Source organism: Alcaligenes sp. PF14, from assembly GCF_037150615.1.
In the GTDB taxonomy this organism is placed as follows: domain Bacteria; phylum Pseudomonadota; class Gammaproteobacteria; order Burkholderiales; family Burkholderiaceae_B; genus Alcaligenes; species Alcaligenes phenolicus.
This window is the reverse complement of the sequence record NZ_JBAGRS010000006.1, coordinates 115,344-317,423: the sequence shown is the minus strand read 5'-3', so window position 1 is coordinate 317,423 and position 202,080 is coordinate 115,344. Positions and strand designations below refer to the sequence as shown.

Annotated in this window: 186 protein-coding genes and 2 pseudogenes (1 of these 188 cut by a window edge); 94 read left to right on the top strand and 94 right to left on the bottom strand. The window is 57.5% G+C overall.

The genetic code is table 11. The annotated features are described in order from the left end of the window. Positions 1-727 precede the first annotated feature (727 nt). The gene (locus WFM49_RS14940; protein WP_250756487.1) at positions 728-1,522 is read left to right on the top strand and encodes a uracil-DNA glycosylase; all 795 of its coding nucleotides are present in this window, start codon (positions 728-730) and stop codon (positions 1,520-1,522) included. A 30-nt stretch (positions 1,523-1,552) separates the two neighbouring features. Next, positions 1,553-1,912: a hypothetical protein gene (locus WFM49_RS14935; RefSeq protein WP_336974039.1), complete on the top strand. Its 360-nt coding sequence runs from the start codon at positions 1,553-1,555 to the stop codon at positions 1,910-1,912. 215 nt (positions 1,913-2,127) lie between these two features. On the opposite strand, the gene lipA is transcribed toward WFM49_RS14935, so the two are convergent. Continuing rightward, entirely contained in the window at positions 2,128-3,132 is a 1,005-nt protein-coding gene (gene lipA / locus WFM49_RS14930; protein ID WP_021447088.1) for a lipoyl synthase, read from the bottom strand. Between the two features lie 199 nt (positions 3,133-3,331). Between lipA and WFM49_RS14925 the strand changes: the two genes are divergently transcribed. Then, a complete protein-coding gene (locus WFM49_RS14925) occupies positions 3,332-4,123 on the top strand; it encodes an enoyl-CoA hydratase (protein WP_009460106.1) in 792 nt (263 codons plus the stop codon). Between the two features lie 72 nt (positions 4,124-4,195). Here WFM49_RS14925 and lipB read toward each other — a convergent pair whose 3' ends face one another. The 5 genes from lipB to WFM49_RS14900 form a co-directional block, all read right to left on the bottom strand. Beyond that, a complete protein-coding gene (lipB, locus tag WFM49_RS14920) occupies positions 4,196-4,858 on the bottom strand; it encodes a lipoyl(octanoyl) transferase LipB (protein WP_226349790.1) in 663 nt (220 codons plus the stop codon). A gap of 18 nt (positions 4,859-4,876) precedes the next feature. Beyond that, on the bottom strand, positions 4,877-5,149 hold the full coding sequence (locus tag WFM49_RS14915; RefSeq protein ID WP_009460108.1) for a DUF493 family protein: 273 nt from the start codon (positions 5,147-5,149) through the stop codon (positions 4,877-4,879). Beyond that, positions 5,146-6,018: a D-amino acid aminotransferase gene (locus WFM49_RS14910; protein ID WP_336974032.1), complete on the bottom strand. Its 873-nt coding sequence runs from the start codon at positions 6,016-6,018 to the stop codon at positions 5,146-5,148. The genes WFM49_RS14915 and WFM49_RS14910 overlap by 4 nt, the downstream gene beginning before the upstream one ends. A 24-nt stretch (positions 6,019-6,042) precedes the next feature. After that, positions 6,043-7,272: a D-alanyl-D-alanine carboxypeptidase family protein gene (locus WFM49_RS14905; RefSeq protein ID WP_250756484.1), complete on the bottom strand. Its 1,230-nt coding sequence runs from the start codon at positions 7,270-7,272 to the stop codon at positions 6,043-6,045. Positions 7,273-7,397: 125 nt separating this feature from the next. Beyond that, positions 7,398-8,048, bottom strand: a complete 651-nt coding sequence (locus tag WFM49_RS14900) for an alpha/beta hydrolase (protein WP_021447090.1) — start codon at positions 8,046-8,048, stop codon at positions 7,398-7,400. A 57-nt stretch (positions 8,049-8,105) separates the two neighbouring features. Between WFM49_RS14900 and WFM49_RS14895 the strand changes: the two genes are divergently transcribed. From WFM49_RS14895 to WFM49_RS14880, 4 genes are all read left to right on the top strand, one after another. Next, complete coding sequence (locus WFM49_RS14895) at positions 8,106-8,975, top strand: biotin--[acetyl-CoA-carboxylase] ligase (RefSeq protein ID WP_009460113.1); 870 nt, start codon at positions 8,106-8,108, stop codon at positions 8,973-8,975. Between the two features lie 38 nt (positions 8,976-9,013). After that, a complete protein-coding gene (locus WFM49_RS14890) occupies positions 9,014-9,850 on the top strand; it encodes a type III pantothenate kinase (RefSeq protein WP_250756483.1) in 837 nt (278 codons plus the stop codon). Between the two features lie 343 nt (positions 9,851-10,193). Beyond that, entirely contained in the window at positions 10,194-11,024 is an 831-nt protein-coding gene (gene galU / locus WFM49_RS14885) for a UTP--glucose-1-phosphate uridylyltransferase GalU (RefSeq protein ID WP_026483778.1), read from the top strand. A gap of 254 nt (positions 11,025-11,278) precedes the next feature. Further along, positions 11,279-11,488 carry a cold-shock protein gene (locus WFM49_RS14880; RefSeq protein WP_026483779.1) on the top strand — a complete coding sequence of 70 codons (210 nt, stop codon included), beginning with the start codon at positions 11,279-11,281 and terminating at the stop codon, positions 11,486-11,488. Positions 11,489-11,643: 155 nt separating this feature from the next. Here WFM49_RS14880 and WFM49_RS14875 read toward each other — a convergent pair whose 3' ends face one another. Then, complete coding sequence (locus tag WFM49_RS14875; RefSeq protein WP_336974025.1) at positions 11,644-12,969, bottom strand: 3-deoxy-D-manno-octulosonic acid transferase; 1,326 nt, start codon at positions 12,967-12,969, stop codon at positions 11,644-11,646. Positions 12,970-13,154: 185 nt separating this feature from the next. Next, complete coding sequence (gene waaC / locus WFM49_RS14870) at positions 13,155-14,156, bottom strand: lipopolysaccharide heptosyltransferase I (protein ID WP_336974022.1); 1,002 nt, start codon at positions 14,154-14,156, stop codon at positions 13,155-13,157. 124 nt (positions 14,157-14,280) lie between these two features. Here waaC and WFM49_RS14865 point away from each other — a divergent pair, with 124 nt between their 5' ends. The 8 genes from WFM49_RS14865 to WFM49_RS14830 all read left to right on the top strand — a co-directional run bounded on the left by WFM49_RS14865 (position 14,281) and on the right by WFM49_RS14830 (position 22,355). Further along, positions 14,281-15,180, top strand: coding sequence for a LysR family transcriptional regulator (locus tag WFM49_RS14865; protein ID WP_009460118.1), 900 nt, complete (start codon positions 14,281-14,283; stop codon positions 15,178-15,180). 98 nt (positions 15,181-15,278) lie between these two features. Next, complete coding sequence (locus tag WFM49_RS14860; RefSeq protein WP_250756480.1) at positions 15,279-16,082, top strand: putative hydro-lyase; 804 nt, start codon at positions 15,279-15,281, stop codon at positions 16,080-16,082. Positions 16,083-16,195: 113 nt separating this feature from the next. After that, positions 16,196-17,242: a TRAP transporter substrate-binding protein gene (locus tag WFM49_RS14855; protein ID WP_009460120.1), complete on the top strand. Its 1,047-nt coding sequence runs from the start codon at positions 16,196-16,198 to the stop codon at positions 17,240-17,242. A gap of 91 nt (positions 17,243-17,333) precedes the next feature. Further along, positions 17,334-17,954 carry a TRAP transporter small permease subunit gene (locus WFM49_RS14850; RefSeq protein ID WP_009460121.1) on the top strand — a complete coding sequence of 207 codons (621 nt, stop codon included), beginning with the start codon at positions 17,334-17,336 and terminating at the stop codon, positions 17,952-17,954. After that, complete coding sequence (locus tag WFM49_RS14845; protein WP_009460122.1) at positions 17,951-19,234, top strand: TRAP transporter large permease; 1,284 nt, start codon at positions 17,951-17,953, stop codon at positions 19,232-19,234. The genes WFM49_RS14850 and WFM49_RS14845 overlap by 4 nt, the downstream gene beginning before the upstream one ends. Before the next feature lie 33 nt (positions 19,235-19,267). After that, positions 19,268-19,951, top strand: coding sequence for a DUF2848 domain-containing protein (locus WFM49_RS14840; RefSeq protein WP_009460123.1), 684 nt, complete (start codon positions 19,268-19,270; stop codon positions 19,949-19,951). A 42-nt stretch (positions 19,952-19,993) separates the two neighbouring features. Next, positions 19,994-21,349 carry an amidase gene (locus WFM49_RS14835; RefSeq protein ID WP_254500074.1) on the top strand — a complete coding sequence of 452 codons (1,356 nt, stop codon included), beginning with the start codon at positions 19,994-19,996 and terminating at the stop codon, positions 21,347-21,349. A 70-nt stretch (positions 21,350-21,419) separates the two neighbouring features. Next, on the top strand, positions 21,420-22,355 hold the full coding sequence (locus tag WFM49_RS14830) for a DMT family transporter (protein WP_021447093.1): 936 nt from the start codon (positions 21,420-21,422) through the stop codon (positions 22,353-22,355). A 16-nt stretch (positions 22,356-22,371) separates the two neighbouring features. Here the strand turns inward: WFM49_RS14830 and fmt are convergent, their stop codons facing one another. Together fmt and def are read right to left on the bottom strand one after the other, a co-directional pair. After that, the gene (fmt, locus tag WFM49_RS14825) at positions 22,372-23,313 is read right to left on the bottom strand and encodes a methionyl-tRNA formyltransferase (protein ID WP_009460126.1); all 942 of its coding nucleotides are present in this window, start codon (positions 23,311-23,313) and stop codon (positions 22,372-22,374) included. 5 nt (positions 23,314-23,318) lie between these two features. After that, a complete protein-coding gene (gene def / locus WFM49_RS14820) occupies positions 23,319-23,837 on the bottom strand; it encodes a peptide deformylase (RefSeq protein WP_009460127.1) in 519 nt (172 codons plus the stop codon). A gap of 168 nt (positions 23,838-24,005) precedes the next feature. Here def and dprA point away from each other — a divergent pair, with 168 nt between their 5' ends. The 3 genes from dprA to WFM49_RS14805 all read left to right on the top strand — a co-directional run bounded on the left by dprA (position 24,006) and on the right by WFM49_RS14805 (position 26,654). Then, entirely contained in the window at positions 24,006-25,160 is a 1,155-nt protein-coding gene (gene dprA, locus WFM49_RS14815; RefSeq protein ID WP_009460128.1) for a DNA-processing protein DprA, read from the top strand. Positions 25,161-25,266: 106 nt separating this feature from the next. Further along, positions 25,267-26,187, top strand: a complete 921-nt coding sequence (locus WFM49_RS14810) for a hydroxymethylglutaryl-CoA lyase (RefSeq protein WP_009460129.1) — start codon at positions 25,267-25,269, stop codon at positions 26,185-26,187. After that, the gene (locus tag WFM49_RS14805; protein ID WP_009460130.1) at positions 26,187-26,654 is read left to right on the top strand and encodes a hypothetical protein; all 468 of its coding nucleotides are present in this window, start codon (positions 26,187-26,189) and stop codon (positions 26,652-26,654) included. Before WFM49_RS14810 ends, WFM49_RS14805 begins: the two co-directional genes overlap by 1 nt. Before the next feature lie 245 nt (positions 26,655-26,899). Here WFM49_RS14805 and WFM49_RS14800 read toward each other — a convergent pair whose 3' ends face one another. From WFM49_RS14800 to WFM49_RS14765, 8 genes are all read right to left on the bottom strand, one after another. Further along, on the bottom strand, positions 26,900-27,877 hold the full coding sequence (locus WFM49_RS14800) for an amino acid ABC transporter substrate-binding protein (RefSeq protein ID WP_250757277.1): 978 nt from the start codon (positions 27,875-27,877) through the stop codon (positions 26,900-26,902). A gap of 128 nt (positions 27,878-28,005) precedes the next feature. Beyond that, positions 28,006-29,286 carry a phenylacetate--CoA ligase family protein gene (locus tag WFM49_RS14795; protein ID WP_336974007.1) on the bottom strand — a complete coding sequence of 427 codons (1,281 nt, stop codon included), beginning with the start codon at positions 29,284-29,286 and terminating at the stop codon, positions 28,006-28,008. Between the two features lie 253 nt (positions 29,287-29,539). After that, positions 29,540-30,373 (bottom strand): ABC transporter ATP-binding protein, encoded by an 834-nt coding sequence (locus tag WFM49_RS14790; protein ID WP_021447096.1) that lies wholly within the window; start codon positions 30,371-30,373, stop codon positions 29,540-29,542. A gap of 50 nt (positions 30,374-30,423) precedes the next feature. Further along, positions 30,424-31,692 (bottom strand): ABC transporter substrate-binding protein, encoded by a 1,269-nt coding sequence (locus WFM49_RS14785; RefSeq protein ID WP_009460132.1) that lies wholly within the window; start codon positions 31,690-31,692, stop codon positions 30,424-30,426. Positions 31,693-31,829: 137 nt separating this feature from the next. Next, on the bottom strand, positions 31,830-32,894 hold the full coding sequence (locus WFM49_RS14780; RefSeq protein WP_009460133.1) for a branched-chain amino acid ABC transporter permease: 1,065 nt from the start codon (positions 32,892-32,894) through the stop codon (positions 31,830-31,832). A gap of 12 nt (positions 32,895-32,906) precedes the next feature. Then, positions 32,907-33,836, bottom strand: a complete 930-nt coding sequence (locus WFM49_RS14775) for a branched-chain amino acid ABC transporter permease (protein WP_009460134.1) — start codon at positions 33,834-33,836, stop codon at positions 32,907-32,909. Between the two features lie 11 nt (positions 33,837-33,847). Continuing rightward, a complete protein-coding gene (locus WFM49_RS14770; RefSeq protein WP_009460135.1) occupies positions 33,848-34,633 on the bottom strand; it encodes an ABC transporter ATP-binding protein in 786 nt (261 codons plus the stop codon). Between the two features lie 14 nt (positions 34,634-34,647). Next, positions 34,648-36,603 carry an AMP-binding protein gene (locus WFM49_RS14765; RefSeq protein ID WP_031232794.1) on the bottom strand — a complete coding sequence of 652 codons (1,956 nt, stop codon included), beginning with the start codon at positions 36,601-36,603 and terminating at the stop codon, positions 34,648-34,650. A gap of 187 nt (positions 36,604-36,790) precedes the next feature. Between WFM49_RS14765 and WFM49_RS14760 the strand changes: the two genes are divergently transcribed. After that, a complete protein-coding gene (locus tag WFM49_RS14760) occupies positions 36,791-37,477 on the top strand; it encodes a Crp/Fnr family transcriptional regulator (protein WP_009460136.1) in 687 nt (228 codons plus the stop codon). Between the two features lie 29 nt (positions 37,478-37,506). Here the strand turns inward: WFM49_RS14760 and WFM49_RS14755 are convergent, their stop codons facing one another. Both WFM49_RS14755 and WFM49_RS14750 read right to left on the bottom strand, forming a co-directional pair. Next, positions 37,507-38,475 carry a Bug family tripartite tricarboxylate transporter substrate binding protein gene (locus WFM49_RS14755; protein ID WP_009460137.1) on the bottom strand — a complete coding sequence of 323 codons (969 nt, stop codon included), beginning with the start codon at positions 38,473-38,475 and terminating at the stop codon, positions 37,507-37,509. Positions 38,476-38,608: 133 nt separating this feature from the next. After that, positions 38,609-39,313: a YggS family pyridoxal phosphate-dependent enzyme gene (locus WFM49_RS14750; RefSeq protein WP_336974002.1), complete on the bottom strand. Its 705-nt coding sequence runs from the start codon at positions 39,311-39,313 to the stop codon at positions 38,609-38,611. 194 nt (positions 39,314-39,507) lie between these two features. Here WFM49_RS14750 and WFM49_RS14745 point away from each other — a divergent pair, with 194 nt between their 5' ends. The 6 genes from WFM49_RS14745 (at position 39,508) to WFM49_RS14720 (ending at position 45,100) form a co-directional block, all read left to right on the top strand. Next, entirely contained in the window at positions 39,508-40,797 is a 1,290-nt protein-coding gene (locus tag WFM49_RS14745) for a Glu/Leu/Phe/Val family dehydrogenase (protein ID WP_035268560.1), read from the top strand. 159 nt (positions 40,798-40,956) lie between these two features. Then, positions 40,957-41,736 carry an ABC transporter ATP-binding protein gene (locus tag WFM49_RS14740; protein ID WP_009460150.1) on the top strand — a complete coding sequence of 260 codons (780 nt, stop codon included), beginning with the start codon at positions 40,957-40,959 and terminating at the stop codon, positions 41,734-41,736. 89 nt (positions 41,737-41,825) lie between these two features. Continuing rightward, a complete protein-coding gene (locus tag WFM49_RS14735; protein WP_009460151.1) occupies positions 41,826-42,635 on the top strand; it encodes a transporter substrate-binding domain-containing protein in 810 nt (269 codons plus the stop codon). A gap of 18 nt (positions 42,636-42,653) precedes the next feature. After that, the gene (locus tag WFM49_RS14730; RefSeq protein WP_009460152.1) at positions 42,654-43,367 is read left to right on the top strand and encodes an ABC transporter permease; all 714 of its coding nucleotides are present in this window, start codon (positions 42,654-42,656) and stop codon (positions 43,365-43,367) included. Further along, the gene (locus WFM49_RS14725) at positions 43,364-44,047 is read left to right on the top strand and encodes an ABC transporter permease (RefSeq protein WP_021447100.1); all 684 of its coding nucleotides are present in this window, start codon (positions 43,364-43,366) and stop codon (positions 44,045-44,047) included. The genes WFM49_RS14730 and WFM49_RS14725 overlap by 4 nt, the downstream gene beginning before the upstream one ends. 63 nt (positions 44,048-44,110) lie before the next feature. Beyond that, positions 44,111-45,100 (top strand): asparaginase, encoded by a 990-nt coding sequence (locus WFM49_RS14720; RefSeq protein WP_336973996.1) that lies wholly within the window; start codon positions 44,111-44,113, stop codon positions 45,098-45,100. Positions 45,101-45,231: 131 nt separating this feature from the next. On the opposite strand, the gene WFM49_RS14715 is transcribed toward WFM49_RS14720, so the two are convergent. The 5 genes from WFM49_RS14715 to WFM49_RS14695 form a co-directional block, all read right to left on the bottom strand. Continuing rightward, positions 45,232-46,158: a pseudouridine synthase gene (locus WFM49_RS14715; RefSeq protein ID WP_031232796.1), complete on the bottom strand. Its 927-nt coding sequence runs from the start codon at positions 46,156-46,158 to the stop codon at positions 45,232-45,234. A 100-nt stretch (positions 46,159-46,258) separates the two neighbouring features. Further along, positions 46,259-48,889, bottom strand: coding sequence for a TRAP transporter permease (locus tag WFM49_RS14710; protein WP_442893035.1), 2,631 nt, complete (start codon positions 48,887-48,889; stop codon positions 46,259-46,261). 202 nt (positions 48,890-49,091) lie between these two features. Then, a complete protein-coding gene (locus tag WFM49_RS14705) occupies positions 49,092-50,090 on the bottom strand; it encodes a TAXI family TRAP transporter solute-binding subunit (protein ID WP_009460158.1) in 999 nt (332 codons plus the stop codon). A gap of 69 nt (positions 50,091-50,159) precedes the next feature. Beyond that, positions 50,160-51,053: a MurR/RpiR family transcriptional regulator gene (locus WFM49_RS14700; protein ID WP_254500078.1), complete on the bottom strand. Its 894-nt coding sequence runs from the start codon at positions 51,051-51,053 to the stop codon at positions 50,160-50,162. 164 nt (positions 51,054-51,217) lie between these two features. Beyond that, complete coding sequence (locus WFM49_RS14695; RefSeq protein WP_009460160.1) at positions 51,218-51,496, bottom strand: acylphosphatase; 279 nt, start codon at positions 51,494-51,496, stop codon at positions 51,218-51,220. 192 nt (positions 51,497-51,688) lie between these two features. Here WFM49_RS14695 and WFM49_RS14690 point away from each other — a divergent pair, with 192 nt between their 5' ends. The 3 genes from WFM49_RS14690 to WFM49_RS14680 all read left to right on the top strand — a co-directional run bounded on the left by WFM49_RS14690 (position 51,689) and on the right by WFM49_RS14680 (position 54,963). Further along, on the top strand, positions 51,689-54,238 hold the full coding sequence (locus WFM49_RS14690; protein WP_250756475.1) for an EAL domain-containing protein: 2,550 nt from the start codon (positions 51,689-51,691) through the stop codon (positions 54,236-54,238). Positions 54,239-54,372: 134 nt separating this feature from the next. Then, entirely contained in the window at positions 54,373-54,669 is a 297-nt protein-coding gene (locus tag WFM49_RS14685) for a type II toxin-antitoxin system RelE/ParE family toxin (protein ID WP_250756474.1), read from the top strand. 9 nt (positions 54,670-54,678) lie between these two features. Next, the gene (locus WFM49_RS14680; RefSeq protein WP_250756473.1) at positions 54,679-54,963 is read left to right on the top strand and encodes a HigA family addiction module antitoxin; all 285 of its coding nucleotides are present in this window, start codon (positions 54,679-54,681) and stop codon (positions 54,961-54,963) included. A 94-nt stretch (positions 54,964-55,057) separates the two neighbouring features. Here WFM49_RS14680 and rmuC read toward each other — a convergent pair whose 3' ends face one another. Beyond that, entirely contained in the window at positions 55,058-56,425 is a 1,368-nt protein-coding gene (gene rmuC / locus WFM49_RS14675) for a DNA recombination protein RmuC (RefSeq protein ID WP_336973984.1), read from the bottom strand. A gap of 278 nt (positions 56,426-56,703) precedes the next feature. Here rmuC and WFM49_RS14670 point away from each other — a divergent pair, with 278 nt between their 5' ends. After that, positions 56,704-57,714 (top strand): acyltransferase, encoded by a 1,011-nt coding sequence (locus WFM49_RS14670; RefSeq protein WP_035268581.1) that lies wholly within the window; start codon positions 56,704-56,706, stop codon positions 57,712-57,714. Between the two features lie 193 nt (positions 57,715-57,907). On the opposite strand, the gene WFM49_RS14665 is transcribed toward WFM49_RS14670, so the two are convergent. Further along, positions 57,908-59,155 (bottom strand): D-amino acid dehydrogenase, encoded by a 1,248-nt coding sequence (locus WFM49_RS14665; RefSeq protein ID WP_336973979.1) that lies wholly within the window; start codon positions 59,153-59,155, stop codon positions 57,908-57,910. A gap of 106 nt (positions 59,156-59,261) precedes the next feature. Next, a complete protein-coding gene (locus WFM49_RS14660) occupies positions 59,262-60,146 on the bottom strand; it encodes a LysR family transcriptional regulator (RefSeq protein ID WP_026483813.1) in 885 nt (294 codons plus the stop codon). A 147-nt stretch (positions 60,147-60,293) separates the two neighbouring features. On the opposite strand from WFM49_RS14660, the gene WFM49_RS14655 reads away from it, so the two are divergent. Then, on the top strand, positions 60,294-60,962 hold the full coding sequence (locus WFM49_RS14655; RefSeq protein ID WP_009460173.1) for a GntR family transcriptional regulator: 669 nt from the start codon (positions 60,294-60,296) through the stop codon (positions 60,960-60,962). Positions 60,963-61,196: 234 nt separating this feature from the next. On the opposite strand, the gene WFM49_RS14650 is transcribed toward WFM49_RS14655, so the two are convergent. Continuing rightward, positions 61,197-62,153, bottom strand: coding sequence for a Bug family tripartite tricarboxylate transporter substrate binding protein (locus WFM49_RS14650; protein ID WP_031232798.1), 957 nt, complete (start codon positions 62,151-62,153; stop codon positions 61,197-61,199). A 356-nt stretch (positions 62,154-62,509) separates the two neighbouring features. Here WFM49_RS14650 and WFM49_RS14645 point away from each other — a divergent pair, with 356 nt between their 5' ends. The 3 genes from WFM49_RS14645 (at position 62,510) to WFM49_RS14635 (ending at position 65,610) form a co-directional block, all read left to right on the top strand. Further along, on the top strand, positions 62,510-64,126 hold the full coding sequence (locus WFM49_RS14645) for an ATP-dependent acyl-CoA ligase (RefSeq protein WP_250756469.1): 1,617 nt from the start codon (positions 62,510-62,512) through the stop codon (positions 64,124-64,126). Between the two features lie 21 nt (positions 64,127-64,147). Continuing rightward, positions 64,148-65,308 carry a thiolase family protein gene (locus tag WFM49_RS14640; RefSeq protein ID WP_336973976.1) on the top strand — a complete coding sequence of 387 codons (1,161 nt, stop codon included), beginning with the start codon at positions 64,148-64,150 and terminating at the stop codon, positions 65,306-65,308. A 167-nt stretch (positions 65,309-65,475) separates the two neighbouring features. Then, positions 65,476-65,610: a hypothetical protein gene (locus WFM49_RS14635; protein WP_274984788.1), complete on the top strand. Its 135-nt coding sequence runs from the start codon at positions 65,476-65,478 to the stop codon at positions 65,608-65,610. A gap of 892 nt (positions 65,611-66,502) precedes the next feature. Here WFM49_RS14635 and WFM49_RS14630 read toward each other — a convergent pair. The 3 genes from WFM49_RS14630 to dctP all read right to left on the bottom strand — a co-directional run bounded on the left by WFM49_RS14630 (position 66,503) and on the right by dctP (position 69,459). Continuing rightward, positions 66,503-67,825 carry a TRAP transporter large permease gene (locus WFM49_RS14630; RefSeq protein WP_009460177.1) on the bottom strand — a complete coding sequence of 441 codons (1,323 nt, stop codon included), beginning with the start codon at positions 67,823-67,825 and terminating at the stop codon, positions 66,503-66,505. Between the two features lie 2 nt (positions 67,826-67,827). Then, positions 67,828-68,352, bottom strand: a complete 525-nt coding sequence (locus WFM49_RS14625; RefSeq protein ID WP_009460178.1) for a TRAP transporter small permease — start codon at positions 68,350-68,352, stop codon at positions 67,828-67,830. A 132-nt stretch (positions 68,353-68,484) separates the two neighbouring features. Further along, entirely contained in the window at positions 68,485-69,459 is a 975-nt protein-coding gene (gene dctP / locus WFM49_RS14620) for a TRAP transporter substrate-binding protein DctP (protein WP_009460179.1), read from the bottom strand. A 206-nt stretch (positions 69,460-69,665) separates the two neighbouring features. On the opposite strand from dctP, the gene WFM49_RS14615 reads away from it, so the two are divergent. Beyond that, on the top strand, positions 69,666-70,346 hold the full coding sequence (locus WFM49_RS14615; RefSeq protein ID WP_009460180.1) for an HAD family hydrolase: 681 nt from the start codon (positions 69,666-69,668) through the stop codon (positions 70,344-70,346). Positions 70,347-70,423: 77 nt separating this feature from the next. Here WFM49_RS14615 and WFM49_RS14610 read toward each other — a convergent pair whose 3' ends face one another. The 13 genes from WFM49_RS14610 to WFM49_RS14550 all read right to left on the bottom strand — a co-directional run bounded on the left by WFM49_RS14610 (position 70,424) and on the right by WFM49_RS14550 (position 81,297). Then, positions 70,424-70,765, bottom strand: a complete 342-nt coding sequence (locus WFM49_RS14610; protein WP_009460191.1) for a hypothetical protein — start codon at positions 70,763-70,765, stop codon at positions 70,424-70,426. Positions 70,766-70,769: 4 nt separating this feature from the next. After that, the gene (locus WFM49_RS14605; RefSeq protein ID WP_336973967.1) at positions 70,770-71,405 is read right to left on the bottom strand and encodes an ABC-type transport auxiliary lipoprotein family protein; all 636 of its coding nucleotides are present in this window, start codon (positions 71,403-71,405) and stop codon (positions 70,770-70,772) included. Further along, positions 71,402-72,319 (bottom strand): MlaD family protein, encoded by a 918-nt coding sequence (locus tag WFM49_RS14600; protein ID WP_035268619.1) that lies wholly within the window; start codon positions 72,317-72,319, stop codon positions 71,402-71,404. The genes WFM49_RS14605 and WFM49_RS14600 overlap by 4 nt, the downstream gene beginning before the upstream one ends. After that, positions 72,319-73,116 carry an ABC transporter ATP-binding protein gene (locus tag WFM49_RS14595; protein WP_009460197.1) on the bottom strand — a complete coding sequence of 266 codons (798 nt, stop codon included), beginning with the start codon at positions 73,114-73,116 and terminating at the stop codon, positions 72,319-72,321. Before WFM49_RS14595 ends, WFM49_RS14600 begins: the two co-directional genes overlap by 1 nt. Beyond that, positions 73,110-74,246, bottom strand: coding sequence for an ABC transporter permease (locus WFM49_RS14590; protein WP_009460199.1), 1,137 nt, complete (start codon positions 74,244-74,246; stop codon positions 73,110-73,112). Before WFM49_RS14590 ends, WFM49_RS14595 begins: the two co-directional genes overlap by 7 nt. A gap of 64 nt (positions 74,247-74,310) precedes the next feature. Further along, positions 74,311-75,129, bottom strand: coding sequence for an outer membrane protein assembly factor BamB family protein (locus WFM49_RS14585; protein WP_009460205.1), 819 nt, complete (start codon positions 75,127-75,129; stop codon positions 74,311-74,313). Between the two features lie 18 nt (positions 75,130-75,147). Continuing rightward, complete coding sequence (locus tag WFM49_RS14580; protein WP_009460207.1) at positions 75,148-76,443, bottom strand: TRAP transporter large permease; 1,296 nt, start codon at positions 76,441-76,443, stop codon at positions 75,148-75,150. Next, positions 76,436-76,927: a TRAP transporter small permease gene (locus WFM49_RS14575; protein WP_009460209.1), complete on the bottom strand. Its 492-nt coding sequence runs from the start codon at positions 76,925-76,927 to the stop codon at positions 76,436-76,438. Before WFM49_RS14575 ends, WFM49_RS14580 begins: the two co-directional genes overlap by 8 nt. Before the next feature lie 15 nt (positions 76,928-76,942). After that, positions 76,943-77,911: a TRAP transporter substrate-binding protein gene (locus WFM49_RS14570; RefSeq protein WP_009460211.1), complete on the bottom strand. Its 969-nt coding sequence runs from the start codon at positions 77,909-77,911 to the stop codon at positions 76,943-76,945. A 37-nt stretch (positions 77,912-77,948) separates the two neighbouring features. Continuing rightward, positions 77,949-78,623, bottom strand: coding sequence for a DUF4286 family protein (locus WFM49_RS14565; RefSeq protein ID WP_254500085.1), 675 nt, complete (start codon positions 78,621-78,623; stop codon positions 77,949-77,951). A gap of 197 nt (positions 78,624-78,820) precedes the next feature. Further along, complete coding sequence (locus WFM49_RS14560) at positions 78,821-79,759, bottom strand: LysR family transcriptional regulator (protein ID WP_009460222.1); 939 nt, start codon at positions 79,757-79,759, stop codon at positions 78,821-78,823. Further along, positions 79,756-80,355, bottom strand: coding sequence for an RNA 2',3'-cyclic phosphodiesterase (gene thpR, locus WFM49_RS14555; protein WP_250756465.1), 600 nt, complete (start codon positions 80,353-80,355; stop codon positions 79,756-79,758). The genes WFM49_RS14560 and thpR overlap by 4 nt, the downstream gene beginning before the upstream one ends. Before the next feature lie 45 nt (positions 80,356-80,400). Beyond that, entirely contained in the window at positions 80,401-81,297 is an 897-nt protein-coding gene (locus WFM49_RS14550) for a LysR family transcriptional regulator (protein WP_324577923.1), read from the bottom strand. Between the two features lie 142 nt (positions 81,298-81,439). Between WFM49_RS14550 and WFM49_RS14545 the strand changes: the two genes are divergently transcribed. The 3 genes from WFM49_RS14545 (at position 81,440) to WFM49_RS14535 (ending at position 84,077) form a co-directional block, all read left to right on the top strand. Further along, positions 81,440-83,008, top strand: coding sequence for an amidase (locus WFM49_RS14545; RefSeq protein ID WP_254500086.1), 1,569 nt, complete (start codon positions 81,440-81,442; stop codon positions 83,006-83,008). A gap of 150 nt (positions 83,009-83,158) precedes the next feature. Beyond that, positions 83,159-83,407 carry a GlsB/YeaQ/YmgE family stress response membrane protein gene (locus WFM49_RS14540; protein ID WP_009460226.1) on the top strand — a complete coding sequence of 83 codons (249 nt, stop codon included), beginning with the start codon at positions 83,159-83,161 and terminating at the stop codon, positions 83,405-83,407. Between the two features lie 226 nt (positions 83,408-83,633). Continuing rightward, on the top strand, positions 83,634-84,077 hold the full coding sequence (locus tag WFM49_RS14535; RefSeq protein ID WP_336973957.1) for a DUF488 domain-containing protein: 444 nt from the start codon (positions 83,634-83,636) through the stop codon (positions 84,075-84,077). Between the two features lie 11 nt (positions 84,078-84,088). On the opposite strand, the gene WFM49_RS14530 is transcribed toward WFM49_RS14535, so the two are convergent. From WFM49_RS14530 to WFM49_RS14510, 5 genes are read right to left on the bottom strand one after another with little or no spacing between them, the layout of a single operon-like run. Next, entirely contained in the window at positions 84,089-85,537 is a 1,449-nt protein-coding gene (locus WFM49_RS14530; RefSeq protein ID WP_021447111.1) for a DUF3482 domain-containing protein, read from the bottom strand. Then, positions 85,534-86,940: a DUF2868 domain-containing protein gene (locus WFM49_RS14525; RefSeq protein ID WP_336973955.1), complete on the bottom strand. Its 1,407-nt coding sequence runs from the start codon at positions 86,938-86,940 to the stop codon at positions 85,534-85,536. The genes WFM49_RS14530 and WFM49_RS14525 overlap by 4 nt, the downstream gene beginning before the upstream one ends. Positions 86,941-86,955: 15 nt before the next feature. After that, the gene (locus tag WFM49_RS14520) at positions 86,956-87,453 is read right to left on the bottom strand and encodes a TPM domain-containing protein (RefSeq protein WP_021447113.1); all 498 of its coding nucleotides are present in this window, start codon (positions 87,451-87,453) and stop codon (positions 86,956-86,958) included. Between the two features lie 17 nt (positions 87,454-87,470). Beyond that, positions 87,471-88,430 carry a TPM domain-containing protein gene (locus WFM49_RS14515; protein WP_009460245.1) on the bottom strand — a complete coding sequence of 320 codons (960 nt, stop codon included), beginning with the start codon at positions 88,428-88,430 and terminating at the stop codon, positions 87,471-87,473. 20 nt (positions 88,431-88,450) lie between these two features. Continuing rightward, positions 88,451-89,071 carry a LemA family protein gene (locus tag WFM49_RS14510; RefSeq protein ID WP_009460247.1) on the bottom strand — a complete coding sequence of 207 codons (621 nt, stop codon included), beginning with the start codon at positions 89,069-89,071 and terminating at the stop codon, positions 88,451-88,453. 426 nt (positions 89,072-89,497) lie between these two features. Here WFM49_RS14510 and WFM49_RS14505 point away from each other — a divergent pair, with 426 nt between their 5' ends. From WFM49_RS14505 to WFM49_RS14490, 4 genes are all read left to right on the top strand, one after another. Then, complete coding sequence (locus tag WFM49_RS14505) at positions 89,498-90,961, top strand: DEAD/DEAH box helicase (protein WP_009460248.1); 1,464 nt, start codon at positions 89,498-89,500, stop codon at positions 90,959-90,961. Between the two features lie 64 nt (positions 90,962-91,025). Beyond that, complete coding sequence (locus WFM49_RS14500) at positions 91,026-91,649, top strand: LysE family transporter (protein ID WP_009460249.1); 624 nt, start codon at positions 91,026-91,028, stop codon at positions 91,647-91,649. Positions 91,650-91,746: 97 nt separating this feature from the next. Beyond that, positions 91,747-93,360, top strand: a complete 1,614-nt coding sequence (locus tag WFM49_RS14495; protein ID WP_324577920.1) for a peptide chain release factor 3 — start codon at positions 91,747-91,749, stop codon at positions 93,358-93,360. A gap of 108 nt (positions 93,361-93,468) precedes the next feature. Continuing rightward, positions 93,469-94,092: a hypothetical protein gene (locus WFM49_RS14490; protein WP_250756458.1), complete on the top strand. Its 624-nt coding sequence runs from the start codon at positions 93,469-93,471 to the stop codon at positions 94,090-94,092. A gap of 136 nt (positions 94,093-94,228) precedes the next feature. Here the strand turns inward: WFM49_RS14490 and bfr are convergent, their stop codons facing one another. The 3 genes from bfr to WFM49_RS14475 all read right to left on the bottom strand — a co-directional run bounded on the left by bfr (position 94,229) and on the right by WFM49_RS14475 (position 96,261). Then, the gene (gene bfr / locus WFM49_RS14485) at positions 94,229-94,705 is read right to left on the bottom strand and encodes a bacterioferritin (protein WP_009460252.1); all 477 of its coding nucleotides are present in this window, start codon (positions 94,703-94,705) and stop codon (positions 94,229-94,231) included. A gap of 270 nt (positions 94,706-94,975) precedes the next feature. Next, the gene (locus WFM49_RS14480) at positions 94,976-95,245 is read right to left on the bottom strand and encodes a (2Fe-2S)-binding protein (protein WP_009460253.1); all 270 of its coding nucleotides are present in this window, start codon (positions 95,243-95,245) and stop codon (positions 94,976-94,978) included. Between the two features lie 131 nt (positions 95,246-95,376). Next, positions 95,377-96,261, bottom strand: a complete 885-nt coding sequence (locus WFM49_RS14475; RefSeq protein ID WP_009460254.1) for a LysR family transcriptional regulator — start codon at positions 96,259-96,261, stop codon at positions 95,377-95,379. Between the two features lie 173 nt (positions 96,262-96,434). On the opposite strand from WFM49_RS14475, the gene WFM49_RS14470 reads away from it, so the two are divergent. The 8 genes from WFM49_RS14470 to leuD all read left to right on the top strand — a co-directional run bounded on the left by WFM49_RS14470 (position 96,435) and on the right by leuD (position 104,254). Then, complete coding sequence (locus WFM49_RS14470) at positions 96,435-97,055, top strand: isochorismatase family protein (protein ID WP_009460255.1); 621 nt, start codon at positions 96,435-96,437, stop codon at positions 97,053-97,055. Between the two features lie 35 nt (positions 97,056-97,090). Next, positions 97,091-98,092: a TRAP transporter substrate-binding protein gene (locus tag WFM49_RS14465; RefSeq protein WP_009460256.1), complete on the top strand. Its 1,002-nt coding sequence runs from the start codon at positions 97,091-97,093 to the stop codon at positions 98,090-98,092. A gap of 58 nt (positions 98,093-98,150) precedes the next feature. After that, positions 98,151-98,669, top strand: coding sequence for a TRAP transporter small permease (locus tag WFM49_RS14460; protein WP_250756457.1), 519 nt, complete (start codon positions 98,151-98,153; stop codon positions 98,667-98,669). Position 98,670: 1 nt separating this feature from the next. Then, positions 98,671-99,969 carry a TRAP transporter large permease gene (locus tag WFM49_RS14455; protein ID WP_021447114.1) on the top strand — a complete coding sequence of 433 codons (1,299 nt, stop codon included), beginning with the start codon at positions 98,671-98,673 and terminating at the stop codon, positions 99,967-99,969. Positions 99,970-100,096: 127 nt separating this feature from the next. Further along, positions 100,097-101,308, top strand: coding sequence for a CaiB/BaiF CoA transferase family protein (locus WFM49_RS14450; protein WP_254500093.1), 1,212 nt, complete (start codon positions 100,097-100,099; stop codon positions 101,306-101,308). Then, complete coding sequence (locus tag WFM49_RS14445; protein WP_021447115.1) at positions 101,305-102,210, top strand: hydroxymethylglutaryl-CoA lyase; 906 nt, start codon at positions 101,305-101,307, stop codon at positions 102,208-102,210. The genes WFM49_RS14450 and WFM49_RS14445 overlap by 4 nt, the downstream gene beginning before the upstream one ends. After that, complete coding sequence (leuC, locus tag WFM49_RS14440) at positions 102,207-103,619, top strand: 3-isopropylmalate dehydratase large subunit (protein WP_009460260.1); 1,413 nt, start codon at positions 102,207-102,209, stop codon at positions 103,617-103,619. The genes WFM49_RS14445 and leuC overlap by 4 nt, the downstream gene beginning before the upstream one ends. Continuing rightward, the gene (gene leuD, locus WFM49_RS14435; RefSeq protein WP_250756455.1) at positions 103,616-104,254 is read left to right on the top strand and encodes a 3-isopropylmalate dehydratase small subunit; all 639 of its coding nucleotides are present in this window, start codon (positions 103,616-103,618) and stop codon (positions 104,252-104,254) included. The genes leuC and leuD overlap by 4 nt, the downstream gene beginning before the upstream one ends. 147 nt (positions 104,255-104,401) lie before the next feature. Here the strand turns inward: leuD and rpoN are convergent, their stop codons facing one another. Further along, positions 104,402-105,787, bottom strand: a complete 1,386-nt coding sequence (gene rpoN / locus WFM49_RS14430; protein ID WP_009460262.1) for an RNA polymerase factor sigma-54 — start codon at positions 105,785-105,787, stop codon at positions 104,402-104,404. Between the two features lie 16 nt (positions 105,788-105,803). Here rpoN and WFM49_RS14425 point away from each other — a divergent pair, with 16 nt between their 5' ends. From WFM49_RS14425 to leuA, 3 genes are all read left to right on the top strand, one after another. Continuing rightward, on the top strand, positions 105,804-106,358 hold the full coding sequence (locus WFM49_RS14425) for a hypothetical protein (RefSeq protein ID WP_009460264.1): 555 nt from the start codon (positions 105,804-105,806) through the stop codon (positions 106,356-106,358). A gap of 39 nt (positions 106,359-106,397) precedes the next feature. Then, the gene (locus WFM49_RS14420; RefSeq protein WP_155624357.1) at positions 106,398-106,550 is read left to right on the top strand and encodes a hypothetical protein; all 153 of its coding nucleotides are present in this window, start codon (positions 106,398-106,400) and stop codon (positions 106,548-106,550) included. Positions 106,551-106,688: 138 nt separating this feature from the next. Further along, entirely contained in the window at positions 106,689-108,383 is a 1,695-nt protein-coding gene (gene leuA, locus WFM49_RS14415; protein WP_179136491.1) for a 2-isopropylmalate synthase, read from the top strand. 347 nt (positions 108,384-108,730) lie between these two features. Here leuA and WFM49_RS14410 read toward each other — a convergent pair whose 3' ends face one another. The 3 genes from WFM49_RS14410 to WFM49_RS14400 form a co-directional block, all read right to left on the bottom strand. After that, positions 108,731-109,495 (bottom strand): YwqG family protein, encoded by a 765-nt coding sequence (locus WFM49_RS14410; protein ID WP_336973936.1) that lies wholly within the window; start codon positions 109,493-109,495, stop codon positions 108,731-108,733. Between the two features lie 135 nt (positions 109,496-109,630). Next, positions 109,631-109,951: a hypothetical protein gene (locus WFM49_RS14405; RefSeq protein WP_009463574.1), complete on the bottom strand. Its 321-nt coding sequence runs from the start codon at positions 109,949-109,951 to the stop codon at positions 109,631-109,633. Between the two features lie 86 nt (positions 109,952-110,037). Next, positions 110,038-110,385 carry a DUF1840 domain-containing protein gene (locus tag WFM49_RS14400; protein ID WP_009463576.1) on the bottom strand — a complete coding sequence of 116 codons (348 nt, stop codon included), beginning with the start codon at positions 110,383-110,385 and terminating at the stop codon, positions 110,038-110,040. A 97-nt stretch (positions 110,386-110,482) separates the two neighbouring features. Between WFM49_RS14400 and WFM49_RS14395 the strand changes: the two genes are divergently transcribed. The 4 genes from WFM49_RS14395 (at position 110,483) to WFM49_RS14380 (ending at position 117,546) form a co-directional block, all read left to right on the top strand. Next, positions 110,483-114,250, top strand: a complete 3,768-nt coding sequence (locus WFM49_RS14395) for a phospholipase effector Tle1 domain-containing protein (RefSeq protein WP_336973933.1) — start codon at positions 110,483-110,485, stop codon at positions 114,248-114,250. A 121-nt stretch (positions 114,251-114,371) separates the two neighbouring features. Further along, the gene (gene argS, locus WFM49_RS14390) at positions 114,372-116,057 is read left to right on the top strand and encodes an arginine--tRNA ligase (protein ID WP_336973932.1); all 1,686 of its coding nucleotides are present in this window, start codon (positions 114,372-114,374) and stop codon (positions 116,055-116,057) included. A 14-nt stretch (positions 116,058-116,071) separates the two neighbouring features. Further along, positions 116,072-116,815 (top strand): SPOR domain-containing protein, encoded by a 744-nt coding sequence (locus WFM49_RS14385; protein WP_250756448.1) that lies wholly within the window; start codon positions 116,072-116,074, stop codon positions 116,813-116,815. A gap of 89 nt (positions 116,816-116,904) precedes the next feature. Then, positions 116,905-117,546, top strand: a complete 642-nt coding sequence (locus WFM49_RS14380; RefSeq protein ID WP_009463582.1) for a thiol:disulfide interchange protein DsbA/DsbL — start codon at positions 116,905-116,907, stop codon at positions 117,544-117,546. A 226-nt stretch (positions 117,547-117,772) separates the two neighbouring features. On the opposite strand, the gene metC is transcribed toward WFM49_RS14380, so the two are convergent. Next, positions 117,773-118,969: a cystathionine beta-lyase gene (gene metC, locus WFM49_RS14375; RefSeq protein WP_060186559.1), complete on the bottom strand. Its 1,197-nt coding sequence runs from the start codon at positions 118,967-118,969 to the stop codon at positions 117,773-117,775. 113 nt (positions 118,970-119,082) lie between these two features. Continuing rightward, entirely contained in the window at positions 119,083-120,159 is a 1,077-nt protein-coding gene (locus WFM49_RS14370) for an MBL fold metallo-hydrolase (RefSeq protein WP_336973928.1), read from the bottom strand. Positions 120,160-120,274: 115 nt separating this feature from the next. Here WFM49_RS14370 and WFM49_RS14365 point away from each other — a divergent pair, with 115 nt between their 5' ends. The 8 genes from WFM49_RS14365 (at position 120,275) to WFM49_RS14330 (ending at position 130,550) form a co-directional block, all read left to right on the top strand. Further along, on the top strand, positions 120,275-120,667 hold the full coding sequence (locus WFM49_RS14365; protein WP_009463587.1) for a MerR family transcriptional regulator: 393 nt from the start codon (positions 120,275-120,277) through the stop codon (positions 120,665-120,667). An 81-nt stretch (positions 120,668-120,748) separates the two neighbouring features. After that, on the top strand, positions 120,749-121,927 hold the full coding sequence (locus WFM49_RS14360) for an isovaleryl-CoA dehydrogenase (RefSeq protein ID WP_063690996.1): 1,179 nt from the start codon (positions 120,749-120,751) through the stop codon (positions 121,925-121,927). Positions 121,928-121,996: 69 nt separating this feature from the next. Beyond that, complete coding sequence (gene aceK, locus WFM49_RS14355; protein ID WP_254500292.1) at positions 121,997-123,808, top strand: bifunctional isocitrate dehydrogenase kinase/phosphatase; 1,812 nt, start codon at positions 121,997-121,999, stop codon at positions 123,806-123,808. Further along, positions 123,801-124,982, top strand: a complete 1,182-nt coding sequence (locus tag WFM49_RS14350) for an acetyl-CoA C-acyltransferase (RefSeq protein ID WP_250756441.1) — start codon at positions 123,801-123,803, stop codon at positions 124,980-124,982. Before aceK ends, WFM49_RS14350 begins: the two co-directional genes overlap by 8 nt. Before the next feature lie 72 nt (positions 124,983-125,054). Further along, the gene (locus WFM49_RS14345) at positions 125,055-126,662 is read left to right on the top strand and encodes a carboxyl transferase domain-containing protein (protein WP_021447122.1); all 1,608 of its coding nucleotides are present in this window, start codon (positions 125,055-125,057) and stop codon (positions 126,660-126,662) included. A 14-nt stretch (positions 126,663-126,676) separates the two neighbouring features. Continuing rightward, positions 126,677-128,689, top strand: coding sequence for an acetyl/propionyl/methylcrotonyl-CoA carboxylase subunit alpha (locus WFM49_RS14340; RefSeq protein WP_009463593.1), 2,013 nt, complete (start codon positions 126,677-126,679; stop codon positions 128,687-128,689). A 110-nt stretch (positions 128,690-128,799) separates the two neighbouring features. Beyond that, positions 128,800-129,708: a tRNA glutamyl-Q(34) synthetase GluQRS gene (gene gluQRS / locus WFM49_RS14335; protein WP_250756438.1), complete on the top strand. Its 909-nt coding sequence runs from the start codon at positions 128,800-128,802 to the stop codon at positions 129,706-129,708. Positions 129,709-130,091: 383 nt separating this feature from the next. After that, entirely contained in the window at positions 130,092-130,550 is a 459-nt protein-coding gene (locus WFM49_RS14330; RefSeq protein WP_009463598.1) for a DUF494 family protein, read from the top strand. A gap of 245 nt (positions 130,551-130,795) precedes the next feature. On the opposite strand, the gene WFM49_RS14325 is transcribed toward WFM49_RS14330, so the two are convergent. Next, positions 130,796-133,306: a GDYXXLXY domain-containing protein gene (locus WFM49_RS14325; RefSeq protein ID WP_336973920.1), complete on the bottom strand. Its 2,511-nt coding sequence runs from the start codon at positions 133,304-133,306 to the stop codon at positions 130,796-130,798. 113 nt (positions 133,307-133,419) lie between these two features. Here WFM49_RS14325 and WFM49_RS14320 point away from each other — a divergent pair, with 113 nt between their 5' ends. Further along, on the top strand, positions 133,420-136,011 hold the full coding sequence (locus tag WFM49_RS14320; protein ID WP_009463602.1) for a DNA topoisomerase III: 2,592 nt from the start codon (positions 133,420-133,422) through the stop codon (positions 136,009-136,011). Between the two features lie 952 nt (positions 136,012-136,963). On the opposite strand, the gene WFM49_RS14315 is transcribed toward WFM49_RS14320, so the two are convergent. The 5 genes from WFM49_RS14315 to ilvB form a co-directional block, all read right to left on the bottom strand. Then, positions 136,964-137,398 (bottom strand): CopD family copper resistance protein, encoded by a 435-nt coding sequence (locus WFM49_RS14315; protein ID WP_009463604.1) that lies wholly within the window; start codon positions 137,396-137,398, stop codon positions 136,964-136,966. Between the two features lie 29 nt (positions 137,399-137,427). After that, the gene (locus WFM49_RS14310; protein WP_009463605.1) at positions 137,428-138,705 is read right to left on the bottom strand and encodes a TRAP transporter large permease; all 1,278 of its coding nucleotides are present in this window, start codon (positions 138,703-138,705) and stop codon (positions 137,428-137,430) included. An 82-nt stretch (positions 138,706-138,787) separates the two neighbouring features. After that, positions 138,788-139,285, bottom strand: a complete 498-nt coding sequence (locus tag WFM49_RS14305; RefSeq protein WP_009463607.1) for a TRAP transporter small permease — start codon at positions 139,283-139,285, stop codon at positions 138,788-138,790. Positions 139,286-139,297: 12 nt separating this feature from the next. Further along, positions 139,298-140,263, bottom strand: coding sequence for a TRAP transporter substrate-binding protein (locus tag WFM49_RS14300; protein ID WP_035269947.1), 966 nt, complete (start codon positions 140,261-140,263; stop codon positions 139,298-139,300). A gap of 110 nt (positions 140,264-140,373) precedes the next feature. Further along, positions 140,374-142,143: a biosynthetic-type acetolactate synthase large subunit gene (gene ilvB / locus WFM49_RS14295; protein ID WP_324577719.1), complete on the bottom strand. Its 1,770-nt coding sequence runs from the start codon at positions 142,141-142,143 to the stop codon at positions 140,374-140,376. Between the two features lie 56 nt (positions 142,144-142,199). Between ilvB and WFM49_RS14290 the strand changes: the two genes are divergently transcribed. The 4 genes from WFM49_RS14290 to WFM49_RS14275 all read left to right on the top strand — a co-directional run bounded on the left by WFM49_RS14290 (position 142,200) and on the right by WFM49_RS14275 (position 146,219). Then, a complete protein-coding gene (locus WFM49_RS14290) occupies positions 142,200-143,000 on the top strand; it encodes an SET domain-containing protein (RefSeq protein ID WP_035269291.1) in 801 nt (266 codons plus the stop codon). 328 nt (positions 143,001-143,328) lie between these two features. Continuing rightward, positions 143,329-143,850: a TRAP transporter small permease gene (locus WFM49_RS14285; RefSeq protein ID WP_009463614.1), complete on the top strand. Its 522-nt coding sequence runs from the start codon at positions 143,329-143,331 to the stop codon at positions 143,848-143,850. Continuing rightward, on the top strand, positions 143,847-145,148 hold the full coding sequence (locus tag WFM49_RS14280; protein WP_009461177.1) for a TRAP transporter large permease: 1,302 nt from the start codon (positions 143,847-143,849) through the stop codon (positions 145,146-145,148). Before WFM49_RS14285 ends, WFM49_RS14280 begins: the two co-directional genes overlap by 4 nt. A gap of 45 nt (positions 145,149-145,193) precedes the next feature. Then, the gene (locus tag WFM49_RS14275) at positions 145,194-146,219 is read left to right on the top strand and encodes a DctP family TRAP transporter solute-binding subunit (protein WP_009461178.1); all 1,026 of its coding nucleotides are present in this window, start codon (positions 145,194-145,196) and stop codon (positions 146,217-146,219) included. A 292-nt stretch (positions 146,220-146,511) separates the two neighbouring features. Here the strand turns inward: WFM49_RS14275 and WFM49_RS14270 are convergent, their stop codons facing one another. Both WFM49_RS14270 and WFM49_RS14265 read right to left on the bottom strand, forming a co-directional pair. Further along, the gene (locus tag WFM49_RS14270) at positions 146,512-146,970 is read right to left on the bottom strand and encodes a PaaI family thioesterase (RefSeq protein ID WP_250756433.1); all 459 of its coding nucleotides are present in this window, start codon (positions 146,968-146,970) and stop codon (positions 146,512-146,514) included. Positions 146,971-147,117: 147 nt separating this feature from the next. Continuing rightward, positions 147,118-148,620, bottom strand: a complete 1,503-nt coding sequence (locus WFM49_RS14265) for an AMP nucleosidase (protein WP_026483878.1) — start codon at positions 148,618-148,620, stop codon at positions 147,118-147,120. Positions 148,621-149,621: 1,001 nt separating this feature from the next. On the opposite strand from WFM49_RS14265, the gene WFM49_RS14260 reads away from it, so the two are divergent. From WFM49_RS14260 to modD, 4 genes are all read left to right on the top strand, one after another. Next, positions 149,622-151,787: a malate synthase G gene (locus tag WFM49_RS14260; protein ID WP_336973911.1), complete on the top strand. Its 2,166-nt coding sequence runs from the start codon at positions 149,622-149,624 to the stop codon at positions 151,785-151,787. A gap of 271 nt (positions 151,788-152,058) precedes the next feature. Beyond that, positions 152,059-152,769 (top strand): molybdate ABC transporter substrate-binding protein, encoded by a 711-nt coding sequence (gene modA / locus WFM49_RS14255; RefSeq protein WP_021447124.1) that lies wholly within the window; start codon positions 152,059-152,061, stop codon positions 152,767-152,769. Between the two features lie 11 nt (positions 152,770-152,780). Then, complete coding sequence (gene modB, locus WFM49_RS14250; RefSeq protein WP_250756432.1) at positions 152,781-153,434, top strand: molybdate ABC transporter permease subunit; 654 nt, start codon at positions 152,781-152,783, stop codon at positions 153,432-153,434. Next, entirely contained in the window at positions 153,431-154,333 is a 903-nt protein-coding gene (gene modD, locus WFM49_RS14245; RefSeq protein WP_336973909.1) for a ModD protein, read from the top strand. The genes modB and modD overlap by 4 nt, the downstream gene beginning before the upstream one ends. Before the next feature lie 247 nt (positions 154,334-154,580). Here the strand turns inward: modD and WFM49_RS14240 are convergent, their stop codons facing one another. After that, positions 154,581-155,132: a LysR substrate-binding domain-containing protein gene (locus WFM49_RS14240; protein WP_250756429.1), complete on the bottom strand. Its 552-nt coding sequence runs from the start codon at positions 155,130-155,132 to the stop codon at positions 154,581-154,583. A gap of 328 nt (positions 155,133-155,460) precedes the next feature. On the opposite strand from WFM49_RS14240, the gene WFM49_RS14235 reads away from it, so the two are divergent. After that, complete coding sequence (locus WFM49_RS14235; RefSeq protein WP_250756427.1) at positions 155,461-156,468, top strand: AraC family transcriptional regulator; 1,008 nt, start codon at positions 155,461-155,463, stop codon at positions 156,466-156,468. Here WFM49_RS14235 and WFM49_RS14230 read toward each other — a convergent pair. After that, positions 156,465-156,977: a 2,4'-dihydroxyacetophenone dioxygenase family protein gene (locus WFM49_RS14230; protein WP_009461189.1), complete on the bottom strand. Its 513-nt coding sequence runs from the start codon at positions 156,975-156,977 to the stop codon at positions 156,465-156,467. The genes WFM49_RS14235 and WFM49_RS14230 overlap by 4 nt on opposite strands. 432 nt (positions 156,978-157,409) lie before the next feature. Here WFM49_RS14230 and msuE point away from each other — a divergent pair, with 432 nt between their 5' ends. From msuE to WFM49_RS14200, 6 genes and pseudogenes are all read left to right on the top strand, one after another. Beyond that, positions 157,410-157,997: an FMN reductase gene (gene msuE, locus WFM49_RS14225; protein ID WP_336973906.1), complete on the top strand. Its 588-nt coding sequence runs from the start codon at positions 157,410-157,412 to the stop codon at positions 157,995-157,997. Further along, positions 157,994-159,154: an FMNH2-dependent alkanesulfonate monooxygenase gene (gene ssuD / locus WFM49_RS14220; protein ID WP_336973904.1), complete on the top strand. Its 1,161-nt coding sequence runs from the start codon at positions 157,994-157,996 to the stop codon at positions 159,152-159,154. The genes msuE and ssuD overlap by 4 nt, the downstream gene beginning before the upstream one ends. Then, positions 159,151-160,005, top strand: coding sequence for an amidohydrolase family protein (locus tag WFM49_RS14215; protein ID WP_336973902.1), 855 nt, complete (start codon positions 159,151-159,153; stop codon positions 160,003-160,005). Before ssuD ends, WFM49_RS14215 begins: the two co-directional genes overlap by 4 nt. Positions 160,006-160,089: 84 nt before the next feature. After that, positions 160,090-160,380: a nucleotidyltransferase family protein gene (locus WFM49_RS14210; RefSeq protein ID WP_250756423.1), complete on the top strand. Its 291-nt coding sequence runs from the start codon at positions 160,090-160,092 to the stop codon at positions 160,378-160,380. Between the two features lie 32 nt (positions 160,381-160,412). Continuing rightward, positions 160,413-160,598, top strand: a pseudogene (locus tag WFM49_RS14205) (HepT-like ribonuclease domain-containing protein); the annotation flags it as partial. Beyond that, positions 160,592-161,149 carry a recombinase family protein gene (locus WFM49_RS14200; protein WP_009461194.1) on the top strand — a complete coding sequence of 186 codons (558 nt, stop codon included), beginning with the start codon at positions 160,592-160,594 and terminating at the stop codon, positions 161,147-161,149. The pseudogene WFM49_RS14205 and the gene WFM49_RS14200, both read left to right, overlap by 7 nt. A gap of 123 nt (positions 161,150-161,272) precedes the next feature. Here WFM49_RS14200 and WFM49_RS14190 read toward each other — a convergent pair. The 10 genes and pseudogenes from WFM49_RS14190 to WFM49_RS14145 form a co-directional block, all read right to left on the bottom strand. Continuing rightward, positions 161,273-162,571 (bottom strand): annotated as a pseudogene (locus WFM49_RS14190) (acyl-CoA dehydrogenase family protein). A gap of 12 nt (positions 162,572-162,583) precedes the next feature. Next, on the bottom strand, positions 162,584-163,429 hold the full coding sequence (locus tag WFM49_RS14185) for a MetQ/NlpA family ABC transporter substrate-binding protein (RefSeq protein WP_336973894.1): 846 nt from the start codon (positions 163,427-163,429) through the stop codon (positions 162,584-162,586). Between the two features lie 71 nt (positions 163,430-163,500). After that, complete coding sequence (locus WFM49_RS14180; protein WP_336973891.1) at positions 163,501-164,928, bottom strand: LLM class flavin-dependent oxidoreductase; 1,428 nt, start codon at positions 164,926-164,928, stop codon at positions 163,501-163,503. Between the two features lie 16 nt (positions 164,929-164,944). Further along, complete coding sequence (locus WFM49_RS14175; RefSeq protein WP_336973889.1) at positions 164,945-165,769, bottom strand: MetQ/NlpA family ABC transporter substrate-binding protein; 825 nt, start codon at positions 165,767-165,769, stop codon at positions 164,945-164,947. A 165-nt stretch (positions 165,770-165,934) separates the two neighbouring features. Next, on the bottom strand, positions 165,935-167,134 hold the full coding sequence (locus WFM49_RS14170; RefSeq protein ID WP_250756417.1) for an SfnB family sulfur acquisition oxidoreductase: 1,200 nt from the start codon (positions 167,132-167,134) through the stop codon (positions 165,935-165,937). Between the two features lie 4 nt (positions 167,135-167,138). Then, positions 167,139-168,404, bottom strand: coding sequence for an SfnB family sulfur acquisition oxidoreductase (locus WFM49_RS14165; RefSeq protein WP_336973884.1), 1,266 nt, complete (start codon positions 168,402-168,404; stop codon positions 167,139-167,141). Positions 168,405-168,559: 155 nt separating this feature from the next. Next, positions 168,560-169,222 (bottom strand): methionine ABC transporter permease, encoded by a 663-nt coding sequence (locus tag WFM49_RS14160; RefSeq protein ID WP_009461203.1) that lies wholly within the window; start codon positions 169,220-169,222, stop codon positions 168,560-168,562. After that, positions 169,194-170,399 carry a methionine ABC transporter ATP-binding protein gene (locus tag WFM49_RS14155; RefSeq protein ID WP_336973882.1) on the bottom strand — a complete coding sequence of 402 codons (1,206 nt, stop codon included), beginning with the start codon at positions 170,397-170,399 and terminating at the stop codon, positions 169,194-169,196. Before WFM49_RS14155 ends, WFM49_RS14160 begins: the two co-directional genes overlap by 29 nt. Before the next feature lies 1 nt (position 170,400). Then, complete coding sequence (locus WFM49_RS14150; RefSeq protein ID WP_336973880.1) at positions 170,401-171,243, bottom strand: MetQ/NlpA family ABC transporter substrate-binding protein; 843 nt, start codon at positions 171,241-171,243, stop codon at positions 170,401-170,403. Next, on the bottom strand, positions 171,243-172,070 hold the full coding sequence (locus WFM49_RS14145) for a MetQ/NlpA family ABC transporter substrate-binding protein (protein WP_336973877.1): 828 nt from the start codon (positions 172,068-172,070) through the stop codon (positions 171,243-171,245). Before WFM49_RS14145 ends, WFM49_RS14150 begins: the two co-directional genes overlap by 1 nt. An 8-nt stretch (positions 172,071-172,078) precedes the next feature. Between WFM49_RS14145 and WFM49_RS14140 the strand changes: the two genes are divergently transcribed. From WFM49_RS14140 to WFM49_RS14130, 3 genes are read left to right on the top strand one after another with little or no spacing between them, the layout of a single operon-like run. Continuing rightward, positions 172,079-172,375: a hypothetical protein gene (locus WFM49_RS14140; protein ID WP_336973875.1), complete on the top strand. Its 297-nt coding sequence runs from the start codon at positions 172,079-172,081 to the stop codon at positions 172,373-172,375. Positions 172,376-172,405: 30 nt separating this feature from the next. Further along, a complete protein-coding gene (locus WFM49_RS14135; protein WP_035269329.1) occupies positions 172,406-172,669 on the top strand; it encodes a type II toxin-antitoxin system RelE family toxin in 264 nt (87 codons plus the stop codon). Further along, a complete protein-coding gene (locus WFM49_RS14130; protein ID WP_250756412.1) occupies positions 172,653-172,979 on the top strand; it encodes a helix-turn-helix domain-containing protein in 327 nt (108 codons plus the stop codon). The genes WFM49_RS14135 and WFM49_RS14130 overlap by 17 nt, the downstream gene beginning before the upstream one ends. 116 nt (positions 172,980-173,095) lie before the next feature. Here WFM49_RS14130 and WFM49_RS14125 read toward each other — a convergent pair whose 3' ends face one another. Then, the gene (locus tag WFM49_RS14125; protein ID WP_336973870.1) at positions 173,096-174,286 is read right to left on the bottom strand and encodes an acetylornithine transaminase; all 1,191 of its coding nucleotides are present in this window, start codon (positions 174,284-174,286) and stop codon (positions 173,096-173,098) included. A 273-nt stretch (positions 174,287-174,559) separates the two neighbouring features. Further along, positions 174,560-175,729 (bottom strand): DNA polymerase IV, encoded by a 1,170-nt coding sequence (gene dinB / locus WFM49_RS14120; protein WP_276607168.1) that lies wholly within the window; start codon positions 175,727-175,729, stop codon positions 174,560-174,562. Positions 175,730-175,942: 213 nt separating this feature from the next. Between dinB and WFM49_RS14115 the strand changes: the two genes are divergently transcribed. From WFM49_RS14115 to WFM49_RS14080, 8 genes are all read left to right on the top strand, one after another. Then, positions 175,943-177,514 (top strand): ABC transporter substrate-binding protein, encoded by a 1,572-nt coding sequence (locus WFM49_RS14115; RefSeq protein WP_336973867.1) that lies wholly within the window; start codon positions 175,943-175,945, stop codon positions 177,512-177,514. A gap of 155 nt (positions 177,515-177,669) precedes the next feature. Then, positions 177,670-178,656 (top strand): ABC transporter permease, encoded by a 987-nt coding sequence (locus WFM49_RS14110; protein ID WP_009461210.1) that lies wholly within the window; start codon positions 177,670-177,672, stop codon positions 178,654-178,656. Position 178,657: 1 nt separating this feature from the next. After that, positions 178,658-179,572 carry an ABC transporter permease gene (locus WFM49_RS14105; protein ID WP_009461211.1) on the top strand — a complete coding sequence of 305 codons (915 nt, stop codon included), beginning with the start codon at positions 178,658-178,660 and terminating at the stop codon, positions 179,570-179,572. 3 nt (positions 179,573-179,575) lie between these two features. Continuing rightward, positions 179,576-180,550 (top strand): ABC transporter ATP-binding protein, encoded by a 975-nt coding sequence (locus tag WFM49_RS14100; protein ID WP_250756410.1) that lies wholly within the window; start codon positions 179,576-179,578, stop codon positions 180,548-180,550. Further along, positions 180,547-181,551 (top strand): ABC transporter ATP-binding protein, encoded by a 1,005-nt coding sequence (locus WFM49_RS14095; RefSeq protein WP_336973863.1) that lies wholly within the window; start codon positions 180,547-180,549, stop codon positions 181,549-181,551. Before WFM49_RS14100 ends, WFM49_RS14095 begins: the two co-directional genes overlap by 4 nt. A gap of 142 nt (positions 181,552-181,693) precedes the next feature. After that, positions 181,694-182,254: a sigma-70 family RNA polymerase sigma factor gene (locus WFM49_RS14090; protein ID WP_035269335.1), complete on the top strand. Its 561-nt coding sequence runs from the start codon at positions 181,694-181,696 to the stop codon at positions 182,252-182,254. A gap of 18 nt (positions 182,255-182,272) precedes the next feature. Then, positions 182,273-183,280, top strand: a complete 1,008-nt coding sequence (locus WFM49_RS14085) for a FecR family protein (RefSeq protein WP_336973862.1) — start codon at positions 182,273-182,275, stop codon at positions 183,278-183,280. 255 nt (positions 183,281-183,535) lie between these two features. Beyond that, a complete protein-coding gene (locus tag WFM49_RS14080) occupies positions 183,536-186,073 on the top strand; it encodes a TonB-dependent siderophore receptor (protein WP_336973860.1) in 2,538 nt (845 codons plus the stop codon). A 241-nt stretch (positions 186,074-186,314) separates the two neighbouring features. On the opposite strand, the gene panD is transcribed toward WFM49_RS14080, so the two are convergent. Beyond that, a complete protein-coding gene (panD, locus tag WFM49_RS14075) occupies positions 186,315-186,875 on the bottom strand; it encodes an aspartate 1-decarboxylase (RefSeq protein WP_250756405.1) in 561 nt (186 codons plus the stop codon). 83 nt (positions 186,876-186,958) lie between these two features. Further along, the gene (locus tag WFM49_RS14070; protein WP_021447139.1) at positions 186,959-187,138 is read right to left on the bottom strand and encodes a hypothetical protein; all 180 of its coding nucleotides are present in this window, start codon (positions 187,136-187,138) and stop codon (positions 186,959-186,961) included. Here WFM49_RS14070 and WFM49_RS14065 point away from each other — a divergent pair. Next, the gene (locus WFM49_RS14065) at positions 187,137-187,916 is read left to right on the top strand and encodes an ABC transporter ATP-binding protein (protein WP_009461219.1); all 780 of its coding nucleotides are present in this window, start codon (positions 187,137-187,139) and stop codon (positions 187,914-187,916) included. The two genes, WFM49_RS14070 and WFM49_RS14065, sit on opposite strands and share 2 nt — an antisense overlap. A 134-nt stretch (positions 187,917-188,050) precedes the next feature. Here WFM49_RS14065 and WFM49_RS14060 read toward each other — a convergent pair whose 3' ends face one another. Further along, on the bottom strand, positions 188,051-188,668 hold the full coding sequence (locus WFM49_RS14060) for a flavin reductase family protein (RefSeq protein WP_035269337.1): 618 nt from the start codon (positions 188,666-188,668) through the stop codon (positions 188,051-188,053). A 161-nt stretch (positions 188,669-188,829) separates the two neighbouring features. On the opposite strand from WFM49_RS14060, the gene WFM49_RS14055 reads away from it, so the two are divergent. Beyond that, entirely contained in the window at positions 188,830-189,807 is a 978-nt protein-coding gene (locus WFM49_RS14055) for an AraC family transcriptional regulator (RefSeq protein ID WP_336973856.1), read from the top strand. Positions 189,808-189,829: 22 nt separating this feature from the next. Here the strand turns inward: WFM49_RS14055 and WFM49_RS14050 are convergent, their stop codons facing one another. From WFM49_RS14050 to WFM49_RS14030, 5 genes are read right to left on the bottom strand one after another with little or no spacing between them, the layout of a single operon-like run. Beyond that, positions 189,830-191,422, bottom strand: coding sequence for a phytoene desaturase family protein (locus WFM49_RS14050; RefSeq protein WP_336973854.1), 1,593 nt, complete (start codon positions 191,420-191,422; stop codon positions 189,830-189,832). 1 nt (position 191,423) lies between these two features. Continuing rightward, positions 191,424-192,035, bottom strand: a complete 612-nt coding sequence (locus WFM49_RS14045; RefSeq protein WP_026483919.1) for a flavin reductase family protein — start codon at positions 192,033-192,035, stop codon at positions 191,424-191,426. Positions 192,036-192,060: 25 nt separating this feature from the next. Continuing rightward, positions 192,061-193,305, bottom strand: a complete 1,245-nt coding sequence (locus tag WFM49_RS14040; protein WP_336973848.1) for a styrene monooxygenase/indole monooxygenase family protein — start codon at positions 193,303-193,305, stop codon at positions 192,061-192,063. 56 nt (positions 193,306-193,361) lie between these two features. Then, a complete protein-coding gene (locus WFM49_RS14035) occupies positions 193,362-194,144 on the bottom strand; it encodes an SDR family oxidoreductase (RefSeq protein WP_009461225.1) in 783 nt (260 codons plus the stop codon). 22 nt (positions 194,145-194,166) lie between these two features. After that, positions 194,167-195,054 (bottom strand): SphA family protein, encoded by an 888-nt coding sequence (locus WFM49_RS14030; RefSeq protein ID WP_035269964.1) that lies wholly within the window; start codon positions 195,052-195,054, stop codon positions 194,167-194,169. A gap of 330 nt (positions 195,055-195,384) precedes the next feature. Here WFM49_RS14030 and WFM49_RS14025 point away from each other — a divergent pair, with 330 nt between their 5' ends. After that, complete coding sequence (locus WFM49_RS14025; protein ID WP_336973846.1) at positions 195,385-196,773, top strand: DUF6056 family protein; 1,389 nt, start codon at positions 195,385-195,387, stop codon at positions 196,771-196,773. A gap of 410 nt (positions 196,774-197,183) precedes the next feature. Here the strand turns inward: WFM49_RS14025 and WFM49_RS14020 are convergent, their stop codons facing one another. The 5 genes from WFM49_RS14020 to WFM49_RS14000 form a co-directional block, all read right to left on the bottom strand. Beyond that, on the bottom strand, positions 197,184-198,221 hold the full coding sequence (locus WFM49_RS14020) for a TRAP transporter substrate-binding protein (RefSeq protein WP_250756400.1): 1,038 nt from the start codon (positions 198,219-198,221) through the stop codon (positions 197,184-197,186). 141 nt (positions 198,222-198,362) lie between these two features. Continuing rightward, complete coding sequence (locus tag WFM49_RS14015) at positions 198,363-199,652, bottom strand: TRAP transporter large permease (RefSeq protein WP_021447142.1); 1,290 nt, start codon at positions 199,650-199,652, stop codon at positions 198,363-198,365. Positions 199,653-199,667: 15 nt separating this feature from the next. Further along, positions 199,668-200,171, bottom strand: a complete 504-nt coding sequence (locus WFM49_RS14010) for a TRAP transporter small permease (protein ID WP_009464436.1) — start codon at positions 200,169-200,171, stop codon at positions 199,668-199,670. 771 nt (positions 200,172-200,942) lie between these two features. Then, a complete protein-coding gene (locus WFM49_RS14005) occupies positions 200,943-201,674 on the bottom strand; it encodes an SDR family NAD(P)-dependent oxidoreductase (RefSeq protein WP_336973841.1) in 732 nt (243 codons plus the stop codon). A 21-nt stretch (positions 201,675-201,695) separates the two neighbouring features. Then, positions 201,696-202,080: the 3' portion of a Zn-ribbon domain-containing OB-fold protein gene (locus WFM49_RS14000; RefSeq protein WP_009463812.1), read on the bottom strand. It continues 17 nt past the right edge of the window; 385 of the gene's 402 nt are visible here — the last part of the coding sequence; its start codon lies beyond the right edge, outside the window — the gene reads right to left on this strand; its stop codon occupies positions 201,696-201,698.

Genomic DNA, 202,080 nt, shown 5'->3' with positions numbered 1-202,080 from the left:
TGGCCTCTTGGCCAAGGCGGTGAAACTTGTTTAACTGCTCTCTGCGGCGCTTCGGGGAAAACCCTGTGTGTGCTGCAGCGAGAAAAGAACTATAGCACGACGATTTTCCGCTTTGCAAGTTTTTTACCTCAAAATTTCATGTAAAAGAGGCGGTTTACAGTGCTTTTCCACTTAGATCATTGTTATATATGATAAAATTTAAATGTAACCAAATGACACTAAAATGACTATATTTCGTTCATAGCTGGAGAGACACCAGAACTGGCAGGTGAAACGCCCGGATGCCCCATCGCAGAACAGGTCGATTCCAGGCGTATCCTCTCCAGCTCAGCATCGATTCTCCTGTTTCGCGCTGAATTCCCGCCCCAAACGTATTTTCGCAGACAGACAGACAGACAGACAGACAGACAGACAGACAGACAGACAGACAGACAGACAGACAGACAGACAGACAGACAGACAGACAGACAGACAAGATAAGAATGCAGTTGCAATCCTGGGGAAGGCTACACAAATCCCAGGCTACCACCATGGACCGCTAATCTGGAACCTGGTCTACAACACTCTATATATAGAGCGCCGGTCATCCCTCTATATATAGAGGCATACCAAGCACCTACTTTTGACCGCCAAACCCCTCTCTATATAGAGGCACCCCATCCAAGCAGATAGGTAGGCCACCTCTCCCCTATTACAATAGGCGGACAAATAACTCTGTATGCAGACTATGGCCCGCTCATCTTCTCAAGCCCCTGCGGCACAGCTCAGCCTGATTGGTGAGGAACTACTCTCCGGCAATCTCCTGACCGAGAACATCCTGAATCAAATTGCCCGCCTTCCCAGCGACTGGCGTGCCACATTGGATCGCCCGGAGCTGCAAGACATATTGGCAACTCTGGCCAAGTGGTTGGACAAGGAGTGCCAGGATGGCGCCTCTATTTATCCGGCCGCCCCTTTCCGCGCACTGGAGCTGCTGCCATTGCAAAAAGTCAGCGTAGTGATTCTGGGCCAGGATCCTTATCACGGGCCCAATCAGGCACAGGGCCTGTCATTTTCTGTGCCTGACACCTGCCCGGCTCCACCCAGTCTGCGCAATATCTTTAAAGAGTTGGAGCTGGAGTATCCCGACACCGCCTTGCCAAGCAGTCATGATCTGAGCAACTGGGGTCGACAAGGTGTCTTGCTATTGAATACATCGCTGACTGTAGAAGATGGTTTGCCTGCCTCTCACGCCAAGAAAGGCTGGGAGCAGATTACTGACTCCCTGCTGATGAACCTGGCCCAGCAGACTACACGCCCTATTGTTTATATGTTGTGGGGTGCCCACGCCCAAGCCAAAGAAGCACTGATTCAGCAGCACTCCCAGCATCCTTACCTGATTTTGAAAGCCAATCACCCTTCCCCCTTGGCTGCTCGCCGCCCCCCTGTTCCTTTTATTGGTTGCGGTCATTTCCAGCAAGCCAATGAGTGGCTCAAGGAGCAAGGCGTCGCTCCCATACAATGGTTTGCCACCGGCGCTTGACCATCCGTTCCCCTTACCTGATCCAGAACCATGCCTTTAAGCCCTGCCAATCCAGAATTAAGCTCTCAAGAACAACATGCTCTTTGGTCGAACGAACTGCTCGAACAATATGGCTGGCAATTTCAGGGAGAAACGCCATTTGCCGTCCCCTTAAGCAGCCTGCCCTTGCTGGATGAATTGTTCAAGTTTGTGAACGAGACCATCAAGGACTCTTTTGATCGCTCTTTATTCTGCTGGACTGATCTCAAACAAGACAGCAAAGGTCTGACGGCCTGGTATCTGGGCGTCGAAGATTACGACGAAGTGCTGGAGCCTTATATAGAGAGCTTGTCTACCAAGGCCCAGGCCCAGGCCCAGAGTGATACAGTAGAAAGCCCACCGTCCGAATAAAAAGACACCGGCAAGCAATTGATACAGGCAGCCAGGGATACATGCCCCAAAACCGCTAACGACTCTCCGGCTCGCTGGCTGCCCTGGAACCTGTAAAAAAACAGGTAGACGCGGATCAACAACACCGGAAAACCCGGAAGTCATAAAAAAACCCGGCACCAAGGCCGGGTTCTTCAAATAAAAGCCAAGTCTTACAAAGACCTGTTCTCTTATCTTTAAGGTTGCACACCTGCTGCATGCGCCTGCTGGTCTGCGTGATAGGACGAACGCACCATGGCACCAACCGCCGCATGGGTAAAGCCCATTGCATAGGCCTCGCGCTCAAACATCAAGAATTCATCAGGCGTCACGTAGCGCATCACGGGCAAGTGGTGGCCGGATGGCTGCAAATACTGGCCAATGGTCAGCATATCAATATCGTGAGCTCGCATATCGCGCATCACTTCCAGAATCTCTTCGTTGGTCTCACCCAAGCCAACCATCAAACCGGATTTGGTTGGAATGTTTGGATGCAACTTCTTGAACTCTTGCAGCAGTTTCAAGGAGTGGTGGTAATCCGAACCAGGACGCGCCTGCTTGTACAAGCGAGGTACCGTTTCCAGGTTGTGGTTCATCACATCTGGAGGGCAGGCATTCAGGATCCCCAACGCACGATCCAGACGAGCACGGAAGTCCGGCACCAGCACTTCAATAGTCGTAGTTGGCGAATGCTCGCGCACCTGACGGATACATTCCACAAAGTGGGCAGCGCCACCATCACGCAAATCGTCACGGTCTACGGAGGTAATAACCACGTAGGACAACTTCATGGCACCAATGGCCTTGGCCAGGTTGGCAGGTTCATTCTCGTCCAGCGGGTCAGGACGGCCATGGCCCACATCACAGAATGGGCAACGACGTGTGCACTTGTCGCCCATGATCATGAAGGTGGCCGTGCCCTTGCCAAAACACTCCCCGATATTGGGACAGGAGGCTTCTTCGCACACCGAGAACAGCTTGTGCTCGCGCAGAGTTTCCTTGATCTCGTAGAAACGGGAATTCGGTGCAGCCGCCTTCACCCGAATCCAATCAGGCTTTTTCAAACGCTCTGCCTGCACGACCTTAATGGGAATGCGCGAGGTCTTGGCCTCGGCCTTCTGCTTCTGCGTTGCGTCGTATTCGACAACGCGAGGGCGCACAGTAGGTTTGGAATCGACGGACGTATCTGTAGGGGTGGTCATAGGCGTCTAAATAGAAAAACAGCGTGCGGGCAACATCACTAAACGATGGGCGCAGTGGTCAATTGTAGCCCCTTCGCTTTACAAGCGCCTAGAACAAGGGCGATAGTTTGTACCAGACCCCTCTACTATAGAGGTCGACTTAACGATGCAGCAACACCCGAAAATAAAACCTGCACATACTATAAGTACGGAGACTTGCATGTCACAAGAGCACCTCGCCGATCCCGTCCTGCTGGAACAGCATCAGGGACTGGCCCGCATCACCTTGAACCGGCCCGCCAAGTACAACGCGCTGTCTGAAGAAGTGTTGGACTCTTTACAACACATTCTGGACAAGCTGGCCCAGGACCCCAGCTTGCAGTGCGTCATCATTCAGGCGGAAGGCAAGGCCTTTTGTGCCGGGCACGATCTGAAACAGATGCGCTCCAAACCCGAACACGACTATTACCGTGATCTGTTCAGCCGCTGCAGCCGCGTCATGCAAGGTGTGCTGGCCTTGCCCGTGCCGGTGATTGCTCGTGTGCAAGGGCTGGCCACCGCAGCGGGCTGTCAGCTGGTTGCTACCTGCGATATGGCTGTGGCCACCGAGTCCACTCGCTTTGCAGTATCAGGCATTAATGTTGGCCTTTTCTGCTCCACCCCTGCTGTTGCCCTGTCACGCTGCGTGCCACCCAAGGCCGCCATGGAAATGTTGATGACTGGCGAATTCATCAGCGCCCAACGAGCTCAAGAGCTGGGGCTGATCAATTACGCGGTAGCCGAAGACCAGCTGGATCAAACCGTACAGAAACTGGCCGACAGCATCATGGCCAAGAGTCCGGTCGCCGTCCGCGCAGGCAAGGCCATGTTCTACCGCCAGCGCAGCCTGGCTATTGAACAAGCCTACGACTACGCCGGTCAGGTCATGGCTGACAATATGATGAGCAATGATGCCTGCGAAGGTATTGATGCTTTTATCGAGAAACGCGCGCCGCACTGGAGCGGAACCTGAGGCGGCACTTGACGAATAAATAACAATATAAAGATGAGCGCCGCCACATGTGGCGCTTTATCGCTGCGCTATTTAAGCTGCCGCTGCCTGTAGGCGCAGAGCCATCGCTTGCGATAGATAATTAGACAAATACTGTGCAACCTCGTCCATGGGGACCACGACGCCTTGCGAACGCATATCCGTTGTTTGCAGCCCTTCATAGCCACAGGGATTGATGCCGCTAAATGGGCTTAGATCCATGCCTATATTCAAGGCCAGTCCATGGTAAGAGCGGCCATTGCGAATCTTGATCCCCAATGCGGAAATCTTGGCCAACTCCTGGCTTGCCACCCCTTGCGGTACATAGACACCCGGTGCCCCTGGCTTGCAGCAAGCCCCTTCGACACCAAAATGCGTCAGACAAGCAATAACAGCCTCTTCCAAAAGGCGTACGTATTCTTTGACGTATAAGCCCACCCGGCGCAGATCAAACAGGCAGTACACCATTAACTGCCCAGGGCCGTGATAGGTAATCTGCCCGCCCCGGTCGGTTTGCACCACGGGGATGCCACCGGGATTCAGCAGATGTTCCGGCTTGCCAGCCTGTCCTTGCGTATAGACAGGCGTGTGCTCGACAAGCCAGATTTCATCAGGAGTCTCCGCCTCGCGCTGCTCGGTAAAGTCGCGCATTGCCTGCCAGATAGGTTCATAGGCGCTAGGCCGCTCAAACCACTTGATACGAACTGAGTCGGACATGAACGCCTGATCCCTGCTTTACATCACCACACGCACCAGATGATGCGCATGCAGGGCACGGTAAAGGTTATCCAACTGCTCACGCGAGACAGCGCGCACCGTGAAAGTCAGGCCCGTGTAGTTGCCTGCCTTGCTGGGACGCACCTCAATGGTGGCAGCGTCAAAACCTGGATCGTGTTCCAGCACGATAGCCAGCAATTCGTCTTGCAGGGTTTCGTGAGTCTGTCCCATGACTTTGATAGGAAAGTCACTGGGGTATTCGATCAACGATTCTTCGGGGGAAATGGTCATGCTTGCTCCGCAGCCTTGATGGCCTTGTCATAGCCCTCACGTAATTTGGCAAAGACAGGGCCGGGTCGTCCGTCACCGACGGGCTGACCGTTAAATACAACGATGGGCAGCACCTCTTTGGTGGCTGACGTCATCATAATTTCATCGGCACTGTCGACCTCTTCACGAGAGATCTGACGCGCCTGAAAAGCTATACCCGCCTGGGCGGCCAGCTCTTCCATCAAACTGTAGCGAATCCCTTCCAGGATCAAATTGTTGCGCATGGGTGCCAGCAAAGTGCCGTCGCGCACAATCCAGATATTGCAGGAGGCCCCTTCGGTCAGAAAACCGTCTCTGAACTGAATGACCTCGTCTACGCCGGCTTCAACCGCCTGCTGCTTGGCCAACACATTGCCCAGCAGAGAAACGGATTTTATATCGCAACGCAGCCAGCGTTCATCTTCAATAGCCACTGCCTTCAAACCCGTTTCGCGTTCTTGCTGCACACGCTTGAAGGGCGAGACCATGATGAAGATGCTGGGCGGCACATTGCTGGGGAAGGCATGGTCGCGCTTGGCAACACCGCGCGTCACCTGAATGTAGACCATGCAGTCGGCACCTCGGCCTGAACGTGCCAGCATATCCAGCACCAGCTTTTCCCACTCACGTCGAGTGAAAGGATTGGTAATGCCCACTTTTGCCAGACTGCGCTCCAAGCGCCCCAGGTGTCCATCTATACGGAAAGGTTTCCCGTGATAAGCAGGCACGACATCATAAATGCCGTCGCCAAAGATGAAGCCACGATCCAGTACCGAGATCTTCGCTTCGCCCAGGCGCACGAAATCGCCGTTCAAATAAACAATGCTGTCGGGGTCAATGCCTGCAATCATAGGATTTAGCCTCGCACCAAGGAATTACTCAAACATCAAGCGCACTTTGTCGGCCATACGACCGAAAAAGCCTGCCTCGGGCACATCTTGCAGCACCAGCAAAGGCTGTTCTGCCAATACTTTGCCATCCAGGGACAAAGTCAGTGTACCGACCTTGTCACCCTTGCTCAACGGAGCCAGCAAAGGCTGGGTATAGTTGGCAACAGGCTTGATTTCCGAGGACTTGCCACGAGGAACAGTCAACCACAAGGCTCCTTCTGTACCCAGGCCTACATTTTCGACCTCACCTTCCCAAACACGGGCGGTGACAGCAGGATTGCTGGCGTCGTACAGTTTGACCGTTTCAAAGTTCTGGAAGCTCCAGTTCAGAAGCTTCAGGCTGTTTTCTGTACGGGCGGCATCGTTCGCCGTACCCACGACAACCGACACCACACGACGACCATCGCGCAAGGCCGTCGATACCAGGCAGTAACCTGCCGATTGGGTATGGCCGGTTTTCAAACCATCAACTGTATTGTCCAGCCACAGCAGGCGGTTACGGTTGGGCTGCTTGATATTGTTGTAGGTGTACTCTTTTTGGCTGTAGTAGTGCAGATACTGGGGGAAGCGGGCAACCAGTGCCGCGGACAACACGCCCAGATCACGTACCGAGGTCAGATGCTCGGGATCAGGCAAGCCGGTGGAGTTCTTGAAATGCGTAGCCGTCAAACCCAGCTTGGCGGCTTCTTCGTTCATCAAGGCGGCAAAAGCACCTTCGCTACCCGCAACGGCTTCGGCCAAGGCAACAGAGGCATCATTGCCCGATTGCACGATCACACCTTGCAGCAGATCATTCACGGCCACTTGCGAATTAACTTTCACGAACATGCGCGAACCTTCGGTGCGCCATGCCTTGTCCGAAATCACAACGGTCTGATCCAGCTTCAGGCGACCGGATTCCAAAGCATCAAAGACCAGATAGGCCGTCATCAGCTTGGTCAGGGAGGCAGGCTCGACCTGCTCGTTCAGCCCTTCTGCCGCGATGATCTGGCCACTATTAACGTCCATGGACAACCAGGCACGTGCCGTCAGGCTAGGTGCGGGTACAACGGACAAATCACCTGGCAAGGCAGGCGTCTGAACGCCAAGCACTTGAGCCGATTCTGTCGGGGTAGGGGTTTGAGTCTGTGCCTGAGCCACCATAGGCAGCGCCAGGGCAAGTGCCACCACACAACGAGAGAGGACTGGAGATGCAAATTTTTGAATAGAAGTCATGGAAAAAATCGATTGCTTTGACAGTGGCGGAAAGAACCCATTATGGCAGAGCCATCTGGGCCTGTGAGGGGCAAGGCCCCTGAGTCTGAACAGGAAAACGCAACGATTTGAAAGCAAAACCCGGCTTAGGTTCCAAGCCCGGCCAAATGACGGCTGACCAACTCACGCAGCTGAATCAGCTTGCCATGAAAAAAGTGGCCGGCCTCGGGCAGCACAACCATGGGCAACTGATGCTCACGCGCAAAGTCCATGCCTTCCGACAAGGGAACGACATCGTCGGTTTCACCGTGCACTAGCAAGGTATCGGCAGGAGGGCTGACATCCCGGAAGCGGAAACGATTGACCGCAGTACCAGTCAGGATGAAGGCGCCGGGCAAAGGTGCCTGGGCTTCCTGCAGGCTGGCATACACTTGAGCAGCGACTGCAGTGCCAAATGAAAACCCGGCCAACATGGATGGGCCGGAACTCCACTGCGGGAAATGTGATGGGAATTGCTCAATCAAAGCCAGCATATCGGCAGTTTCGCCGCGGCTGCTATCGAACTCCCCGGCAGACTTTCCGACACCACGGAAATCCGGGCGTACTGCCAGCAAACCATGTTGAGTGGCACTGCGCGACAAGGTTGTCACCACTTTGTTGTTACGTGCCCCACCATGCAAAGGGTGAGGATGCAGCAACAAGGCCCAACCCTTGGGCTCGCCCGCTGGCCAGTCCAGAGCACAGTCAATAACACCGGCCTGGCCGGAAAATTGGATTGTATCTACGCGTTCAGACATGCTCAGATCAAATATCACATAAGATTACGTTTAACTCATCCAGTGTACCGGATTGTCATGAATACCTCTTCTGCATTCACCCTACCCAGCCCGCGCGATATGGTGGCAGAGCTGCGTACGCGCTTGCCACATTTTCCCCAGATACGCTGGGTAGACTCGACCGAATCGACCAACGCCGATTTGCTTGCCCTGGCTCGTCAGGAATCCGGGCCGCGTGTGCGTCCCTGGTTGCTGGGCGCACATCTGCAAAGTCGTGGTCGTGGGCGTGCCGGACGCACGTGGGAAAACAGCGTCGGTGCAAACCTGATGTTTTCCTGTGCCTTTGATATTTTTCTGCCTGCGCGGCAGCTGCCTACTCTTTCGCCGCTGTCCGGTCTGGCAACAACGGAAGCGCTGCGCCAGTTTCTGGAACCGGCAGTGCGTAATCGTCTGGCCATGAAATGGCCGAATGACGTGCTATGGGATCAGGCCAAGCTGTCCGGCATTCTGGTTGAGGCGACCCGCGCCAGTGCAGCGCCCAGCTCCAGTGACCATCATGTGGTGATTATCGGCATAGGCCTGAACCTGCGTGAAGCAGAGACCATCAGCCAGAACACGCAACGCGCCATTGCAGACTGGACCAGCATTGCTGAACACTCCCAGCAAGCGTCTCTGGCACGCTGTTCGGACCTTGTGGCCAAAGTCGCGCAAAGCCTGTACCTGAGCCTGAATCATGTCACAGCCCACGGTTTTGCTGATCTGCCTACACGCTACGCGCAAGTTGACGCGCTAATTGGCCAGCAAGTCCATATCATTGACAATGGCCAAGTCCTGCATACAGGCATCGTGACGGGCATCAATACCTCGGGGCAATTATTATTGCGCCACCCCGATGGTTCCGAACGTGCGGTCACAGTGGGCGAAGTTTCCGTTCGCGCTCACCGCTGATCGCTATACTGCACCCTTTTTAGCTCTAACGATCCGGCATGACCCTGCTCATCGACTCTGGCAACACCCGTATCAAACTAGGGTGGTGTCATCCTTTAAGCGGCGCGCGCGAAAGCCAGCCGGTTAGCGTGCATGCCGACCAATTGGATCAATTGGCGGTTTGGCTGGAGGCAGGCCAGGCCCCGCTGCAAGAATTCGCCCAACAAAAAGGTGTACAAGCACTAGGGGTGAATGTGGCCGGGCCACAGGTCCAAGCGCAAATTGATGCAGCCGTCAGCCGTCTGGGCTTGGGCTCGGTACGCTGGTTGCAGGCCCAAGAGCAGGCTTTTGGGCTGCACAACGATTATGAACAGGCTGGCCAATTGGGTGCCGACCGCTGGGCCTCCTTATTAGGCTTAAGCGATTTGCTAACCCAGGAATACCCGGTCGACCAAGGCGCCTTGCTGATCAGCTTTGGTACTGCTACCACGATTGACTTGCTGGGACCTGCACAAAATGGAGTGCGTCACTTTTTAGGTGGCTCCATTCTGCCCGGTCCCAGCTTGATGCTGGCTTCACTCAAGCAAAATACGGCGCAGCTTCCTGAGGCGCATGGGCAAACTGCGGCGTTCCCACGCAATACTCAGGAAGCTATCAGCACCGGGGTGGCTGCCGCACAGGCTGGAGCCGTGTTGCGACAATGGGAGAAAGGCCGTCAGCATCTGGGACACAGCCCATTGGTCTTTCTGGCGGGCGGTGGCCGCGCACTGGCTCAGCAAGAACTGTTAGAACAATTAAGCCATCATTGCCGTTTGCTCAATATAGAGCCCCCCCATCTACACGAGCTGGAAACTCCTGCCTTGCGGGGTCTGTCGCTGTTTGCGGCCCACCCGTAAGTCGATTCGAGCTTATAACCGTCCCTCTGCCCCCTCTTGCCTGTGAACTGCCGGTGACCCATAGATACGATTGGCATTAAAACGGATGAACTTAAACTCCCCTACCCGTACAATCTTGGGTTGAACTGTATTTTTCAGGGCATTTGCGATGCGACTGCTTTTCATACTGATCCTGGTGGCAAACCTGGCCTTGCTGGCTTTTGGACAAGGCTTTTTTGGCACGCCCCCCAGCGAACAAGGCCGTGAGCCTAGACAGTTTTCGCAGCGTAACCAAGATGCCATTCAACTTGGAACCCCGGCCCATCCAACGCCCGCTTCCCCTTGATCCTCGATTGACGACACTATGAAACCCATACGCAAAGCAGTTTTCCCCGTCGCCGGTCTAGGCACACGTTTTCTGCCCGCCACCAAGGCCATGCCCAAGGAAATGTTGCCAATTGTCGACAAACCACTGATTCAGTACGCTGTCGAAGAGGCTGTCGCCGCTGGAGTCACAGAACTGATCTTTATCACCGGCCGCAACAAGCGAGCCATTGAAGATCACTTTGACAGCATCCCGGAACTGGAACACGAACTGGAAGGCAAGAACAAGCTGGAATTGCTGGATGCCGTTCAAAACATCATTCCCAGCCATGTCAGCTGTATTTACACCCGCCAGCCACGCGCGCTGGGTCTGGGCCATGCCGTGCTGTGCGCTGCCCCCATCGTGGGCAACGAGCCCTTCCTGGTCCTGCTGGCGGACGACCTGATCGACGCCACCACACCTGTATCGCGGCAACTGGTTGAGGCTGCGCATCAATACAACGGAAGTATTGTGGCAACTCAAAATGTAAATAGAAATGAAACAAATAAATATGGAATTGTTTCGGGTAATTTAGTCGACTCAAAAGCAACTCGACTTAATGGAATTGTTGAAAAGCCCGCACCCGAAGTAGCCCCTTCTACACAAGCCGTTGTAGGCCGTTATGTATTGGAACCGGAAATATTTGACCACCTGCGACGCACTCAAGCAGGGGTAGGTGGAGAGATTCAATTAACGGATGGAATTGCCAGTCTTTTGGAAAGTCGTGCGGTATATGCATATGAATATGAAGGCACACGTTACGACTGTGGTAGCAAGTCCGGTTTCTTTCATGCTACGCTTGAATTTGGTCGTAAATACCACGGACTTTAACGAGGGGCGCAGAGGGGTCCGTTACGATAACAAGCTTGGTTGCAATTGTTGATCAAACACTGCCTTAAAACCACGCAGAGGGTCGATTTAGCTTGACTTACAGGTTAAATACCCCCTACGATTGGCGGTGCAGGATTTCAAGTTCGTCGAAGTTTGTTCAATACGGTATTGTTTCTAATACTCATTGCCCTGATTTTTACATCTTGACAATCTTTTTTGAGCAGATTGCTCGTCATTTTTAGGGAATGCAGGAAATGCAAACAGAAACCGGTATCGTGAAATGGTTCAATAACGAAAAAGGCTACGGCTTTATCTCCCCCGACAACGGTGGCAAAGATCTTTTCGTTCACCATTCCGACATCTTGGGCACGGGCTTTAAATCCTTGGAAGAAAACCAGCGCGTTTCGTACGTGTCGGCTGAAGGCCAAAAGGGTCCACAAGCTAAGAGCATCCAAAAACTGTAAATCGATCTCGATTAGTTTTTAGATCTCAAAAAAGCCCGCTAAATGCGGGCTTTTTTATTTAACTTGATCCAAATCAAGACGAGCTGTCCTCAAATCGCCACAAATTCCAAAACACGTAAAACTAAATACTTATTAGCTAATAAACAGCCACGTATTTAATCGCGGATTTGTGCCAATCCAGAAAGTACACGCTGCACTGCGCCTTCGTGCATTTGAACCCAATGCAAACCCGCATCAGCCATTTTGTGATGGCGTGCTGGATCATCTACTAGCTCCAGTGCCTGCTGCAACGCCAAGGCTGGCGTACCCGCACGTATCGCAGCGCCGGCCTGCATGGCATCTTGCATGGCTTGGGCAAAATTATGAGTATGCGGGCCCACAATCACAGGGACACCCACTGCGCAGGCCTCGATAAAGTTCTGCCCGCCCAAGGGCTGGAAGCTGCCCGCCACAATGGCGACTCGTGCCAGGCCGTAATACCAGTGCATTTCACCTAGGGTGTCGCCCAGCAGCACATCCACTTCACGACAAGCCTTGATCGCACTGGTGCTGGTATCGCCCTGCTCCAGCAACTCGCTACGCCGCACGGAACGCAAACCTAGCTGATTCAGATAATCTGCCGCTTCTTCAAACCGCTCCGGGTGACGTGGAATCACAACAAACAGGACTGGGCTATGCAGCTCGCTACCATGCTCTCGTTCACGGCGCAGGTAATGGGCAATGGCATCAATGAAATCGACATGCTCAGTCTCGCGCGTACTGGCGATCACCACCACACGCCGTCCCAGGTCACTGGCAAAGCCACGGCCACGTGCAATCTTGTCCTGTGGCAAAACTACATCAAACTTCAGATTCCCTGACACGCGCACGCCTTGTGCGCCCGCCAACTCCAGCCGCTGTGCATCAGCCAGGCTTTGTGCATAGATCAACTTGAAGGAGCGGTAGGCCTCTCGCATGACCGAACCTGCTTTCAGGCTGGTACGCAATGCACTTTCCGAGAACCGGGCACTGGCCAACATCATGGGAACACCTTGCCGGCGTGCCGCAGCCAATAGATTGGGCCACACCTCGCGTTCAATCAGCACCCCGGCACATGGCCGGTAATGGGCGAAAAAACGTCGTACCGAGCCCGGAAAGTCGTAGGGTAGCCATTGTTGCAGCAATTGCCCGCTGGCAATCTCAGCCGCAAACGCAGTCGCACCTTCTGTACGGCCCGTAACTGTCATATGGGTTAACAGGACCGTCTCACCCTGATCCAGCAAAGCACGAATCAAAGGCTGCGCCGCACGCGTTTCACCCAAGCTGACCGCATGCACCCACACCGGGGCTTTTCTGGGCGCAGGCAGCGAACCATAAAAACCAAAGCGGGCACCCGATAACACCTGCCATTCGCCACCAGCTCGACGGGCACGCAAGCCCATCCAGGCCATCAAGGCTGGAGCCAATATGCGAATAGAGGCGGTATAGAAGAATCGGTTCACCCGCTTAGCCTCAGTACGAAATCAGCAGCAGCCAAGCCACGCTCGGCGCTACCAGGAAGACGAATAGAAAATAATGTCAGGCAGACAAAGGGCCTGCGCCCAGGCGGGGCTGCAGGCCCCTTAGCATCGCGTATTGTAAGCACAAAGCCAGCTGACAAAAAAACGAATTGGCGATCAGACCCGAACTAGCCTTTTGGCGCGTCCAACAAGGCCGCCTCCGGCACGCCTGTCCGCCCCAGCGCCTGATCGATGGCACAGAGCACGGTTTCCGCGGAAGGAGGATGTCCACGCTCACCCAGGCTGGCGGTGTAGGCGGAACCTTCCAGGGGGGTACGCACTGGGGTCGAGGCTTTATAGATACCAATAGTAGGACGGCCCAAACCGGCTGACAAATGCGTCAGACCACTGTCCAGACCCACCATGACTTGCGCTCCAGCCAATTGCAAAGCGATAGGCGTCAAATCCATTCGTGGCATCACCTGAGCCTGGCTGCGACCGATAATCAGCGCCTCGGCACGGGCGGACTCGGCAGGGCTGCCCGCCAACAAGCGCAATGCCATCCCTTCCCCTTGCAGGCGATCAAAGACCTGTTGCCAGTTCTCCGGCTCCCAGAGCTTATCGTCGCGGCTGGCCGACGGCATGATGATGGCGTAAGGATCCTCGTCCTTGGGGGCTTGCGCGGCCAAACCCTGCAAACCAAAATCAGGAGCGCCTTCAAACTGATAGCCAAAGGCAGACGCGGCCAAGCTGCGCTGACGGAACACAGCAGGCTGCCAGAAACCGACGCGATGACGCACATCGTAGAACAGCGAGGCCAGCGGTTCACGCGCCGACTTCCAATCCAGCCCATGACGACGGCCTTTAGTCTGCCGTACCAGCCAGATGGATTTCATCAGCGCCTGCATATCCAGCACAACATCGTATTGGCGTGATTGCAGTTGTTCGCGCAAAGCGGCGCGTTCCTGGCGTGTCTGGGCAGACCACCACTGTTTGCGCCAGCGCCGATGCGCTACCGGGATCACTTCATTTACTGCCGGATGCCAGCCCGGAATCTGAGCAAAGCTCTCTTCTACGAGCCAATCAATTTGTGCACCGGGCACATGGCGTGCAATGTCCGAGATTGCTGGCAGCATATGCACCAGATCTCCCAAAGAGGACGTACGCACAATCAGTATCTTGCAAGTCATGGGCGAATTATAGTGGTGGCCGCGTCCAATCAAACAAAGATGCAGAAAAATATCCGCCTGCTCTACTTATGCCCGCCAATTGCCATCAGGCATAATAAGACTGCCTATTTTCTGGACCGGAAACATGATTGATCTCAAACAGATCGAAGCCTTTGTATGGGTTGCCGAGCTTGGCGGTTTCCGGGCAGCTGCCGAAAAACTCAACACGACCCAACCGTCTATTTCTCAGCGTATCGCCGGACTGGAATCCAGTCTGGAGCTGCGCTTGTTTGATCGGGGTGCCCGGGGCATCAAGCTGACCGATAAAGGCCAGGAGTTGTTGTCGCACGCACAGCGCATGCTGGATCTGCGTACCGAGATGCTGCGCGCCGCCAAAGAGCAGAACGCCATCCGCGGCCTGCTGCGTCTGGGGGTGGCTGAAACCATTGTGCAGACCTGGCTGCATGAGCTGATCGACAAGCTGCATCAGGAATACCCGGCTTTGGTCATCGAGATCCATGTCGACACCACCAGCGTGCTGCGCCAGCAACTGGCCAGCTTCCAGATTGATATGGCCATGATTGTGGGCGTAGGCCAGGATCCCAAAGAACAATGCATTCGACTGTGCGCTTATCAGTTAGGCTGGGTCGCCAGTCCCGAATTGAAGTTGCATGGCCGCAAAGTCAGCGTTTCCGAGCTAGGGGTTTACCCTGTAATCACCTATCCATCCGGTAGCGTTCCCTACCTCGCCACACGCGAAGCTTTGCTGCGTGCCGGCGTCAAATCCCCACGTATTTTTGGCAGTGCATCGCTAAGCACAATCGTGCAAATGACGCGTCATGCCATGGGCCCCAGCGTGCTGGCTCCCGAGGTCATAAAAGACGAGCTTTCCGAGGGAAAACTGCGCCTTTTGAAGGTGGATCAACCCCTGCCGGCCATCGAATTTTTTGCCTGCTGGATGGATTCTCCGGACAGTCATATTGCCCGCGTCGTGGCCAATCACGCCCAAGAAATCGCCCAACAATACGTGCAGTCCGATAAGTAATCGTTATGGCCTAGGATTCAAACATACGATTGGACACAAATTATCTGATCGGTTGCAATCCGAGGCTGTGATCAACCCCCTTTGTGCGAGTGGTCATCATGAACCTGCAAACCCTGCCTGTGCTGGCGCCCGAGGCTGAAAAATGCCGCGAGCTGATCCGTCAAGAAACTCATACTGGTCCTACCGCAGGACTGGCCGCAGGCTATGTGCAGGCCAACCTGATGATTCTGCCCAAAGACTGGGCCGATGAGTTCCTGCTGTTTTGTCAGCGCAACCCCAAACCCTGCCCTTTATTAGCCGTGACGGAACCCGGTCAGTTTCAGGTGCCAACCTTGGGTGGCTCGATTGATCTGCGCACGGATTTCCCTCGTTACCGTGTCTGGCAGAACGGCGAGCTCAGCGCCGAGCCACTGAACATCGAAGATGTCTGGCGCGATGATCTGGTGTCCTTTCTGATTGGCTGCTCCTTCTCCTTTGAAGAAGCGCTGCTGGCCGACGGCATTGATGTACGCCATATCAGTGCGGGCGTGAATGTGCCCATGTATCGCAGCTCTATCCAGACCCAGGGCACACAGCGCCTGTCTGGCCCGCTGGTGGTATCGATGCGCCCCATGCGTGCGGCCGATGCCATTCGCGCCATTCAGATCACCTCGCGCTTTCCGTCCGTGCACGGTGCCCCGGTTCATATTGGCAATCCGTCCCTGATTGGAATCAGCGACCTGCAACAACCCGACTATGGCGATGCTGTGCCAGTCGGCTCCGACGAATTACCCGTTTTCTGGGCTTGCGGCGTTACCCCTCAAGCCGTCGCCGCCCAGGCCAAGCCGCAGTTTTGTATCACGCATGCCCCTGGCCATATGTTGATTACCGATCTGCCCAACACACGGCTGGCCGCGCTTTAAGCAAGTTTTGACCGACACAAAACCGGTCACCCCTTTGGTTTCAATATGCAGCCCCTTCAAACAGGGAGCGCACTCTATCAACCATACAGCTGGACCGCTATTAGGAGCACCTTATGAAAAAAATCGTACTGACCTCCCTGGCTTTGGGCTCGCTGGCCCTGGGCTCTGCTGCCATGGCCCAGGAACTGCCCAAGACTTCTTTGAAAGTTGTCGGTGGCTTGAGCAACCTGACCGCCTACCAGAACACCGAGCAGCCCTTCTGGACCAAGAAAGTACCTGAGCTGTCCGGCGGCCAGATCACGGCCGATATCAAGGGCTTTAATGACATGGGCCTGAAAGGTCCTGAAATCATGCGCTTGATCAGCCAAGGTGTGATTCCTTTCGGTACCGCCACCCTGGCTTACTTTGCCAGCGACAACTCCATTAACGAAGCGATCGACCTGGCTGGTCTGGCTCCCGATATTGAAGTGGCCAAGAAGCTGACCGACGCGTTCACTCCCGCCTACGAACAGTTCTACGCCAAGAGCAACGTCAAGGTTCTGGGCTTTTCCACCTACCCTGCCCAAGTTCTGTTTTGCAATGGCAACTTCAATGGCCTGAGCGACCTGAAAGGCAAGAAGGTGCGTACCAGCAGCCGTACTCAGGCTGAATTCGTTCAGGCTCTGGGCGGCAACAGCGTGACCATCCCATTCGGTGAAGTGGTTCCCGCACTGCAAAACGGCGTGGTCGATTGCGCCATTACCGGCTCCATGTCCGGTTACTCGGCCAAATGGTACGAAGTCAGCTCCAAGCTGTACGAAATGCCAATCAACTGGAACCAGCAGATTCACGCTGCCAACCTGGGCACCTGGAACAAGCTGGACCCCAAAGTTCAAGAGTTCCTGGCCAGCAACATCAAGGCCATGACCGAAGAAATCTGGGTTGCCGCTGCCAAGGAAACACAGGAAGGCTATGACTGCAACACGGGCGCCGACGCTTGCACGCAGCCCGTCAAAGGCAAGATGACTCTGGTCAAGCCTACCGACGCTGACCGTGAACTGCTCAAGAAAGTCATGAGCGAGACCGTGGTTCCCAAATGGGCCGAGCGTAGCGCCGCCGACACCGTGGCTGCATTCAACACCAGCCTGAGCCCGATCCTGGGCTTCGAAGCCAAGAAGTAAATCTGTACGTCCTGCCTGCCACCAGACTCACGGTGGCAGGCTGCCTGTACCCCAGGCCCCTCCCTCCTAGACCCTGTACGGGGTAGACATCATGGAAAATACCGAAAAATTCGCCATGCTGAACCGTTTGCTGTCCGCCGCCACATCCCTGTCGCGCGTCGCCATCTGGTTCGCAGGCAGCCTGACATTGATCAGCGCCCTCTACATCACCGCGGACGTCCTGTTCCGCAAATTCAGTGGCAGCTCTCTGGGCGGCTCGGATGAACTGTCCGGCTATGCCTTTGCCATCAGCATTTCCTGGGCACTGTCCTTTGCCACCCTGCAACGGGCCAATATCCGTATCGACGCCATCTACCAGCACTTACCTGTTCGTCTGGCTGCCCTGCTGGACTGGATTGCTCTGGTGGCCCTGTCTGTTTTCATTGTCTACCTGACCTTGTACGCCACCGACGTGGCCGGCCTGTCCTGGACCAACCAGTCCACCGCCAACACCGCCATGGGCACTCCCTTGTGGATTCCCCAGTTCCTGTGGGTGGGCGGCCTGATCTGGTTGTGCGTCGTTCTGGCCTTGATGCTGCTGCGCTCCAGCCTGGCCCTGATTACAGGTGACCTGGCCGGTATCCAATCCCTGTGCGGTATCCGCAGCACCCAGGAAGAAGCCTCTGAAGAAGCCGAGGCTGGCAAACGCATGGTGCAAGGAGACGCCAAATGATTACAACCGCACTGACTCTCTTGCTCGTTCTGATCGGACTGAGCATTCCCGTGGGCGCTGCCCTGGGTGTTTTGGGCCTGATTCTGGACCCGCTGTACTCCATGCTGCCCCTGACCGGCGCATTGGGTGAAATTTCCTGGGGCACCAGCAACGAATTCCTGCTGGTGGCCATTCCCCTGTTCATCATGCTGGGCGAGATCCTGCTGCGCTCGGGCATGGCTGAACGTATGTACAACGCCATGAGCCTGTGGCTGTCCTGGCTGCCCGGCGGCCTGATGCACGCCAACATTGGTGCCAGCGCCCTGTTTGCCGCCACCTCCGGTTCCAGCGTGGCCACTGCTGCCACCGTGGGCACCGTGGCCCTGCCGCAAATCAAGAAACAAGGCTATAACGAGCCTCTGTTCCTGGGTAGTCTGGCCGCTGGCGGTACCTTGGGCATTCTGATTCCGCCTTCGATCAACCTGGTGATCTACGGCGTACTGACCAATACTTCGGTGCCCAAGCTGTACCTGGCCGGCATCATCCCCGGTTTGGGCATGGCCTTGCTGTTCATGTTGGCAATTGCTGCTGCATGTATGGTCAAACCCAAATGGGGCGGTGCGAAGATCAAGGCCTCCTGGGGCCAGCGTTTTGCCAGCCTGGTGCACCTGGTTCCACCACTGGGCATTTTCCTGCTGGTCGTGGGCTCGATTTACGCCGGTGTTGCCACCCCAACCGAGGCTGCTGCCCTGGGTGTGGTCGGTGCTCTGATTCTGGCTGCCTTCTCGGGCCGTATGAGCTGGAACATGATCAAGGAAGTGCTGGAAGGCACCATGAAAGCCACCGCCATGATCATGCTGATCGTGATCGGTTCGGCCTTCCTGAACTTTGTCATGTCCGCCACTGGCCTGACCAATGCGCTGACCGACGCCATCACGGGCCTGGGTGTCTCGCCCATGGTCATGTTGATGATCATCGTGGTGTTCTACCTGGTGCTGGGCTGCTTCATGGAAACCCTGTCCATGATGATCACCACCATCCCTATCGTGGCTCCCATCATGATCGCCCTGGGCTTTGATCCGGTGTGGCTGGGTATTGCCATCATCATTCTGGTGGAAGTGGCGTTGATCACTCCGCCGGTTGGTCTGAACCTGTTTGTGGTCCAGAGCCTGCGCAAGAGCGGCAGCATGAATGACGTCATGATGGGCAGCCTGCCCTTTGTGATCATGCTGCTGGCCATGGTGGGCCTGCTGGCTATCTTCCCGGATCTGGCTTTGTGGCTGCCACGCCTGTTCGGTTAATCCCAATCTGTCTTTGAGTAAACGAGTACTGCTATGCGTTTGACCTTTGAACTGGCCCAGGCCACCCACACTGAAATCATCGAAGCTGATTTGCAGCACTGCATCGTGGCCGGCTGGGCTGGCCGCGATCTGGCTGCCATCGAGCACCATATTGAAGAGCTGGCCGAACTGGGCGTACCGCGCCCTAGCTCGGTGCCTTTGTACTACCGCATCGCCGCCAACCAGATGATCCAGGATGCCGACATCCAGGTCGTGGGCTCCGGTTCGTCCGGCGAGACCGAAGTGTTTGTGTTCAACCACCAGGGCCGCCTGCTGGTCAGCCTGGCCTCGGACCACACGGACCGCGTACTGGAAGCCCACAGCGTGGCCCTGTCCAAGCAGATCTGCGCCAAGCCCGTTGCCCGCGAAGCCTGGTTGTTCAGCGATGTGGCCGACTACTGGGACGAGCTGATCATCCGCGCCTACATTCAGGAAGACGGCAAGGAAGTCCTGTACCAGGATGGTCCCTTGTCCACCCTGAAGAACCCGCTGGAGCTGATCGAAGGCTACTTCCAGTCCACCACCATGCCTGAAGGCTTTGGCATGACCTGCGGTACCGTGGGTGCCATTGGTGGCATTCGCCCTGCTACCCAGTTCACCATGGAACTGTATGACCCCCGCCGCGAACGCAGCATCCGTCATACCTACGTAACCGAAATCCTGCCTGAAGTAGCCTAAACTGGCCCAGCCCGCCCCACCCATTTATTTTGCGAGTGACCCATGCTAGCGACTATTACCGAACTGCAACGTGCTCTTGATCGTGGCGAAACCACCTCGGTCGAACTGACCCAGCAAGCCCTGGACCGTATCCAGGACGAAAGCCGTGACGGCGCTGCCACGTTCATCGAAGTGTTTGCTGAACAGGCTCTGGCCGCCGCCAAAGCCTCCGACATTTTGCGCGCTGCCGGTTTGAGCCGCTCGCTGGTTGAAGGTCTGCCCATGTCGGTCAAGAACCTGCATGACATCGCGGGCTACATCACTCTGGGTGGGTCGGCTGTGCTGAAAGACGCCGAACCGGCCGAACAGAACGCTACCATTGTGGAGCGCCTGCTGCGCGCCGGTGCCATTCTGATCGGCTCCACCAATATGACCGAGTTTGCCTTCTCCGGTCTGGGCATCAACCCCCACTACGGTACGCCTCGTTCCGTTTGGGACCGTGACAATGCCCGCATCCCGGGGGGTTCGTCCTCCGGCGCCGGCGTGGCCGTCGCTCAAGGCATGTCGGTTTTCTCCATTGGTACCGACACGGGCGGCTCCATCCGTATTCCTTCGGCCTTTAACGGCCTGACCGGTTTCAAACCCACCGCCGAGCGCGTTCCCAGCGAAGGCACCATGCCTTTGTCGCGCAGCCTGGACTCCAATGGCCCTCTGGCTGCCTCGGTAGAGTGTTGCGCCATTGTGGACTCCATCCTGACCGATCAGCCTTATGTGCCCGTGGCAACACCTGCCCTGGACACCTTGCGTCTGGCTGTGCCCAAGACCTTTGTGTTTGACGGCATTGATGAAACCGTGCGCGCCGCCTTTGACCGTGCCATCGCCCTGCTGCGTGAGCAAGGCGCTGTGGTTGAGGAAATCAACTTGCCCGAGTTTGACCAACTGCCGCAGATCAACCGCAAAGGCGGTTTTGTCTGCGCCGAAGCCTGGTCCGTGCACCGCGACACCCTGCAAAGCAAGGGCGAGCAATACGACCCACGCGTGGCTTCCCGCATTCTGCGCGGCAAGGACATCGATTGCGCCGACTACATCGAACTGCAAGACACCCGCCAGGCCTGGATCAGCGCGGTGGAAAGCCGTCTGGAGCGCTACGACGCCGTCCTGATGCCTACCGTGCCCGTTGTCGCTCCCCGCATTGCCGATCTGAAAGAGTCGGACGAAGTCTACTTCGCCACTAACGGCCTGGTCCTGCGCAACCCCACCCTGATCAACTTCCTGGACGGCTGCGCCCTGTCGCTGCCTTGCCATGCCGCTGATGAAGCCCCTGTGGGCCTGATGGTGGCAGCTCCTGCCTACCACGACGAACATCTGCTGGCAGTAGGTTCAGCAATCGAACGGGTATTACCCCTGCGCAAACGCTAATCCAGTAAGATTTACGTTCCTTCCAGGACGGCCATCCGGCCGTCCTTGTGCTTTTCGTCAGGAGCCTGTCATGAGCACACCCCAGTCCTCCTCCTTGCCCCAGACCATGACGCCCACGGTCTTTCCCTTGGCGGGGGTGCTCATTCTGATTCTGTCTTCCTGGGCCCTGTCGGGTCTGGATGCCAGCGGCAAATGGATCATGGGCTTTGGCGTGCCCCTGCTGGTGATGTGCTGGTTTCGCTACGTCGTCCACCTGGGACTGGTGCTGGCGCTGGTCTTGCCGGTCAAGGGCCGAAAGATCCTGCGCAGCTCCCGCCCCAAAGCACAAATTTTGCGTGGCACAGTGATGATGCTGTCCACCTTCTCGTTTTTCAACGCCTTGAGCTATCTGCCTCAAGCCGAAGCCACCTCCATCAACTTTCTGGCCCCTTTGCTGGTGCTGTCTGTTGCCCCCTGGATTCTGAAAGAGCCACCGCGCATCAGTCGCTGGGTAGCTGCCGGAGTCGGCTTTCTGGGCGTGCTGATCATCATCCGACCTACCGCTGGCCTGCACCCAATAGGGGTGATGTTTGGCTTGATGACCGCCTGTCTGTTCGCCACGCAATTTATCGCAACACGTCGCGTGGCCGTGGACAATTCGCTGACCACCCTGATCTGGAGCGGTGCAGTCGGCAGCATCTGCCTGACCATTGCCTTACCCTTTTTACTGCCCGCCGCCCTGCCTGCCTTAAAAGAGCTGAGCTTTTTCCAATGGTTGATTCTGATTTCGACCGGACTGTGGGGTTGTCTGGGCCATCTGCTGCAAATACAGGCCTATCAACGCGCCTCGGCGTCTTTGCTGGCCCCGTTTGTGTATCTGCAAATTGTGGCCGCAGCCGCGCTGGGATGGCTGATCTGGGGTCAGTTCCCGGATGTCTTTACCTGGATCGGGATTGCCGTGGTGTGTACCAGCGGCATTGTGATTGGGACTCTGGAGTGGCGGCGCCAGAACAGGTCTGGCGCCTGAGTCCAGGTGGCAAGGCTTAGCGAGACTGCCAGCCCTGCACAAAGACGGCGACGGGCTGACGCTTGGAACCGGCTTTTTGCAGCTCCAGCAAACGCAACACACCTTCACCGCAAGCCACGTCAATGCCTTGGGCACTGACGTTCAGAACCTGACCAGGTTCTGCTGAATGCTTCTGCTCTAGCGCCTGAGCGCGCCAAACCTTCACGGGCTGCTCCAAACCGGGCAGGGACAGGGTGGAGCCAGGCACTGGGTCAAACGCGCGAATACGGCGCTCCAGCTCCTTGGCCGGTTGGCCTAACTCCAGCACTGATTCGGCCTTGGACAGTTTCTCGGCGTAGGTCACGCCTTCTTCTGGCTGGGGAGTCGCCTGCAAGGTGCCATCACGCACTTGCTGCAAGGCTTCCAGCAAGGCCTGTGCACCTAGCTGCGCCAAATCGTCATGCAGGGTTGCAGCACTGTGATCATCACGAATCGCCAGCTCGCTGCGCACCAGCATATCGCCGGTATCCAGGCCTTCATCCATCTGCATGATGGTAATGCCCGTGGCCGCATCACCCGCCTGAATCGCACGCTGGATCGGTGCCGCACCGCGCCAACGAGGCAGGAGGCTGGCATGAATATTGAAGCAACCATAGCGCGGCAGCTCCAAAGTCCACTTGGGCAAAATCAGACCGTAGGCTGCCACCACCATCAGATCCGGCTGTAAATCCAGCAAGGTCTGGCGGGCCTGGGCTGCTTCCTCGGGATACTTGCCATCCAGACGCAAGCTGTGCGGCTGCAGCACCGGGATATTAGCGTTCACAGCGGCTTGCTTGACCGGGCTGGGACTGAGCTTCATGCCACGGCCAGCTGGACGGTCTGGCTGCGTCATGACCAAAGGAACATCAAAGCCCTGTGCTAACAGGGCTTCCAGGGCGATACGGGCAAAATCCGGAGTGCCGGCAAAAACAATACGCATGGCGACTATTGCCCTGCCTTCAGTGCTTCACGCTGCTGCTTGCGCAGACGGCTGCGGATACGCTCACGCTTGAGCACGGACAGGTACTCCACAAACACCTTGCCATCCAGGTGGTCCAGTTCATGCTGAACACACACGGCAAGCAGGCCATCGGCTTCTTTCTCGTACCACTCGCCTTTTTCATTCTGGGCCTTGAAGCGAATATTGGCGGCGCGCTCAACCTTGTCGTAGGTATCAGGTACAGACAGGCAGCCTTCTTCGTAGACCTTCAGCTCTTCGCTTTTCCAGGTGATTTCCGGGTTGATCAGCACCAGCAATTCATTGCCGCTTTCCGATACGTCAATGACCACCACGCGCTCGTGCACGTCAACCTGCGTCGCGGCCAGCCCTACGCCGGGCGCGTCATACATGGTCTCGGCCATATCCTTGACCAGTTTGCGAATGCGGTCGTCGACCTCCTGCACGGGTTTGGCAACCGTGTGCAGACGTGGGTCAGGAAATTTCAGGATAGGAAGCAAAGCCATTGTCATGTCCGAAGAAAAAGCGATAAGTCGATATAATAAAACAAGTTTCAGGGCGGCACCCGATTGCCCCGGCAGCATATGAAGCCCTAGCCCCCGAAGCGGCAGTCACACTGGATACAAACGTCCGGGCCACACAGAACAAAGATCGGTTTCGTGCCACACTACCTTATGCCTGATCATTTTAGCTCGGATGAAATCTCGGAAGAATTGCGTGCCTGGTTGCGCCTGTCGCTGGAGCCAGAGCTTGCGCCCGCCCAGGCCCGGCAATTGCTGGCTGCCTGTGGGCTTCCACCGCAAATCTATCAAAGCTCGGTTCAAACCCTGTCGCGCCATCTTCCGGCCGAACTGGCTGTGCAACTAAGCCAGGAACCACTGGACGAGCTGCAGGCGCAGATTGAACAAGCGGTGGCATGGCTCAAGCAAGCCAATCACCATATCGTGACGCTGGCTGACCCCACCTATCCCGCCTCCTTGCTGGACCTGCACGACGCTCCTTTGCTGTTATATGCCAACGGCGATCTGGGAGCCTTGCAACGCAAAGGACTGGCTATTGTGGGAGCCCGCAATGCCACCCAATCCGGCCAGGAAATCGCGACAGATTTTGCAGCTACTCTGGCCTCCAGAGGCTGGTGCATCATCAGCGGCCTGGCTAGCGGCATCGACCAGGCGGCACACAAAGGAGCGTTAAAAGCCGGCCCTTCTTCCGCAGGCACTATTGCCGTGATGGGGACGGGGCTGGACTTGGTCTACCCGGCAGCACACCGCGATCTGGCTCATCAGATCAGCGCTGACGGTCTATTGCTGAGCGAGTTTCCTTTGGGCACCCGGGCCATGCCCCATCACTTCCCACGCCGTAATCGCATTGTGGCTGCCTTGGCCAAAGGCGTACTGGTGGTTGAAGCAGCCAAACAAAGTGGCTCCCTGATCACGGCTCGTTTGGCCGGAGAATTAGGTCGAGAAGTTTTTGCCATTCCCGGCTCCATTCACTCCCCCTTGGCTCGCGGCTGCCATGCCTTGATACGCCAAGGTGCCAAACTGGTGGAAAGCGCCCAGGATATTCTGGACGAACTGGGCAATGTGCAAGGCGACTTCAATCTGGATAGGGCTCCACAAACTGGTTCAAAACCCAATCCTTATGAAGCCTTGCCCGAGGAATTGCGCCCTATTCTGGAGCGTATCGATTTTGCGCCCCTCAGCCCCGAACAGCTGATGCGACGCACAGGTCTGCTGGCGACCGAACTGCCTGCCGTTCTGGCTGAACTGGAGCTGGCAGGCTGCATCGAACCCCTGGCGGACGGACGCTTTCAACGCTTGAAACCTTAAAGACCATAGGGCAGTTCCTAGGACGCCAGCCCAGGCCTTCAAGAGGTATCATGACGATTACGTAAGGGCCTTCCAGCCCCAGCCATCTACCCCTTCAGGAAACTTCATGTCATACCCATCGCGCGTCAAGATTGTGGAGGTCGGCCCTCGGGACGGCCTGCAGAACGAAAAAGAATTCATCCCCACCGACATCAAGGTCGAACTGGTCAACCGCTTGTCCCACGCCGGTTTTGTGAACGTGGAAGCCGCGTCCTTTGTCTCGCCCAAATGGGTGCCGCAAATGGCGGACGGCGCAGATGTAATGGCTGCTATCGACCGACGTCCCGGTACGATTTATTCGGTTCTGACACCCAATATGCGTGGTTTTGAAGGTGCCCTGGCCGCCAAGGCTGACGAAGTGGTGATCTTTGCCGCCGCCAGTGAGGCATTTTCCCAGCGCAATATCAATTGCAGCATCGAAGAATCGCTGGAGCGCTTTGCCCCGGTTGCCCAGGCTGCCAAAGAAGCCGGTTTGCGTCTGCGCGGCTCCATCAGCTGTTCTTTCGGCTGTCCCTATGAAGGCGCTGTGGCTCCCTCCAATGTGCTGAAAGTGGGCAAACGCCTGATCGAATTGGGCTGTGACGAGATCGATGTGGCCGACACCATCGGCGTAGGCACGGCCCGCCAGGTGTATGACGTCATGCGCATGGTAACCGAGCACATTGACCCGGCTCATGTGTCCGGCCACTTCCACGATACCTACGGCCAGGCCATCGCCAATATCGTTGCCTCCATGCAAGCTGGCATCCATATCTTTCACAGCTCCGTAGCCGGTCTGGGCGGCTGCCCCTACGCCAAGGGTGCAACCGGCAACGTCGCCACCGAAGACGTGCTGTTCCTGATGCAAGGGCTGGATATTGAAACCGGCATTGATCTGAACGCCGTGGTAGACACGGGGCAATGGATTTCGGCTCATTTGAAGCGCAAATCGGCCAGCAACGCCGGTAACGCTCTGGCCGCCCGCAAGCAAGGGGCCGCCGCGTGCTGATGAGCCAAGCTCCCTCGAAAGAGGAAATTGATGCCATGTTGAAGGATCTGGGCTCGCTTCCCATTCAAGGCCGTTCCTGGCCCAAATGGGTAGCAGCCAGCGCCTGGATTGTGCTGGCCCTGATCGGCGTGCGTTTCGCGCTGGTGGCCAGCTCCCCACAAGGGGCCGCCATCAGCCCCGTCCTGGCGGGCTGCCTGGTCCTGCTGTTTACCGGCCTGATTCTGATTGCCTGGCATATGTGGCACGGCATCACCACGATTGACCAGAATGGCATACGCCAGAACTGGATCATGAAACGGGAGGTGCAATGGCAGGATATTCACTTTGCCAAATTTGTACCTCTATTCAACTCCAAGCGCCTGATCTGCTTTACCCGGCGTGGCCGCCCTGTGATTTTTCAGGGTGCCACACAGGATCTGCAAGTGGCCTTTGCCAAGATTTCGCTGGTATTGCGGCGCAAGAGCTAAGTCTCTCTGTTTGCCCCATACGGCTAACCATATGGGGATAAACCGAGAACCGTGCGTTGCAGTTAAGCAGCCTATCTATCGCCGTGTTCCAATACATGGTGATACCTACACCGAAGGTTCAGGGCAGCCCATATCGCCGGGCGAGGCAAAAAGCATATCAACGTCATCGCCCCCAGATCGAACAGTCAATAAAAAAGCAGCTCTCAAAGAGAGCTGCTTTTTGCATATCGCAAATCCCGAAAGAATTAACGAATAGGCAGACCGTAGATCAGGCCACCGTCGATCCACAAGGCGTTCAGGCCACGTTCGATTTGCAGCGGGCTGCCTTTACCCACGTTGCGCTCGAAGGACTCACCGTAGTTACCAACTTGCTTGATGATGTTGTAAGCCCATTTCTCGTCCAGGCCCAGGTTTTTGCCGGCACCGGGAGTCACGCCCAGCAAACGCTGGATATTGGGGTTATTGCTCTTGAGCTTCTCGTCCACGTTGGCAGCGGTCACACCCAGCTCTTCGGCGTTGAAGCTGGCCTGAATGGACCATTTCACAATGTTCAGCCAGGCATCATCACCCTGACGGACGAATGGGCCCAGCGGCTCTTTGGAAATGATTTCAGGCAGCACCAGGTAGTCGTCCGGGTTCTCCATTTTGGAGATACGGATCGACGCCAGACCGGAAGCGTCGGTAGAGAACACATCACAGCGGCCAGCCACGAAAGCGTTAACCACTTCGTTGAACTGCTCGATCACTACAGGCTTGTACTCAACCTTGTTGGCACGGGCCCAGTCAGCCATGGTGTTTTCGTTAGACGTGCCAGTCTGCATACAAACCGTGGCACCGTTCAATTCCTTGGCGCTGGATACGCCCAGTTTCTTGGACACCAAAAAGCCCTGACCGTCGTAGAAGTTGATACCGGCGTGGATCGCACCGACAGCAGTGTCACGCTGCTGAGTCACGGTGGTGTTACGAGCCAACAGATCAATTTCGCCCGACTGCAGGGCCGTAAAGCGCTGCTGCGAGTTCAAGGGTACGGCCTTGAATTTGCTGGCGTCGCCCAGGGTGGCGGCGGCTACCGAGCGACACACGTCGATATCCAGACCCGTCCACGTGCCCTTGTCATCAGGGGCAGAAAAACCGGCAAATCCGGTGGTCACACCACACAGCACGTGACCGCGCTGTTTGACGTTGTCCAGGGTGTCGGCGTGGGCAGCAGGCATGCTGGCCATCAAGGCCAGGACTACAGCAGAAACTGGCACAAAACGCATCGGGCTCTCCTCAAAGATATAGGTATTGACTATTTTCCAGCATAGTACCGCAGCCCGACTGCTACTTGTGTGCATATCTACATGGCTAATTAATCGTAGCTGCGTTGGTCCTCGATGACTTTACCATCCCGAGGCAAGGCTCCTGGCTCCATGAACTCCACCTGGGCACGCAGTTTGGTAATTTCACGAATCGAGTCGGCCAAAGCGTTTTCCAGACCTTCAGGCTTGGACGCGACTTCTACCTGGAACACCATCTGATCCTGGCCGCTGGCACCACGCACCACCAGGCGAGCCTGGCCCAGCTCTTTGTGACGCAGACGAATCTGCTCCACCTGCCCCGGATGCACAAACATGCCGCGCACCTTGGTCGTCTGGTCAGCACGCCCCATCCAGCCGCGAATGCGCTGGTTGGTACGACCGCAAGGAGACTGGCCGGGCATGACAGCAGACAAGTCTCCTGTGCCAAACCGCACCAGCGGATAGTCGGGGTTAAAGGAGGTCACGACCACCTCGCCCACTTCGCCCGGTGCAACCGGCTGGCCTGTACCAGGACGCACAATTTCCAGAATCAGGTTTTCATTGAGCACCAAGCCTTCGCGGGCCTGGGTTTCGTAGGCAATCATGCCCAGATCAGCGCTGCCGTAGGCCTGGTAGCCTGCCACCCCGTGCTCACTGAACCATTTTTGCAAGGAAGGCGGGTAGGCTTCGCCGGAGAACAAGGCCTTGCTCAGCCCTGGCAGCGCAATCTGCATGGACTGGGCTTTTTCCATGATGATCTTCAGAAAACTGGGGGTGCCGGTATAACCATGCGGGCGCAAATCGGCCATGGCCTGTACTTGCTGTTCGGTTTGACCCACGCCTCCTGGAAACACCGTGCAATCCAGGGCATGTGCGGCGGTCTCCATCATGGAACCAGCCGGGGTGAAGTGGTAGGAGAAGCAGTTGAAAATCAGTTCCTCGCGGCGGAAACCGGCCGCGTACAGTGCACGTGCAAAGCCCCAATAGTCCGGACGACGGCTTTCTGGCTCGTACATGGGACCGGGCGAGGCAAACACCTTGCGGGCCGCACCCCAGGCAATGGAGGAAAAGCCCCCGAATACGGACTGCGCGTAATCCGCAGACGGCGCCCCGGAGCGAGCCTGCTCGCGCGCTTCCAGCTGGGCTTTCAGCAGCTCGCTTTTACGAAACACCGGAATGGCCAGCAGATCCTCGCGGCTGCGCACGGCGGCCAGATCAACCGAACCCAGTTGCTTGGCAATCGCAGGGGCCCCTTTTGCGGCCGCTTGCAAGACCTGCGGCAAACGGGACAGTAAATCGGCTTCGCGCTCGTCCGGCTCCAGGGTTTCGCGCTCGTCGTAATATTCGCTCATCTCTCCTCCAGTGGGATGAATTGGCATTCAAACACTCCCGCGCCCAGCCGACGTTCTGTCCGCAGACAGACAGGTGTCGATACCAAGCTCTGCTACCACACCCCGTGTAGCCAGAAGCTGCCCAAAACTAAAAACGTCAAAAGGGGTCAGGGCGGCACCTTGTGTGCATCCCGATCGGTGGCCTGCTCCTGTGCTGATCCTGCTGCTTTCAATACAGGCCAGGCCCTGCTGATACATTGGAAATCCTTGGGAGTTAAGCCAGCCAGCGCTTGCGTCGTCGATAAAATTTATTGTCGCGAAAGCTCTTGCGCTCGCCCCCGGACACACCCAGATAGAACTCCTTGACGTCTTCGTTCTCGGCCAAGGCCTGGGAGGGTCCATCCATCATGACGCGGCCGTTTTCCAGGATGTAGCCGTAGTCGGCATACTTCAGGGCCACGTTGGTGTTTTGCTCGGCCAGCAAGAAGCTGACGCGCTCGCGCTGATTCAGGTCACGCACGATCTCGAAAATTTCTTCCACCACCTGTGGTGCCAGGCCCATGGAGGGTTCATCCAGCAAGATCATGCCCGGGTCGGCCATCAAGGCACGGCCAATGGCACACATTTGCTGCTCCCCGCCCGAGGTATAGCCGGCCTGACTGGTACGGCGCTGCTTCAGACGCGGAAAATACTGGTACACCTTGTCCAGCTCGGCGCTCAGGTCACCGCGCGACAAGGAACGGGTATAGGCCCCGGTCAGCAAGTTCTCTTCAATGCTCAGGTGCGCAAAACAATGACGCCCCTCCATCACCTGCACCACGCCGCGCTTGACCAGATCCGCCGGAGTCAGCTGATCAATACGTTCGCCACGCAGATGGATCTGGCCTTTGGTCACATCGCCACGCTCGGCGCGCAGCAAGTTCGATACGGCCCGCAAGGTCGTGGTTTTACCGGCACCGTTGGCGCCCAGCAAGGCAACAATCCGCCCCTCTGGCACACGCAAGGACACGCCCTTGAGCACCAGAATGACGTGGTTGTAAATCACTTCGATGCCATTGACGTCCAACAAGATGGGCGTCTCATCCACTTGGCCTACGGTCTCACTCATAATCTTCCCCACGCAATGCAGTGCCCAGGGCGAACCCTGGGCGCCTGGGTTTAGCCTTCGCAGGTGCGAGGCGTAATTTTCTTCTCGGCGGCGTATTTAGCCGACATTTCCTTGACTAAAGGATCGACAAACTTCTTGTCGGACTGATACCAGTCGGACACGACGTCGAACTTGCTGCCGTCCCACTGCACGATACGGGCCCAGTCATCACCCATGTGGTTGTTGCACGAGGTTTTGACGGGACGCATGATGCCTTCAAAGCCCAGCTCTTTCAGGCGTGCTTCGTCCAGATTCAGGTTCTCGAAGCCCCAGCGCACTTGCTCGGGAGTCATGTGCTGACCTTTGCCGAACTTCTCTTGTGCGGTGCGGATAGCCTCAACCTGCATCATGGAGATCATCATGCCGCGGGTGTGAGCCAGCGTGCCGACGTACTTGTCACCGTTTTCAGCGCCTTTGCCTTTGGCGTGCATCTCGCGCACAGCGTCATGCACCGGACCGTCCCCAGCACTGTTGTGAATGGTGATGCCCTTGTAGCCCTTGGCGGTCTGGCCCAGATCGACCACATCGCTCTCGGAAGCTGCCCACCAGATGCCGTAGATCTTGTCGCGTGGGTAACCCACAGCCTGAGCTTCACGGATGGCGGTAGGCGTCATGATCCCGGCGCTCCACAGCAGGACGAAGTCAGGACGGTTCTTGCGCACTTGCAGCCAGGTGGATTTCTGTTCCACGCCAGGGGCGGTCACAGGGTACAGATCCAGCTTGAAGCCTTGTTCCTTGGCGCGTGCTTGCAACAGGGCGATAGGCTCCTTGCCGTACGGCGAGTCGTGATAAACCAGAGCAATGCGCTGGTCCTTCAGCTTGTCCTCGCCCACTTGCTTGGCGATGTCCTGGATCATGACGTCGGCAGCAGTCCAGTAGGTACCCAGCAGCGGGAAGTTCCACTCGAATACCGCACCGTTAGCCGAGTGCGACAGGCCGTAGCCCATGGTCTCAATGGTCACGCCATCCACAAAGGCCTTGTCGGTCAGGGCGAACGTAATGCCCGTGGACTGGGTGTCAAAACCAGACGCCCCGCCGTTCTTGCCTTTCATGCGCTCGTAGCACTCTACGCCGCGGTCCGTGGCGTACGCCGTTTCACACTCTTCGTATACCAGCTTGACGCCATTCACACCGCCGTCACGTTCATTGACCAGAGCCAGATAGTCCAGCTTGCCATCCGCCCATGGAATACCCAGTGGGGCAAAGGAGCCGGTGCGGTAGGTCAGCAAGGGAATGTACTGTTCCTCGGCTGCTACAGCGGCTGTACTCATGGTCAGCATTGCAGCGCAAGCACTCAAACCGAGCACAGCGCGTTTCAGTCGTGTTGTCATCTCCTGGTCCTCCGATAAGTACCATTTGTCTAAGTACCCCGTCCCGATTGGCGGGGCTGTTGTTGTAATGAACTGCCTACCTGCTGTTAATGGGGGAAGGGCCACAAGCGCAGCTTTTCCTTACCAATACTCCAGAGTCGAGCCAAACCGTGCGGCTCCACAATCAAGAAAAATACGATCAGGGCACCGAATACCATGTGTTCAATATGCGAGGCTGTATCCACGCCAATAGACACACCAAACCAGTGCGGCACGTTGGTCAGGAACACGGGCAGCAAGACCATGAACGCGGCACCGAAAAAGCTGCCTACGATCGAGCCCAGACCACCGATGATGACGATGAACAGCAACTGCAAGGAGCGGTTCAGGTCAAAGGCCAGCGGCTCCCAGGAACCCAGGTGCACAAAAGCCCACAAGGCACCGGCCACACCGATGATGAAAGAGCTGACGGCAAAGGCGGTGAGCTTGGCGTAGACCGGACGAATACCAATCACTTCTGCGGCCACGTCCATGTCACGAATGGCCATCCATTGGCGGCCAATCGCACCACGCACCAGGTTCTTGGCCAGCAGAGCAAACACCACCACGAAGATCAGCACGAACAGGTACTTCTGCATGGGGGTTTGAACCGGCAAGCCAAAGGCGCTCAAGGCAGGCACCGACACGTTGCCCGAAGGCGAGTAGTTCGTGAAGAAGGCAATACGCAGGAAAGCCCAATCCACAAAGAACTGTGCAGCCAGGGTCGTGACGGCCAGGTACAAGCCACGGATACGCAAGCTGGGGATACCAAAGGCCACGCCTACCAAGGTGGCAAACACGCCGCCCAGCAGGATCTGCAGGACCAGTGGCAGCTCCGGAATACGGACACCAAAGTTCCAGGCGGCATACGCACCCACAGCCATGAAAGCACCCGAACCGATGGAAATCTGGCCGCAATAGCCCACCAGAATGTTCAGGCCAATCGCTGCCAAAGACAGGATCAGAAAGGGGATCAGAATAGCTTGCAGGAAGTAGTTGGATGCCATGGCTGGCACCAGCAGGAATGCCACCAGCAACAAGCCCAACACCACATAGCGATCCTGGCGGATGGGAAAAATCTGCTGGTCAGCCCGATAGCTGCTTTTGAACTGACCATTTTCGCGGTAAATCATATCGACTCCACCTCAGACGCGATCAATAATCTTCTCGCCGAACAGACCTTGTGGTCGGAACAGCAGGAACACCAGGGCCAGCACATAAGCAAACCAGATCTCGATGCCGCCACCTACATAAGGGCCCAGGTAAACCTCGGACACTTTCTCGCCCACACCGATAATCAGGCCACCCACAATAGCGCCGGGCACCGAGGTCAGACCACCCAGAATCACCACCGGCAAGGCGCGCAGCGCTGCGGTCGACAAGGTGAACTGCACCCCGTATTTGGAGCCCCAGATAATGCCGGCAACCAGAGCCACCAAACCGGCTACGGTCCAGACCACCACCCAGATACGGTTCAAGGGAATACCAATGGATTGCGCTGCCTGATGATCGTCCGCCACCGCACGCAGGGCGCGGCCCACGCTGGTGTATTGGAAGAAGATGGCCAGGGCCACAACCAGCAAGGCCGCCACCACGGCCGAGCTCAAGTCTTCCAGACTGACCAGCACACCGCCTTCAAACATGGACTCCAGAATGAAAGCCGGGTCTTTGGGCATGCCCACATCAATGGAATACACGGAGCTGCCAAACACGATCTGACCCAGACCGTCGAGCAGATAGCTGATACCGATCGTGGCCATCAGCAAGGTTGTGCCTTCCTGATTCACCAGATAGCGCAGCACCCAGCGCTCAATGACGACGGCCAGCACAAACATCAAGATGGCCGAGACAATGAAAGCCAGCACATTGCCCAGGATGCCCGGCTCCATGCCCAGCAACTGCGGAATCCACTGGGACAGACGGGCCATGGCCAGCGCGGCCACCAGCACCATTGCACCCTGTGCAAAGTTAAAGACACCCGATGCTTTGAAGATCAGGACAAAGCCCAGCGCGACCAGGGCGTACAACATCCCGCTCATCAGCCCGCCCAGCAAGGTTTCAAGAAAAAATGCCATGTCCGTTCCCCTCAATGGCCAGCGCCAAGATAGGCGCGAATGACGTCCGGGTTTTGTCGTACTTCGTCCGGTACTCCGTCACCAATTTTCTTGCCATAGTCCAGGACCACCACACGGTCCGAAATATCCATGACCACGCCCATATCGTGTTCAATCAAAACAATCGTGGTGCCGTACTCTTCGTTCACATCCAGAATGAAGCGACACATATCCTGCTTTTCTTCGATGTTCATGCCCGCCATGGGCTCATCCAGTAGCAGAATGCTCGGTTGCATCGCCAGTGCCCTCCCCAGGTCAACCCGCTTTTGCAGGCCGTAAGGCAAGCGTCCTACCGGCGTTTTGCGGTAGGCCTGGATTTCCAGAAAGTCGATGATGCCTTCCACATATTCACGGTTGCGAATCTCTTCACGCTCGGCACCACCCAGTCGGAAAGCCTGGGCAAACACCCCGCTTTTCATGTGCAGATTGCGGCCGGTCATGATGTTGTCCAGCACACTCATGCCCTTGAACAGAGCCAGGTTCTGAAAAGTGCGGGCAATGCCCTGCTCGGCGGTGTGACGCGAGTTCATGCGGGCATAACTCTGGTCACGCAAGACAATCTCGCCTTGTTGTGGTGCATACACGCCATTGATGACGTTCAGCATGGAGCTTTTGCCTGCGCCGTTCGGGCCGATGATGGAGCGGATCTCGTGCTCACGGATGTTGAACGAGATGTCGGTCAGCGCTTTCACACCACCAAAAGACAGCGAAATATTCTTCAAATCCAGTACCACTGGGCCAATGCGACGGCCCGGCATTTGCGCCTCACTCATCATGCGCTCCTTGCTGCTGCGTCTGTCATGCGCTCAATGTGCAGGTCTGCCGAAATGCGACCGCTGCGCCCATCCTCAAACTTCACTTCTGTCTCCACAAACTGCCTGTCCAGGCCATTGAACAGGGCGTCGACCAGAACCTTGTACTTTTGCGCGATAAAGCCGCGACGTACTTTGCGGGTACGGGTCAGTTCATCGTCATCGGGGTCCAGCTCTTTATGCAGAATCAGGAAGGCACTGATGCGAGATCCGGCCAGCTTGGGATCATTAGCCAGATCAGCATTGACCTGCGCCACACAATCCCGAATCAGGGCATAGACCTCGGGCTTGCCTGCCAGGTCGGTATAGCCTGCGTAAGGCAGGTTGCGACGCTCGGCCCAGTTGCCCACGGCTTCCAGATCAATATTGATAAAGGCACACACTTCCTCCTGGCCATCGCCAAAAGCCACGGCTTCCTTGATGAAGGGGAAGAACTTGAGCTTGTTCTCGATGTACTTGGGTGCAAACAAGGAACCATCAGCCAGCTTGCCCACGTCCTTGGCACGGTCGATGATCTTTAACTGACCATCGGTATCCAGATAACCGGCATCACCCGTGTGGTACCAGCCGTCCTCGGTAAAGGACTCGGCGGTGGACTCGGGGTTGCGGTAGTACTCCTTGAACAGGCCGGGGCTGCGCACCTGAATTTCACCGTTATCGGCCACGCGGATTTCCACGCCTTTCACAGGTGGGCCTACGGTGTCGGCACGCACATGGCCGTCTTCCTGGACGCAGACGAATACCGAGGTCTCGGTAGCGCCATAGAGCTGCTTCAGGTTGATGCCAATGGAACGGTAAAAGTCGAACAGGTCGGGGCCAATAGCTTCACCGGCGGTGTAAGCCACACGCACGCGGCTCATGCCCAGGGCATTCCGCAAGGGGCCGTAGATCAGGATATTGCCCACGCCATAGCACAGACGATCCCACATCCCCACGCCGGGGCGCTTGTCCAGAATCTGCACACCCACACGGTGCGCCAGAGACATGAAACGCTTGTACAAGGCGCGCTTCAGGGCACCGGCATCTTCCATGCGGATAGTCACTTGCGTGAGCAAGCCTTCCAGCACGCGGGGAGGCGCAAAGTAATAGGTCGGGCCAATATCGTGCAGATCGATGGACACGGTTTCGGGTGACTCAGGGTGATTCACCGTAAAGCCCGTGACCAGGAACTGCGTGTAGGAAAACATGTTCTGCCCGATCCAGGCGGGGGGCAGATAGGCCAGCACTTCCTCGGCATCGGTCAGCGATTCCAGTTCCTGAATGGCCAGGCCACGATCCACCAGCGCGCCGTGAGTCAGTACCACACCCTTGGGCTTGCCGGTGGTGCCGGAGGTGTAGAACATGGCGGCGGCATGGTCAGGCGTAATGGCCTTCCAGATGCGTCGCACACAGTCCGGATCCCGCGCCAATTGCAGGCGGCCCTGCTCCATGACCTGCTCGATGTATTGCAGCTGTTCTTGCTGATAATTGCGCAGACCGCGTGGGTCGTCATAGATCAGCGCATCCAGATCGGGGCACTGGTCCCAGACTTCCAGCAGCTTGTCGACCTGCTCCTGGTCCTCGACCACGGCCACGCGTATGCTGGCATCCAGCAATACGTGCAGCATTTCCTGGGCTACCGCATCCTGATACAAAGGCACGGGCACAGCGCCCAGCATTTGCGCCGCCATCATGGCCAGGTACAGGCGCGGGCGGTTTTCACCGATCACCGCGACGTGCTGACCGTCTTTGACACCCAGCCCGGCCAGGCCCGCAGCCAGTTGCTCGGCCTGTTCAGCCAGCTCTTGCCACGTCCAGGTCTGCCAGATTCCCAGGTCTTTTTCGCGCATGGCAACTTTGTTGCCGCGCACCTGGGCATGGTGTTCTATCCAGGCTGGGAAGGTGCCGGGTAAACCCGCTACCTGCTCTTTATCCATCCGCACAACCATGTCTCCTCCGAATTTTCCCGGCTTGTTATGGTCCAGGAGGCTGCTTATGATTGCGGCAGAAGGCAGATGTTATGCCCTCAAGCTATTTGCAGCCTGTTAATAATCAAGTTATCGGTTGCCCGTCCCGAAGATTGTCACGGACATGACATTCGACCTTTATCGAGGGTTAATCCTCATGCATGTTGTAGATGCTTTATCGGAGCGAGCCGCCTGGTTTCGCTTGTTGACACCCGAGCTGCAAGAGCGTGTCCGCCGCGACACACTGATCACCGCATACGAGGCCGGGGCCATCGTCGAACGCAAGGGAGAACGCGCCACCGCGTGGATTGGCGTGCTCTCGGGTTTGCTCAAAGTGTCGGTGGGAAATTCCGAAGGCAAGATCGCTTCCATGACCGGGGTACCCGCCGGTGGCTGGATAGGCGAAGGCTCCTTGCTGAAAAACGAAGAGCGCAAATACGATGTGGTCGCCTTGCGCGACAGCCAGGTGGCCCGCTTGCCCGTACACAGTTTTAACGATTTGCTGGACCAGAGCATTGCTTTCAACCGCTACCTCCTGCATCAGCTCAATGAACGTGTGGCGCAATTTATCGGCAAGGCGGAATACAACAGCCTGTCTACCCCCGATGCCCGCGTGGCACGCTGTCTGGCAGAGCTGTTCAACCCGCTGCTCTACCCCGGAAAAGGTCTGCGCCTGGACATTACCCAGGAAGAGATCGGCTACCTGGCGCGTGTGTCGCGCCAACGAGCCAACCAGGCCCTGCGCCAACTGGAAAACGAAGGGCTGTTGTTGATCAAGTATGGTGGCGTCCAGGTGCTGGACCTGGACGGTCTGAAACGTTACGGCGATGAATATGCCGCCTGATTATGCGGCCACTGTGGGCCGCATCAAGGTCAATCCATACGGATGCCCGCACGCTCGATAACCGTGGCCCATTCAGCGCGTTCACGCTGGGCGTAAGCCTGGAATTCATCGGGCGTCATGGGCATGGGTTCCACCCCCATCTCGCGAATACGCTGATCCAGCTCGGGCGTTTTCAGGGCCTGCATCAAGTCCTGGCTCAAGCGTTGACGGGCGCCTTCGTCCATCTTGGGTGGGCCCACCAAACCTTGCCAGGCATAGGCGTAGAAGTCGGCAATACCCGCTTCGGCCATGGTTGGCACATCAGGCAACAGACTGCTACGCTCGGGCGTGGCAACCGCCAGCACCCGCAATTTGCCGGCCTTGATGTTGGATAGCGCTGCGGCGGAATCCACAAAGGACATATCCACCTGACCGCCCAGCAAATCCTGAATGGCGGGTGCGGCTCCCTTGTAAGGCACGTGCACGATCTTGGTGTCCGTGCGCTGCTTGAACATCTCCAAAGCCAAATGGTGTGGAGAGCCACTGCCAGCGGACGAGGACGTCAGCTTTTCAGGTTGTTTACGCGCTGCTTCCAACAGATCGGCCACGGTTTTATAGGGCGACTCCTGTGGCACTGCCAGCATCAGGGGGAAGCGGGCCAGACCGCCCACATAGGTGAAGGCAGCCGGGTCATATTGCAGCTTGCTGTACAAAGAGGAGTTAAAGGCCAGTGTGCCCGAATCAGCCGTGCCTACGGTATAACCATCCGGCTTGGCGTTGCTGACATAGGTCGCGCCGATAATGGTGGCGGCCCCCGGTTTGTTTTCCACAATCAAGGTCTGGCCCAGGCTGCTTTCCAGCTGCTTGGCGACCAGCCGGGCAATCACATCTGAACCGCCGCCTGCAGGATAAGGGACTACCCAGGTGACGGCAGACTGGGGCCAGTCTGCTGCCAAGGCCGTTCCTGTCAGGCTGGCGCTTAGCAACAGCACACCGGCTCCAAAGTTCTTCCAATGCATGATGTCTCCTCCATGCGTGTAGACAGCGCTTTTGGCGCTATTTTTTTAAGTTTTAAGCATCCCGTCCGGGATGCGCAGAGACATTATGCGCGGACAGCCCTGCACAGGGCATTAGTAACGATGCGGATATCGATTAACTGTAATCGCGTGCGCCAAACAGGGCCGAACCCACTCGCACTTCAGTGGAACCTTCCTGAATCGCCAGCTCGAAGTCACCGCTCATGCCCATGGACAGGCCTTGCACCTGTTCATGGCCCAACTCCACCAGACGATCGCGCCACTGGCGCAGGCTGGCAAAGCAGGCGCGGACTGCCTGGGGGTCATCGCTATTGACGGCCATGGTCATCAGACCACGGACCTTCAAGGTATCGAGCGAACGCAGGGACTGCATGAAGGCGGGCAGTTCTTCAGGGGCCAAACCAAATTTGCTGGGCTCGGGCGAGGTCTTGACCTGGATCAGCACGTCCAGGCTACGCTGCTCGTTTTGCAGGTGTCGATCCAGGGCCTGAGCCAGGGACAAACGGTCCAAAGACTGTACTTCGCTGGCCAAGCGTGCAATATCTTTGGCCTTATTGCTCTGCAGATGGCCTATCATCACCCACTGCACCGCGCGATCGGCCAGCTCTGCCTGCTTGTCTCGAATCTCCTGAACCTTGTTCTCGCCCATTCGCGACAGGCCCAAATCCAGGGCTTGAGCCAGCACGGACACAGGAAAGGTTTTGCTTACCGGTAAAAGAGCCACCGCATCAGCAGGGCGGCCGGCCTGCAAGCAAGCCTGTTCGATACGTTGGCGCAATTGCGCCAAGCGACCAGAAAGGGAAGAGTCAGAAGAAGCCATCAATGCACACGCACCCAGATAAAACCATCGCAAACGCTGCAAACACAACAGCGGCCATTTCCGATAGCATAACTGTTGCACACGGCCACCGCTAAGCCCATCCACAGCGTGTTTGCCAGGTTCTGCGTCTGTGCGCAATCACACGTCTTCACTGTGTACTCGTATCCCGTTTCCCCAACCTTATCGAGGAGCTCATGACAGATCGTCCCACCCATGCTTTGCCGTCATACCTGAACGCCGACGACGTCGGCCCGTGGGGTATTTATCTCGAACAAGTGGAGCGAGTCACTCCGTATCTGGGCAAACTGTCCCGATGGGTTGAAACACTCAAGCGCCCCAAGCGCACGCTGATTGTCGACGTACCCATTGAACTGGATAACGGCACCGTGGCCCACTTCGAGGGCTACCGCGTTCAGCACAATACTTCCCGTGGCCCAGGCAAGGGCGGCGTGCGCTACCACCAGGATGTCACCCTGTCCGAAGTGATGGCTCTGGCTGCCTGGATGTCGATCAAATCGGCTGCCGTGAACCTGCCATTTGGCGGTGCCAAGGGCGGTATTCGTATTGACCCGCGCAACCACTCCCAGGCCGAACTGGAGCGCATCACCCGCCGCTACACCAGCGAAATCGGTGTGATTATTGGCCCCAACAAGGACATTCCAGCCCCGGACGTGAACACCAACGCCCAGACCATGGCCTGGATGATGGACACCTACTCCATGAATGTCGGTGGCACCAGCACCGGCGTGGTCACCGGCAAGCCTGTCTCCCTGGGCGGTAGCCTGGGCCGTGTGGAAGCCACTGGCCGCGGCGTGTATACCGTGGGTTGTGAAGCGGCCCGCGACGCCGGTATCGACCTGAATGGCGCCCGCGTCATTGTGCAAGGCTTCGGTAACGTGGGTGGCACCGCTGCCCGCCTGTTCCAGGAAGCCGGTGCCAAGGTGCTGGCCGTACAGGATCACACCGGCACGGTGTACAACCCCAATGGTCTGGACGTACTGGCCTTGCTGAACCACATGGAGCAGCACAAAGGTCTGGCCGGAGCGCCCAATGCCGAGGCCATTTCCAACGAAGACTTCTGGCATATCGAAACCGACCTGCTGATCCCGGCCGCGCTGGAAGGCCAGATCAACAAGAACAATGCCGACCGCATCCGCGCCCGCATTGTGATCGAAGGCGCCAACGGCCCCACCACCCCGGAAGCCGACGACATCCTGAACGACAAGGGCGTGATCATTGTTCCGGACGTGGTAGCCAACGCCGGTGGCGTGACCGTGTCCTACTTCGAATGGGTCCAGGACTTCTCCAGCTTCTTCTGGACCGAGGACGAGATCAACAACCGTCTGGAAATGATGATGCGCTCGGCCTACACCACGGTGGCGGCAGTTGCCAAAGAGCACAACGTCACCTTGCGTACCGCTGCCTTTATCGTGGGTTGCGCCCGCATTCTGGAATCTCGTCAGGTACGCGGCCTGTATCCATAAGGTCATAAGGCGGCGTACCCGGTTTATGCCGCTTTTTATGAGCAAAATACAGCGCTTGTGCAAAAAAAACAGGGGGAAAGCGGTAGAATCGGGGCATCCAGGATATGACACCCGTATGAAACCCTTACCCCCTTTCTCTTTGACCGCAAGGACGTTGCTGTGAATAACAATGACCTGAACGCGGCGGTCCAGGTACGCGACATCCACAAACGCTTTGGCACCAACGAGGTGCTCAAGGGCATTTCCCTGCAAGCTCACAAGGGCGACGTGCTCTCCATTATTGGAGCCTCCGGCTCGGGCAAGAGTACCCTGCTGCGCTGCATTAACCATCTGGTCGTCCCCGATCAGGGCGAAATCCAGATCGGCAATGACATTTTGCGCAGCCATCGCAATCGCAAGGGCATTTGCCAGACAGACAATCCGCGCCTGCTGGAACAAGTCCGCGCCCGCTTGGGGATGGTGTTTCAGAACTTCAATCTGTGGTCGCACCGCACGGTGCTGCAAAACGTCACCGAAGGCCCCATCCATGTCAAAGGCCGCCCGGCCCGTGAAGCGGCCGAATACGCCCGCGAACTACTGGGCAAGGTGGGCCTGAGCAACAAATGCGATGCCTACCCTGCCGAACTGTCCGGCGGTCAGCAGCAGCGCGTGGCCATTGCCCGTGCCCTGGCCATGGACCCGGATGTCCTGCTGTTTGACGAACCGACTTCGGCGCTGGATCCGGAAATGGTGGGCGAAGTACTGCGTGTGATTCGCCAGCTGGCCCAGGAAGGCCGCACCATGATCCTGGTCACCCACGAAATGAATTTTGCGCGTGACGTCTCTTCCGAGACCATTTTCATGCACAACGGCCTGATTGAAGAACGTGGCCATCCCAAAGATCTGTTCGATAGGCCACAATCCGAGCGTCTACAGCAGTTTCTACAACCAATGCAGTAAGATCATCGCTTCGTGAATACGACACCGGCTGGAAAACCAGCAGGGCCAATACGGCTCTGACCAGCCTATCCACAAAGGAGAGCCAGACCATGAGTTTCCTCAGCAAGACCCTGATCTGTGCCAGCCTGGCCCTGTTGGGCTCCCAGGCTGCAATGGCAGACACCCTGAAAATCGGTACCGAAGGCGGTTACCCACCATGGAGCATGGTGGACGCAGCCGGTAAAGTCACCGGCTTTGACGCCGACGTGGGCGCTGCCCTGTGCAAGGAGCTGAACAGCGATTGCAAATTCATCGTGCAAGCCTTTGACAGCCTGATTCCTTCGCTGGATGCCAAACGCTTTGACCTGATCATCTCGGGTATGTCCTACACCCCCGAGCGTGCCAAGCGCGTGAATTTCAGTATTCCTTACGCCGTTGAAGACGCCATTTTCGTTCTGCCCAAGAACAGTGAACTGGTCGGTGCCGACAACGAACAAGCTATTTTTGATGGCCTGGCTGGCAAAACCATTGGCGTTCAAGGTGGCACCACTCACGGCGCTTTCCTGTCCAAGAAAGCCCCCAAGACCACCGTCAAGAACTACGAGACCCTGGACCAGATGCAAATCGATCTGGACGCCGGTCGTCTGAACGGCACCTTTGCCGACCTGACCTCCCAGTCCAAGTTCCTGCATAAAGTCGGCGAGGACAACTTTGCCCTGTCCAAGCTGGTCATCAAAGGCTCCTCCGACCCTGAAACTCTGGGTTATGGCATTGCCGTCGGTATTCACAAAGACAATGCAGAACTGAAAGCCAAGGTTGACGCTGCCCTGTGCAAGCTGATCGACGATGGCACCGTCAAGACCGCCAGCGAAAAGTGGTTTGACATCGACATCGCCAACTACGAGATCTGCAAGAAATAAGTCGAGAAGTACCACTTGATGCTAGAGACCATTTTTAATGTGCTGCGCGAAGGCTGGGGCTGGATGTTCCTTCGCGGAGCAGCAATGACCTTGCTGATCTCCGTTTTGGGCATGGCCCTGGGCGTAGTCATTGGGATTACAGGAGCCAGCATCAAGACCAACGGGCCACGCTGGCTGCGTGGCCCCGTTAGCCTGTACACCACGGTTGTTCGCAGTATCCCCGAGCTGCTCATCATCTACCTGCTGTTTTTTGGCTCGGTCCAAGTCGTCTCCGATCTGGCCGATTTCATGCGCATGGAAGATGTGATGACGCGCTGGTTCCCCGCACTGGTCGGCATTTTGGCCATTGGCCTGATTGCAGGCTCGTACAGCGTGGAGGTGTTTCGCGGTGCCTTGCAAGCCATTCCCGAAGGCCAGATCGAGGCCGCCAAAGCCATTGGCATGTCCCCCTGGCAGCGCCTGCGCCGCATTATCCTGCCGCAAATGTTCTGGTACGCCCTGCCCGGCGCCAATAACGTCTGGCAAACCGCACTGAAAGACACGGCTCTGATCTCCCTGGTGGGTCTGGTCGAGATCATGCGGGCCGCGACCCTGGGAGCCGCCAACACGCGCGAACCCATGGCCATGTACCTGATTGCAGGCGTGCTTTATTTTCTGATTGGTGCCTGTAGTCAGGCCCTGTTTTTGCTGGCCGAACGCTATACCGGCAAAGGCATGAGAGCCCAGGCATGATTGATCTGGAATTATTCAATACCACCGTTGAAACCCTGTTCAAGGGGTTCGGCATGAGCGTCTATATCGGTCTGTGGGGCATTGTGCTGTCGCTGTTCATCGGCCTGTCACTGGCCCTGATGCGCCAGTCCCATAGCCGCATTTTGCGCAGCTTTGCCTTTAGCTACAGCACGGTATTTCGTGGCACCCCATTGCTGGTGCAGTTGTTCCTGCTGTACTACGGTGTGGGCACCCTGAGTTTTGTAAAGGACTCACCCACGTTGTGGTGGCTGTTCAGCGACGGCATGCGCTGCGCGATTCTGGCCATTGGTCTGAACAGTGGCGCCTACGTCAGTGAAGTCTTCCGGGGCGGTTTTCAGGCTGTGCCAGTGGGCCAGATCGAGGCAGCCAAGTCCATCGGCATGTCCGCCTGGATGCGCTTTCGTCGCGTGGCGTTTCCTTTGGCGATTCGCCAGGCCTTGCCCGCATACAGCAATGAAATTGTGCTGGCCATCAAAGGCACCAGTCTGGCCTCGACCATTGCCGTCATGGACCTGACCGGTCATGCCAAACGCTTGATGAACCAGAACTACGCCATCATCGAGACCTTTGTTATTGCGGGTCTTCTGTACCTGCTGATCAACTTTACCCTGCTATCGGTGGTGCACCTGGTCGAGCGCTGGTTGAAAGTGCGCCGTTAAACCGGCGCCACCCCAGGCTCTCCGCACCCCCTAGCGCAACAACTGGACGCGGAGCACCCTCACATGCCGACTCGCCCCAAACTGGCCCTGGTAGGCACCGGCGGCACCATTGCCGCCACAACCCAATCCAATCTTGGCCTGACGGACTACGACATCACCCAGGGCGTAGAAACGCTATTGCAAGCCGTGCCCGGTATCACCGAGCTGGCCGATCTGGAATGCCACCAGACCTTCAACGTGGACAGCCGGGCCATGGGCTCGCTGATGCTGCTGGAGCTATCCCACAAGCTCAATGCTCTGCTCGCACGACCGGACATCAACGGCGCGGTCATTACCCACGGCACCGATACGCTGGAAGAAAGCGCTTTTTTCCTGCACCTGACCCTGAAAACCGACAAACCCGTGGTTATGGTGGCGGCGATGCGCCCGGCTTCGGCCTTGAGTGCCGACGGTCCGCTGAATCTGTATCAGGCCGTGCAAGTAGCCTGCTCTTCGCTGGCACAGGATCAAGGTGTACTGGTACTGCTGAACGACCAGATACACAGCGCCCGTTTCCTGAGCAAACAACACACCACTCAGACCAGCGCCTTCGGTTCACCCGATGCCGGCCCCTTGGGTCTGGTTGCAGGCGGGCAGCCGCGCTTCATGATGCGTACGCTGCTGCCCCATACGCACAGCAGCCTGTTCGATGTGCGCTCTTTGCACAGCCTTCCTAAAGTGCAGATTTTTTACGATCACCCCGATACTTTGGCCGAACTGTACCGCCACGCCGCACAAAGCGGTGTGCAAGGCATTGTGGTGGCGGCGACTGGCAACGGCAGCCTGACCCCCGGAGCCTTGGAAGGTGTCAGCCGGGCACACCGACTAGGCGTGGTGTGTGTGCGGGCTTCTCGCATCCATGCAGGACCTGTGACAGACAGTGCGTATGACCAGGATCACAACACCATTGCCGCGCATTACTTGCCTGCTCAAAAGGCCCGAATTTTATTAATGCTGTGTCTGGCTGCTCAACTGGAGCACGATGAGATAGAGGCGGCTTTCCGCGACTATTAAGGTTCGGGCTTTCGCCGTCGTCCCTTGGACTAGCTGGCTAGATAAAGGGCACCAGCAGCAAGACTGGCTGTGGCTGTGGCTGTGGCTGTGGCTGTTCGACAATAGCGTACTCAAGCGCAATGCCAATAGGCTCAAGCCAATTCCAGCTGCCGCTGACTGCTGAGGCGTCTTTGCTCACCCGTTATGGGGTCCACAAAGGCAATGTGCCGAGCCAGCAACTGCAAGGGCTGGCTGAAGTCGTCCGCGTCACGCTCCGGCAAAAGCTCAGGGTAGAACACATCATTGATGATAGGTGCCCCCAGGCTGCTCAAATGCACGCGTAACTGGTGCTTGCGGCCACTTTTGGGACGCAGGCGGTACAAGGCCAGCTCCTGACCCTGCTCAGCCTGCCAGTGGCGTTCGCAAATAATTTCGGTGCTGCTATTGGCCTCGCCCTCAACCTCACACATGACAAACTTGCCGGGCACTTCTTTCATGCAGCTGCTGTACAGCAGCCCATTTGCCAGCTTTTCCTGAAACGGCGCGACCGCTTCATATTCTTTCTCGATCCCGCCCTGCTGAAACAGGGACTGGTAGGCCCCGCGAGCCGCAGGATCACGACAAAACAGCAAGATACCCGCCGTTTCCCTGTCCAGCCTGTGAATGGGGCTGATGCCATCCTCTCCGAAGTCCCGCCGCAGACGAGTCAGCGCGGTTTCGTACAAGTAGCGACCTCCCGGCGTTGTAGCCAGAAAGTGCGGCTTGTCCACCGCAATCAGGCGCTCGTCCGCATAGAGAACAGGCATCTCGAATGGCACGGCCGCTTCATTCTCTACCATGCGGAAGTACCATAGCCAGCGATCGGGCTGATAAGGCGAGGCTGGCTGTTGTGCCACTCCTTCCTGATCCAGAATGTCGCCTCGTGCCAGTCTGTCCAGCAGGACCTCGGGGCTGACATGGGGGAAGCGTTCCAGCAAGAACTCCTCCAGCAAAATCCAGGGCCCGCGTGGGCACCATACCTTGCTGGGGCTGACCCCATTGCGCGAAGGCAGGGGCGGCACACTTGTTATTGGTGTCATTACAAAAACAAAATAGATAGAAAATGGCCCGCTATTGCAGCGGGCCAGCCATCCAGTGGCATCAGTGTACTACCAGCCGCCGCCGAGGCTGCTGGCTCGCTCAACTCTGGACAGCACCTTGTGGGGCGGCATCATGACGGATCCGGCGGCCTTGCCTTAACCACAACCAGAGCAGAATCAGAAAAGCAGGAATATAAACCCAAAACTCGGAAGGACGATCTGGATGTGGCACTTTCACCTGTTGAATATCCCAGCCCTGCTCCCATCCGGCCCGCCGCGCTGAACTGCCAAAAGCCACCGAGGCAATTTGCGCCGTATCGCCGAAAGCCATCACCGTCAGCCCAGCCTGAGACAAACGCTTGCTCGCCGCTGCCAAGCCGGCCGCCCCATCTCCTTGCGGCAAGCCGGGCAATGATACAGCCACTGTTTTCTGCAAGTCTTTACCCTCCAGATTCATCCCCGCTAGTTGCACCACCAGATTGCCTCCGTCTGGCGTGTTCTGAACAATCTGCATCAACTCTGACGCGGGGCGACTCTGGTACTTCTCGCTGATATGGTCCATGAACCAGTCCGGTCGGAACAGCATGAACGTCACCAACAGGAGCAAGACGGTCTCCAGCCAGCTTGTTTTGATGCGCAGCCATCCCATGGTTGCCGCCGCAAATGTCAGGGAAGCCACGGTCGCTCCCACCACGACCATAATCAACTCCCAGACACCATGTATGCCGATCAACAAGAGCATGGGATTGAAGATGAACATGAAGGGCAGCACGGCCGTACGCATGGCATAGGTCACGCCCTGCACCCCTGTCTTGATCGGGTCCTCCCCTGAAATGGCAGCGGCTGCAAAAGTGGCCAAGCCCACAGGCGGGGTGATGTCCGCCATGATCCCGTAATAAAACACGAACATATGGACGGCAATCAGCGGAATGATCATGCCGCTTTGCGCCCCCAGCTCCACCACCACCGGCGCCATCAAGGTCGCCATCAGAATGTAGTTGGCAGTGGTAGGCATACCCAGGCCCAAAACCAGACACACAGCGGCGGTAAAAAACAGCATGACCAGCACATTGCCCATGGAGACCAGCTCCACAAAAGCTGTCATGCGCAGGCCCAGACCCGTCAAGGTGATAGCACCCACAATCAAGCCGGCCGTCCCGCAAGCAATGCCGATGCCCACCATATTGCGGGCACCTTCCTGTAGCCCCACCCAGACTTCACCGACGCCTTGGCGCAATGGCTGAGCTGTCGCCTGCTTGCGGAACCAGGCAATGATGGGACGCTGGGTTGCCATCTGGAACAACATGGCCACAACGGCCCAGAAGGCCGACAGGCCCGCAGACATCACTTCTACCGTCAGACACCAGACCAGAATGCCGATAGGGATCAGAAAATACAAACCGGCTCGCACCGTTGGCCACGGTTCGGGGCGCACCGGTGTGTTGACATTGATATCGGTGGGCAGGTCCTCGTGGTCTGCAGCCACTTTCAGCAAAAACACATACAGAACCAGCAGCAGGAACAACAAAATCCAGATAGCGGCGGCACCAGCTACCGCCTGAACCCCTACGCCTATCCAGTACACCAGTCCCATCACAATTAAAGTACCCGCCGTGCCCATGCCCCAGCCGGCCAGCTTCTGCATGAACGTTCTGGGTTTGCCCGATGACATCATCGGCTGTATTCCCAGCTTGAGCGCTTCCAGATGCACGATATAAAACAACGCGATATACGAAATGACCGCGGGCAGCAGCGCATGTCGAATGATGTCGGTATAGGGAATGCCAACATACTCAATCATCAGGAAGGCCGCCGCTCCCATGACAGGCGGCATGATCTGGCCATTGACGGAAGACGCCGTTTCAATGGCCCCGGCCCGAATACCGCCGTAACCGGCTTTCTTCATCAGGGGAATCGTGAAAATACCGCCCGTCACCACATTGGCAACGGAGGACGCAGACACAATGCCATTCACCGCCGAGGACACCACGGCAACCTTGGCAGGCCCACCACGCAAATGCCCCAGCAAGGCAAACGAGACCTGCATCATGTAATTGCCCGCCCCGCAACGATCCAGCAAGGAGCCCAGCAATACAAAAATAAAGATATAAGAAACCGAAACGCCCAGTGCGACCCCATAAACCCCTTCGGTAGTCAGCCACATATGCGAGACCAGGCGCTGCAATGAAGCACCACGATGAGACAGCGCATCCGGCAGCCAGGGGCCGAGAAAAATATAAGCGATAAAGATCAGTGCCAATACGGCCATCGGCGCACCCAAAGAGCGACGTGTAGCCTCCAGCAACAACACCAGGCCAACACTGGCCACGACCACATCCATTGTGGTCGGGATGCCTGGGCGCATGGCCAGTTCTTTATAGAAAAAGAACAAATATGAGCCGCAAAAAGCAGCGATCAGGGCCAGGACCCAGTCATGAATTGGAATACGGTCCCGAGCCGACTTTTTGCGGGCAGGGAAAGCCAGATAGGCCAGAAACATGGCAATGCCCAAATGCAGGGCACGCGCCTCAGTGTCATTGAAAATGCCCATATTCAGGGCAAAGGGCAGCGGGGAAGCGTACCAAAGCTGGAACAAGGACCAGCCTATGGCCGCCAGAAACAAAACCATGCCCGCTGCGCCCGCAACAGTGCGCCCGCCCCTGTCTACGTCTGCAACCAGCTTTTCCAGTTCTGCCGTTTCATCCTGTGTCAGGGCGACGTCCGGCCCCATTTTCTTCTGTTCTTGTTGTGTCATTTGCATATGTCTCCAGGAAAGCCTGGTTTGAAGCGCCGATGCAGCCGGGTCAAACGACCAGGCACCGATCACCTGGGCCAGGCAGCCCAGGAACTCCAAACCAGAAGCAAGACCACAGCCGGTGCGGTGGCACTTGCGACCAGGCCAGCGTAGCCAGCCTGGTCAATATCAGGCCGCCTTACAGCAGCCCTTTTTCCTTGAAGTACTTTTCAGCCCCTTTGTGCAAAGGAGCAGACAGGCCGTTCTTGACCATGTCTTCTTTTTTCAGGTTTGCCAATGCAGGATGCAAACGCTTGAAATCATCAAAGTTGTCGAACACGGCTTTGACGACGTTATAAACGGACTCTTCAGGGACATCCTCTGACGTCACAAAGGTCGCTAAAACACCGTAAGTTTGGACATCGTCTGGGTTGTTAGGATACAGACCACCCGGAATGACGGCCTTGGCATAGTAAGGATAGGTTTCGACCAGTTTTTCTACAGCAGGCCCCGTCAGAGGAACCAGCTTGGCGCCACAAGATGTGGTCGGGTCCTGAATATTGGCCGAAGGGTGCCCGACTCCATAGATGAACCCATCAATCTTGCCATCACACAGGGCTGGACCATGTTCGTCCGGGCGCAGCTCGGAGGCCAGCGAGAAAAAGCTGTTATCCAGGCCCATTGCCTGCAGCAACTGATCCATCGATGCTCGTGTGCCCGAACCCGGATTGCCTACGTTAAACCGTTTGCCCTTGAAGTCGTCAAAGGTACTGATATTGGCTTCTTTGCGCGACAACACCGTAAAGGGTTCGGGATGGATGGAAAACACCGAGCGCAGCTTGGTGTAGGCACCGCCGTCCTTGAACTGCCCTTCGCCGTTATAGGCGTTGTATCCCACGTCGGATTGCACCACCCCCAGATCCAGTTCGCCCGCCTTGATGGTATTGACGTTAAACACCGAACCGCCGGTAGACTCGACAGAGCATCGCACGCCATCGGTCCCACGGTCTTTATTCACCAACCGGCAAATAGCTCCACCGGCCGCGTAATACACCCCTGTCACCCCACCCGTTCCGATGCTGACAAATTTTTGCTGGGCACTGGCCGGCAAAGGACTCAATAACATGGCACATAAAGCGGCGGCTGTGCTTGATGCCAACACCAGTTTCTTACCTGTTTTCTTTGCAGTGTGCTTCATCTTTTGTCTCCCTTGGGGTGGACCCCATTTGAATTGCCGGAATGCCCGGTTTACTTTCTATCGTGGTGCTCAAGGCGGATTAGTGACAGCAACATCACCCTCCTGCCAATAAATCTCCTGACGGCGAAATGAGGACTCCAGCTGCGCAAGACGCTCTACCACTGTCTTGCCGCCCTGTGCAGCGATACGAGCCAGCAGATGTTCGGCTACGGTCACAGGCCCTACCAAGGAATGAAAAAAGCTGGCCATGGGCTGCTTGCCCGTATGAGGATCAAACAGCAATACATGCTTGGCACCTTGTGCAATGGGTGACAAGACGCTATCGGTCAGGGCCACCACGGTCGTGCCACGCTCCACCGCAGAGCGAACGCTGTTCACGACGGCCTTCACATACGGGGCCTGGCTGATCACAAGCAGCACACCACCACTTTCCAGGCCAGTTTCCAGCTCCACCAATACATCTGCGGCTCGGTTAAGCAGCACCCCGTTGCCACACATCAGTTGATAGGCGTAATGCATCTGGAAGGCGCAGGCAAAGCTGGCGCCCGCCCCTAGAAAGCCAACCTTGGGTGCCGCCAGAATGGCTTTGGCACATGCATCCAGACTGCCCGCCGGGTTAAGCCGAAGGACAGACTCCACGGCTGCCTCCTGCTGCTGGCCCAAGGCCTGGGTCTGCTGTTCTGCAGCGCGACTACCTTGCAAGGATTGAGCCCGCGAAGCCATGGTGTCGTCATTGCGATGCAAGGCTTGTTGAAACGGCGCCCGGAAACGGTCATAGCTGTCATAACCGGCAGCCCGTGCCAAACGCAGCATCGTGGCGGGAGCCACTGACAAGGCCTGAGCTTGCCTGCGCATGGACCAAAGGCTGACCTCAACAGGATGGCGTTCAACCCACTGGGCAGCCCGAAGCAACTCAGGCGTCAGTTCTGGCAAAATGCGTTGCAGTCGCAGCAAAGGTTCCATTCGGCTTCCATCGACGTTCTGCTGGAAATAAAACGAATGGTAATCTGAACCGACTAAAAAAAAACAAGTGTTTTCCTAGGGTTTGCCCGCAAACTATCCGACACGTAATCACTTGTTTGTCGGTGAAATGCGCCCCACCAGCTTCTGCCGTCAACGCTGCCGCGCTAACGTATATCAAAAAAATCGTAGCGTTTGTCTGTGTAAGAACGCTGGATATCTACCTGCTCGACCTGGGCCTGTTCAGGGCCAATATGCAGCCAGCTAACCATCTGGTCAATCGCATCCGTACTGCCCTGCAACACCAATTCAACCGACCCATTGGCCGCGTTACTGACCCAACCTTTGACGCCGTATAGATGAGCATGGCGCAGCGCACTTGCCCGAAACCCCACCCCCTGCACCCGGCCTTTAACACACACTTCTACCGTTTCACAATCCGCCATTAGCCTGCTCCCTGCTATTTGTGCCCGAAATGTGGCAGCATCCGCCCCGCATCTCAATATTCAGTTAAATTAGTCGCATCATTGTTGCATGACCGCACCCGCCCCCGATTACCTGCTTTGTGCAGCCTCTACCCTATGAATTTGCCCCGCCTTTTTACTCTATCGCTGCGCAGGGCAATGTACGTGCTAGGCATGCTGGCCACTCTGGGTTTCGTCGCCCCCGCCGCCCATGCTGCACCGCATTCCCAGCAGCATATTGTGCGCGTGGGTATTTACGAAAACCCACCCAAACTGCTGCTGGACAGCCAAGCCAGGCCCGGCGGCATCATGGGCGAACTCCTGCTGGAGATTGCCAAGCGTGAAGGCTGGACTCTGGAAGCCGTGCAATGCGACTGGCAGCAATGCTTGAATGCCCTGCAAAATGACTTGCTGGACATTGTGCCCGGCCTGGCTTATTCCCCTGAGCGCGCCGCCCTGTACAGCTTTCACAGTCGCGCCGTGCTGGAGGACTGGTCCCAGATCTTCACAGGTAAAACCACCCATATCGGTGCTCTGAACGACTTGAATGGCAAGCGCATTGCTGTCATGAGCGGCACCCTGCAACTAACCCAGCTCTACAATATTTTGCAGAAACTGGAGTTGGGTTCCAGGCTGGTCATTACTGACTCCCAATACAATGCCCTGAAACTGGTCCAAAGCAAACAGGCCGACGCCGCCGTAGTCGGCCATTTATTTGGAGTGCGCCATGCGGGCGAGCATGGCCTGAAAACCGCCCCCATCCGGCTGGAGCCAACCAATACCTACTTTGTCACGGCCAAGGACCGCCACCTGGACCTGCTGGCCGCCATTGATACTCACATCAAGCAATGGCAAGACAATAACGACCCGTTTTACACAGAAACACTGAACCAATGGGGCCTGCGCCTGATCGAGAAACCGACCAAGCCCTGGATTATCCCCGCCTTGCTGACACTGGGTGTCTTGCTGACCATTGCCCTGCTGACCGTCACCCTGATGCGCATTGGCCTGCGTCGTCAACGCAAGAAACTGGTCCGTACCGAGCACCATCTGCATACGGTACTGGATGCGATTGATGCGTACGTCTACATCAAGGACGATCAGTTTCGTTATCAGTACGCCAACCGCAAGCTGTGCGAAGACCTGAACTACACGACCGTCAGCATTGTGGGCAAAACCGACCAGGATTTGTACGCCAACAAACAAACTATTAACGAGTTCCGCCATAACGACGAGCAGGTGCTGTACAGCGGTGAACGCCTGGCCGTGGAAGAAGTGGTACGCGACCGGAAAGGCGATATACGCGCGACATTCTTTTCCATCAAAATGCCGGTCAAAGACCCCGAGACCCGGCAGACCAGTCTGTACTGTATCTCCACGAATATCTCGGCCCTGAAAGCCACGCAGTCAGAGAACTACCGGCTGGCTTTCTATGACCCGCTCACCGAGCTGCCCAACCGCCGCCTGCTGCTGCAGCGTCTGGAACGTCACCTGCAGACCATAGAGCCGTACAAACGACCCGGTGCGCTGTACTTCCTGGATCTGGACCGCTTCAAGCACATTAACGATGCACGAGGGCACGCGATTGGCGATGCCTTGCTGCGCAAAGTCGCGCGCCGCTTGTCCTTGATGATTGATCCCCAGGACATCGTGGCCCGCCTGGGCGGAGACGAATTCGTCATCCTGAAAATCCTGCATCCCGGCACTGTGCGCGACTGCTACAAAGAAGCACTGGAATTTGCTGAACTGGTACGCACCCGTCTGGAAGAGCCCTACAGTATCGAAGGCCACTCCTACCTGAGTAGCAGCAGTATCGGCCTGGCGCTGATTACCGACAGTACGCTGACCTCTGAAGACTTGATGCGTCAGGCCGACACCGCCATGTATCGCTCCAAGGAGAATGGCCGCAACCAGATCACCTTGTACGAACCTGGCATGCAAGAGGCGCTTGAAGAACACCTGAGCCTGCAGCACGACCTGCGATTTGCTATTGGTTCGGATCAGTTGCGCCTGTTTGTCCAATCCCAGTACGACAAGCAAAACCGCATCAGCGGGGCCGAAGTGCTGCTGCGCTGGCTGCACCCGACACGCGGCATGCTGACACCCAACCTGTTCATTCCGCTGGCCGAAAGCACGGACTTGATCACCCCCTTGGGCGACTGGATCATGGCATCCGTCTGTGATCTGCTGCTGCAGACCCAGGAATGCAGCTTCCCCATTTCCATCAACGTCAGCCCGATTCAATTCCGCCGCCCTGACTTTGCCCGCCGTACACGCCAGATCCTGGAAACCAGCGGCGCACCGGCCCATCGCCTGATCTTTGAAATCACCGAGGGCGTGCTGATGGAAGACTTTTCCTCCGCCAACTCCATGATGCGCGAGCTGAAAGACCTGGGTATCCGCTTTTCCATGGACGACTTTGGCACTGGCTATTCCAACCTGGCCGCCATCCGCCGCCTGCCTCTGTATGAGCTGAAAATGGACCGCAGCCTGATCCTGGGCGTACCCATGGAACAGGAAGCCAACGCCATTGTGCGCACGGTGCTGGCAATGGCAAGACAGCTAGGCCTGCATGTCGTGGCCGAGGGCGTGGAGAACGAGCAGCAAAAAGAATTCCTGCTGCGTCGCGGCTGCCATGCGCTGCAAGGCTATCTGTTCAGTGCACCGCAATTGGTGGAGCAGTGGCTGGAGCTTATTGAGCAGGATGATGGCGCTCAACCATAAAAGCCATCGACCGCACTAAACCAGCCTCAACGCCCCTCAGCCAGTTCAAAAACTCAACCCCAGGCGAAACAGCAAATAGGACAAGAATAACGTCAATATTTGCATATCGTATAGCGATCATATACACTATACAAATGATTAAGAGCTTCCGACACAAGGGTCTTCAGGCTTACTTTGAAACCGGCTCCAAATCCGGCATTCAAGCCAAGCATGCTGTCCGCCTCCAGATTCAGCTAACAGCCCTGCACGCTGCTACTCAAGCGGAAGATATGAACGCCCCCGGATGGAAGCTCCACAAGTTATCGGGCAAAAACCCCAAAGGCCAATCTGTACAAGATCACTACACAATATCGGTTAGCGGGAACTGGCGTCTAACCTTTTACTTTGAAGGCGAAGACGCTGTTTTGGTGGACTACCAGGACTATCACTAGGAAAACACTATGCGTATGCACAACCCATCCCACCCCGGCCCAGTCTTGCGGGAATACTTGGGCGAACTCAGTGTCACAGAGGCGGCATCCCGTCTTGGCGTAACGCGTGCAGCCTTATCGCGCATCCTCAATGGTTCTGCCGGTATTTCGGCAGACATGGCCTTACGTCTGCGCGACGCGCTTGGAACCAGCGCCGAGATGTGGATCAATATGCAGTCCCACTACGATCTGTGGCAGGCAGAACAAAAACCAAGGCCCAAAGTGCTGTCCTTCCATGGCCCCGCCCATGCCTGAGCCACGACGAGCAAAATAGGAAGTAAATCGCTGTAAGCCATATGCTTTGTCAGCCTGATATCTGCCCAATATCATCAAGCCTGCTTCTCTCACATCAAGCATCCGGCTCTTTGTCCTGAGCAGGCGCGGCCTCTTCCGGCAAGACCCAATCCAGACGCTCGTGCTCTATATCCGTATGCAAGGGCTCAATGCCAGGTTGAGTGCGTTTAGCCCTGGCCGAGAGCTCGGCAAAGCGGCTGACTTTGCCGTACAAGCCTTGCTGGCCGGCCAGTGCAGTCACCGTGCTGTTGTAGTGTTTGCCCGCCTGCCCCAGGGTTTCGCCCAGCTTTTTCAGGCGCTCGGCCAGGATGGATACCTGGTTGTAGATATCACCTGCGCGCTGACTTAATTCATGGGCTTGCTCGTTGCTGCGCACCATCATCCAGATATTGGCTACGGTACGCAAAATAGGCAGCAAGGTTGTGTGCGAGACCATCAGGACGTTCTTGCCCAGGCCGTAGTCAAACAGGCCATGATGATGCTGCAAAGCCTGCATATAGGCCGCTTCAATGGGCACGTACATGAACACGAAGCCGGGGCTGTTCAAGCCTGCCAAGGCGCTGTAATCCTTGGAGGCCAGATCATCAATATGATTGCGTAGCGCTTGCACATGCGCTTGCAGGCTTTGTTGACGTTCCTCGTCAGTCTCAGCGCGAATAGCGCGGTCGTAATCCACCAGGGATACTTTGCAATCGAGCACCAGATGCTTGTCCTGAGGCAGGTGCACCACGAAGTCAGGGTATCGCAAGCGGCCTTGCTCGTCGCGGGCCTGCCATTGTGTGTCAAAGTGGACACCTCGTACCAAACCGGCCACTTCCAGCGTTTTTTCCAGCTGAGTTTCACCCCAGTTGCCAGTAGTCTTTTTGTCGCCCTTCAGCGCCACCGCCAGGGAGTGAGCCTCGGCACTCATGCGCAGACCCATTTCCTGCATGCGCTGCAGCTCCAGACTCAAGGCAGTCTGGCCTTTGACGGATTCATCGTGCACTTGATTCACACGCAGCTGGAATCCTGCCAATTGCTCCCGGAATGGTCGCAGCATTTCATCCAAAGTGCGCTGACTATCCTGACGCAGGGTCTGTCCTTTAGCCTCCAGAATCTGCTGGGCCAAAGACTCGAACTGCAAACGCATCTGCTCGCGGCTATGCTCCAGGTCCTCTTGTATGGCCTGATTGCGCCTCTCCTGAGCCTGCAACTGGGCATCGCGGCGTATCAGCTCTTTGTCCAGCTCCACTGCCCTATCCTGCGCATCCTGAGTCTGCTCCTGTGCATGGGCCAAGTCTTGTTCCAGACGTGCGCAGCGATCCGCCAAGGCCTGCTCGACAGGCGCCCTCATGCGCGCCCTCAGCCACAGCCCGATCAGCAAACCCAGCGCCAAGGTGACCAGGGCAATCAGCACCTCCAAGCCCCTCAAATCCAGCTCCATCCACCGTACTCCTGCCCAGCACCGCCCGCTCAGGAATGCCCTGGCGGGTCTGTCTGGCTAAGCCTGCTATTTAACCGTATAACGCTGGTAATTTATACACCCTTTTACAGTCTCTCTCGAAAGGGAGCGGGATGATTTCATCCAATCCGCATTCACATACCACCTTCAGCCATACAGTCACATCCAGATAAAACTGGACGCTAAATCCCGTATTTGGGGGACAAATCAGAAACGTCTGCTCGTTAGGATGGGGAGGTCTCTGATTTTTCTGTCTTGTCATGAACTGGATCAGCAATGCACGGATCGTGGCGATTTTCTCTGTCGTCTGCCTGCATATCGCCGCCTATGCCGTCCTGAACGCCGAGTTGGGCACCGCCAACTGGTGGAGTGGCAACCTTTACGATGCCGCCACCCGCTGGTGTGTGCCGGTATTCGTCATGGTCAGCGGCGCACTCTTGCTCGAGCCTCGTCCCCAGGAAGGCATGAAGCTGTTCTATCGGAAGCGAGCATCGCGCGTCTTGCTTCCGCTGCTGTTCTGGACCGCTTTCTACTTGGGCTGGACGGCCTTCAAGCAGCATTGGTGGACGCCGGACGCGGACCCCTATCCCTATCTGGAGCGGCTGCTACAGGGTCGGCCTTATTTCCATCTCTGGTTTCTGTACATGATTGTGTTCCTGTACCTGTTTACGCCCTTTTTGCGTCGCATGGTCCAGAACACCAACTTGAAGCAGCTGGCTGCGCTGACCGGAGCGGCCTTTGTGCTGTCCGCCCTTAGCACCCTCAGCAATCCGGACTTGAACACCCACTCTGCGCCCTTCTTTACCTGGTTCCTGTCCTATCTGCCCTATTTCCTGCTCGGTTATCTGCTGCGCAAAGTACCGGTGAATGTGCCCCGCTGGCTGACTATCACGGTGCTGCTGGGCAGTATCGTGGCAACGGCCTGGGGCTTTTATGCACTGGCTATCACGCACGATAGACAAACGGGTGCGTACTTTTATGATTACCTGAGCATCACCGTCATCCCCATGTCCATCGCGCTGATTCTGCTGCTGCGTGACTGGGATCAGCCTTTGATCAATTCGCGTATCAGCGCCCATCTGGCGGAGCTGACCTTGGGGGTGTATTTGATCCACCCCTGGCTGATCGACCTGATGTACCGCTACCTGTTCACGGCACTGGATTTCAATGCGCTGTGGTCGATTCCGGTGCTGGCGGTAGCGATTTATGGCCTATCTCTATTGTTGACGGCGGGCTTCAAAGCCATGCCAGGCTTACGAGCGACGGTATAAGAGCAAAACTTGAAAAAAATGAGCAGGCTTCCAAGAGGAAACTTGCCCATCTACAAGCGTGTAACCATCGCTACTGACTATGAGCAGCAAGCTTGGCGGCACGAATCATTCCATACGCACGCTCAGCCCCCCCCCCAGCTCATGACCGGCCACTAACCATTGATCGCCAGGGACCCGTCATTTACTTCAAGGCTTAAGGACGAAATGGGGCATCATCAATAGGCGAAGCCTCGCCTGTCAGGTGAGCCGCCAGAATCGCCGCGCTGCCGCAAGCCAAGGTGAAGCCCAATGCGCCGTGGCCTGCATTCACCCACAAGCGACCGGCCAGCCTGCTGCCCCCCACAACGGGCTTGCCCGAAGGCGTAGCAGGACGCAAACCGGCCCAGGTCTGCGCCTGCTCCAGCGGCAGGCCAGGGAACAGATCCTTCACCTGTTGCTTCAAAGTTGCCATACGGGCAGCGGGAATATCCAGGCCATCAAAACCAATGTCTACCATCGCGGCCATACGCAGCACTTCACCCAAACGGGCATACACAATGCGCTGTTCGTAGTCGGTCACGCTGATAGCCGGCACGGCCTGATTCAAGCCTTCCAAGGGGAGGCTCAAACTATAGCCCTTCAGCGGGTAGATCAGAGGACGGCCACCCAGCTGACGCAGTAAAGGCACCGTACCCATCCCGCTGGCAACAACAAACTGATCCGCCTGAATCTCGCCTTCAGCGGTTTGCACCGCACGGATATCGCGCCCTTCCATTACAAAGCGCTGCACCGGCGTGTTCAGCTTCAACTGGTAGTCGCTGTCGTTTTGCATGCGCTCGTGCAAGGCCACGGAAAACAGATAAGCGTCGCCCGCTTCTTCGCTAGGCGTGTAAATCGCACCCTGCAAGCGCAAGCCCAACGCCTGCAAAGAAGGTTCCAGCTCCAGCACTTGGGCCGCTTCCAGCACTTGTTGTGACGATCCCATATCCGCCTGCAATTGCGCCTGTTCACGCGCATGCTGGAACGGGCCAGGGCTGCGGAACACAATCAATTTGCCATTGTTTTGATGGGCAAACTCCAGATTGAAGCGCTCTTGCCAGTCGTGCAGGATATCGCGGCTCAGATAGGACAAGGTCAACATCTGCGCGGTGGTACGGCGCACCACATCGCCTCGGCAAGCTTTCAGAAAATGCAGCAGCCAACGCCACTGCTGCGGGCTCAACGCAGGCTTGAAGCGCAGGGGCGAGTCTTTATTCAATAACCAGCGTGGCAAATCCTTGAACACACCGGGATCGGCCAGGGGGGCCACATAGCTGTAGCTCAGTTGTCCGCCGTTGGCAAAGCTGGTCTGTCCGGCTACTTGCGAACCGGCTTCCAGTACCGTGACCTTCACCCCTTTCTGGCGCAACATGAACGCGGTGCTCATCCCAATGACACCGGCGCCGATAATACATACATGCATGGAAATACCCCCAATAACTGGCCTCTATTGTCTTGGGGGTCGCTGCAGAGCGCCAATGAATAGTTGGCGCACTCCATAACCCTGGGTTATGGAATCAGCGTTCTACTCAATCCGGAAAACGGCATTCCAGCAGAGCCTGCCGGATGTGGTCCAACACACGTTCACGCGAGCCAGAACCGGCATCGTCGTGAGCCGTCAAAATGCTGACCGGAATCGGCAAAGGCTCGGGCAAGCGGTGTATGGCAAGGCCTCGGCCTTGCATGGCTCGGGCCGTAACCAGATCCACCAGGGCCTCGCCCACCTGTTGTAAAACCAGGCCACAAGCCACGTAATGGGTCTGCACACGCATGAAGGGGGCAACATCGGGGACATAGCTTTGCAGCAGATCCTCCACCATCGCGCCAACGGGATCGTCAGCGTCCAAAGCGATGAAAGCACGCTCGGCCATCTCCTCCCAATGGCGTAAGGGTGCAACGCCCGGCAAGGTAACGTGCACCAGTTCGGTATGGGCCAGCACCTGCTGTTGCACACCGGAAGACTCGCCCTGATCAAAGCTCATCACCATATCCAGGTCGCGCGTCTCCAGAGCTTGCAAGAGCTCCCCGCTGTGGTGTGTGCGCAGCTCGAAACTCATGGCCGGGTGAGCCCGACGACAACGGCTCAAGGCCACCGGCAATAGCTCCAGACCAAAAGCCGGGCTGCTGCCAATACGCCACAAGCCTTCATGGTGGGAGCGCAGATTACGCGCCAAGCGGCTGACGTCATCCAGATTCTGATGCAGACGCGCAACGTAGGGAGCCAGAATGCTGGCCTCACGCGTCGGGATCAGGCGACCGCGCACACGGTCGAACAATCGAAAGCCCAGCTGCATTTCTGCAGTCGCCAACATTTTGCTGGCCGCAGGCTGAGAGATATGCAACAGTTGCGCGGCCTGCGTCAACGAGCCGCCACGGCAAATCGCATCAAAAATTTCTACATGCCGCCACCGCATCGACTGGCCCTCCTGCTGCGTGCTGGTCTGAAAACAAGGTATTATCCTGCAACTTGGCCTGACATAAAACGCGTCAGTCCCCGGTGCTTACTTGGTATCCTATAGCCCTTTGAGTCTTTTGCCGTGCGCCAGGCGCCGGGCGAGCTTATGGCTGCCAATCCTTATAAAAAACGCGAACCCAATATCCGTGAACAAGTCTACGGCATGCTGCGCCAGGACATTGCCTTGGGCAAAATCGGTTTTGATGTGCGGCTGGTGGATAACGAAATTGCCGCCAGCTTGAATGTCTCGCGCATGCCGGTGCGCGAAGCCTTGCTGCAACTGAAAAACGAAGGGGTGCTGGAAGGAACATCGCGCGGTTTTGTATTGCGGGTCTACACCGCCCAGGATATTGAAGATATTTTCTCGGTACGCCTGTTGCTGGAACCGCCTGCCGCCAAGCTGGCTTGCGTCAATCAAAGCAGAGTGGGCATGCAGGCCATGGAACAGGCCTTGAGCCGTATTGAAGCTACCCATCAGCAAGGCGATCCCATCGACAATATTCAGGCCAACTGGGCGTTCCGCAGCGCCTGGATCAGCATGGTGCCCAACAAGCAGCTGGTCGATACGATGGCGCGTCTGCATGACCAGGCCGATCAGGCCCGGATTGCCTGCTTGCAAGACCCTCAATTCCGTCTGGAAACCATGCAGCGGGCCAAGGGGATTTGTCAGGCCTTCAGTGAGCGTCAGGAAGAGCAGGCAGCTCATCTGATTATGGAAAATCTGGTCATTTGCTGCTCGGCTTACTGCCTCAAGCAGGCGGAGCTGCTGGCTTGATAATTCAGCATAAGCAGGAAGCTGCAAGGCAGGCTGTGATTGCCGCCGCCGATGCTTCCTGCTTAAGCACCGGCAATATAAAGCCCCGGCTGTAACCCATATACAAGGTTTAGCCCATCAGCCCAAGCAATTGCCTTGTGTGCTGAAGACAGCGTCCCCTCTTGGTTCCGGAACAGCCCACGCACAACAAAAAAAGGCGCCGTAGCGCCTTTTTTCTTCAAGCCATCACGTCTTTTAGTCCAGCGTGATTTCCAGGGCCTTGATGGTTGGTCCCATGGCCTGAGCATCGTGCTCGATCAGATCAGCAAACTCTTTGGGAGTGGAAGGCTCGATCTGAATGCCGAAGTCCACGAATTTCTTGACCACTGCATCCTCTTTCAGGACAGCCGTCAGTTGCTCGGTCAGGCGGGCTACGTCCTCGTCAGGCGTACCGGCTTTGGCCGAAATACCCCACCAGATGGTAAATGCCACATTGGGGATACCGGCTTCGGCAATCGTAGGCACGTCTGGACGCAAAGGGCTGCGCTCGGTTGTCGCAGCGGCAATGGCGCGCAGGCGGCCATCTTCCAGGAAGCCACGGCTGCCAGTCAGCACGTCAAAGATAAAGTCGATCTGGCCGCTGACGGCATCAATCAAAGCGGGGCCTGCGCCCTTGTAAGGCACGTGCACCAGACGAGCGCCGGTTTCTTTGCGCAGCATCTCGCCCAAAAGATGAGTGCCCGTACCCATACCAGGCGAACCGTATGTCAGCTCCTGCTTCTGCCCTGCAGCCACCAGATCCTGAACCGTCTTGAAGGGGCTGTCTTTATTGACCAGCAGGAACACCGGCGCCTTGGCAGCCAGCGTCATGGGGATCAGGTCGGTAGCCACGTCGTAATTCAGACGTTGGTACAGGTGGCGGTTCAAGGAGTAAGCACCGCTATCGGCCAGGAACAACACCGTACCCAAGGAGCTGGGGTTGGCGTTTTTCACCACGTTCATGGCAACCTGGGCACCCGCACCCGGGCGGTTTTCCACAATGACTTTCTGATCAAAGCGTGTGCCCATTTCCTGAGAAATCACCCGCGCCAACTGGTCAGCCGCACCGCCCGGTGGGTAAGGCACAACCAGCGTCACATTCTTGTTTTGAGCATGGACCTGTGCACCCAACATCAGCGCACAACACGTTGCTAATTTAAGCCATACCTTCATTGTTCTATCCCCGTTGCCCCTGTGGGCTTATTCAAAGTCATTGTGAAGCACATTGGCTCAAACACGTGAGCCTGGCCTGTTTGTTGCTGATCAACTGTCGTCCATAAACCTGATCAACCGTCTTGCTGGCTATCCTGCTCCGGCCTGCAAAACGCCCCCTTTTCTGTCCTTGCTCCGCCCCTGGTTTGCGCGAAATACCACTGCCTGGTGAGCTCTGCTACTTCGGGTTTTTCCGGTGAAGGACAGGAATTTCAAAATAATATATTGCAGTATACTGTTTGCAGGATATTAGTAATTTCACCCATGCATATCGGCTTGCCGCCTTGATCGCGCGTTGGCCGGGAGACAGATAGATCATGCACGCCCATTCCATTCCTGCTTCTGAATTGCCGCTGTTTTCAATACCTGCCACGCAACGCACGGTACCCGCCCTGTTGCGCCTGCGCGCAGAGCGCATGGGTGATGCTCCGCTGTTTTCAGACCGCAACACTCACTACACCGGCCAGCAAACCTTGCACAGGGCCGCTGCCAGTGCCAGCCGATTGAGCCGTGCCGGTATCAAACGTGGCGACCGTGTTGCCTTGCTGTGCACCAACCGCCACGAATTCCTGGATATGGTTCTGGGTTGCGGCTGGCTGGGCGCGATTGTGGTGCCTATCAATACGGCCTCGCGCGGGGCGCAGTTGCAGCACATCTTGTGCAATAGCCAAGCCAGTTTGCTGGTAGTGGAAACGGATCTGACGCCGCTGCTGGCCGATGTGGACCTTGGCGCTACCGCCGTCCAGCAAGCCTGGTTGATTCAAGGCCAGGAAGCGGCACAAACACTGGCGGTGAGCACCTGCGATCTGCCTGCTTTGGGCGATTACTGCGAGCCTGCCGATATAGGCCCCGGCGATACGCTGGCCATTCTGTACACCTCCGGCACCTCGGGCCCTTCCAAAGGCGTTCAGTGCCCGCACGCCCAGTTCTACTGGTGGGGCATTTACACTGCCAGCAAGCTGGGCATGAAGCCCGATGATGTGCTGTACACCTGCCTGCCCATGTTCCACACCAATGCCTTGAACACGTTTTTCCAGGCTCTGGTCAGCGACGCCTGCATGGTGGTGGACAAGCGTTTCTCGGCCAGCCGTTTCTTTGACAATCTGTATGAAACCGGCGCCACGATTACCTATCTGCTAGGCGCAATGGTGCCTATCTTGCTGTCCAAACCTGAGACGGCGGCAGAGAAGCTGCACAAGACGCGCATAGCATTAGGCCCGGGTGTTCCCGAGCAGTTTCATAGCCAGTTTCTGGAGCGCTGCCGCATGCATCTGCTGGATGGCTTTGGTTCTACCGAGACTAACTATGTCATGGGCCGTGGCATTCAGGAACAGCGCAATGGCTATATGGGCCGTGTGTCGGAAGGTTTTGAGGCTCTGGTCGTGGATGAGCACGACAATCCCTTGCCAGACGGTGAAGTGGGCGAACTGTTACTGCGCGCCGATGAACCCTACGCCTTCGCGCTGGGATACTACGGTCAACCGGACAAGACAGTCGAAACCTGGAAAAACCTGTGGTTCCACACGGGTGACCGCGTCGTGCGCGATGCGGATGGTTACTACCGCTTTGTGGACCGCCTGAAGGACATGATTCGTCGTCGTGGTGAGAACATTTCCTCCTACGAAGTCGAGCAGGCTTTGGCCAGCCATCCTGCGGTCCATACGGTTGCTGTCTATGCCGCCAAGTCCGAGCTGGCCGAAGATGAGGTCATGGCCATGATTGTGTTGCGTCCGGATTGCACGGTCAGCTGCGAGGAGCTGCTACAGCATTGCGAGCGCCGTCTGCCTTACTTTGCCGTACCGCGCTTTATTGAGTTTGCCCAAGTCTTGCCCACCACGGAAAATGGCAAGATTCAGAAGTTTGCCCTACGTGATCGCGGCATTGGTCCCAACACCTGGGATAGAGAAAAAGCAGGCTATCAGGTTCGCCGCTGACGGCTGCCACAGGAATTCAATATGACGCCTAATTTCAATCTGGACACGGTGCGCCTGCTGGGCGCAACCGAGGTCACCTACACCCGGCGTGGTCAACTTGGCACCTCCGAGCTGCTGGCCCAGGCTTTCAAGCAGTCTCTTGCCGCAGCAGGTCTGAAGGCCAGCGACATTGATGGTCTGGGGGTAGCCTCCTTTACCCATGCACCGGATCGGGCTATTGATCTGGCCTGGAAGCTGGGCTTGAAGGTAGGCTGGATTATGGATGACAGCAATGGCGGCGCCAGTGGTCTTAATATTCTGCAGCACGCTATTCGTGCGGTACAGGCGGGTGATGCCCGCTGTATTGCGATTGTGGCCGGGGATCATTTTCAGGCCAAGGACTTCCAGCAACTGGTCGAAAACTATAACCAGACAACTTACGATCATTTGCGGCCTTTGAGCGCGGGCAGCCCGAATCATCGCTTTGCCATGCTGACGGCGAATCAAATGCGCAAGCTGGGTTTGGAGCGAGAGGACTACGCAGCTCTGGTCATGCGCCAGCGGCTATGGGCCAGCATGAATCCGGGTGCTGCGTATCGCAGTCCCATGAGTCTGGATGATTATTTGAATGCGCCTCAAGTGGCAGATCCTTTGACGCGACTGGATTGTGTGCCGGTGGTGGATGGAGCCAATGCCTTGATTGTGATGCGCGCGGATCATCCGGCGGCGCAGAATCAGCCTGCGATTACGGTAAAGGCTTTACGCAGCTTTCATAATATTGATGATCAGCAAGGCGATGGCTTGAGCACGGGTTTGGCGGCTTTGGCTCCGGCTTTGTGGGCGGACTCGGGGCTGAGTCCGGCTGATATGGATGTCCTCAGTATTTATGATGACTACCCCGTCATGGTTCTGGCTCAATTGCAGGATTTGGGCTTCTTTCGGGCTGATAACGCGAAGCAGTTTATTCACGAGTCGATTGCAACGGGACGTGTGCCTTTGAATACCTCTGGCGGGCAATTGTCGGCTGGGCAGGCCGGGGCTGCTTGCAGTCTGCATGGACTGGTGGAGGTGATGCGTCAGTTGAGCGGTCAGGCGGGGGAGCGTCAGGTGGCGCAGGCTCGTTACGGTTTGGTCACGGGATACGGCATGGTGGAGTATCGCTATGGCATGTGTTCGACCGCGCTTGTTTTGGAGGCCTTGTGATGAGCCCTTCTGTATTTCGTTGTGTGCAGTGTGATCATCGGATGTTTCCGGCGCGGTTCTTGTGTCCGAGGTGTCATGGGGATGAGTTTCTGGCTGAGGGGTGTGCGTCTGGTGTGGTCACAGAATTGACGCGTAGTGCCATCTCTGGCGAGGAGACTGGGGTGTATATGCTGGCTACGGTTGCCAGCGATGCGGGGCCGGTGTTGATTGCTCGTGTGCTGGATGAGGCTGTCCAGCGAGGGGATAAGGTCGCTTTGGCTTTGCGGGATGGCGGGATCTATGCTGATCCTGTGCGAGAGTAAAGGCAGTTTCTCAACTGCTTTCTTTGGAATGGCTCGATTGGATGGGGTTGGGTTTAGATGCCCAGAGTTTAGAGATCAGGGTGACTCAAGGTTTGGAGTCAACCACTGTTCGACGCGATGAAGAAGGTGGCTATAAGACGCTGATTAAGGGGCTGTCCCGGTGTTGGGGCTGGCAACTGCCGGCGCTATGCGCCGGTGCCCTGGTCAGATAATCGCTACGGGCGCACCTTGAACTCGTCCGGTGGTTTGTCCCCCGGACAAACCACAAACGTCGGACTCAAACAGCAAGGTGCTTGCACCCCTGCGCAATTATCTGCCGGCGGCAAGTCACCTGATCCGCCCCAACACCGGGACAGCCCCTCAATCAGCTCACAGCATCTTTTATCGGACGATTGCTGATCGGGATTTGAATGCTCCGACTTAGTGTTCTTAACGGGATCGCTGATCGTAGTAAAGGTTGATCGTGGAGCTGCTGGATGAAAGGAATTGCTTGGAAAGATGGGAGTAAACAGTCACTGTCCTAAGCCCGTACTTGCCAATGTCTGAGTGCGCTTTACTACACAGGTTAAAAACGTAGCGGCTTATGCGCTTAAGCCTTAAAAACTGACTTGAACGCTGTCGATACACACACTGCCTGCGTCCTGCTCGGCTCCAGAATCGACCTCAGCAACAGGCAGAAAAATCATTTAAGTTTTTATGCGCCGCTTCCACATCAATCACTTTGCTGCACATAAATAGGCGGCAAAAAATGGTCAGCACTATCGAGCATAAAAAAACCTCAGTTTGGCATCTGCCGAACTGAGGTTTTTTAGTTTGGAAAGCTTTTCCAGACTCCAGCTTTCTTCGCGGGACAACATCCTTATTGTCCCGCTTTCAGACTGCCTGCTCTGTCTTAGCCGATCAGTCCTGGCAGGCCCACGGCAATCCAGGGAACGAACAAGACCAGGGCCAGGATGCCGACTTCTATGACCAGGAAAGGCACGGCGGCGCTGTAGATGTGGGGCAAGCGGATAGATGGCGGGGCCACGCTTTGCATCACGATCAGCAGCAGGCCGAACGGTGGGGTCAGCAGGCCAATTTCCAGTGCGATCAGGATCATGACACCCAGCCAGACGGTATCCACACCTGCGGCTAGGGCCAGGGGCATGAAGAAGGGCAAAGCGATCATCATCATGGAGATTTGGTCCAACACCATGCCCATGACCAGCAGCACCAGGAGCATGCAGATAACCAGCACGAAGGGCGACAGGTCGTAGTCTTTGATCATGCCCAGGAAGCCTGCGCTAGCTCCAGAAAAGCTCAGCAGCTGGGCGAAGGTGGTGGAGGCGGCCAGGATGAACAGGATCACAACCGACACTTTGGCAGTTTCGATCAGGCTCTTCCACAGTGCTTTCAGGGTCAGGGCACGGTAGGCGATGGTGGCGATCACCGAAGCCACGACGCCGATCGCGGCCGATTCAGTGGGCGATGCCCAACCGGCCAGCATCGAGCCAACCACCGCAATAAAGATACCCAGCAATGGCACGACGTTGAACACGAAGGGTTTCCACAAGGCCCAGCCTTTCAGGCGAGTGGCTGGATCTTCGTCGCTCATGGGCGCGTCTTGCGGACGCAGGCGGCTGCGCACGACCACGTAGGCCAGGAAGCCTGCTGCCATCAACATGCCGGGCAGGATGCCGCCAATCAGTAGTCGTTCAATGGAGATGCCCGCCAGGCTACCTAGCATGACGGCCAGAGCCGAAGGTGGGATCAGCATGGCGATACCGCCTACCGCCATGATGGGTCCCATGGCCATGGTGGGGTGATAGCCGCGACGCAGCATTTCTGGCAGCATCACGCCGCCCATCATGGCGGTGTTGGCAATGGACGAACCCGACAATGTAGCGAAGGTCGTACCGCCCAAAATACTGACGATGGACAGTTTGCCCGGCACGCGCGAGATCATGCGCTCGATGGAGTCGATAGCTTTGAAGGCCAATCCGGTGTGGAACAACACCTCGCCCATCAGGACGAATAATGGGATGGGCGTTAAGGAAAAGCTGCCAATAGAGGCGGTGGTGTTACGCGCCCATTGGGCCAAACCAGCCGCTTCACCCAGAAACAGCCACGCGCCCAGCAAGTTCACGGACAGGAAGGCAAAGACCACCGGTGTGCCGATGGCCATCAAGAGAAAAAGTGATCCCAGCAGCAGGATCAAGGCCATGTGCCATTCCATGCTCAGACTCCTTGCTCAACAGGACGGGAAATCAGGCGGCGCAGGAATTCCAGCGCCAGCATGGATGCACCAAACAGCAAAGGCAGATTCAGCCACCACTCCGGGAACACCAGGGCTTTAAATACCATGGCTCCTTGCTCGTGAGCATCCAGAGCGACGACGGCACATTGCCAGGCCAACACACCACAAACCACCAGACCTAGCAGATTGGAGATCAGGTCCAGCAAGCGCTGGACAAACGTGGGCAGATTGTTGAACAGCACGTCGATACGGATATGGCCGCCCAGGTACAGCACCCACGGCGCTGCCACGAAGGTGGCAATGATCAGCATGTATTCGGTTACTTCCACGCTGGTGGACAGCGCGTCGTAACCCAGGTTGCGCAGCACCACGTCGGCACAAACCAGCAGGCTCATCAGCCCGAAAGTCAGCGCCGCAACGGCTCCGCAAGCGTTCATTAACAGAGCGTAAGGACGCCCCCAGGTCGTGTTGGAAGGCTGGCCTTCCGGGGCAGTTGCAGCAGACATCGCGTCTTCTCCGCAGATCAAAGTCACTGAAAGAGCGGGCATCTTGCCGCCCGTATGGCACCATCAAAAAGTGGACACTGTCCCCAAGGGCGCAATGTCCACTGTCAAAAACTACGTAATCAGCAATCTTGTTTAAGGCTGATAACCACCAAACAGTTCGCGCAGTTGCGCGGCGTATTTGGGGCTGGATTTATCGATACCGGCCCAGCCTGCTTCGTAAGCCTTGGTACGCAAGGCACGAGCTACGTCAGGTTCCAGAACCAAGGCTTGCACACCGGCTTGTTCGGTAGCCGCTTTTTCATCAATTGCCATCTGGTGTTCTGTCACGTTCTGCGACTCCATCCACTCGATTTGCTTGCGCATGAAGGCTTTCTGGTCTTCGTCCAGTTTTTCCCAACTCTTCTGGTTCATGAAGAAACCCACTTCCACGTTGTAGAAGCCTGGCTCGACACGGTATTTGGTCTTTTCATGCCAGCCCATTTCCATCACGCCTACGGAAGGCCAGCCATAGCCGTCCACCACGCCGCGCTCCAGCGCGGTGTAGACCTCGCCCGGTGGAATCTGCAGCGGCGTTGCGCCAATTTCGCGGAAGAAGGACAGGTACACAGGCACGCCACGCAGCTTGAAGCCCGACAGGTCTGCCGAGGTCACAGGCTTGTTGGTATAGATGTGGTATTGCAAACCATCTGTCGTACGAGCCAGCCAGGTGATGTTGGCTTTCTCGCGGTGAATCTTGTCCATCAGCTCGTAGCCGCCGTTCTGACGCAGCTCGCTCATGGGTTTTTCTGTCAGCGTCAAAGCCAATGCTTCAGGCACCAGATTGGCGTGGAATACGGCTGTGGTATTGGCAAAATCAATCACGCCGGAACGTAGCGCGTTACCTACCTCGAAAGGAGGAATGGCCTCTGGACCACCAATCACGTTGATCTGCACCAGGCCCTTGCCTTCTGCGTTGACCTTGTCCACAAACTGTTTGAAGCGCTTGGTAAAGAAGGTGTCCATCGTAAAGACAGATACCGCTTTCAGCGTTACTTCCGCTGCCTGCGCGCCAGCCATTCCCAAAGCCAGCAAGGCCGCTGCCACCACCCGAGTTGTTTTATTCACCATGACGGAACTTCCGCAGAAAGGTTTGTTATGAAATTTTAGTTTAGATATAAATATATCAATAATCAATTATTTATAAGTCGGGGTTTTCACTAAGCGCGCTACGGGCCCATAAGGTCTGGCGCCGATATTGCACCTGAATTCTGTATGCGGACGGCCTGCTGTATCATCACAGACTTCTAGTTTTGTTGGCTTAAAAGGTATTACCCATGACATTTTCCGCTGTGCTGTTTGATTGTGACGGTGTGCTGGTAGACAGCGAACCAATCACGGTTCGTGTACTGCGGGATATGTTGCAAGAGGAAGGCTGGGTGATGACTTATGAGCAGTGCTATGACTGGTTCATTGGCAAGGCGCTACCCGATGAGCTGCCCACCGTGCGCAAGATGACAGGTAAAGATCTGGACATGGAATGGGTGATGGCCTTTCGCATGCGCCGCAACCACGCCCTAACCAATGAAGTCATGGCCATTCCCGGTATTCAGGACACGCTGGATGCGATCCTGCGCGACAAGCCCGGCATGATTGCCTGCGCGTCTGGCGCAGACCGCGCCAAATTGGTGCTGCAATTAGGCCAGACCGGCTTGCTGGATTACTTCGGCACCCATATCTATAGCGGCGCTGAAACGCCACGCAACAAGCCATACCCGGATGTCTATCTGGCCGCCGCTCAAGGGCTGGGCGTTGACCCGCAACAATGCCTGGTCGTGGAAGACAGCGTGACTGGCGCAAGTGCAGGCCTGGCCGCAGGCGCCACGGTGCTGGGCTACTGCCCGGTTCCTGATAAGGAGGAGGATTTGCGCCGCCTGGGTGTGCGTGACACCTTCCGCCGCATGGACGAGCTACCCGCTTTGATCGCCAAGTTGGAGCAGGAACGGGTACAAGGCTGATTCATAGCCAGGCAATAGAAAGCCCCCTCAGGCGGCAGCAAACCGAAAAGCGTAGAGCGGGGCCTTTTTTCTGTTGCTTAGTCTTCCAGATGGAAGGTGTGCAAGATTCTATGCAGCACAGGGGCAATAATCAGACCAAAAGTCGCGGCCAGTACCAGACTGATATACGCGCCATAAATGGCAAAGAACACCTTGCCAGCCCATGTTTCAGGCAAGGCCATCGGCCCCAGCCCACCGACCATCATGGCCGCATTCAAGGCGGCATCGTGCCAGTGCACATTCTCTTCAAACCACATATGGCCCAATGCACCCAGCATCAGAGAAAAGGCCACGAAAACAATGCCGATAAGGGCATGCGCCAACAGGCGCTTGGCAAATTGCCACCCCGTAATCAGGGGCTCATCACGTGACTCGTACATGTCATTAAAGAGTATTAGCCTGGACCGTTAAAGAAGCTAACCATTGGCTGACCTGCAAGGACAAGGCATCCGTGGCCTGCCCAAATGCTTCAACCACCTGTGGCACGGCCGTGCCGACAACATCCTGTTGAGCGACAAAGCGACGGGTCTGAATCAACTGGCCCGAGCGCTGATCGCGCACTAACGCATCAAACTGAATCCGTACCCGTGGGGCGCCCTGAATATATTCGACCTGAAAAGCTCCCAACGTCCCGCCCACTTCCACATCAGCGATGACAGATTCGGTATCCAGCACCACCGCCCGGAACTGAGCCGAGTCACGCAAGGCATCGGCCAGTCGATTACGCAACAAGGCGGGCACATCGTCGCCCCAGCGTACGCCTTTGTAGGCACTTAGCTCGTTACCTTGAGGCAGAACCGTAATGCGCGAGCTGGCCAGCAGGCGCTCGGCGTGGGGCCGGTTCACCTGAATAATCAGGCTCTTATGCGAAGCGGGCGCTTGCTGGGCCTTCAAACTGGTAGCGGGAAGCTGATAATACGTCAGGGATTCGGCCTGAGGCAGGACCGAACAGGCGGTGGACAAGACGGCCAGACCGACTAGCGATATCTGCAAGAAAAGACGCACAACAGTGGGCATCATGGTGTGAACTCCTGTAATTTGTCGCGACCCAAAAGGTAGCCGGCTGGATTATCTTCCAGACGGGAGGTGACGGCACGGAAACCGGCCAGCACCTGACGCAATTCACGCAAGGCGGGTTCGATCTCGGTCAGACCCTGAGCACCCCGGCCAATAGCGGCCGAATTCTGCTCCAACAGCTTGTTCAAGCTTTGTGTGGCACGGCTGAAATCCTCCATGGATTTCTGGATGGCATTCATGGCTTGCGTGCCCTGGCGGTCTACCAGACCTTGTGTAGACGACAGCAAGGTGGTGGCTTGCTGGCTGGCCTGGGACAACTCCTTGACCAAGGATGGCACGCCTTCGCTAGCGGTCGAGAGCTGGCCCATCAAGGCTTCCAGCTTTTGCAAACTGGCGGACAGGGACTTGGAGTTCTCGGACGACAAGAAGGTATTGGCGTTTTCCAGCAGCTTGGAAATTTGCGTCATCAACTCTTCACCACCGGCCATCAACTGAGCCAGAGGGGAAGGCGAAGCCACGATCATGGGCAGGTTATCGCCGGTGGCTTCCAGCAAGGGGCTGTTCGGTGTCCCCCCGCTAAGTTCGATCACGGATTGGCCGGTAATGCCAGCCAGTGCCAGGCGAGCCTGGGTATCTTCGTGAATAGGGATGGCGGCCTGAATTGACACTTGCGCACGCACACGCTGCAAGTCGTTCGGGTCCAGGCGCAGCGAGCGTACCTCACCAACCCGCAAGCCGTTGTACTGCACGGCGCTGCCACGAGACAGACCACGCACACCTTCCAGAAAGACAATATCGTAATCGCGGGTCTCGGCATCTTGCCCCGCCTTGGCCAGCCAAAGCGAGAACAGGACAGCAGCCACAGCCACTACCAAGGTAAAGACCCCGATCAATACATGATGGGCACGCGGTTCCATTAACTATGCTCCTGACGACGGTTTTGGGCCTGTTCGGCGGCCCGTCCCCGTGGACCGTGGAAATACTCCCGGATCCAGTCGTTATCAACTTGCTCTACGCGCGCCAATGTGTCGTTAACCAGCACACGCTTTTGCGCCAGCACGGCCACTCGATCACAAATGGTGTAGAGCGTATCCAGATCGTGTGTAACCAGAAACACGGTCAATCCCAGCGCATCGCGCAAGGTCAAAATAAGCTGGTCAAAATCCCCCGCACCGACCGGGTCCAGCCCGGCAGTGGGTTCGTCCAGAAACAGAATTTCCGGGTCCAGCGCCAGAGCACGTGCCAGAGCGGCACGCTTGATCATGCCACCGGACAGCTCTGCCGGATATTTGGTGGCCGCGTTGGCCGGCAAACCCGCCAGAGACATTTTCATGGCAGCGATATGTTCTGCAGAAGACCGGGACAAGCCAATATGCTCGATCAGGGGCATGGCAATGTTTTCCACCACCGTCAGCGAGGAGAATAAAGCCCCTTGCTGGAACAGCACGCCTAAACGACGCTCCAGCCGCGAACGGGCTTCGGGTGACAGCGTGCCTATTTCCTGATCAAAAATGCGTACTGTGCCGCCAGTAGGTGGGCGCAATCCCAGAATGGAGCGCAGCAGCACGGACTTGCCCGTGCCGGAGCCGCCCACCACGCCCACGATTTCACCGGGATACACATCCATATCCAGATGCTCGTGCACGACGTGATCGCCAAAGCGATTATCCAGGTCACGTACTTGAATAATGGGACGAGCGGTGGCCTCTACCATCCCATCTCCATGAAAAACAGTGCTGCCAGCGCATCAATCAGGATCACGATAAAGATGGACTGCACCACTGCCGAGGTCGTATGTTCACCCACGGACTGCGCACTACCGGTCACTTTGAAACCTTCCTGACAACCGATGACGGCAATCAAAAAGGCAAAGATCGGGGCTTTGGCCATGCCCAGCACAAAGTGCCGCAAATCAATATCCTGATTGAAGATATTGATGAACATGGTGGGTGAAATATCCAGAATCAGGGCGCAGACCAGCCCACCGCCAAAGATCCCGGCCACCATCCCCACGAAAGTCAAAATAGGCATGGCCAGCAACATGGCCAGTACACGCGGAATGACCAGAATCAGCATGGGATTCAAGCCTTGGGCACGTAAAGCGTCGATTTCCTCGTTCGCTTTCATGGAGCCGATCTGCGCGGTAAAGGCACTGGCGGTGCGACCTGCCATCAGGATAGCAGTCAAGAGCACCGCAAATTCACGCAAAAAGGAAAAGCCGACCAGGTTTACGGTGTAAATGGTGGCACCAAAGTCCGCCAGCACCGTCGCCCCCAGAAACGCGATCACCGCGCCCACCAGGAAAGTCAGCAAAGCCACGATAGGGACGGCGTTAAAGGCCGTCTCTTCCAGCTGCGCCACAATCGACGTAACGCGCCACTGGCTGGGCCGCAGCATGTTCAGAATCAGGGTTTCCAGCGTCAGGCCGATAAAGCCCAGCAGCTCGCGCACATTGCGCGAAATATGGACCATGGACAGGCCCACGCGCTCGAACAAATCTGTAATGCCCCAACGCGCCGGAACCAACTGCTCATGGTCCATGCGGCTCATCGCCTTGGCAACGGTTTGCAATAATTGATGGCGCTCTTTGGACAAGCCTTGAGCACTGTCCAGCGCCGCCTGCACACGCTCGGCACCCAGCCATTCACAGAGAACTTGAGCTCCCGTGGTGTCAAGGGACTTCAATTCGCTGAAATCCAAAGACCAACGGCCCTGCTTGTCACTGAGCGAGCGCAAACTGCTTTGCAGCGCTTCGTAGTGACGCAAGGACCAATCGCCTAGCAATTGCAGCTGGCCGGAGGAATCTGTACGAACATACAGAGGCACGGACGTATTCATGCGCATAGTCTAATGGATTTGCTCTGAGAGCTTCCATAGCGCCGACTACTTTTTCATGCTTTGTGGACAATTAAGCAGGCTGTAAGCAGGTCAAACAATCCGGCAACATTTCCGCTATATAAATACGCCCATCCAGACCGGCGGACAGGCCGTGCCCGTACACGCCTTGTACCCGGCAACGCCCCACCAAGGTGCCCGAATCCGGATCGAACAAGGACAGACTGGCCGTTTGGTCACTAACTAACACCGTACCGTCTGTTTGCACAGCTACCGCCATGGGCTTGTGCATGGGGCGCAGCTCGCCCAGATAACGGCCTTGCGCATCCAGGTGCTGGACACGGTTGTTCTCCCGATCAGCCACCCAGACCGAGCCGTCGGCGGCACAGGCCAGCATATGGGGGGTGCTGAACTGCAAGGGACCAGAGCCCGGCGCGCCTAATGCCGCCAGCCATTGGCGTTGCGGGTCAAAGCGATGGACCACCGTATTGCCGTAGCCATCAGTGACCCATAAGCCCCCATCGGCGCACTCGACAGCATGCGTGGGATGGTTGAAGGGCTCTTGCCAGCGAGGCTGCTCGGGTTTGCCCAAACGCCATTGCTCATTGCCTTGGGCGTCCAGCGCCAGAACCTGATGCCCGTCCAGATCCGTGACCAGCACCCCACCTTGCGGCCGGGCGCTGATATGGTGCGGACACAGGATTTCCTCCAGGGGCCAGCGCGCCGACACCTGCCCATCCGGTGCCAGCACCAGCACGCAGGCCGGGCGACGCAGCAAGGCGGCGATGCGCCCATCAGCCAGCACCGCCACACTGGTGATACTGCTGATGTCCGCCTGAGTCCAGGCGCGCTCTACCTTGTAGCGCTGAGAACCCAGAGTTACGTAAGCCATTGCCATCTCCCTTCCCCCTTACATGGCGTTGGGCAAGACCATGACGATTTGCGGGAATATCGTCACCAGGGCTGTCGCCAGAACCAGCAACAGGAAAAACGGAAACGCCATGCGCACCAGCTCAAACAGATTGCGTCCGGTAATGCCCTGAATCACAAACAGGTTAAAGCCAATAGGCGGGGTGATCTGCGCCATTTCCACTGTCAGGATCAGGTAGACACCGAACCAGATTGGATCAATACCCGCCGCAATCACGGCAGGCAGCAAGACCGATGTGGTCAGGACCACAATCGAGATGCCATCCAGGAACGCACCCAGAATCACAAAAAACACAGTCAATACGGCAATCAAGGCGTATTGGCTCAGACCCAGGGAGCCGATCCAGGCGGCCAGATTCGCAGGCAGTCCGGTAAAGCTCATGGCACTGGTCAGGTAAGCGGCACCGATCAGGATGAAGGAAATCATGCAGGAGGTCCGTGCCGCCCCCAGCAAACTCTCCACAAAATTCTTCCAGTTAAGCGATCGTCCAAACGCAGCGATTACCAAAGAGCCGATCACACCCAGCACCGCGGCTTCGGTGGCGGTGGCGATACCGCCGTAGATCGAGCCGATCACCGCCATGATCAGCAGCACCACGGGCAAGAGCAAGCGCAGACGGCGGATTTTCTCGCCCCAGGTCAAGGTTTCGACATCAGCAGGCACACGGTCCGGGTGGCGCAAGGACCAGATCGCGATGTACAGCGAGAACAGGCACATCAGCATGATGCCGGGCAGCACACCCGCCACAAACAGGCGGATGATGGAAACCTGAGCAGCAACGGCATACACAATCATCACAATGGACGGTGGAATCAACAGGCCCAAGGTCCCTGCTCCGGCCAGGGAGCCAATGCTGATGCTGTCGTCGTAGCCGCGCGCTTTCAACTCGGGCAAGGAGATGCGCCCGATGGTCGCAGCCGTTGCCGCCGAGGAACCACTGACCGCGGCAAAGATACCGCAACCAAACGTGTTCACGTGCACCAGTCGCCCAGGCAAACGCTGTACCCACGGCCCCAGGCCGCTGAACATATCTTCAGCCAACCGTGTTCGATACAGAATTTCCCCCATCCAGATAAACAGGGGCAAGGCCGTCAAGGCCCAACTGGCCGAAGAGTCCCAGGCCTTGGTGGCAAAGATAATGCCCGCCGGTGCATCGGCATACAGAAAGATAGACAAAATACCGCAAGCGATCAGAACCAGCGCCACCCACACACCACTGGCCAGCAAGGCAAGCAGAACCACAAACAGCACTATTGCCTGAGATAAATCAGCCATGTTCAGTTGCCTCCAGTGTTTGACCTTGCGCCGCGTGCAGCAAGCGCCGCAACAGCATCAGGGTCAACAATCCCAGACCAATCGGCATACCCAGTTGCGGAATCCACAGAGGTACCGCCACCATGCCCTGGGCCACTTCCTTGTAGATAAAGGACTCATAAACAAAATGAGCCGTCTCCCAAGTGCACCAGGCGGCCAGCACCAGACCAATCGTGGTGGCCAGCAGCTCGTAAGGACGCTGCAAACGCTCAGGAATCACCTGCAGCAAAAGCGTGACGCGGATATGATCCCCGCGCAACATGGCATAAGGCAGCGCCAGGAAAATAGACGCCGCCATAAACCAGCCCGCAAAGTCATCCGAGGCGGGTATTTGCATGGAAAACAGGCGCGCCACAATCTGCGCAGTCACCACAACCCCGATCAAACACAGGAAGAATGCGGCCAGTGCGCCGCAGACTCTGGCCATACGCTCCAGAACGATCATGGACGCACCCCTTGCTTATGGTTGACGGTAAGCGTCAAGCAACTTCTGACCATCTGCACCGGCTTTCTTCAGCCACTCTTCGGTCATGGTTTGACCAATCGCGTGCATTTCGCTGGACAGTTTTTCGCTGAGATTACCCACTACCATGCCTTTATCCGCCATGGTTTGCGTCAACTTGGACGTTTGCTCGCGCGACATGGCCCAACCACGCTCCTCGGCACGTGCACCCGCATCCAGCACGGCTTTTTGCACAGTTTCAGGCAGGCGCTGGAAGGCGCGCTTATTGATGATCACAAAGCTTTGTGGAATGAAGACCTGGGCGTCGTAGTAATACTTCACGTAGTCCCAAGCCTGCGAATCCACCCCGGTTGCGGGCGAAGTCAGCATGGCATCAATAATGCCGGTAGAAAACGCCTGAGGCACTTCGGGTGTTTGCACCGTGGTGGGCACTGCTCCCATCAAGGAAACCAGGCGGCTGGTAGCGGGGCTGTAGGCACGGAAACGGACACCAGCCAGATCAGAGAGCTGCTCCACCGGCTTTTTGGTGTAGATGCCTTGTGGTGGCCAGGGCGAGCCATAGACCAGCACAATGCCTTGCTTGTCCAGACGCTCGGCCAGGAAGGGACGAGTGGCTTTCCACAGTTTTTCCGACTGATCGAAGGACGAGGCCAGGAACGGCACACTATCGACCTCGAACAAAGGATCTTCGTTGCCAATGGCCGCCACCAGCATTTCACCAGCCTGGACCACACCTTGCTGTACACCGCGCTTGACCTCGGGGCGCTTGAGCAGCACCGAGTTCGACTGCACGTTGATATTCAGTTCCCCGTTGGTGGCCGCCTTGATGTCTGCCGCAAACTCACGCGCGTTTTGCGTCAGGAAGTTGTTATCAGGCTGCTCGGTACTCATGTTCCAGTTGGTCGCCGCCTGCGCGGTGCCAGCCAGCGCCAGAACGCAAGCCATGGAAAGTAGTTTTTTGATCATGATGTCGCTTCTCCCAAGAATTGAGGTGATGGCCGCCTTATGAGCGGCTTGCATTCAGATCCCGTGACTGCAGATCCCACAACAAAGAAAACTCGGATACATCGTTGGTCGCCACCCCCAGATCCTGCTGCAAACGGGCAGCCAGGGTACGAGCGGCATTCAAGGTGGTCAGATCCGCCACCAGGTAGGGGTCCAGGCTGCGCTGCTGCGTATCCTCGGACGGCAAAGGGGTCGAAAGCTCTGGGTCTGGCGTCAGCACACGCAAGGCCAGCAGGCCATCGGTCTGTTCCAGATAGGCGGCACATTGACGTGCCAGGGCTTCCCGTTGAGCCACCTCCGGCACACGCACCAGCAAGACCACGGCCCCGGTGCCAACCCCTCCCAGCAAGGACACCACCATCACGCGCCGCTGGGTATTGCTCATGCGGGCAAAGTTGGTATTGGACCAATCCGTTTGCTGCTCAAAGGCCTTCTTGTATTCCGCCGTCCCAAAAACCCGCAGGGACTCGGTGCGATACAAGGCCAGATACTTGCGCCCGGCGCCTTGACGCACATAACGGCGCGACCATTGAAAACCCGGTATGGCAGCGCGTTCAGCCATGTGCTCGCGCTCATACCATTGATTGAAATCCTGCTCATGCTCTGGGGCGATGTCTGTCCAGATGAACAGTTCCCCCGGCGCATCACGATCAGTGTGAAAAGTAGCAGACACGACAGCCCTCCCGAATCAAGGTCATTGCACACTCTTTGTGGGAGTGTCCAACAGCTGCCAAGCAGATTCCAAACGGTTTATTTCAGCCTGGGGCAATAAGAAAAAGCGATCAGATCAAGCGAATGGCGCGGTATATAGATTATCAAGCAAGCCCACGCTCAGTACACATGCGCAGGCAAGGGGAAAACCCTCAAAGGCTAAATCGCGAAGACACGCGTGTCTGGCGGGGGTAAAGCCAGGCCAGGATGCTGGGCAGCAAAATGGTGCATGCGCTCCAGCGCCACGCCAATCACCGCTTGAGCGGTCTGCGTTAAAGGGTCGGGCCGCCAACTGGCGACCAGGCGCAAATCAGGCAAGGCATGTTCGCAAACAATTTCCTGGTACAGACCGCTGTCCAGCTGACGGCTGACTGCCGCCAGGGGCAAGGTGGCAATGCAAGGCTGGGCTTCGATCAATTGCGTGCTGGCGGCAATTGAAGAAACGTAGTGAATCCGGGCCTGATCCACAGGCAAGGGCTCAAGCAGCTGCACCAAGGCCAGATGCGGCTGGGAACCACGAGGGAAGGTCACCAAAGGCCAGCGTTGCACCAGCTCCTGCAAACCGCTGCGTACCGGCATGGACTCATCGGCCATGCATACCCAGCCCATGCGCATGGAGCCCATGGGCAAGTTGCGTATGCCGTCCCCCATGATGGGGTCGGTCTGCAAGGCCACATCAATGGTGCCGCGCTTGAGCAGGTCGTGAAGGCGCAAGGTGGACTCGGCGGTCAGCTCAATTTCCAGTTCGGGGTAGAGCGCATGCAGCTGACGAATCAAATCCTTGAACCAGGTATGCACAATGGACTCGACCACGCCCAGGCGTACCCGACCACTCAAGCGGCTGGAACCTGCCAGAGCTTCACGTAAATCGTGCTCCATGCCCAGCATCTGCTCGGCGTACTGCATCAATTTTCGACCTGCGGGAGTCAGGCGTAGATCGCGGTGGCCCCGCTCGAACAGGGTTTTCTGGAACTCGGCTTCCAGGGCTGCAATCCGCCCCGACACGGCGGCTTGTGTCAGATGCTGCTTGTTCGCTGCCGCACGGAAACTACCCAAACGGGCAATCCAGATAAAGGTTTCTAAAAAGCGGATATTCATGCACCTGTCCTTTCAGGCTTCATCAGGGCGGCCAGATGATATTGGCTACGCAGCTCACCGGGAACGGACACGATCAGACCGGCACCATCACCCACAAAGGCCTGCGTGGGCAAAGCATGGCAATGGGACTGACCGGCGGCAATCCGCGCATGGCGCAACAAGGACACATGCGGGCGAAAACGACGCGGCGGCTGCGTCCAGCCTAAAGCACTCAGCTTGGCCCAGATCTCATCATGCCACTGCTGCAAGGCCGCCAGTGCCTGAGTTTGCGACTCGTCCGGCCCGGCCCACACTACCCTTGGTTTCTCGAATACATCCCGTATGGTCAGATCCAACTTGATCTGCGGCACCGTCCATTGCGCCATCTGTGTCGCCAAAGTCTGCAGATCCGACACACGGCTGCCGTCCAGAAACGCCAGGGTCAAGTGAAAGTGATCAGGCTGCATCATCCGCCCGCCATAAATCGCATGTGCGTGCAGCGCCTGCTCCGCCAGCCAGGCGCGGGTTTGCGCGTCTGGCCACCAGCCAATGAAAGCGCGAAAAACGTGTTCGGCACCTGACTGCTTCAGGTCCAGAATGGGCAAGGGAATCGTCATCAGCAAACCCTCAAACAAGGCAGATCAGAAAGCGGGGCGTCTAGCCTAGGCCCTGCACAGGCGACGCGCCAGATCGTACACAATATCCAGAGCCGGCAGTTGCGTGCGACCCGACAAACGCACCAAGGCATAGTGCCCGGACAAGGAAGAAGAAAAAAAGCCCAGCGGCACCAGATCACCGGCATCAATATCGCGCCGTACCGCCGCCAGCACACTCATCAAGACCATATCGCTATCCAGTACCACATCGCGCTGAATGCTGAAGCTATCACAACAAAAGCGTACAAAGCTGTCGGGATGGCCTTGGGCGCCAAACTCGGCAATCAGACGGTCAGTCAAATCATCACTGATCACGGAGCAGGCCACGGGATACTGGCTGATCGCAGCAAAGTCCAGCGACTCCAGCTGCAACAGCGGGTGGCCTTCGCGTACCAGCATATCGCCTTGCATGGCAGGCAAATACTCAATATCCAGGCCACGCACATCAGTCACCGCGCTGACGTCCAGCACCACCATATCGTAGTGTTCCCGGCGCAAACCTTCGATCAGTTCCAGCGTGCGGCCAATCACCGCGTCCACACGCAAACGCGGGTACTCGTCGAGCAGCGCCACCATGCACGGATGCAGCAAGACCGCGGCGGGGGTCGAACTTAAGCCCAAACGCAGACTGCCCGCGTCCTCGCCCTGCAGCAAGGCCAGCTCGCGCTGCAAGGCACGGCCTTCCTGCAAAACCCGGGGGGCTCGCTCCAGCAGTACCCGACCATAAGGCGTCAAGAAAATGCGCTGACTGCTGCGATCAAACAGCGGCACACCCAGCTCCTGCTCCAGAGCCTGAATGCTACGGCTCAAGGCAGACTGGCTTAAGTGGACAGCTTGCGCGGCCCGGTGAAACGTACCGTGTTCGCAAACGGCCACAAAGTGCCGCAGCTTGCGAAAGTCCATGCTTGTCCCCTTGCTGACGCTTGAACCGGCTTATGCACAGACCGCATCAACTTGATGATTTTTTGGCGTTTGAGCCGCGCATTGTACCTGCATAGAATGGCTTGGCCACTTGGATGGCCCTACAAAAACACCGGAGACAAACATGACTGATTCCCCAACGCCGCTGGGTACACGCCGCCGCTTTTTGAAAACCACCGGACTGCTGTCGCTGGCGGGTATGGCCCCTTCCCTGGGACGTCAGGCCTTCGCAAAAACCGCTCCCGGTCCGGGCACGGCTCAAGATATCATCATGGCCGACGCGTTGACTCTGTCGGGCTGGATCGCACAACGCCAAGTCTCCTGCCGCGAAGTGATGGTGGCCTATCTGGACCACATCGACCGTGTGAACCCCAAGGTCAATGCCATTGTGTCCCTGCAAGAACGCAGCGGCCTGCTGGCCCAGGCCGACAAGCGCGATCAGCAACTGAAAGCAGGTCAGTACATGGGCTGGATGCACGGCATGCCCCAGGCACCCAAAGATCTGGCGGCCACGGTCGATATTGTCACCACCAGCGGTTCACCGATTTTCAAGGACTATCTGCCCAAACAAGATGCCATTGTCGTGGAGCGCGTGCGGCAATCCGGTGCCATTCTGATCGGTAAAACCAATACCCCGGAATTTGGCCTGGGGTCGCATACCTACAACTCCGTGTTCGGTACCACCGGCAATGCCTACCAGCCCGATCTGTGTGCTGGCGGCAGCAGTGGCGGGGCCGCCGTCGCCCTGGCCACCCGCATGTTGCCCGTCGCTGATGGCAGCGACATGATGGGCTCCCTGCGCAACCCCGGTGCTTTCAACAACGTCTACGGCTTTCGCCCCTCCCAAGGCCGCGTGCCCTATGGCCCCTCCTCCGAAGTGTTCTTCCAGCAAATGGGCTACGAAGGCCCCATGGGCCGTACCGTGTCCGACCTGGCCATGCTGCTGTCCACCCAGGCCGGTTTCGATGCTCGCGCCCCGCTTAGCATCGGTCAAGACCCACAACAATTCGCCGGGAAACTGCAACGCGACTTCAAAGGCACCCGCATTGGCTGGCTGGGCGACTACAACGGTTACCTGCCTATGGAAGCCGGCATCCTGGACCTGTGCCAAAACGCATTGAAGAGCTTTGAAGCCATAGGCTGCACCGTTGAAGCGGCCCAGCCCGACTACTCCATGGAGCAGCTATGGCAAACCTGGCTGACGCTGCGCCACTTCACCGTAGCCGGAAGCGCACAGAGCCTGTACGCCAAACCGGAACTGCGCGCCCAAATGAAGCCTGAGGCGATCTGGGAAGTAGCGGGGGGCCTGAACCTGAGCGGGGCGCAGGTCTATCAAGCCTCCATCAACCGCAGCAAATGGTACGAAAGCCTGCGCAAGCTGTTCCAGACCTACGACTATCTGGTGCTGCCTACCGCCCAGGTCTTCCCCTTTGCTGGCACCACCCACTGGCCTGGCGAAATCGCCGGGCGCAGAATGGACACCTACCACCGCTGGATGGAAATCGTGATCGGCGGCTCTCTGGCAGGGCTGCCCGTCATGAACGTGCCTGCGGGCTTTAACGAAGCCGGATTGCCCATGGGCTTACAGATCATGGGCCCTGCACAGGCCGACATGGCGGTGCTGCAACTGTCCTACGCCTATGAGCAGGCCACACAGTGGGTGCAAAAACGTAAACCTGCCTTGCTGACTTAAGCAAATCTGATTACACACCCTCCATTTACAAAACCTGACGTTTTTAACTGTTTCAAAAACGCAAAACGATAGACGCCTAAAAACTCCATACCTAAGATAAGCAGAGCGGTCCGAATCCCAGACCGGCAAACACAGAACAGGAGTAGCACGATGGGTATTATCTCCATGATTATTGTGGGCTTTATCGTAGGCTTGCTGGCACGAGCCATCATGCCTGGCGATCAAAAAATGGGATGGATAATGACCACCATCCTGGGTATTGTCGGCTCCTTTGTCGCAGGCTACTTGGGACAAACCATGGGCTGGTACGTGCCTGGTGAAGGCGCAGGCTGGATCGGTTCCATTGTGGGTGCCATCATCGTCCTGTTTATCTACGGACTGGTCAGCAAGAAAGCGTAAAACGCCGTATAAATACAAAACGGCAGCCTTGCAGCTAATGTGATTGGCGATCCGAAACATCACCACACACGGCTGCAAGGCTGCTACACAACCATTTGCTAGTCTGCATGAGGCTCGATTCGCCGATACCTGTCGATACGCGACTCTGACTCACAGAAAAAATAGACAATAAGTCATTGACCGCCAGCGCGTGAACACAAAAAGCCTGACGCTCCCGGAGCCAGTCATGCCCTACACCATCACCTTGAGTCGCATTTACGACGCCGTCCATGAGCCTGCCGGCAAAGCGGCCCGGGTACTCACAGACCGCCTCTGGCCACGCAGCCTGAGCAAAGACGAATTGGGCGACATCCAGTGGCTGCACGAGGCCAGCCCCACAAGTGAATTACGCAAAAGCTTTCATAAGGACGATATTTCGCCCGAGCAATTCCAGCGTCGCTATCAGGAACAGCTCAAGCACGACCCTGATTCCTTGCTCTCCTTGATGAAGCTGGCCCGCAAAGGCGAACTGCAATTGCTAACCGCCACCCACGACCCGCAAACCTCGTACCTGACGGTGCTCAAACAGGCTGTGATTCAGGCTTTGCTTGAAGAAGATCGCATACACGACGGCAATGAACCCAGCTCGCCGGTTTGCTATGCGCACTTAATGAAAGATGAAAAGAAATAAGCCGGGGTTTGTTATTCCTGCGCCTGCCCGACAGCGTTAGCATTCGGCGCATTGCGCGCCCCCAGCAAACGCTGCACCAAACTCTGCACACACGTCTCCCGCCGCGAATCCGGCGCATAGTCTGAACGCAAGGTAGACCAGGTCGGATGTATCCGTGCCTGCGCTAGTTCCTCCGGCAGGCCTTGCGCCCGCCAGACATTCAATTCCCGCTGCAAGGCCTGATCGAAATTCTCGGCATCAATCTCGCCCAGGCGAATCGGCGTCTGTGCGGCATGACCGCGCCGCTCCAAAGCCGCAATCAAACTGAGCTGCCGCACGGCCAGCAAACGCAGCACGGCATCATCCACGCTAAGTTCCGTCTCGCCCCGCAACTTGCCCATCAGACGCTGGCCCCACTTATCCGCGCCTTGCCACAAACCACCGGCCAAGGCACCCAGAACCGTCCCGGTTCCCAGGCTCAGGCCACCTGTCATCACATCCAGCGTGGCGCCTGCCATGGCACCTGCGGCCACACCCTTGCCCAACTGCACGCCAAATTCCTTCAAAGCCTGGGGATCAAACAAGTCCATGCCCCAACGGCCGCCCTCGAAATGCAGCAAATCCGCCACCACATCCTGACGGCCAAAGCTGTAGCGCTTGAGCAAAGCCTGCACGCTCTTGGCTTCGCGCGCCAACACCGGCTCCCTTAGCTGCTGTGCCGCCAGCTCCATGGACTCCTTGTCCGAGGGTGTACTGACACGCCAGGCCGCCACATCAATCAACAGCTCTGCCAGCAAGCGCAAGGCATCCCGACGCCGCAATACTGCCTGCTGCGCCAAATCCACCTTCAACTGCTGCAACACCCCAGCATGCGTCTCCAGCAGCACCGCCAGCTTGTCGTACAGCAAGGCCTCGCCATCCAAAGCCGGTGCCACTGTATCGAATTCCGCCAAGGCATGAAGACCCAAGCGCGCCAAGGCACTGCGCCATTCCTGCACCCGCGCCTGCGGGCTACGAACGAAATTGAGAACAGGCAGCAACGGCCGCCCGCTATAGGCCAGCAAGGTCAGTTCGTCCTTATGCTTGCTCAAGACCGGATCGCGCGCATCCACCACATACAAGCCTGCATCGCAGGATTGCAGCTTGCGCAACACGCGCGCTTCTTGCTCGAAACGGCCCTGTGCCGCTGGGGATTCCAGAAAACGACGTACCCGCTCTGGCCCATCAATACGTTCACCGGCTTGGCTGAGCTGATCCATGAAGTCCAGCAAGGCCATGCTGTCTTCCAGACCAGGAGTGTCGAACAACTCCACCAAAGCCTCGCCGTCCACCGTCAGCCTGGCGCCTTCCACATGCCGTGTGGTGCCAGGGCTATTGCTGACCTGACCGAACTCCGTGTCCCGTGTCAGGGTACGCAGCAAAGAGGTCTTGCCCGTATTGGTGTGACCCACCACCGCCAGCGTCAAAGCCGCAGCACTCATGATGGCTCCTTCAAAGACAAGTCAGGCCATTGATCGTGAATCTGCCCAGGCGCAAAGCCTGCCGCCACCAAACGCTCATGCCAGCTACGACGGCGCGTTTGATCCGGATCGGCCATGGCTTCATCCAGCAACACCACATCGGACTGCTGGGCCAATTGTGCCCATTCAACCAGCGTTGCCACCACCCCGCGATCCGGCGTCTGAGCGGCATCACAGACCATCAGCAAATGACGAGGGCTGGCAGACTGCAAGCGGCCCAGAATATCCAGACGCTCGGCCCGCGAGTCCACCCGCCCCAGATCCTGCATCTGCGCCTGCATGAAAGCAGGGGGCCAGCTATGTTCTGGTGGCAACTCCAACCCCACCACACACAGTGCATTGGCCGCCAAAGGCGTGCTTGGCTGGTTTTGAATGCGCGCCACTCTGTCGGGCGACGCCAATTCATCCACACCCGTCGGCTCGCTAACAGGCATCAAACGAGGACGCAGCTCTGCCAAACCCGGCAAGCTGTCGTCCAGACTCAAGCGAGCCGTGTGCTTACGCCATTGCCACAGGCTCCAGGCCAAAGCCAGCACACGAGGCAGCAAACCATAAGTCACCACCGCGCCCAATAACCAGCTGGACCACAGGGCCTGAGCCTGGGCATCGAGCATTTGCAGGCCATCGCTGCTACGTATGGTGAGGGTATCGGGCAGGGCAAAGCCCAATAAGGAGGGCAGGACGCCCAGGCCTTCAACCAGCCAGACAAAGGTATCCGGCGTCAAAAGCGTGGTTTCCCAATTGAAGTGATAGCGGCGTGAGGCCAGCAGTAGCAGCAGGGTACTCAGGGCCGACAAAAAGGCCAGCACCCACAAGCTATGGCTGATCAGACCGGCCAACCAGGATTGGCTGCCCCGGCGCGCCAGCACGGCGGCAAAAGCCTGGGGAACCAGACTGGCGTCGCCTTTGACGAAGCGGCGACTAAGCCACCACCAGGCATCACCGGCCCAACTGCCTGTGCCGCTACTTTTGCCCGACCAGGCCAGGCTGAACAGCCAGAAAATAAAAGTCAGTACGTGCAGACCCAGCAACGCCCCCAAAGCCGTCACTACATTCACGGCTCGGCTGCCATCGCCCAATGCACCCGCAGCTGTACCAGCCCCGGCCAGCAAAGCCAGCACCGCCATGGCAATCAATAGAAGGCGGGCAACACGCCACCAGCGCGTCCAGGCTTGTTCCAGCCCATCGCGTCGCGCCAGCGCCAAGGCCCGAGCCGACACACGTTGGGCAAAGGGGCCGCCTGCAGCCCGCGCACGGCGCGATTCAGACAGGTCTTCAACAGGCCCCCACAGGGTCTCGCGCAAACGTATGGCTTCAACCAGAGTTTGCTGCTGCCAGGAGCCGACGGATTCAGACGGTTTCATGGCACTGGCCATCACTTAAAGAAGTACAGGTTCGTCAGGCAAGGCATTGACTGCCGCCGCGCCCGGAGTCTGCGCTGGAGCTCCTTGCTGCAAGACGGTTTCAATCGCGCTGACAGCGGCCAGCAAACCAGACAAATACTCACGCGAGGCCAGATCTTTTTCCAACTGCTGACAGATCTGCGCCCATTGAGCCTGATCGGCCTTGATACCCCGGTCTGCAATGATGTGGATACGGCGCTGACCCAAGGCCAGATACAGCAAGACGCCGGAGTTCAAGGGCGTGTCCCAGACACGCAAACGACCGAAGACCTCAAGGGCACGCTGGGCGCTATCGGCTTCATGGGCGGGCAAAACCGCTTCAATCGCCACGACCAGTTCACCACTATGGTTCTCTTCACCCTTGCGGATCTGCTCAGCCAGATGGCCCAACATTTCGGCATTGAAATGACGACGGCGCAGCCATTGGCCTTGCACCGATGCCCAACCCGACAATTCTTTCCAATTCACACTCATGTCGCTCCCCTGTGGCCTTACCAACTACCGGAAGCGCCACCGCCTCCGCTACCGCCACCACCGCCGCCGCTGCCTCCGCCAAAACCGCCGAAGCCACCACCACTGCTGCCACCATTCCCGCCAAAACCACCGGAGGAATAACCGCCCAAGCCGCCAATGACACCACCCCGGCGCGAGGCACGCCCGGAACTGGACTTGCCGCCTGCCCCAAAGAGTCGGCCAATCATGCTCAAGCCTGCACCGACAACAGCGGCAAGCAGGGCCAGGCCAATACTGCCCGACACCACCAGCGTGAACACACCAGCAGCAAAGGCGGCAAACAAAGGCGAAGCAAAAAATACAATCGCGCCTACAGCCAGCAAAGGCTCCCAGAACACACCTTCTTCACCCGACGAGGTGACAGGGGCATTTTTAGGAGGAGGGGGAAGCTCTTCGCCGTTGACCAGACCCACCAGACTATCGGCTGCGGCCTGGATACCGGCATAGAAGTTGCCTTCGATAAAACGAGGCGTCATCTGTTCGCGGATGATGCGCCCCGCCTGCAAGTCCGTGACCGCGCCTTCCAGACCATAGCCGGTCTGGATACGCATACGGCGATCATCCTTGGCCACTAGCAGCAAGATGCCATCGTCCACTTTCTTGCGGCCAATTTCCCACTGATCAAAGACACGCAACGCGTATTGTTCGATGGTTTCTTCGCCTGTGGTAGGTACCATCAGAATCACGACCTGCGCGCCCTTTTCCTGTTCCACGGCTTTGAGCTGCTGGTTCAGGGCGTCTTTTTGATCCGGGCTAAGGGTGCCCGTGGTATCCGTTACCCACCCCGCAATGGCGGGAATCGGTTCAGGTTTGGCCTGCGCCTGCGTCCAGGGCCAGCACAGCAATAACAAGGCCATCAACAAACCACAGGCCCAGACCAGCCTGCCAGAACGTGCAGACCCAGGCCCAGCAGTCAGTGCAAGATCGTGCACGTTCATGACTCCACCTCCAGAATTAATCAATACCCAGCAGGAGCGGGGGTCGCAGGAATATCAAACTTGACCTCGGGGTCACGCGTGATTTCGCTCTGACGATCCACACCGTAGTTTTCCTTGACCTTGTAGCCAAACAGCTTGGCGGTAATCAGGGTAGGGAACTGACGGATGAACAGGTTGTATTCCTGCACCGTCTGTACATAACGGCCGCGTTCGGTGGCAATACGGTTTTCCGTGCCTTCCAGCTGCGTCATCAAGTCGCGGAACAGGCCATCGCTTTTCAGTTGCGGGTAGTTTTCCGACACGGCGATCAAACGCGATAGCGCCGAAGACAACTGATTCTGGGCTTCCTGGAAGCGAGCCATCACTTCGGGGTTGTCCAGATCATCCACTTTCATCTGAATGGTGCCGACCTTGGCGCGCGCCTCGGTAACCTGCGTCAGCACCGCGCGCTCGTTCACCATATAGGCATTGACCGAGCTGACCAGCTTGGGCACCAGTTCGGCGCGGCGCTCGTATTGATTCAAGGTTTGCGACCAAGCGGCCTTGACCTGCTCGTCCAGGCGCTGGATCTCGTTATACCCACAACCCGACAGCAAAACCGCCACGCTGCTGATAAAGACCCATCGTATCCATGATGTCATGATTTTTTTCCTGCAAAAATAAGCAGATAAACAACAAAAACGGGTTACGACCCATTTGCTCGGGCACGTGCCAAACAGAGCCCGGCGGTCCGTGCACGCCAAGCGTAAACCGCGTACCGCAGCATAACAAGTACGTCTATGGCGGCGCTTAACAATTTCTGTCAAATCCGGCAGGGCAATCCGCCTGACCGTTTACGTTTGAAGCAGGTTGTTTTAACGCTACCGCTCAAAATGATACAAGATGGTCAATGAGGATTTTTACTAATTTCACGCTATAATGGCAGATTGCGCAGCGCACCAATCACTGCGCCTCTTGCAGCAGGCGGCGTTCTTGCCCCTGCCGTGGCATTGTCGCCATAACAAAACACCTTAGCCTGGATTGGTAGGGCCCCAAAGAGGGCTTTTGGGCTAGTCACTGGAAAATTCTTGGACTCTCAAATCACTTTTGCCTCTCTTGAGCTGGCAGAACCTCTGTTGCGTGCTGTAACCGACGCAGGCTATACCCACCCCACCCCTATTCAAGCCCAGGCCATCCCCAAGGTCATTGAAGGTGGCGACCTGTTGGCTGCCGCTCAAACCGGCACCGGCAAGACCGCAGGCTTTACCCTGCCTATCTTGCACCGTCTGCTGAACAACCCTCAGCAAAACCGTAAACCAGGCCGCCCACGTGCGCTGATCCTGGCCCCTACCCGTGAACTGGCCGCCCAGGTTGAAGAATCGGTACGTTTGTACAGCCAGCACACCCGTCTGCGCTCGATGGTCATGTTTGGTGGCGTGAACATCAACCCCCAGTTCCATGCGCTGCGCAAGCCCCTGGACATTCTGGTGGCTACTCCTGGCCGTTTGCTGGACCACGTGCGTCAACGCACCGTGGACCTGACCGGCGTGGAAATCCTGGTACTGGACGAAGCCGACCGCATGCTGGACATGGGCTTTATCCGCGACATTCGCAAGATCATCAGCCTGATGCCGGTTGATCGCCAGACTCTGCTGTTCTCGGCGACTTTCTCGGACGAAATCCGTGAACTGGCCCGTGGTTCGCTGAACAACCCTGACGAAGTGGCCGTTGCTGCCCGCAACACCACCAACGAACTGATTACCCAGCAAGTGATTCTGGCTGACCAGGCACACAAGCGTGATCTGCTGAGCCACATCATCCGCGAAAGCGGCTGGAACCAGGTTCTGGTGTTCTGCCGCACCAAGCACGGTGCCAACCGTTTGGCCGAAAAACTGTCCAAGGACGGTATGGCCGCTGAAGCCCTGCACGGCAACAAGAGCCAGGCGGCTCGTACCCGTGCGCTGGCCGGCTTCAAGAACGGCAAGGTTGTGGTACTGGTTGCCACCGACATCGCCGCACGTGGTCTGGACATTGATCAACTGCCTTACGTGGTCAACTTCGAACTGCCTAACGTTCCTGAAGACTACGTTCACCGCATTGGCCGTACTGGCCGTGCCGGTAGCGAAGGCGTGGCTCTGTCGCTGGTGGATCGCAGCGAAATGCGTTTACTCAAGCAGATCGAGCGCATGACCCGCAATCCTATCGAACGCATCGTGGTGGAAGGCTGGACGCCTCCTTCGCGCGCCGCTCTGGCTGAAGAAGCCAAGGAAGACACTTACGCAGAGCGCCGCTTCAACAGCGCTCCTGGCGCTCGTGCTCCTGGTGCCCGTCGCCCTAACGGTGGTGGTCAAGGTCGCTCCGCTGAAGGCCGTGGTGGCAATGGCGAAAGCCGTCCGCGCCGTCCTGGCAACGACAACCGCCCACGTCGCAGCGCCGCTCCTGGCGGTGCAGGCGGTGGCGCAGCCCGTGCTGGCCAAGGTCGCCCCGGTGGCCGTCAAGACAGCCGCGGCCCGAACCGCAGCAACCGCAGTTCCGCACAAGCCAAAGCCTAAACCCTGCAAAGGGACTGTGCCTGCCAAAGGCGGGCACAGCGCCCGCCTTTGAACCGAGCACACCATGGCACTGAGCACCTGGCTCGCCTTTTTTGCGGCTTCCTGGGTTATTTCGTTTTCACCTGGCCCAGGTGCGATTTCCTCCATGTCCTCCGGCCTGAAATACGGCTTCAAGCGTGGCTACTGGATGGCGATAGGCCTGAATATCGGGATCATGATCCAGATATTCATCATCAGCCTGGGATTGGGCCAAGTCCTGGCGCGCTCGGAACTGGCGTTCACCACGCTTAAATGGTTGGGTGCCGCCTACCTGATTTATCTGGGCTGGAAGCAATTGCGCACCGACGCCATGCCGGTGCAGGTCACAGGTCAGGAACCCAGCGACTTTCGTATTCGCGATTTGTTGATACGGGGTTGCCTGATCAATATCACCAACCCCAAGGGTCTGGTATTTTTGCTGGCCATCATGCCCCAGTTTCTGGACTTGAATCGGCCCATGCCGCTGCAATACCTGCTGATCGCCATGACCCTGTGCTTTACGGATCTGGTGGCCATGGGTTGCTACACGTCGCTGGCCGCTCGCATGTTGCATTTGCTGCGTCAGGCCAGCCATGTCCGGCTGCTGAACCGCGTGTTCGGTTCGCTATTTATTCTGGCAGGGACGGTATTGGCCAGCGTGTCGCGTTAGCCTTGTGCACGCATCAGCTTGCCCCCAAGCTCTGCTTTACGGATAATTCGCTCACTGTTTTCCACGCGCCAGACTGGCGCTGCCACAAGGATTTTCAATGTCGTCCGGTGACATACGCTCTGAAGTCAAGAAACGCCGCACCTTTGCCATTATTTCTCACCCTGACGCGGGTAAGACCACACTGACAGAAAAACTGCTGTTGTTCGCGGGTGCGATTCAGATTGCAGGTAGCGTCAAGGCCCGTAAAGCCAGCCGTCACGCCTCCTCGGACTGGATGGAAATTGAAAAGCAACGTGGTATTTCGGTGGCCTCCTCGGTCATGCAGATGGAATACCGCGACTGCGTGATCAACTTGCTGGACACCCCCGGTCACCAGGACTTCTCCGAAGACACCTACCGTGTGCTGACCGCCGTGGACGCCGCCTTGATGGTGATTGACGCGGCCAACGGTGTGGAACCGCAAACCATTCGCCTCTTGCAAGTGTGCCGGGCCCGCAATACGCCCATCATCACTTTCGTGAACAAGCTGGACCGCGAAGTTCAAGAGCCGCTGGATGTGCTGTCGGAAATCGAATCGCACCTGGGCATGGAAGTGGTGCCGTTTTCCTGGCCTATCGGGATGGCACGTCGCTTTGGCGGTGTGTTCAATCTGCGCGCCAATCATATGCGTGTGTTCAAGCCCGGTCAGGAACGTCATGGCGAGGATGAAATCATCCCTGGCCTGGACAACCCTGTGATTGCCGAACGCTTTGGCGAGCCCTTTGCAAAGGCTCAGGAAGAAATCGAGCTGCTCAATGCTGCAGCCCCCGAATTCGATCTGGACCTGTTCCTGGCTGGCAAGCAAACCCCCGTTTTCTTTGGCTCGGCCATCAACAACTTTGGTGTGCAGGAAGTGCTGGACGCACTGGTTGATCTGGCTCCTTCTCCTGGCCCACGCGCTGCCTTGCAGCGTGAAGTGCAGCCGGACGAGCCCAAGTTCAGTGGTGTGGTGTTCAAGGTGCAAGCCAATATGGACCCCGCCCACCGTGACCGCGTGGCCTTTGTGCGCGTCAGCTCCGGCCATTTCAAGCGCGGGATGAAACTGAAAGTGTCTCGTACCGGCAAGGAAATTCGCCCCAATAACGTGGTGTCCTTCCTGTCGCAACGCCGTGAACTGCTGGATGATGCCTTTGCTGGCGACATTATCGGTGTGCCCAACCACGGCATCCTGCAATTGGGCGACGTGCTGACCGAAGGCGAAAACCTGCAATTTACCGGGCTGCCTTTCTTCGCCCCCGAACTGTTCCAGTCCATTGAGGTCAAAGACCCATTGCGCACCAAGCAATTGCGTACCGGCCTGATCCAGCTGGGTGAAGAGGGTGCCATTCAGGTGTTCCGTCCCCATATGGCAGGCGGCATGATGCTGCTAGGCGCGGTTGGCCAACTGCAGTTTGAAGTGGTGGCCCACCGCCTGAAAACGGAGTACGGTGTGGAAGCGCGCCTGTCGTCCAGCCGCTTCAATATGGCTCGCTGGGTAACAGCCAAAGACCCCAAGGACATGAAGAAGTTTATCGAGACCAACGCGGGCAATATTGCTTATGACGTGGTCGAGGCCACTGCCTTTTTAGCAAGCTCGCCTGCGCAGTTGCGCGTGGCTCAGGAGCTGAATCCGGGCATTGAATTCCACGCATTACGTGAACATGGTGGACACGTTTTCGGGGATGCCGTCTAATTCTGTCACAAGAGCAGGGCCGACATTTCGCTACAATGACGGCTCTTTTCTTTTAATTACGCGCATCCGGCCGACCGGATTGCCCCTGATTCAACCGAGACATCGCTTATGCCCTGGCGTTTTATCATTGCTGTCTTGCTGCTGGCCGCAGGTGCTTCAGTGTGGGGCGGCCTGGAACTGGGGAACTGGCTAATCGCGCACGGCCCTGAAAAGTCCATGGCGGTCAGCACCCCCGACCCGTCAGACTTGCCTACGCTTGATGCCGATGGCAAACCCTTTACCGCGCAACCGCCGCAGCCTTTACCCAATGGTCGCCTGGGAGTACCGCAAGCACCCACACCGATCGCTTGGGAAATTGACACGTCTACGCTGACGGAAGAAAAGCCACCTATTGCCTTGGCCACCACGTCCATTTCGCTGGAGCAGGCCATTCAAATTGCCATGACCGAGCAGAACCGGGAGTTGCAAGGGATTGCTCGTGTAAACCTGGGTGGCTCCGAGCCTATCCAGCCGGTAGATATAGGCACGCCCCCACCACCGCCACCACAAGATATTCAAGTGGCCGGCAACAATAACGGTGCCTGGCAGGCACAGCTGCAGCAAGAGTTGAATGCCTGTAGCCAAAAAGGCTTTTTCGATCGCCCAAGTTGTTCCTGGGATGCTCGCAACAAGTACTGCGGTCCGAACAATGCCTGGGGCAAGGTGCCTGGCTGCCCAAGCAAGTCCTTCTAAGCTGTCTGTAGTCGCTTCCCAGGCTACGCTGCCTTTGCAATTGAAGGCTTCGTTTCCAGAGCAGGAAGCTGCCAAGGACAATAAAAAAGCACCCGTTAGTAACGGGTGCTTTTTTTTGGTCTGACCACACAAAGACTTATTCGTGGTCGCCCATCTGCGATTGCAGGTAGTTTTGCAGGCCCACTTTTTCGATCAGCTCCAGCTGTGTACCCAGCCAATCGATGTGCTCTTCGGTGTCGTCCAGAATCTTCAAGAACAAATCACGCGACACGTAGTCGCGGGTGGACTCACAGTACTCGATAGCCTCTACCACGGTCTGACGGGCAGCCTGTTCCAGCTTCAGGTCACAGCCCAGCAGTTCAGGCACGTTCTCACCGATCATGATCTTGTGCATGTCCTGCAGATTGGGCAGGCCGTCCAGCATGAAGATACGTTCGATCAGCATATCGGCGTGCTTCATCTCGCCGATGGACTCGTCATACTCGTGTTTGCCCAGCTTGTTAAAGCCCCAATGGTTCAACATGCGAGCGTGCAAGAAGTATTGATTGATTGCTGTTAGTTCGTTCTTTAGCTGCTTGTTCAGATGCTGAATTACCACTTTATCGCCAAACATGCTGTTCTCCTGTAAATCTGACGGCGCTCCCCCCAAGGAGCCGCCGAGCCCCCACAAATGCTGCTCACGCCACAGATCGCACTCAGGCGCGATGCAGGCAAAAACACAATGGGGGATGAATGTGACAGGCTACCATGCACGCATGTGCCATGGCTTAAAAAACAGCTAAACACCCAGAAAGCGTTGCACTTTTGGGTTAGTAACAGGACCAATAACAATCATTCCCACTAACAATAGCGGGAATGGAAAATCCTGATCAAAAACACGCGCTTAGGCGCGACAAACAAGACGGCCGAACTCAGGGGCAGGGATCAGGCTGTCGTTGGCAGCGTAATCCACCCGGGCGGTTTCAAGACTGGCAATCATGGTCTGATTGGCATAGCGTCCGCCGGGCAAATAGTCCTGAGCCGTCTCCGCGCAACAGCCACAGCAAGACGCCACGCCAAGCTGACCTTGCAGGTCTGCCAGGCTGGAAGCGCCGCCACGTACTGCTTCTTGTACTTGACGCTCGGTGATCGCGTTACATATGCAGATAAACATGAGAACTATTATTATCAAGAAACCTGAAAATATCAAGAGTCATTCTCATTAAGAACTGTCTTTCCTCGATATAGCCCTGGGAATGGCTTGCAGCCTGCCCTTGCGGTCTTGGCCTGAAAACGACAGTCGCATCAATTCTGCAATAGATGGTCCATCAACAAGCGCGCGGCGGGCGACAAGCTATAGCGGCTACGCACGCACAAGGCCACGCGACGTGAGGTCCAGGGCTCCTTGATCACGCACAAGGCCAGGCCCAGGCTTTGTACATAGGACTCGGCCACAGAACGCGGCAACATGCCAATTCCAAGCCCCGCCTCAATCATGCGGCACTGGGCATCGTAACTGGTCACCTGCACGCGGCAACGCCAGGTGCGCTCCAGTTCGCTGGCGGCACGTAACAGCAGCAAATTGGGGTGACTGCCAGTGTGCATCCCCACATAGTCGAAATCCAGCGTGTCGGCAAAGGCCAACTCCCCCCGTCCTGCCAAAGGATGGGTAGCAGGCACCAGCAACACCAGCTCGTCCTGGCGATAGTCGTAGTACTCCACCTCGGCACTGCCTACGCCTCGAATCAGTACTCCCAGATCAGCATTATTATCGGCCACCGCCTGGGCGACTCCAGCACTGATACGTTCCTCCAAGGACACCCGCACTTTGGGGTGACGCGCCATAAAAGAGCTCAAAGCCTGCGGCAAAAACTGCGTGATGGACGACAGGTTGGCCGCAATCCGCACATGCCCAGTGGCCCCGCCGGCAAAGTCGCGCATCAGCGCGCCCATGGCATCCATATCGTCCAGCAGGCGCTGGGACATGGCCGCCAATGATTTGCCCGCTGCCGTCGGATACACACCCTTGTTGCTGCGCTCAATCAGGGCTGCGCCCAGTTGCTGCTCCAGATCGCTCAGGCGCTTGCTGACCGCGGCAGGCGCAATATGAAACTGCTCGGCCGCCCCCGAGATGGTGCCGCGTTCCAGCACCAATAAAAACAGCCGTAAAGATTTGGGATCGATGTTCATAAGCCAGTATTCCATCCTAGGAAGGGCGGGTCGACAAGCACTCTGCCATCATCAATTGCGATAGCACCATCGCAATTTGACGCTGTACTCACGTCATTAGCGATGACAGACTACGCACATAATACGGAACCTGATTATTTAAGTCAGGAATAGAGAGTGAGGGGAGAAACAAGATGCGCGACAGCGACAATCTGAAAGGGGGCTTTGACGGCACCCTGCCCATGGGGCAACAGCCGGCTTTGGTCGTTATCGATTTTCAACGCGGCTTTACCGAGCCTGGCTTGACGCCACTGGCCTCGAACTGCGACAGCCAGATCGAACAAACCAACACCCTGATTCGCGCCATGCGTGGCAAGGGTCGCGTTATTTTCACCATCATCGGCTACGAAGCCCATCTGGCCGACGCCAATCTGTGGCTGACCAAGGCCTCGTCCTTGCGCTGCCTGCTGCGTGGTTCGACTGCCTGTGAGCTGGACCCACGGCTGGACTACGACCCCGAACAAGACATCATCCTGTACAAGACCCAGGCTTCCGCCTTTTACGGCACGCCGCTGCCCGCCTTGCTGGCCCATCAGGGCTGCGACATGCTGATTGTGGCCGGTGCCACCACCAGCGGTTGCGTGCGTGCCAGCGTGGTGGACAGCTTGCAGTCGGGATTTGCCCCGTTCGTGGCTGAAGATGCGGTGGCTGACCGCTCGGCAGCCCAACATCGCAGCAATCTGATCGATATGGCCAGCAAGTACGCCGAAGTCCTGCCCTCGGCAGACTTGATCGCTCATCTACACACGCTTTAAACGCGCAACAAAAAAAGAAACCACAGGAGACTCTCATGAAAAAAGCCCTGACAGCGGCGATGGCCGCCTGCACCCTGGCGCTGGGCATCTCGCCCGCCCAAGCCCAAGAAGTTGAGCTGACTTTCTCAACCTATTTGCCCCCGGCCTACGAATACGCCTGGAAACCCATCGAGAACTTCGTTCAGACCGTGGAAAAAGAAAGCCAGGGTCGCATCAAGATCAACGTGTTCCACTCCGGTCAGCTGTTCGATGGCTACGAGGAGCTGCCAGCCTTGTCGCGCGGTGACGTGGATATCGTCAACATGACCAGCACGTACCCCAGCGGCACCGTGCCAGCGCTGAACATCTTTACCCTGCCATTCCTGTTTGACAGCACGGCCCACCTGAAGCGTGCCCTGGATCAAGGTCTGTTCAAGCTGGGTGCCGAGCAGGAACTGCGTGACACCCACGATGCCGTGGTGCTGGGCCTGGCCCCTTGGGACCCGTACGAGTTTTACAGCCGCAAGGCACCGATCAACTCGGCCGCGGACATCAAGGGCAAAGTCTGGGCATCGACCAGCTCCATGGACGCACGCGCCCTGCAACTGCTGGGGGGCTCACCTACCGGCATGCCGTCTTCCGAGCTGTACCTGGCCTTTGACCGTGGCGTGATCGACGCCACCCCACGTCCCTTGCTAACCGGCATTGGCCGCAACCTGTATGAAGTGGCCAAGTACCTGTCCATCGCCAACTTCGGTATCGATGTGTCCGTGCTGACCATCAACCGCAAAAAGTGGGAATCCCTGCCACCTGATCTGCAAGAAATCATCAGCAAGGCCGCCCACCAGCGCGACGAAGAACAGTTTGAGCGCGTGAACGCCTTTGTAGGCCAGGCCCTGCAACGCTACGAGCAAGCCGGTGTGACCATCAATCGTGTTGAGCCCGCTCAACTGGCCGAAATGCGTCAGCAAACCCAAGCCGCCATTGATGAATGGAGCAAGCAGGTTGAAAACGGTCCCGCTTATCTGGAACTGATCGAAAAAACCCGCCAGCCCTGATCACGCGTGACTGCGCGCCGGACCACCAGCCGGCGCGCATCCCTCGTGTGGAGACACCATGAATCCACTTATTCATTTTCTGGGCGCATTTGCGCGCGGTAGCAACCGGCTCGCCATTCTGGTGGCCGAAGTTGCACTGGCCGCTCTGATGATTGCCTGCACCTACGGCGTCATTGCACGCTACGTCTTTAATAGCCCCAGCATCTACATCACCGAAGTGTGCGTGTACTTGCTGCTGGTCTGCTCCTGGCTGTCCATCGGCTGGGTTCACCTGGAAAACCGCCACGTCAGCGTGGAAGCCTTCCACATGCGCTTCTCGCCACGCGGCCAGCGCCTGGCCACCTGCATTTCGCAGCTGTGCATCTTGTTCTTCTGCCTGGTGCTGCTGTGGGCCGGTATTTCCGTGGTGGAAACCGCGATTGCCCGTAACTACCGCTCGGCCTCCATGCTGCGTTTCCCCCTGTGGATTGCCTACGGCATGATCCCATTGGGTGGCACCTTGCTGGGCCTGGCTGCTCTGCGCCAGCTGTTCATCCCGAACAGTGTGGAATCCAACGACAGCATCAAGGAGTTCTGACATGGATTCCATGCTCATTTTCAGCCTGATGATGGCCTGCTTTGCCATCCTAATGGTTATCGGCACCCCCATTTTTGCCGCACTGGGTGTCGCCAGTGTTTCCGGCATTCTGATGAAATCCGGCCTGGGCGGCCTGGACGTCATTCCCGCCACCTTGCACCGCGGCATGGCCAGCTATTCCCTGATCGCCATTCCGCTGTTCATTCTGATGGGTGAGGTCATCGCCCGCACCAGTATCGGCGGCAAGTTGTATCAGCTGTTCTATCTGTGGCTGAACCGCCTGCCCGGTGGTTTGGCTGTAGCCAGTGTGGGCAGCTCGGCCGTTTTCGGTGCCATGAGCGGGGTCAGCGTGGCGGGTGCCGCCACGATTGGTCGCTTTGCCATTCCAGAAATGCTCAAGCGTGGTTACTCGCCCAGCCTGTCTGGCGGCACGATTGCTGCGGCCGGTGCCCTGGCTTTGCTGATTCCACCCAGCATTGGCTTTGTGCTGTATGGCGAAATGGCTGACCAATCCATCGGCAAGCTGTTCATTGGTGCCTTGCTACCCGCCTTGATGGTCACCGTCATGATGGTGATCTATGTCGCTCTGGTTGCGATATTCAAACCAAAGTCCGCACCGCGCAATTCGGAAGTCGTTACCTGGGCACAGAAACTGGCCGCCCTGAAAGACATCTGGGCCGCTTCCTTGCTGATTCTGCTGGTGCTGGGCACGATCTATCTGGGTATTGCTACTCCGACAGAAGCGGCCGGCATTGGTGCTGCAGGGGCATTCATCATTGCCATTGCCTACAAGGAAATGAACTGGCGCACGGCCTTGCAGATTCTGCGCTCCACCGCCGTCACCAGTGGCATGATTTTGCTGATTCTGGCCGCCGCGCTGCTGTTTGGCTACATCATGACGCGTCTGATGATTCCGCAAAAGCTGGTCACGCTGATTACGGCTTCGTCTCAACCGGCGTGGGTCATTCTGATATTCGTTCTACTATTTCTTATTGTGATCGGCATGTTCCTGGATATTGTTTCTCTTATCCTGATCACCACACCTGTTTTACTGCCTGTTATTGTGGCGCTGGGCTACGATCCATTATGGTTTGGCATTGTAATGATTATTGCCTGCGAAATGGCCGTCATTACGCCGCCGGTGGGTTTGAACCTGTATGTGATCAAGGGCATTGCCCCACAAATATCGCTACAGCAGATTACACGCGGGGCTCTGCCCTTTGTGGCACTGGAAATTTTGGCGATTGTGATTTTGACAATCTTCCCCGAAATCATTCTTTGGTTACCCAGAACGCTTTAAAAAATAAAACCCGCTTCATGCGGGTTTTTTTATTTTCCATCCACGTTTTTTACGATGGCAGCATAATATTTGATTGCTTTTCTACTTTCTTTTTCTATCCCAGAATCAATAACTGGAGGAAACAGAAATGGATAAGAACAGCTTTACCGAACCCCCGCTCAAAGGCATCAAAGTCCTGGAGCTGGGTTCCTTGATTGCCGGCCCCTATGCCGGTAGCCTGCTGGCCCAATTCGGGGCCGATGTCATCAAGATCGAACCGCCTGGCAAGGGCGACCCGCTACGCCGCTGGCGGCAGTTGCACAAGGACACCTCCCTGTGGTGGCGCGTACAAAGTCGCAACAAGCGCTCCATTGCGCTGGATCTGCGCCAGCCCGAGGGCCAGGAAATTGCCCGTGAACTGGCCTTGCAAAGCGACATCGTCATTGAAAATTTCCGCCCCGGCGTGCTTGAACGCTGGGGCCTGGGCTGGGAAACGCTGCACGCACTGAACCCACGCCTGATCATGGTGCGCGTCTCCGGTTATGGACAGGACGGCCCCTATCACCGTCGCCCCGGCTTTGCCGCCATCGCGGAATGTATGGGTGGCCTGCGTTATGGCACCGGCTATCCGGATAGGCCCCCTGTACGAGCCGGTGTCAGCCTGGGCGATACGCTGGCTTCGCTGTACGGCACGATTGGCGCGCTGCTGGCCATGCACCATCTACGTCAGGAAGGCGGGCAGGGGCAGATGATTGATGTGGCCTTGTATGAATCTGTCTTTGCCATCATGGAAAGCCTGATTCCAGACTATCAACTGAACGGTCATCAGCGCGAACGTACCGGGGCCAGCCTGCCCGGCATCGCCCCCTCCAACACCTATCCCACCGGCGACGGCAAATGGGTAGTGATTGCCGCCAATAGTGACGCCATTTTCATCCGTCTGATGCAGGCCATGAACCGTCCTGATCTGGCCAGCGATCCGCACCTGTCCGACAACGCCGGACGGGTGGAACACAGCGCCATGCTGGACCAGACGATTGGCGACTGGACAGGGGCCCGCAGCCTGGAAGAGGTGTTGAGCGTGCTGGATCAGGCTGAAGTCCCCAGCGGCAGCATCTACACCGCCGCCGACATTCTTGATGACCCGCATTACCAGGCCCGCGGCATGCTGGAGAAACACACCTTGGAGGACGGCCAGGAACTGACCATACCCGGCATCGTCCCCAAGCTAAGCCGCAGTCCCGGTGCCACCCAATGGTTGGGGCCGGAGTTGGGTGAACACACAGACAGCATCCTGCAAGAACTGGGCATGAGCCCGGAGCGCCGCCAAGCTCTGCGTGAACAAGGAATCGTGGAATGAGTACCGTGTTATTAACTGATGTCACCTTGCGTGACGGCCTGCAAATTGTGCCACGCTGGGTGCCTACGCCGGACAAGCTGCGTATCGCGCAAGCACTGCCTCGATGCGGCGTGCGCAAGATAGAGCTGACGTCCTTTACCTCGCCCAAAGCCATCCCATCCCTGGCGGATGCCGACGAGCTGGCTAGCCTGACCGCGCGCGCGCCCCAAGTCTGCTACACCGCCCTGGTTCCCAATCTGCGCGGTGCACAGCGTGCTTTAGCGGCCAATATGGACGAGCTGAACTTTGTATTTTCGGCCTCTGAAGCGCATAACCTGGCCAATCTGCGCATGAACATTGCGCAATCACTGGCCCAGCTGGAGCAAGTGCTGGAAGCGGCGGGCAAAACGCCAGTCAACGTGTCCCTGTCCACCGCTTTTGGCTGCCCCTTTACCGGCGCCGTCGCCCCCGCGCACGTGATTGCACTGATGCAACAAGTGCAACGCATGGGAGCCAGCTCCGTCAGCCTGTGCGATACCACCGGCATGGGCTCGCCCGCCGATGTGGAACGTCTGACCCAGGCTGCCTTGAGCTTGTATGGTGAACAAGGCGTCACCGCCCATTTCCATGACACCCGCGGGCTGGCCCTGGCCAATGCCTGGGCCGCGTATCGCGAAGGAGGGCGTCGGTTTGACGCAGCCTTGGCCGGTTTGGGCGGTTGCCCTTACGCCCCCGGTGCCAGCGGCAATGCCAGCCTGGAAGATCTGGCCCATATGTTCCAAATCAGCGGTGTGGAAACAGGCTTGAGTCTGGAAGCGCTCCAGCCCTTGGCCGAAGAAATCGCAGCCCTGACGCAAGAGCCCGTTCAAAGTCGCCTGCACAAAGCAGGACCAGCCTACGCCTTGAAGGTGTGCCAACCATGAGCACGGCCCGCACCCTTTTTCAAAAGCTCTGGGATGCACATCGCGTTGCGACGGTAGACGATGAGCATGATCTGATCTACATAGACCGCCAGTTGTTGTACGAAGTCACCAGTCCGCAAGCCTTCGAGAGTTTGCGCTTGGCCGGACGCCAAGTGCGTCGCCCGGAAACTGCGCTGACCACGGTGGACCACAACGTGCCCACGCACCGCCGCAATCAGCGTCTGGAAGACCCGTTGGCGCAGGCACAGATCGACCAGATGGAGATCAATAGCCGGGAGTTTGGCCTGCGCTACTTTGGCCTGGATGACGAGCGCCAGGGCATCATCCACGTGATCGGACCCGAGCAGGGCATGACCTTGCCCGGCTCCAGCATCGTGGCAGGAGATTCCCATACCAGCACGCATGGTGCGTTTGCGGCCTTGGCCTTTGGCATTGGCACCTCCGAAGTGGAGCATGTTCTGGCCACGCAATGCTTGGCCGCAAAACGCATGCGCAGCCTGCAGGTCGATGTGCAAGGTGAATTGCCTGCCACCAGCACCGCCAAGGATCTGGTCCTGCACATCATTGCCCGCATGGGTGCGGATGGAGGACGGGACTGTGCCATCGAATTTACCGGCCCCGCCATCCGTGCCTTGTCCATGGAAGGGCGCATGACCTTGTGCAATATGGCGATCGAAGCGGGGGCCCGTATTGGTCTGGTCGCTGTGGACGACAAGACCCTGGACTATGTGCGCGGCCGCCCCTTGGCACCAAAAGGAGAGGCATGGGACAAGGCAGAGCAGTACTGGCGCACGCTGATCAGCGATGAAGGCTGCCAATACGATCAGCATTTGCTGATCGACGCCACGCAGGTTGCCCCCACAGTCACTTGGGGCACATCGCCCGATATGGCGGCGGCCATCGACCAGCTTGTACCTGATCCATTAGCCGCTGCCACGGGCAAACAAGCTGATGCCCAACGCGCCTTGAACTATATGGCTTTGCAGGCCGGGCAGCCGTTGGCAGGCATCACCATAGACCGGGTGTTCATCGGTTCCTGTACCAATGCGCGTATTGAGGACCTGCGCAGCGCCGCTGCCATGGTCAAAGGCAAACGCGTAGCCAGCACAGTGCTGCAAGCTTTGGTCGTACCCGGCTCGGGTCTGGTACGCCGTCAGGCCGAGCAGGAAGGCCTGGACCAGATATTCACGCAAGCCGGCTTTGAATGGCGCGAGCCGGGCTGCTCCATGTGCCTGGGCATGAACGAAGACCGCCTGAACCCGGGCGAGCGCTGCGCCTCCACTTCCAACCGCAATTTCGAAGGCCGGCAGGGCGCCTTGGGACGTACACACCTGATGAGCCCCGCCATGGCTGCTGCCGCTGCAATTGCGGGCCATCTTGTCGATATCCGTAACTGGGACGCCGCATGAACACACCTTTTACTTCCGTGCGCTCGCGCCTGATTGCGCTGGACCGTGCCAATGTAGACACCGACGCTATCTTGCCCAAGCAGTACATGACATCCTTGTCGCGCACTGGCTTTGGACAATATGCCTTCGACAACTGGCGGTACGCGGACATTGGCTACCCCGGCAAACCACTGGACGAGCGTGAACCCATCAACAGTTTCTGCCTGCATCAGCCGCACGCCCAGGGAGCCCGGATTCTGCTCGGACGCGAGAACTTCGGCTGCGGGTCCAGCCGCGAACACGCAGTTTGGGCACTGAAGGATTTGGGTATTTCGGTGCTGATCGCCACTTCATTTGCAGACATCTTTCGCAATAACTGCTTTAAAAACGGTCTGTTGCCATTACAACTCAACACCGACCAGGTAGATGCCCTGTTTGTCACCGCCACCAATCATCCCTGGGCTGAATGGATGGTCGATCTGGAGGCGGGCATGTTGATCGGCCCCGATCAGCGCATTCACTTCCAGATAGAACCGGAACGCCGACGCCGTTTGCTGCTAGCGCTGGATGACGTCAGCGTGACGGAGCAAAAGATGGAAACTATTCGGGCTTACGAACAGCAGCGCAAGAAGCAGGAGCCTTGGCTATTTAATTGAGCGGAGCAGATGGCTGCAAAGGAGGGCTTTTGCAGGGCCTGTTCATATGTGCGCGCAGGCCCTGTTTGTTTATTGTTTTGACGTCCAAGGCTGCGAGTTGCTCGGCCAGGCTCGCCAGGAACCTTTGACCTGCTGTGGCCCGTTTTCCTAGACCCCAGCCGCCGCCCGCATCTTGCGTTGTGAAGCCGGTGCCAAACCTTCCGCTTCCCGGTACTTCGCCACCGTACGGCGCGCCAAAGTCAGGCCCTGAGCCTGCAAGAGATCGGTAATCTGCTGATCCGACAAAGGCTTGGCTGGCGACTCGTCACGAATCATCTGTGCGATCTGTGCCCGTACCGAAGCCGCCGACAGATCAGCCTTGCCATCAGCACTGGCCAAGGCCACGGTAAAGAACTGTTTAAGCTCCATCACCCCATGCGGTGTTTGCATGTACTTTTGCCGCGTTGCACGAGAAATCGTGGACTCGTGCAAATCCAGCTCGGCTGCCAGATCGGCCAATTGCATGGGTTTGAGCGCCGACACACCTTGCGTGAAGAAGTCCTGCTGCATCTGCACAATCGCTTGGGCCACCCGCAAAATCGTCACGAAACGGCTGTTAACGCTGCGCAGCAAGCCGGTCGCTTTTTGGCGCTCTGCCAGCAAGGCAGGGTGCGCTTCAATTTCGTAATCGTGCAGATTCACCAATTGCAGGCGTGGCACAGCCAGGGGATTCAAGGCCGCCTGCCAATTGTCCTTGCCGCGAATCAACAGCACATCGGGTACCACATAAGCCGAGACGTCCTGCGTCCAGGCCCGCCCCGGCTTGGGGTCCAGCTTCAAGACCAGATGATGGGCGCGCTCGACCAGCTCGGCCGAATAGCGACCGGCACAACGCTGACGCAACTGACTGGGAGAGGCCAGAATTCCGACATGCTCGCGCACCAGATAGCGGGCGCAGTCGAGCAAGGCAGGTTCCAATTGCTGAGCCTGTTGCATCAGCTGCAAGTCCAGGCACTCGGCCAGATCCCGCGCACCGACACCGGCCGGGTCCAGGGACTGCACCTGGGCCAGCGCACAGCGCAAATCACTTTCATCAATATCCAGCTCGTCGGGCAGGCAGTCCAGCACCTCTTCCAGCGAGACGGGCAGGTAGCCGTTATCGTCCAGTTCATCGATCAATAACTGGGCCAAAGCGCGGTCACGGTCGCTCAAACGCAACAGTCCCAGCTGCTCGCTTAAATAAGCAGCCAGGTCCTGGGCAATGGCCGATTCGGGAGTCCAGTCAGGGTCGTCCGAATCCCCCTGATGTTTGGGAAACTCAAGGCTCGCCCACGAGGATTCCGCCTCGCCCGAAGCGGCTTCGGGCAATGGCTCGGCGGCGACATCCGTCTGCACGTCCAGACGTTCCAGCAAGGGGTTATCCAGCAAAGCCTGAGCCAACTCCTGCTCCAGCTCGGCCCCCGATAGCTGCAACACTTTAATAGACTGTTGCAATTGCGGCGTCAAAACCAGCGTTTGCTGCTGGCGTAAATCTAGTGACTGACGCGTAAGCATAGGTACAATCGTTTCCATGAAAACTGACAACGCCCAGACACCCACCGCCAACGATAGTCAGGCTCTGCGCAGCACACTGTTCAAGCTGTGCGCCACGGCCACTATTATCTGCACCGTAGTCACTATCGTGGTCGCCATTATCTGGTGGGACCTGCTCAACCGTCTTATCAGCTTTGGGCGTGGCCTGGATTACTCCGGCCTGCAGGCCTTGAGCATTCAAAACCTGGCACTGATCAAGCAATACAACCCGTTTTTCTGGTGGACGGTAGTGGGCGTCATAACCCTCATTATTGCCTATCTTTTGTATGGCTTCGTACAAGGGGTCATGCGACGCAACCAGCAACGCATTATCGACGAGTCCACGGTGGCTCAACTGGCCCGATCGCTCAGCCGTCCGGCCCGTGAAGTGATTTTGTGGTGCTGGCCCGACCAGCGCAGCCCGTTGACTGTGGGCGATTTACAACGAGCCCATAGCGAGTTGCGCTCCGGACGTTTTAGCAAAATCGAACTGGCCGAGCAGCAAAGCCGCCTGCTGCAAGCCGACTACGAACGTCACGAGCCACAAGCCTAAAGCTTGCCTTCCTGTTTTTTTTGTGTTTGACTAACGGTCATGACTCACGCACGCCAATTCTCCTACGCCTGCCAAGGTTTCAGCCCCGCCGCTGAAGCAGCCTTGTCGCGTTCCGTGCGTGAAGGCCGTTCTTCGGCCCCTGCCTCCAGCCTATCCCAGCTGCTACTACTAGCGTCCGGTTGCCGGGCCTAGTGTCCCGTGGCAGTTCGGCAGCCAATACTCAGCCACATCTACGTCATTTGTGCCGCCACCGGCCTACGTAAATGCTGCAATCGCTGGTGACGGCAAGAAGTAATCAACACTTTTTGTCCGACAGGTATCCCCATGGCAATGCTGAAAAACCCCTCTCAAAAGTATCGTCCTTTTGTCGCCTTTGATCGCGACTTCACTGAACGCACCTGGCCTTCCAAGCGCATTACCAAAGCGCCCATCTGGATGAGCACGGACTTGCGTGACGGCAATCAGTCCCTGATCGAGCCCATGAACGTGGCTCGCAAACTGCGCTTTTTCGAGCAACTCGTCAAAATCGGTTTCAAGGAAATCGAGGTCGGTTTCCCATCCGCATCGCAGACCGACTTCGATTTCGTTCGCAAGCTGATCGACGAAAACCGCATTCCTGAAGATGTCACCATCATCGTCCTGACGCAGTCGCGCGAAGACCTGATCAAGCGCACGGCTGAAGCGGCTGCCGGTGCCAAACGCGCCATCATTCACTTGTACAACGCTTGTGCCCCCGCCTTTCGCAAGATTGTTTTCAACTTGAGCAAGGACGAGATCAAGGAAATTGCCTTGACCGGTACACGCTTGGTCAAGAACGAAGTGGCCAAGTATCCGCAAACCCAATGGGGGTACGAATACTCGCCCGAAGTGTTCAGCACTACCGAGCCCGAATTTGCTCTGGAGGTGTGCAACGCCGTCGTGAAAGCCTGGGGTCCAGCCGCTGACGAACGTGTCATCCTGAACTTGCCCGCTACGATTGAGGCCACCACGCCCAATATGTACGCCGACCAGATCGAATGGATGCACAACAATCTGGAACAGCGCAACAACGTCACCTTGAGCGTGCACCCGCACAACGACCGTGGCACTGCGGTCGCTGCCGCTGAACTGGCTGTGATGGCTGGCGCGGACCGTATCGAAGGCTGCTTGTTCGGTAGCGGCGAGCGCACCGGCAACGTTTGCCTGGTGACCTTGGCCCTGAACTTGTACACCCAGGGCGTGGACCCTGAACTGGACTTCTCGGACATCGACGAAGTGCGTCGCACCGCCGAGTACTGCAACCAGTTGCCCGTGCACCCACGCCACCCTTACGCAGGCGACCTGGTCTTTACCGCGTTCTCCGGCTCCCACCAGGACGCCATCAAGAAAGGTTTGGCTCAACAAAAAGCCGACGAAATCTGGGAAGTCCCTTACCTGCCTATCGACCCGGCCGATCTGGGCCGCAGCTACGATGCGGTGATCCGCGTCAACAGCCAGTCGGGCAAGGGCGGTGTGTCCTACTTGCTGGAACAAGAGCACGGTCTGGTCTTGCCACGCCGCATGCAAATCGAATTCAGCCGCGCCATTCAGCGCGTCACCGACTCTTCCGGCAAGGAAGTGACGCCTGCAGATGTGTACGGCATTTTCGAATCTGAATACCTGAACTGCAAGAAGCACTACAAGCTGCTCAAGCACAACATCATCAGCCAGCCTCACGCTGACAGCGGCCAACAATTCACGATTGAAGTGGATGTGGAGCACGACGGCCAGGTTCGCACCTTGAAGGGGTCGGGCGAAGGCGCGATCTCTGCCTTTGTGAATGCCTTGGATCTGTCTATCAAGATCATGGACTACAACGAGCACGCCATCGGTTCCGGTGCTGAAACCCGCGCTGCCGCTTACGTGGAAATGCGTATCGGCGACAGCCCATCGGGCTTTGGTGTGGGCATCCACGCCGACATCGTGACTTCCTCCTTCCTGGCGATCTTGAGTGCGGTTAACCGCCACACCATCGCCCAGCAAGAAGCTGAAGCCACCACGGCTTAATACCGTCTTCATGTCGCGACTTGGGTGGTGATCCCACCCAAGCGCCCGCCCGGTTCACCATAACCGCGCCTGACCCGCTTTCGCAGCCCGGCTTATCGTCGCTCTGCCCGCAACCCGCCCACAAGGCGGGTTTTTCGTGGGCGGGCCATTAGATTGTGGCCCCCCGCCGTAGGTAAACCGGACTGGGCCAGGTCGGACTGGACCTGGTCAGTTTGAATAGCCCGGTTGGTTCGGCTGTTCGGCTGTTCGGCACCAGAGCGTAAAACCAATGCTCGTGGCACAGTACAAATGGCTGTGCCAATATGCCTCTAAACGGCCAATCTCACCACACGGAGCTTGCCCCCTGTTTAGCCGCAATCCACTTGAAGACGGCTGAAGTCTTTGGCGCGCAGCTTGTCCTCTTCAATAAAGGCCATCAAGCGGGCACCATCTTGCCAGCACCAGTTCAAATCATCATGGGACTGCAAGGTCAGCAGTGAACGCCATGGCGACTGACTGGGATACTCGTCCTGCGTCGGCGTAGGGTCATAGCCCAAACTGTCCCAAGAGGGACGACCCAGCAGATAGTCGCGCGGCAAGTCGCCGCTTTCTTCCAGCTCCTCAAACCAGTCATACAGCTCGTCCATATCCACTGGCCAATCCTTGCGCAGCTCTTCATGGCGAGGAATATCAATGCAGTTTTCGAACAGCACTTCCCGACTTGCTGTACCCCAGTCATGAGGGGCCTGAAGCTCGTGAAAATCAGTGGTGTCCGGCCAGTAAAAAGCCTTCAGATAGTCCTCGTCGCGCCAGAAAATGACGTCTTCCTGATCCATACCGTAAAACAGCGACAGCAGCCCGCTCGTGGGCAAGTCCGCTGGGCGATCCGGTCCTTCCGGCAGCTCCGCAAAATTGATCTGGCCGACAAATAAATATTCACCGTCCGGATGCTCGGGCCAAGTAAAGCCTGGAGGAACCATAGGTTGACCACCAAAGCGGCTTTGCAAAAGCTGACCCTGGCCTTGCCCCAAACGGATGGCAACCGCCGGTTGTGCCAGGTCCAGGAAATACTGTTTATGCGCTTGCAGCACAGGTGAGGCATCAAGGTACTTTTCTAGCGTGTTCAGATCCATGGCGCTGGGAAGGAAGAAGTTGAAGATGGTGCAGGCAAGGATAAGAGTGTCACAGCACACACGGCAACCCTTGCCGAAGAATCAGAAAGAAAAAAAACCGGCCCAAGAGCCGGTTTTCGTTTGCCTTGCCGCAGATCAGTACGTGACCGCCAAACCCGGCAAATCCACAGTAACTTGCATGGAGCCCACCGCTTGCAAGCAATGGCGTGCAAATTCCTGGGCGCGCTCATCGTCTTGCGACAGCAGCGTGTAACCCAGGGCATCGGCCACGCCCATAATCTTGTCCAGCAACAGCACTTTGCCGCTGGCCCGCAGGGGTTCACAGCCAAGCTCTTGCCAGGTGCGATCAAACCAGTCACGCGATTGCTTGCCGCTGTCCGCGTCAATGGTTTGTATAGGAGTGACCAGCTCTATGTGCTGGCGAGGACTAAAGATCACAAGCACCATAGCGCTCATAGACGATCTCCGAAAAAAAATAGATCAACTTTGGAGCTTAAGCAAAGAAGGCCTGCCAAATTGTCGGCAGGCCGACATTCCAGAGACTACCAGGAGCTATCAGCCGGTTCCCACATCACCGGCACGCCAGTGTTATTCGCCTGGCGCAACATATCCAGCAAAGGATAGGCGCGTTGGCTGAAACTCACGGCCTGTGAAATCGGGTGTTCCTTTTCATCGTCTTCGTCCTCGTGGGGCGAATGCTTGTTTTCCCGGTCCTGCCCGATCGCTCGCTCAATATTGCCAATAGCTTCGGACAGTTGCTCTGCCGTGAACACGCCACGCTCGGGCAAACCATCAGGATAGGAACGCCCCGCGGCCCGGAGAATAGGCATGGCATGTTCAGAGAACATCAGAACATCGGCGGCGGCTTTGCTTTTAAAGACGACTAGCATACGGTTTCTCCTTATGGATCTTTGTGTTTCCGATTCGACTTTCAGGATACACACCCCTGCAAGATAGCAGGATTTTCCCCGTCTTGGAGAGTCCTTCATGCCTGCCGCGTTTCTGCCATGGTTAATCTTGCTCTTGACCACCCTGCCGTCCCTGGTCTGGTCACAAAGCTCGCTTGAATGTCCATTGCCTCCATCTTCCACCCGCTGCGCACCAGCGGCCGCCTTGGGGGAACAGGCCGAGCCCGCAACGGATATGGGTTTGCTCAATCCCGTGGATTTGCTCAGCGGACAAAAATACCAAAGTGATACAGACCTGCCGCTAAGCCAGGCCTGGCCTTTGCTGCAATTACAGCGTCATTGGAATGGGCAGGGGCAAAACCCCACACCGACACTTGGGCAAACTGGCTGGGCCTTGAATTACGACCTGCAATTGCGGCAGCAAGGCCATGCCTTGTTCATGCCGGATGGAAGACAAACGCGCTTGTACCCACCTGCACAGCGGCAAAGTTCGGGCTGGTTCTGGCAAGGGCCGAATGGTTTGATTCTGCGGTTTGATGAGCAGGGCTGGTTAATCCATGTGCGTATATCTACCCAGCAGTGGCTGGATATAGAACGTTTTGCGGGCACGCATCCGCAGGCGTATGCGGTTAACACTGTCCGTAATCATTTGGGCCAAGCGCTGGTGTTTGACTGGAAAAGCCAAACGCAGGAGTCGGTGTCGCTACCAGGGCTGGAACAGAGCAAAGAACCAGGACAAAACCAAACTCAAGTTCAGGCATCAGGACAGGTTCAATCCCAAACTAAAACCAGTTCCCTGACCCATGTCACAAGGGCGGTAAGGGCAGCGGGAACGGCCGCAGTAGCAGCAGCGACGACGGAGGCAACTACGGCTACGGCTACGGCTACGGCTACGGCTACGGCTACGGCTACGGCTACGGCTACGGCTATCAATATTAAAACCCCGGCCGGGCCATTTCGCTTGCTTCTGGAACGGCAGAATCAACAAATCTGGCTGGCCAGCGTCAGCCGTCCGGACGGCATGCAACGTCTCTATCATCCAGCCCCCACACCTTGGTCGCACCGTTTGGGTGGCAGCAGCCTGCAAGCACCGGGGCAAGCCCCTCAGCCAATCCAACAATGGGAGTACGACGCCCAAGGCCGAGTCAATAGGTTGATCTCCCACGCCTTCAAGCAAGACTGGACGGCACGCTATGAGCCGGGTCTGAGCGAATGGTCCATAGGTACGGAGCGACATCGCTTCCATTACCGAGACCATCAAGGCCTGCAGCGGCTACAAAAACTGGAAAGCCGCTTGTGTAGGGACTGTCCGGCCCACAGCACGGAATGGCAATATGACCCACAAGGGCGCTGGTTGCAGGCCGGACCTTGGACAGCGCAACGCCGGGCAAATGGAACGCTCTCTCGACTGGAGAAAAGGCAGGGCGGCTGGGGAGCATTACGTTTGGAGCTGAATGAAAAAGGGCGCTTGCAAAGTTGGGCAACCAGCCAGCATGGAAGCGAAACACGGCGCTGGAACCCGAATGGCAAACTGACGCACCTCGAATATGCCGAAGGAGGCGCGCTCCAAATTCAGTACGACCAACAGGGACGCCTGAGCAGTCTTGAACATCAACAAGGTCAGGACACTGAACGCAGTGAGCTGGACTGGCTCGGGCCTGGCGCGCTGCGCATTCTTCATCCCACAGAAACGCAATGGCTCAAATTGCGGGCCGGTTTACTACAAGAGCGCCGTTTGGAACGCCGCCATAGTCCCGGCCAACGCTGGACCGAGCGCTTTGAGTACGACGAGCAGCGCAAGCTGACGCGGCACACCCTGCCGGAAGGTGGCCAGCTACGCTATCACTGGGACAAAAGCGGACGATTGCTGTCTCTGGAGTGGATCAAGCAAACCGGGCAAAGCCAGACCGTGATCCACGCACAAGAGGTGGGCTATGCCTGGGGCAATGGCCTTCAACTGATCAGCCATGCGAACAGCACCGGGCAGGCGGTGGATTTGATGCTTTTGCAGCCGGATGGCAAACCTGCCTGGACACAAGCCCGCCGTCTGGATGCCCAAGGCAGGGTGCTGGAGGATCGTCATGAATACCCGCTGCTACAGCAAACCCGTCATTGGCTGTTGCACTACGACGCCCAAAGCCGGCTCATCGCTTTCCGCCAGGACCAGACAGAACCCGAACAGTGGCTGGCCTGGAGCCACAACGGTGAACTGGCTGCACGCCACCCGAGGCCAGCCGCCTCCATTCAGCGTTCATCCTCCGGCACGGCGAAAGCCGTCGGAAACCTGAATCTGGACTACGGCCCCAACCGTCGCTTGAAGCGTGTGCAAACAGCAAGCTCCACACTGGTCGAATACCGGCACGATGCCTTTGGCCAACGCATCTGGCGCAAGCAAGGCAATCAGGAGCGTGCCTTCTTCTTTCACGGCCAGCAATTAATGGCTGAGCTGGATTTACCAGCTACACCCGGCCAGCTCATCTCCCGGCGCTATCTGTATGCCGGGCTGACACCAATAGGCATGATTGTTTATCAGCCAGACGGACAAGGGCAGCTGTATTACCTGCATAGTGATTTGATGGGAGCTGTGCGGCTGATTAGCGATCAGCAAACCCAGCCGGTTTGGGCTGCCGACCTGAACCCTTTAGGACAGGCCGAACCTTTGCTTGAAACCCTGGAATTCAATCTACGTCTGCCGGGGCAGTACGCGGAATCGGCTACCGGCTGGCACGACAATCTCTTGCGTACCTATCTACCCGATCACGGACAGTATCTGGAAGCGGACCCGTTGGGGCCCTGGCCACAAACCCAGGCCGTGGGTTACGCACAGCAACAGCCTTTGCGTCATATTGATCCCACCGGCCTGCTCCTGTTCGCCTTTGATGGCACACGACAGGCTCCTATTACCAATAGCAATGTGTGGAAACTGTCGCAGTTGTATCAGGATGGGGCGGTGCATTATGCCGCAGGGCCGGGTGATCCAGTCACCCTGAACTGGGATGCACTGACTGCTTGGCGAGCAGGGCAGATTCTGGAGTCGCAATGGAACAATTTTCTGAATCGCATGCAGGAACAAGGCCCGGCTCCTAGCGCTGTACCCGTGGACTTGCTGGGTTTCTCTCGGGGAGCGGCACTGGCACGAGACTTTTCCAATCGAATTCTGGACCACGTGCAGCAGGGCTGGTTTGTGCTGAATGATCCGCAGCGCGGCGCCATCCGTGCCTGCATCACGCCCCGTTTTTTAGGGCTGTTCGACACCGTGGCCCAGTTCGGGCTGGGAGGCGGCAGCAACTCCCAATACCGCCTGGGCGTGTCTGACGCCTGGAGCTGGGTTGCTCATGCCGTCGCCATGCATGAACACCGCGCCTACTTCCCTTTAAGCGCCCTGGCAGAGGCCATGAATACCGTGGAAATGCCTTTTATCGGCGCGCACAGCCAAATTGGCGGCGGTGTGCTGCCTGATGAAGACGAAGAAACCATCAGCGATCTGGATAAGGTAGCGCTGGCCTGGATGCATTGGCAGGCCAGGGCGACGGGCCTGACGCTGGCGGAACTGGCGCACACAGACCTTAGCGTCCTTCACCCTGTATTACTGGACATGCGCCTGCCTGGGCTGCGACTGACTAAAGGCAGTTTGCGGGGTGTGGACTATCACGGAGCGGGTCGAAACCTGATGTATCAGGACCTGCATCCACGTCTGGGGCAGGCTACCCAACAATCCATTGAAACCGTGATCAAACGCCATAACAGCTGGCGCATCCGTCCCGGAAATCAAGTGGGTTGGGTAGACATGGACGCTTACGATACGTGGTTACATAACCACCTGGGATGGGAGCGCCAGGCTTCTTGAAAAGAATTTGGCGTCAAATCACGCTATCATGTGGGGCTATCCGGCGGGCCAATGTCGCGCCTTCCATCTGGGGCGTGTTCCACACGCCGCAGTTGTCTTTCTACCAATCCAGACCTTTCCTATGCTTGCTGAGCAACAATCTCAATTAATCGCCTGCCTCCAGGCTGCCGTCCGTGCCATCTTGCCCCAGGCTGAACCCAACATCACGCTGGAGCGCCCCAAAGTGGCTGCGCACGGTGATGCTGCCTGCAATATTGCCATGCAACTGGCCAAACCAGCCGGTCGCAACCCGCGCGAGCTGGCTCAGCAAATCGTCGATACCCTCCTGGCTGATCCGAACACCGCCGCTTTGCTGGCAGGCGCGGAAATTGCCGGTCCGGGCTTTATCAACTTTCGTCTGTCCACCGCCACGCACCAGGCCGTCCTGAAGACCATTGCCGAGCAAGGCGATCGCTTCGGTCACCTTGCTCCTACTCAGGAAAAGCTGATGGTGGAGTTCGTGTCGGCCAACCCGACCGGCCCCTTGCACGTGGGCCACGCCCGCCAAGCCGCGCTGGGCGACTCGCTGTGCCGCGTATTCAGCTCCCAAGGCTACGACGTAACCCGCGAGTTCTACTACAACGACGCCGGTAACCAGATCGACAACCTGACCACCAGCGTGCATGCCCGTGCCCGTGGCATCGAGCCCGACAGCGAGCAATTCCCTGCTGACGGCTACAAAGGCGACTACATCCTGGACATCGCCCGCGACTACCTGGCCGGCGCAACCGTTCAGGCTGCCGATGGTGCTTCCGTCACCGCCAGTGGTGATCTGGACAATCTGGAAGACATTCGCCGCTTTGCCGTGGCCTATCTGCGCCGCGAGCAGGATCTGGACTTGCAAGCCTTCGGCCTGAAGTTCGACAACTTTTACCTGGAAAGCTCGCTGTATACCTCCGGCAAGGTTGAAAAAACCGTGCAGGCCCTGATCGACGCCGGTCACACCTATGAGCTGGACGGCGCGCTGTGGCTGCGCACCACGGAACTGGGCACAGGCGACGACAAAGACCGCGTAATGCGCAAATCCGAAGGCGGTTACACCTACTTCGTGCCGGACGTGGCCTACCACGTGGCCAAGTGGGAACGCGGTTTCCACCACGCCATCAATATTCAAGGCTCCGACCACCACGGCACCATTGCCCGTGTACGCGCTGGCCTGCAAGGTCTGGGTCTGGGTATCCCCAAGGAATTCCCGGCCTACATCCTGCACAAGATGGTCAAAGTCATGCGCAATGGCCAGGAAGTGAAAATTTCCAAGCGCGCAGGCAGCTACGTCACCTTGCGTGACCTGATCGAATGGGTAGGCCAGGACGCCGTGCGCTTCTTCCTGATCCAGCGCCGTGCCGACTCCGAGTTCGTATTCGATATCGATCTGGCCCTGTCCAAGAGCGAAGAAAACCCGGTTTACTACATCCAGTACGCCCATGCCCGTATCAACTCCGTGTTGAACCAGTCGGCAGAACTGCTGGATCAGGTTCCTCAGGCCGACATCACGCCTTTGACCGCCCCCACCGAAATCGCCCTGCTGCAACGCCTGTCCGAATACCCCAATGTGCTGGCCCAATCCGCTCGCGAATTGGCTCCTCACCACATTGCCTTCTGGCTGCGCGACTGCGCGGCGGACTTCCACTCCTGGTACAACGCCGAGCGCGTGTCGGTAGACGACACCACCTTGCGTCTGGCCCGTCTGCGTCTGGCCCAGGCCTGCGCCCAAGTCATTCGCAATGGTCTGAACCTGCTGGGTGTGTCCGCACCCGAACGTATGTAAACCCATAGGCAGATATGGCAAGAGCACGTAAAAAATCCAGTAGTTCCGGCGGTACCTATACCGGCATTCTGATTGGCCTGATTCTGGGTCTGGGCGCGGCGGTCGCCGTTGCCCTGTTTGTCACCAAAGTGCCCATGCCCTTTGTGGACAAGGCCAGCCGGGACAAACCTACCGTTGCCTTGCCTGAAGGGCGAGACTTGCTGGACCCGAACCGGGACCTGTATGGCAGCTCCAGTGGACAAACTCCTCCGCCGGGCGACACCATTCCCGGTTTGACCTTGCCCCCCGTGAATTTGCCCAGCATCCCGTCCAAGCCTGCTGCACCGGACGCCTTGGGTGATCTGATCGCCACCTTGCCCGCCATGGGTACGGAACCAGCTCGCCAGCCAGAGACTCGCAATACCGCTCCTGCGGTAACGCCTCCGGCCACAGCGCCTGCCACACCAAGCATCCCGGCACCGGCCACCAGCAAACCCGCCACACCAGCTCCGGCTGCGCCCCCGGCGGCGACCAAGCCAGCCACCACCTCCACCCCCTACTACCTGCAAGCAGGCGCATTTCGCAACAATGCGGACGCCGAAGCCATGAAGGCCCGCTTGTTGATGCTAGGCTTTGACGCTTCAGTGCAAAGTGCACAGGTCAATGGCAGCACGGTGAACCGGGTACGCATGGGCCCCTTCAAGGGCATAGACGAAATGAACCGGGCACGCAGCCGTCTGGCCGAGGAAAAAATTGATACTTCGGTGGTCCGACCCTAAGCAATTTGTGCCAAAGGCAGCCCCAAGGTGAACTTTTCCGCCATTGCACAGGTCATAGACCTCATCTTCCCCATTAAGGAAATTGATTCATGAAGCTGAACGCATTGTTTGTACGATCCCTGGTCGGTGCCAGTCTCTTGGCTGGGGCGACCTTGTTGCCCGCCACCAGCGCGCTGGCTCAACAAGCCGACCAAGGCTACGTTACCCTGCCTGCGGCTCAGCCCTCGGACAGCGTCGGTAAAACCGAAGTGCTGGAGTTCTTCTCCTACAGCTGCCCACACTGCGCCATCCTGGAACCCAAGGTCGAAGCCTGGTCCAAGACCCTGCCAGACAACGTAGTACTGCGCCGTGTGCCTGTTGCCTTCAATGCCGGCATGACTGATCTGCAAAAGCTGTACTACACCCTGGAAGCCATGGACCGTCTGGACCTGCATCCCAAGGTGTTTGAAGCCATCCACCAGAAACGTGAGCGCATTTTTGATGCCAAGACCATCACGGCCTGGGCAGCCGCGCAAGGCGTAGACAAGGCTCGCTTCGAGCAGACCTTCAACTCCTTTGGTGTGCAGACCAAGGCCAATAAAGCCAACGAACTGTCCAACACCTACCAGATTCAGGGCACACCTAGTCTGGCAGTAGGCGGCAAGTTTGTGACTTCCCCTGCACTGGCCAATGGTTACGACGAAAGCATCACCAAAGCTCAAGAGCTGGTGAAGATGGTCACCAACCGCTAATCAGCGGTTTGGCTGAGCCATACAGCCAAGGGCCCTCAAGACTGGATTCGTTCCGGTTTTGAGGGCCCTTGGCGTTTCTATATCTGTGATCTATTAGCTGCCGGTAACTCGTAAGTAATTCGATAACAGCGGCTTACAAGAAGGTACGGGATTCCAACGTCATTGCAAGTCTGGGCCATTTATTAAAGCCAGGGTGCGTCCCTGGCTGAAGCAGTCAGTGAAAGGCCTAAGCCTGCGCCGCCGTCTCAAAAGCCTGCGTCAGGTCAGCGCACAAGTCTTTGGTCGATTCCAAACCGATATGCAGGCGCACCAGACTGTCCTGGCTGTCCTGCCAGTAGCTATGACCACTTAGAAACGCCGTATCCACCAACTGCACCAGGCTTTCAAAACCACCCCAGGAAAAGCCGATACCAAACAGGGTCAGGGCATCTACGAATGCGCGTGCCTGCGCATTGTTCAGTCGTAGCTGCACCGACAACATGCCGTTAGAGCCGGTGCAGTCACGTTGCCACAAGGCATGGCCAGGATCTTGTGGCCAAGCGGGATGATAGATACGGGTAACTTCAGGGCGACTATCCAGAAATTGGCACACAGCCAGCGCATTGGCGGCGCTTTCACGCATACGAATAGGCAGGGTACGCACACCGCGTAATGCCAACCAGGCGTCATCGGCACTGATGGAAAAACCCAGCGCATAGTGGTTGTCGTGCAGGCGTTTGTTGATGGCTGGATCTGCGGACATGACTGCACCCAACATCAAATCGGAGTGGCCTGCCACATACTTGGTCCCAGCCACGATAGACACGTCAAAACCCAATTCCAAGGGACGGTAGATATAGCCCGAGCCCCAGGTGTTGTCAGTGACCAGCAGCAAATCGTGCTTGCGACCAAACTCCGCCAAGGCGGGCATATCCAGCATTTGCATCAACAAGGAGCCGGGTGACTCCACGTACACCATGCGGGTATTGTCTTGCAGATGACGGGCCATTTCCTCGGGGGTCGGTGCACAGAACGTGGCCTGTATGCCCATCCGGCGCAACACGGTCTTTTCCAGATAACGCACCGGGCCATAAGCACTGTCAGCAATCAGCACGTGATCGCCAGAATCCAGCAGTGCCAGCAAACCCAAGGTAATCGCTGCCATGCCGGACGGTGCCAGCAAAGCCTGGGTGGCAGATTCCAGCTGACAGAACACCTGCTCCAGTGCAGCGTGGGTATCCATGCCCGAGCGCCCGTAGGTAACCGAGCGTTTTTCGGGATCTGCCTTGTCCGCCTGGGCTCGATCCAGAGCGTCCAGATTGCGAAAACGCACCGTGCTGGTGCGCATGATGGGCACGGCCACCGGCGCCGCATCGGTATGCGGATCGAACGGGGCCAGACCCGTATGTTGCAAGGCGGTGTCCAGGGCGAGATCAGAGCTCATAGTGTTGGCAGGCGGTAGCAAGAAAAGCTCTACGCTACCACAGGCGAGCGGGCCCGGTCGCCTCCGCCAACAGTCGCTATATTGCCCCTTCTTATTAAGAGGCGCCCCAGTGTTTAAATGCGCTGGAAACGGTAAACCCCATCCTCGCCCATCTCACGACGCAAACGATCATCAAAATACAAGGCGTGCAGGTGAGCAATGGCCTCGCCCATGGCAAAGGTCATCTGATGCGAGTCCAGCTTGCGATGAAAGAGCACAGGCAGAATATCGGCGGCGGTACAGGGCTGGGCACAGGCTTCCAACACTTCTTCCAGACGCTCGGCGTGATGTTCCTGCTGCTGACGAATGCGCTCGTGCATGCCACGGAAAGGCTTGCCATGCGAAGGCAACACCAAAGTATCCGGGGCCAGATCCTGATAGGAGAGCAGGGAGTTCAGGTACAACGGCAAAGGATTCGCAAAGGGCTCGGTATCGAACACGCTGATATTGGTGGAGATACGCGGCAAAAGCATGTCACCGGAGATCAGCACCTTCAGCTCTTCACAGTACAGGGACATATGCTCGGGGGCATGGCCGTAACCCACAATCAAGCGCCAGGGGCGACCGGCAATCACCACACGCTGACCATCCATCAGGCGCACAAAACGCTCGGGCACCGAAGGCACCATCGAAGGGTAGTAATCCCCACGGCTGCGAATCTGCTCTCTGGCTTTCTCATCTTGCAGGCCATGACGGACAAAATGCGCTTCTGCCGCCACACCATTCGGGCCACCGGCTTCCGCGCCAGTCTGGCGTCCACCTGTCCCCGACCACAGCCTGGCGGTCGCGTAGTCCGTCATGCTGATCCACAAGGGGGCATTCCAGCGCTGGCACAACCAGTCCGCCAAACCGACATGATCCGGGTGCATGTGAGTAACGATCACGCGCAGCACGGGCAAGCCTTCCAACTCGTTCTGGAAAACCTGTTCCCACAGCTCGCGCACTTCGGGACGGGCGACGCCACAGTCCACAATGGTCCAGCCCTCGCGCCCCTCGATTTGGTCGCGCAATAGCCACAAATTGATGTGATCCAGCGCAAAAGGCAAAGGCATACGCAGCCAACGCACCCCCGGCGCGACTTCCAGGCTGCTACCCGCTGGGGGCAGGGTATCTGCCCAGGGATAATTCAATTTTTGTTCGTTAGGATTCATGCTCGCTCCAATGAATGGCTCTTGTAGGGCGTAAGGGCTGTCCATACTAAAAGGCCCTAGTTCGCACCCCGGCTCTATGGCATGATAGTTTACGTTTACGTAAATCACACTAAAAATGACAACGACAACCTGGACAATATCGGATCTGGCGCACGAGTTTGGCATCACGCCTCGTACCCTGCGCTTCTATGAAGACCAAGGGATCTTGAGCCCGCTGCGCCAAGGTACACAGCGCATTTATCAGCCCCGCGATCGTGCCCGCCTGAAGCTGGCCCTGCGTGGCAAGCGCCTGGGGCTGCAGTTATCGGAGATTCTGCGGCTGATCAATATGTATGAATCCCCGATGGACACGGCCTCCCAGCTTAAGCACTATCAGGAAGTCCTGAACGAGCACCGCTTGCGCCTGGAGCGCCAGCGGCAGGACCTGGATCAGACCTTGCAGGAGATTCAGGACCAGCTCGACATCTGTCACACCATGAGCGAACAATTGAAGTTGGAGTCCCGATAAGGGAAAACCCATATATATTACGTTTACGTAAACGTAATATAAATACAATTCCACAACCCATTTATTTCCACGGAGTGTCTCATGAGCCTGCCCGGCCTGAATTTCGATCTTGGCTCCGACCTGGACATGCTGCGCGACGCTGTCGCCGACTTCTCCCAGGCCGAAATTGCCCCCTTAGCGGCTCAACTGGATCACGATGACCAGTTCCCCATGCACTTGTGGAAGAAGTTCGGTGAGATGGGTTTGCTGGGCATGACCGTTAGCGAAGAATACGGTGGTGCGAATCTGGGCTATCTGGCTCACATGATCGCAATGGAGGAAATCTCCCGTGCCAGCGCCTCGGTGGCTCTGTCCTACGGTGCGCACTCCAACCTCTGTGTGAACCAGATCAACCGCAACGGTACAGAAGCCCAGAAGCAGAAATACCTGCCCAAGCTGATCAGCGGTGAGCATATCGGTGCCTTGGCCATGAGTGAGCCCGGTGCTGGTTCGGACGTGGTCAGCATGAAGCTGCGCGCCGAAAAGAAGGGCGATCGTTATGTGCTCAATGGCTCCAAAATGTGGATTACCAACGGCCCGGACGCTGACACCCTGGTGGTGTACGCCAAAACGGACCCGCAAGCCGGCGCACGCGGCATTACCGCTTTCCTGATCGAAAAGGATTTTGCCGGTTTCTCCGTTGCCCAAAAGCTGGACAAGCTGGGTATGCGCGGCAGCCACACAGGCGAGCTGGTGTTCCAGGATTGTGAAGTCCCTGAAGAAAACGTGCTGGGCCAACTCAATGGTGGCGTCAAAGTGCTGATGTCCGGCCTGGACTACGAACGCGCCGTGCTGGCCGGTGGTCCGCTGGGCATCATGCAAGCCGTCATGGACGTGGTGATTCCTTACATCCACGACCGCAAGCAGTTCGGCCAGGCCATTGGCGAATTCCAGCTGATTCAAGGCAAGGTGGCCGATATGTACACCACCCTGCAAGCCAGCCGCGCCCTGTGCTATGCCGTGGGCAAGAATCTGGACCGTCTGGGTGCAGGCCATGTACGTTCTGTGCGTAAAGACTGCGCAGCCGCCATCCTGTACAGCGCTGAAAAAGCCACCTGGATGGCTGGTGAAGGTATCCAGATTCTGGGCGGCAACGGCTACATCAACGAATTCCCCACAGGCCGCCTGTGGCGCGATGCCAAGTTGTACGAGATCGGCGCGGGCACCAGTGAAATCCGCCGCATGCTGATCGGCCGCGAATTGTTCGCCGAAACCGCCTAAAAAGGCAAAGGCATGTCCAACCCTGATTTTGGCGAAACCACCGTCATTACCCCGGTTCAAAAACCGGGGATGACGGCTATCCAGGTGGCCCAGGCCATGCTGGATGGGTTCAATCGCCACTATGCGCTGTTTCGCTACAGCGCCCAGCGCGCCAAGTCTTTGTACGAATCAGGCGACTGGCATGGTATTCAGCAGCTCTCGCGCGAACGTATCGAGTACTACGCGACACGGGTGCGCGAATGCGCGGCCATGCTTAGCCAGAATCTGCGTTTGCATCAGCCCACGCCTTCCGATCCGGCCCATCTGGACGAGGCCCAGCAGCAGTTGTGGTTGCAGGCCAAGGCGGAGTTTGTACGCCTGCTCTCGGGTCACCGTCAGCCAGAATGTGCGGAGACCTTTTTCAACTCCGTCTCCTGCCGCGTGCTGCATCGGCACTACTTCCGCAACGAATTCATTTTCGTGCGCCCAGCCGTTGCCACGGATTATCTGGACGGCGCGCTGCCTTCGTATCGGGTCTATTACCCCACCGAAGAAGGTCTGGAAGCCAGTCTGACCAGTATGCTGGCCGACTTCGGTCTGGCCGCCCCCTTTGCCGACCTGCCGCGCGATGTGCGCACGCTGGCTCGTATGGCCGTGCGTCAACTGTGCCGCCGTCTGCCACGTGGCTATGGCTCGCGCATTGGCTCGGACTGCCAGATTCAGGTGCTGAACTCCCTGTTCTTTCGTAACAAGGGCGCCTATGTGGTGGGCCGCCTGATCAATCAGGGTGAAGTGCTGCCGTTTTCGATTGCCATTTTGCATCGCCCATCAGGACACTTGTATATAGACGCCTTGCTGCACACCACGGACGACCTGTCCACGCTGTTCAGCTTTACCCGCGCCTATTTTCTGGTCGATATGGAAGCACCGTCGGCCTATGTGGACTTCCTGTCCAGCCTGCTGCCCCGCAAGCCCAAGGCCGAGCTGTACACTGCCATCGGCCTGCAAAAGCAGGGCAAGACCCTGTTCTACCGCGACTTTCTGCACCACTTGTCGCACTCGCACGATCACTTTGATCTGGCACCCGGTATAGCCGGTATGGTGATGACGGTATTCACCCTGCCGTCCTACCCCTACGTCTTCAAGCTGATCCGTGACCGCATTCAAAAGCAGGGCATGGACCACGCTACGGTACGCAGCAAATACCAGCTGGTTAAAAAACATGATCGTGTCGGGCGCATGGCCGACACCTGGGACTACGCTCAGGTGGCCTTGCCCAAGGCACGCTTTTCCGAAGCCTTGCTGGAAGAACTTCGCCGCGAAGTGCCCAGCCTGCTGGAAGAGTCCGAGGACACCATCCTGCTGCGCCACGTCTACATTGAACGACGCATGACCCCGCTGAACCTGTATCTGAACAAAGCCAGCGACCCCGCCCTGAATGCCGCCGTGGAGCAATACGGCAAGGCGATCCGGGAACTGGCCGCCGCCGACATCTTCCCCGGCGATATGTTGTTCAAGAACTTTGGTGTGACTCGTCTGGGCCGCGTCGTCTTCTATGACTACGACGAAATCCAGCACATGCGCGAGATGAACTTTCGCGCCATTCCGCCTGCACCAAATGAAGAAGCCGAAATGGCCAGCGAACCCTGGTATCCCATCGGCCCGAACGATGTATTTCCCGAAGAATTCGGCTACTTTCTATTGACCGACCCTCGTATTCGCAAAGCCTTCATGGCCCACCATGCAGAACTGCTGGAGCCTGAATGGTGGACTCAGTGCCGCTTGCGAGTGACGCAAGGTCGGATCGAAAATATTTTTCCGTATAACAAAGATCGGCAGCTGCACGAGTTTGCCAAACGCGGGCCGGTCTCCTCTTTGCAACCAGGAGTCTTTCATGACTAATTCCGTTGTCATCGTCTCGATCGCCCGCACCCCTATGGGCGGCATGATGGGTAGCCTGTCCGATCTGGCCGCCCACGAACTGGGCGCCGTCGCCATCAAGGCGGCCATGGAGCGCTCGGGCATTCAGGCCGACAAGGTCGACGAAGTGATCATGGGTAACGTGCTGCAAGCCGGTCAGGGCCAGGCTCCTGCACGCCAGGCTGCCTTGGGCGCCGGTCTGCCCCAGGGTGTAGCTTGCACCACCATTCACAAGGTTTGCGGTTCCGGTCTGAAAGCCGCCATGTTTGCCCACGACCTGCTCAAGGCAGGCAGCGTGGACGTGGTGGTGGCCGGCGGTCAGGAAAGCATGAGCAATGCTCCCTACCTGCTGCTGAAAGGCCGCGAAGGTTACCGCTACGGTCACTCCACCGTGTATGACCACATGGCCCTGGACGGCCTGGAAGACGCGTACAGCCGTGGCACCGCCATGGGTGTATTTGCCGAAGATTGCGCCAGCAAATACGAGTTCAGCCGCGAAGAGCAGGACGCCTACGCGCTGGAGTCGCTGCGCCGCGCTCGCCAAGCCAGCGATGACGGCAGCTTTGAATGGGAAATTGCGCCAGTCACCATCGCTGGCCGCAAGGGTGATGTCGTTGTTGCCAAGGACGAAGCCCCCACCAAAGCCATGCCCGAGAAGATCCCCACGCTGCGTCCCGCTTTCAAGAAAGACGGCACAATTACCGCTGCCAACGCCTCGTCCATTTCGGACGGTGCCGCCGCCATGGTGATCACCACCGAAGAAAAAGCCAAGGAATTGGGTGCCACACCGCTGGCCCGCATTGTGGCTCACACCCAGCACGCGCAAGAACCGGCCTGGTTCACGACCGCTCCAGTCGCTGCTATCCAGAAACTGCTGGATAAAACCGGTTGGAGCGTGGCTGACGTTGACCTGTTCGAGATCAACGAAGCCTTTGCCGTGGTGACCATGGCTGCCATGAAAGAGCTGAACATCCCGCACGACAAGGTCAACATCCACGGTGGTGCTACCGCCCTGGGTCACCCCATCGGTGCATCGGGTGCTCGCCTTCTGGCAACCTTGATCGGCGCACTGCGCAAGACCGGCGGCAAGCGCGGTATTGCCTCGCTGTGCATTGGCGGTGGCGAAGCTGTCGCCCTGGCCGTCGAGCTGGTTTAAAACAAGCTCATCAGCCGGGCTGCGGCCCGGCTGATTTTATGGGCTTTTCTCTGTTCTCTTTCCAGGCACGCCATGTCAGTTATTGAATCCCGCATCAATCCGCGTTCCCAAGACTTTCAGGACAACGCCTCGATCATGCAGGCCCTGATCCTTGATCTGCGCCAAAAGCTACAGAAAACCGCCTTGGGTGGGTCCGAATCCTCCCGGCAACGCCATGTGGGTCGCGGCAAGCTGCTGCCCCGTGAACGCGTCGAACGTCTGCTTGATCCCGGCACCCCTTTCCTGGAGCTTTCGCCTTTGGCTGCCCAGGATGTCTATAACAACGAATCCCCGGGCGCAGGCATCATCACCGGCATTGGCCGCATTGCAGGCATTGAATGCGTGGTGGTCTGCAACGACGCTACGGTCAAAGGTGGTACTTACTACCCGCTGACCGTCAAAAAGCATTTGCGTGCCCAGGAAATTGCCCAACAGAACAATCTGCCCTGCGTGTACCTGGTGGACTCGGGCGGGGCCAACCTGCCCAATCAGGAAGACGTGTTCCCGGATCGTGACCACTTTGGCCGCATCTTCTACAACCAGGCCAATATGTCGGCCCAGGGCATTGCCCAGATTGCGGTCGTGATGGGTTCGTGTACCGCTGGCGGTGCCTACGTTCCAGCCATGAGTGATGAATCCATCATCGTGCGCGACCAGGGCACCATCTTCCTGGGTGGCCCTCCACTGGTCAAAGCCGCAACCGGTGAAGAGGTCAGCGCCGAAGACTTGGGCGGTGGCGATGTACACACCCGTCTGTCCGGCGTAGCTGACCATCTGGCGGAAAACGACCTGCATGCGCTAGAGCTGGCGCGCCGCTGCGTAGGCCGCCTGAACCGCGAGAAAAAACTGCCCTGGCCGCTGAAAGAAGTGCGCGAGCCACGCTACGACCCGCAAGAGCTGAACGGCATCATCCCTGCCGACACCCGCAAACCCTACGATGTGCGCGAAGTCATCGCCCGCATTGTGGATGACTCGGATTTTGATGAATTCAAGGCCCGCTTTGGCACCACGCTGGTGACCGGCTTTGCCCATATCCACGGCATGCCTGTAGGCATCATTGCCAACAACGGCATTCTGTTCTCCGAAGCGGCCCAGAAGGGCGCCCACTTCATCGAACTGTGCTGCCAGCGCAAGACGCCTCTGGTGTTCCTGCAGAACATCACCGGCTTCATGGTGGGCCGCAAATACGAAAACGAAGGGATCGCCCGCCACGGTGCCAAGCTGGTCACCGCCGTTTCTACCGCGGCCGTTCCCAAATTCACCGTGATTCTGGGCGGCTCCTTTGGTGCCGGTAACTACGGCATGTGTGGCCGCGCCTTCAGCCCACGCCTGCTGTTCCTCTGGCCCAATGCCCGTATCTCGGTCATGGGTGGTGAACAGGCGGCCAGCGTGCTGGCTACCGTGCGCCGTGATGGCCTGGAAGCCCGTGGTCAGACCTGGAGTGCCGAGGAAGAAGAAGCCTTCAAGGCCCCCATCCGTGAGCAATACGAACATGAAGGCCACCCCTACTACGCCACCGCGCGTCTGTGGGATGACGGCATCATCCAGCCTTCGGATACCCGGCGCGTTCTGGCCCTGGGCCTGTCCGCCGCCTTGAACGCCCCTATTGAAGACACCCGCTTTGGCGTGTTCCGCATGTAAGACAAGGAGACACTGTGTTTCAGACCCTGCTGATAGCCAATCGCGGTGAAATTGCCTGCCGGGTGGCCGCCACTGCCCGCAGCCTGGGGCTGCGTACCGTTGCGGTTTACTCCGACGCGGACGCCGACGCCCAGCACGTACGTGCTTGTGATCAAGCCGTGCGCATCGGTGGCCCCGAGCCACGCGACAGTTATTTGAAGATCGACGCCATTCTGGAAGCCGCCCGTGCCACTGGCGCGAATGCCATCCACCCTGGCTACGGTTTTCTGTCCGAGAACGAGCACTTTGCTCGCGCTTGTGAAGAAGCCGGCATTATTTTTGTAGGCCCGCCCGCTCAAGCCATTGCGGCCATGGGCAGCAAGTCCGCCGCCAAATCCCTGATGGAAAAAGCCGGTGTACCCTTGGTGCCCGGTTACCACGGCGACAATCAGGACCCCGACTTTCTGCACAAACAAGCCGACCAGATCGGCTACCCCGTGCTGATCAAGGCCAGTGCCGGTGGTGGCGGCAAGGGCATGCGCATTGTGGAAGAGTCCGGCGCGTTCCTGGAGGCCTTGCGCTCTTGCCAGCGCGAAGCTGCCAGCAGCTTTAGTGACGACCGCGTGCTGATCGAGCGCTACATCACCAAGCCACGCCACATCGAAATCCAGGTCTTTGGTGACCAGCACGGTGGGTACGTGTACTTGTTCGAACGCGATTGTTCGGTACAACGCCGTCACCAGAAAGTGATTGAAGAAGCTCCCGCCCCCGGCATGACGCCCGAGCGTCGCCAGGCCATGGGTGAAGCGGCCATTGCAGCAGCACGCGCCGTGAACTATGTGGGTGCAGGCACGGTGGAGTTCATTGCCGAGCAGGACGGGCGTTTCTACTTCATGGAAATGAATACCCGCCTGCAAGTGGAGCACCCCGTCACCGAACTGATTACGGGCCACGATCTGGTGGAATGGCAGCTGCGTGTGGCCGATGGCCAGCCTTTGCCTGCCAAGCAGGAAGAACTGAGCATCAATGGTCACGCCATTGAGGTTCGCATTTACGCAGAAAACCCCGATAAGGACTTCCTGCCCTCCATCGGTACACTGCGCAGCTTGCAGTACCCCGCCCATGCGTCCTTCACCTCCGGTGATGTGCGTATCGACAGCGGCGTGCGTGAAGGCAGCGTCATCAGCCCCTTCTACGATCCCATGATTGCCAAGGTGATCACCCATGGTGCTGATCGTGAGCAGGCCCGTCGTCGCCTGATTCGCACGCTGGCCGATACTCAAGTGGCCGGCGTACACACCAACAAGACTTTCCTGCAACGCCTGCTGGGCGATGAAGCCTTTGCCCAGGCCGATCTGGATACAGGTCTGATCCCACGCCGTCACGATGCGCTGTTCCCCAGCAATCAGGACGTTCCAGCGTCTGTGCTGGCCTTCGCCGCCTGCGCCGTGCTGACTCACCAGGGTCTGAGCGGACAAGCCTCCAACTCCGACCCCTGGGCGGTGCATGACGCCTGGCGTCTAAGCGGAGACTACGATCAGAAAGTAGCCTTGCAACTAGGCGAACAAACTCACGAAGTACTACTACAACGTCGTGAAAACCAGTGGCAGATCACACTGGGCGAAGCTCAACACGTGCTGCGCTGGCAAGCCGAGACAACCGCTGGTCTGGCCAAAACCCTGACCTTACGTCTGTGGCTGGATCAGGTCGAATATCGCGCCCAGGTGCTGCAAGATGGCGACCATCTACAAGTTGCCCAGGCCGGTTCGGACTGGACTCTGGCCGTGATCGACACCTTGGCCAGCGCCGGTACCAACAGCCAGGAAGCCCACGGCGGCCGTCTGACCGCTCCCATGCCCGGCAAGATCATTGCCCTGAACGTGGGCGCTGGTGACAGCGTCAAGCAGGGTGATGTGCTACTGGTCATGGAGGCCATGAAGATGGAACATTCCATTCAGGCACCGGCTGATGGCACCGTGGCCGAGCTGTTCTTTGCCGTGGGAGATCAAGTGCCCGAGGGCGCAGAACTGGTCACCATGGAGAGCTGAAACTCCTCCCTTCCAGCCCGTGTAAAACGCATTGCCGGGCTGGAAAAATAGGCGTAAAGTCGCACTAACAAGAGCCCCCGTCCAGGGGCTCTTGCCGTTAAGAACGACTCATGACCGCCCAGCCCCTTACCCCTTACTGTGGTCGCTTTGCGCCTAGTCCCAGTGGTCCCTTGCACGAGGGTTCACTGGTGGCCGCTATGGCCAGCTACCTGGATGCACGCGCCCAGAACGGGCGCTGGTTACTGCGCATTGAAGACATAGACACGCCACGCGTGGTCGCAGGGGCTGACCAGATCATCATGCAGCAGTTGCAAGGTCTGGGCATGCGCTGGGATGGCGAGGTGCTTTGGCAAAGCCAGCGGCAGGCACGCTATCAAGAAGTGTTTGATGGCCTGCGCGAGCGAGATCTTGTCTACGGCTGCGCCTGCACCCGTCAGGAAATTCTGGCGGCTTCCCTGCCAGTCGCGCCGGATTCGCACGAATATCCCTATGCAGGCACCTGCCGCCACGGCATCCCGGTAGACCGTGCCATCCGTGCTTGGCGGCTGCGTGTCCCGGAAGGGGTGGAACACTTCACCGATCGCTGGGCCGGGCCGCAGCAACAGGACGTAGCCAAAGAAGTAGGGGACTACATCCTTAAGCGCGCCGACAAGCTCTGGGCTTACCAGTTTGTTGTGGTCATTGATGATGCAGACAGCCAGATCACCGATGTTGTACGCGGTGCCGACTTGCTCAGCTCCACCGCCCGCCAACGCGTACTGCAAAAAGTCCTGGGCCTGCCTGTACCGCGCACGTTGCACGTGCCGCTGGCCTGCGATGAGCAAGGCCGCAAGCTCTCCAAACAGAACCATGCCCCGGCCTTTGACCTGGAGCATCCTATGGAGACACTGCAACGCGTCTGGGCCTTTCTGGGGTTTGCTCCCGTGGCTGCGAACACCCTGGACGAGTTCTGGAGCCAGGCCATCAGTGCGTGGGCGCAGCGCTTCCCGCTGCCTGCGGAGCCAAGCCCGAACAGTTGAGCCACGAGCCGAGGCTGGATGCGGATGCGGATGCGGATGCGGATGCGGATGCGGATGCGGATGCGGATGCGGATGCGGATGCGGATGCGGATGCCAGCTAGTTTAGTGGCCTTTCAACCGCTGCGGTCCCACTTGCAGGGTTTCAAATAAACGACAGTTTCTGCCCCAACAATCGATTTATGTTTCAATCATAAAGACGCCCCGCCGCAAAGGGCGTCTGCCAGAGCAGACCCAGGCAAAAAGCAGTCTGGATGCGCAAGGCAAGACCCATCCATCCCCTGAACACCCCATTTGCCCCCTACCGCAAATCAGCGTAAAGTTTGGTCACTGGTTACCGAAATCACGCAGTTTTTTTAATCACTTAGGACGGCAACCTTATACCCATGTTTGATATCCTGGTTTATCTATTCGAGACGTATTACAACCCCCAGTCCTGTCCCAAGGCGGAGGTTCTGGCCCACAAATTGGCCGCTATTGGCTTTGAAGACGAGGACATCAACGACGCACTGGGCTGGTTACATGCACTGGGCGAGACCTCGCAGCAGTGTCAGCCTACGGCTCAACTCAGTCCCAACAGTCAGCGTATTTTTTCTGAGCACGAACAACATGTGCTGGGCGCTGATGCCATGGGTTTCATCACCTTTTTGCAAAATTCCGGCGCTCTTACCGCCCACCTGCGCGAAATCCTGATTGAAAGCGCCATGACGGTGGACGAAAGCCCGGTCTCGTTGGACAAAATAAAAATTGTCGCCCTGATGGTTTTGTGGAGCCACGAAGCCGAAATCGATCACCTGATCTTTGAAGAGCTGCTCAGCGACGACTCCACCCGTCAGTCCCACTAAGCTGATACACAGGAACCTATTTTTTGTTCAAGAACCGGCCCCGATAAAGAGGGTCCTTCAACACAAAAAGCCAAGGCCCGAATCCGACGCCACATCGGACTCGGGCCTTTTTGATTAGGCTTGCTGCTGACTGGCTCTGGCTTGGCTGCCTCTAGCGAAACAAACCCCAGATACAAAAAAGCCGGATTGTCTTTATTAGAGACAATCCGGCTACAGGCTATTGAACGCAGTTGTTCAGCTCAGGCTTACTTGATTTCCTTTCTGTCCTTGTCCAGCATCGCGCGCAGCAGGCTTTGGCCATCCTCGACCACCGCAAACTCGCCATAACGGGCGGCATCGAAGCGATCTGCCGAGCCTTCAGCGAAGAACCAGGCATCTGTTCCAGGCGTCCAGTTACTGCGGTGACGACGCATGCGCAAGCGCATCACATCGGAAGGTTCAGCCACAGGGCCTTCTTCGCTCCACAGACGCTCCTGGCCGTCCTGCTCCAGATAAACACCCTTGAACTGCGCCACCTTGTTCTCATCCAGCTGCACCGCCACAACAACCCATTGCTGAGCGTCCATCTTGGCAAGCGCATCCTTGGGCAAGCCCCAGGACAGGGCAGACAAGTTCTGCGACAGGGCAAAGTTCAAGGACATATAGTCGCCCTGCATCAGCGAACGGGGGTCCACCGGAGCCAGTTCCAGCAACACCGTCTGACCATCGCTCAAGATACGTTCTTTTTGCACGATGGCCACGTTGGCTACACCCAGCACCAGCATGGTCCCCAGCAGAACGCTGGCAACCATACCTTTGGGCGCGTCCTGCAAGCTTGCTGCCGTCCCTGCCTTCTTGCGGCTCAACTGACCCAAATAGGCAAAGACCAGACATCCCACCCCGGTTGCCAGCAACAGCTCGGCCTTGTCCAGCAAACTGATATTCAGGATGTAATACAGACGCCAGAGGCAGAACAGGCCCATTGCCACGGCCACCGCCAACAAGCTGAGATAACGCCAGGCATAAGCTACCAGAATCCAGCTCAAGGCCAGGGCCACCGGCGGATAGGGAGTCCAGACTGCGCACAAAGCGGCCATCCCCAGCAAGGCAATGCCATAGACCAGGGGTTGGTCACGCCAACCGCGCCAATAAAACGCCAGTATTGCCAAAGGAGCCATGGCCAGCAGAAAGCCAGCTACGGTCAGGTACGGCCGCGACTCGTCCCAAAAGGGCATGGAATAAAACAGTGTGCCCGCCCAAATAAGATGAATCTGGGAAGCGAGCAGCAAGGACCAGAACAAGGGCAGCCAGAAATGCGGCTTGCGCTCACCACGCAAATAAAGATGCCCCAGCCACAAGGCGGCAAAAAACATGAATGCCGCGGGCATTTCCAGCACCCAATAAGGCATCATGGTCCAGCGATCAAACAAGCGCTCGATCACCAGAAACTCGATCGCGGCCAGTGCCCAAATCACCAGCAACATGCGCAATACGAACTGGCCTTTGGCAAGCCTGTACAGCAAGGTACTGATCACGACGGCTATCATGGCGCTGGCCTCAAGTGGCCAGGGGTAGCGCAAGTCCATAACCGGCACGCTCAGCAAGAGCAACGCACACGCAACCCAGCCGCCGACCAGATCCTGGCTGGGTACTGTGTGAGCCTTGGCAAACAGCACGGGGGACACCAGAGCCATGATGCCGCCCAGTACACCCAACGCTTCCAGACTCAATTCCAGAGAAACACCCAGGTACAGCAGAATAATCAGTGGTAACAGCAGGTATAAGAACAGCTTGATCACGCGCAGATACCAGGGGTGATGCTCGTCACTATCCTGAGCGTCAGCTTGAACACTAGCCTGTGCGTTGGCCAGGATCTCTGCTGTTGGGGCGGCAGGACTTGTTGTCTTTGCTGCGTTCACTGGTACTTGGGTTGCAGCCGCTTCAGCTCCAGCATGAGTCCGTCGCCAATGGACGACCTGTTGCTGCAGGAAGCGCAGCAAGCCCAGGCCCAGACCCACAATAACCACCACGATCAGCAGGAACGCATCGCCTGCATACTCGATAATCAGCATGCTCAAGGAGCCATACGCGCCGAACGAGGCCAAGGACATGATCAGCAAATCCGGGCGGCGGTAGTGATAAATACCGTACAGCACCAGGAACAGGACCAGTCCCAGCAAGGAGTTGCCTTCCATGACCTGGGCACCGATGAAAAAGCCCACCGCAATTGCTGCCACACGCGGCACGATGCGCCACGGGTCATGACGCGCACGCCAGATGGTTTCGGCTGCCAGCAACAGCAGCACATTGACTGCCAGAGCCAGCAAGGTCTGCGTGGTGTAACTGCGCCCGAACCAGCCCAAGCGGGCAACATCTATCCATAAGTACAAGGCGGTATTGATCAGTACCAGCCACAGCACCGACAGAAAGACACTGCGCACTGTGAATACCCAAGGTATGATCAGCACAGTCCACAATGCGAAAAGCTGCCAAGGGTCTGCGCCGGTCTGATAAGTCTGGCCAATCAGCGCCAGCAAACCGCCCGTGGCCACGGCGGCCAGGCCGGTCAAAGCAGCCGGCACTCCCAGATCATGACCCCAGCCACCGGAACGTCGGCGAAACAGCAAGGCCAGCCCTGCAGAAACCAGCACGGCGCCTTGAGCCAGGGCAAATTTGGCTACGTGCCCCCAGTTTTCCCAATTGGCCGCAATCCAGGTCACCAGACCACTAGCGAGCAGCAAAACGGCCAAACCCCAGGCCAGTTTTGTCAGAAACACTCGCCAGTCTGTGGGCCATACGTTAGTCTTGTCAGGTCTCATAACTTGCATAGAGGGATAAGCACCTCGTATCATTTCGCGCATTGCAGCGCAGTTGCTGTCACTGGAATCATATGGATAAAACACTAATCATTGCCGAGAAACCTTCAGTCGCCGTAGATATCTCGCGGGCATTGGGCGGTTTCACTCGAGAAGGTGATTATTTCGAAAGCGATCGCTATGTGCTGGCCTCCAGCATCGGCCATCTGCTGGGCCTGGTGGCCCCTAATGATCCGGTCCGCGGCAAGTGGAGCTTCACACATCTACCTGTTATTCCCCCTCAGTTTGAGCTCAACCCGACTGACAAGAAATCGACTGAGCGCTTGAAACTGCTGGTCAAGCTGATCAAACGAAAGGATGTCACCGCTGTTATCAATGCCTGTGACGCGGGGCGCGAGGGTGAGCTGATTTTTCGCTACATTATGCAGTACGCCGGTGCGAAAAAACCGGTAAAAAGGCTTTGGTTACGTTCGATGACACAATCGGCGATCCGTGAAGCATTTGAAAACCTGCGCGACGATGAAGACATGAAACCGCTGGAAGCGGCTGCTCGTTCGCGCGCCGAAGCGGACTGGCTGGTGGGCATTAATGGCACGCGTGCCATGACGGCTTTCAATAGCAAGGATGGCGGTTTTTTCAAAACCCCCGTGGGCCGTGTGCAAACCCCCACGCTGGCTATCGTGAACGAGCGCGAGAACCGCATTCGCCAGTTCGTGTCGCGCGATTACTGGGAAGTACACGCGGACTTTATTGCCGCTGCAGGCCTGTACACCGGCCGCTGGTTCGACCCCAAGTTCGTCAAAGACGAGCATGACCCCGAGAAAAAAGACTCGCGTCTGTGGTCCCTGACGGCTGCCCAAACCATTGTGGCCGCGTGCCGCGAGCAACCCGGCGTAGTCACCGAGGAATCCAAGCCCAGCACGCAGATGTCGCCCGCCTTGTTTGATTTGACCTCGCTGCAACGCGAAGCCAACTCGCGCTTCGGCTTCTCTGCCAAGACCACCTTGTCCTTGGCGCAGACGCTGTACGAACGCCACAAGGCGCTGACTTACCCCCGTACCGATTCGCGCTATCTGCCTGAAGACTATATAAGTACAGTGCAAGAAACCATGCGTGCGCTGGCTGACAGCGGCACGCCTGCCAGCGCTTCGGTGCAACCGTTTGCGCAGGAAGTGGTCGAGCAGAAATGGGTCAAGCCCAACCGTCGGATTTTCGACAACAAGAAGGTTTCGGATCACTTTGCCATCATCCCCACCTTGCAGGTGCCTCGGGAGCTGAGCGATGCCGAACACAAGATTTACGAGCTGATCAGCCGTCGCTTCCTGGCCGTGTTCTTCCCGGCTGCGGAATTCCGCGTCACCACGCGTATTACGCAGGTGTCCGGTCACCACTTCAAGACCGAAGGCAAAGTGCTGGTCAAACCGGGCTGGCTGGCTATTTATGGCCGCGATGCCCAAGGTGAAGATGCGTCCCTGGTGCCGGTTGCCGATGGCGAGAAGGTTCGCACTGAAGACGTGAGCACCAAGGCCCTGGCTACCAAGCCACCTGCACGCTTTACGGAAGCGACCCTGCTGTCGGCCATGGAAAGCGCCGGTAAGCTGGTGGATGACGAAGCCTTGCGCGAAGCCATGTCCGAGCGCGGTCTGGGTACGCCAGCCACTCGTGCTGCCATTATTGAAGGTCTGCTGAACGAAGCCTACTTGCGTCGTGAAGGCCGCGAGCTGGTGCCTAGCGCCAAGGCGCGTCAGCTGATGACTTTGCTGTCCGGGCTGGGTGTTAGCGAACTGACTTCGCCCGAACTGACTGGCGAATGGGAGCACCAGCTCAAGCAGATCGAGCAACGTCAGCTGGATCGCGACGTATTCATGCGTGAAATCGCGCAGATGACGCAAGTTATCGTCAAGCGTGCGAAAGAGTACGAACGCGACACGGTTCCTGGTGATTACGCGACCTTGCAGACGCCATGCCCTAAATGTGGTGGCGTGGTCAAAGAAAATTACCGTCGTTATGCCTGCACGGCTTGCGATTTCTCTATCGGTAAGCATCCGGGTGGTCGCACCTTTGAGCTGCCTGAGGTTGAAGAGCTATTGGCCAAGAAAGAACTGGGCCCACTGCCCGGTTTCATCAGCAAGATGGGTCGTCCCTTTGCGGCACTTTTGCGCATTACCGACGAGTACAAGCTGGAGTTCGACTTCGGCCAGAACGACGACGATGATGACGAAGCCCTGGATTTCAGCGGCCAGACCCCGGTCGGCCCCTGCCCCAAGTGCCAGTCTCCCGTCTTTGAGCACGGCTTGCGTTATTTGTGCGAGAAGTCCGTGGGCCCGTCCAAGAGCTGCGACTTCCGTAGCGGCAAGGTGATTCTGCAGCAGGAAATTACCCGCGAACAGATGGCCAAACTGTTGGGTGAAGGCAAGACAGACCTGCTGGATGGTTTCGTGTCCTCGCGCACCAACCGCAAGTTCAAGGCCTTCCTGGTGCGTCAGGCAGACGGCAAGATCGGCTTTGAGTTCGAGCCGCGTCCAGAGAAGCCAGGTCGCAAAACAGCCGCCAAGAAAACGGCCACTAAAGCAGCGGCTAAAAAGACAGCAGTGAAGAAGACGGCGGCCAAGAAGACGGCAGCTAAAAAAACAGCTGCTAAAAAGACGGCCAGCAAGGCGGAGTAAAAAGCTCGGCTTGTTTGAAAGAATGGCCTCCCTTTTTTGGGGGGCTTTTTTTTATGGGTAGTCGTGTAGGGCTTGCAGGCTGGGGAAGAGAGTCTCTGTGAAAACGCCATTCAGGGACCGGGTTTGGGTCTCCGGGCTGAGCACTTGCCGGTGCTGCGCACCGGTTCCCTTGTCGAGTACAGGATCCGGGCGCACCCTGAACTCGCCCGGTGGTTTGTCCCCCGGACAAACCACAAACGCCGGGCTCAAACAGCAGGGCGCTTGCATCCCGGATCCCGCACTCGCCTGCGGCAAGTACTCTGAACCGCCCCGAGACCCAAACCCGGTCCCTGAACGGCTCACAATAGTTCTTTGCCCAGAAGCTGTAAGGCTTCTTACCCTTATGACCTCAATTCCACCCAAATACTTATGTACGCCCCTGGGCATGGCATAAAGAAACGAGCGAAACATAGGCTGCTAAGCAAGCATAAGCATCGAAAAGCTAACAACAACAACAACAACAACAACAACAACAACAACACACACACATAGTGCAAAGCACACGACACCCTGCACGCAGCCACAGCCACAGCCACAGCCACAACCAATGCAAACCCACCCGAAACAGTGTTGCAAGGCCGAGGTATTAGAACGGTGTGAAGGCTCGAGTCCGTGGGGCGTTGGGGGTGGGCGGGTCAGAGTACTTGCCGCGGGCAGGAGATAGCGCAGGGGTACAAGCATCCTGCTGTTTGAGCACGACGCTTATGGTTTGTCCGGTGGACAAACCATCGTGCGAGTTCAGGATGCGCCCTGCGCTATCTCCTGACTAGGGAACCGGTGCGCAGCCCACCCCCAACGCCCCACGGACTCGAGCCTGGCTTTTAATCACCTCTCCTATGCCAAGCTCCGTCCCAAGCACTACTCCAGAGCCAAAACCCTTCTAAACCACAATGCAGCAGCATCAAAACCGCAACTAAAGCGGTAAGTAAAACAAAGCCTTAGCAAGCACCACAATCAGCAGGACGTGTGCAAAAACACTAAGGTGGATAATCCGTGAACGCCGCGCCGTCATGGTCTTGCGTCGGCTCATCACCATTACAGATAGAAAGTGCCCAAATACGCTTAGCGCCAGGGTGATCTTTACGCCCAGTATCCACGCACGAGCGCCGCCGACCTCAAACAAGGCCCGATGCTGCCAGGCCAGACTCAAGCCCGCACCGTAGAGCAATAACAAAACCCAAGGCATGATGCGACGCGCCCGCCGCCCTAGGGCATACTCGAACTCCCGCATCGATGGCCGGGAAACCTGACGCGCCAAAGGCGACAACATCAGCACCTCGAAAAACACAGTGCCGATAAAAAAAATCGCAGCCAGAAGGTGAACCAACAACAAGAGGAAATAGCTCATGAACAGCGCTCAGGAAAGCAGACGATTCTTCAACGGTACACCAGGTCTCGCGCCCACAAACTGACTTCTGGCACATAGCTGATCAGCATCAAGCAAGCCAGGATGACGACTACAAAAGGCAGCAGGGGACGTATCAGTTTTTCCAAAGAAATCCCGGCCACTGAACAGGCGGCAAACAGGTTCACGCCAAAGGGCGGAGTCACCATTCCCAGCGCCAGATTGACCACCATGATGATGCCAAAGTGCGCCGGATCAATGCCAAACTGCATGGCCACCGGCAGCAAGAGCGGTGCCAGCACCACAATCGAGGCCGAGGTCTCGACAAACATGCCCACCACAAACAAGGCCACGTTCACACCCAGCAAAAACATCATGGGGCTACTGAACAATTCCCCCAACCAGATCCCCATGGCAGCCGGAATGCCGGTGCGATTGAGCAGGAAGCCAAACACACCCGCATTGGCGATGATGAACATGATGACCGCCGTGGACACCACGGAACGATGCAGCACCTTGGACAAGTCGCCCCATTTAACGCTGCGATAGACAAACATGCTCACGATCAAGGCATAGACTACCGCCACCGCCGAAGCCTCGGTAGGCGTGAAAATACCCCCGTAAATCCCGCCGAGAATAATCACCGGCATCAACAAGGCCAACCACGCCTGACGGAATGCCGTCCAGACACCCAAACGACCCACGCCGTCCTGCAAACCCAGACCATGGCGACGTGCATACAGCCACACATAAAGCATCAAGGCGCCGCCGATCAGCAAGCCAGGGCCAATACCTGCAACGAACAGCTCGCCTACCGACGTGTCCGTGGATACGGCAAACAGAATCATGGGAATGGACGGCGGGATGATCACCCCCAGCTCCGCCGCTGAGGCCTGCAAGGATGCCGCGAACGGTGCCGGGTAGCCATGCCGGACCATGGCAGGGATAAGAATTGCCCCGACCGCAAAAGTGGTTGCCACACTGGAACCGGCCACTGCCGCAAAAATCATGCAGGTCAGCACACAGCTACAAGCCAGGCCCCCTTGAACACCCCCCACCAGGCTTTTGGCAAACTCCACCATACGGTTGGACATGCCGCCCGACTCCATCAGGTTGCCTGCCAGAATGAAGAAGGGCACAGCAACCAGAGGATACTTGTCCAGAGCTGCATACAACTGCTGGGCGATGACCAGAAAAGTCATGCGCCCCTCCCAGGCTACCCCCGCCATATTGGCCAGCCCCACGGCAATCGCCACGGGCACCGTCAATACAAAAAACAGCAGCATGGACACAAGCATGATCTGGGACACGATACGGCCTCCGGTCTAAACAGATGCCCGTAAGGCATCCAGAGTTCGGTGGTGCTTTACAGGCACGGAATCAGGTCTTGAATTAGAGCTGCGTGTTATCGACCACAGCAGGCGCAGGTTTCTCCAGCCAACGGGCCAGCAGGCCCAAAATGGCCAGCACGGCACCAATCGGGATCGCGATATACACCCAGGAAATGGACCACTCCAGACTAGGCATGGTCTGAAAGCGCACCCGCCAGGTCATTTGAATGCCGACCCAGGTCAACAGGCCGAAAAAAGCCAGACACGTAATCAGCACGGCCACATCCAGCCAATGCTGCGTCCGCTTGCCGACCCAGAGCCGCAACACATCCACGCTTAGCATAGCGCCCTGACGCAAGGCCAGACACAGGCCCAGCATGACTGTCCAGATCAGAGCGGCACGTGACCAGGCCTCGCTCCAGTCGGCGGGCGACTGGAGCACGAAACGAGCGATCACTTGATAGAACGCAGCCGCCACTGCCGAGAGCAGCAGCAACTGCGTCACCCAGGACACCAGACGAAACAGGCCCTTATCCAGAACGGACAACAGAGCTTTCATGATGAATGCCGTTTACTGAGTCTGACGGATAGATTCGACCAGTTCCTGGCCGAACTGTTTGTAGTACTGGGGATAGACAGGCTCTACCGCTTTGGCAAACGCGGCATGGTCAACGGTATTGACCTGCATGCCTTCGGCCTTGACGGCATCCACGCCGGTTTTCTCGATATCGTCCACGTAGTCACGCATGGCCTGGGCAGCCGTTACGCCGGCATCTTTCATCAACTGCTTGTCCTGATCGGACAGGCCGTCATACACCGCCGGAGACATCAGCACCAAGGCCGGGCCATACACATGAGCCGTCAGCGACAAATACTTTTGCAGCTGCGGCAGCTTGGCCGACACAATCACGGACAAGGGGTTTTCCTGACCGTCGATGGTGCCCTGTTGCAGTGCGGTTGCCACTTCCGGCCAGGCCATAGGCGTAGCCAGAATACCGATTTCACGGAAAGCGGCAATATGGATGGGGTTCTCTGTGGTGCGAATCTTCAGGCCCTTGGCATCAGCCGGGGTGGTGACAGGACGCACATTATTGGTCAGGTGACGGAAACCTTGCTCGCCCCAGGCCAGCGCCACAATCCCGCGTTTGGGAAATTCAGCCAGCATGTCCTGACCGATCTTGCCATCAAGTACATGGCGGGCATGCTGCAGGTCGCGGAACAGGAAAGGAATATCGAACACGCCGGTCTTGGGCACAAAGTTCAGGGTTGCGCCGGTAGAGACAATGGCCAGATCAATCGTGCCCAATTGCAAGCCTTCAATAACTTCACGCTCGCCGCCCAAGGCACTGTTGGGAAAGGCCTCGATGGTGTAGTTGCCGTCCTTTTCCAAGGCACTGGCAAAGGCTTTTGCACCCGCACCATAGTGAGAGCTGGTGGACAAAGCGTAAGCCAGCTTCAAGGAAGTCTGGGCCGTGGCCGCTCCCGCCGCCAGGCCCAAGCCCAGCATCAAACCTGCGGCCAAAAGACGGTTCTTCATGTGACGGTACATCATGCATGCCCCTCCTGTCTGAATGGATCAGTGTATTTAATGCGTAGTGCTCGGGCTGGGACATAGGGGTTTTTACGCCTGTGTCCCAGCCGGGCACCTTATTCTTCTACGTACCAGTTATCTTCGGACAACATGACCTGTTGATGGCCATAGCCCGCTGGCATCATGGGGAAACAGTTTTCCAGCGCCAGCACTTCCACGTTAAGGAAGAACGGGCCATCGTGGGCCAGACAACGCTCCAGCGCCGCATCCAGCTGATCGGGATGCTCCACGCGTTCGGCTTCCCAACCAAAGGCGCGCGACAAGGCCACAAAATCCGGCATGGCTTCGTTGTAGCTGTGGCTGTAACGACCATCGTGAATCAGCTCTTGCCACTGGCGCACCATGCCCATGTGGCGGTTATTGCACAGAATCACCTTGATCGGCGTGCGATGCTGCACAGCGCTGGCCAGTTCCTGAATATTCATCAGTACCGACGCGTCACCACTGACACACACCACCAGCTTGTCCGGATGCGCAATCTGCGCGCCAAAAGCGGCAGGTACGCCGTAACCCATGGTGCCCGCACCGCCGGAAGTCAGCCAACGACGAGGGCGATCAAACTTGATGTATTGTGCCGCCCACATCTGGTGCTGGCCCACATCGGTAGAGACGATGGCATCACGGCCTTCCAGATGCGCGTCCAGACGTTGCAGCAAGTGCTGCGGCAAGATGGCGTCGCTATGAGGCGTCACTTTCAAGCACTCTTGAGCACGCCACACGCCAATGCGCTGCCACCAATCTTTCAAGCGACCTTCGGGCAATTCGTGATGCGACAGCTCTTTGCGCAGGGCGCGCAGTAGGGGATAGCAATCACCCACCAGAGCCACATCAGCACGCACCACCTTGTCGATGGAACCGGGGTCGATATCAATATGAATCTTGCTGGCATGGGGGCAGAAATCGGACAGACGGCCGGTAATGCGGTCGTCGAAGCGAGCGCCCACACAGATAATCAGATCCGCATGGTGCATGGCCAAGTTGGCTTCCAGCGTGCCGTGCATGCCCAACATGCCCACGAACTGCTCATCACGTGCAGGGTAGGCACCCAGGCCCATCAAGGTCAGTGTGCAAGGTGCGCCAGTTTCCTGAACCAGGCTGGTGAAGGCGTGGCTGGCATCGGCCCCGGAGTTGATCAGGCCACCACCACCGTAAAACACGGGGCGGCGAGCGTGCGCAATCATGGCGGCGGCGCGTTTGATCGCCGCTTCCTGGGCAGAGGCCGGAGCGGGAGGAGCCAAGAGGCTGTCAGCCTCGTCCTGGGCCGGCGCGTCGCTGCTGGCAGCGGGCAGGGTGGCGATCTGAATATCTTTGGGGAAGTCCAGCAGCACCGGACCGGGGCGGCCCTGGGTACACAGGCGCAAGGCCTTGGCCGTCAGGGAGGCCACGTCTTCAATACGACGAACCTGGGCATTCCACTTGGTCACAGGGCGGGAAATGCCAATCGCATCGCACTCCTGGAAAGCGGCGGTACCAATTGCGGTGGTCGCTACTTGACCACTAATACACAGGACAGGAATAGAATCACACAAGGCATCGAGCAAACCGGAGGTGGTATTGGCCATACCGGGGCCTGATGTCACCAGCACCACGCCAGGTTTGCCGGTGCTGCGGGCATAGCCTTCGGCCGCATGTACGGCAGCTTGCTCGTGACGAACCAAAATATGACGAATTCGCGGCTGGGCATGAAGAGCATCATAGAGCGGTAACACCGCTCCGCCAGGATAACCAAAAATGGTATCTACACCCTGAGCGATCAAGGTTTCGAGCAAGATTTGCGCGCCGTTGTGGGCGGTCGTTTCAAGTGACATGGTTGCGTAGCCCTGCATGTTTTGTAAGATAGAGATCGCCGTCCAGTTTATCCCCTTTTACAGGCTGATTCCCCATGGTCACTCAACGCCAACCCTGGCACGTCGTCAAACCATCCAAACTGCATGGCAATGGCGTCTTTGCGCTACGCGATATTCCAGCCGGAACGCGCATCCTGCAATATGCTGGCAAGCGGCTTACGCCGGAACAGGCCGATGCCTTGTTCCCCGTCAATCCGGATGAGCCTTTCCACACTTTTTTCTTTGCACTGAGCAATGGCAAAATCGTGGACGGTGGTCAGGGAGGCAATGATTCACGCTGGATCAACCACTCTTGCGCCCCCAACTGTGAAGGTCACGAGAACGCCGATGGCTCGCGCGTCTTTATTGTGGCCATGCGCGATATTCCTGCCGGGGAAGAGCTTTTGTATGACTACTCGCTGGTCATCGACGATGAAATTACCGAGGAGCTCAAGCAGAACTACCGCTGCCTGTGTGGCGCTCCCCAGTGCCGTGGCACCATGATTGCCCTGCAATCAGATCGCTCCCAGGCTGTTGCCGACGAGCTACGCGAAGTGGCCGCAGAATTGGATGCGGAAATGGAACAGGCCCGCAAAACGCCGGTTTCATCCAAACAAAAAGCCGCTGATCTGAAGGCCACTGCCATTAAGCAGGCAGAAAAGGGCGAGTCCGATCAGGATAAAGATGAGGACGCGGATAGCGATAAAGAATCCTCAAGCGAGAAAGGCAAAAAGGATAAGAAGAGCAAAAAGAAGAAAAAAGAAAAAGCCAAAAACAAGGATAAAAATAAAGACAAAAAGCCTTCCAAAAAGGACAAAGAAGGCAAAAAAGGGAAAAAGGACCGTAAAAAAGAGTAAGCTGTCCCCCAGCTTGCATTAGCCCAGGCTGCCTCACCGGCAGCCTGCACCCTTGCTAATCACCCGCACAGCAAGCCCGGCAACACCCCAGCCGGGCCTCTCAGAGCGCCACACACAGGCCCATCTGTCGTGCCGGGCCAGGTTTCACACCTCATCAGCTAGGCGAAGCACCAACCCCCATATTGCGTGTGCCCTCGCCCCCATCCCTATCGTCTCTCCCCAGGCCAATGATGGCCCGCGGGTGCTATTGCACCGGGGGAAATTACTCACTGCCAGCCCCGTCTTTGACCGCTAGCATGTAGCTTTATTGCCAAATCTGACAGACCTCATGGATTCAAGTTCTACAGATACACCCGATAATCACGCCGCCTCGCCCGCCGAATCCGGCCTGCGTATTCCTTTGCAAATAGAGGACTGGGCTTCGGTCCTGATCATGGCGACCCTGGCTTTAATTACCTTTGCCAACGTGTTTGTGCGCTATCTGACCGATAGCTCCTTTGCCTGGACCGAGGAAATCTCCATCTTCCTGCTGGTGGTCCTGACCATGAATGCCGGTGCCAGCGCCTGTGTGCGCCACTTGCACATTCGTATTGAAGTCTTTGCCGATGCGGGCACGGTGCGTCGTCAACGCCGCCTGGCCCTGTTTGGCATTGGCATGAGCCTGCTGTTCTTTGTCGGCATGGCCATTCTGTCCGGCCGCATGGCCCTGGACGAGTTCGAGTGGGGCGATACCTCGCCCTCCATTGGTGTCCCGACCTGGTGGTACAGCATGTGGCTGCCCATCCTGTCCACTACCCTGAGCCTGCGTTTGCTGGGCATGTGGGTGCGTCGTTGGCAGGCTAAATCATGATTGCAACCTTGCTGTTTGTCATCTTCATCGGCCTGATGCTGGTGGGCGTGCCGGTGGGCGTGTCCCTGGGTATAGGTGGTGCCTTTGCGATTTTGATGTCCAACCTGGATACGCACTGGTTTGGCCTGATGGCCGTGCCGCAAAGCTTTTATGCCGGTCTGGCCAAATACCCCTTGCTGGCCATTCCCATGTTCGTGTTGGTGGGCTCCATTTTTGACCGCTCGGGCGTAGCCAGCCGTCTGGTGAACTTTGCGGTAGCGCTGGTTGGCCGCGGCCCTGGCATGCTGCCCGTTGTTGCCATTGGCGTGGCCATGTTCCTGGGTGGCATTTCCGGTTCCGGCCCGGCCTGCGCCGCTGCCGTGGGCGCGGTCATGATCGGCGCCATGAAACGCGCGGGCTATCCCGGTCCTTTTGCGGCCAGTATTGTGGGCGCGGGTGCTGCCACCGACATTCTGATTCCCCCTTCCATCGCCTTCATTATTTACTCGGTGCTGGTGCCCGAAGCCTCCGTACCCGCGCTGTTTGCGGCTGGTATGTTCCCCGGCATTCTGGCGGGGATTGGCCTGATTATTCCGGCCATCTGGCTATCGCGCCGTCACAAGCTGGGATTGGCCGAAGCCGAGCTGCCACGTCCGCCATTCTGGCGCAGCCTGCGAGAAGCCGCCTGGGGCCTGATTGCCCCGGTCATCATTCTGGGCGGGATGCGCCTGGGTCTGTTCACTCCCACAGAAGCGGCTGTTGTGGCCGTGTTCTACGGCCTGTTCGTGGGCATGGTCATCCATCGCACCATCAAGTTCCGCGATCTGTTTTTGATCCTGCGAGAAGCCGCCGAATTATCAGCCGTCATCATGATGGTTGTGGCACTGGCCGGTATTTTTGCCTGGGCGCTGTCCACCCTGAGCATTATTGACCCCGTCACCAATGCCATCATCAATTCCGGTCTGGGCGAGTACGGCATTCTGGCGCTGATGATTGTCATGCTGATTGTGCTGGGCATGTTCCTGGATGGCATCTCGATCTTCCTGATCTTCGTGCCGCTGTTCATGCCTATTGCCTACAACTTTGGCTGGCACCCCGTCTGGTTCGGGGTCCTGCTGACCTTGAACGTGGCTCTGGGCCAGTTCACTCCACCCGTCGCCGTCAACCTGATGGTCGCCTGCCGTATCGCGGGCGTCCCCATGGAAAGCACCCTGCGTTGGGTAGGCTGGCTGCTACTGGGCATGGGCTCGACCATGCTGCTCGTTATCGCACAACCCGAGATTGCCCTGTGGCTGCCGCGCTACCTGGGCTTTAACTAAAACCACAAGACTGAAACACAACTCATAGAAAGGGAGACCTGACCCATGAAATTACGTCACATTCTGGCCGCTCTGGCATGTACAGCCGCCACCCTGGCCGTGGTTCCCGCTGCCCAAGCCGCCTACAAATCCGAGTACAAGCTGTCCATCGTGGTGGGTACCACTTTCCCTTGGGGCCAAGGGGCGGTGATCTGGTCCGACCTGGTGCGCGAGCGCACCGATGGCCGCATCAATATCAAGATCTACCCCGGCACCTCGCTGGTACAAGGCGACCAGACACGCGAGTTCACTGCCATTCGCCAAGGCATGATTGATATGGCCGTGGGCTCCACCATCAACTGGTCCCCCCAGATCAAGCAGCTGAACCTGTTCTCCCTGCCATTCCTGCAACCGGATGCCAAAGCCACCGACGCTTTGATCAACGGCGAAGTGGGCAAGGACCTGTTTGGCTACATCGAGAAAGCCGGTGTGGTGCCTCTGGCCTGGGGTGAAAACGGTTTCCGTCAGCTCAGCAACTCCAAGCACGAAGTGACCAAGCCTGAAGACATGAAGGGCCTGAAACTGCGCGTGGTCGGTTCGCCGCTGTACATGGACACCTTCAGCGCCCTGGGTGCCAACCCCACGCAAATGAGCTGGGCAGATGCACAACCTGCACTGGCTAATAAGGCTGTAGACGGCCAGGAAAACCCCCTGTCCATTTACGCCGGTGCCAAGCTGTACGACGTGCAGCAGCAGTACCTGACCCTGTGGAACTACGTGTCTGACCCACTGGTATTTGTGGTGAACCGCGACGTGTGGAAATCCTGGAGCGAGGAAGACCAGAAGATCGTGCGTGAAGCCGCTATTGAAGCCGGTAAACGTGAAATCGTGATTGCCCGTACCGGCATCACGGCGGAAGATCCTACCTTGCTCAAAGAGATCGAAAGCCACGGTGTGAAGGTCACCAGCCTGACTCCAGAGCAACATGCTGCCTTTGCCAAGGCAACCGAAGGCGTGGTCGAGAAGTGGACCAAGACCATTGGTGAAGATCTGGTGAAGAAAGCACGCGACGCGATTGCTGCCAGCCGCTAATTAGCTGGGTTTGAAAGACTGAAAGCCGGGCCTGAATGGGCCCGGCTTTTTTATTGTCTGGCTGCCCCGCACAAAACAAACCTCATGAAAGCAGCAGCCTACGAGCGCAGCGTGGGGATACTTTCAACCTCCGGGTTACCCTCGAAGAAAGAAATGCCATAAATCGGCGGCACAACCTGAGGGCATTCTTTACAGCCTACAAATATCAAAAACCAGCTTCCTTCTGAGCGATCAGCAAGTCCAAGACACCGTCTCAAAGCACGTTGACCGCTGAGCCCCAAAAAAATCCCGCTTATTCCTTGAAGCGTATCGCCAGCATTTCACCCGTCGCACAAACTTCGCCATTCGCGCTAAGCAACAGGTCCACCCAGACCTTGCGTCCATCCAGCTCACGCAGCTTGCCTTGTACCGTCAGCTCTGTCCCCATTGGAGTGGGACGCCGAAACTCCACTTTCAGGGAGGCTGTCACACAGCGAATTGGCTCCTCGCTGGTGCCCATCTCGATATTCAGATCCCTATAGATGAAGGCTGCCGCTGAAGCAGTACCGTGGCAGTCCAATAAGGAAGCAATCAAGCCGCCGTATACATGGTTGGGCACGCCACCGCTGTAAATCGGCTTGGGGGTGTAGCGGGCCACGGTATCGTCGCCGTCCCAGTAGCTCTTAAGCTGATGCCCGTCGGGATTATGTTTGCCACAACCGTAGCAATGGCTGAAGTTGTCGGCATAAAAATCTTGAAACGCTTTAACCATATGAGTATCTGCTGTCCTCAAAGAAACCAAGAGGCCGTGCTCCACTTGGTAGCACGGCCTATTTCTTAAGCCACTAAAGGTAGTTTGTCAGCGCTACGAGCCAACAACCCACCCAGGAGCGTAGGCACTAACAAGGCCTGCAATATCTTATTGAAACGCCGTTTCCAGAAAGCTGCGCAGCTTGCGCGAATGCAGCCTTTCTTTGGGCATCTCGCGCAGCAGTTCCAGCGCCCGGATGCCAATATGCAGATGCTGACCAACCTGACGCGCATAGAATTCGCTGGCCATGCCCGGCAGTTTCAGCTCGCCATGCAAGGGCTTGTCCGACACGCACAGCAAAGTGCCATACGGGACACGGAAACGGAAGCCATTGGCAGCAATGGTGGCGGACTCCATATCCAGCGCAATCGCCCGCGACTGCGACAAGCGCCGCACCGGCTCGTGGTGGTCTCGCAATTCCCAATTACGGTTATCGATGGACGCCACCGTGCCTGTACGCATGATGCGTTTCAACTCCCAGCCGGACAGCCCGGCCACCTCGGCCACGGCTTGCTCCAGGGCGACCTGAATTTCCGCCAGAGGAGGGATAGGCACCCAGGTGGGCAAATCCTCGTCCAGCACGTGATCCTGACGCACATAGCCATGTGCCAGTACGTAATCACCCAAGCGCTGAGTAGTACGCAAACCGGCGCAATGGCCCAGCATCAGCCAGGCAGCAGGGCGCAGAACGGCAACGTGGTCGGTAATGGTCTTGGCATTGGATGGCCCCACGCCGATATTGATCAGGGTGATGCCGGAATGATCGGCACGGCGCAAGTGATACGAGGGCATTTGCGGCGCGCGAGCCAAAGGCGAACCGGTTGTCGATGCATTCGCACCCGCCGGAGTGATGATGTTGCCCGGCTCCACCAGATCTATATAGCCTTGATCATCCGCCTGCAGCACTTCACGCGCCCACTGGCAGAACTCGTCCACATAAAACTGATAATTGGTGAACAGCACAAAGTTCTGAAAGTACTCGGGACGAGTAGCGCTGTAGTGCTGCAAACGATGCAAGGAGTAATCGATACGCGGCGCAGTAAAAGGCGCCAGCGGCAAGGGTTCGTTATGCACGCGCTCCCACGTACCGTTGACGATGGCATCGTCCATATACGCCAGATCCGGTACATCGAAGTGATCGCGCAAGGTGTCACCGGGCGATTCAGGCACGGTTGTCACCGTGGACTGCACACCATTATTCAGGGCGAAATGCAGCGGGATAGGCACGGAGGATTCCCCCACTTCCACCTGCACACCGTGATTGCGCAGCAGCAGTTCCAGTTGCTCCAGCAAGTAATCGTGATAGAGGCCAGGAGCGGTAATGGTGGTCATGTACACGCCGGGCTCGACCACATGCCCATAAGACAGGCGGCTATCCACTTCCTGATAGGTATCGACGCGCAAACGCACTGCAGGGTAGCAGGCTCTGAAGCGCTGCCCGCGTGGAAATCCGGTTTCCAGACACTGGGCAAAAGAGTCGCGCAAAAAAGCGGTGTTGCGGTCGTAAATATGGCGCAGCTGCTCCAAAGCCTGGCCGGCATCCTGATAGCCATTGAATGGAATCAGCTCCGGCGTGGACGTGATACGAGAAAAACCGCTGGGATCAGACATAACAAGTATTCCAAGGGGAAACAAAGACAAGCAGATCTGCAAGCATCATAAGCTGTTTATTGTTCCGCCTCCTACACGACTCCATGACAAATTCAGCCGCCTGATCCTGACGCTCATGTACCAGCCGAACAGACAGGCCTGACCGTCTGCCGCTTTCGCGAACCATCGCTCCCCAATACAGATGTTCGGCTATCGGTTTCGCCTGCGCTTAAAGCCATCAACCATATACCTTTGCAATGGCTCGCCTAGCGCCCCAGCGTCTTGCCATATCCGAGCAAGGCAACCCAGACCCAGTCCCACTCAAAGCAAATGTCGTTACTGGTTTTTGACTGAATCACAAGCCCTACTGTCCGCACAATGGACACGACTATCGTTGGTTTTGAGACTGAATTTACTCACAGGCCCCATTTAAACAGGCAGCTTTACCCCGGTTTTGGGCAAATTCCATTTTTCCGGGATCAGGCAGGTCGAGCCCTGGCGCAAGCCCGTGACCCAAGACCCTGTTTTTATGCTAATGGCGCTAGACAAGCGGCTTGGCGGGCATATCAGGTATTTCAAGCGGGACCAGATGAGGCAGCTTATGATGGCAAGTGGAAGTCAGGCACGTCTTCTACCTCATATATAAGACTTGCCCAAATCCAGTAAATACATTAAGTATGTAGTCTTAATACTTTTAGTATTAAATCCAGCTAGCGTCAGTCCTTCATAATTTAAGTTATCCAACCTGGCAGTGTGCTCGGCATGCGTGTGAGACATAGCTCGTCATCGCGCAAATTAGCTTTTATTTAGGCTAATTTACAATGGGTTAGCGTATTTTAATGATTTTCGCTTCAAGCATTTGCTCGCCCTCTGATGTCATTTGTGTCTTGGCGCCGCGTGGGTCTTGTCACCCGCGATTTCAGCAAGATCTGAAAGTGCTCTTGACCAGGTAATTGCAGTTAGCAAGGCCGTTTTGGCCTGCCACTGTACCGAATCACTTTTAACTATCAGCAAGGGTACACATGACCACTCGAATCTCCTGCCAGCGACTGCAAGTCGCCGAGGTGCTTCATCAGTTCATCGAACAAGAAGCCCTGCCCGGCACAGGTATCTCCTCCGAAGCCTTCTGGGCTGGTTTCGATAAGCTGGTCCATGATCTGGCACCTAAAAACCGCGCCTTGCTGGCCGAACGCGACCGCTTGCAAGTCGAACTGGACAAGTGGCACACGGCCAACCCAGGCCCCATCACCGATATGCCTGCCTACAAGAGCTTCCTGAGCTCCATCGGCTATCTGAAAGAAGCGCCTGCCAACGTCAAGGTCAACACGGCCAACGTCGACACCGAAATCACCGAACAAGGTGGCCCTCAGCTGGTTGTGCCCATCATGAACGCACGTTACGCGCTGAACGCCGTAAACGCACGCTGGGGCAGTCTGTACGACGCGCTGTACGGCACGAACGCCATCCCTGACACTGACGGTGCTCAGCGTGGCGGTGGCTACAACGCCGTGCGCGGTGCCAAGGTTATCGCCTTTGGCCGTCAGTTCCTGAACGACACCATTCCTCTGGCTCAAGGCAGCCACGATCAGGCTACCTCCTACACCATCACTGACGGCGCTTTGCGCGTCACCCTGGAAAACGGCGGCACCACCGGTCTGAAAGACGCCTCGACCCTGCTGGGTTACCGCGGTCAGCCCGATGCGCCTGAAGCCATCGTGTTCCTGCACAACGGCCTGCACTTTGAACTGCAGATCGACCCCAACAGCCCCATCGGCAAGACCGACCCGGCTGGCGTGAAAGACATCGTTCTGGAAGCCGCACTGACCACCATCATGGACTGCGAAGACTCCGTGGCTGCCGTGGACGCCGACGACAAGGTCCTGGCATACCGCAACTGGCTGGGTCTGGTCACCGGTTCGCTGACCGAAGAAATCAAGAAAGACGGCAAGGTCTTTACCCGCCGCCTGGCTGACGATCGCCAGTACACCGACCTGAAAGGCGCTACCCAGACTCTGGCTGGCCGCTCCCTGATGTTCGTGCGTAACGTCGGTCACCTGATGAGCAACCCCGCCATCATTGACGGCGAAGGTCGCGAAATCCCTGAAGGCATTCTGGACGCCGTGATCACCACCCTGATCGGCATGCGCGATCTGGAACTGAAGAAAAACTCGCGCAGCGGCTCGCTGTACATCGTCAAACCCAAAATGCACGGTCCTGACGAAGTGGCGTTTGCCAGCGAGATCTTTGACCGTGTGGAAAGCCTGCTGGGTCTGGCTCCCAACACCGTCAAGCTGGGCATCATGGACGAAGAGCGCCGCACCAGCGTGAACCTGAAAGCAGCTATTGCCCAGGCCACCGAGCGTGTCGTGTTCATCAACACCGGCTTCCTGGACCGCACGGGCGACGAAATCCACACTTGCATGCAAGCGGGTGCCGTGGTGCGCAAGGCCGACATGAAACAAGCTGACTGGCAGCCTGCCTACGAGCGCAACAACGTTCAGATCGGCCTGCAATGCGGTCTGCGTGGTCGTGCCCAGATCGGTAAAGGTATGTGGGCCATGCCTGACCTGATGGCTGAAATGCTGGAACAGAAGATTGGTCACGTGAAGGCCGGTGGCAACACCGCCTGGGTGCCATCGCCTACCGCTGCCACGCTGCACGCCTTGCACTACCACCAAGTCAACGTGGTCGACGTCCAGAAGGGTCTGGAAGGCGACACCAACGACTACCTGGACAGCATCCTGACCATTCCTGTGGCCACTGACACCAGCTGGTCCGCCAAGGAAATCCAGGAAGAACTGGACAACAACGCTCAGGGCATCCTGGGTTACGTGGTGCGCTGGATTGACCAGGGCGTGGGCTGCTCCAAAGTACCGGACATCCACGACGTGGGCCTGATGGAAGACCGCGCTACCCTGCGTATCTCCAGCCAGCACATCGCCAACTGGCTGCTGCACGGCATCGTCACCCACGAACAAGTGGTTGAAACCCTGCAGCGCATGGCTGCTGTGGTGGACCAGCAAAACGCGGGGGCCCCAGCCTACCAGAACATGGCCGGCAACTTTGAAGGCTCCTTTGCCTTCCGCGCTGCTCAAGATCTGGTTCTGAAGGGTCTGGAACAGCCTAACGGCTACACCGAGCCTTTGCTGCACCAATGGCGTCTGGCTTTCAAAGCCGCTCAAGCCTGAAGCACACCATACTGCCCGGAGTTCACCTCCGGGTAACAGTACCCCCAAAATCCCCATCTTGCTGGTTCAGGATGGGGATTTTTTTTCGTCTCCTGTTTCCAGCTTTGCGGCAAAGAGGAATTTGAATCGTCGCTCGGCACAAGCAGCATTTCCAAGTTTTCAAGCAGGTTTGAGTCTCGGGGCTCCGGCTTCGGAGCTTGGCGAACATCCCTGTTTGCCTCATCTCGTTATAAACTCGAACTCATAACGATTTTGACCGACAGGAAACCCCATGAAATCTTTGCTGTTTTCCGCCGCTTGCCTGCTGGCCATCACCACCACCGCTCACGCTTCCGACCTGCTAATCGCTACTGGCGCAGGCTACCGCAAGCCCGTCACGGAATTGATGGAAGCCTTCAATAAAGAAACAGGCCTGACGGTAGAGAGCAGCTTTGGCAATATGCAGCAGGTCCGCGCCCAGAGCGAGCAAAATCCAGACATTGCTGCCATTATTGGCGACCGCTTTTTTCTGGAGCCCATGGGCATTGCCCAGCAGTTCGTGAACATCAGCCAGGGTGCCCTGATGCTGGCCGTGCCCAAGGGCAAGACCATTGATTCCATCCAGGACTTGCAGCAGCCCAGCTATGCCCGCATTGCCATTGGTGATGCCAAGAAAACTGTCTACGGCCGCGCCGCCACCACCTGCATGGAACGCGAAAAAATCCAGGCCGAGGGTCGCAGCATTGAAGTCGCCATGCTGCCGCAGGTATCCACCTACCTGCTCAATGGCGAGGTGGACGCCGGTTTCATCAACCGCAGCGAAGCGCTGGCCCACAAGGACAAGCTGGGTACCATCCTGCCCATGCCAGCCCAATGTCACGACCCGATTGATCTGAGCCTGGCCGTGCTCAAGGACCGTCCTGCAAGCCCTGCCTTGCAATCCTGGACCCAGTTCCTGGGCTCGGACAAGGCCAAGTCCATTCTTGAGCGCCACGGCCTGTGATGTCCGCCTGGATGAGCTGCTCCAGTAGCTCGCTGGGCCTGAGTGTATATGTGCTGACTGCCACCTTGGTGGCCCAATTGGTTCTGGGGGTAACCCTGGCCTGGGTACTGGCCAGAAAGCGCTTCCCAGGCCACGGATTACTCGATTCACTGGTGAGCCTGCCGCTGGTTTTCCCACCGATTGTTATCGGTTACTTGCTGCTGCTTGCCCTGGGCAGGCAGGGCTGGTTGGCCAGTGCCACCGGCTGGTCACCCAATATTGTTTTTCAGCCTGCGGCCTTGCTGATCGCCGCCTTTATCGCCGGGCTGCCATTGATGGTCAAACCCGTGCAAAACAGCATGAACAGCCTGTCGCCACGGCTGCGTGAAGCAGCAGCCACACTGGGCCACGGCACCTGGTCCTACTTCTTCCGGGTGGAATTGCCCTTGCTGCGTCCTGCCTTGGCCACCGGACTGATTCTGTCAGGCGGACGGGCCATGGGAGAAGTGGGCATTTCGCTGATGTTGGGTGGCAATATCGCGGGTCGTACCGAAACCCTGTCTTTATCTATCTACAACGCCGTCCTGGATGGCGACACAGACTGTGCCAATGCGCTGTCCTGCTTGCTGGGGCTGACGGCATTAGCCTGCTTTTGGGCGCTGCGGCGCTACGGGAATCAAAAATGACGGTTTTTTTTGAACAAAGCCAAATCGACCAATGGATTGGCGAGGATGCCTCCTACCTGGATCTGACCAGCCACATGCTGGGACTGCACAACCAGAACACCACACTGCGTTACGTCGTGCGTGACCATATCCGCGTGGCAGGCACTGAGGAGGTGGCCGAGATTGTGCGCTCTTGCGGCGGTCAGACTCAGCACTACACCCCCAGCGGTGTGGCGGCCATGCCCGGCCAGACCATTTTGCTGGCACAAGGCCCCGCCAAAGCCTTGCTGCGCGCCTGGAAGGTCGGCCAGAACCTGCTGGAGTTTGCCTGCGGCATCGCCACCCTGACACATCAAGTCGTGCAAGCCGTGCAAACGGTAAATGCCTCGGTGGCTGTGCTGACCACTCGCAAACATGCGCCTGGGGTACGCAAGCTGGCCTTGAAAGCCACACTATCGGGCGGAGCCATGCCGCATCGGCTGGGACTGGGCGAAACCATTTTGATCTTCCCCCAGCACCGCGCGCTGATGGGTGGCTGGGAGGAGGTGGGCCATGCGATTGCCCGTCACAAATACGCCTTGTGCGAAAAGAAAATCGTGATCGAAGCGACAGATCTGGATGAAGCCTATAGCGCGGCTCAGGCGGGTGCGGACGTGGTGCAGTTCGACAAAGTCCAGCCCGAGACCCTGGCACAAATTGTGCCTGCGCTGCGCAAAGCGCATCCCAACGTCACCATTCTGGCAGCGGGCGGGATTCATGCAGGTAACGCAGCCGCCTATGCCGCAACAGGTGTCAATGCCTTGGTGACCAGCAGCCTGCACTACGCGAAACCGGCCGATATTGGAGTGAAGATCAACTTGGCAGAGCCAGCAGAATCGCAAGAGCCGCTTGTTGCCAGCAAACTGGAAGGGCTGGAATAAGGTCACCGGCCGCTCACTGTTTGTCAGCCTGGCCCACTAGGGTGTTAAGCGAAAACAAGGAAGGTGAGCTCCGGCATTAGAGCCAGTCATCAAACGACAGAGTTGCAAAGCACCACCAATAGAAAAACAGATCGCTGAGTCCGCCAACAAATGCGGAAACCAGCACGAACCTTACGCCTGGCATCTGCCCCCTGGCGGCTTGGAAAGCATGCAGCTCCGTGAACACGTTTTCACAAAAAAGGTGGGCTCAGACAGTCTCCTTAGACCCCAAATGCTGCAACAAGCGCTGCATGGGTTTGGATAGGGCGCCCCAGTCCTGATAACACAGGCACAAGGAGCGCTTGGCCCAGGAGTCGCTCAAAGGCCGCGCGACAAAGCCATGGCGACGCCTGTAGCGGCTGCTGGCCACGCCTCGCGGCACAATCCCCAGGCCCACGCAGGGCTCATGCAGAACATCCTGCAAGCTCAATTTGCTGTGTGCCGCCAAAGGGTGAGCCGCAGCCATAATCAGTACCAGATGATCCTTGGCCACCGGCTCCAGCATCAGCCCCGGTGCCTGCACTGCATCCGACACCACACCGGCCTGGGCCAAACCGGCGGCAACCGTACGCACAATATCTGCGCTGGTACGCTCTTTCAGTTCGATATGCAGATTGGGGCACCGTGCCAGCCAGGGAGCCAAGCGCGACGGTAGAAACTCGGTTAAGGCCGCCGTATTCGCATACAGATGCAAAGTCCCCCGCGCTCCAACAGCGAAATCCTGCAATTCGCCTTTCAGCAGAGCATGCTGACGCAGCATCAGCCATTACCACTGTGAAATCCAGCGAGAAGACGGCAAGATGATTGCGACAGTGGAAAGCGCCGTCATGACCTTGAAAGGGGATCGGGCCCAGGGGCGTTAAAACTCCTGCTGCCGACTTCTTCAAGCCTTAACCACAGCACCAAGAATCAGGCAGCTTCTTTTAAACTTAAATAAAATAGAAAACTTGCTATCTATCTGTAAATAAATAATATTCTGAAACCGATAAGCCCCGATCAGGGATAGCCCCCATGCCCACCCAGCCGCTCAACTTTTACACTAGGCGCTGGTCACGCGCATCCTTATGCTCTGGAACAAGGGGTTCCCAATGTCGGCAGAAAATGGCTTGGATCTGTCGGTGTTGTACCGTCATCCAGTCTTTCATTCCCACAGCGCCGAGCTGTCTCATCAGCCACTGAGTCGGGCCATTTCCCGGCATGCCCTGCATTGGGGTCGCGGGCGCATCAACACCAGCTTGTACCGCCGCGATATTGATCAGATCAGCCTGATGCGGCTGGGTTACGGTGCCGAAGTGGAAATCCAGGCCGATGCTTTCGGCGACTTCTGTCTGGTGCAAATGCCCTTGCAAGGCACGGCCGAATTCATCAGCGATGGCCATCACAGATTAACCGCCTATCCCGGCGATATTGCGGTGGTATCCCCTCGCCACCATGTGCGCACCTTGTGGCAAGCCGGTTGCGAACAGCTGATCGTGAAGATCCCCTACAGCTTGTTTGATGGCGTGGGCCATCAGACGCTGGCACAAGAGGGCATGACCCGAGGCTGTGTCTACAAGCTAGACCCCTGTATGGGCCCGCAATGGGCCAACCTCATCCAACACCTGCTTCTGCTACCGGCGCAACATGGCGACCGTCCAGCCAACTGGACGCAGCATATTGAAAGCAGCCTGGCTTTATTCCTGCTGTGTCATCCCGCCGACGAACAGGCTGTGCAGGCTCTGGTGGATGAATCCATGGGAGCCGCAGCCCGGGCAGGGCAAATGCGTCTGCTCCAGGCCAGGAACTATGTGCTGGCGCATTTGCACAGCAACATCTCACTAGATGATCTGGCGCAGGCAGCGGGTGTGAGTCCCCGCTTCCTGCATCTGCTGTGCCGTCGTCACTACAAACAGTCCCCCATGAGCTGGGTACGCAATCTGCGTCTGGACGCCGCCCATCAGGTGCTGCAAAGCCGGCCCCGCCCCAACGTCACCGAGGTGGCACTGGCGCATGGTTTTGGGCATCTGGGGCGGTTTTCTGCCTACTACCAGCAACGCTTCAAGGAACTGCCCCATCAAACGGGGCAGACACGGCACACAAGCATCAAACAGTCTTAGATGAACATGGACTTGTTGATGGGCAGATTGTGCTTCTTACAGTAGCTGGTGTAGTGGTCGATCATCCAGAACACATCAATGATTTCCAGGATGTTGTCGTTCTCGTCCAGGAACTCGATGGGCGTGCCCAGGTGGAACAGGGTTTCCATGCCTTCGTCGGACACCAGGGTGTGCGTGCGACCGGGGCTTTCGTGGATGTAATGACCGGCGCGGGCCACCCAATCGTATTCCTCGTAGCGCAGGCTGCCGGACAGAATGTAGCCGGTCACCACAGCGCGGTGGCGATGACGCCCCAAAGAACCACCTTTGTCAGCGCGCATGATGTGCACCGAGGTGTTGTTGCGAATATCAAAACTCAGGTGACGCAGCCAGATATTGGGGCCGAAAGGAATCCAGGGGGAGGTTTCCTCGGACGTATCGAAGTGGCCTTCAACCAGCGCGTATTCGTCGCGTACCTTGTCGATGCGTTTTTCAATGTCGATATAGGGTGGGGTGCTGTTTTGAGTCATGACTTGTCTCTCTCATAGAAATAAAAGCCGCTGTGTTTCCCACACAGTCGGATGCCAATCCCCCCGGATTGACCTGGTTTCATTCTATGAAGCCATTTGGTGCCGAACTATCCAGCTTTGGCACAACGTAGCGGCGCACTATCCAGTTCTGGCACTCCCGCTCCGATCGCTTTATTTGACCCCGAAAAAGACCGGCGACGAACTCCTGACACAGTTCATGCCCATGCCATTTGGCAGCTCATTTTTTCACATTCAACAATACTGATTTTCATAAGCAAATCAAAAGAGTAAGGACGCTTATCGACCATAAACACATGAGCGAATTGTCTTTCGTGGCAGCGGCGATCAGGCATGTAATACAAGGCATTGACTCGCACAGGTGCCCCCGTTTTCTGGCGGCACCTTGTTCTGATTTCACTGCAAGGAATTGCCATGAGCCGCCCTCTGAAAACCGTTATTGTGAATGGAAGCTTGCACCGTCCCTCCCGCACGCAAGTGCTGCTGGATGCGCTGCGCGACACACTGAACGACCAACTGGCACTGGACGTGCAAAACATCGAGCTGGTCAACCTGCTGCCCGAACTTGGCGCGGCCCTGTCCACCGACGCCTTGCCCGCCCATGCGCATCAGGCCATCACCGCCATTGAGCAGGCCGACTTTCTGATCGTGGGCTCGCCCATCTTTCGCGCGGGCATTCCGGGCTTGCTCAAGCACCTGTTCGATCTGGTCGACATGAATGCCCTGAATGGCACCCCCGTATTGCTGGCCGCCACTGGCGGCAGCCAACGCCATGCCCTGGTCATCGAACATCAGCTACGGCCCCTGTTCAGCTTCTTCCAGGCTCTGACCTTGCCCATCGGGGTCTATGCCACGCCCGAGGAGATTCAGGACGGCGAAGTCACCAGCGCCGCCCTGCAACAGCACATCCAGCGCACCGTTGATCTGGCCGTGCCGGTACTGCACAGTATTCAAACGCGTTTGCCGCTGCGAAACTCTGTTCTGGAGGCGCAGGCAGCATGAGCCAAATCACCTCCACCACACCCGATATTTTCTGGTTCCTGCCCACCTCGGGCGATACCCGTTATCTGGGCAAATCCGACTTTGGCCGCGCGCCCACCAACGAGTATCTGCGCAGCATTGCCGTCACCAGCGAGAACCTGGGTTATGACGGCTTGCTGATTCCTACCGGCGCCTCCTGCCTGGATCCCTGGGTGGTGGCGGCCAGCCTGGTTCCTGTTACCCAGCGCATCAAGCTGCTGGTGGCGCTACGCACCTCCTTGGGCGCTCCCGTCTCCAGCGCACGTCAGGCAGCGTCCCTGGACCAGGCCCTGCATGGCCGTTTGCTGCTGAATGTAGTGCCTGGCGGCGATGCCACCGAATTGGCCGCCGAAGGCGTGTTTCTGGACCACGATGCCCGTTATGAATACGCCCATGAATACCTGACGATCTGGCGTCAATTGCTCTCTGGCGACACCGTGAATTTTCAGGGCAAGCATTTCAAGGTAGAGAATGGCCGCAACTTTTTCCCGCCTGTGCAAAAACCCTATCCGCCCTTGTACTTTGGCGGCTCCTCAGACGCCGCCCATGAACTGGCTGCCGAGCATGTCGATGCTTACCTGACCTGGGGCGAACCACCGGCTGCTGTGGGCAAGAAATTTGAGGACATCCGCCGCCGCGCCGACGCCCGTGGTCGCAAATTGAGGCTGGGGGTACGCTTGCACGTGATCGTACGTGAAACCAATGAAGAAGCCTGGGCCGAGGCGGATCGTCTGATCAGCAAATTGACGGACGAGGACATTGCCAAAGCACAGGCCAACTACGCCAGCATGGACTCGGTAGGCCAGAAACGCATGGCGGCCTTGCATGGTGGCCGTCGCGATCAGCTGGAAGTCTCGCCCAATCTGTGGGCAGGGGTGGGGCTGGTACGGGGCGGGGCAGGCACCGCACTGGTGGGCGACGCCCAAACCGTGGCCCAGCGCTTGCAGGAATACATAGACCTGGGCGCGGACTCCTTCGTGCTCTCGGGCTATCCGCATCTGGAAGAATCCATCCGCTTTGCCGAGCTGGTATTTCCCCTTCTGGGCAAACGCGCCGTCACCGTCAGTGATCGCGCCCAGACCGGCGGCGCCTTTGACGCGCGCGGTGTTCAAAACCAGCAACTTTCTTCTGCATCATGAGCCAAAAAATAATCGATCTACGCTGCCGACCTGCCTTTCTGCACAAATTCTTCGGAGCCGAACCTGGCTCGCCAGAACATGCCACCGCGCGTTGGCTGAATCGCCGCGTAGGCACTCGTGGCAGCGATATCCACTTTGAAAAGTCGCTGAGTCAGGAAGGCTTTCTGGAAGAAGTGCGCCAGGCCGGACTGAGTAAAGCGGTCGTCGTCGGCCGCCACACACCGTCGCAACATTTGCCCAACGACACCATTCATCAGATCGTGCACGGACACGATGAATTGCTGGGCATTGCCGGTATTGATCCGGCTCTGCAAGGCGAGCAGCAAGCCCTGGCCGAGGCAGAACGCGCCATCAAGGAGCTGGGCTTGTCCGGCATTGATATCGAGCCGGGTTTTGGTGTTCCAGCACGTCACCCCGATGACCCGGTTTACTGGCCCGTTTACGAACTGGCGCGCCACCTGAAAGTACCCGTCTTTTTGATGAGTGGCCCCACCACGCCGGACCCGCGCTACAACGACCCGGCCGGGCTGGCCAAAGTGGCCAAAGCCTTCCCGGATCTGCCTTTGGTGGTCTATCACGGCTATTGGCCCAATGTGCAGCAGGCCATAGGCCTGGCCTTTCTGCACGAGAACGTGCATCTGGTGCCGGATATGTACATTTTTCAGCCGGGAAACGAAGGCTATGTGCAGGCAGCCAATAGCTTTCTGTCCGAGCAATTGCTGTTTGGCTCGTCCTATACCTTCCGCCCGATTCGCCAGAGTATTGAGGACTTCCAGCAGCTGGGTTTCAAGGATGTAATTCTGGACAAGCTGTTTTATGACAATGCGGCCAGGCTGTTTCAACTCTCGTAATAATTTCGATCTGAGGAACCAGGCCTTGAAATCCCATTCTCGATAACTTACCGTTTTGATGAGTTTTGATAAGAAGGGATGACCATGCGTCCATCTGTTGTGCTCGACATGAACCGAGATGCAGTGCGTGAAGCCGTAAGCCGCTTTCGCACGGCGAATCCACGCGTCTTCGGTTCGGTACTACATGGCACCGACCAGGATGGCAGCGACATTGATTTGCTGGTTGACGCACTGCCTGGTGCGACGCTGTTTGACCTGGGAGGCCTGCAAGACGAGCTGGAATCACTGCTCGGTATTCAAGTCGATTTGCTGACGCCCGGTGACCTACCACCTAAAGTCCGTGCCCAAGTGCTTGCAGAGGCGCAACCAGTATGAGCAAGTACCGTCTTCCGGATTACCTTGACCTCGAGTTCGCTCAGGCTCATGGACAAGTGCCGTGGCGTAATATGCGCGGTATGCGCAACCGCATCGCCCACGGCTACTTCGACGTCAACCTCGATGTCGTGTGGGACACCGTGCAGACAGCACTACCGGAATTGCTTCAACAGTTACTTGCCGTTCGTCAGGATGCAGACGGCGACACGCCATGCTGATAGGCTATGCGCGCGTCTCGACGCAAGATCAGAACCTTGAATTGCAATGCGAAGCTTTGATTCAGGCCGGGTGCCAGAGGGTCTTTGAAGACAAGGTAAGTGGCACGCGAGCAAATAGTCCAGACTTGGTCAAAGCGCTCGAAATGCTGCGCGAGGGCGACACATTGGTGGTCTGGAAGCTGGACCGCTTGGGCCACTCAGTCAAGCAACTGGTCGATCTGGTCAACGAACTGCGCACACAAGGTATCCAGTTCAGAAGCCTCACCGACTCCATCGACACCAGCACGCCGTCTGGTCGGTCCTTCTTCCACGTCATGGCCAGCCTGGCCGAGATGGAGCGCGAACTGACAGTCGAACGTACCCGTACCGGGCTGGAAGTCGCCAAGCAGCTTGGCCGCAAGGGTGGTCGCAAACCCAAGATGAACGACAACAAAATCAAGTCAGCCAAGAAGCTGCTGGCCAGCGGTGTACCACTCAAGGACGTGGCCAAGAACCTGGACGTATCCGTTCCTACGCTTTATCGCTGGGTGCCAGCCTCATCACGCGCTTAGCGTACTATTTTGTCGGTGATTTACCCTGAGAGGCTGCGCGCTCAAGGCTGACAACATAAAGGGCACGATTAATTCATGCCCTTTATGTTTCCAAGAGGCGGCCCCGCCTCTGGCCGCATTAGCTCAACTCCCCTTGGTCCCCACATGCCAGTAGTACACAGGCTCGGCCTCGTTCAGCAAAATATCCCCCACCGACCGAGCCTTGTAGATCACCGGATTGTGCGAGGCCAGGGCTCGCGCATTACGCCAATGTCTATCCAGACGACGGGACTCCTCCAGGGCCGTAGAGCCACCCACATCAAACAGGCGCGTGGCCGCCCGCAAGACGGGCTCCACCACGGCTACTTACGCCTGTGCAGTGCGTAGCTCCAGAGCGTCCAAAGTTTCGCGGGAGACCTCCACACCCGCCTGCCGCTGATCCGCAATGCTTTGCAAATGAGCCGCCACATCACGTACCGCCAGCTGGGCGATATAAGCCGTACTGGCCAGCTCTCCCACAATATGCTGCACCAAGGGGTCGTCCTTGGGCAGCGCGGCACTACCATGGCTAAAGACACGCTTGCGCGCCTGCACATAGGCCACTGCATCACGCTGCAAGGCTTGGGCGATACCCGCCAAGGTCGCCAAATGCACCAGCTGAAAATAAGCCACCAACGGTGTGGGTTCCTGACGCAGAAAACGGATGATGGCGCTCTCGGGCACAAGCACATCCGTCAGCACCGTCGTGCCAGATCCCGTCAGCCTTTGGCCAAAGCCATGCCAGTCATCCAGACGCTCCACGCCGTCCTGATCGGTGGCAACGACCGCATGTACCGTTTCATCTTCCTGTTCCGTTCCTGTGCTGCGAGCCACCACCGTGACCCAATCCGCGTACAAGGTGCCCGTGCTGTAGAACTTGCGGCCATTCAGACGCCATTGACCGGCCTGCTCTGGATCGGGCTCCAGCGTGGTTTGCAACTGGCCTACAGCGCCCAAACCAGTCTCGGTCGTGGCATTACCAAAAATCGCCCCTTGGCCTGCCAATGGCAGCCACTGCGCTTGCGTGGCCTCATCCCGATCAATCAACAATCGGTCGATGAAACCGAAATGAGGGCGCAGAATTTGGGCGACGTTTGAGTCGGCCGCGGCCAGTTCCTGAAAAAGCTCAAAGAACACCGGGATGGAGACACCACTACCACCCCATTGAGGCGGCACGCGCAGAGCGGTAAAACCGCTGTCTTTCAGCCAAAGAATGGGGGCGTAGGCCAAGGTACGGGTGTGCTCGCGCTCTGCCGCGGTATCGGCAATGCGTTGAAAGAGGGCGCTGAAACGGGCACGCAAGGCGCCCAGATCGGAAGCTCGTGCACTTGCTGGCGCTGCCCTTTCTGGCACAGTCCGGCGTGGCGCAACATCAGAGGTAAAAACGGCAGTGTCAGTCATCATGATGTGCAGCCCTCAAGGAACCTGCGTAATGGAGGCATGACCCGCCGTCTTCCACGGCAAGGCATACAGCTTCTTGTCTCCCGCAAAAGACCTGTCAATCTGCGCAGCCACGGCAGGCGAGTTTTGATAAAGATCTACAAACTGGCGTATGCGCGGATCCTCTCTATGGCCGCTTCTAGCCACAAAGCGAATCGCGTAGTACAGATCATCCACCGTGGAATACTGCAAGGCCTTGCTGGCCAGCTCGGCCTGCCCGGCGTTCACAAAATGGGCTGGATAGCCTTGGACCAAGGGCAGGTCATCGGCTGCGCGCACCAATTGCGGCCCTTCGACTTCCACAATGCGCAGCTTTCTGGGGTTGGCCGTCACATCATGAATCGAGGCACGTGCCTCCACACCCTCTTTCAGCTGAATCAGGCCAGCCGTCTGCAAAAGCAGCAAGCCGCGCGCCTGATTCACCGGATCACTCGCCACCCCAACAGAAGCGCCTTCGGGCAGCGCATCCAAGGACGAATACTGCTTGGAATACAAGCCAATATTGGGCAATAAACCATAAGCCACACTTTCAATGGCATAGCCGCCTTCCTTGACGGCATTGTCCAGGAAAGCCTGATGCTGGAAGTAATTCAAATCCAGATCCCCGGAGGCCAAGGCCGTATTGGGCGTGGTCCAGTCGGTGAACTCAATCACCTCGACCTCCAGGCCCTGTTTCTTGGCCTCCTTGGCTGCCACGGCAACAGAATCGGCCAAAGAGCCGGGCGTGACGCCGATTTTCAATGCAGCAGCAGACACATGGCCCGCTAGGCTCAAAGCTGCCAAGGCAAACACGGCACGAATAGAAAAACGGGCAAACAACATGATCCTGACCTTAAAAAAGGGGTCGTAAAAAATGATCCAACGCAGCAGATACTGGCTCTTTCTCGCCTTAATCAGCTTGCCTGCAAGGCAGAGGTAGCCGCCTCATCCGATCCCGCCTCCGGGGTCGAACCGGGCACCAAATGCCGCCACTGCGCGGCAGGGTGCGTGGCAGATACCCGATCTCCTTGTCCAAACAATTGCTGGCGCAGGGTTCCACCTTCATAGGCCGTGCGATAGCGGCCCCGGTTTTGCAGCTCGGGCACGATGTAGCTGGCAAAGTCTTCCCAGGTTTCAGGCACAACGATGCGGGTCAGATTGAAACCGTCGATCTCGCCTTCATCAATCCAGGTGCTTAGCGCATCCGCCACTTGCTGCGGGTCGCCCACAATGGTTTTGTAGCGGCTACCCAGCGTGAATTGCTCCAGCAGCTTGCGGCGCGTCGTCCAGCCTTGTTTCTGGGCTGCGGCCGCTGCGGATTGAATCGCGTTGCTGGGGCCAAAGCTGATGGGTTCATCCAGGTCATACTGGGCAAAGTCCACGCCGGTACTGGCCGCAAAATGCGCCAGGCCGCCCTCGGAACTGGCATGGGCCAGATAGTCGGCATACTTCTCTTTAGCCTCGGCTTCCGTAGCACCCGTAACGACCGCCACACCCGCATAAACCTTCAGGTCCTGCGCTTGCCGTCCCGCATTGACCGCTGTCTGACGCAGCTTGCGGGACGAGTCCCTGGCCGCTTCCGGGTCCCGCGCACCGATGAAAACCCCTTCAGCATGTTGCCCGGCAAACTGCAGCCCCCGCGCCGAAGTGCCTGCCTGGAACAGCAGAGGCGTGCGCTGAGGAGAGGGCGCGCTCATATGAATTGCATTGCTGCGATAAAACGGCCCTTCGTGATGCACGGTATGCACTTTCTCGGGCAGGGCATGGATACGACGCTGCTTGTCGGCAATCAGCGCGCCATCTTCCCAGCTGCCTTCCCACAGCTTGTAAGCCAATTGCAGAAAGTCCTCGGCCCGGTCGTAACGACTGTCGTGTGCATCCAGACCATCCTGCCCCAAACCCCGCGCGCCGCTATCCACATAACCCGTCACGATGTTCCAGCCTATGCGGCCATTGCTTAGCTGATCCAGCGTGCTGACATCGCGTGCGAAGGTGTAAGGGTGATGCGCCGCCACTGACGCTGTCAGACCAAAGCCAATATGTTGCGTGACGGCTGCCATGGCCGAGACCAGCAGCCAGGGGTTGTTCACCGGTAGTTGAATACCCTCGCGCAGCGTCAAGTCCACACCTTGCTGGTAAACGTCGTAATAGCCGACCACATCCGCCAGAAAGATGCCGTCGAACAAGCCTTTTTCCAGCGTTTGGGCCAGATCCGTCCAGTACTTCAGAGTGTGATACTGCGTGGATTGATCACGCGGATGCGTCCACAAACCATGGTGGATGTGGCCGACGCAATTCATGTTGAAAGCGTTGATATGGATGTGTTTCTTGGGCTGCGTCATGGGGCATTCTCCTTGCTTAATGCGGCAACCAGGTCAGGCGATACAGCTTTTTCTCGCCCTGGTAGAACTGATCGATTGCCTCGCGCACCGCAGGCGATGTTTTGTAGACCTCCAGGAACTGGGCAATGCGCGGGTCTTTCGTCTTGTCGCTACGGGCCACAAACTGAATCGCCCAGGAGTCGTCCTCGTAACTGGTCAAGGACAAGGCTTTCGTAGCATCAAAGGCTTTGGAGGCCAGGATGAAATACGGAAAGCCTTGAGCCAGATCCACGTCCTGCGTGGCACGTGCCAATTGCGGGCCTTCCACTTCCACAAACTTCAGGTTCTTGGGGTTGGAAACAATGTCATCGGGAGTGCCCAGCAAGCCGGTCTCGGGGCGCAGCGTGATCAAACCTGCATGCTGTAACAGACGCAACCCACGGCCTACGTTGACGGCGTCACTGGCAATCGCCACTTTTGCGCCATCGGGCAAATCGGCCAGCGTGGCGTGCTTGAGAGAATACAGGCCCAGGTAAGACAAAATGCCCGGCTGCACGCTGACCAGCTTGAAGCCCTTGTCGCGCACGGCATTGGCCAGGTAATTACTGTTCTGGTAGTAGTTCAGATCAATATCGCCCGCATCCAGCGCCACATTCGGTGTGGCCCAATCGGTAAATTCGATCACATGCACATCCACACCCTGCTTCTTGGCCTCCTGCGCGGCAACGGCTACCGAGTCCGCAAAAATGCCGGGAACAACGCCGATTTTCAATGGCGCAGCGGTCGCTGTGCTGCTCAACAAAACAGCAGTAGAAACCAGGCTAAACGCCGTCAGTTTTTTCAAAATCTTCGAGATAGTCATCAATCAACATCCAGATAAAAGAGAAAGATCTGTGGCCTGGAAAACAGGCCATATCGAAGCGCATATGTGTCTTGCTGGAACGTATTTACTGACATGCTTTGAGCCATACTGCGCAACGCTTCCTCACCCCTGCAGCCATGCCCAAACACAGCTTTCCAGGTGGCATCACAAAGCACCATGGCGCGGCGGGCGCACTCCATTCAGGGCGTAATTGCCAATGGCGTGGTACTTCCAGCGCACCGGGTCATGCAAGGTATGGACTCGGGCGTTACGCCAGTAGCGATCCAGCCCATGCTGGGCCTGCGTAGCGCTGGTGCCTGCCAGTTCAAATAACTTGCTGCCTGCCAGCACACTGGCACTGGTCGCCAAAGCCTTGGCCTGCGCAACGGCAATGGAGGCCTCAGCCACGCTGTCCTCATCCGGTGCTTGCTGGGCGGCGTCCACAAAGCGGGCGGCGCGGGCCAGTAGCGCTTGCGCGGCACGCAAACGCACATGCACATTGCCCACCTCCTGCAGCAGCAAGGGGTCCTGTGCGGCGCTGTCCACGCCAGCGGTAATCCAGGGGCGGCTGTGCTCGCGGATAAAGGGCAAGGTGGCCGCAAAAGCCCCTTGGCCTATGCCCAAATCCAGTGCTGCATGGATGATCTGGGCATAGGGGCCAATGGTGGTCGGACGCTCGAAGGAATCCGTGAACGGCACAACCCATTGCGGCTGCACAGGAACACGCGTGAACTCCACCGACCCACTGCCTGTGACACGTTGGCCAAAGCCGTCCCAATCGTCTGTCAGCGTGACGCCTGCAGCCCCACGCGGTACAAAAACCAGATACAGGCGGCCATCATCAGGCGAGGTCGTCAGCGTGGGAATCCAGTGTGCAAACAGCGAGCCCGTGCAATAGAATTTGCGGCCATCCACAAACCAGCCATCGGGTTCTTTCAGCAACTGCGTGCGACGGACAAAGTCCTTCTTGCCGATCTCTGCCAATGCATTGCCAAAGCGTTTGCCTTGCAGCACTTGATCGTAGAAAAAGGCTTTTTGCTCGTGCGTCGCCCCCACGCGCAACACTTCCAACGCGTAATAGTGGTTTTGCGGGATATGGCCAAAGTTGCCATCGGCCTTGGCAATGCGCTGCACGACACGGGTGAGCACATCGGCGGAAACGCCCGCGCCGCCGTATTCTTTGGGGACCGTAATGCCCCATAAGCCACTTTGACTGAATTGCTCCACCTCTCGATGCGGCAAGATACGGTCGCGATCACGCTCCAGCGCATCCTGGGCAATGGATTGTGCAAACTGCTCGGCGGCTTGCAGCGCTTCGGCCTCGGACTGGATGATGTGTACGGATGTAGAAAGCTGTGTTGTCATGGCCTCAGTTCCATTGGTGATAAGACGGCGAGGCGCCATTGAGCAGGTAATTACCCAGCAAGTGATATTTCCAGCGCACCGGGTCATGCAAGGTGTGCACGCGGGCGTTGCGCCAGTGGCGATCCAGATTATGAGCCGCACGGGTGGACGACGAGCCGGCCAAGGCAAAGAGCTGTTCGCTGGCATTCAAGGCGGCTTCCGTCGTCAGGATTTTGGCCTCGGCAACAGCCACGGAAGCACGGGCGCTGCTGTCTGCATCCACGGGCTTGGCGGCCAACTCATCCAGCAAACGCGCTGCCTCCAGCAAAACTTCCTGAGCGGCATCCACCTCAATCTGCAAGGCCCCGACTTCCTGAATGATATGAGGGTCCTGCGTGGCACTGGCCACACCCGAATCGGTCCAGGGGCGCGCACGATTACGGACAAATTCCAGTGCATCCTGCAAGGCCCCCTGAGCGATACCGGCATCAATACTGGCTTGAATCAGTTGAGAAATAGGACCCGACAGGGAAGGCTTGTCCACAAAACGCCAGCTTTCCAGCACATGGTCTTCCTCGACCAGGACCTGCTCGAACACCACACTGCCACTGGCGGTGGTGCGTTGCCCAAAAGCGTTCCAGTCATCAATCACCTGCACGCCGGGCGCATCACGACGCACCCAGACCTGTACGCCACGGCCTTGCTCATCCGCAGCCCGGAAAGGAATCCAATGGGCGAACAAGGCCCCGGTTGAATAAAAGCGTGTGCCGCTAACGCACAAGCGGCCATCCGCTGCCCGAGCAAGATGGGCAGTGATGTCGGTAATCACCGCTGCCTTGCCCTTTTTTTCCGGCCCGCCATTACCTAAACGCGCGCCTTGCAGCACCGCCTTGAACCAACGCTGCTTTTGAGATTCAGTGCCGGTGTCTTGCAGGTTCTGGATCAGCGCGAAATGGTTTTGCGGGATCTGCCCCAGAGAAGGGTCAGCCGCGCTGATGATGGCAAAAACCTGTACCAGCGTTTCATTGGAAACTTCCAGGCCGCCATAGGCTTTGGGAATAGTGATGGTACCCAAGCCGCTGGCGGTATAGCGCTCTATCTCGTCCCAGGGAAGCTGGCGCAGGCGATCGCGCTCGGCAGCAGTTTGGGCAAATTCAGCAGCCAATTGCCGGGCAATGGCGAGGGCTTCGGCTTCACTGCCAATCACATGCGGCTGTTGGGGGGGCAAGGGCAGACGCGGCTTTGCAGATGCTTGGGGCAAAGCTCCGCCCTGAGTAATCCGATCATTCATACGGCACTCTTTTCAATGACTAAAAACGGTAGGGATAGACGCAGCTTCCAGCACCTGCGTCACGGCTCAAGACAGGTCGTTCGAGCAAATAAAAAACATCACATTCGTTGCCAAGGCGACGCCACTACGTGCGCCAGCCCTTGGCTGAACTCGGATCAACGTGCGCGCAGCCACTGCACGTAGCGGTCGCCGGCAAACTGCACCACAGTCACTAAAGCAATCAACACGGCAATCACGATCAACATCACCTGCGTGTCAAAACGCTGATAGCCATAGCGGATTGCCAAGTCACCCAGGCCACCGGCACCAACTGCACCCGCCATGGCAGACGAGCTGATCAAAGCCACGATAGTGATGGTGAAACCACCCACAATGCCGGGCAGCGCCTCGGGCAAGTAGACATGGCGCACGATGTCCCACTTCTTGCAGCCCATGGCTTGAGCCGCTTCAATCAGGCCGGAGTCCACCTCGCGCAGGCTGACCTCGGCAATACGGGCAAAGAAAGGCGTGGCGCTAATCGCCAAGGGCACAATGGCCGCCCACACCCCAATCGTGGTGCCTGCCAGCAAGCGCGTGAAAGGAATCAGCGCAACCAGCAAAACAATGAAGGGCGTGGCCCGGAAACCATTGACCACGCTACCCACCGCCCGGTTGATCTTGGGCGACTCCCAAAAACCATGGGGGGCCGTCACAATCAAGAGCACCGCCAGCGGAATACCGGCCAGAAAGGCAATGCCCCCCGACACGCCCACCATCATCAGCGTGTCCAGAAAAGCCTGCCAATAACGCTCAGCGGGGATACTCAGATTCCACAACATATCCAATGTCCTCAATGTGATGCGCGATGGCCGCCGGGCCTTGCGTCAGGGATTTCAAATCGGGCAGGCTTACATGCCCCTCAATGGCGACCAGCAAACGCCCATGCGCATGGCCCTGGATGCGGTCCACGCCGCCATGCACCAGCTGCGGCTGGCCGGGCAGGCTGCGGGCAATGCGCAGCAAATCCGGCTCCCAGCCACCTTCGCCGCTATAGCTCAATTGCAGGATGCGGCTGTACGTGCCAGTTTTAGGAGGCTGCTGTACCAGACGTGCCTGCAAGTCCTCCGGCAGTGTGTGCTGCAAGGGGGCCAGCAGCGCCTTGGTGGCGTCATGCTGCGGTTTGCCAAACACACGCCAGACCTCGCCCAGTTCGGCAATGCGGCCTTTTTCCAGCACCAGCACGCGGTCGGCAATTTCACGGATCACGCTCATCTCGTGCGTAATCAGCACGACGGTAATGCCCAGGCGGCGGTTAATGTCCTTGAGCAAACTCAGAATGGATTGCGTGGTCTCCGGGTCCAGCGCCGAAGTGGCTTCGTCACACAGCAAAATCTCCGGGCCGGTTGCCAAGGCGCGAGCAATGCCCACGCGCTGCTTTTGCCCACCCGACAAACGACTGGGATAGGTATCGGCCTTATCTTGCAAGCCGACCAGTTGCAGCAGTTCCTGAACACGCTGAGCAATGTCTTGTGCCGACACCCCGGCCACCTTCAAGGGCAAAGCCACGTTCTCGTACACCGTTTTGGCAGACAACAAATTGAAGTGCTGAAAAATCATGCCAATGCGGCGACGCAGCTGCACCAGTTCCGATTCATTCAAGCGGGCAATATCCACGCCATCCACCAGTACCTGGCCGCTGCTCGGGCGCTCCAGCCGGTTGATGGTGCGCAGCAAGCTGGATTTACCCGCGCCGCTACGGCCAATAATGCCGAAGATGCTGCCTGGCGCGATGTCCAGATCAATGTCCTGCAAGGCAGGCACGGCGCCTGCCGAGGACTGATAGATTTTGGACAGATTACGGAAGGCCACGCTGCCCGCCTTGACGACGCTGGGCTGCTGTTCCAGTTCCGCTTTGACAGACGCACTGGCCTTGTGAACCTCGCGCTGTCCTGCGGCCTGTTCGGCGGTGTCCCGCAGCTCGTCCAAATTACGCCGTAGCGCTGATGTGTATGCCATATCACTTGCTCGCTGTGCTGCTGCCTTGCCAGGGCAAGGTGTACAGATGGGGGTTGTGATCAAAGCGGTCTGCAATCGTGTTGCGTACCGCCTGCGACTGCTGGAACAGCTCCACGAACTGTTTCAGGGCAGGGTCGTTGACGCGATCTTTGCGCGTAACAAAACCCATTGCATAAAAGGTGTCGGCAATGCCGGAATAGACCAGGGCCTTGCCCGCATCCGCCTTGCGGCCAGCGCTGACGAAATAGCTGGGCCAGACTACGGCCAAATCCACATCCGGCAAGGAATGGATCAGTTGCGGGCCTTCAATTTCCACCAGCTTGAGCTGCTTGGGGTTGTCCAACACATCATTGACCGTGGCTCCGGTATCCAGACCATGACGCAAGGTGATCAGGCCCGCTTTTTGCAGCAGCAACAGGCCACGGCCCTGATTGACTGGATCATTCGGCAAGGACACGGTTGCCCCCTTGGGCACCTGCTCCAAAGATTGGTACTTGTTCGAGTACAAGCCAATGTTTTGCAGCAAGCCCAGACCAATCAATTCCAGGTCGTAACCACGCTCTTTGATGGCATTGTTGAGAAAGGCTTGGTGCTGGAAGAAATTCACATCAATATCGCGGTTATTGACGGCCTCATTGGGCAGCGTCCAATCCGTAAATTCCACCAGCTGAATATCCAGACCCTGCTTCTTGCCTTCCGGGATCAGCGCTTGCACCGCATCCGAGGTTGCACCGGGAATGGAACCCACTTTGATCACGGCGGCAGAGCTGCTGAACGGCAGGGCAGCGGCAAACAGAATGCCCAGCGCCCAACGCTGCAGACGAGAGGAGAAGATCGCAGCCATTATTTCGCCCCTCCTTGTGCATTCAGCCAGGCCAGGGTGTAGAGGCGTTCGTCGTTATTGAATGCCGCACGCGACACGTCACGTACAGACTGCGAGTTTTGATAGATGGAAATGAACTTTTGAATGACAGGATCGTTGGTACGGTCCGCTTTCACCACGAACTGAATGGCAAACTGCGCATCTTCAATACCGGAGTAGGCCAGACCACTGGAAGGATCAAAGGCTTTGGCCGCCACGATGAAATGCGGATAGCCCTGGGCAATATCCACATCACCCGTAATACGCACCAGCTGCGGGCCTTCTACTTCCACAAAGCTGAGCCTTTTGGGGTTCTCCACAATGTCATCCAGGCTGCCCAGATAACCGACCTCTGGCTTGAGCTTGATCAACCCGACTTTTTGCAGCAAGAGCAGACCACGCCCCTGGTTCACGGGGTCGTTGGCAATGCCTACCTTGCCGCCCTGAGGGACCTGGTCCACCGCCTGATGCTTGAGCGAATACACTCCCACATTGGCCAAAATACCCGTGCCCGCGCTGGCCAGCTTGTAGCCGTTTTTCTCGATGGCGTTCTTCAGGAAAGGCTGATGCTGGAAGTAATTGATATCAATATCGCCGTTATCCACCGCCACATTGGGCGTGGTCCAGTCGGTGAACTCGATCACCTCGACATTAATGCCTTGGGCCTTGGCATCCTGGGCCGCGGCATTGATGGAATCGGCATAGGCGCCCGGCACCACACCAATGCGTAAAGAATCGGCGGCAATGGCCGGAGAAACAGCCAGCACAAGGGCACTAGCTACGATGAGTTTGGACAGTTGCTGGAGCATGGTAAACAGTGCCTCACGGGGTGGGCCTGCGCTTGCAGGCAAATCTTGGAAGCTTCTATTACATCGACTCCATTCTCCTGACACCACAACAGAACAATCATTTACTTATGCTGGCTAACTGCTGGATGAAATTACCTCAAGTTATTGATATTTATATTATTTTTGAAAATAAACTAAATACTGCCAACGATGGCATTTGTGATATTTCATGCGCGTTTCAAGTTAGCCGTGGGAGTGCAAGAACAGGAGTCAAAAATGGTTTTTTGCCGTCCTCCGCGCAATTTTTCCAAACTTATATCAAGTAACTTAACTTATAATTAACTTATATTTTGTCCATGAACTCGATATTTTGGACACCCAAAGCCGCCAAACAACTGCGCAAGATCGACAGGCAACACCAGGGCGCTATCCGCGACGGTGTCGGCAACTTGGCTGACATGCCCAATTGCTCCGGATCGCAGAACATCAAAGCGCTGACGAATCACCAGTATGGCTATCGCCTGCGCATCGGAAACTATCGCGTCCTGTTTGATTGGGACGTAGAGATAAGAATTATCGACATCCAGGAAGTGAGAAAGCGCGATGAACGCACGTACTAATATTCAGATCATCAATGGCCCGGACGGCAATCCCGCTTTTGTCGTGATTCCCTACCAGGACTACATCGCCAGCCAGACCCAAGACGGCGGGCTGATCCCCCACGCCGTCGTCAGCAGCACGATCGACGGTGCAACACCGGTTCGGGCATGGCGTGAACACCTTGGGCTGACACAGGCAGAGCTGGCCGCTCGTCTGGGTATCAGCCAATCTGCCTATGCACAGCAGGAAAGCAGCGAACGACTGCGAAAAAGCAGCCTGGAGCGCATTGCAGCTGCGCTTGGGATTACACCTGAGCAACTCGACTTCTAAGCCAGGAACGGCAGCTTGCAGGTCCCCTCCAAGCCGCCAGACCCGCAGGGCTACAAAAATTCAAAGACCAAAAAAAATCCGCCCGAAGGCGGATTTCTTTACAGCAAGCTGGCCGCTTAGCCGCGAACCTTGACCAGGATTTCGTCCAGCCAGGCCAACATCAGGTCGATTTCGTCGGCCGTGATGTTCAGGGCTGGCATGAAACGCAGCAGGTTAGGACGTGGCGAGTTCAGCAACATGCCTTCTGGAGCGCGGTCGCGAGCAGCAGCGACGATTTCCGGGCCGTCGTCCTGATCCAGGATCAGAGCACGCAACAGGCCTTCACCACGCTCACCGTTCATGCCCCACTTGGCGCTGATGGCCAGCAGGCCTTCGGACAGTTGCTTGGCGCGAGCGTTGACCGAATCCAGGAAGCCAGGAGCAGCCAGTTCGTCGAACACGGCCACGCCAGCAGCGGTCATCAGGGGGTTACCGTTGTAAGTACCGCCCTGGTCGCCTGGCTGGAAGCAGGATACTTCTTCGCGGGCACACAATGCCGACAGAGGCACGCCGCCACCAATGCCTTTACCCAGGGTCATGATGTCAGGACGGATGCCCGAGTGTTCGTAGGCAAACATGGTGCCAGTACGGCCCATGCCGGTTTGCACTTCGTCCACGATCAGCAGCAATTTGTGCTCGTCGGCCAGAGCGCGCAGTCCCTTCATGAATTCCACGGTCGCGGGAATAACACCAGCCTCGCCCTGTACGGGTTCGAGCATGATGCCCACGGTTTGATCGTCGATCAGCGCGCGCACGGATTCCAGATCATTCAGTTTGGCTTTAGGAAAGCCGTCGACCTGAGGGGCGAACATGCGATCCCAGCCGGGTTTGCCGGACAGGGACATGGTGGCCAGGGTACGGCCATGGAAAGAGTGCTCAAAAGAAATGATCTTGTAAGCGTTGTTCTTGTTGATCTGACCCCATTTGCGCGCCAGCTTGATGGCGCCTTCGTTGGCTTCGCCACCACTGTTGGCAAAGAACACGCGATCAAAGCAGGAGTGTTCCACGATGCGTTTGGCCAGCTCGATAGAGGGCTCGTTGTAGAACGCAGGCGAGGGGTTGATCAATTTGGACGCTTGTTCGGTGATCGCCTTGATCACGTTGGCAGGGCTGTGGCCCAGCGCGTTCACGGCCCAGCCCTGGACGGTGTCCAGGTATCGCTTGCCGTTGTGATCTTGCAGCCAGGAACCTTCTCCTCGCACAAAGACCAACTCCGGACGCTGGGTAATTTCCATTAATGCACGTACACCGGCCCGATCGAATTCCATAACGGCAAACCTTGATGAAAATGAAAGAAGAAAAAATAAACCAGCCCGGCGGCTGGACAATTAATTCTAACGCAGCACACCCCCAGCAGGACGCTTATGCCTGGGACAATGGCCATCTGGCCGTGGATTGTCCCTTTTCTGGTACACATCCGCGCCCTGGCAGGCGCCAAAGCGTTTTAAGCCTGAAATCTTTGCACGGTATCGGGGTGGGAGTCGCCGGGACGCGTTTGTATAAAACCTGTCATCCAAGCAGCCTTCCAAAGATCTGCCTGCCTAAAACAAACCGTCCAGATCCAGTTGACGAGGCTGCTCCTGCGGCATTTCACTGATGGGCAGCAGAGCGCTGGCTTTCACACCCAGCAGGCGCAGGCGTCTATCCAGCACGGCGCGTTTCAGATTCTGGCGGGCGGCGGCCAAAATGGCATCCGCCGCCAGCACGGGAGCGGGCAGGGACAGGTCGCGCGTCACGGTTTTGAAGTCCTCGAACTTCAGCTTGATGCCTATGGTTTGGGCGCACATGGCGGATTTGCGTAAATCCTGCTCCAGCTTTTCACACAGGGACTCCAGCACGGCAGACAGGCGGGACCGATCCATGCGCACGTGCAGATCACGCTCGAAGGTGGTTTCACGACTGATGGATTTAGGCGTGCGGTCGGTGGATAAGGGGCGCTCGTCCTGGCCTTGAGCCACGGCCATCAGCCATTGCGCGTAGCGCAGGCCAAAATGTTCCTGCAATTTTTCTGCAGGTGTGGCGGCCAGTTCCCCGATCTTCTGAATGCCCATTTCCGTCAGTTTCACGACCGACTTGGGACCAATGCCATTGATCTTGCCCACAGCCAGCGGCCAGATGCGGGTAGGCACATCGTCCATGGTCAGCACACAGGCCCCATTGGGCTTGTTCAGTTCCGAGGCAATTTTGGAGAGCAATTTGTTGGGAGTGATGCCTACCGAACAGGTCAGGCCCGTAGCCTGGTTCACGGCTTGTCGGATCTGCTCAGCCAGCTCGTGACTGTCTTCGGTTTTATGGCTAAGGTCTACATAGATCTCGTCGATACCCCGATCCTCGATATGGTCCGAGACCGTGGCTACGGCCTGTTTAAACAAGCGCGAATAATGGCGGTAAGCTTGAAAATCGGCAGGCAGCAAGATGGCATCGGGGGCCAGTTGGGCCGCCTTCATTAAACCCATGGCCGAGAACACACCCAGCTGACGCGCTTCATAGGTCGAAGTCGTGGCCACCCCGCGCCCAACATAATCGGCCAGACGGGCATGTTGCCAGCTGCCATCGGGCAATTGCCTGGGCGCATCAGCACTGCGCCCGCCAATCACCACGGGACTGCCGCGCAAATGCGGGTAGCGCAACAGCTCCACCGAGGCATAAAACGCATCCATATCCACATGAGCGATACGCCGCTCCAGAGGTTTTTCTTCTTGTGCCGCCACCTTGATCAGCCTGTTAACTGTATATATGTACACCATTATAGCGACAAGTCAGCGGTGCACCGAGAGCCACTGAATAAGCGCCGGGATGATATAAATCACTAAACATCATTAAGCTGACAGCAGGCTGAAACTACGTATTGAATCGGCAGCAAGCGCCCGGTTACTATGCAGCCTCTCTATCAGCGACACCAAGCACCCCAACAGGAGGTTTTCATGAAAAAAACAGTATTGGCTGCTGCGCTGGCAGCTCTGGTCGCCCTGCCCTTGGTGGGCCACAGCAAAACGCTTACCTGGTCCAGCCAGGGCGACTTCATGACGCTGGACCCACACGCACAGAACGAAAACCTCACGATTACAGGCAGCATGTATGTCTATGAGGCGCTGGTGGACTACGACAAGGATTTCCAGATTGTGCCCAGCCTGGCCACGGCCTGGGAACAACGTGAACCTACAGTGTGGCGCTTTACGCTGCGCGAAGGGGTGAAATTCCACGATGGCGCTCCCTTTACCGCCGATGACGTGGTGTTCTCCATTCAGCGCGCCATGGCCCCTACGTCCAACTTCAAGGCCTACGTGAACGGCATCGTCAAGGCTGAAAAAGTGGACGACAAGACGGTGGACATCATCACCGCCGCGCCCAACCCGGTTCTGCTGCGCCAATTGACCAGTGTGTTCATCATGAACAAGGCCTGGTCGGAAAAGAACAATGTCACCCAGCCTCAGGACTTCAACAAGAACGAAGAAACCTACTCGGCTCGCAACACCAACGGTACCGGCCCTTACAAGCTGAAGTCGCGTGAAGTGGACGTGCGCACCGTCTTTGTCGAAAACGAAGAATGGTGGAACAAGGGCAACAAGGTGGGTAACGTCACCGAAGTGATCTACGTCCCGATCAAGCAGAACGCCACCCGTACCGCCGCCTTGCTATCGGGCGAAGTGGACCTGGTTCTGGACCCGCCTGCGCAGGACTTGCAGCGTCTGCGCCAGCAAACCAAGATTGTGGAAGGCAACGAGTACCGCACCATCTACCTGGGTCTGGACCAAAAGAATCCGGAACTGAAGTACAGCAGCATCAAGGGCAAGAACCCCTTTGCTGACCAGCGTGTGCGTGAAGCCCTGTACGTGGCCATCGACATTGAAGCCATCAAGAAAGCCGTGATGCGCGGTTCTTCCGCCCCCACCGGCACCATGGTGGCCCCTCAGGTTCACGGCTACACCAAGGAATTGGCCCAGCGCCTGCCTTACAGCCAGGACCGCGCCAAGGAACTGCTGAAAGAAGCCGGTTACGACAATTCCCTGACCTTCACCCTGGATTGCCCGAACGATCGCTACATCAACGATGAAGCCATCTGCCAAGCCATTGTGGGCATGTGGGCCAAAGTCGGCGTGAAAGCCAACCTGAACGCCATGCCGCGCGCCACCTACTTCCCCAAAGTTCAGAGCTACGACAGCAGCGCCTACATGTTTGGCTGGGGCGTTCCGACCTTTGATGCGCTCTACACCCTGCAAAGCCTGATGCACAGCAAGGGCGAGGGCGCTGACGGCTCCTTTAACTTCGGTAACTACGAAAACGCCGAAGTGGACGCCTTGATCGACCAGATCAAGACCGAAACCGACACCGCCAAGCGCGATGCGGCCATCCACAAGGTTCTGGAAATTCATGCCAAGGAAGTGGGCCACATTCCCCTGCATGACCAGATCATTCCTTGGGCCATGGCCAAGAAGGTCAACGTGATTCATCGTGCGGACAACCGCATGCTGGCCCAATGGACCACCATCGACTAAGTTGTTTTCATACCCCAGCCCCGCCTCCGTGCGGGGCTGGTTCCCATTACGCTGTAGTCATCCGTTTCTACACCAGCCCCCTTGCCGGGCCCTTTTTACACATTAAGGACGACACTGGTCGCGAGTGATCCTCGCGCTCTACCAGGAGACCGCCTATGCTGGTATTTATTATTCGCCGTCTGATCCAGGCTGTTCTGGTGATGCTGACGGTCAGCCTTCTGGCTTTTGTGCTGTTCCGCTACATTGGTGACCCGGTCACCATCATGCTGGGACAGGACGCCACCGAACAAGATCGCGTGGAACTGCGTGCCAGCCTGGGGCTGGACCAACCCGCTCCCGTGCAATTCGGACGCTTTGTATCCCAGGCCGTACAAGGCGAATTTGGCCTGTCCCTGCGGCAAGCCCAACCGGTTTCCACGCTACTGAAAGACCGCCTGCCTGCCACGGTAGAGCTGTCCGTGGTGGCCGCCATACTGGCCTTGCTGATAGGCCTGCCGCTAGGGGTGTACACCGCCTTGAAGCGCAATGGGTTCATGGCGCAGAGCATTCTGGCCTTTTCATTGCTGGGGATCTCTCTGCCCACCTTCCTGATCGGTATCTTGCTGATCCTGATCTTCTCCGTGCAATTGGGCTGGCTGCCCAGCTATGGCCGGGGCGAAGTCCTGAAGTTTGGCTGGTGGAGTACCGGCCTGCTTAGCTGGGACGGGATCAAGCATTTGATCCTGCCCGCCATCACGCTCTGTTTGTTCCAGCTCACGCTGATCCTGCGTCTGGTGCGCTCCGAGATGCTGGAAGTACTGCGCGCCGACTACATCAAATTTGCTCGTGCCCGTGGCCTGTCGCAACGCGCCATCCACTTTGGTCACGCCCTTAAAAACACCATGGTGCCGGTTATCACCATCACGGGGCTGCAACTGGGCGGCATCATCGCCTTTGCCATCGTGACGGAAACCGTTTTCCAATGGCCGGGCATGGGTCTGCTGTTTATCCAGGCCGTGCAATTTGCCGACATCCCCGTGATGGCGGCCTATCTCTGTCTGATTGCCCTGGTATTTGTTGTGATCAACCTGCTGGTAGACCTGCTGTACTTCCTGGTCGATCCACGTCTGCGCACCCAATTGTCGGGCGCCAAGGGGCACTAATATGTTCGCTAAATTGAAAACCGCCTGGGATAGCGATCTGGTCTGGTCCTGGCGCCACTCTCCCGTCGCCATTGCGGCCACCATCATGGCCTTGCTGCTGTTTATCGGCGCGCTGGGTGCCCGCTGGGTGGCTCCTTACGATCCCTTCGATCTGACCTCCATCGACCTGATGGATGCCTTGCTGGCCCCGGCCTGGTCGGAAAACGGTTCACCCCAATACTGGTTGGGAACAGACAGCCAGGGCCGTGACCTGTATTCGGCCCTGTTGTACGGGACGCGCACCTCCTTGCTGATCGGTCTGGCCTCGGTAGCCCTGTCCATGGTGGTCGGCATTGTGCTGGGCCTGCTGGCCGGTTACTCCGGTGGCCGTGTGGATGCCTTCATCATGCGTGTGGCCGATGTACAGCTGTCCTTCCCGGCCATCCTGATTGCCTTGCTGATCGACGGTGTAGCCCGTGCCGTGTTCCCCTTGAACATGCACGATGTGGTCGCCTTTCCGGTGCTGATCGGAGCGATTGCGTTGGCCGGTTGGCCGCAATATGCCCGTACCGTGCGCGGCTCCACGCTGGTGGAGAAAAACCGTGAGTACGTGCAGGCTGCCCGCGTCATTGGCGTGTCTTCGCCGCGCATCATGTTCAGTCATGTGCTGCCCAATGTGATGGGCCCCGTGCTGGTGCTGGCCACCGTGCATCTGGCCACCGCCATCATTACCGAAGCCACGCTGTCCTTTCTGGGCGTCGGCGTTCCGGCAACCTCACCCTCTCTGGGCACCCTGATCCGGATCGGTAACGACTTCCTGTTCTCGGGCGAATGGTGGATCACGATTTTCCCTGGCCTGATGCTGGTGCTGCTGGTGCTGTCGGTCAACCTCCTGGGCGACTGGTTGCGTGACGCCCTGAACCCCAAATTGAGCTAAGCCATGACTGCACTCTTAACTGTCCAAGACCTGTGTGTCGAATTCCCGACCCGGCGTGGTGTGCTCCAAGCCCTGGATCATGTGTCCTTTTCCATCGCCCCCGGCGAAGTGCTGGGAGTGGTGGGGGAGTCCGGTGCCGGTAAATCCCTGACGGGTTCCTCCATTATTGGTTTGCTCGATGCCCCCGGTCGCATCAGCGGCGGCCAGATTCTGCTGGAAGGCGAGCGCATCGACAATCTGAACCAGGACCAGATGCGCAAGATTCGTGGCCGCAAGATTGGCGCGATTTTCCAGGACCCGCTGACCTCGCTGAACCCGCTCTATACCGTGGGCCATCAACTGGCCGAAACCATCGTCACGCACCTGCCTCTGTCCTGGAAACAGGCACAGGAACGCGCCATCGAATTGCTGGAAGCTACCGGCATTCCGGCAGCGCGCGAGCGTATCGACCACTATCCGCACCAGTTCTCCGGCGGCATGCGCCAACGGGTGGTGATTGCGCTGGCCCTGGCGGCCGAGCCCAAGCTGATCGTGGCGGACGAACCCACCACGGCACTGGACGTGTCCATTCAGGCGCAGATTATCGACCTGCTGAAAAAGCTCTGTCGCTCGCAAGGCACCTCGGTCATGCTGATTACCCACGATATGGGGGTGATTGCGGAAACCGCCGACCGCGTGGCCGTGATGTACGCCGGTCGCATTATCGAGATCGGCCCTGTACAGGATGTGATCCAGAAACCCAGCCACCCTTATACCCGTGGCTTGATGCGTTCCATTCCCAATCTGCACGCGGGGCTGGAGCGTCTGGAGCAAATCCCCGGCAGCATGCCACGCTTGAACGCCATCCCGCCCGGCTGCGCCTTCAATCCGCGTTGTGATCGTCGCTTTGATCGCTGCCTGGTCGAACGCCCCGAGCTGATGCCTGTTCCCCCACAAACACAGGCGGCCTGTTGGCTGCATGCACAGGAGTCCGCATGAGCGCCCCTAAACAAGCCCTGGTCCAGGTCAAGGACGCTGCCTGCTGGTTTGATGTGTCCCCGCCCTTGCTGGAGCGCCTGGTCTACCGCAAACCCAAAGTAAACCTGCGCGCGGTCGATGGCGTCAGCCTCACCTTGAACAAGGGTGAAACCCTGGCCCTGGTAGGCGAATCCGGCTGCGGGAAATCCACCGTGGCCCGTTTGCTGACGGGCCTGTATTCGCTGACACGCGGCGAGATTCTGTTTGATGGCCAGTCCCTGAAAACCATGGACAAAGCCAGCCAGAAGGCCATGCGCAAACGCCGTCAGATGATTTTTCAGGACCCCTATGCCAGCCTGAATCCTCGTTGGCGCGTGGGCCGCATCATTGCCGAACCACTGGTCACCCACACGGACATGAGCCGCGCCCAGCAAGACGCCAAAGTGGCTGAGCTGCTGACGCAAGTGGGCCTGAACCCCAGCGACGCCCAGCGTTACCCGCACCAGTTCTCCGGTGGCCAGCGCCAGCGTATTTCCATTGCCCGTGCTCTGGCTCTGCAACCCGAATTCATCGTCTGTGACGAGCCCACCTCGGCGCTGGACGTGTCGGTGCAGGCCCAGGTCCTGAACCTGATGAAGGATTTGCAGCGCGAACTGGGGCTGACCTATCTGTTCATCTCACACAACCTGGCCGTGGTGCATCACGTGGCCGACCGAGTTGGCGTCATGTATTTGGGCCGGATTGTGGAAATTGCGCCACGCGACGATTTGTTCGCGCAGCCTCGCCACCCCTACACGCGCATGTTGCTGGGAGCCATTCCCGACATGAGCGGAGCGGGCAAAAGCCGCATCCCGGTCGCTGGTGAAGTGCCTAATCCACTGAACCCGCCATCGGGCTGTACCTTCCATCCACGCTGCCCGCTGGCCAATGATCGCTGCCGCCGCGAAGCCCCGGCTTTGCTGCAAACCGGGCCGCAAGAAGTGGCTTGTCATGCTGTAGAAGAAGGGCGCGATCAGGCCTGATCGCTTGCGATGCCAACAGTAAAACCGCCCACGGCAACTTGCCGAATGGGCGGTTTTTTCTGATAATTGAGAATTATTCTCAGTTCTCATTGCCCGATTCTCTACCATTTTTCTGGTCGAGCAGGCACCACTGGAACGCATCATGCACAATGCCGCCTTCTCACCCGACACGGAATCGCTCTACCGAAATTACCACGGCTGGTTGCATAGCTGGCTACGACGCAGGCTAGGTAATTCCTTCGATGCGGCCGATCTGGCCCAAGACGTTTTTGTCCGACTGCTGCAAAAACCCCGTCAATTCGGCAGCGAACCCGAAGCCCGTGTGTATTTGCGGCTCATGGCCAATGGCATGTGCGTGGACTTATGGCGACGCCGTCAGATTGAACAAGCCTGGCTGGAAGAGCTGGCCAACCGCCCGGCCGCCCTGGTTCCTTCTGCCGAACACCAGGCCCTGGTGCTGGAAGCCCTGCAAGAGATAGACAGCATGTTGCGCACCCTGCCTGCCAAAGTGGGCAATGCCTTTTTCATGGCCATGGCCGACGGCATGAGCAACCGGGAAATTGCAGAGGCGCTGGGCGTGTCCACACGCATGGTGCACCGATATCTTAGCCAGGCCATGCTGTGCTGCCTGAAACTGGAAGCCCGCCATACCGCCGCTGACATGCCCGTGCATCAGGCGTCCAGCCTGCCCGAGCCACGCTGATTGCCTGTACGCCCCCCTATGAGCACTTCCGAACTGCATCCCGACGATACGCTGGAGCCTTCATTTGACGCGCTGGAGCAGGCCGCCGAATGGTTTGCCCTGCTGCGCTCGGACGAGGCCTCGGCCCAGGACCGACAAAGCTGGCAAGGCTGGCTGGCCGCTCAGGCCGAGCATCGCAAGGCCTGGCAGTATGTAGAGCGCATCAGTGGCCGCTTTGAACCGATCCAAAGCAGCGACAGCCGCCAGGCTGCCGTCCAAAGCTATTGCCTGGCCAACCGACGAATGGGACGCCGCCGCCAATTGCTGCTGGGCCTGGGCACACTGGCAGGCAGCAGTTTGGGCAGTTGGCTGGCTTGGCAGCATACGTCCTTGCCCGGCACAGTAATGGCCTGGTCAGCCGAGCATCGCACCGCCCGTGGTGAAGTCCACCAACTGACTTTGCCCGATGGCTCTACCGTTTGGCTCAGCTCCGACACTGCAATGAACCACGACTACCGAGGCAATCAACGGCTGCTCTCCCTGGTTCAGGGTGAAATTCGGATCGATACAGCGGCCGATCCTGCACGGCCCTTTCTGGTCGAAACCCGTCAAGGCTTGCTGCGTGCCTTGGGGACACGCTTTACGGTGCGACTGGACGGTCAGGAAACTTTTCTGGCGGTGTATCAAGGCGCGGTACAGGTGGATACGGCAAACAAGCGCCAGCAGCACATTGTCCATGCCGGTCAGCAGACACAGCTTTCGCGTACCGAGATTGCGGCTACCACTGCTGTCCTGCCCGAGCGGCAAAGCTGGACCAAAGGCATCCTCGTCACCGACAACACACCCTTGATCGAGGTCGTGCGCGAATTGCAGCGCTATCGCGGCGGCCACCTTAGCGTTTCACCCGAGGCGGCCCAGCTGCCTGTGATTGGCAGCTATCCCTCCACCGATCCGGACCGGGCCTTGAGAATGCTGGAGGGGGTGCTGCCGATTCGCATCAAACGAACCCTGCCCTGGTGGGTCAGCATTGAACTTGCCGAGCACTGACCTTGATTCAGACACACATTCACGGGCATCAGCCGCCGTGCATGACAAGCCGGTTTACGGGCCTATTCAAGCGGCCCAATGCTTCAAACCGGCTATTTCCACTTTTCCGAGTTCCGCTTTTCCTTGGCGTGTTCGATATACCTGATGAGGGCATCGTTTTACCCGTCTCCTGGCACAAAACCAGAATCTGACCAGGACACACACAAACCGGCTCGCTCTCGCCGACTACACCGCTTCCAAGGAGCAGAATTCATCATGCCCGGCTATTCCCAGCCTGTCGCCCGCGGGGCGAACTCTTTTGGTGCCATGCACTTTTTCCGACCCGGTTTCAAACTAAGCCCCTTGGCCTGCGTGCTGCAACTCGCCCTGGCCAGCGGTGCATTGAGCCTGGCAAGCTGGCATCCTCAAGCCCACGCCCAAACCATCAATAGTGCGTCTGCCAAACAACAAAGCTACAGCATTCCAGCAGGCCCCTTGAGCACAGCGCTGGCTCGCTTTGCAAGCGCATCCGGCGTACTGGTCGCTGGAGCCGGTGAGCTGGCCAGGGACAGAAACAGCCCAGGCGTTTCCGGCACGTTTTCGCCCCAGGCCGCGCTGGATGCACTGTTGGCGGGTACTGGCCTGACTGCTATTGCCAGCTCGGATGGCAGCTACCATCTGCGCCAAGTCCCAGAGGCACCTGCCGGTGACGTCACCCAGCTGAGCACCGTAACCGTACGGGGACGACTCGATCCCAGAACCGAAGGCACAGGCAGCTACACCAACGCATCGGCAAGCTCGGCCACGCGCATGAACCTGTCCGCACGTGAAACCCCGCAGTCGGTCAGCGTGATCACGCGCCAGCGGCTCGACGACCAGGGTTTGCTCACGCTTAATGACGCACTCAAGCAGGCCACCGGCGTCAAGGTACAAGAAGGCGAAGTGCTGGGCACAACCTATCAGATCCGCGGCTTCTCGCTGGATACGGCACAGCTTGACGGCGTGCCTGTCTCGCTGGGTGCAGGCGGCTCGGAAGCGGCCGCCGACATGGCCATCTACGACCGTGTGGAAGTGGTACGCGGCGCGGCGGGTCTGTTGCAGGGGGCCGGCAACCCGGGCGGCACGCTCAATCTGGTGCGCAAGCAACCCACCCATGAATTTGCCGCCAGCGGCAGCGCGATGGTGGGATCGTGGAACAGCTACCGTGTGGAAGCCGACGTCTCCAGTCCGCTCAACCACAACGGCGATCTGCGCGGGCGGGTGGTGGCCGTGCACGACGACCGCGACTCCTTCGTGGATCACGTCAAGGAACGCAAGGAAGTGCTGTATGGCGTCTTGCAATACGACTTCACTCCCTCGATCACGGCCACCGTGGGGGTGGATCATCAGCGCACCAAGGGTACGCCCAACGGCACTGGCGTCGTCTTCTTTGACGATGGCGGCGATCTCGAACTGCCACGCAGCACTTACCTGGGTGCCAACTGGAACCACCGGGCCACCCACAGCACCACCGTGTTCGGCGACCTGACCTGGGAGATAGACAACGGCTGGCAGACCAAGCTGTCGGCCAACCGCCAGCACTACGACGTAGACACGGTGTTTCTGTCCGCCTCGGGCGCGGGCGTGGACCGCAACACGCACCAGGGCCCACTCCTGAACTACGCACGAGCCAGCAGCCTGAACCGCACCCAGACCAGCGTGGACCTGTACGCCTCGGGCCCATTCTCCTTACTGGGCCGCAAGCATGAGCTGGTAGTAGGTGCGAACATGCGCCGCAATCCCACCGAAACCGACCAGGTGCCGCTGCGTGAATACGCTAGCATTCGGCCCGATGTCTTTAACTGGGACCCCACCTCGCTGCCTCCGCCCAATATTGGGCCTTATGAATCGCGCACCGCCACCACCACCAAGCAGTCGGGCATCTATACTGCTGCTCGTCTAAGTCTTGCCGATCCGCTCACCTTGATCGTGGGTGGTCGTTGGAGCTGGTGGGACTACAGCAGCGACAGCACCAATCTGCTCACCGGCGCCAACACGGCCTCCTCGAGCTACAAGGTCAGTGGCGAGTTCACACCGTACGCCGGTCTGATATTCGATCTGAACGATAACTACTCGCTGTACGCCAGCTATACCGACGTGTTCCGTCCGCAAAACGCCATCGATCGCAACGGCTCCTTGCTCAAGCCCATCGTGGGTGCCAACTACGAGGCGGGTATCAAGGGTGAATTCCAGGATGGCCGCGTGCAGGCTTCGCTGGCGGCCTTCCGTATCGAAGAAACCAACCGCGCCCAGACCGATCTGGACGGCCCCAAACCGTGCCCCTACACCACCAGCGACTACTGCTCGATTGCCTCAGGCAAAGTGCGCAGCGAAGGGATTGAGGCGGAGTTGACAGGTGAACTGGCCCCAGGCTGGAATCTGACGGCTGGCTATACCTACAACACCACCAAGTACGTGAAAGATGCGGCCAACCAGGGCAAGCCCTTCAACACGCGCACGCCAGAACATATGTTCAAGCTCTTTACCTCTTACCGCCTGCCAGGCTCGTTGCGCCAGTGGACAGTGGGGGGTGGCTTCACGTGGCAGACCAAGTTCCTGTACGAAAACACGGCCGGCACGATCCGTATCGAGCAAAATCCTTACGCCGTGGCTGATCTGATGGTGCGCTACGACTTCACGCCCAAGGTTTCAGCCACCCTCAACCTGAACAACGTGTTCGACAAGAAGTACTACCGTTATATTGCCCACGAACGCGCCTACAACTACTACGGCGACCCACGCAACGTGATGCTGACACTGCGCGCCCAATATTGACGCTGAACGTGATGAACAAGGTACTCAAGCGCTCTGATCGCAGCGCTCTGGGTATCTTGTGGACTGACGATACGCGGCACTACGGCGCTGCACGAAACGCCATATTCAGGCTGGAGCGCCAGAAGTCATTGGGCCACGAACGGGCTAAAGCAAAAAACGCGGTGTTTGCTGCCAGAGGCAGTGAACACCGCGTTTTTCAATAAAGCCATCAGCGGGCCTGATGCGGCCCGGTGACATTCAATCAGTTCTGGTTCGCAGGCGCGAAATCGGCCAGGTGGCAGGACAGGATGTCGGCAATGGCACGATCATCCAGGCCACGGGAGCGCAGGTCTGCGGACAGGGCGTCCACATCCACACGAGCCAGTGAACGCTCGGCACCACGAGGGCGATCGTCGCGAACCACGCGGAAGTCGTAATCGCGCTGGGCGGTCTTGGCCACTTCGTAGTGCATGACTTCATCCACTTCGTTTTCCGGCGTGAAGGTCAGCACGGTAGGGCGCAGGGAATACAGGTCTTCGGAGTTCATCACGTATTCGGTTGCGCAGATGATGACGGTGTCGCCCTTTTGACAGGTACGGGCCGCCGCGCCGTTCAGGACCACACAGCGCGAGCCGGGTTCACCGAAGATCACGTAGGTAGAAATACGGGCGCCACTGTCCTTATTCCAGATTTCCACAAACTCCATGGGTAAAATGCCCGCTTGTTCGCAGATTTCAGGATCCAGTGTGATCGAGCCGTGATAGTTCAAGTCGGCACCGGTCACCTTGATACCATGCAGCTTGGCACGGACCACTTTTTTCATGACAACACTCTCTAGAAACAGGTCCCCTGTAACGGACACCTAAGCTTGGCTAAAACGCGGCTTGCGCTGCGCCCTTAGCCCGATCAGGGCTGCGGGAAAGACTGCATCATAAACCCAGAAATGCGCGCAAATCCGTTTAGACCCACAGATTTGTACGGGAAAACCACAGCATCAATGATTTGCCTGACGGCCAGTCTGTGCTGTAATCCCCTCTGCCGCGTCGCGCCGGTCTTTTTTATTTTCAATACGATACCGTTTTCCATGCCCAACCTGCTCATCGAGAATATTCACAAACGCTATGGTTCCCTGGAGGTCCTCAAGGGAGTCTCTCTCAGCGCGGAGCCGGGCGATGTTATCAGCCTGATCGGTTCCAGTGGTTCGGGCAAAAGTACGTTTCTGCGTTGCATCAACTTTCTGGAAACGCCCAATTCCGGCCGTATCGTCATCAAGGGCGAGGAACTGAAAACCCGTCTGGACCCCAAAACGGATGAACTGGTTGCGGTAGATAAACAACAGCTCAAGCGCCTGCGCACCAGCCTGGCCATGGTGTTCCAGCACTTCAATCTGTGGTCCCACATGACGGTGCTGGAAAACATTACCGCCACGCCCATTCATGTACAGGGCATGGACAAGGCGCAGGCCATTGCCAAAGCGGAGCTGTATCTGGACAAGGTGGGCCTGTCGCGCGATCTGGCCAAACAATACCCGGCCTTCTTGTCAGGCGGCCAGCAGCAGCGCGTGGCCATTGCCCGGGCGCTGGCGCTGGAACCTGAAGTGATGCTGTTTGACGAGCCAACCTCGGCACTGGACCCCGAGCGTGTGGGCGAAGTTCTGCGTGTTATGCAGAATTTGGCCGAAGAAGGGCGCACGATGGTGGTGGTTACGCACGAAATGAGCTTTGCTCGCAACGTCTCCAGCAAGGTGGTGTATCTGCACGAAGGTCAAATCGAGGAAGAAGGCCCGCCAGAAGAAGTGCTGGTGTCGCCACGCAGCCCCCGCCTGGCGCAATTCCTGGCAGCGGGCGGTTCGTCCAAAGGCTAAAAGGCAAAACCGCCCAAAGACTTCGGCCACACTCTGAGCAGACATAAAGCAAACGGCGCCTTGCGGCGCCGTTATGCATTTGCAACCATCCTAATGAAGCCGCCAACCAGCGGCTTCTGACTACAGCCCTGCTATCAGGACTTGGGACGTGGCATATCAAACAAGGCCAGGTCCGTAATCTCAAAGTAATCGCCAGGACCACCACCACGCAGAATCGGACGTGGGATCGCGGTACGGTAAATGCCGTCCACGATGCTGTTGGGCGACACATGCACGCCGACCACTTCACCCAGCACCATCCAGGTGTTCAGATCCTTGCCTTCCGAGTCTTTCAACTGAAAGTGCGTCGTCACCTTGCACTCCAGCGAGGCATGGCTCTCGCCCACGCGGGGGGCATCAATCAGGCGGGAATCCACAGGCGTCAGGCCCGCGACTTCAAACTCGCGCACATCTTGTTCCAGGCTGGTCATGTTCATGGGTTCGGCCAGATCACGGGTAGCCAGGTTCCAGGTAAAGACGCCGGTTTCAATTGCGTTGCGCACGCTGTCTTTGTAGCCCACGCTGGAAAAAGCGATGACAGGCGGGCGGTAGTTGAACACGTTGCAGAAGCTGTATGGAGCCAGGTTCAGCACACCTTCCTTGCTTTTGGTGCCAATCCAGCCGATGACACGGGGACCCACAATAGAACTGATCGGGTCGTGGCGCAGTCCATGGCCTTGTGTGGGTTCGTAGAAGTGAAAGTCTTTCTGCACGGTTCTCTCTGTTAATAAACACAACAAACTAAACGGGACTGCGGGAAATCCCGGTGGCCCACTGATATACTTTACAACTAAAATAAAGCCGCTGCAAACCGTTGAAACTCAAGGTTTTACGTATCCTTCCTGCCTTTCAGAACCATCTAGGCACATGAAACATGGAAAATAAGCCCGATCACTGGGCACGTGTAGCTTCTGCTGACCTGGAACACGTGCGCAAATCTGTCAGCGATATGTTCAAGTCGCACCAGCTCAAGCAGCTACGTGCCGATCAGACCCTGCAAACCCGGCTGCGCCACGCCCAGTTTGGTCAGGTCGCCTTGAGCCGCCTGGGCTATGGCGCCGACGTACACATACAACCTGATCACCTGGCCGGTTTCTACCTGGTCCAGATGCCCCAATACGGCACCGCCAAAATCCGCTGCGGTGGCCAAACTGTGGACTCCAGCCCCTACGCCGCCACGATCCTGAATCCCAACGAGGACGTGGACATGGTCTGGCACGCCAATAATGAGCAATTAATGCTCAAGATAGACCGCAACCTGGTGGAGCAGGCTGCCCGTGGCATGGGCCTGGACGTAGGCCCGCAAGGTTTGCTGTTTCCGGTACGCCTGGAAGCTCACACCCAGCCTTCCTGGCAAATCATGCTGCGCTACGTGCTGGACTGTGCACGCAACTACGAAGACATCCGGCGCTCGCCGTTGATTATCAACCAGCTGGAGCAATTGGCGGTGACAACCTTGCTGGATCTGCACCCACCGGCTCAGATTCAGGCCCTGAACCCCGCCCGCATCTTGCCGCGCCACTTGAAGAAAGTAGCCAGCCACTTGCATGAGCAGGCCCATTTGCCGGTCACGGTAGACGAACTCAGCACCATTGCGGGCGTCAGCTCTCGCACCTTGCAGCAAGCCTTCAGAGACCACTACGGCGTCAGCCCCATGCAGTACCTGCGCCAGGTTCGTCTGGACCGTCTGCGCCACGAACTGATCCATTCCAACGAGCCTCACCTGACGCTGGCCGACCTGGCCATGCGCTGGGGCTTTGCCCACCAAGGCCGTTTCAGCGCCGAATACCGCAGCCGCTTTGGCGAAGCGCCTAGCGAGACCCTGCAACGAGTGCGCGGCGGCCAGCACTAAGCTGACCGCCTCACCCGTCCTCTCACCCCTTCAAGATACGCTGGGCTGCCAGATAGCCGGATTGACCACCCAAGCCAGGGCCTGGATGCACCGACGCACCAATTTGATGCAGATTGCGCCAGGGCGTGTTGCCATTGCGCGCGTTCTTGTGTCCTGCAAAAGGACGCATGAAAAAGAACTGATCGGGCGAGCACACCCCGCTATACGGATCGCCCCCCACCAGATTCATGTTCAAGGCTTCCAGGTCCGCCGGGCTGACGCTACGACGCCCGATAATCTTGGCGGCCAAGCCAGGCATGACGGTTTCCAGACGAGCCTGAACGCGATCGGCCATAGCCTCGCGCACGGCTTCGTTCCAGCGTCCATCCGCTGGCACAGGAATCTCGCCCGCTTCATCGCCTTTGATGTGACGCGGCAGCTCCTGCATTTGTACCCATAGAATCCAGTGACCTTCCGGTGCACGAGTCACATCCACCGCTACCGGCTGGCCCACGGCCAAGGTCGGTTTGGCAGGCAGGTAGCCATTGCTGGCCGTGACCACCGAGGAACACACCTGCTCCATGCTTTCCGTCACATGCACCATAGGGACATGGCGCAGCTCCGGGTCCACCCAGTCGGGCGGGGAATTCAAGGCAAAGTGTATCTGCATGCCGCCACGGCCATAGTGATAATCCTGGGCGGACTTCAACAACTCGGGTTCAACTTCAGGCAAAAGGTCGCCATACAACTGACCCGGCGTCACGTTACACACCACGGCACGACGCGCCAGGTAGCGCTGCGTACCGACGCACACGCCCGTCGCCTTATTGCCTTCCACCAACACGCGATCCACATGGGAATTGGTCAGTACCGCGCCACCAGCTTCTTCGATGATGCGGGTAAAGGCTTTCACAATCTGATAACTGCCGCCTTTGACGACAGGCATACCACCACTGACCACGGCACTGAACGTCAGCTTGCCGATCAGGGCCGAGCTGGCTTCATCCGGGCCCAAACCGCTATGCAGCACCCAGGGAGCAATCATGGCGCGGGCCAGATCGCTGCGCAGTTCGCGCATGGCCCAGCGCCGAAAGCTTTCCAGCGCTTGCGAGCCAAAGGACATCAAGCCATCCAGACCCCGTTCGCGCCAGGCACCAAAGGCCAGTTTGGCCATGGGCCAACGGTAAGGCTCACCGCCCAGCAAGCCAAATACCAAACCGGCATCCGGGCCAAACATGCGAGCCGCCATGGCACCCAAGGCATCGCCTTCACCCGGCATCAAGTCATTGAAGCGACGTACGGTGTCGTCCATATCCTGACGCAAGGCCAGCGACGGGCCACCAGGAATGGCCAGACCCGTGCTGTATTCGCCTTTGACAAACTCCAGACCGGCTTTGGCCAAGGGTTCAGCCAAAGTGGCATAGGATGCACCGCCCATGAACAAGGGATACCAACTGGACAGCACATCATGGGTAAAACCGGGGAACAGCTCTTGCGTACGGATGCAGCCCCCGGCCACCGCATTGCGCTCCAGCACTGTCACCGACAAACCCCGCTGGGCCAACAAGGCGGCACAGGTCAGGGAGTTCATCCCGCTGCCGACAATGACTACATCAGCGCTGTGCGCATCACTCATTTCAACGGTCTCCGCTAGGCGTGGTCAGGTTGGCGAAACGGCCACGATGAAACACCGCAGGCTCGTGTTCGGTCAGCGTGGTGTGGCGCACCACACGGCCAATAAACAAGGTATGGTCACCACCCTCGTGCTGACGGTAGTTCTCGCACACAAAGGTCGCCACACAGTCGTCTAGCAACGGCACGCCTTCTTCACCATCCACATGCGAGACCAGGGCAAACTTGTCCTTGACCTGGGAGTTGGCAAACCCCAGGGCCACGGGCACTTGTTCCTGGCTGATCACGTTGATCGCAAAGTGGCTGCACTTCTCGAAAATTTCCAGGCTGGGCGAGTGATTCACCAGGCTCCACATCACCAGAGGCGGCTCCAGCGACAGGGACGTAAAGGAGTTGATGGTCAGACCCACCGCCCGGCCATCGGGACAACGAGTCGTGACAATGGCCACACCCGTTGGAAAATGGCCCAGTGCCTGGCGAAACGCACGGCTATCGACCACATTCAGATTGGACGGTGTGGGTTTGGCGTCAGCGGCTGCCAACGCTTGGGCAGACACGGCCTGCCGCTGGGCAGCGGTTTGGGACGGGGAGTCTTGCAGCGTTGCGGTGGGGGTCATGATACGTCTCCTTGAATACTATCTATCAGGCAGCCACAGATTGGCTACGAGTCTTCTCGATCAATGCCTGAGCGGCACTCAGATCTTCCCAGGCCGGGAACAGAACCGGCGGGTGGTTGAAACTGTTGGCCAGGAAATGAGCCAGGGCGGGCGATTGTTGAGCCGAGGTCAACAAGGCAAAAGAGGAGTCGGTTGGTGGCTTCAACATGGAATTGGTCCAGCGCACCACCAGATTGGCGTAATCCCAGTAACGCTCGAACGTTTCCTGCATCCAGTTATGGTCAAACGCGCCTTCGCCACGTTGCAAAATGCTGTCCAGATACACCTGGGCGGCTTTGGCGGCGTTGTTGGAACCTTGGCCGGTAATAGGGTCGTTCACGACCACGGCATCACCCAGACCCAGCACCATGCGGCCCGAAGGCAGCGTCAGCACAGGTTTGCGAACTGTGGGAGGGAAAGCACCGGACAGGTAACCTTGGGCGTCGGTCAGTTCCACATTACGGGCTCGGTCGCCTTCCCAAGGCAGGAATTCGCGCAGGAAAGAAACGCTTTGCTCCAAATGAGCTTCGGGCGTCTTGGCATCGCGGAAACGATCCAGTGGGCCACCGGGCACGCCTTCGAACACCATGATGTCGCAGGGACCGGACAGGGTCAGCGAGGGGAACACAAAGTATTCGCCCACACCGGGGATGAAGTTAAAGGACACGCGCGAGTATTCAGGCGTAGGCTCCAGACCATGTACATAGGTCAGGGCCAGGGCGCGCTGAGGCTTGTCGTACATGGAACGCTGATCGTCACGCTCGAACAACTTGACCACTTCGCCTTTACCGGCAGCCAGCATGGTCAGGTCGTACTCCTGGGTGATGCGCTCCAGTTCGGCCACGCCCACATCTTCCATGATCAGCTTGCCGCCACGCTGCTCGAACAGTTCCAGCCAGTAAGGCATTTTCACGCGCTGGTCAGTTGCCTGGGCTTCACGATCCAGACGGCCGCTCCAGTCCACGGCTTTGGTGTCAGGCTGTTCAGGATTTGGCAGAGCAAAGCCGATGCCTTGTACAGGCGGACACTCGTCGTCCCAGAAATTCAGGCCCAGACGGCGCTCTACGTCCAGCGCCTCGGCAAACATGCACTGACTGGACATCACGCGGCCACCACGAACATCGTCGGGACTGCGGTTGGTGAAAACGGCTACGTCGTAGCCCTTGGCCAAAAGACCGAATGCAACGGGCATGCCAGCCTGGCCAGCGCCCACAATAGCAACTTTACGCATGATTTTTTCCTTCTGAGGGAGCTAAGGACGCCACTGCGGCGGCGTCCCGGTTTTTCTTATTCAGCCAACTTTGGAATGGCGGGTACACCTTGCTCGGGTCCCATGGCCGAGTAGCCGCCATCAACGGCGTAATCGGCACCGGTCACGAAACTGGCGGAATCCGAGAGCAGGAAGGACACGACTTCGCCCACTTCCTGGGGATCGCCCACGCGGCCCAGCATGTGAAATGCCGAGGCCACGCGATCGGTTTTGGCGCGATCGCCGCCAGTCAGCTCGTCCATCACACGCGACCAGATCCAGCCGGGCGAGACCGAGTTCACACGGATACCGTCAGGAGCAAAGTCCAGCGCCATGCTGCGTGTCAGTTGCAACAAGGCGGCCTTGGAGACCGGGTACAACCAGCGCCCGGTTTGAGCGATCGACGAGGAAATGGATGTGAAATTGACGATGGAGCCGCCACGCGGCAGCAAGGGACGCACAGCCTTGGCAGCCTGCACCGCGCTGACCAGGTTGATATCCAAGGCCTTGAGCCAATCTTCACGGCTGGAAGCCATGCCTTCATCCAGATAGGAACAAGCCAGATTGACCAGACCATCCACACGGCCAAAATGCGCCTTCACCTGCTCGATGGAGGCATTCAGGCTTTGATCGCTGGTAATGTCCACTTCCCAGAATTTGGCTTTGGCAGCATCGTTGCCTACGGCTTTCTGACCACCTGCGGCATCAATATCAAACACGGCCACACGTGCGCCATAGCCCATCAGCACCTCGACCACGCCTGCGCCAACACGTGTTGCGCCGCCGGTGACGATGACTACCTTGTCTTTCAATCCTTTCATCTCGCTCTCCTGCCGCGGGCCCTTAGAACGGAACCGCTACTTTTACAAAAAATTGTTTTCCTTCAGGACGGCCACGCACACCCAGATCCTGCTGGTACTTGGCCGTAATCAGCAGACCTTTGTCATTGGCGTAACGCAGGCTGGGACCAATGGCGAAGGCACGAGCCTTGCTGTCACCGGCCATGGGGCCACGGTCGCTTTCAATCTGTTGATAGGCGTAACCACCCACACCCAGCACCAGCCCATTGCCAAAACCCCAACCCACGGCGTAATCGGCGTGAATGGCTTTACCCGTACGGGTTTCGGTGTCGCTGTTGCGGAAGTTGAAGTCCACCATCATCTTCAAATCCAGGTTGATGCCGCTGGGCTGCATGTAGCTGAAGGCAGCGGCGGGCTGAATGGCCCAGTAGTTGCGGCCCAGGTTGGCGCTGTCGGTCACTTTGTAGCGACCAGTCGGGGCGACAAAATCCACTCCCAGGATGTAGTGCATTTTCTCGCTGGGGTGAAAGCCCAAGGCCGGACCAAACACCACGTCACCCAGACCGCTACGGCGCTGGGACTGACCAGCGGCCTGTGCCTTGACGGTCAGCAGGGGAGCCAGGGCATGAAATGCCAACTGGCCACCAAACACCTGCTGGTCCGTCACCCAGACCAGACGCGGCGCAACCATTGCCACATCGACCTTGAAGTCAGGAATAGGCAACTTGTCGCCATTCTTGTCACGCACCGAGTCGTAACGCATGGCACCGCCGTACATCAGCAAGTGCACACCGGGCGGCGGCAGGGCGCCACTCATGAAGTTTTCCAAACCATCGGGATAAATAGGCAGACCATTACCTTCAATGGCACAGGCCGGGCCGGCGCCCAATACCCCTGCACCCAGAACCACTGCTGCTATTTTTTTATTGATGTCCCCCACGTCCGTTCTCCTTTTGTTTTTTAGGTATGACGATGGAGCCAATGGTAGAAGTGCTCTTTTTGTCGGTATATCCACTTTGCGCAGCGCCTAGCCAATAAGCGCAAGAAGCCGCAAAAGCAGGGAAAACCCCGATTTGGTTTAGATTTAAAGGATGACGATCAGCAAAGTGGTTAAACGCTGTGTTTCAACGGGTATCTGAGATAATTCCTCGCTTCCCGCCCAGTGAATAATCAATATCACCTGGGCCTGAACACCCAGGACGGCGAGCGATGTGTAATACCGTCGTCATTGGCCTGGCCACAAGCACGCCGCTTCATCTCGATGAGCCCAACTCTCTCTTTTGCTGAATCCCGATTCAGCCAGGCCCTGCTCGGCCACCGTTTTGGTGCCTGGGCCTTTATTACTTTTGCGGTGCTGGCCGTGATGGCTACGTGGGCCATTTATTGGCTCACCCCCATGATCTCGGACGACTTCAACTACGCCAACAAAGGCATTGCATGGACGTCGATCAAGCAACATTACCTGCAATGGAGCGGTCGTCTGGTCTCGGATACGCTCTCCAGCGCCATGCTCACGCTGGCTCCGGGATGGCTGAAAGCCACACTGAATACAGCGGCCCTGTTTGGCCTGGTCACGGTACTGACAGCACTGGGGGCCCAACTGGCCGGACGAGCTTTGCGCCCGTCTTTACTGCTGCTGGTGTTCACCTTGTATTGGCTGGTCAACCCCCATCTGGGGCAAACGACATTCTGGTTGGTCGGCGCCGCCAACTACCTGTGGCCCAATCTGTTCAACTTCGGTTTTGTGCTGGCCTTTATTTGCTACTTGCAAAAGGGCAAGCCCTCTGTGATCACAGGCTTGGCGCTCTGCCTTCTGGGCCTGCTAGCCGGTTGTTCCAATGAAAACACCGGCATTATCAGCTGGTGTTTGCTGGCGTATCTGGGCCTAAGGCACTTTCAGCGCACAGGTTCGCTCGGTTCATGGCATCTGGTTTGGTTGCTCTGTATGGGGCTGGGAGTCGCCGTGCTGGTCCTGGCGCCGGGCAATCAAGCACGCGCAGAGGTCTTTGCTCATTGGTATGACCAGCCTTTGTTATGGCGCATTGGGGAGCATTTTGGTCGTCGTTTCCCGGACGCCCTATTGCGGTACTGGGGGGTGATTCTAGTGATGCTGGTTTGGCGCTTTGCCATAGGGCCTGCGTCTTCTGAATCTGTACGCCGGGCAATGTGGCTGCTCATTGGCGCATCGCTTCTGGCCAACGCCATTCTGGTTCTGGCACCTAATATCCCCAAGCGAGCCTTGAATGGCGGCTTGATGTATCTGCTGGTGGCCTTGTCTATTTACGGACATGATTTATTGGCGCAAGGGCAACGCGTTATACCCATGCAGCGCAACCTGTTAGTAACCTTGGGGGCCTGCGGCACGCTATGGCTGGTATCCAGCGGATTAATGTTGCGCAGCTATCACGGCACCTGGGAGCAGGATCAGGTACGACGCGCTATCTTGGCCGATGCCCACAAGCATCAGCGTCATCACGTAAAGCTACCCAAGTATTTTTTCCTGCCCACGTTGCGTTCGCGGGATCGCTTCGATATGCACTTTGACCCCAAAGCCATAGCCCGATACTTCCGGAGCAAGGTGGTGATCAATGAATATGCCGTCAATCAGCACTATGACCAGGAGACGGGGGCACCACCACCCCCGCCTTAAAGCTTGAGGACTTGAGTATTTCCTCCGCTGCAAGCCGCTTCAGGCCCTGGGGGGTCTGGCAGGGCGAGTCAGACTACTTGCCGCAGGCAAGGGAGAGCGTAGGGATGCAAGCATCCTGCTGTTTGAGCCGGGCGCTTGTACTTGGTCCGGGGGACCAAGTACCCGGCGAGTTCAGGATGCGCCCGTAGCTCTTTCTTGACCAGGGCACCGGTGCGCAGCACCGGCAAGTGGTCAGCCCTGCCAGCCCCCCCAGGGCCTGAAGCGGCGTTTTACAGGGAGAAACGTCGATCAGGGCTAAAGCATGGGCCCGATTGCCTATCCTTTGCCCTTACAACAGCCCCTCCCAAAAACATAAAAAAACCCCGCTCTCCCAAAGAAAAACGGGGCCAAAACTGTAGTAGTACTGCGGATTACTTGGCAGCGCTCAGCTCTTTGATCTGCTCGCGGAAGTAGGCCAGAGCGGCTTTACCGTCAATGCCCTTCTTGTCGGCAGCCTTGATCCAGTCCTCTTCAACAAAGGCCAGACGCTCTTTCATCTGGTCTGCAGCTTCGCCCTGGATGCGCAGTGTTTTCAGGCCAGCTGCGGTGTGCTTCTCAATGGCTTGCTGTTCGGCAGCCTGCCATTTGGAACCGAAGTCGTTGGCAATCCATTCGCCGCTGATTTTCTCGATAGCAGCACGGTCGGCTTCCGACAGACTCTTCCACTTGCGCTCGTTCATGAACATGTACTGGCTGGATTTGCCAAAGCCACCGGGCACCGACACGGCAGTCTTGACCAGCTTGTCCAGTTTCCAGTTATCCAATTGGTCGTACTGGAAGTACATACCGTCGATCACACCACGCGACAGCATTTCGTAGCTGTCCGAAGCAGGCGCGTTCACGGTCACAATGCCCAGGGCCTTGCCAATCGCATCAAACAAAGGGCTAGGCGAGCGCAGCTTCTTGCCTTTCAGATCGTCAATGCTTTGCACATTGTCCTGACTGGTGAAGATCACGGTGGCAGGGCTGGTCCACATACCCAGCAGTTTCACGCCCTTGTGCTCGTTGGCACCCATCATGAATTTTTCGTAAGTGCGCCAGTAAGCCACCGAGTTCACGCCGCCGTCATCAGTGGTGAAGGGCAGTTCGGCAAACTCGATCAGCGGGAAGCGGTTAGCCGTGTAGCTGTGTACCGACATGCCCATATCAGCAATACCGTTACGCACCAGATCCAGGTGAGCTTGCGGCTTGCCCAGCGCGTTGATGAACTCCACCTTCACGCGGCCTTCGGTAGCTTTTTCCACTTCCTGAGCCCAGGGCTCAAACATATTGGTCACAATAAAGTGGCCTGGAGGCATCCACTGGGAAAAACGCAGGGTGGTAACTTCAGCCGCAACCGAAGGCATGGTCGGTGCCAGGGCTGCTGCAGCCAGGCCCAGGCTCAAGGCCAATTTTTTGAAAACACGCATCTCGACTCCTCGTAAATTATTTTGCTGCCGGGCCACTACAGCCCGGCGTCCAGGCCACTTGATGGGACAGTAAACAGGTCCTGGACCTGCACACCCAGCGGCTTTACTGCTGCCCGGATCACAACTGCATCCGGGCCGGGTTTACATACTGTTCGGGACAACCAGAACAATCCAGGGGACAAACACCAGCAAGAGCAAACGCACGATATCCATCATTACAAAGGGAGTCACACCCCGAATAATGGTGCCCAAAGGAACATCGGGCATCACGTTCTTGATCATGAAAATGTTCAGACCCAACGGAGGGGTAATCAGACTGATTTCAGCAGCCACCACCACGATGATGCCGAACCACACCAGATCAAAGCCCAGAGAGGCCACAATCGGGTAGAAGATAGGCACCGTCAGCATGACCATGGACATGGTTTCCAGGAAACAACCCAGAACCAGGTAAATCGCGCAGATGATCAGAATCACCACAATGGGCGACACATCAATGCCCTGGATGAAACCCAGCAACTGATTAGGCAAACCAGCCACGGTCAGGAAGTTGGTAAAGACCAGCGCACCAATCACCAAAGCAAACATGATGGCCGTGGTTTGAGCGGCTTCAATCAGCACCGTCAGGTACATGCGAGGCTGCCAGCCACGACGCTTCAGGGTCAGCAAGAAGGTCGCTGCAGCGCCAATACCCGCCGCTTCTGTCGGGGTGAAGACACCCCCGTAAATACCGCCCATGATGACGATGAACAGCACGGTAATGGCCATCACGCCTTTGGTCGCCTCAAAGCGCTCGCGCCAGCTAGCTTTTTCGCCAGGACGGCCCAGATTCGGGTTGATCGCGGTAATGATCATCACCGTGATCAGGTACATCAGCATGGCAATCATGCCGGGCAGGAAGCCGGCGGCAAACAGCTTGCCAATGTCGGTTTCGGTCAAGATCCCGTAGACCACCATCATCACGCTGGGCGGAATCAGAATGCCCAGGGTGCCGCCTGCCGCAATACTGCCGGTAGCCAGACGATCGTCATAGTTGTACTTGCGCATATTGGGCATGGCCACACGACCCATGGCCGCTGTGGTGGCCATACTGGAGCCACAGAGTGCACTAAAGGCACCACAGGCAACAATCGTGGCCATCGCCAGACCACCACGCAGGTGACCAATAAAGGCGTGGGCAGCTTTGTACAGGTCCTTGGACAAACCCGAGGCATTGACCAGATTACCCATCAAAATGAACAGCGGCAGCACGGTAAAGCTGTAGCTCATGGCCGTGTCGTAGCTGGTCTGCGCCGCCATGGTCAAGGCCGCTTCCATGCCGGTAAAGAAGGCAAAACCCAACGTACCAACCAGCAACATGCCCCAGGCAATGGGCAAACCCAGAAATAAGCTACCCAGCAGGACAGCCAGTCCGATAATAGAAATCAACATGAAAAAACTCCGTCTTTATCGGCTTGGAGAGCTAAAAATCTTGAACAGGGAAGCCACAGTGGCAATGCCGGTCATGGTGGCGATGATGTAGGCAAACGGGGCAATGGGCACTTGCAAGGCGTTGCTCATATCGCCGTAGTCGGCCAGCTCGTTGGCGTGACTCCACAGGTAGACAGTCAACACGGCCAACATGACGGTAGAGACCACATTGATCACGAATTGCTGGATACGACGCGCCACTGGACCTAGCCAGGCGTCAATTAAACTGACGGTCAAGTGTTGCTGGTGCCAGGTAACACGCGGCAAGGCCGCAAAAATCAGCACACCCAGCAAGAGTTCGCTGGCTTCATAAGCGCCCAGCAAAGGGGCGTGAAATACGTACCGGCCTATCACGTCCACGGTAGTGATCCCTGTCATCAGGATCAAGATGACCACACAGGCAGCATCCAGAATTGTCTCTACAACTCGTACTACTCCACGTGAACGCACCAGCTCCATTCCTGGCAGATCGTCGTTCATTACAGCTCCACTCTTTTTGGCCGGCGAAGGCCCGTTTTTTGGGTCATCATGCACCTCGAAAAATCGACGCGCATTGTTATATTTCTGTTCTAAATAGTTTATAGATGAACAAATCCAGGTAAATAGAAAGAAACCCTTAATTCCATCCAAAATCATGGATTCGTGGTTTCTATCTCACATAGCAAGAAATACGGTCACAAACTGCCTCGCTTGTCCTGTGCAAGAGCTGATAAAAATTGCTGGAACAGGCGCGAGTACTGGCTTGGCGCAATGTCGAGCAGGCGAACATTGGCTTTAAGAAGGGCAATAAAAGAATCAGCCCACTAGCAATCAGGCAGCATCCAGACCGGTAGCCAAACCCTGAGGCCCAGGTGTTTCATGTGACAAAAAAAGAGTCGAAAATGAACAGGCCCCTCACGTGTTGGACATACTTCCATGCGATGCGAGCAGGTCTGAAACAGCAACTTTTGACACCAAAAACCGGGGATAAAAAGCCAAAATCGGCCTCTGCGACAAAGAAAAAAACTTAGGCAGCAAAAAATCCCGGCACCGCTGACCAGCCGCCACCAATCAAGACGGTCCCTTCAGCCGTTTGTTTAAACGACACTCGCCGCCAGACATGCTGGAACAGATAGTCCATCAAGGGGGCTGTGCCATCCAAAAGCAAAAACCCCCTTGGAAAACCAAGGGGGTTTTATATACCGCCAAGCAAATGGACTCGCTCCTGAACGCACTCAAAGCGCGATCACGGGCAGTCCCCTTGCCCGTCAATCAGATCGTCAGCGTACCCACGCTGGCACCACCGCAGACATACAGCGTCTGGCCGGTGATAAAGCTGTTTTCAGGGTCCGAGAAGAACATGGTTGCGCGACTGATGTCATCCGCACGGCCTAGACGCTTCACAGGAATCGCGGCTGCCAGTTTGGCTTCACGTTCGCTACCGGCTTCGATCACGTCGTAGAACATATTGGTGGTGATGGGGCCAGGGGCAATCACGTTAACAGTGATACCTTGATCCGCCAGCTCCAGCGCCCAGGTACGTGCCATACCCAACATGCCTGCCTTGGTCGCCGCGTAAGCAGTACGGGTTTGCAAACCCAGTGCGCCACGCGAGGACATCAGCACGATGCGGCCAAAGTGGCGTTCGCGCATGCCAGGAACGACCGCCTGAGTAATCTGCAAGGCTGCACCCAGGTGAATCTGGGTCAGACCCTGCAAGTCTTCCAGCTTGACCTCGTCCAGCAAGGCCGGCCAGATCACGCCTGCGTTGTGGATGAAGTGGGTCACTTCAAAGCGCTCGGCAATATCCTTGGCGGCTTTTTCGGTTGCTGCTGCATCCAGCAAATCCACCTGCACGCAGTGCAGACGCTCGTGCGTCCAGGGCAGGACATTGCGCGCCATGCTGATCACGGTGTAACCCTGATCCAGCATCTTGCGGCAAATGTCTTCACCAATACCGGTGCTGCCGCCCGTCACAATGGCGGTGTATTGAGCTTGTGTCATCTTGATTGTCTCCAGGCAAATTCAGGGCGCAGGGCGCGCCACCAGCACGGCTACGCCGCCAGCATCCAGCTCCAGACTCAGGCGCACTTTCTCGTCCGCCTGCCCGCCTTCGGGCAAGTGGGCGATGGCAAAAGGGCCGCAATCCAGGGCAACTGTGCCGATATGCCAGGGCAGTCGTGCCTGAAAGTAGGGTTCATTGCTGTGATGCAAGGTGGTCGTAGCCTGCAGAACACCCGTGTCGGCAACGGCCTGCCAGTTCAGCGTCGTGTGCAAGCAATGGCCGCACACATCGCGGGCGGGATACTGCACCGTGCCGCAGGACGGGCACACTTGCAGGGCGAATTTGCCGCGTTGGGCGGCTTCGGTCAGTCCGGCTGCCGTGGCGCTGCGTGCACCCGGTGGCAAG

Coding starts and splice junctions, on each gene's coding strand:
- WFM49_RS14940 (WP_250756487.1), top strand. CDS start 728: ATGGCCCGCTCATCTTCTCAAGCCCCTGCGGCACAGCTCAGCCTGATT.
- WFM49_RS14935 (WP_336974039.1), top strand. CDS start 1,553: ATGCCTTTAAGCCCTGCCAATCCAGAATTAAGCTCTCAAGAACAACAT.
- lipA (WP_021447088.1), bottom strand. CDS start 3,132: ATGACCACCCCTACAGATACGTCCGTCGATTCCAAACCTACTGTGCGC.
- WFM49_RS14925 (WP_009460106.1), top strand. CDS start 3,332: ATGTCACAAGAGCACCTCGCCGATCCCGTCCTGCTGGAACAGCATCAG.
- lipB (WP_226349790.1), bottom strand. CDS start 4,858: ATGTCCGACTCAGTTCGTATCAAGTGGTTTGAGCGGCCTAGCGCCTAT.
- WFM49_RS14915 (WP_009460108.1), bottom strand. CDS start 5,149: ATGACCATTTCCCCCGAAGAATCGTTGATCGAATACCCCAGTGACTTT.
- WFM49_RS14910 (WP_336974032.1), bottom strand. CDS start 6,018: ATGATTGCAGGCATTGACCCCGACAGCATTGTTTATTTGAACGGCGAT.
- WFM49_RS14905 (WP_250756484.1), bottom strand. CDS start 7,272: ATGACTTCTATTCAAAAATTTGCATCTCCAGTCCTCTCTCGTTGTGTG.
- WFM49_RS14900 (WP_021447090.1), bottom strand. CDS start 8,048: ATGTCTGAACGCGTAGATACAATCCAATTTTCCGGCCAGGCCGGTGTT.
- WFM49_RS14895 (WP_009460113.1), top strand. CDS start 8,106: ATGAATACCTCTTCTGCATTCACCCTACCCAGCCCGCGCGATATGGTG.
- WFM49_RS14890 (WP_250756483.1), top strand. CDS start 9,014: ATGACCCTGCTCATCGACTCTGGCAACACCCGTATCAAACTAGGGTGG.
- galU (WP_026483778.1), top strand. CDS start 10,194: ATGAAACCCATACGCAAAGCAGTTTTCCCCGTCGCCGGTCTAGGCACA.
- WFM49_RS14880 (WP_026483779.1), top strand. CDS start 11,279: ATGCAAACAGAAACCGGTATCGTGAAATGGTTCAATAACGAAAAAGGC.
- waaC (WP_336974022.1), bottom strand. CDS start 14,156: ATGACTTGCAAGATACTGATTGTGCGTACGTCCTCTTTGGGAGATCTG.
- WFM49_RS14865 (WP_009460118.1), top strand. CDS start 14,281: ATGATTGATCTCAAACAGATCGAAGCCTTTGTATGGGTTGCCGAGCTT.
- WFM49_RS14860 (WP_250756480.1), top strand. CDS start 15,279: ATGAACCTGCAAACCCTGCCTGTGCTGGCGCCCGAGGCTGAAAAATGC.
- WFM49_RS14855 (WP_009460120.1), top strand. CDS start 16,196: ATGAAAAAAATCGTACTGACCTCCCTGGCTTTGGGCTCGCTGGCCCTG.
- WFM49_RS14850 (WP_009460121.1), top strand. CDS start 17,334: ATGGAAAATACCGAAAAATTCGCCATGCTGAACCGTTTGCTGTCCGCC.
- WFM49_RS14845 (WP_009460122.1), top strand. CDS start 17,951: ATGATTACAACCGCACTGACTCTCTTGCTCGTTCTGATCGGACTGAGC.
- WFM49_RS14840 (WP_009460123.1), top strand. CDS start 19,268: ATGCGTTTGACCTTTGAACTGGCCCAGGCCACCCACACTGAAATCATC.
- WFM49_RS14835 (WP_254500074.1), top strand. CDS start 19,994: ATGCTAGCGACTATTACCGAACTGCAACGTGCTCTTGATCGTGGCGAA.
- WFM49_RS14830 (WP_021447093.1), top strand. CDS start 21,420: ATGAGCACACCCCAGTCCTCCTCCTTGCCCCAGACCATGACGCCCACG.
- fmt (WP_009460126.1), bottom strand. CDS start 23,313: ATGCGTATTGTTTTTGCCGGCACTCCGGATTTTGCCCGTATCGCCCTG.
- def (WP_009460127.1), bottom strand. CDS start 23,837: ATGGCTTTGCTTCCTATCCTGAAATTTCCTGACCCACGTCTGCACACG.
- dprA (WP_009460128.1), top strand. CDS start 24,006: ATGCCTGATCATTTTAGCTCGGATGAAATCTCGGAAGAATTGCGTGCC.
- WFM49_RS14810 (WP_009460129.1), top strand. CDS start 25,267: ATGTCATACCCATCGCGCGTCAAGATTGTGGAGGTCGGCCCTCGGGAC.
- WFM49_RS14805 (WP_009460130.1), top strand. CDS start 26,187: ATGAGCCAAGCTCCCTCGAAAGAGGAAATTGATGCCATGTTGAAGGAT.
- WFM49_RS14800 (WP_250757277.1), bottom strand. CDS start 27,877: ATGGCCAGCATGCCTGCTGCCCACGCCGACACCCTGGACAACGTCAAA.
- WFM49_RS14795 (WP_336974007.1), bottom strand. CDS start 29,286: ATGAGCGAATATTACGACGAGCGCGAAACCCTGGAGCCGGACGAGCGC.
- WFM49_RS14790 (WP_021447096.1), bottom strand. CDS start 30,373: ATGAGTGAGACCGTAGGCCAAGTGGATGAGACGCCCATCTTGTTGGAC.
- WFM49_RS14785 (WP_009460132.1), bottom strand. CDS start 31,692: ATGCTGACCATGAGTACAGCCGCTGTAGCAGCCGAGGAACAGTACATT.
- WFM49_RS14780 (WP_009460133.1), bottom strand. CDS start 32,894: ATGATTTACCGCGAAAATGGTCAGTTCAAAAGCAGCTATCGGGCTGAC.
- WFM49_RS14775 (WP_009460134.1), bottom strand. CDS start 33,836: ATGGCATTTTTTCTTGAAACCTTGCTGGGCGGGCTGATGAGCGGGATG.
- WFM49_RS14770 (WP_009460135.1), bottom strand. CDS start 34,633: ATGCCGGGCCGTCGCATTGGCCCAGTGGTACTGGATTTGAAGAATATT.
- WFM49_RS14765 (WP_031232794.1), bottom strand. CDS start 36,603: ATGGATAAAGAGCAGGTAGCGGGTTTACCCGGCACCTTCCCAGCCTGG.
- WFM49_RS14760 (WP_009460136.1), top strand. CDS start 36,791: ATGCATGTTGTAGATGCTTTATCGGAGCGAGCCGCCTGGTTTCGCTTG.
- WFM49_RS14755 (WP_009460137.1), bottom strand. CDS start 38,475: ATGCATTGGAAGAACTTTGGAGCCGGTGTGCTGTTGCTAAGCGCCAGC.
- WFM49_RS14750 (WP_336974002.1), bottom strand. CDS start 39,313: ATGGCTTCTTCTGACTCTTCCCTTTCTGGTCGCTTGGCGCAATTGCGC.
- WFM49_RS14745 (WP_035268560.1), top strand. CDS start 39,508: ATGACAGATCGTCCCACCCATGCTTTGCCGTCATACCTGAACGCCGAC.
- WFM49_RS14735 (WP_009460151.1), top strand. CDS start 41,826: ATGAGTTTCCTCAGCAAGACCCTGATCTGTGCCAGCCTGGCCCTGTTG.
- WFM49_RS14730 (WP_009460152.1), top strand. CDS start 42,654: ATGCTAGAGACCATTTTTAATGTGCTGCGCGAAGGCTGGGGCTGGATG.
- WFM49_RS14725 (WP_021447100.1), top strand. CDS start 43,364: ATGATTGATCTGGAATTATTCAATACCACCGTTGAAACCCTGTTCAAG.
- WFM49_RS14720 (WP_336973996.1), top strand. CDS start 44,111: ATGCCGACTCGCCCCAAACTGGCCCTGGTAGGCACCGGCGGCACCATT.
- WFM49_RS14715 (WP_031232796.1), bottom strand. CDS start 46,158: ATGACACCAATAACAAGTGTGCCGCCCCTGCCTTCGCGCAATGGGGTC.
- WFM49_RS14710 (WP_442893035.1), bottom strand. CDS start 48,889: ATGGGGCCGGACGTCGCCCTGACACAGGATGAAACGGCAGAACTGGAA.
- WFM49_RS14705 (WP_009460158.1), bottom strand. CDS start 50,090: ATGAAGCACACTGCAAAGAAAACAGGTAAGAAACTGGTGTTGGCATCA.
- WFM49_RS14700 (WP_254500078.1), bottom strand. CDS start 51,053: ATGGAACCTTTGCTGCGACTGCAACGCATTTTGCCAGAACTGACGCCT.
- WFM49_RS14695 (WP_009460160.1), bottom strand. CDS start 51,496: ATGGCGGATTGTGAAACGGTAGAAGTGTGTGTTAAAGGCCGGGTGCAG.
- WFM49_RS14690 (WP_250756475.1), top strand. CDS start 51,689: ATGCTGGCCACTCTGGGTTTCGTCGCCCCCGCCGCCCATGCTGCACCG.
- WFM49_RS14685 (WP_250756474.1), top strand. CDS start 54,373: ATGATTAAGAGCTTCCGACACAAGGGTCTTCAGGCTTACTTTGAAACC.
- WFM49_RS14680 (WP_250756473.1), top strand. CDS start 54,679: ATGCGTATGCACAACCCATCCCACCCCGGCCCAGTCTTGCGGGAATAC.
- rmuC (WP_336973984.1), bottom strand. CDS start 56,425: ATGGAGCTGGATTTGAGGGGCTTGGAGGTGCTGATTGCCCTGGTCACC.
- WFM49_RS14670 (WP_035268581.1), top strand. CDS start 56,704: ATGAACTGGATCAGCAATGCACGGATCGTGGCGATTTTCTCTGTCGTC.
- WFM49_RS14665 (WP_336973979.1), bottom strand. CDS start 59,155: ATGCATGTATGTATTATCGGCGCCGGTGTCATTGGGATGAGCACCGCG.
- WFM49_RS14660 (WP_026483813.1), bottom strand. CDS start 60,146: ATGCGGTGGCGGCATGTAGAAATTTTTGATGCGATTTGCCGTGGCGGC.
- WFM49_RS14655 (WP_009460173.1), top strand. CDS start 60,294: ATGGCTGCCAATCCTTATAAAAAACGCGAACCCAATATCCGTGAACAA.
- WFM49_RS14650 (WP_031232798.1), bottom strand. CDS start 62,153: ATGAAGGTATGGCTTAAATTAGCAACGTGTTGTGCGCTGATGTTGGGT.
- WFM49_RS14645 (WP_250756469.1), top strand. CDS start 62,510: ATGCACGCCCATTCCATTCCTGCTTCTGAATTGCCGCTGTTTTCAATA.
- WFM49_RS14640 (WP_336973976.1), top strand. CDS start 64,148: ATGACGCCTAATTTCAATCTGGACACGGTGCGCCTGCTGGGCGCAACC.
- WFM49_RS14635 (WP_274984788.1), top strand. CDS start 65,476: ATGCTGGCTACGGTTGCCAGCGATGCGGGGCCGGTGTTGATTGCTCGT.
- WFM49_RS14630 (WP_009460177.1), bottom strand. CDS start 67,825: ATGGAATGGCACATGGCCTTGATCCTGCTGCTGGGATCACTTTTTCTC.
- WFM49_RS14625 (WP_009460178.1), bottom strand. CDS start 68,352: ATGTCTGCTGCAACTGCCCCGGAAGGCCAGCCTTCCAACACGACCTGG.
- dctP (WP_009460179.1), bottom strand. CDS start 69,459: ATGGTGAATAAAACAACTCGGGTGGTGGCAGCGGCCTTGCTGGCTTTG.
- WFM49_RS14615 (WP_009460180.1), top strand. CDS start 69,666: ATGACATTTTCCGCTGTGCTGTTTGATTGTGACGGTGTGCTGGTAGAC.
- WFM49_RS14610 (WP_009460191.1), bottom strand. CDS start 70,765: ATGTACGAGTCACGTGATGAGCCCCTGATTACGGGGTGGCAATTTGCC.
- WFM49_RS14605 (WP_336973967.1), bottom strand. CDS start 71,405: ATGATGCCCACTGTTGTGCGTCTTTTCTTGCAGATATCGCTAGTCGGT.
- WFM49_RS14600 (WP_035268619.1), bottom strand. CDS start 72,319: ATGGAACCGCGTGCCCATCATGTATTGATCGGGGTCTTTACCTTGGTA.
- WFM49_RS14595 (WP_009460197.1), bottom strand. CDS start 73,116: ATGGTAGAGGCCACCGCTCGTCCCATTATTCAAGTACGTGACCTGGAT.
- WFM49_RS14590 (WP_009460199.1), bottom strand. CDS start 74,246: ATGCGCATGAATACGTCCGTGCCTCTGTATGTTCGTACAGATTCCTCC.
- WFM49_RS14585 (WP_009460205.1), bottom strand. CDS start 75,129: ATGGCTTACGTAACTCTGGGTTCTCAGCGCTACAAGGTAGAGCGCGCC.
- WFM49_RS14580 (WP_009460207.1), bottom strand. CDS start 76,443: ATGGCTGATTTATCTCAGGCAATAGTGCTGTTTGTGGTTCTGCTTGCC.
- WFM49_RS14575 (WP_009460209.1), bottom strand. CDS start 76,927: ATGATCGTTCTGGAGCGTATGGCCAGAGTCTGCGGCGCACTGGCCGCA.
- WFM49_RS14570 (WP_009460211.1), bottom strand. CDS start 77,911: ATGATCAAAAAACTACTTTCCATGGCTTGCGTTCTGGCGCTGGCTGGC.
- WFM49_RS14560 (WP_009460222.1), bottom strand. CDS start 79,759: ATGAATATCCGCTTTTTAGAAACCTTTATCTGGATTGCCCGTTTGGGT.
- thpR (WP_250756465.1), bottom strand. CDS start 80,355: ATGACGATTCCCTTGCCCATTCTGGACCTGAAGCAGTCAGGTGCCGAA.
- WFM49_RS14550 (WP_324577923.1), bottom strand. CDS start 81,297: ATGGACTTTCGCAAGCTGCGGCACTTTGTGGCCGTTTGCGAACACGGT.
- WFM49_RS14545 (WP_254500086.1), top strand. CDS start 81,440: ATGACTGATTCCCCAACGCCGCTGGGTACACGCCGCCGCTTTTTGAAA.
- WFM49_RS14540 (WP_009460226.1), top strand. CDS start 83,159: ATGGGTATTATCTCCATGATTATTGTGGGCTTTATCGTAGGCTTGCTG.
- WFM49_RS14535 (WP_336973957.1), top strand. CDS start 83,634: ATGCCCTACACCATCACCTTGAGTCGCATTTACGACGCCGTCCATGAG.
- WFM49_RS14530 (WP_021447111.1), bottom strand. CDS start 85,537: ATGAGTGCTGCGGCTTTGACGCTGGCGGTGGTGGGTCACACCAATACG.
- WFM49_RS14525 (WP_336973955.1), bottom strand. CDS start 86,940: ATGAAACCGTCTGAATCCGTCGGCTCCTGGCAGCAGCAAACTCTGGTT.
- WFM49_RS14520 (WP_021447113.1), bottom strand. CDS start 87,453: ATGAGTGTGAATTGGAAAGAATTGTCGGGTTGGGCATCGGTGCAAGGC.
- WFM49_RS14515 (WP_009460245.1), bottom strand. CDS start 88,430: ATGAACGTGCACGATCTTGCACTGACTGCTGGGCCTGGGTCTGCACGT.
- WFM49_RS14510 (WP_009460247.1), bottom strand. CDS start 89,071: ATGACATCATGGATACGATGGGTCTTTATCAGCAGCGTGGCGGTTTTG.
- WFM49_RS14500 (WP_009460249.1), top strand. CDS start 91,026: ATGGCACTGAGCACCTGGCTCGCCTTTTTTGCGGCTTCCTGGGTTATT.
- WFM49_RS14495 (WP_324577920.1), top strand. CDS start 91,747: ATGTCGTCCGGTGACATACGCTCTGAAGTCAAGAAACGCCGCACCTTT.
- WFM49_RS14490 (WP_250756458.1), top strand. CDS start 93,469: ATGCCCTGGCGTTTTATCATTGCTGTCTTGCTGCTGGCCGCAGGTGCT.
- bfr (WP_009460252.1), bottom strand. CDS start 94,705: ATGTTTGGCGATAAAGTGGTAATTCAGCATCTGAACAAGCAGCTAAAG.
- WFM49_RS14480 (WP_009460253.1), bottom strand. CDS start 95,245: ATGTTTATCTGCATATGTAACGCGATCACCGAGCGTCAAGTACAAGAA.
- WFM49_RS14475 (WP_009460254.1), bottom strand. CDS start 96,261: ATGAACATCGATCCCAAATCTTTACGGCTGTTTTTATTGGTGCTGGAA.
- WFM49_RS14470 (WP_009460255.1), top strand. CDS start 96,435: ATGCGCGACAGCGACAATCTGAAAGGGGGCTTTGACGGCACCCTGCCC.
- WFM49_RS14465 (WP_009460256.1), top strand. CDS start 97,091: ATGAAAAAAGCCCTGACAGCGGCGATGGCCGCCTGCACCCTGGCGCTG.
- WFM49_RS14460 (WP_250756457.1), top strand. CDS start 98,151: ATGAATCCACTTATTCATTTTCTGGGCGCATTTGCGCGCGGTAGCAAC.
- WFM49_RS14455 (WP_021447114.1), top strand. CDS start 98,671: ATGGATTCCATGCTCATTTTCAGCCTGATGATGGCCTGCTTTGCCATC.
- WFM49_RS14450 (WP_254500093.1), top strand. CDS start 100,097: ATGGATAAGAACAGCTTTACCGAACCCCCGCTCAAAGGCATCAAAGTC.
- WFM49_RS14445 (WP_021447115.1), top strand. CDS start 101,305: ATGAGTACCGTGTTATTAACTGATGTCACCTTGCGTGACGGCCTGCAA.
- leuC (WP_009460260.1), top strand. CDS start 102,207: ATGAGCACGGCCCGCACCCTTTTTCAAAAGCTCTGGGATGCACATCGC.
- leuD (WP_250756455.1), top strand. CDS start 103,616: ATGAACACACCTTTTACTTCCGTGCGCTCGCGCCTGATTGCGCTGGAC.
- rpoN (WP_009460262.1), bottom strand. CDS start 105,787: ATGCTTACGCGTCAGTCACTAGATTTACGCCAGCAGCAAACGCTGGTT.
- WFM49_RS14425 (WP_009460264.1), top strand. CDS start 105,804: ATGAAAACTGACAACGCCCAGACACCCACCGCCAACGATAGTCAGGCT.
- WFM49_RS14420 (WP_155624357.1), top strand. CDS start 106,398: ATGACTCACGCACGCCAATTCTCCTACGCCTGCCAAGGTTTCAGCCCC.
- leuA (WP_179136491.1), top strand. CDS start 106,689: ATGCTGAAAAACCCCTCTCAAAAGTATCGTCCTTTTGTCGCCTTTGAT.
- WFM49_RS14410 (WP_336973936.1), bottom strand. CDS start 109,495: ATGGATCTGAACACGCTAGAAAAGTACCTTGATGCCTCACCTGTGCTG.
- WFM49_RS14405 (WP_009463574.1), bottom strand. CDS start 109,951: ATGAGCGCTATGGTGCTTGTGATCTTTAGTCCTCGCCAGCACATAGAG.
- WFM49_RS14400 (WP_009463576.1), bottom strand. CDS start 110,385: ATGCTAGTCGTCTTTAAAAGCAAAGCCGCCGCCGATGTTCTGATGTTC.
- WFM49_RS14395 (WP_336973933.1), top strand. CDS start 110,483: ATGCCTGCCGCGTTTCTGCCATGGTTAATCTTGCTCTTGACCACCCTG.
- argS (WP_336973932.1), top strand. CDS start 114,372: ATGCTTGCTGAGCAACAATCTCAATTAATCGCCTGCCTCCAGGCTGCC.
- WFM49_RS14385 (WP_250756448.1), top strand. CDS start 116,072: ATGGCAAGAGCACGTAAAAAATCCAGTAGTTCCGGCGGTACCTATACC.
- WFM49_RS14380 (WP_009463582.1), top strand. CDS start 116,905: ATGAAGCTGAACGCATTGTTTGTACGATCCCTGGTCGGTGCCAGTCTC.
- metC (WP_060186559.1), bottom strand. CDS start 118,969: ATGAGCTCTGATCTCGCCCTGGACACCGCCTTGCAACATACGGGTCTG.
- WFM49_RS14370 (WP_336973928.1), bottom strand. CDS start 120,159: ATGAATCCTAACGAACAAAAATTGAATTATCCCTGGGCAGATACCCTG.
- WFM49_RS14365 (WP_009463587.1), top strand. CDS start 120,275: ATGACAACGACAACCTGGACAATATCGGATCTGGCGCACGAGTTTGGC.
- WFM49_RS14360 (WP_063690996.1), top strand. CDS start 120,749: ATGAGCCTGCCCGGCCTGAATTTCGATCTTGGCTCCGACCTGGACATG.
- aceK (WP_254500292.1), top strand. CDS start 121,997: ATGACGGCTATCCAGGTGGCCCAGGCCATGCTGGATGGGTTCAATCGC.
- WFM49_RS14350 (WP_250756441.1), top strand. CDS start 123,801: ATGACTAATTCCGTTGTCATCGTCTCGATCGCCCGCACCCCTATGGGC.
- WFM49_RS14345 (WP_021447122.1), top strand. CDS start 125,055: ATGTCAGTTATTGAATCCCGCATCAATCCGCGTTCCCAAGACTTTCAG.
- gluQRS (WP_250756438.1), top strand. CDS start 128,800: ATGACCGCCCAGCCCCTTACCCCTTACTGTGGTCGCTTTGCGCCTAGT.
- WFM49_RS14330 (WP_009463598.1), top strand. CDS start 130,092: ATGTTTGATATCCTGGTTTATCTATTCGAGACGTATTACAACCCCCAG.
- WFM49_RS14320 (WP_009463602.1), top strand. CDS start 133,420: ATGGATAAAACACTAATCATTGCCGAGAAACCTTCAGTCGCCGTAGAT.
- WFM49_RS14315 (WP_009463604.1), bottom strand. CDS start 137,398: ATGAGCTATTTCCTCTTGTTGTTGGTTCACCTTCTGGCTGCGATTTTT.
- WFM49_RS14305 (WP_009463607.1), bottom strand. CDS start 139,285: ATGAAAGCTCTGTTGTCCGTTCTGGATAAGGGCCTGTTTCGTCTGGTG.
- WFM49_RS14300 (WP_035269947.1), bottom strand. CDS start 140,263: ATGAAGAACCGTCTTTTGGCCGCAGGTTTGATGCTGGGCTTGGGCCTG.
- ilvB (WP_324577719.1), bottom strand. CDS start 142,143: ATGCAGGGCTACGCAACCATGTCACTTGAAACGACCGCCCACAACGGC.
- WFM49_RS14290 (WP_035269291.1), top strand. CDS start 142,200: ATGGTCACTCAACGCCAACCCTGGCACGTCGTCAAACCATCCAAACTG.
- WFM49_RS14285 (WP_009463614.1), top strand. CDS start 143,329: ATGGATTCAAGTTCTACAGATACACCCGATAATCACGCCGCCTCGCCC.
- WFM49_RS14280 (WP_009461177.1), top strand. CDS start 143,847: ATGATTGCAACCTTGCTGTTTGTCATCTTCATCGGCCTGATGCTGGTG.
- WFM49_RS14275 (WP_009461178.1), top strand. CDS start 145,194: ATGAAATTACGTCACATTCTGGCCGCTCTGGCATGTACAGCCGCCACC.
- WFM49_RS14270 (WP_250756433.1), bottom strand. CDS start 146,970: ATGGTTAAAGCGTTTCAAGATTTTTATGCCGACAACTTCAGCCATTGC.
- WFM49_RS14265 (WP_026483878.1), bottom strand. CDS start 148,620: ATGTCTGATCCCAGCGGTTTTTCTCGTATCACGTCCACGCCGGAGCTG.
- WFM49_RS14260 (WP_336973911.1), top strand. CDS start 149,622: ATGACCACTCGAATCTCCTGCCAGCGACTGCAAGTCGCCGAGGTGCTT.
- modA (WP_021447124.1), top strand. CDS start 152,059: ATGAAATCTTTGCTGTTTTCCGCCGCTTGCCTGCTGGCCATCACCACC.
- modB (WP_250756432.1), top strand. CDS start 152,781: ATGAGCTGCTCCAGTAGCTCGCTGGGCCTGAGTGTATATGTGCTGACT.
- modD (WP_336973909.1), top strand. CDS start 153,431: ATGACGGTTTTTTTTGAACAAAGCCAAATCGACCAATGGATTGGCGAG.
- WFM49_RS14240 (WP_250756429.1), bottom strand. CDS start 155,132: ATGCTGCGTCAGCATGCTCTGCTGAAAGGCGAATTGCAGGATTTCGCT.
- WFM49_RS14235 (WP_250756427.1), top strand. CDS start 155,461: ATGTCGGCAGAAAATGGCTTGGATCTGTCGGTGTTGTACCGTCATCCA.
- WFM49_RS14230 (WP_009461189.1), bottom strand. CDS start 156,977: ATGACTCAAAACAGCACCCCACCCTATATCGACATTGAAAAACGCATC.
- msuE (WP_336973906.1), top strand. CDS start 157,410: ATGAGCCGCCCTCTGAAAACCGTTATTGTGAATGGAAGCTTGCACCGT.
- ssuD (WP_336973904.1), top strand. CDS start 157,994: ATGAGCCAAATCACCTCCACCACACCCGATATTTTCTGGTTCCTGCCC.
- WFM49_RS14215 (WP_336973902.1), top strand. CDS start 159,151: ATGAGCCAAAAAATAATCGATCTACGCTGCCGACCTGCCTTTCTGCAC.
- WFM49_RS14210 (WP_250756423.1), top strand. CDS start 160,090: ATGCGTCCATCTGTTGTGCTCGACATGAACCGAGATGCAGTGCGTGAA.
- WFM49_RS14200 (WP_009461194.1), top strand. CDS start 160,592: ATGCTGATAGGCTATGCGCGCGTCTCGACGCAAGATCAGAACCTTGAA.
- WFM49_RS14185 (WP_336973894.1), bottom strand. CDS start 163,429: ATGTTGTTTGCCCGTTTTTCTATTCGTGCCGTGTTTGCCTTGGCAGCT.
- WFM49_RS14180 (WP_336973891.1), bottom strand. CDS start 164,928: ATGACGCAGCCCAAGAAACACATCCATATCAACGCTTTCAACATGAAT.
- WFM49_RS14175 (WP_336973889.1), bottom strand. CDS start 165,769: ATGACTATCTCGAAGATTTTGAAAAAACTGACGGCGTTTAGCCTGGTT.
- WFM49_RS14170 (WP_250756417.1), bottom strand. CDS start 167,134: ATGACAACACAGCTTTCTACATCCGTACACATCATCCAGTCCGAGGCC.
- WFM49_RS14165 (WP_336973884.1), bottom strand. CDS start 168,404: ATGAATGATCGGATTACTCAGGGCGGAGCTTTGCCCCAAGCATCTGCA.
- WFM49_RS14160 (WP_009461203.1), bottom strand. CDS start 169,222: ATGTTGTGGAATCTGAGTATCCCCGCTGAGCGTTATTGGCAGGCTTTT.
- WFM49_RS14155 (WP_336973882.1), bottom strand. CDS start 170,399: ATGGCATACACATCAGCGCTACGGCGTAATTTGGACGAGCTGCGGGAC.
- WFM49_RS14150 (WP_336973880.1), bottom strand. CDS start 171,243: ATGGCTGCGATCTTCTCCTCTCGTCTGCAGCGTTGGGCGCTGGGCATT.
- WFM49_RS14145 (WP_336973877.1), bottom strand. CDS start 172,070: ATGCTCCAGCAACTGTCCAAACTCATCGTAGCTAGTGCCCTTGTGCTG.
- WFM49_RS14135 (WP_035269329.1), top strand. CDS start 172,406: ATGAACTCGATATTTTGGACACCCAAAGCCGCCAAACAACTGCGCAAG.
- WFM49_RS14130 (WP_250756412.1), top strand. CDS start 172,653: ATGAACGCACGTACTAATATTCAGATCATCAATGGCCCGGACGGCAAT.
- WFM49_RS14125 (WP_336973870.1), bottom strand. CDS start 174,286: ATGGAATTCGATCGGGCCGGTGTACGTGCATTAATGGAAATTACCCAG.
- WFM49_RS14115 (WP_336973867.1), top strand. CDS start 175,943: ATGAAAAAAACAGTATTGGCTGCTGCGCTGGCAGCTCTGGTCGCCCTG.
- WFM49_RS14110 (WP_009461210.1), top strand. CDS start 177,670: ATGCTGGTATTTATTATTCGCCGTCTGATCCAGGCTGTTCTGGTGATG.
- WFM49_RS14105 (WP_009461211.1), top strand. CDS start 178,658: ATGTTCGCTAAATTGAAAACCGCCTGGGATAGCGATCTGGTCTGGTCC.
- WFM49_RS14100 (WP_250756410.1), top strand. CDS start 179,576: ATGACTGCACTCTTAACTGTCCAAGACCTGTGTGTCGAATTCCCGACC.
- WFM49_RS14095 (WP_336973863.1), top strand. CDS start 180,547: ATGAGCGCCCCTAAACAAGCCCTGGTCCAGGTCAAGGACGCTGCCTGC.
- WFM49_RS14090 (WP_035269335.1), top strand. CDS start 181,694: ATGCACAATGCCGCCTTCTCACCCGACACGGAATCGCTCTACCGAAAT.
- WFM49_RS14085 (WP_336973862.1), top strand. CDS start 182,273: ATGAGCACTTCCGAACTGCATCCCGACGATACGCTGGAGCCTTCATTT.
- WFM49_RS14080 (WP_336973860.1), top strand. CDS start 183,536: ATGCCCGGCTATTCCCAGCCTGTCGCCCGCGGGGCGAACTCTTTTGGT.
- panD (WP_250756405.1), bottom strand. CDS start 186,875: ATGAAAAAAGTGGTCCGTGCCAAGCTGCATGGTATCAAGGTGACCGGT.
- WFM49_RS14065 (WP_009461219.1), top strand. CDS start 187,137: ATGCCCAACCTGCTCATCGAGAATATTCACAAACGCTATGGTTCCCTG.
- WFM49_RS14070 (WP_021447139.1), bottom strand. CDS start 187,138: ATGGAAAACGGTATCGTATTGAAAATAAAAAAGACCGGCGCGACGCGG.
- WFM49_RS14055 (WP_336973856.1), top strand. CDS start 188,830: ATGGAAAATAAGCCCGATCACTGGGCACGTGTAGCTTCTGCTGACCTG.
- WFM49_RS14050 (WP_336973854.1), bottom strand. CDS start 191,422: ATGAGTGATGCGCACAGCGCTGATGTAGTCATTGTCGGCAGCGGGATG.
- WFM49_RS14045 (WP_026483919.1), bottom strand. CDS start 192,035: ATGACCCCCACCGCAACGCTGCAAGACTCCCCGTCCCAAACCGCTGCC.
- WFM49_RS14040 (WP_336973848.1), bottom strand. CDS start 193,305: ATGCGTAAAGTTGCTATTGTGGGCGCTGGCCAGGCTGGCATGCCCGTT.
- WFM49_RS14035 (WP_009461225.1), bottom strand. CDS start 194,144: ATGAAAGGATTGAAAGACAAGGTAGTCATCGTCACCGGCGGCGCAACA.
- WFM49_RS14025 (WP_336973846.1), top strand. CDS start 195,385: ATGAGCCCAACTCTCTCTTTTGCTGAATCCCGATTCAGCCAGGCCCTG.
- WFM49_RS14020 (WP_250756400.1), bottom strand. CDS start 198,221: ATGCGTGTTTTCAAAAAATTGGCCTTGAGCCTGGGCCTGGCTGCAGCA.
- WFM49_RS14015 (WP_021447142.1), bottom strand. CDS start 199,652: ATGTTGATTTCTATTATCGGACTGGCTGTCCTGCTGGGTAGCTTATTT.
- WFM49_RS14010 (WP_009464436.1), bottom strand. CDS start 200,171: ATGAACGACGATCTGCCAGGAATGGAGCTGGTGCGTTCACGTGGAGTA.
- WFM49_RS14005 (WP_336973841.1), bottom strand. CDS start 201,674: ATGACACAAGCTCAATACACCGCCATTGTGACGGGCGGCAGCACCGGT.